212 protein-coding genes, 4 tRNA genes and 1 pseudogene (2 of these 217 running past the window's edge) are annotated in these 228,177 nt (G+C 59.7%); 62 read left to right on the forward strand and 155 right to left on the reverse strand.

What is annotated here, in order from left to right; translation table 11 throughout:
* On the forward strand, positions 1-485 hold the 3' portion of the coding sequence (locus tag AB9L16_RS17710) for a response regulator (RefSeq protein ID WP_375122480.1). The gene continues 1,837 nt to the left of window position 1, outside the view; 485 of the gene's 2,322 nt are visible here — the last part of the coding sequence; its start codon lies beyond the left edge, outside the window; its stop codon occupies positions 483-485.
* Here the strand turns inward: AB9L16_RS17710 and AB9L16_RS17715 are convergent.
* The 3 genes from AB9L16_RS17715 to msrB all read right to left on the reverse strand — a co-directional run bounded on the left by AB9L16_RS17715 (position 472) and on the right by msrB (position 1,909).
* Positions 472-927, reverse strand: coding sequence for a MarR family winged helix-turn-helix transcriptional regulator (locus AB9L16_RS17715; RefSeq protein WP_056788501.1), 456 nt, complete (start codon positions 925-927; stop codon positions 472-474). The genes AB9L16_RS17710 and AB9L16_RS17715 overlap by 14 nt on opposite strands.
* Positions 924-1,409 carry a glutathione peroxidase gene (locus AB9L16_RS17720; protein WP_016770854.1) on the reverse strand — a complete coding sequence of 162 codons (486 nt, stop codon included), beginning with the start codon at positions 1,407-1,409 and terminating at the stop codon, positions 924-926. Before AB9L16_RS17720 ends, AB9L16_RS17715 begins: the two co-directional genes overlap by 4 nt.
* 104 nt (positions 1,410-1,513) lie before the next feature.
* Complete coding sequence (msrB, locus tag AB9L16_RS17725; protein WP_041478500.1) at positions 1,514-1,909, reverse strand: peptide-methionine (R)-S-oxide reductase MsrB; 396 nt, start codon at positions 1,907-1,909, stop codon at positions 1,514-1,516.
* Between the two features lie 224 nt (positions 1,910-2,133).
* Here msrB and AB9L16_RS17730 point away from each other — a divergent pair, with 224 nt between their 5' ends.
* Together AB9L16_RS17730 and htpX are read left to right on the forward strand one after the other, a co-directional pair.
* The gene (locus AB9L16_RS17730; protein WP_016770856.1) at positions 2,134-3,345 is read left to right on the forward strand and encodes a pyridoxal phosphate-dependent aminotransferase; all 1,212 of its coding nucleotides are present in this window, start codon (positions 2,134-2,136) and stop codon (positions 3,343-3,345) included.
* A 302-nt stretch (positions 3,346-3,647) separates the two neighbouring features.
* Positions 3,648-4,535: a protease HtpX gene (gene htpX, locus AB9L16_RS17735; RefSeq protein WP_007908619.1), complete on the forward strand. Its 888-nt coding sequence runs from the start codon at positions 3,648-3,650 to the stop codon at positions 4,533-4,535.
* 172 nt (positions 4,536-4,707) lie between these two features.
* On the opposite strand, the gene AB9L16_RS17740 is transcribed toward htpX, so the two are convergent.
* Positions 4,708-5,364 (reverse strand): thiopurine S-methyltransferase, encoded by a 657-nt coding sequence (locus AB9L16_RS17740; protein WP_256809700.1) that lies wholly within the window; start codon positions 5,362-5,364, stop codon positions 4,708-4,710.
* Between the two features lie 103 nt (positions 5,365-5,467).
* Between AB9L16_RS17740 and AB9L16_RS17745 the strand changes: the two genes are divergently transcribed.
* On the forward strand, positions 5,468-6,235 hold the full coding sequence (locus tag AB9L16_RS17745) for a DODA-type extradiol aromatic ring-opening family dioxygenase (RefSeq protein WP_375122481.1): 768 nt from the start codon (positions 5,468-5,470) through the stop codon (positions 6,233-6,235).
* A 116-nt stretch (positions 6,236-6,351) separates the two neighbouring features.
* Here AB9L16_RS17745 and AB9L16_RS17750 read toward each other — a convergent pair whose 3' ends face one another.
* Complete coding sequence (locus AB9L16_RS17750; RefSeq protein WP_016770859.1) at positions 6,352-8,025, reverse strand: DEAD/DEAH box helicase; 1,674 nt, start codon at positions 8,023-8,025, stop codon at positions 6,352-6,354.
* A 419-nt stretch (positions 8,026-8,444) separates the two neighbouring features.
* Between AB9L16_RS17750 and AB9L16_RS17755 the strand changes: the two genes are divergently transcribed.
* Complete coding sequence (locus AB9L16_RS17755; RefSeq protein ID WP_056788494.1) at positions 8,445-9,236, forward strand: crotonase/enoyl-CoA hydratase family protein; 792 nt, start codon at positions 8,445-8,447, stop codon at positions 9,234-9,236.
* A 109-nt stretch (positions 9,237-9,345) separates the two neighbouring features.
* Here AB9L16_RS17755 and AB9L16_RS17760 read toward each other — a convergent pair whose 3' ends face one another.
* Positions 9,346-10,101, reverse strand: coding sequence for a spermidine synthase (locus tag AB9L16_RS17760; protein WP_056788491.1), 756 nt, complete (start codon positions 10,099-10,101; stop codon positions 9,346-9,348).
* Between the two features lie 151 nt (positions 10,102-10,252).
* Here AB9L16_RS17760 and AB9L16_RS17765 point away from each other — a divergent pair, with 151 nt between their 5' ends.
* A complete protein-coding gene (locus tag AB9L16_RS17765) occupies positions 10,253-11,599 on the forward strand; it encodes a class II 3-deoxy-7-phosphoheptulonate synthase (protein ID WP_095182202.1) in 1,347 nt (448 codons plus the stop codon).
* 89 nt (positions 11,600-11,688) lie between these two features.
* Here the strand turns inward: AB9L16_RS17765 and AB9L16_RS17770 are convergent, their stop codons facing one another.
* Positions 11,689-12,915 carry a winged helix-turn-helix domain-containing protein gene (locus tag AB9L16_RS17770; RefSeq protein WP_375122482.1) on the reverse strand — a complete coding sequence of 409 codons (1,227 nt, stop codon included), beginning with the start codon at positions 12,913-12,915 and terminating at the stop codon, positions 11,689-11,691.
* A 64-nt stretch (positions 12,916-12,979) separates the two neighbouring features.
* Positions 12,980-13,201 carry a DUF1127 domain-containing protein gene (locus tag AB9L16_RS17775; RefSeq protein ID WP_016770864.1) on the reverse strand — a complete coding sequence of 74 codons (222 nt, stop codon included), beginning with the start codon at positions 13,199-13,201 and terminating at the stop codon, positions 12,980-12,982.
* Positions 13,202-13,298: 97 nt separating this feature from the next.
* Between AB9L16_RS17775 and AB9L16_RS17780 the strand changes: the two genes are divergently transcribed.
* The gene (locus AB9L16_RS17780; protein WP_375123776.1) at positions 13,299-14,153 is read left to right on the forward strand and encodes a LysR substrate-binding domain-containing protein; all 855 of its coding nucleotides are present in this window, start codon (positions 13,299-13,301) and stop codon (positions 14,151-14,153) included.
* On the opposite strand, the gene AB9L16_RS17785 is transcribed toward AB9L16_RS17780, so the two are convergent.
* Positions 14,143-14,889 carry a sulfite exporter TauE/SafE family protein gene (locus AB9L16_RS17785; RefSeq protein WP_221264894.1) on the reverse strand — a complete coding sequence of 249 codons (747 nt, stop codon included), beginning with the start codon at positions 14,887-14,889 and terminating at the stop codon, positions 14,143-14,145. The genes AB9L16_RS17780 and AB9L16_RS17785 overlap by 11 nt on opposite strands.
* Before the next feature lie 111 nt (positions 14,890-15,000).
* On the opposite strand from AB9L16_RS17785, the gene AB9L16_RS17790 reads away from it, so the two are divergent.
* From AB9L16_RS17790 to AB9L16_RS17805, 4 genes are all read left to right on the forward strand, one after another.
* A complete protein-coding gene (locus AB9L16_RS17790; RefSeq protein WP_016770867.1) occupies positions 15,001-15,957 on the forward strand; it encodes a LysR substrate-binding domain-containing protein in 957 nt (318 codons plus the stop codon).
* A 75-nt stretch (positions 15,958-16,032) separates the two neighbouring features.
* A complete protein-coding gene (locus AB9L16_RS17795; protein WP_042607887.1) occupies positions 16,033-16,488 on the forward strand; it encodes a MarR family winged helix-turn-helix transcriptional regulator in 456 nt (151 codons plus the stop codon).
* A gap of 328 nt (positions 16,489-16,816) precedes the next feature.
* Positions 16,817-17,236, forward strand: coding sequence for an organic hydroperoxide resistance protein (locus tag AB9L16_RS17800; RefSeq protein ID WP_007940002.1), 420 nt, complete (start codon positions 16,817-16,819; stop codon positions 17,234-17,236).
* A gap of 36 nt (positions 17,237-17,272) precedes the next feature.
* Positions 17,273-18,283, forward strand: coding sequence for an alpha/beta hydrolase (locus AB9L16_RS17805; RefSeq protein ID WP_252878650.1), 1,011 nt, complete (start codon positions 17,273-17,275; stop codon positions 18,281-18,283).
* A gap of 184 nt (positions 18,284-18,467) precedes the next feature.
* On the opposite strand, the gene AB9L16_RS17810 is transcribed toward AB9L16_RS17805, so the two are convergent.
* Entirely contained in the window at positions 18,468-19,037 is a 570-nt protein-coding gene (locus AB9L16_RS17810) for an elongation factor P (RefSeq protein WP_003226785.1), read from the reverse strand.
* Between the two features lie 48 nt (positions 19,038-19,085).
* On the reverse strand, positions 19,086-20,228 hold the full coding sequence (gene earP / locus AB9L16_RS17815; RefSeq protein WP_375122483.1) for an elongation factor P maturation arginine rhamnosyltransferase EarP: 1,143 nt from the start codon (positions 20,226-20,228) through the stop codon (positions 19,086-19,088).
* Positions 20,229-20,353: 125 nt separating this feature from the next.
* Between earP and AB9L16_RS17820 the strand changes: the two genes are divergently transcribed.
* Positions 20,354-20,767, forward strand: a complete 414-nt coding sequence (locus tag AB9L16_RS17820) for a hypothetical protein (RefSeq protein WP_041478413.1) — start codon at positions 20,354-20,356, stop codon at positions 20,765-20,767.
* A gap of 2 nt (positions 20,768-20,769) precedes the next feature.
* Positions 20,770-21,252, forward strand: a complete 483-nt coding sequence (locus AB9L16_RS17825) for a GreA/GreB family elongation factor (RefSeq protein ID WP_041478411.1) — start codon at positions 20,770-20,772, stop codon at positions 21,250-21,252.
* Between the two features lie 9 nt (positions 21,253-21,261).
* Here the strand turns inward: AB9L16_RS17825 and cysB are convergent, their stop codons facing one another.
* The 5 genes from cysB to AB9L16_RS17850 all read right to left on the reverse strand — a co-directional run bounded on the left by cysB (position 21,262) and on the right by AB9L16_RS17850 (position 25,218).
* Positions 21,262-22,236: an HTH-type transcriptional regulator CysB gene (gene cysB / locus AB9L16_RS17830; protein ID WP_016770873.1), complete on the reverse strand. Its 975-nt coding sequence runs from the start codon at positions 22,234-22,236 to the stop codon at positions 21,262-21,264.
* A gap of 113 nt (positions 22,237-22,349) precedes the next feature.
* Positions 22,350-22,853 carry a universal stress protein gene (locus AB9L16_RS17835; protein WP_041478409.1) on the reverse strand — a complete coding sequence of 168 codons (504 nt, stop codon included), beginning with the start codon at positions 22,851-22,853 and terminating at the stop codon, positions 22,350-22,352.
* Between the two features lie 97 nt (positions 22,854-22,950).
* Positions 22,951-23,856: a 5'-nucleotidase gene (locus AB9L16_RS17840; RefSeq protein WP_024013777.1), complete on the reverse strand. Its 906-nt coding sequence runs from the start codon at positions 23,854-23,856 to the stop codon at positions 22,951-22,953.
* Between the two features lie 22 nt (positions 23,857-23,878).
* The gene (locus AB9L16_RS17845; RefSeq protein WP_315435980.1) at positions 23,879-24,835 is read right to left on the reverse strand and encodes a putative 2-dehydropantoate 2-reductase; all 957 of its coding nucleotides are present in this window, start codon (positions 24,833-24,835) and stop codon (positions 23,879-23,881) included.
* Positions 24,832-25,218: a co-chaperone YbbN gene (locus AB9L16_RS17850; protein WP_041478405.1), complete on the reverse strand. Its 387-nt coding sequence runs from the start codon at positions 25,216-25,218 to the stop codon at positions 24,832-24,834. The genes AB9L16_RS17845 and AB9L16_RS17850 overlap by 4 nt, the downstream gene beginning before the upstream one ends.
* On the opposite strand from AB9L16_RS17850, the gene AB9L16_RS17855 reads away from it, so the two are divergent.
* The gene (locus AB9L16_RS17855; RefSeq protein ID WP_305381236.1) at positions 25,217-25,660 is read left to right on the forward strand and encodes a PilZ domain-containing protein; all 444 of its coding nucleotides are present in this window, start codon (positions 25,217-25,219) and stop codon (positions 25,658-25,660) included. The genes AB9L16_RS17850 and AB9L16_RS17855 overlap by 2 nt on opposite strands.
* 129 nt (positions 25,661-25,789) lie before the next feature.
* Entirely contained in the window at positions 25,790-26,866 is a 1,077-nt protein-coding gene (locus AB9L16_RS17860) for a 3-deoxy-7-phosphoheptulonate synthase (RefSeq protein WP_016770878.1), read from the forward strand.
* A 60-nt stretch (positions 26,867-26,926) separates the two neighbouring features.
* Here the strand turns inward: AB9L16_RS17860 and AB9L16_RS17865 are convergent, their stop codons facing one another.
* Positions 26,927-27,208, reverse strand: a complete 282-nt coding sequence (locus AB9L16_RS17865) for a GNAT family N-acetyltransferase (RefSeq protein ID WP_016770879.1) — start codon at positions 27,206-27,208, stop codon at positions 26,927-26,929.
* 639 nt (positions 27,209-27,847) lie between these two features.
* Between AB9L16_RS17865 and oprI the strand changes: the two genes are divergently transcribed.
* A complete protein-coding gene (gene oprI, locus AB9L16_RS17870) occupies positions 27,848-28,099 on the forward strand; it encodes an outer membrane lipoprotei OprI (RefSeq protein ID WP_003183784.1) in 252 nt (83 codons plus the stop codon).
* 126 nt (positions 28,100-28,225) lie between these two features.
* Here the strand turns inward: oprI and AB9L16_RS17875 are convergent, their stop codons facing one another.
* The 3 genes from AB9L16_RS17875 to AB9L16_RS17885 form a co-directional block, all read right to left on the reverse strand.
* The gene (locus tag AB9L16_RS17875; RefSeq protein ID WP_024013783.1) at positions 28,226-29,197 is read right to left on the reverse strand and encodes a L,D-transpeptidase family protein; all 972 of its coding nucleotides are present in this window, start codon (positions 29,195-29,197) and stop codon (positions 28,226-28,228) included.
* Positions 29,198-29,392: 195 nt separating this feature from the next.
* Positions 29,393-29,686: a hypothetical protein gene (locus tag AB9L16_RS17880; RefSeq protein WP_016770881.1), complete on the reverse strand. Its 294-nt coding sequence runs from the start codon at positions 29,684-29,686 to the stop codon at positions 29,393-29,395.
* 57 nt (positions 29,687-29,743) lie between these two features.
* Positions 29,744-30,349, reverse strand: coding sequence for an arylesterase (locus AB9L16_RS17885; RefSeq protein ID WP_056788467.1), 606 nt, complete (start codon positions 30,347-30,349; stop codon positions 29,744-29,746).
* Positions 30,350-30,359: 10 nt separating this feature from the next.
* Between AB9L16_RS17885 and AB9L16_RS17890 the strand changes: the two genes are divergently transcribed.
* The 3 genes from AB9L16_RS17890 to greB are packed head-to-tail and all read left to right on the forward strand — an operon-like array spanning position 30,360 to position 34,079.
* The gene (locus AB9L16_RS17890; RefSeq protein ID WP_016770883.1) at positions 30,360-31,043 is read left to right on the forward strand and encodes an ABC transporter ATP-binding protein; all 684 of its coding nucleotides are present in this window, start codon (positions 30,360-30,362) and stop codon (positions 31,041-31,043) included.
* A complete protein-coding gene (locus tag AB9L16_RS17895) occupies positions 31,043-33,547 on the forward strand; it encodes an ABC transporter permease (RefSeq protein ID WP_236168493.1) in 2,505 nt (834 codons plus the stop codon). Before AB9L16_RS17890 ends, AB9L16_RS17895 begins: the two co-directional genes overlap by 1 nt.
* Positions 33,548-33,581: 34 nt before the next feature.
* Positions 33,582-34,079, forward strand: a complete 498-nt coding sequence (greB, locus tag AB9L16_RS17900; protein ID WP_071173132.1) for a transcription elongation factor GreB — start codon at positions 33,582-33,584, stop codon at positions 34,077-34,079.
* A gap of 6 nt (positions 34,080-34,085) precedes the next feature.
* On the opposite strand, the gene AB9L16_RS17905 is transcribed toward greB, so the two are convergent.
* The 3 genes from AB9L16_RS17905 to AB9L16_RS17915 form a co-directional block, all read right to left on the reverse strand.
* On the reverse strand, positions 34,086-34,394 hold the full coding sequence (locus tag AB9L16_RS17905; RefSeq protein ID WP_095182213.1) for a hypothetical protein: 309 nt from the start codon (positions 34,392-34,394) through the stop codon (positions 34,086-34,088).
* 248 nt (positions 34,395-34,642) lie between these two features.
* Entirely contained in the window at positions 34,643-35,077 is a 435-nt protein-coding gene (locus AB9L16_RS17910) for a DoxX family protein (RefSeq protein WP_016770887.1), read from the reverse strand.
* A gap of 113 nt (positions 35,078-35,190) precedes the next feature.
* On the reverse strand, positions 35,191-36,612 hold the full coding sequence (locus AB9L16_RS17915) for a transglycosylase SLT domain-containing protein (protein ID WP_122507529.1): 1,422 nt from the start codon (positions 36,610-36,612) through the stop codon (positions 35,191-35,193).
* A 234-nt stretch (positions 36,613-36,846) separates the two neighbouring features.
* On the opposite strand from AB9L16_RS17915, the gene AB9L16_RS17920 reads away from it, so the two are divergent.
* From AB9L16_RS17920 to AB9L16_RS17930, 3 genes are all read left to right on the forward strand, one after another.
* A complete protein-coding gene (locus AB9L16_RS17920; protein WP_236168457.1) occupies positions 36,847-37,653 on the forward strand; it encodes a TatD family hydrolase in 807 nt (268 codons plus the stop codon).
* A 207-nt stretch (positions 37,654-37,860) separates the two neighbouring features.
* On the forward strand, positions 37,861-39,342 hold the full coding sequence (locus AB9L16_RS17925; RefSeq protein WP_236168456.1) for a methyl-accepting chemotaxis protein: 1,482 nt from the start codon (positions 37,861-37,863) through the stop codon (positions 39,340-39,342).
* A 229-nt stretch (positions 39,343-39,571) separates the two neighbouring features.
* On the forward strand, positions 39,572-39,937 hold the full coding sequence (locus AB9L16_RS17930; protein ID WP_150742522.1) for an Mpo1-like protein: 366 nt from the start codon (positions 39,572-39,574) through the stop codon (positions 39,935-39,937).
* A 1-nt stretch (position 39,938) separates the two neighbouring features.
* Here AB9L16_RS17930 and AB9L16_RS17935 read toward each other — a convergent pair whose 3' ends face one another.
* From AB9L16_RS17935 to AB9L16_RS17945, 3 genes are all read right to left on the reverse strand, one after another.
* A complete protein-coding gene (locus tag AB9L16_RS17935; RefSeq protein WP_375122484.1) occupies positions 39,939-40,733 on the reverse strand; it encodes an acyl-CoA thioesterase in 795 nt (264 codons plus the stop codon).
* A 233-nt stretch (positions 40,734-40,966) separates the two neighbouring features.
* Entirely contained in the window at positions 40,967-41,725 is a 759-nt protein-coding gene (locus tag AB9L16_RS17940) for a CHAD domain-containing protein (RefSeq protein ID WP_375122485.1), read from the reverse strand.
* Between the two features lie 104 nt (positions 41,726-41,829).
* Positions 41,830-42,108, reverse strand: a complete 279-nt coding sequence (locus tag AB9L16_RS17945; RefSeq protein WP_016770894.1) for a hypothetical protein — start codon at positions 42,106-42,108, stop codon at positions 41,830-41,832.
* 214 nt (positions 42,109-42,322) lie between these two features.
* Between AB9L16_RS17945 and AB9L16_RS17950 the strand changes: the two genes are divergently transcribed.
* Complete coding sequence (locus AB9L16_RS17950) at positions 42,323-43,360, forward strand: patatin-like phospholipase family protein (RefSeq protein ID WP_110601565.1); 1,038 nt, start codon at positions 42,323-42,325, stop codon at positions 43,358-43,360.
* Positions 43,361-43,469: 109 nt separating this feature from the next.
* On the opposite strand, the gene AB9L16_RS17955 is transcribed toward AB9L16_RS17950, so the two are convergent.
* From AB9L16_RS17955 to kdpF, 6 genes are all read right to left on the reverse strand, one after another.
* Positions 43,470-44,165 carry a response regulator gene (locus AB9L16_RS17955; protein ID WP_016770895.1) on the reverse strand — a complete coding sequence of 232 codons (696 nt, stop codon included), beginning with the start codon at positions 44,163-44,165 and terminating at the stop codon, positions 43,470-43,472.
* 48 nt (positions 44,166-44,213) lie between these two features.
* Positions 44,214-46,865 carry a DUF4118 domain-containing protein gene (locus tag AB9L16_RS17960; protein WP_375122486.1) on the reverse strand — a complete coding sequence of 884 codons (2,652 nt, stop codon included), beginning with the start codon at positions 46,863-46,865 and terminating at the stop codon, positions 44,214-44,216.
* Between the two features lie 145 nt (positions 46,866-47,010).
* Positions 47,011-47,556 (reverse strand): potassium-transporting ATPase subunit KdpC, encoded by a 546-nt coding sequence (kdpC, locus tag AB9L16_RS17965; protein ID WP_375122487.1) that lies wholly within the window; start codon positions 47,554-47,556, stop codon positions 47,011-47,013.
* Positions 47,557-47,684: 128 nt separating this feature from the next.
* Positions 47,685-49,742, reverse strand: coding sequence for a potassium-transporting ATPase subunit KdpB (gene kdpB, locus AB9L16_RS17970; RefSeq protein ID WP_282387534.1), 2,058 nt, complete (start codon positions 49,740-49,742; stop codon positions 47,685-47,687).
* Between the two features lie 10 nt (positions 49,743-49,752).
* Entirely contained in the window at positions 49,753-51,447 is a 1,695-nt protein-coding gene (kdpA, locus tag AB9L16_RS17975; protein WP_236168449.1) for a potassium-transporting ATPase subunit KdpA, read from the reverse strand.
* Positions 51,448-51,455: 8 nt separating this feature from the next.
* Positions 51,456-51,545, reverse strand: coding sequence for a K(+)-transporting ATPase subunit F (gene kdpF / locus AB9L16_RS17980; RefSeq protein ID WP_007899818.1), 90 nt, complete (start codon positions 51,543-51,545; stop codon positions 51,456-51,458).
* Positions 51,546-51,943: 398 nt separating this feature from the next.
* On the opposite strand from kdpF, the gene eat reads away from it, so the two are divergent.
* From eat to AB9L16_RS17995, 3 genes are all read left to right on the forward strand, one after another.
* Positions 51,944-53,308, forward strand: coding sequence for an ethanolamine permease (eat, locus tag AB9L16_RS17985; protein WP_375122488.1), 1,365 nt, complete (start codon positions 51,944-51,946; stop codon positions 53,306-53,308).
* 129 nt (positions 53,309-53,437) lie between these two features.
* Positions 53,438-53,605, forward strand: a complete 168-nt coding sequence (locus AB9L16_RS17990; RefSeq protein ID WP_016770901.1) for a DUF2897 family protein — start codon at positions 53,438-53,440, stop codon at positions 53,603-53,605.
* Positions 53,606-53,742: 137 nt separating this feature from the next.
* A complete protein-coding gene (locus tag AB9L16_RS17995) occupies positions 53,743-54,300 on the forward strand; it encodes a TetR/AcrR family transcriptional regulator (RefSeq protein WP_375122489.1) in 558 nt (185 codons plus the stop codon).
* Here AB9L16_RS17995 and fabF (AB9L16_RS18000) read toward each other — a convergent pair.
* The 5 genes from fabF (AB9L16_RS18000) to AB9L16_RS18020 form a co-directional block, all read right to left on the reverse strand.
* Complete coding sequence (gene fabF, locus AB9L16_RS18000) at positions 54,297-55,571, reverse strand: beta-ketoacyl-ACP synthase II (protein WP_375122490.1); 1,275 nt, start codon at positions 55,569-55,571, stop codon at positions 54,297-54,299. The two genes, AB9L16_RS17995 and fabF (AB9L16_RS18000), sit on opposite strands and share 4 nt — an antisense overlap.
* A 205-nt stretch (positions 55,572-55,776) precedes the next feature.
* Positions 55,777-56,112 (reverse strand): helix-hairpin-helix domain-containing protein, encoded by a 336-nt coding sequence (locus tag AB9L16_RS18005; RefSeq protein ID WP_150637814.1) that lies wholly within the window; start codon positions 56,110-56,112, stop codon positions 55,777-55,779.
* Positions 56,113-56,222: 110 nt separating this feature from the next.
* Positions 56,223-58,217, reverse strand: a complete 1,995-nt coding sequence (locus AB9L16_RS18010) for a polysaccharide biosynthesis protein (protein ID WP_375122491.1) — start codon at positions 58,215-58,217, stop codon at positions 56,223-56,225.
* An 86-nt stretch (positions 58,218-58,303) separates the two neighbouring features.
* Positions 58,304-59,332, reverse strand: a complete 1,029-nt coding sequence (locus AB9L16_RS18015; protein WP_375122492.1) for a glycosyltransferase family 4 protein — start codon at positions 59,330-59,332, stop codon at positions 58,304-58,306.
* A gap of 89 nt (positions 59,333-59,421) precedes the next feature.
* Positions 59,422-61,296: a hypothetical protein gene (locus tag AB9L16_RS18020; RefSeq protein ID WP_375122493.1), complete on the reverse strand. Its 1,875-nt coding sequence runs from the start codon at positions 61,294-61,296 to the stop codon at positions 59,422-59,424.
* Positions 61,297-61,742: 446 nt separating this feature from the next.
* On the opposite strand from AB9L16_RS18020, the gene AB9L16_RS18025 reads away from it, so the two are divergent.
* The 3 genes from AB9L16_RS18025 to AB9L16_RS18035 all read left to right on the forward strand — a co-directional run bounded on the left by AB9L16_RS18025 (position 61,743) and on the right by AB9L16_RS18035 (position 65,294).
* Complete coding sequence (locus AB9L16_RS18025) at positions 61,743-62,732, forward strand: glycosyltransferase family 2 protein (RefSeq protein ID WP_375122494.1); 990 nt, start codon at positions 61,743-61,745, stop codon at positions 62,730-62,732.
* Positions 62,733-62,735: 3 nt separating this feature from the next.
* Positions 62,736-63,074 carry an EamA family transporter gene (locus tag AB9L16_RS18030; protein ID WP_375122495.1) on the forward strand — a complete coding sequence of 113 codons (339 nt, stop codon included), beginning with the start codon at positions 62,736-62,738 and terminating at the stop codon, positions 63,072-63,074.
* A gap of 135 nt (positions 63,075-63,209) precedes the next feature.
* Positions 63,210-65,294, forward strand: coding sequence for a hypothetical protein (locus AB9L16_RS18035; protein ID WP_375122496.1), 2,085 nt, complete (start codon positions 63,210-63,212; stop codon positions 65,292-65,294).
* Positions 65,295-65,389: 95 nt separating this feature from the next.
* Here the strand turns inward: AB9L16_RS18035 and AB9L16_RS18040 are convergent, their stop codons facing one another.
* The 22 genes from AB9L16_RS18040 to mtnA form a co-directional block, all read right to left on the reverse strand.
* Positions 65,390-66,769, reverse strand: coding sequence for an FAD/NAD(P)-binding protein (locus tag AB9L16_RS18040; RefSeq protein ID WP_375122497.1), 1,380 nt, complete (start codon positions 66,767-66,769; stop codon positions 65,390-65,392).
* Positions 66,766-67,359, reverse strand: coding sequence for an adenylyl-sulfate kinase (gene cysC / locus AB9L16_RS18045; protein WP_375122498.1), 594 nt, complete (start codon positions 67,357-67,359; stop codon positions 66,766-66,768). The genes AB9L16_RS18040 and cysC overlap by 4 nt, the downstream gene beginning before the upstream one ends.
* A gap of 62 nt (positions 67,360-67,421) precedes the next feature.
* Positions 67,422-72,317: a glycoside hydrolase family 99-like domain-containing protein gene (locus tag AB9L16_RS18050; RefSeq protein ID WP_375122499.1), complete on the reverse strand. Its 4,896-nt coding sequence runs from the start codon at positions 72,315-72,317 to the stop codon at positions 67,422-67,424.
* A 4-nt stretch (positions 72,318-72,321) separates the two neighbouring features.
* Positions 72,322-73,689, reverse strand: coding sequence for an ABC transporter ATP-binding protein (locus AB9L16_RS18055; protein ID WP_375122500.1), 1,368 nt, complete (start codon positions 73,687-73,689; stop codon positions 72,322-72,324).
* Positions 73,679-74,497 (reverse strand): ABC transporter permease, encoded by an 819-nt coding sequence (locus AB9L16_RS18060; RefSeq protein ID WP_375122501.1) that lies wholly within the window; start codon positions 74,495-74,497, stop codon positions 73,679-73,681. The genes AB9L16_RS18055 and AB9L16_RS18060 overlap by 11 nt, the downstream gene beginning before the upstream one ends.
* A 117-nt stretch (positions 74,498-74,614) precedes the next feature.
* Positions 74,615-75,622 (reverse strand): glycosyltransferase family 2 protein, encoded by a 1,008-nt coding sequence (locus tag AB9L16_RS18065; RefSeq protein ID WP_375122502.1) that lies wholly within the window; start codon positions 75,620-75,622, stop codon positions 74,615-74,617.
* A gap of 312 nt (positions 75,623-75,934) precedes the next feature.
* Entirely contained in the window at positions 75,935-76,897 is a 963-nt protein-coding gene (locus AB9L16_RS18070) for a UDP-glucose 4-epimerase family protein (protein ID WP_375123777.1), read from the reverse strand.
* Positions 76,894-77,817: a glycosyltransferase gene (locus tag AB9L16_RS18075; protein ID WP_375122503.1), complete on the reverse strand. Its 924-nt coding sequence runs from the start codon at positions 77,815-77,817 to the stop codon at positions 76,894-76,896. Before AB9L16_RS18075 ends, AB9L16_RS18070 begins: the two co-directional genes overlap by 4 nt.
* A 56-nt stretch (positions 77,818-77,873) precedes the next feature.
* On the reverse strand, positions 77,874-78,764 hold the full coding sequence (gene rfbA / locus AB9L16_RS18080; RefSeq protein WP_375122504.1) for a glucose-1-phosphate thymidylyltransferase RfbA: 891 nt from the start codon (positions 78,762-78,764) through the stop codon (positions 77,874-77,876).
* Positions 78,761-79,654 (reverse strand): dTDP-4-dehydrorhamnose reductase, encoded by an 894-nt coding sequence (gene rfbD / locus AB9L16_RS18085; RefSeq protein ID WP_375122505.1) that lies wholly within the window; start codon positions 79,652-79,654, stop codon positions 78,761-78,763. Before rfbD ends, rfbA begins: the two co-directional genes overlap by 4 nt.
* Positions 79,651-80,727, reverse strand: a complete 1,077-nt coding sequence (gene rfbB / locus AB9L16_RS18090) for a dTDP-glucose 4,6-dehydratase (RefSeq protein WP_375122506.1) — start codon at positions 80,725-80,727, stop codon at positions 79,651-79,653. Before rfbB ends, rfbD begins: the two co-directional genes overlap by 4 nt.
* A 222-nt stretch (positions 80,728-80,949) precedes the next feature.
* Positions 80,950-81,189, reverse strand: coding sequence for a LapA family protein (locus AB9L16_RS18095; RefSeq protein WP_041478280.1), 240 nt, complete (start codon positions 81,187-81,189; stop codon positions 80,950-80,952).
* 30 nt (positions 81,190-81,219) lie between these two features.
* The gene (ihfB, locus tag AB9L16_RS18100; protein ID WP_007950920.1) at positions 81,220-81,516 is read right to left on the reverse strand and encodes an integration host factor subunit beta; all 297 of its coding nucleotides are present in this window, start codon (positions 81,514-81,516) and stop codon (positions 81,220-81,222) included.
* A gap of 152 nt (positions 81,517-81,668) precedes the next feature.
* On the reverse strand, positions 81,669-81,947 hold the full coding sequence (locus AB9L16_RS18105; RefSeq protein ID WP_375122507.1) for a hypothetical protein: 279 nt from the start codon (positions 81,945-81,947) through the stop codon (positions 81,669-81,671).
* A gap of 192 nt (positions 81,948-82,139) precedes the next feature.
* Positions 82,140-83,825 carry a 30S ribosomal protein S1 gene (gene rpsA, locus AB9L16_RS18110; RefSeq protein ID WP_016770920.1) on the reverse strand — a complete coding sequence of 562 codons (1,686 nt, stop codon included), beginning with the start codon at positions 83,823-83,825 and terminating at the stop codon, positions 82,140-82,142.
* 119 nt (positions 83,826-83,944) lie between these two features.
* Complete coding sequence (cmk, locus tag AB9L16_RS18115) at positions 83,945-84,634, reverse strand: (d)CMP kinase (protein WP_056788351.1); 690 nt, start codon at positions 84,632-84,634, stop codon at positions 83,945-83,947.
* The gene (locus AB9L16_RS18120) at positions 84,631-86,838 is read right to left on the reverse strand and encodes a bifunctional prephenate dehydrogenase/3-phosphoshikimate 1-carboxyvinyltransferase (RefSeq protein WP_375122508.1); all 2,208 of its coding nucleotides are present in this window, start codon (positions 86,836-86,838) and stop codon (positions 84,631-84,633) included. The genes cmk and AB9L16_RS18120 overlap by 4 nt, the downstream gene beginning before the upstream one ends.
* 28 nt (positions 86,839-86,866) lie before the next feature.
* Positions 86,867-87,979 (reverse strand): histidinol-phosphate transaminase, encoded by a 1,113-nt coding sequence (gene hisC / locus AB9L16_RS18125; protein ID WP_310217594.1) that lies wholly within the window; start codon positions 87,977-87,979, stop codon positions 86,867-86,869.
* Positions 87,980-87,992: 13 nt separating this feature from the next.
* On the reverse strand, positions 87,993-89,087 hold the full coding sequence (pheA, locus tag AB9L16_RS18130) for a prephenate dehydratase (protein WP_016770924.1): 1,095 nt from the start codon (positions 89,085-89,087) through the stop codon (positions 87,993-87,995).
* Complete coding sequence (serC, locus tag AB9L16_RS18135; RefSeq protein ID WP_038860448.1) at positions 89,087-90,172, reverse strand: 3-phosphoserine/phosphohydroxythreonine transaminase; 1,086 nt, start codon at positions 90,170-90,172, stop codon at positions 89,087-89,089. Before serC ends, pheA begins: the two co-directional genes overlap by 1 nt.
* A gap of 231 nt (positions 90,173-90,403) precedes the next feature.
* Positions 90,404-93,058, reverse strand: coding sequence for a DNA gyrase subunit A (gyrA, locus tag AB9L16_RS18140; RefSeq protein ID WP_110646028.1), 2,655 nt, complete (start codon positions 93,056-93,058; stop codon positions 90,404-90,406).
* Positions 93,059-93,481: 423 nt separating this feature from the next.
* On the reverse strand, positions 93,482-94,558 hold the full coding sequence (gene mtnA / locus AB9L16_RS18145) for an S-methyl-5-thioribose-1-phosphate isomerase (protein ID WP_236168428.1): 1,077 nt from the start codon (positions 94,556-94,558) through the stop codon (positions 93,482-93,484).
* A 108-nt stretch (positions 94,559-94,666) separates the two neighbouring features.
* Here mtnA and AB9L16_RS18150 point away from each other — a divergent pair, with 108 nt between their 5' ends.
* From AB9L16_RS18150 to AB9L16_RS18170, 5 genes are all read left to right on the forward strand, one after another.
* A complete protein-coding gene (locus AB9L16_RS18150; RefSeq protein WP_041478271.1) occupies positions 94,667-96,001 on the forward strand; it encodes a TRZ/ATZ family hydrolase in 1,335 nt (444 codons plus the stop codon).
* A 58-nt stretch (positions 96,002-96,059) separates the two neighbouring features.
* Positions 96,060-96,758: a bifunctional 2-polyprenyl-6-hydroxyphenol methylase/3-demethylubiquinol 3-O-methyltransferase UbiG gene (gene ubiG / locus AB9L16_RS18155; RefSeq protein ID WP_024013875.1), complete on the forward strand. Its 699-nt coding sequence runs from the start codon at positions 96,060-96,062 to the stop codon at positions 96,756-96,758.
* 4 nt (positions 96,759-96,762) lie between these two features.
* Positions 96,763-97,434: an N-acetylmuramic acid 6-phosphate phosphatase MupP gene (gene mupP / locus AB9L16_RS18160; RefSeq protein ID WP_041478269.1), complete on the forward strand. Its 672-nt coding sequence runs from the start codon at positions 96,763-96,765 to the stop codon at positions 97,432-97,434.
* A gap of 182 nt (positions 97,435-97,616) precedes the next feature.
* Positions 97,617-98,357 (forward strand): YciK family oxidoreductase, encoded by a 741-nt coding sequence (locus AB9L16_RS18165; protein WP_024013876.1) that lies wholly within the window; start codon positions 97,617-97,619, stop codon positions 98,355-98,357.
* Between the two features lie 363 nt (positions 98,358-98,720).
* A complete protein-coding gene (locus tag AB9L16_RS18170; RefSeq protein WP_041478268.1) occupies positions 98,721-99,647 on the forward strand; it encodes a GGDEF domain-containing protein in 927 nt (308 codons plus the stop codon).
* A 102-nt stretch (positions 99,648-99,749) separates the two neighbouring features.
* Here AB9L16_RS18170 and AB9L16_RS18175 read toward each other — a convergent pair whose 3' ends face one another.
* The 7 genes from AB9L16_RS18175 to AB9L16_RS18205 form a co-directional block, all read right to left on the reverse strand.
* Positions 99,750-100,511 (reverse strand): TenA family transcriptional regulator, encoded by a 762-nt coding sequence (locus AB9L16_RS18175; RefSeq protein WP_166554491.1) that lies wholly within the window; start codon positions 100,509-100,511, stop codon positions 99,750-99,752.
* A gap of 79 nt (positions 100,512-100,590) precedes the next feature.
* Positions 100,591-103,050, reverse strand: coding sequence for an EAL domain-containing protein (locus AB9L16_RS18180; protein ID WP_258707047.1), 2,460 nt, complete (start codon positions 103,048-103,050; stop codon positions 100,591-100,593).
* Positions 103,051-103,187: 137 nt separating this feature from the next.
* Entirely contained in the window at positions 103,188-105,005 is a 1,818-nt protein-coding gene (locus tag AB9L16_RS18185) for an ABC transporter ATP-binding protein (RefSeq protein WP_375122509.1), read from the reverse strand.
* Complete coding sequence (locus tag AB9L16_RS18190) at positions 104,998-105,600, reverse strand: DsbA family protein (protein ID WP_178372427.1); 603 nt, start codon at positions 105,598-105,600, stop codon at positions 104,998-105,000. Before AB9L16_RS18190 ends, AB9L16_RS18185 begins: the two co-directional genes overlap by 8 nt.
* Positions 105,601-105,635: 35 nt before the next feature.
* Positions 105,636-106,577, reverse strand: a complete 942-nt coding sequence (locus AB9L16_RS18195; protein ID WP_041478261.1) for a rhodanese-related sulfurtransferase — start codon at positions 106,575-106,577, stop codon at positions 105,636-105,638.
* A gap of 152 nt (positions 106,578-106,729) precedes the next feature.
* Positions 106,730-107,029 (reverse strand): BolA family transcriptional regulator, encoded by a 300-nt coding sequence (locus AB9L16_RS18200; protein ID WP_016770935.1) that lies wholly within the window; start codon positions 107,027-107,029, stop codon positions 106,730-106,732.
* Between the two features lie 12 nt (positions 107,030-107,041).
* Positions 107,042-107,557, reverse strand: coding sequence for a DUF2059 domain-containing protein (locus AB9L16_RS18205; protein WP_016770936.1), 516 nt, complete (start codon positions 107,555-107,557; stop codon positions 107,042-107,044).
* A 191-nt stretch (positions 107,558-107,748) separates the two neighbouring features.
* Here AB9L16_RS18205 and AB9L16_RS18210 point away from each other — a divergent pair, with 191 nt between their 5' ends.
* A complete protein-coding gene (locus AB9L16_RS18210; protein WP_256809736.1) occupies positions 107,749-109,143 on the forward strand; it encodes a class II fumarate hydratase in 1,395 nt (464 codons plus the stop codon).
* Between the two features lie 108 nt (positions 109,144-109,251).
* On the opposite strand, the gene AB9L16_RS18215 is transcribed toward AB9L16_RS18210, so the two are convergent.
* Positions 109,252-110,211 (reverse strand): DMT family transporter, encoded by a 960-nt coding sequence (locus AB9L16_RS18215; protein WP_252878678.1) that lies wholly within the window; start codon positions 110,209-110,211, stop codon positions 109,252-109,254.
* A gap of 210 nt (positions 110,212-110,421) precedes the next feature.
* On the opposite strand from AB9L16_RS18215, the gene AB9L16_RS18220 reads away from it, so the two are divergent.
* Positions 110,422-110,613 carry a DUF6316 family protein gene (locus AB9L16_RS18220; RefSeq protein WP_056788322.1) on the forward strand — a complete coding sequence of 64 codons (192 nt, stop codon included), beginning with the start codon at positions 110,422-110,424 and terminating at the stop codon, positions 110,611-110,613.
* 103 nt (positions 110,614-110,716) lie between these two features.
* On the opposite strand, the gene AB9L16_RS18225 is transcribed toward AB9L16_RS18220, so the two are convergent.
* Entirely contained in the window at positions 110,717-111,901 is a 1,185-nt protein-coding gene (locus AB9L16_RS18225) for a thiolase family protein (protein WP_310217616.1), read from the reverse strand.
* A 103-nt stretch (positions 111,902-112,004) separates the two neighbouring features.
* Positions 112,005-113,519: a polyphosphate:AMP phosphotransferase gene (pap, locus tag AB9L16_RS18230; protein ID WP_375122510.1), complete on the reverse strand. Its 1,515-nt coding sequence runs from the start codon at positions 113,517-113,519 to the stop codon at positions 112,005-112,007.
* Positions 113,520-113,832: 313 nt separating this feature from the next.
* Here pap and mnmC point away from each other — a divergent pair, with 313 nt between their 5' ends.
* The gene (gene mnmC / locus AB9L16_RS18235; RefSeq protein WP_375122511.1) at positions 113,833-115,812 is read left to right on the forward strand and encodes a bifunctional tRNA (5-methylaminomethyl-2-thiouridine)(34)-methyltransferase MnmD/FAD-dependent 5-carboxymethylaminomethyl-2-thiouridine(34) oxidoreductase MnmC; all 1,980 of its coding nucleotides are present in this window, start codon (positions 113,833-113,835) and stop codon (positions 115,810-115,812) included.
* A 3-nt stretch (positions 115,813-115,815) separates the two neighbouring features.
* On the opposite strand, the gene AB9L16_RS18240 is transcribed toward mnmC, so the two are convergent.
* Entirely contained in the window at positions 115,816-120,642 is a 4,827-nt protein-coding gene (locus AB9L16_RS18240; protein WP_375122512.1) for an NEL-type E3 ubiquitin ligase domain-containing protein, read from the reverse strand.
* A gap of 364 nt (positions 120,643-121,006) precedes the next feature.
* On the opposite strand from AB9L16_RS18240, the gene AB9L16_RS18245 reads away from it, so the two are divergent.
* The 4 genes from AB9L16_RS18245 (at position 121,007) to AB9L16_RS18260 (ending at position 126,307) form a co-directional block, all read left to right on the forward strand.
* Positions 121,007-122,779, forward strand: a complete 1,773-nt coding sequence (locus AB9L16_RS18245; RefSeq protein ID WP_375122513.1) for an N-acetylglutaminylglutamine amidotransferase — start codon at positions 121,007-121,009, stop codon at positions 122,777-122,779.
* 3 nt (positions 122,780-122,782) lie between these two features.
* Positions 122,783-124,531 (forward strand): N-acetylglutaminylglutamine synthetase, encoded by a 1,749-nt coding sequence (gene ngg / locus AB9L16_RS18250; RefSeq protein WP_375122514.1) that lies wholly within the window; start codon positions 122,783-122,785, stop codon positions 124,529-124,531.
* 159 nt (positions 124,532-124,690) lie between these two features.
* Entirely contained in the window at positions 124,691-125,881 is a 1,191-nt protein-coding gene (locus AB9L16_RS18255; RefSeq protein ID WP_024013890.1) for an osmoprotectant NAGGN system M42 family peptidase, read from the forward strand.
* A gap of 198 nt (positions 125,882-126,079) precedes the next feature.
* Positions 126,080-126,307 (forward strand): YheU family protein, encoded by a 228-nt coding sequence (locus AB9L16_RS18260; RefSeq protein WP_003172962.1) that lies wholly within the window; start codon positions 126,080-126,082, stop codon positions 126,305-126,307.
* 5 nt (positions 126,308-126,312) lie between these two features.
* On the opposite strand, the gene csrA is transcribed toward AB9L16_RS18260, so the two are convergent.
* From csrA to AB9L16_RS18275, 3 genes are all read right to left on the reverse strand, one after another.
* Positions 126,313-126,498: a carbon storage regulator CsrA gene (gene csrA, locus AB9L16_RS18265; protein WP_024013891.1), complete on the reverse strand. Its 186-nt coding sequence runs from the start codon at positions 126,496-126,498 to the stop codon at positions 126,313-126,315.
* 133 nt (positions 126,499-126,631) lie between these two features.
* A complete protein-coding gene (locus AB9L16_RS18270; RefSeq protein ID WP_016770946.1) occupies positions 126,632-126,964 on the reverse strand; it encodes a YnfA family protein in 333 nt (110 codons plus the stop codon).
* A gap of 64 nt (positions 126,965-127,028) precedes the next feature.
* Positions 127,029-127,844: an SDR family oxidoreductase gene (locus AB9L16_RS18275; RefSeq protein ID WP_041478247.1), complete on the reverse strand. Its 816-nt coding sequence runs from the start codon at positions 127,842-127,844 to the stop codon at positions 127,029-127,031.
* A gap of 331 nt (positions 127,845-128,175) precedes the next feature.
* Here AB9L16_RS18275 and AB9L16_RS18280 point away from each other — a divergent pair, with 331 nt between their 5' ends.
* A complete protein-coding gene (locus AB9L16_RS18280) occupies positions 128,176-128,328 on the forward strand; it encodes a DUF3309 family protein (protein WP_003183939.1) in 153 nt (50 codons plus the stop codon).
* 72 nt (positions 128,329-128,400) lie between these two features.
* Here AB9L16_RS18280 and AB9L16_RS18285 read toward each other — a convergent pair whose 3' ends face one another.
* From AB9L16_RS18285 to AB9L16_RS18330, 10 genes are all read right to left on the reverse strand, one after another.
* Positions 128,401-130,494, reverse strand: a complete 2,094-nt coding sequence (locus AB9L16_RS18285) for an LTA synthase family protein (protein WP_150637678.1) — start codon at positions 130,492-130,494, stop codon at positions 128,401-128,403.
* 313 nt (positions 130,495-130,807) lie between these two features.
* Complete coding sequence (locus AB9L16_RS18290; RefSeq protein ID WP_056788309.1) at positions 130,808-131,413, reverse strand: START domain-containing protein; 606 nt, start codon at positions 131,411-131,413, stop codon at positions 130,808-130,810.
* A 40-nt stretch (positions 131,414-131,453) separates the two neighbouring features.
* Positions 131,454-131,708 (reverse strand): YkgJ family cysteine cluster protein, encoded by a 255-nt coding sequence (locus AB9L16_RS18295; protein WP_016770949.1) that lies wholly within the window; start codon positions 131,706-131,708, stop codon positions 131,454-131,456.
* A 163-nt stretch (positions 131,709-131,871) separates the two neighbouring features.
* Positions 131,872-132,345 (reverse strand): translation initiation factor 2, encoded by a 474-nt coding sequence (locus tag AB9L16_RS18300; protein WP_150742564.1) that lies wholly within the window; start codon positions 132,343-132,345, stop codon positions 131,872-131,874.
* Positions 132,346-132,423: 78 nt separating this feature from the next.
* Positions 132,424-133,863: a PLP-dependent aminotransferase family protein gene (locus AB9L16_RS18305; protein ID WP_041478242.1), complete on the reverse strand. Its 1,440-nt coding sequence runs from the start codon at positions 133,861-133,863 to the stop codon at positions 132,424-132,426.
* A 201-nt stretch (positions 133,864-134,064) separates the two neighbouring features.
* Entirely contained in the window at positions 134,065-134,877 is an 813-nt protein-coding gene (locus AB9L16_RS18310; protein ID WP_056788304.1) for an OmpA family protein, read from the reverse strand.
* Positions 134,874-135,236, reverse strand: coding sequence for a DUF4398 domain-containing protein (locus AB9L16_RS18315; RefSeq protein ID WP_038860459.1), 363 nt, complete (start codon positions 135,234-135,236; stop codon positions 134,874-134,876). Before AB9L16_RS18315 ends, AB9L16_RS18310 begins: the two co-directional genes overlap by 4 nt.
* Positions 135,237-135,245: 9 nt before the next feature.
* Positions 135,246-136,067: an ABC transporter substrate-binding protein gene (locus AB9L16_RS18320; protein WP_150637672.1), complete on the reverse strand. Its 822-nt coding sequence runs from the start codon at positions 136,065-136,067 to the stop codon at positions 135,246-135,248.
* Between the two features lie 82 nt (positions 136,068-136,149).
* On the reverse strand, positions 136,150-137,079 hold the full coding sequence (locus AB9L16_RS18325; RefSeq protein WP_016770954.1) for an electron transfer flavoprotein subunit alpha/FixB family protein: 930 nt from the start codon (positions 137,077-137,079) through the stop codon (positions 136,150-136,152).
* Entirely contained in the window at positions 137,080-137,829 is a 750-nt protein-coding gene (locus AB9L16_RS18330; RefSeq protein WP_007908338.1) for an electron transfer flavoprotein subunit beta/FixA family protein, read from the reverse strand.
* 550 nt (positions 137,830-138,379) lie between these two features.
* On the opposite strand from AB9L16_RS18330, the gene AB9L16_RS18335 reads away from it, so the two are divergent.
* On the forward strand, positions 138,380-140,044 hold the full coding sequence (locus AB9L16_RS18335) for an electron transfer flavoprotein-ubiquinone oxidoreductase (protein ID WP_375122515.1): 1,665 nt from the start codon (positions 138,380-138,382) through the stop codon (positions 140,042-140,044).
* A gap of 183 nt (positions 140,045-140,227) precedes the next feature.
* Here the strand turns inward: AB9L16_RS18335 and AB9L16_RS18340 are convergent, their stop codons facing one another.
* Positions 140,228-141,118 (reverse strand): AraC family transcriptional regulator, encoded by an 891-nt coding sequence (locus AB9L16_RS18340; RefSeq protein ID WP_090288604.1) that lies wholly within the window; start codon positions 141,116-141,118, stop codon positions 140,228-140,230.
* Between the two features lie 190 nt (positions 141,119-141,308).
* On the opposite strand from AB9L16_RS18340, the gene AB9L16_RS18345 reads away from it, so the two are divergent.
* Positions 141,309-142,361 carry an NAD(P)-dependent alcohol dehydrogenase gene (locus tag AB9L16_RS18345; RefSeq protein ID WP_071173192.1) on the forward strand — a complete coding sequence of 351 codons (1,053 nt, stop codon included), beginning with the start codon at positions 141,309-141,311 and terminating at the stop codon, positions 142,359-142,361.
* A 9-nt stretch (positions 142,362-142,370) separates the two neighbouring features.
* Here the strand turns inward: AB9L16_RS18345 and AB9L16_RS18350 are convergent, their stop codons facing one another.
* The 10 genes from AB9L16_RS18350 to AB9L16_RS18395 form a co-directional block, all read right to left on the reverse strand.
* Positions 142,371-143,174, reverse strand: a complete 804-nt coding sequence (locus AB9L16_RS18350) for an IclR family transcriptional regulator (RefSeq protein WP_016770958.1) — start codon at positions 143,172-143,174, stop codon at positions 142,371-142,373.
* A gap of 62 nt (positions 143,175-143,236) precedes the next feature.
* A complete protein-coding gene (locus tag AB9L16_RS18355; RefSeq protein WP_305381295.1) occupies positions 143,237-144,547 on the reverse strand; it encodes an MFS transporter in 1,311 nt (436 codons plus the stop codon).
* A gap of 177 nt (positions 144,548-144,724) precedes the next feature.
* A complete protein-coding gene (gene dgoD / locus AB9L16_RS18360) occupies positions 144,725-145,873 on the reverse strand; it encodes a galactonate dehydratase (protein WP_016770960.1) in 1,149 nt (382 codons plus the stop codon).
* 60 nt (positions 145,874-145,933) lie between these two features.
* Positions 145,934-146,554, reverse strand: coding sequence for a 2-dehydro-3-deoxy-6-phosphogalactonate aldolase (locus tag AB9L16_RS18365; protein ID WP_375122516.1), 621 nt, complete (start codon positions 146,552-146,554; stop codon positions 145,934-145,936).
* Positions 146,555-146,573: 19 nt separating this feature from the next.
* The gene (locus tag AB9L16_RS18370) at positions 146,574-147,563 is read right to left on the reverse strand and encodes a 2-dehydro-3-deoxygalactonokinase (RefSeq protein ID WP_150637665.1); all 990 of its coding nucleotides are present in this window, start codon (positions 147,561-147,563) and stop codon (positions 146,574-146,576) included.
* A 295-nt stretch (positions 147,564-147,858) separates the two neighbouring features.
* A complete protein-coding gene (locus tag AB9L16_RS18375) occupies positions 147,859-148,305 on the reverse strand; it encodes a hypothetical protein (RefSeq protein WP_236168413.1) in 447 nt (148 codons plus the stop codon).
* 56 nt (positions 148,306-148,361) lie between these two features.
* Positions 148,362-149,096, reverse strand: coding sequence for an alpha/beta hydrolase (locus AB9L16_RS18380; protein ID WP_252868078.1), 735 nt, complete (start codon positions 149,094-149,096; stop codon positions 148,362-148,364).
* Positions 149,097-149,102: 6 nt separating this feature from the next.
* On the reverse strand, positions 149,103-149,597 hold the full coding sequence (locus tag AB9L16_RS18385) for a PAAR domain-containing protein (RefSeq protein ID WP_305381296.1): 495 nt from the start codon (positions 149,595-149,597) through the stop codon (positions 149,103-149,105).
* The gene (locus AB9L16_RS18390) at positions 149,594-150,256 is read right to left on the reverse strand and encodes a hypothetical protein (protein ID WP_150637661.1); all 663 of its coding nucleotides are present in this window, start codon (positions 150,254-150,256) and stop codon (positions 149,594-149,596) included. Before AB9L16_RS18390 ends, AB9L16_RS18385 begins: the two co-directional genes overlap by 4 nt.
* Positions 150,257-150,415: 159 nt before the next feature.
* Positions 150,416-150,895, reverse strand: coding sequence for a GNAT family N-acetyltransferase (locus tag AB9L16_RS18395; RefSeq protein ID WP_041479417.1), 480 nt, complete (start codon positions 150,893-150,895; stop codon positions 150,416-150,418).
* Positions 150,896-151,281: 386 nt separating this feature from the next.
* On the opposite strand from AB9L16_RS18395, the gene AB9L16_RS18400 reads away from it, so the two are divergent.
* The 3 genes from AB9L16_RS18400 to AB9L16_RS18410 all read left to right on the forward strand — a co-directional run bounded on the left by AB9L16_RS18400 (position 151,282) and on the right by AB9L16_RS18410 (position 152,410).
* On the forward strand, positions 151,282-151,626 hold the full coding sequence (locus AB9L16_RS18400) for a hypothetical protein (protein WP_076563793.1): 345 nt from the start codon (positions 151,282-151,284) through the stop codon (positions 151,624-151,626).
* 44 nt (positions 151,627-151,670) lie between these two features.
* Entirely contained in the window at positions 151,671-151,925 is a 255-nt protein-coding gene (locus AB9L16_RS18405; RefSeq protein WP_041479421.1) for a hypothetical protein, read from the forward strand.
* Positions 151,926-152,029: 104 nt separating this feature from the next.
* Complete coding sequence (locus tag AB9L16_RS18410; protein WP_375122517.1) at positions 152,030-152,410, forward strand: Rho termination factor N-terminal domain-containing protein; 381 nt, start codon at positions 152,030-152,032, stop codon at positions 152,408-152,410.
* A 145-nt stretch (positions 152,411-152,555) separates the two neighbouring features.
* Here AB9L16_RS18410 and AB9L16_RS18415 read toward each other — a convergent pair whose 3' ends face one another.
* From AB9L16_RS18415 to AB9L16_RS18545, 27 genes are all read right to left on the reverse strand, one after another.
* The gene (locus AB9L16_RS18415; RefSeq protein WP_375122518.1) at positions 152,556-153,485 is read right to left on the reverse strand and encodes a PfkB family carbohydrate kinase; all 930 of its coding nucleotides are present in this window, start codon (positions 153,483-153,485) and stop codon (positions 152,556-152,558) included.
* Positions 153,478-154,944 carry a cytosine permease gene (locus tag AB9L16_RS18420; RefSeq protein ID WP_353187742.1) on the reverse strand — a complete coding sequence of 489 codons (1,467 nt, stop codon included), beginning with the start codon at positions 154,942-154,944 and terminating at the stop codon, positions 153,478-153,480. Before AB9L16_RS18420 ends, AB9L16_RS18415 begins: the two co-directional genes overlap by 8 nt.
* Before the next feature lie 202 nt (positions 154,945-155,146).
* Positions 155,147-156,145 (reverse strand): ADP-ribosylglycohydrolase family protein, encoded by a 999-nt coding sequence (locus tag AB9L16_RS18425; RefSeq protein WP_252886636.1) that lies wholly within the window; start codon positions 156,143-156,145, stop codon positions 155,147-155,149.
* Positions 156,142-156,855, reverse strand: coding sequence for a GntR family transcriptional regulator (locus tag AB9L16_RS18430; RefSeq protein ID WP_016770970.1), 714 nt, complete (start codon positions 156,853-156,855; stop codon positions 156,142-156,144). The genes AB9L16_RS18425 and AB9L16_RS18430 overlap by 4 nt, the downstream gene beginning before the upstream one ends.
* A gap of 664 nt (positions 156,856-157,519) precedes the next feature.
* Positions 157,520-158,488, reverse strand: coding sequence for an L-arabinose ABC transporter permease AraH (araH, locus tag AB9L16_RS18435; protein ID WP_101156425.1), 969 nt, complete (start codon positions 158,486-158,488; stop codon positions 157,520-157,522).
* Between the two features lie 12 nt (positions 158,489-158,500).
* Positions 158,501-160,048 (reverse strand): L-arabinose ABC transporter ATP-binding protein AraG, encoded by a 1,548-nt coding sequence (gene araG, locus AB9L16_RS18440; RefSeq protein ID WP_236168407.1) that lies wholly within the window; start codon positions 160,046-160,048, stop codon positions 158,501-158,503.
* Between the two features lie 53 nt (positions 160,049-160,101).
* Positions 160,102-161,106 (reverse strand): substrate-binding domain-containing protein, encoded by a 1,005-nt coding sequence (locus AB9L16_RS18445; protein ID WP_016770973.1) that lies wholly within the window; start codon positions 161,104-161,106, stop codon positions 160,102-160,104.
* Positions 161,107-161,243: 137 nt separating this feature from the next.
* Positions 161,244-162,062, reverse strand: a complete 819-nt coding sequence (locus AB9L16_RS18450; protein ID WP_056788270.1) for an SDR family oxidoreductase — start codon at positions 162,060-162,062, stop codon at positions 161,244-161,246.
* A 270-nt stretch (positions 162,063-162,332) separates the two neighbouring features.
* Positions 162,333-163,208 (reverse strand): SMP-30/gluconolactonase/LRE family protein, encoded by an 876-nt coding sequence (locus AB9L16_RS18455; RefSeq protein ID WP_056788268.1) that lies wholly within the window; start codon positions 163,206-163,208, stop codon positions 162,333-162,335.
* Between the two features lie 134 nt (positions 163,209-163,342).
* Complete coding sequence (locus AB9L16_RS18460; protein WP_041479437.1) at positions 163,343-164,059, reverse strand: FadR/GntR family transcriptional regulator; 717 nt, start codon at positions 164,057-164,059, stop codon at positions 163,343-163,345.
* A 192-nt stretch (positions 164,060-164,251) separates the two neighbouring features.
* A complete protein-coding gene (locus AB9L16_RS18465) occupies positions 164,252-164,812 on the reverse strand; it encodes a DUF1285 domain-containing protein (RefSeq protein ID WP_375122519.1) in 561 nt (186 codons plus the stop codon).
* A 14-nt stretch (positions 164,813-164,826) separates the two neighbouring features.
* A complete protein-coding gene (locus AB9L16_RS18470; RefSeq protein WP_016770979.1) occupies positions 164,827-165,432 on the reverse strand; it encodes a DUF4823 domain-containing protein in 606 nt (201 codons plus the stop codon).
* Between the two features lie 166 nt (positions 165,433-165,598).
* Entirely contained in the window at positions 165,599-166,567 is a 969-nt protein-coding gene (locus AB9L16_RS18475; RefSeq protein WP_375122520.1) for a GTP 3',8-cyclase MoaA, read from the reverse strand.
* Between the two features lie 137 nt (positions 166,568-166,704).
* Entirely contained in the window at positions 166,705-167,343 is a 639-nt protein-coding gene (locus AB9L16_RS18480; RefSeq protein WP_016770981.1) for a TetR/AcrR family transcriptional regulator, read from the reverse strand.
* A 351-nt stretch (positions 167,344-167,694) separates the two neighbouring features.
* Entirely contained in the window at positions 167,695-168,486 is a 792-nt protein-coding gene (locus AB9L16_RS18485; RefSeq protein ID WP_252868085.1) for a TatD family hydrolase, read from the reverse strand.
* A 15-nt stretch (positions 168,487-168,501) separates the two neighbouring features.
* Positions 168,502-168,858: a PilZ domain-containing protein gene (locus tag AB9L16_RS18490; RefSeq protein WP_016770983.1), complete on the reverse strand. Its 357-nt coding sequence runs from the start codon at positions 168,856-168,858 to the stop codon at positions 168,502-168,504.
* 42 nt (positions 168,859-168,900) lie between these two features.
* On the reverse strand, positions 168,901-169,884 hold the full coding sequence (locus tag AB9L16_RS18495; protein WP_076563804.1) for a DNA polymerase III subunit delta': 984 nt from the start codon (positions 169,882-169,884) through the stop codon (positions 168,901-168,903).
* A complete protein-coding gene (gene tmk, locus AB9L16_RS18500) occupies positions 169,877-170,509 on the reverse strand; it encodes a dTMP kinase (protein ID WP_016770985.1) in 633 nt (210 codons plus the stop codon). Before tmk ends, AB9L16_RS18495 begins: the two co-directional genes overlap by 8 nt.
* Before the next feature lie 19 nt (positions 170,510-170,528).
* Positions 170,529-171,698: an endolytic transglycosylase MltG gene (mltG, locus tag AB9L16_RS18505; RefSeq protein ID WP_315436004.1), complete on the reverse strand. Its 1,170-nt coding sequence runs from the start codon at positions 171,696-171,698 to the stop codon at positions 170,529-170,531.
* Between the two features lie 3 nt (positions 171,699-171,701).
* On the reverse strand, positions 171,702-172,517 hold the full coding sequence (gene pabC, locus AB9L16_RS18510; protein WP_252878698.1) for an aminodeoxychorismate lyase: 816 nt from the start codon (positions 172,515-172,517) through the stop codon (positions 171,702-171,704).
* Entirely contained in the window at positions 172,517-173,761 is a 1,245-nt protein-coding gene (gene fabF, locus AB9L16_RS18515; protein WP_038860467.1) for a beta-ketoacyl-ACP synthase II, read from the reverse strand. Before fabF (AB9L16_RS18515) ends, pabC begins: the two co-directional genes overlap by 1 nt.
* 108 nt (positions 173,762-173,869) lie before the next feature.
* Positions 173,870-174,106 (reverse strand): acyl carrier protein, encoded by a 237-nt coding sequence (gene acpP / locus AB9L16_RS18520; RefSeq protein ID WP_003175607.1) that lies wholly within the window; start codon positions 174,104-174,106, stop codon positions 173,870-173,872.
* A 196-nt stretch (positions 174,107-174,302) separates the two neighbouring features.
* The gene (gene fabG, locus AB9L16_RS18525; protein WP_016770989.1) at positions 174,303-175,046 is read right to left on the reverse strand and encodes a 3-oxoacyl-ACP reductase FabG; all 744 of its coding nucleotides are present in this window, start codon (positions 175,044-175,046) and stop codon (positions 174,303-174,305) included.
* A gap of 16 nt (positions 175,047-175,062) precedes the next feature.
* A complete protein-coding gene (gene fabD / locus AB9L16_RS18530; RefSeq protein WP_056788244.1) occupies positions 175,063-176,001 on the reverse strand; it encodes an ACP S-malonyltransferase in 939 nt (312 codons plus the stop codon).
* A gap of 123 nt (positions 176,002-176,124) precedes the next feature.
* Positions 176,125-177,135 carry a phosphate acyltransferase PlsX gene (plsX, locus tag AB9L16_RS18535; protein ID WP_082530305.1) on the reverse strand — a complete coding sequence of 337 codons (1,011 nt, stop codon included), beginning with the start codon at positions 177,133-177,135 and terminating at the stop codon, positions 176,125-176,127.
* A 4-nt stretch (positions 177,136-177,139) separates the two neighbouring features.
* The gene (gene rpmF / locus AB9L16_RS18540; RefSeq protein ID WP_003179396.1) at positions 177,140-177,322 is read right to left on the reverse strand and encodes a 50S ribosomal protein L32; all 183 of its coding nucleotides are present in this window, start codon (positions 177,320-177,322) and stop codon (positions 177,140-177,142) included.
* 13 nt (positions 177,323-177,335) lie between these two features.
* Positions 177,336-177,863, reverse strand: coding sequence for a YceD family protein (locus AB9L16_RS18545; RefSeq protein WP_003204262.1), 528 nt, complete (start codon positions 177,861-177,863; stop codon positions 177,336-177,338).
* A gap of 105 nt (positions 177,864-177,968) precedes the next feature.
* Between AB9L16_RS18545 and AB9L16_RS18550 the strand changes: the two genes are divergently transcribed.
* A complete protein-coding gene (locus AB9L16_RS18550; RefSeq protein ID WP_150742578.1) occupies positions 177,969-178,547 on the forward strand; it encodes a nucleoside triphosphate pyrophosphatase in 579 nt (192 codons plus the stop codon).
* 86 nt (positions 178,548-178,633) lie between these two features.
* Here the strand turns inward: AB9L16_RS18550 and sppA are convergent, their stop codons facing one another.
* The 3 genes from sppA to rluC are packed head-to-tail and all read right to left on the reverse strand — an operon-like array spanning position 178,634 to position 181,256.
* Positions 178,634-179,623: a signal peptide peptidase SppA gene (gene sppA, locus AB9L16_RS18555; RefSeq protein WP_252878700.1), complete on the reverse strand. Its 990-nt coding sequence runs from the start codon at positions 179,621-179,623 to the stop codon at positions 178,634-178,636.
* Between the two features lie 24 nt (positions 179,624-179,647).
* Positions 179,648-180,310: an HAD-IA family hydrolase gene (locus AB9L16_RS18560; RefSeq protein WP_150742579.1), complete on the reverse strand. Its 663-nt coding sequence runs from the start codon at positions 180,308-180,310 to the stop codon at positions 179,648-179,650.
* A complete protein-coding gene (rluC, locus tag AB9L16_RS18565) occupies positions 180,297-181,256 on the reverse strand; it encodes a 23S rRNA pseudouridine(955/2504/2580) synthase RluC (protein ID WP_375122522.1) in 960 nt (319 codons plus the stop codon). The genes AB9L16_RS18560 and rluC overlap by 14 nt, the downstream gene beginning before the upstream one ends.
* A 699-nt stretch (positions 181,257-181,955) precedes the next feature.
* Between rluC and rne the strand changes: the two genes are divergently transcribed.
* Positions 181,956-185,243, forward strand: coding sequence for a ribonuclease E (rne, locus tag AB9L16_RS18570; RefSeq protein ID WP_375122523.1), 3,288 nt, complete (start codon positions 181,956-181,958; stop codon positions 185,241-185,243).
* A gap of 130 nt (positions 185,244-185,373) precedes the next feature.
* On the opposite strand, the gene AB9L16_RS18575 is transcribed toward rne, so the two are convergent.
* The 12 genes from AB9L16_RS18575 to AB9L16_RS18630 form a co-directional block, all read right to left on the reverse strand.
* Positions 185,374-185,970 (reverse strand): nucleotidyltransferase family protein, encoded by a 597-nt coding sequence (locus AB9L16_RS18575; RefSeq protein WP_375122524.1) that lies wholly within the window; start codon positions 185,968-185,970, stop codon positions 185,374-185,376.
* The gene (locus AB9L16_RS18580; RefSeq protein WP_375122525.1) at positions 185,967-186,947 is read right to left on the reverse strand and encodes an XdhC family protein; all 981 of its coding nucleotides are present in this window, start codon (positions 186,945-186,947) and stop codon (positions 185,967-185,969) included. The genes AB9L16_RS18575 and AB9L16_RS18580 overlap by 4 nt, the downstream gene beginning before the upstream one ends.
* Positions 186,948-189,269 (reverse strand): molybdopterin cofactor-binding domain-containing protein, encoded by a 2,322-nt coding sequence (locus AB9L16_RS18585; RefSeq protein ID WP_375122527.1) that lies wholly within the window; start codon positions 189,267-189,269, stop codon positions 186,948-186,950.
* A complete protein-coding gene (locus AB9L16_RS18590; RefSeq protein ID WP_016771000.1) occupies positions 189,266-189,736 on the reverse strand; it encodes a (2Fe-2S)-binding protein in 471 nt (156 codons plus the stop codon). The genes AB9L16_RS18585 and AB9L16_RS18590 overlap by 4 nt, the downstream gene beginning before the upstream one ends.
* Positions 189,737-189,985: 249 nt before the next feature.
* Complete coding sequence (murB, locus tag AB9L16_RS18595; protein ID WP_375122528.1) at positions 189,986-191,005, reverse strand: UDP-N-acetylmuramate dehydrogenase; 1,020 nt, start codon at positions 191,003-191,005, stop codon at positions 189,986-189,988.
* Positions 191,002-191,466: a low molecular weight protein-tyrosine-phosphatase gene (locus AB9L16_RS18600; RefSeq protein ID WP_076563814.1), complete on the reverse strand. Its 465-nt coding sequence runs from the start codon at positions 191,464-191,466 to the stop codon at positions 191,002-191,004. Before AB9L16_RS18600 ends, murB begins: the two co-directional genes overlap by 4 nt.
* Positions 191,466-192,230 (reverse strand): 3-deoxy-manno-octulosonate cytidylyltransferase, encoded by a 765-nt coding sequence (kdsB, locus tag AB9L16_RS18605; RefSeq protein ID WP_375122529.1) that lies wholly within the window; start codon positions 192,228-192,230, stop codon positions 191,466-191,468. The genes AB9L16_RS18600 and kdsB overlap by 1 nt, the downstream gene beginning before the upstream one ends.
* A complete protein-coding gene (locus tag AB9L16_RS18610) occupies positions 192,227-192,412 on the reverse strand; it encodes a Trm112 family protein (protein ID WP_003179363.1) in 186 nt (61 codons plus the stop codon). Before AB9L16_RS18610 ends, kdsB begins: the two co-directional genes overlap by 4 nt.
* Before the next feature lie 23 nt (positions 192,413-192,435).
* A complete protein-coding gene (gene lpxK, locus AB9L16_RS18615) occupies positions 192,436-193,446 on the reverse strand; it encodes a tetraacyldisaccharide 4'-kinase (RefSeq protein ID WP_252876730.1) in 1,011 nt (336 codons plus the stop codon).
* Positions 193,446-193,874: a biopolymer transporter ExbD gene (locus AB9L16_RS18620; protein ID WP_041479458.1), complete on the reverse strand. Its 429-nt coding sequence runs from the start codon at positions 193,872-193,874 to the stop codon at positions 193,446-193,448. Before AB9L16_RS18620 ends, lpxK begins: the two co-directional genes overlap by 1 nt.
* On the reverse strand, positions 193,871-194,506 hold the full coding sequence (locus AB9L16_RS18625) for a MotA/TolQ/ExbB proton channel family protein (protein WP_016771007.1): 636 nt from the start codon (positions 194,504-194,506) through the stop codon (positions 193,871-193,873). Before AB9L16_RS18625 ends, AB9L16_RS18620 begins: the two co-directional genes overlap by 4 nt.
* A 101-nt stretch (positions 194,507-194,607) precedes the next feature.
* On the reverse strand, positions 194,608-196,842 hold the full coding sequence (locus tag AB9L16_RS18630; protein ID WP_375122530.1) for a DNA internalization-related competence protein ComEC/Rec2: 2,235 nt from the start codon (positions 196,840-196,842) through the stop codon (positions 194,608-194,610).
* 136 nt (positions 196,843-196,978) lie between these two features.
* Here AB9L16_RS18630 and AB9L16_RS18635 point away from each other — a divergent pair, with 136 nt between their 5' ends.
* Complete coding sequence (locus tag AB9L16_RS18635) at positions 196,979-197,497, forward strand: DUF2062 domain-containing protein (RefSeq protein WP_039760200.1); 519 nt, start codon at positions 196,979-196,981, stop codon at positions 197,495-197,497.
* 139 nt (positions 197,498-197,636) lie between these two features.
* Here AB9L16_RS18635 and AB9L16_RS18640 read toward each other — a convergent pair whose 3' ends face one another.
* The 4 genes from AB9L16_RS18640 to AB9L16_RS18655 form a co-directional block, all read right to left on the reverse strand.
* The gene (locus tag AB9L16_RS18640) at positions 197,637-198,416 is read right to left on the reverse strand and encodes an ABC transporter permease (RefSeq protein WP_056788203.1); all 780 of its coding nucleotides are present in this window, start codon (positions 198,414-198,416) and stop codon (positions 197,637-197,639) included.
* Positions 198,413-199,345, reverse strand: a complete 933-nt coding sequence (locus AB9L16_RS18645) for an ABC transporter ATP-binding protein (protein WP_041479460.1) — start codon at positions 199,343-199,345, stop codon at positions 198,413-198,415. Before AB9L16_RS18645 ends, AB9L16_RS18640 begins: the two co-directional genes overlap by 4 nt.
* Before the next feature lie 133 nt (positions 199,346-199,478).
* A complete protein-coding gene (locus AB9L16_RS18650) occupies positions 199,479-200,102 on the reverse strand; it encodes a glutathione S-transferase family protein (protein ID WP_095181610.1) in 624 nt (207 codons plus the stop codon).
* A gap of 43 nt (positions 200,103-200,145) precedes the next feature.
* Entirely contained in the window at positions 200,146-200,805 is a 660-nt protein-coding gene (locus AB9L16_RS18655; RefSeq protein ID WP_041479462.1) for a transglutaminase family protein, read from the reverse strand.
* 247 nt (positions 200,806-201,052) lie between these two features.
* Here AB9L16_RS18655 and AB9L16_RS18660 point away from each other — a divergent pair, with 247 nt between their 5' ends.
* Both AB9L16_RS18660 and AB9L16_RS18665 read left to right on the forward strand, forming a co-directional pair.
* On the forward strand, positions 201,053-203,500 hold the full coding sequence (locus AB9L16_RS18660) for an acyl-CoA dehydrogenase (protein WP_375122531.1): 2,448 nt from the start codon (positions 201,053-201,055) through the stop codon (positions 203,498-203,500).
* 73 nt (positions 203,501-203,573) lie between these two features.
* The gene (locus tag AB9L16_RS18665) at positions 203,574-203,981 is read left to right on the forward strand and encodes a PA2817 family protein (RefSeq protein WP_007967565.1); all 408 of its coding nucleotides are present in this window, start codon (positions 203,574-203,576) and stop codon (positions 203,979-203,981) included.
* Between the two features lie 634 nt (positions 203,982-204,615).
* Here the strand turns inward: AB9L16_RS18665 and AB9L16_RS18670 are convergent.
* On the reverse strand, positions 204,616-205,614 hold the full coding sequence (locus tag AB9L16_RS18670) for a LysR family transcriptional regulator (RefSeq protein ID WP_095181607.1): 999 nt from the start codon (positions 205,612-205,614) through the stop codon (positions 204,616-204,618).
* Between the two features lie 89 nt (positions 205,615-205,703).
* On the opposite strand from AB9L16_RS18670, the gene AB9L16_RS18675 reads away from it, so the two are divergent.
* From AB9L16_RS18675 to AB9L16_RS18695, 5 genes are all read left to right on the forward strand, one after another.
* Positions 205,704-206,330, forward strand: a complete 627-nt coding sequence (locus AB9L16_RS18675) for an alanyl-tRNA editing protein (RefSeq protein WP_375122532.1) — start codon at positions 205,704-205,706, stop codon at positions 206,328-206,330.
* 90 nt (positions 206,331-206,420) lie between these two features.
* The gene (locus AB9L16_RS18680) at positions 206,421-207,191 is read left to right on the forward strand and encodes a 2OG-Fe(II) oxygenase (protein ID WP_095181606.1); all 771 of its coding nucleotides are present in this window, start codon (positions 206,421-206,423) and stop codon (positions 207,189-207,191) included.
* A gap of 1 nt (position 207,192) precedes the next feature.
* Entirely contained in the window at positions 207,193-207,831 is a 639-nt protein-coding gene (locus tag AB9L16_RS18685; protein WP_375122533.1) for a LysE family translocator, read from the forward strand.
* Positions 207,832-208,019: 188 nt separating this feature from the next.
* Positions 208,020-209,759, forward strand: coding sequence for a dipeptidase (locus AB9L16_RS18690; RefSeq protein WP_375122534.1), 1,740 nt, complete (start codon positions 208,020-208,022; stop codon positions 209,757-209,759).
* Between the two features lie 222 nt (positions 209,760-209,981).
* The gene (locus tag AB9L16_RS18695) at positions 209,982-211,082 is read left to right on the forward strand and encodes a pyruvate dehydrogenase (RefSeq protein WP_375122535.1); all 1,101 of its coding nucleotides are present in this window, start codon (positions 209,982-209,984) and stop codon (positions 211,080-211,082) included.
* A gap of 9 nt (positions 211,083-211,091) precedes the next feature.
* On the opposite strand, the gene AB9L16_RS18700 is transcribed toward AB9L16_RS18695, so the two are convergent.
* Positions 211,092-211,544: a MarR family winged helix-turn-helix transcriptional regulator gene (locus tag AB9L16_RS18700; RefSeq protein ID WP_375122536.1), complete on the reverse strand. Its 453-nt coding sequence runs from the start codon at positions 211,542-211,544 to the stop codon at positions 211,092-211,094.
* A gap of 171 nt (positions 211,545-211,715) precedes the next feature.
* Here AB9L16_RS18700 and aceE point away from each other — a divergent pair, with 171 nt between their 5' ends.
* The gene (gene aceE, locus AB9L16_RS18705; protein WP_375122537.1) at positions 211,716-214,385 is read left to right on the forward strand and encodes a pyruvate dehydrogenase (acetyl-transferring), homodimeric type; all 2,670 of its coding nucleotides are present in this window, start codon (positions 211,716-211,718) and stop codon (positions 214,383-214,385) included.
* Positions 214,386-214,523: 138 nt separating this feature from the next.
* Here aceE and AB9L16_RS18710 read toward each other — a convergent pair.
* The 4 genes from AB9L16_RS18710 to AB9L16_RS18725 all read right to left on the reverse strand — a co-directional run bounded on the left by AB9L16_RS18710 (position 214,524) and on the right by AB9L16_RS18725 (position 214,936).
* Positions 214,524-214,599: transfer RNA gene (locus AB9L16_RS18710), tRNA-Gly, on the reverse strand.
* A 3-nt stretch (positions 214,600-214,602) separates the two neighbouring features.
* Positions 214,603-214,678, reverse strand: a tRNA-Glu gene (locus AB9L16_RS18715).
* A gap of 104 nt (positions 214,679-214,782) precedes the next feature.
* Positions 214,783-214,858 (reverse strand) — tRNA-Gly (locus AB9L16_RS18720).
* Between the two features lie 2 nt (positions 214,859-214,860).
* Positions 214,861-214,936: transfer RNA gene (locus tag AB9L16_RS18725), tRNA-Glu, on the reverse strand.
* A 384-nt stretch (positions 214,937-215,320) separates the two neighbouring features.
* Here AB9L16_RS18725 and AB9L16_RS18730 point away from each other — a divergent pair.
* Positions 215,321-216,079 (forward strand): hypothetical protein, encoded by a 759-nt coding sequence (locus AB9L16_RS18730; protein ID WP_039764159.1) that lies wholly within the window; start codon positions 215,321-215,323, stop codon positions 216,077-216,079.
* Between the two features lie 254 nt (positions 216,080-216,333).
* On the opposite strand, the gene AB9L16_RS18735 is transcribed toward AB9L16_RS18730, so the two are convergent.
* The 4 genes and pseudogenes from AB9L16_RS18735 to AB9L16_RS18750 form a co-directional block, all read right to left on the reverse strand.
* Positions 216,334-217,215 (reverse strand): methyl-accepting chemotaxis protein, encoded by an 882-nt coding sequence (locus AB9L16_RS18735; RefSeq protein WP_372241007.1) that lies wholly within the window; start codon positions 217,213-217,215, stop codon positions 216,334-216,336.
* Positions 217,195-218,301: pseudogene (locus AB9L16_RS18740) on the reverse strand (HAMP domain-containing protein); the annotation flags it as partial. The pseudogene AB9L16_RS18740 and the gene AB9L16_RS18735, both read right to left, overlap by 21 nt.
* A gap of 108 nt (positions 218,302-218,409) precedes the next feature.
* Positions 218,410-219,810 (reverse strand): PLP-dependent aminotransferase family protein, encoded by a 1,401-nt coding sequence (locus tag AB9L16_RS18745; RefSeq protein WP_076563828.1) that lies wholly within the window; start codon positions 219,808-219,810, stop codon positions 218,410-218,412.
* Positions 219,811-220,000: 190 nt separating this feature from the next.
* Positions 220,001-220,762 carry an SDR family oxidoreductase gene (locus tag AB9L16_RS18750; RefSeq protein WP_315436179.1) on the reverse strand — a complete coding sequence of 254 codons (762 nt, stop codon included), beginning with the start codon at positions 220,760-220,762 and terminating at the stop codon, positions 220,001-220,003.
* A gap of 235 nt (positions 220,763-220,997) precedes the next feature.
* Here AB9L16_RS18750 and AB9L16_RS18755 point away from each other — a divergent pair, with 235 nt between their 5' ends.
* Positions 220,998-222,002 carry an NADP-dependent oxidoreductase gene (locus AB9L16_RS18755; protein WP_375122538.1) on the forward strand — a complete coding sequence of 335 codons (1,005 nt, stop codon included), beginning with the start codon at positions 220,998-221,000 and terminating at the stop codon, positions 222,000-222,002.
* Positions 222,003-222,128: 126 nt separating this feature from the next.
* Here AB9L16_RS18755 and pyrF read toward each other — a convergent pair whose 3' ends face one another.
* Positions 222,129-222,827 carry an orotidine-5'-phosphate decarboxylase gene (pyrF, locus tag AB9L16_RS18760; RefSeq protein WP_122746841.1) on the reverse strand — a complete coding sequence of 233 codons (699 nt, stop codon included), beginning with the start codon at positions 222,825-222,827 and terminating at the stop codon, positions 222,129-222,131.
* Positions 222,828-223,089: 262 nt separating this feature from the next.
* Between pyrF and AB9L16_RS18765 the strand changes: the two genes are divergently transcribed.
* Both AB9L16_RS18765 and AB9L16_RS18770 read left to right on the forward strand, forming a co-directional pair.
* Positions 223,090-223,839, forward strand: coding sequence for a response regulator (locus AB9L16_RS18765; RefSeq protein ID WP_095181601.1), 750 nt, complete (start codon positions 223,090-223,092; stop codon positions 223,837-223,839).
* The gene (locus tag AB9L16_RS18770) at positions 223,839-224,921 is read left to right on the forward strand and encodes a sensor histidine kinase (RefSeq protein WP_375122539.1); all 1,083 of its coding nucleotides are present in this window, start codon (positions 223,839-223,841) and stop codon (positions 224,919-224,921) included. The genes AB9L16_RS18765 and AB9L16_RS18770 overlap by 1 nt, the downstream gene beginning before the upstream one ends.
* Positions 224,922-225,074: 153 nt before the next feature.
* On the opposite strand, the gene AB9L16_RS18775 is transcribed toward AB9L16_RS18770, so the two are convergent.
* From AB9L16_RS18775 to AB9L16_RS18790, 4 genes are all read right to left on the reverse strand, one after another.
* Positions 225,075-225,299 carry a hypothetical protein gene (locus AB9L16_RS18775; protein WP_375122540.1) on the reverse strand — a complete coding sequence of 75 codons (225 nt, stop codon included), beginning with the start codon at positions 225,297-225,299 and terminating at the stop codon, positions 225,075-225,077.
* A gap of 360 nt (positions 225,300-225,659) precedes the next feature.
* Positions 225,660-226,700 carry an AI-2E family transporter gene (locus tag AB9L16_RS18780; protein WP_041479597.1) on the reverse strand — a complete coding sequence of 347 codons (1,041 nt, stop codon included), beginning with the start codon at positions 226,698-226,700 and terminating at the stop codon, positions 225,660-225,662.
* A 69-nt stretch (positions 226,701-226,769) separates the two neighbouring features.
* Positions 226,770-227,576: a DUF4892 domain-containing protein gene (locus AB9L16_RS18785; RefSeq protein WP_375122541.1), complete on the reverse strand. Its 807-nt coding sequence runs from the start codon at positions 227,574-227,576 to the stop codon at positions 226,770-226,772.
* Positions 227,577-227,691: 115 nt separating this feature from the next.
* Positions 227,692-228,177: the 3' portion of an alpha/beta hydrolase gene (locus AB9L16_RS18790; protein WP_252886654.1), read on the reverse strand. It continues 369 nt past the right edge of the window; 486 of the gene's 855 nt are visible here — the last part of the coding sequence; the start codon falls outside the window, past its right edge; its stop codon occupies positions 227,692-227,694.

Consider the following 228,177-nt stretch of genomic DNA (forward strand, 5'->3'; position numbering starts at 1 on the left):
CCCGGCCGCTGGCGCGCAACGCGCTGTACCAGCATCTGCGACGGATTCTGCAACCGGACGCCGCCACCCTCAGCGAAGCACAAGCGGATGCCTTGCCGTCCGCGCGCCGGGGCAAGGTGCTGCTGGTCGAGGACAACCCGGTCAATCAACTGGTCGCCAAAGGCATGCTCGGCAAGCTTGGCTGCGATGTAGTGGTGGCGGGGCATGGTGCCGAGGCGCTTGATCAACTGGAGTTTGCCGATTTCGATCTGGTGCTGATGGACTGCAACATGCCGGTGATGGATGGCTATGAAGCCAGTCGGCAGATTCGCCAGAGCGGGCGCTGGCCGAGTCTGCCGATTGTCGCGCTGACCGCCAATGCCATGTCCGAGGAACGCGAACGCTGCCGCGCGGCGGGCATGAGCGACTATCTGGCCAAACCGTTTCGCCGCGAAGAACTCGCCGCGTTGCTTGATCAGTGGATGCCGACTACTAAAGCCCTTTGATCTGCCCGAGCAAATGATCGAGGCCGGCGCGCAAATCATTGAGCCGGTCGAGATCTACGCCACTGTCGCAGAGCAGGCGCGCCTTGAGTGGCCCGACCTGCTCGCGCAGTGCTGTTCCGGCAGGCGTCAGGCTCAGGTGCATCTCGCGTTCATCCCGCGCCGAGCGCCGACGCTGGACCAGATCGCTCTGCTCCAGACGCTTGAGCAAAGGCGTCAACGTCCCCGAGTCCAGCGCCAGACGTTCGCCCAAGGCCTTGACCGTCGGTTGCTCCGGCGCAGCATCCTGCCATTCCCACAGCACCAGCATCGCCAGGTACTGCGGGTAGGTCAGGCCCAACTGATCGAGCATCGGCTTGTAGGCGCGAATCACCGCCCGCGAGGCCGCGTACAGCTTGAAGCACAACTGGCTGTCGAGCTTCAGCGAATCAACCGCCAGGCTCATTTCAGCAGAGCTTCGATCTCGCCGCTCAGGTCCTGCGGCTTGGTCGTCGGGGCGAAACGCTTGACCAACTGGCCATCCTTGCCGATCAGGAACTTGGTGAAATTCCACTTGATGCCCTGCGAGCCGAGCAGGCCCGGGGCGCGCTTCTTCAACTGCACGAACAGCGGATGAGCATCGGCGCCGTTGACGTCGATCTTCTTGAACAGCGGGAAGCTGACGCCGAAATTCAGTTCGCAGAACTCGCTGATGGCGCCCTCATTGCCCGGCTCCTGTTTGCCGAACTGGTTGCACGGGAAACCCAGTACCACCAGCCCTTGATCCTTGTAGGTTTGCCAGAGTTCTTCGAGGCCCTTGTATTGCGGAGTGAAGCCACACTTGCTCGCGGTATTGACCACCAGCACGGCTTTGCCGGCGAAATCGGCCAAGGTCTTTTGCTCACCCTTGATGGTGGTGCACGGGATATTCAGCAGGTTGTCGCTCATGGGTCGGCTCCGCAATGGTCAGGAAGGCGCAAACATAACGAGCAATTGAATTGTGTGCAATCTAATTGACCGATAAAAAGGCGACGCGATGTCGCCTGTTTCGGTTATTCCCGGGGCTCGAGATTCAGGCACACCGAGTTGATGCAATAACGCAGGCCGGTCGGTGGTGGGCCATCCGGGAACACGTGGCCCAAGTGCGCATCACAGCGCGCGCATTTCACTTCGGTGCGGATCATGCCGTGGCTGGTGTCGCGGATCTCAGTCATCGCGCTATCGCCGATCGGCGCGTAAAAGCTCGGCCAGCCGCAGCCGGAGTCGAATTTGGTCTTGGAGTCGAACAGCGGCTCGTTGCAGCAGACACAGTGGTAGACACCGTCGGTTTTGGTGTTGTTGTATTTGCCCGAAAACGGACGCTCGGTGGCACTCAGACGGCAGACGTTGTACTGCTCGGGGTCGAGCATGGCACGCCATTCTTCCAGGGTTTTCTGCAACTTTTCCATCATCACACCTCAGCGGCTGAAAAAGCCCGATCTGTACCTTTTCCACGGATCGGGCGGCACGTATGATTGCGCCTCGTCACGCGCCAGTCTGGCAGCCAGACCGGGCGCATTCAAACGGATTCTGAGCGCTAAAGCGCCAGACCTCCGCCTGTGCGAAGACGCAGCAATCCCAGTACGGTTGTCCATTTGCCGCCTGGATCGTTCATTTTCGGGATCACATCGCCATGCAGTTCAGCAAATCGAACAAGCTCGCCAACGTCTGCTATGACATTCGCGGCCCGGTGCTCAAGCACGCCAAACGACTGGAAGAGGAAGGCCAGCGCATCCTCAAGCTGAACATCGGCAACCCGGCGCCGTTTGGTTTCGAAGCGCCGGACGAAATCCTCCAGGACGTGATCCGCAACCTGCCGACCGCGCAAGGTTACAGCGACTCCAAAGGCCTGTTCAGCGCGCGCAAGGCGGTGATGCAGTACTACCAGCAGAAGCAGGTTGAAGGTGTCGGCATCGAAGACATCTACTTGGGCAACGGCGTTTCCGAGCTGATCGTGATGTCGCTGCAGGCGCTGCTCAATAATGGCGACGAAGTGCTGGTGCCAGCCCCGGACTATCCGCTGTGGACCGCTGCCGTCAGCCTCGCTGGCGGTAACGCCGTGCATTATCTGTGCGACGAAGGTGCCGACTGGTTCCCGGATCTGGCCGACATCAAGGCCAAGATCACCCCGAACACCAAGGCCATGGTGATCATCAACCCGAACAACCCGACCGGTGCGGTGTACTCGAAGGAAGTGTTGCTGGGCATGCTGGAAATCGCCCGCGCGCACAACCTGGTGGTGTTCTCGGACGAGATCTACGACAAGATTCTCTATGACGACGCCGTGCACATCTGCACCGCTTCGCTGGCCCCGGATCTGCTCTGCCTGACTTTCAACGGCCTGTCGAAATCCTACCGCGTGGCCGGTTTCCGCTCCGGCTGGATCGCCATCTCCGGGCCGAAACACAACGCGCAGAGCTACATCGAAGGCATCGACATGCTGGCCAACATGCGCCTGTGCGCCAACGTGCCGAGCCAGCACGCAATCCAGACCGCGCTGGGCGGCTACCAGAGCATCAACGATCTGGTGCTGCCGCAGGGTCGCCTGCTGGAGCAGCGCAATCGCACTTGGGAGTTGCTCAACGATATTCCCGGCGTCAGCTGCGTGAAGCCGATGGGCGCGTTGTACGCGTTCCCGAAAATCGACCCGAAGGTCTGCCCGATCCATAACGACGAGAAGTTCGTGCTTGATCTGCTGCTTTCCGAGAAGCTGCTGGTGGTCCAGGGCACGGCATTCAACTGGCCGTGGCCGGATCACTTCCGCGTGGTCACCCTGCCCCGCGTCGATGATCTGGAAATGGCCATCGGCCGCATCGGCAACTTCCTCAAGTCCTACCGCCAGTAATGGCCAGCAGTGCGCAACGGATTGACTGTTGCGCACTGTCTGATTCAGCAACACATCTTTGTTCCGCGCCTTTGCAGCCCTTCTACACTTGCGATGCGAGCCGTACAGACGTGTCTGACCTAATGGCGGCGGGGCGAAAGGCTGTGTCATCCGTGTCGGAATCGAGGGTGGGAATTTTCTTTTTCCTCAAGAAACCGCTGTAGGACACAGTTTGAAATAGTCACTCGGTTGAATAGCCCGGTGCCGCACCTTATATACCCCGCAGTACGCTACATCTTTAGCTTGAGGAGAGTTCTACAACCATGATGCGCATCCTGCTGTTTTTGGCCACTAACCTGGCGGTCGTGCTGATAGCCAGCATCACCCTGAGCCTGTTCGGCTTCAACGGGTTCATGGCGGCCAACGGGGTCGACCTCGACCTCAGTCAGCTGCTGGTCTTCTGTGCGGTCTTTGGTTTCGCCGGCTCGCTGTTCTCGCTGTTCATCTCCAAGTGGATGGCGAAGATGAGCACCGGTACGCAAATCATCAGCCAGCCACGCACTCGTCATGAGCAATGGCTGCTGCAAACGGTCGAGCAATTGTCCCGCGAAGCCGGGATCAAGATGCCTGAAGTCGGGATTTTCCCGGCCTACGAAGCGAATGCTTTCGCTACCGGCTGGAACAAGAACGACGCGCTGGTCGCGGTCAGCCAGGGCCTGCTCGAGCGATTCTCGCCCGATGAAGTGAAAGCCGTACTGGCCCACGAAATCGGTCACGTCGCCAACGGCGACATGGTCACGCTGGCTCTGATCCAGGGCGTGGTGAACACCTTTGTGATGTTCTTCGCGCGGATCATCGGCAACTTCGTCGACAAGGTCATCTTCAAGAACGAAGAAGGCCAGGGCATCGCCTATTACGTGGCGACCATCTTCGCCGAACTGGTGCTGGGCATCCTCGCCAGCGCAATCGTCATGTGGTTCTCGCGCAAGCGCGAATTCCGTGCCGACGAAGCCGGCGCCCGCCTGGCCGGTACCAGCGCGATGATTGGTGCTCTGCAACGTCTGCGCGCCGAACAGGGCCTGCCGGTGCATATGCCCGACACCCTGAACGCCTTCGGCATCAACGGTGGCATCAAACAGGGCTTCGCCCGCATGTTCATGAGCCACCCGCCGCTGGAAGAGCGTATTGACGCACTGCGTCGTCGCGGTTGATTTGATCGCAATAAAAAAGAAGGCCCGCAGTGATGCGGGCCTTTTTTTGTATCTTCAGATCATGCGTTGTCAGCAAAGTCCCATTCGCGAGCAGGCTCGCTCCCACCTTTGAAACGCATTCCCCTGTGGGAGCGAGCCTGCTCGCGAAGACGCCGGAGCTGCTAATAAAAAACTATCTGGAAGAAACCCGATAAACCCGCTCCACCAACCACTCAACCCCGCCCTGTAGAAACTTGGGGCTCTCAGCCAGAATATCTCGCTCTTCCAGTTTCTCCAGCTGCCAACCCTGGCCCAGCAGCCGCTGCGCCTCATCATCATTCACCGCAAACGGCGGTCCCGGGATCTGCGTCTGATCGTAATCCAGGGTAATCACCAGCCCTTTCATCTCCGGCGCCAGCAAGTGCTGCAAATGCGCCGCGTAGCGCTGGCGCATTGCGTCCGGCAAGGCAATCAGCGCGGCGCGGTCATATAGCGCAGTACAATCTGCGACGTCCTCGGCCGTCAGCGCAAAAAAATCACCGCACCACAATTCGAACGCAACACTGCGATAAACCTTGAATGCGCCCTTCTCGCTGATCTGCGGCTGCAACTGATGTTCGCTGAAAAACTCCTCGACAGCCTTTTCCGCTAGCTCAACCCCAATCACCTGGTGTCCCTGCCCGGCAAGCCAGAGCAGGTCCAGACTCTTGCCGCACAGCGGCACCAGCACGCGTGCCGACGGTGCAATCGCCAGCTCCGGCCAATAGCGCTGCAAATACGGGTTGGCCTCGGCCTGATGAAAGCCGATCTGGTTCGAATCCCATTTCTTGTACCAAAACTCAGGCTGCATGGATCACTCCCGAAAAACCGATGAAAAACCGCAGAAACTTATATTGGATTCAGATCGATGATCTGACTGAAGATGGTTCATCTTAGCGCTCAGGAGCCCGTCCATGTTGCCCAGCCTGTTTATCTCCCACGGTTCACCGATGCTGGCGCTGGAGCCCGGTGCCAGCGGCCCGGCACTGGCGCGACTGGCCGCTGAACTGCCGCGCCCCAACGCCATTGTCATCGTCTCGGCGCACTGGGAAAGCCAGGAACTGCTGGTCAGCAGCCACTCGCACCCGGAAACCTGGCACGACTTCGGCGGTTTCCCCCGTGCGCTGTTTGAAGTGCAGTACCCGGCACCGGGCAATCCGCAGCTGGCCGCCGAGGTGGCTCAACTGCTGAACGCCAATGACCTGCCGGCGCGGCTCGATCCGCAACGACCGTTCGATCATGGTATTTGGGTGCCACTGTCTTTGATGTATCCGCAGGCCGATATTCCGGTGGTGCAAGTCTCGTTGCCGAGTCGCGGCGGACCGGCATTGCAGACGCGAGTTGGCCGTGCACTGGCGAGCCTACGCGAACACGGCATTCTGTTGATCGGCTCCGGCAGCATCACCCACAACCTCCGGGAGCTGGATTGGCATGCCGGCCCGGAAAGCGTTGAACCGTGGGCGCGGGATTTCCGTGACTGGATGATCGACAAGCTGGCGGCCGACGATGAAACAGCGCTGCATGATTATCGCCAGCAGGCGCCGAATGCCGTGCGCAGTCACCCGAGTGATGAGCATTTGTTGCCGCTGTACTTTGCTCGCGGTGCTGGCGGGGTTTTCAGCGTGGCGCATCAGGGTTTCACGATGGGGGCGCTGGGTATGGATATTTATCGCTTCGGCTGACGTCATCGCTGGCAAGCCAGCTCCCACAAGGTGTTGTGTCGCCCGATGAGCAGGCAAAAAAAATCCCCGAACCAGTCGGGGATTTTTTATGTGCGATCAATCAGCCCGAGGGCGGATCAATCTTCGCGGTAGCGACGCAGCTTGAGCTGCTTACCGGCCACGCGAGTGTCCTTCAGTTTGGTCAGGAGTTTTTCCAGACCTTCTTCCGGCAGCTCGACGAGGCTGAAGCTGTCACGCACCTGGATGCGACCGATCGCTTCACGGGCCAGACCGCCTTCGTTGAGGATGGCGCCCAGCAGGTTTTTCGCAGCGATACCGTCACGCGCGCCCAGCGCGGTACGGCAACGAGCACGGCCTTCGCCCAAAGGCATTGGCGCGCGACGCTCGCGGTCACCACGATCAGGACGATCACCGGAACGCTCAGGACGGTCGCCACGCGGTGCGTTGTTCGGCACCAGTGGACGTTCCTTCTCGATTGCGGCCAGGTTCAGCGCTTGACCATTGGTGGCTTTGCGCAGCAGCGCAGCAGCCAGAGCACGCGGGGTGCAACCGATGTCGGCGGTCAGGCGGTCGAGCAGCTCACCGTGAGTCGATTCGGCATCAGCAACCAGCGGCGAAAGGCTGTTGGTCAGTTTCTTGATGCGAGCATCGAGAACGGCTTGAGCGTCCGGCAGACGCACTTCGGCAACTTTCTGACCGGTTACGCGCTCGATCACTTGCAGCATGCGGCGCTCACGTGGAGTCACCAGCAGCAGGGCGCGACCTTCGCGACCGGCACGGCCGGTACGGCCGATACGGTGCACGTAGGATTCCGGGTCGTACGGCATGTCAACGTTGAACACGTGAGTGATGCGCGGAACGTCCAGACCACGGGCAGCAACGTCGGTGGCGACAACGATGTCCAGACGGCCATCTTTCAGCGAGTCGATGACGCGCTCACGCTGGTTCTGGGCGATGTCACCGTTCAACGCGGCGGCTTTGTAGCCTTTGGCGTCGAGGGCGCTGGCCAGGTCCAGAGTGGCTTGCTTGGTGCGCACGAACATGATCAGGGCGTCGAAGTCTTCGACTTCCAGCAGGCTGAGCACGGCCGAGGTTTTCTGGTCAGCGTGAACCAACAGGTGAGCCTGTTCGATCGCGGTAACGGTCTGGGTCTTGGTCTGGATCTTGACGTGTTGCGGATCGCGCAGATGGCGTTCGGCAATGGCGCGGATCGACTGCGGCAGGGTCGCCGAGAACAGCACGGTCTGGCGGGTCGATGGCAGAGCCTTGAAGATGACTTCCAGGTCATCCATGAAGCCCAGCTTCAACATTTCGTCAGCTTCGTCGAGAACCAGATGGTTCACGGTCGACAGGACTTTCTCGTCGCGACGCAGGTGGTCGCACAGACGACCCGGAGTAGCGACAACAATCTGTGCGCCATTACGGATTGCCTTGAGTTGCGGGCCCATCGGCGCGCCGCCGTAGACAGCCACGACGGTGACGCCTGGCATTTGCTTGGCGTAGGTTTCAAAAGCGGTTGCTACTTGCAGCGCCAACTCTCGGGTTGGCGCCAGGATCAGGGCTTGCGGTTCGCGCTTGGCAGGATCGATGCGGTGCAGGATAGGCAGTGCGAACGCGGCGGTTTTACCGGTACCGGTTTGCGCCTGGCCAATCATGTCCTGGCCGGCCATGATGATCGGGATCGATTGCTGCTGAATCGCCGAAGGCTCTTCGTAGCCAGTCGCTGCGACGGCTGCAAGAATATTCGGGTTGAGATTAAAAGCGGCGAATCCGCCGGTTTCCTGGGTCATGGGTCTGCCTCTAAGTGCATCCGCAAAGACCCATGCTCCAAAGCTGCGCATGCCGTGTTGAGACTCAAGAGTCGCCCTGGCAGCTTTGTCGGCGGGGATTTGCGAAAACGAATGAATGAAGATGAATCGTCAAGGAAGAGCCCGCAATGCGGACGTGCAGCCGAAGCTGACTTCGGGAAATGCGCTACCTAAACGCGGCCCGGTTAAAGGCCGGCGCGCACTATACCGGATTTCGCCCGAAAAGGGAGCTTTTTTTGTGGCCCTTATCCGTGTGTCACCGCCGTGTAACGGGGTTTTGCGGATAATCGCGCAACGGTCTATTTTGCAAAGGCCCGGCCCTGCGGGCGATGACGCTTAAACGGTTCACCGACCTGCGGCAAAGCGCCGCGCACCCGCCCTTCCCGCTTGAGGATTTAGCCATGAATCAGCCCTGCGCCGGCCGCGTCAGCCGAGAACGTCGTGGTCATGTGCACTTGATCGGCCTCGATCGGGCGGCCAAGCGCAACGCTTTCGATATCGACCTGCTCAACGACCTGAGCCTGGCCTACGGCGAGTTCGAAGCCGACCGCGAAGCGCGGGTCGCCGTGGTGTTCGGCCACGGCGAGCACTTCACCGCCGGGCTTGATCTGGTCAATGCCAGCGCGGCGCTGGCCGAAGGCTGGCAGGTTCCGACAGGCGGGTGCGATCCCTGGGGCGTTTTCGTCGGGCCACGGGTGAGCAAGCCGGTAATCGTCGCCGCGCAGGGTTACTGCCTGACTATCGGCATCGAGCTGATGCTGGCGGCGGACATCAATCTGTGCGCGAGCAATACCCGCTTCGCGCAGATGGAAGTGCAGCGTGGGATCTTTCCGTTTGGCGGGGCGACTTTGCGTTTCCAGCAGATTGCCGGCTGGGGCAATGCGATGCGCTGGTTGCTCACCGGCGACGAGTTTGATGCACACGATGCGTTGCATCTGGGCTTGGTCCAGGAAGTGATGGCCAGTGAAGACTTGCTGCCCCGTGCGATCGAGCTGGCCGAACGGATTGCCCGGCAGGCGCCGCTGGGGGTGCAGGCGACCTTGATGTCAGCGCGACAGGCGCGTTATGAGGGTGAGACAGCGGCGGCGCAGGCGTTACCGGCGTTGGTGAAGAAGTTGCTCGCCACTGAAGATGCCAGGGAGGGGGTGAGATCGCTGGTGGAGCGGCGGCCAGGGATTTTCAAAGGGGTGTGAAGAATCTGCTGCCTGTCAGGGCCTTTTCGCGAGCAGGCTCGCTCCCACAGGTCGAACGCATTTCAAATGTGGGAGCGAGCCTGCTCGCGAAGGGGGCGGTACTGCCGGCTCAGGTCGCCGGGCGAATCGCGTTGATCAACGACTGCAACGAGTACCCCAACTGCGGCGCCAGCGCTTCGGCTCGTTGGGTCAGCGCCTGCATGTCCAGCGCCTGATCGAGATCCGCCGGGATAATCAGAATCACGTTGCCCTCCTTCACCGGCAACTCCCAGTAATGCCGGTGATAGAGCCCGCGCAACAATGCCGCGCCCAGCGGTTTGCCGTCATCGGTGGCCCACTGGTTGATCACCAGCCAGCCGCCCGGATTCAGGCGCTTCTGACAATCGCCGAGAAAACTCCAGGCCAGATGCCCGACACCGGGACCGACATCGGTATAGAGGTCGACGAAAATCAGATCCGCCGGCTCGGCAGTCGGCAGCAGTTCAAGCGCATCGCCGACGCGGATGTACAAACGCGGATCATCATCCAGGCCAAGATATTCGATGGCCAGCCGCGGCACGTCCGGGCGCAGTTCGATGGCCTCGACGTCTTCCAGCGGCAGAAACTTCAGGCAAGCCTGGGTCAGTGTGCCCGCACCCAAACCGAGAAACAGCGCGCTCTCCGGCTGCTCGTGGCACAGCGCGCCGATCAGCATCGCGCGGGTGTAGTCGTACTCCAGCCAGCTCGGGTCGGCAGTGAACACGCAGCTCTGCTCGATCGCATCGCCAAACTCGAGAAAGCGGTAATCGGCCACTTCCAGCACGCGAATCACGCCGAACTCATCCTGTACTTCGGCGAGCAGATGCTCGACGCGCTCCTCAGTCATTTCGTCTCCTGATGGTCACCGGGCGCGGTGACGCGATGGCACCGCTGTGGCGCCGTGGCAAAGCGGCGATTGTCGGCGATGGGGCGGGAGCAGGTCACGCACTAATTGCTGCTAACATGGCGCTTCCCTGCGTACGAACTTCGAGACCGTGATGAGCCAACCGTGGAGCCCTGACAGCTGGCGCGCCCTGCCGATCCAGCAACAACCGCAATACCCCGACGCCGCGCACCTGCGCCAGGTCGAGCAAACCCTGGCCAGCTATCCGCCGCTGGTGTTCGCCGGCGAAGCGCGCGAGCTGCGCCGCCAGTTCGCCGAAGTTACCCAGGGTCGCGCGTTTCTGTTGCAGGGCGGCGATTGCGCGGAAAGCTTCGCTGAATTCTCCGCAGCGAAGATTCGCGACACCTTTAAAGTGTTGCTGCAGATGGCGATCGTCATGACCTTCGCTGCCGGTTGCCCAGTGGTCAAGGTCGGGCGCATGGCGGGTCAGTTCGCCAAGCCGCGTTCGGCCAACGACGAAACCATCGGCGGCGTGACCCTGCCGGCCTACCGTGGCGACATCGTCAACGGCATCGGCTTCGACGAAAAGAGCCGCGTGCCGGATCCTGAGCGTTTGCTGCAGTCCTATCATCAGTCCACAGCGACCCTGAACCTGTTGCGCGCTTTCGCCCAGGGCGGTTTCGCCGACTTGCACCAAGTGCACAAGTGGAACCTGGATTTCATCGCCAACTCGGCGCTGGCCGAGAAGTACAGCCACCTCGCAGACCGCATCGATGAAACCCTCGCATTCATGCGCGCCTGCGGCATGGACAGCTCGCCGCAACTGCGCGAAACCAGTTTTTTCACTGCCCACGAAGCGCTGCTGCTGAATTACGAAGAAGCCTTCGTACGCCGCGACAGCCTGACCAACGATTACTACGATTGCTCGGCGCACATGCTGTGGATCGGCGACCGCACGCGTCAGCTCGACGGCGCGCACGTTGAATTCCTGCGCGGGGTGAACAACCCGATCGGCGTCAAGGTCGGACCGAGCATGGACCCCGATGATCTTATCCGCCTGATCGACGTGCTCAACCCGGACAACGATCCGGGGCGTTTGAACCTGATCGCGCGGATGGGTGCGAACAAGGTCGGCGATCATCTACCGGCACTGATCCGCGCGGTCCAGCGCGAAGGCAAGCAAGTGCTGTGGAGCTCCGACCCGATGCACGGTAACACCATCAAGGCCAGCAGCGGCTACAAGACCCGTGACTTCGCGCAGATCCTTGGCGAGGTGAAGCAGTTTTTCCAGGTGCACGAAGCGGAAGGCAGTTATGCCGGCGGCATTCACATCGAGATGACCGGACAGAACGTCACCGAGTGCATCGGCGGCGCGCGGCCGATTACCGAGGATGGCTTGTCCGACCGTTATCACACCCACTGCGATCCACGGATGAATGCTGACCAGTCGCTGGAATTGGCTTTTTTGATTGCCGAGACCCTGAAGCAAGTCCGCCGCTAGACCGAGTAGCCCCAATTCGCGAGCAGGCTCGCTCCCACATTTGCAATGCGTTTCCCTGTGGGAGCGAGCCTGCTCGCGAAAGGGCCGGCTCAGGCCCCCTCCATCTGCGCCAATGCCACCCGCAACCGCCCCGCACTCTCGCGCTGACAATTCAACTGCACCCGCTCAAGCCCCAGCCAACCCGCCATCCGCCGCAAATTCAGCGCCAGCGCCAGCATCCCCTCCTCGTCCAGTCCCGATTCTTCCTCATGCACCGCATGCACCGCCAACTGCCCCGCTGCCCGCTCGGCACGCAGATCAACCCGCGCGGCAATCCGCTCGTTGTGCAAAAACGGCAGCACGTAATAGCCGTAAACCCGCTTGGGCTGCGGTGTGTAAATCTCCAGACGATAGCGGAAATCGAACAAACGCTCGGTGCGGCTGCGCTCCCAGATCAGCGAGTCGAACGGCGACAGCAGCGCACTGGCGATGACCTTGCGCGGCACTTTGGGCTCCGGCAGGCAATAGGCGATCTGCCGCCAGTCGGCGACTTCGCACATCTGCAATTGCCCCGCCTCAACCAGTTCAGCCAGACGCGGCCGCGCATCCGCAGGGCTCAGGCGAAAGTAATCACGCAGGTCTCTTTCCGTACCAACGCCCAACGCTTGCGCCGCATGCAACAGTAAACTGCGTTGCGCCTCGGCCTCACCCGGTTGGGGCTGCTGCAGAATCGCTGCCGGAATCACCCGCTCGGGCAAATCGTACAAACGCTCGAAACCGCGTCGCCCCGCCACTGTGACCTCACCGGCGGCGAACAACCATTCCAGCGCATGTTTCTCGGCACTCCAGTCCCACCATGGCCCGGCCTTGTCTTCGCGGGTCGACAGACTGCCGGCGCCAAGCGCGCCCCGCTCCTCAACCGCAGTCAGCACGCGGCGGATGGTTTCCTGTTGTTCGCGACCAAACCTCGCCAATTGCTGATAGATGTCTTCGCCACGCTTGGCCCGCTGCATGCGCCAGCGCAGCAACGGAAACATCGACAGCGGCAGCAACGACGCTTCATGGCCCCAGTATTCGAACAGCGTGCGCCGACGGCCCGAACTCCAGGCAGCCTGGTCGAGCAAGTCAGATGGATAGCAACCGAGACGGGAAAACAGCGGCAGGTAGTGCGAGCGCACCACGGCATTGACGGAATCGATTTGCAGCAGGCCCAGCCGTTCGATCAGCCGGTTCAGATGACTGGCATTGACGTTCGGCGGCTGGCGCCCGTTGAACTCTTGGGCAGCCAGCGCCAGACGTCGCGCCTGTTTGAGGGAAAAGGACACTGTCGCGGGCATTTATTCCTCCATGTCTGCTCGCAACCTACCTCACCTGAAAGGGGTTTGTGTAGCGATAGCCTCATCATTTATGCATCGGGTCGTCCCAGAACGGCCGCACGGTTTCATGCTCCACATCGGCGCGGCTGATGCCGATGTCCTTCAGCGCTTCGTCGCTGAGCCCGGCGAGCATTTCCCGTTCACGATGCAGCTCATACCAGCGGCTGAATTTGTGCAGCAGATCGGACACGATATGGCCGTGGCCGGACAGCTGTTCTTGGCTTGCATACTCTCTTTGACCTTTCATCGTCTTGCCTCCTTTTGTGGATGGCTCAAGTCTCGCGCCGGCGCTAAGATCAATCCAACGAATGTTTCTGATGGCATGCATCACGGAGATTCATCAATTGTCCGCCTACCCCAGTATCGATACCGATGTCCTGCGCACCTTTGTCGCGATTGCCGATCAGGGCGGTTTCACCCGTGCTGGCGAGATGGTCAACCGCACCCAGTCGGCGGTGAGCATGCAGATGAAACGCTTGGAAGAAGACGTGTTGCAGCGCCAGCTGTTCGAGCGTGATGGGCGCCAGGTGCGCTTGACGGCCGAAGGCCAGGTGCTGCTCGGTTATGCACGGCGCATCCTCAGACTGCACAGTGAGGTGTTCAACACCCTGCGCGAGCCGCACATGGTCGGCACCGTGCGCATCGGTACGCCGGATGATTATGTGATGCGTTTTCTGCCGGGAATCCTGTCGCGGTTTGCGCAGTTCTATCCGCTGATCCAGATCGAAGTGCATTGCGAATCGACCAAACAACTGTTGCAGCGCACTGATCTGGACTTGTCGATCGTCACCCGTGAGCCGGGCAACGAGATCGGCCAGTTGCTGCGCAAGGAGCGCTTTGTCTGGGCCGAGGCGCAGAACTTCAGCGCCCACGAACAGACGCCGCTGCCCCTGGCGATGTTCAACAGTGATTGTTTCTGCCGCTTGTGGGCGTGCAATGCGCTGGACGCGATGGGCCGCGATTACCGCATCGCCTACAACAGCAGCAGCCTGTCGGCGCTGATGGCTGTGGTCAGCGCAGGGCTGGCGATCACCGCGCAACTGGAGAGTCTGATCACCCCGGACATGCGCATCCTTGGCGCCGCCGAAGACCTGCCGCTGCTGCCCGAGGCAAGCATCATGCTGATCCGCAATCTGAATAACCCGTCGCCGATCACCGAGTGCCTGGCCGAACACATTGTCGAGGGCTTCAAACTTTAAACGCGAGCATCACCGCACACAGCACGAGGAAGCCGCAAAACAGCCCACGCAGAATTTTTTCCGGCATGGCGTGGGCAACTTTCACGCCCCAACTGATGCTGAGCAGACCACCGACCGCCAGAGGCAGACCGATCATCCAGTCGACTTCATGGTGCACGGCGTAGGTCACCAGGGTTACACCAGTGCTCGGCAGGGCCAGCGCCAGCGACAAGCCCTGAGCGACCACTTGGCTGGTGCCGAACAGGCTGGTCAGCACCGGCGTCGCCACCACCGCGCCGCCGACGCCGAACAGACCGCCCATGGTCCCCGAGGCGGCGCCGAGCACGCCCAGCCACGGCCACGAATAGCGCATCTCGGCAGTCGGCGCTGGGCGCGGGCCGAACATCTTCAACAGGTTGTAGGCCGACAGCGCCACCAGAAAGGCGACAAAGCCGATGCGCATGGTCTGCGCATCGATGCCCACCGCCCAGATCGAGCCGAGCCAGGCAAAGCAGAAACCCATCACCGCCAGCGGCAGCGCATGGCGCAACTCGATGCGATTGCGTTGGTGATAACGCCACAGCGCCAGCATCACGTTCGGTACCACCATCACCAGTGCCGTGCCCTGGGCGATCTGCTGATCAAGCCCAAACCACACGCCAAGCAACGGAATCGCAATCAAGCCACCGCCAATGCCAAAGATCCCGCCCAATGTGCCCAGGGCGGCGCCGAACAGCAGGTACAACAGAAAATCCATCACAACGGTAATCCTCTAACGACAGGCGGCCAATGCTACGCACTCGCGCCTAGCGGGGAAACGCATAGCAACGCACAATGGCTATGCCGATTTTGCACAAGCGTGGTTTCCATGAATCCCAACCAATTGACCGATCAGCTCGGCTTGTTTCTCGATGTGCTGGAGAGTGGCAGCTTTTCTGCCGCTTCGCGCCGCCATCCGCTGACGCCTTCCGCCGTGGCGCGGCGCATCGATAGCCTGGAAAGTGCCGTCGGCAGTCAGCTGTTCGTGCGCAGCACCCATGCCGTGCTACCGACTTCGGCCGGTCTGGCCTTCGCCGAACGGGCGCGACGGATCATCGCCGAGTTGCAACTGGCGCGTGCCGAAGCGGTGTCGTTGAGCAGCGCACCGGAAGGCCTGATCCGCATCGATGCGCCAGCAGCCTTCGGGCGCCGGCATCTGGCGCCGGTGATTGCCGATTTTCTCCTGCTGTATCCGGGACTGGATGTGCAGATGCACCTGATCGACAGCTTCAGCGACATGGCCGGCAGCAGCCTGGGCAAGGTCGATCTGGTGCTGCGTACCGGCCAGTTGGCTGACTCGCGCCTGGTCGCCACGCCATTGGCGAGCATGGTCCGCGTCGCCTGTGCCAGCCCTGACTATCTCAAGCAGCGTGGTGTGCCCGAGCATCCGGCGCAGTTGAGTGAACACGACGGGCTCGACTGGGAAGGCCTTGCGCCGCCGTTTGCCTGGAAATTCGAAGTGGACGGGCAAATGCAATTGCACCGGCCATCGCGCGTACGTCTGAGCGCCAACAATGCCGAAGCTCTGGCGTGTGGCGCGGCGGCGGGTCTGGGCGTCGCACACTTGCCGACCTGGCTGGCCAGCGAATACCTGCTGCGTGGCGAACTGGTGCCACTGTTCTGCGAAAATGGCCTGCCGCCGCCGGAGTCCACCGGCATTTACGCGCTGCGCATGGAACAGCAGGTCCATTCGCGCAGTCGGTTATTGCTGGAATACCTGAAAACCCGCTTCAGTCCGGTGCCGCCGTGGGATCTGGCGTTGCAACGGCAATTCGCCCGGCACTGAGGCCGGACATATTTATCTGGCGCCTTAAAGATTCGAGCGCTAGATTAAAAAACGATCAACGATCAAGGCTTTGACATGACTTCCGAACGCGACAACTGCGACGACCTTCTGCTCGACAATCAGGCGTGCTTCGCCCTGCACTCGACCTCGCTGATGATGACCAAGGTCTACAAGCCGCTGTTGCAGGCGCTGGGCCTGACCTATCCGCAATATCTGGCGATGATGGTGCTGTGGGAGAAGGACGGTCTGACTGTCGGAGAAATCAGCGCACGCCTGCTGACCGATCCGGGATCGCTGACGCCATTGCTCAAACGCCTGGAAGCCGAAGGCCTGCTCAGCCGCACCCGCAGTCGCGAAGATGAGCGGGTGGTGATTGTCGAACTGACCGCAGCGGGCCGAGCCTTGCGCGACAAGGCGCAGACCGTGCCACAGTGCATTCTCGGCGCCAGTGGCTTCACCCTTGAACGTCTGCAGAAATTGCAGGCCGAGCTGCAAGCGCTGCGCGGACATCTGCAAGACAGCCTGAATTAAGCCCCGCTACATCCCCCTGTGGGAGCGAGCCTGCTCGCGAAAGCGTCCGATCAGACAGCGAGTCGTTGAATGTTCCACCGCCTTCGCGAGCAGGCTCGCTCCCACACTGATTTCAGCGCCAACAAAAATATTTTTCCCGCCTGAATTCCCTCGGCAAGCGCTCTAAATCAAGCCTTACCGGTCCCTGCCACGCTATGCCCTTGAGCAAAACGTGCTTTTTGTTAAAAATTTATCTTGCGCACTAAACATTAGCGCTATACATTCTCTTCACACCTACTTAGCGCGCAAACAATTAGCGCACAAAACCACAACCCATGAGGCTCACACCATGCAAACTCTCTACACCGCAATCGCAACTTCCACTGGCGGCCGTGACGGTCGTGCGATCTCCAGCGACAACGTACTGGACGTCAAACTGGCCACTCCGAAAGAACTTGGCGGTGCTGGCGGTGCGGCGACCAACCCTGAGCAACTGTTTGCTGCCGGTTACTCGGCCTGCTTCATCGGCGCACTGAAATTCGTCGCCAGCCAGACCAAGCGCAAGATTCCCGACGACGCGTCGATCACCGCCCATGTCGGCATCGGCCAGATCCCTGGCGGTTTCGGTCTGGACATCGATTTGCACATCAGCCTGCCGGGCCTGGAACAAGCCGATGCGCAGTCGCTGGTCGACGCCGCTCACCAGGTCTGCCCGTACTCCAACGCCACCCGTGGCAACGTCGATGTGCGTCTGCACGTAACCGTGTAATCACTCAAGTCTCCGGCCCGAACAAGGAAATTGAACATGAACACTTTCAGCAAAGTCTTGACCGGCACCCTTCTCGCCCTGTCGGTACACAGCGCTTTCGCCGGTGATGTCGAACACAACACCCAGGCATTTCTCGATGCGCTGAACTCAGGCAGCGGCAAGCCGATCGAGCAGCTGTCGCCCAAGGATGCCCGCGCCGTGCTGGTCGGCGCGCAGTCCGGGGTCAAGTTGACGTTGCCCAAAGCCGATGTCAGCGAGAAGACCATCCAGGTCGATGGTCAACCGCTGAGCCTGACCATCGTCCGGCCGGCCGGGGTCAAGGGTGAGCTGCCGGTGTTCATGTTCTTCCACGGCGGCGGCTGGGTGCTGGGGGACTTCCCGACTCACGAACGTCTGGTGCGCGATCTGGTGGTCGGTTCGGGTGCGGCGGCGGTGTTCGTCAATTACACCCCTTCGCCGGAAGCGCATTACCCGGTGGCGATCAACCAGGCCTACGCTGCGACCAAATGGGTGGCGGAACACGGCAAAGAGATCAACGTCGATGGCAAGCGCCTGGCCGTGGCCGGCAACAGCGTCGGCGGCAACATGGCCGCAGTGGTTGCACTGATGGCCAAGGACAAGGGCACCCCGGCGATCAAATTCCAGGTACTGCTGTGGCCGGTGACCGATGCCAACTTCGACACCGGTTCGTACAACCAGTACGCCGAAGGGCACTTCCTCACCCGCAACATGATGAAGTGGTTCTGGGACAACTACACCACCGACGCCAAACAGCGTAACGAGATCTACGCTTCACCGCTGCGCGCCACCACCGCGCAACTCAAAGGTCTGCCACCTGCACTGGTGCAGACTGCCAGCGCCGACGTGCTGCGCGATGAAGGTGAAGCCTATGCGCGCAAACTCGATGAAGCCGGAGTTTCGGTAACGTCGGTGCGCTACAACGGCATGATTCACGATTACGGTTTGCTCAACGTGGTCAGCCAGGTACCGGCGGTGCGGTCGGCGATGTTGCAGGCGTCTGAAGAACTGAAGCAACACTTGAAGTAACCACAGTCCCATTGTGGGAGCGAGCCTGCTCGCGAAAGCGTCCCGTCAGACAGCGCTTCATTGAATGACACACCGCATTCGCGAGCAGGCTCGCTCCCACATGGGACAGGTGTGAAACTCAAAGCGCAGGCACAAAAAAACCCGACTCAATGGTCGGGTTTTTTCTTTCCGCAAAAAGCAGTGCTTATTTCGCACGGCCTTTGTAGGAACCGCCTTCGCGGGTATCGATCTCGATCATGTCGCCGATTTCGATGAAGTCGGCAACCGACAGCTCGGTACCGTTCTTCAGTTTGGCAGGCTTCATCACCTTGCCGGAAGTGTCACCGCGAGCGGAGCCTTCGGTGTAGTCAACCTGACGCACGATGGTGGTCGGCAGCTCTACGGAAACCAGACGCTCTTCGAAGAACACGGCTTCGCAAACGTCGGTCATGCCTTCTTCAACGAAAGGCAGAACGCTTTCGATGTCTTCGGCGTTCAGCTCGTACATGGTGTAGTCAGTGGTGTCCATGAACGTGTAGGTGTCACCGCTGATGAACGACAGGGTGGCTTCTTTACGATCCAGGATCACGTCGTCCAGTTTGTCGTCCGCACCGTAAACGGTTTCGGTCTTGTAACCGGTCAGCAGGTTCTTCAGCTTGGTCTTCATGATCGCGCTGTTACGGCCCGACTTGGTGAATTCAGCTTTCTGAACCAGCCAAGGATCGTTGTCGATACGGATCACGGTACCGGGTTTGAGTTCTTTACCAGTTTTCATTGCGAATATCCGAATTTGGATGGGATTTACAAAAATCTAGGCCGCGTATCATATCCAATTTACATAAAACTGTACCAGCGCCGTGGCAAGATCCGCCTGCAAGGCCTGTTCCAGACACCATGCCTCGGCGTTTTTCTGAAGTTCCGGCCAATGATTTCGCACCGCCAGCCAGTGCTCGCCGATCGGTTGCCCGGCGCTCCACGCTCGCCACAGACCGTTCATCGCCTGCGCCGCAGCGGGCGAAAGGCCGTGAGTGTAGAGCGCGAGGAAAGCGTCGAGCTTGTCCAGATGGATGTCATCGTCCTGCTGATAGATGTGCCAGAGCATCGGCCGCCCCGCCCATTGCGCGCGCACGAATGAATCTTCACCGCGCACCGCGTTGAAATCGCAGCACCAGAGCAGATGGTCGTATTGATCCTGACGGACGAACGGCAGAACTTGCATGGTCAGGGACTCGCGCACATGAATCGCACCGACCATCAAGGTTTCCACGCCCAGCCAGCGCGCCACATCGCCGAGAATCCGCCCTTCCGGCACCAGCAGGTGAGTCGCCTGTGCGTCGGCCGCCAGCACATCCAGCCAACTGGCCAACCCGGCATTTTCATAAGCAAACAGCGAGATCAGTTGCGCATCGGGCGCGGGATCAATACCCAGGTCTTGCAGGAAATGTTGCTGAGCCGGCCGATCCTTCTGAAACTGCCGACGCTGTTCGAGCAGTCCGCATTCGCGCAGCAGGCCACCGGTGCCCGGCTTGAAGCCCGGAAAGAAGAAGAACTTCTGCACCGATTTGTATTTCACCGACGGCAAGCCATGGCAGCCGGTGACCCAGTCTTCGGCGCTGAGATAATCGAGGTTGAGCCACAGCGGCGGCGTTTCCCGCGCAGCCATGCTGTCCATGTAATCAGTGGGCAACTGACAGGCGAAGGCGGCGATGACTACGTCGGCTGCCTCGGCGTGCGGCCATTCGCTCGGCCACTGACGCACCTCGACGCCCTGCTGCCATTGCTGCACAACATCGACATCGATCTCAGGACAGAGGCGCTCGAACGCGCGTAGATCATCCACCCACAGGCGCACCGGCAAGGCATGTTCGGCCACCAGTTGCCGGGCCAGGCGCCAGGTCACGCCGATGTCACCGAAGTTATCGACCACGGTGCAGAAAATGTCCCAGCGGGGTTTCGCTTCAGGCATGCCGTTCTCCCGTTGGCAAAAGACCTCGATTGTCCGCATAAATGCGCTCGCGCAGAAGAGCCGACGGCGATTAATCTTCGTGCGACAATCGCCACTTGCCCGCAACCATCCGCCAGGAGGCCGCCATGCCCTACCGTCCGAATCCGCGTCGTCCCTTGCCTGTTCAGCTTAGCGCGCTGCATCTGACCGGCAGCATTGCGCTGGGCCTGTGGCTGGGGTTCCTGGCGATTGCGCTGACCTGCTGGCTGCTATCGCGCTTCATCTTTCCCGAGCAATTGGCCCCGGTGGCTCAAGCGGTGCAGCAATTGGCCAATCCGCCAGTTGCAGTCGAGCCACAGCCGGACGTCGCACCGCCGCCAACGCCGCTGTTCCAACAGTACGAAGAAAACCTGCGCAAGAATGAACAGCAGGCCCGACTGGACCAGGCGCGCGCCAATTCGCGCAATGCGTCGAACCCGAAATGCCAGTTCTGGCTGCAGCAGGACCAGACCGCGCCGACCGAAAAGAGCCGCGCCAACGTTTTGCAATTCTGCGATTGATCATGAACAAACACAGCGTCCACCAGTTGATTCTCGACAAGCTGCGCATCGACCTCGACATCGCCGAACGCGCTGCGCAAACCGCTTACGAAACCGCGACCCACGAAGAAAACATCGCCGAAAACAAGTACGACACGCTGGGGCTGGAAGCGTCATATCTGGCGGCGGGTCAGGCGAAGCGGGTTGAGGAGATTCGTCAGTCACTGGCGCTGTGCCAGAACCTGACGTTGCGTGCCTACGACGAAAATCGCGGCATCGAAGTCGGCGCCCTGCTCGGTCTGGAGGACGAAAAGGGTCGCGAGCAATGGCTGTTTCTGGCGCCGGATGCGGCGGGGCTGAAAGTCGACGTGGTGGGTCAGCCGGTTACCGTCATTACCCCGCGCTCGCCGCTGGGCAAAAGCCTGCTGGGCAAGTTCGAGGGCGATCAGGTGGAGATTCTGGTGGCGGGCACCCGGCAACAATTTGCTGTCACCGAGGTGCTCTGAAGCGGGTGCTTAGTGAACGGGCAGTTCGACGCCGTCGAACAGTTCTTCCAGCTCTTGCTTGTTGTGGCACTGAATGGCCTTGGCCATGACTTCGCGGGTCAGGTGCGGAGCGAATTTCTCGATGAAGTCGCACATGAAGCCACGCAGGAAGGTGCCACGACGGAAACCGATCTTGGTGATGCTCGACTCGAACAGCTCGCTGGCATCCAGCACCACCAGGTCGTTATCGAGTTTGGTATCGACGGCCATTTTAGCCACGATGCCCACGCCCAGACCCAGACGCACGTAGGTTTTGATCACGTCGGCGTCAGCAGCGGTGAACACCACTTTCGGCGTCAGGCCACGATGGCTGAAGGCTTCGTCGAGCTTGGAACGGCCGGTGAAACCGAACACGTAAGTAACAATCGGATATTCGGCCAGCGCTTCGAGGGTCAGCTTCGGCAGCTTGGTCAGCGGGTGGCCGTGGGGTACGACCACGCAGCGGTTCCAGCGATAGCACGGCATCATCACCAGATCACCGAATAGCTCCAGCGCTTCAGTGGCAATAGCGAAATCGACGGTGCCGTCAGCGGCCATTTCGGCGATCTGCATCGGCGAGCCCTGATGCATGTGCAGGGCCACGTCCGGGTATTGCTTGATGAAATTGCTGATCACCGGCGGCAGCGCATAACGCGCCTGGGTGTGGGTGGTGGCGATCGACAGGGTGCCCTTTTTCTCGTTGGAGAATTCCTGGGCAATCTGCTTGATGCTTTCGACTTTGCGCAGAATCTCGCCGGCGGTGGTGATGATGCGCTCGCCGGCCGGGGTGACGCGGGTCAGGTGCTTGCCGCTGCGGGCGAAGACTTCGACGCCCAGCTCGTCTTCCAGCAGGCGGATCTGCTTACTGATGCCCGGTTGCGAGGTGTACAGGCTTTGAGCGGTAGCGGAAACGTTGAGGTCGTGGTGCGCCACTTCCCAGATGTAGCGCAGTTGTTGAAGCTTCATATCAATCCCTCAAAGCAGGTAGACGCCACGGGCATCAGCGACGGTATATAACTATATTAATGGTTCGAAGAATAAATCTAGAACTTTTTTATCAAAACGCCATTATTCCTGCTTCAACGATCGTCCCGCCGCCGGCGCTCCATCAGCGGCACCAGATAGACCGGCACCTTGGCCAACTGCAGAACCCGCGCCGCCGTGCGCCCCAACGGCGTTTCCGCGCCGACGCCATGGCTGTGACTGCCGACGATCAGCAGATCGACCGAGAGTTTGTGCACCTGGTCGAGAATCACCTGCGACGGATCACCCTGCAGCACGCGCACCGCGCGAATGCGCTGCAGATCCTGTTCGCCGTCGTCCCCCAGTTCTTCACGAAAGCTGTCGAGCACCCGCTGTTCGATATTGGCAATGACTGTTTTCAGACCCTGACTATGGAATTCGTTCAATGCCTGTTCGTCGAGATAGCTTTGCAGCACTGACTCGGCAAACAGGCCCATGGGTTCCACCGCGTGTACTACATACAGATCGGCATTGAAGGTGCGCGCCAAGGCCAGGGCATGCTGCATCACGAACGGTGCGTACAGACCGAGGTCGGTGGCATACAGCATTGAGCGAATCATGGGACCTCCTCGCGAGCCAACGATGGCGGAGATTGATTCAGCTTAGCAGTGCCTTGGCGAGTACGACGTGCGACGCAACGTCCTGAATGAAAAGGCTCTAGATCGGCGGTTCGTTGCTGATGCCATGGGGCACGTGGCCGGTGGCGACCACTTCGCGAGCCAGCTCGCAATGACCGGTCTGGTCATCGAAGAACACGTCAGCGGCGAAGGCTTCGAGGAACGCCGATTTGGTCAGGCCACCGAGAAACAGCGATTCATCGAGGCGGATATCCCATTCCCGCAGTGTGCGAATCACTCGCTCATGGGCCGGCGCCGAACGCGCGGTCACCAGCGCCGTGCGGATCGGGCAATCGTCATCGGGAAACTCGCGCTGCAACAGATTGAGCGCTGCCAGAAAGCCCTTGAACGGCCCACCACGCAATGGCTCGCGTGCCGATTCGCGTTCCTTGGCCTGAAACGCTTCCAGCCCTCCGGACTGATAGACGCGCTCGGACTCGTCGGAGAAAATCACCGCGTCACCGTCGAAGGCAATACGTAATTCATCACTGGCCGCACGGCTGGCGCCACCGGACAGAATCGTGGCGGCGGCGAACCCGGCGTCCAGCGCCGCACGCACGTCTTCGGCGTGGGTCGAGAGAAACAGGTCGCAGCCAAACGCTTTCAGATAAGGGTACGGACTGCGCCCACCGACGAACGCCGCACGAGAAATCGCCAGACCGTAATGATGAATCGAATTGAACACGCGCAGCCCGGTGTCGGCGCTGTTACGGGAAACCAGAATCACCTCGACCCGCGCGCGGCCGAGGCGGCTGTTCAGGCTCAGGAGTTTTTCCACCAGCGGGAACGCATCGCCCGGCGCGAGGATTTCGTCCTCGTGCTCGATCTGATATTGCCGATAGGCTTCGACGCCGCTCGACAGGTAGACCTTGTGGCTTTCGCTCAGGTCGAACAAGGCGCGCGAGGAAATCGCCAGCACCAGTTTGTCATCGATGTTATTGGCCATGCCTTCCCCCAGAACAACCGACTCAGGTGTTGCGTCGGTCGATAAAACCCAAATGGCGATACAGCGCCTCGATGCGCGGCAACTCGCAGCCCGCCGCTTTCGCCGCCGCCAGTGGCCGGGCGTAGATCGCCTCCAGCTCCAGCGGGCGTTTGTGTGCAAAGTCGTGGTACATGCTCGGCCAGTAATCGGGCATTTTCTCGGTCATGGTGAACAGGTACTCGGCATAGCCGGGCGGGATCTCGTATCCACAGGCCTTGGCGCCCAGCACCACTTCCGCCATCAGTGCCTGAATCGACACGCGGCTGTCAGCATCAGCCATCAGCGCTTCGGTTCCCGCGCCGAGCAATACCGAAAGGCCGTTATAGGGAATATTCCACACCAGTTTCTGCCAGCGCGCCTGATGCAGGTTGGCCATCGCCTGCGAGTCGATGCCGGCGGCACGGAACAGTCCGGCTCCCTCCTCCACGATCGCCATGCGCGCTAATTCATCAATGACCGAGCCGCTGTGATAACCGACATTCACCGCGCCAAGGGCCTGATGGGTAATCTGCCCCGGCCCCTCGCGGTGCACGCAGATCAGGCACAGACCACCGAGCAGATGCAGCGAATCCGGCAACAGTGGCCGCAGGCTGTCCTCGACATCCAGACCGTTCTGCAGCAACAGCACTTTTGCGTCAGGTTTGGCGGCCTGAATGATCGCCGGGGCCAGCCCGGCGTTGCTGGTGGTCTTGGTGCCGACCAGCAGCCAGTCACAGGGTGGCATGTCTTCGGCAGCGGAATAGGCATTGGCCGGATGCAGCGTCAACGGCCCGTGCACCGCACTGTTGATCTGCAAACCGCGCTCAGCCACCGCCGAGAATTCGCTGCGCAACAAAAAGTGCACGTCGAAACCGGCACGCGCCAGCATCACCCCGTAGAACCCGCCGATTGCACCGGTGCCGATAATCCCCACCACCGGTTTGCTGACTGTCTCGCTCATGGCAACTCCTCTGCAATTCGACTCAGCGATTGCGCCACCGCCTGGTTGAGTTGATCAACCGTCAGACGTGTGTGCACTGCGCCAAAGAACTCGCCGTCGCGCACCACAAACAGCGCCGGCAAATGAAACACCTGATAACGCTCGACCAGCCCGCCATTGTCGCCGGCGTCAATCCAGCACAGCCGATCGATAGCCAGCGGCAATCCCGGCAACACCTCGCGGGCATAACGACAACTGGCGCAGCCGACGCTGGTGAAGATCACCAGAGAGACCCCGCGCATCGCCAGCAGCCGCTGGTCGGCGTCGAAGTCGGTCAGCTCGGATTCGACCACTATACTGGGGGAAACAATGTCAGATGGCCGACACAGGGAGTCTGTGCTCATGGGACGTTTCATTCCTCATCCGGACGAAGTGCCGGTTGAATTGACGTTACTCAAGCCTGAATGCATTTCCAGACAACAGTTGCACACTATCAGCCTCGGCGGCATCGCTTGCAATTACCACCGCGCCTGGCGCTACGGCACTGCACTGCAAGTACGCATGCCGACGCTGAATGCCGACTTCTGTTGCCCGGGCTATGTGGCCTGGTGTCTGCGCCGTAAAAAAGGCTATCTGGTGGGCATCGCCTTCACTGACGAACAGACCCTGTTCAGCGCGCGAATGGGTGAGCAGGTGTGTCAGATCGAACGCTATTCGCGCATGCAGGACAGCCACGACGACCTGCAGGATAGTCAGGCGCTGGCCCTGCAATGGGTCGAGGAGCACGCCGAAGAGTTCTCCCACGACAACTTGCGCAAGGCTTTCGTGCAGCCAGCGCTGGACTAAAGCACGGTTTGCCCATTGTCGAGCCGCCTCTGACGCGCTAAGGTTCGGCTCCCCCGACGCGCTAAATCTGCTGTGCTCCGCCGCGCGGGGATCGCTGGCGGCCGGCACCCGTGACCTGACGAGTAAACGATGGCTGATTTACCGATCAACGACCTAAACGTCGCCTCTAACGAGACCCTGATCACTCCCGATCAGCTCAAGCGTGATATCCCCCTGAGCGACGCCGCCCTGCGCACCGTCACCAAGGGCCGCGAAGTCATTCGCAACATTCTCGATGGCACCGACCACCGTCTGTTCGTCGTGATCGGCCCGTGCTCGATTCACGACATCAAGGCTGCCCACGAATACGCCGATCGCCTCAAGGTGCTGGCCGAGGAAGTCTCGGACACTCTGTACCTGGTCATGCGCGTGTATTTCGAAAAGCCGCGTACCACCGTCGGCTGGAAAGGTCTGATCAACGATCCGTATCTGGACGACTCGTTCAAGATCCAGGACGGTCTGCACATCGGTCGTCAGTTGCTGCTCGACCTGGCCGAGAAAGGCCTGCCGACCGCGACCGAAGCCCTCGACCCGATCTCCCCGCAGTATCTGCAGGATCTGATCAGCTGGTCGGCCATCGGCGCGCGTACCACCGAATCGCAGACTCACCGCGAAATGGCTTCCGGCCTGTCCTCGGCCGTCGGCTTCAAGAACGGCACCGATGGCGGCCTGACCGTGGCGATCAACGCCTTGCAGTCGGTGTCCAGCCCGCACCGTTTCCTCGGCATCAACCAGGAAGGTGGCGTGTCGATCGTCACCACCAAAGGCAACGCCTACGGTCACGTGGTGCTGCGCGGCGGTAATGGCAAGCCGAACTATGATTCGGTCAGCGTAGCCCTGTGCGAGCAGGCGCTGAACAAGGCGAAGATCAAGCCGAACATCATGGTCGATTGCAGCCACGCCAACTCCAACAAGGACCCGGCCCTGCAACCGCTGGTGATGGAGAACGTCGCCAACCAGATTCTTGAAGGCAACCAGTCGATCATCGGCCTGATGGTTGAAAGCCACCTGAACTGGGGCTGCCAGGCGATTCCAAAGGATCTCGCCGACCTGCAATACGGCGTGTCGATCACCGATGCCTGCATCGATTGGTCCGCCACCGAAAACACCTTGCGCAGCATGCACGCCAAGCTCAAGGACGTATTGCCGAAACGCCAGCGCACGTAAGCTGCGTTTTGCGGGCATAAAAAAACGCCGGACATTGTCCGGCGTTTTTGTGTGTGCGATTCAGATCTTCGCAGCGCGGCGCTGATGGCGTTCCATGTAGCGCTCGACGTAGGAGCATGACGGGATCACCGTGTAGCCCATTTCTTCGGCGTATTGCAGCGCGCGTTCAGTCAGCGCTGCGGCAATGCCACGGCCGCGCAGGGCGTTGGGCACGAAGGTACGATAGATATCCAGGGTCTGCTTGCCCAGATCCATGTAGGTCAGGTAAGCACGATGACCGTCCACAGTGGTCTCGAATTGATGACCAGCCTGGTCATGGTGGATGGACAACGCCTCGCTCATCACTACTCCTCGCGGGTCTTGAATTGTGACCCCTACCTTACCGATGTTTTTCCGGCGAAGGAACATCTACGCCACCCCGTGCCTGATGGACACTGAGAAGAGCCACACCGATCTCGCGCAATCTGACACCTGCTGAATAGTAGGCACCATTGGCGAAAATGCTCAAGGTACGCTCGTCATCGGATGGTTTGCGTGCATTGGCATCGATGGTCGCAGGTTCGGCCGCAAGACAATCTTTGCGTGCCGTTTGCCTGAACATTGCCGGAATGTTGAGACTTAAGACGTGCGACCTTTTTTAAAGTCACCTGTACATCAACAAAGATACGCGAAGCGCTTCGCAGAACCTGAACAAAAGTGTGGACGAATTCATTTAGAAAGACTTTAGCCGAAGTCGCAAAAACAGCGCGCGAGCGCGGGAACTTTTCCCGTTTGAGTCGCTCACGCCGGGGCTTGCAGCTGGATATTTTTTATACAGCGCAGTTAAAAGTTGCTCGAAAAAGAATCAACGCCTACAATTTTTTTTGCTTCTTGCGCTACGTCAGTTTACTTACTACAAGTAATGGGTAGTATGTACGCCGGCTATTTCCTCAATCGTGAGGAGACAGCCACTTAATTTGAAAGTCCTTGAAGGGGAACACGATGAACAACGTTCTGAAATTCTCTGCTCTGGCTCTGGCCGCAGTTCTGGCTACCGGTTGCAGCAGCGCATCGAAAGAAACCGAAGCACGTCTGACCGCTACTGAAGACGCAGCTGCTCGCTCCCAGGCTCGTGCAGACGAAGCTTACCGTAAAGCTGATGAAGCTCTGGCTGCTGCTCAAAAAGCACAACAGACTGCTGACGAAGCTAACGAGCGTGCTCTGCGCATGCTGGAAAAAGCTAGCCGCAAGTAATAATCCCTCGGGATTGTTATCGAGCCGATCCGGTTTTCCGGGTCGGCTTTTTTGTGCCCGGTGCTTTTCTCCGGGCAATAAAAAACCCGCCGACGCTGCTCGCATCGGCGGGTTTTCAATCAGAGCTTATTGCTGCAGGTCGATCGGTGCACTGCTCACCATTGGCGCCGAGGTATTCGGCACGGCGATCTCTACCGGCAGGCCGTCTTCGGCCGCAACCACATCACGCACCACATCCCAGTTCATGCGCAGGTTGCTGGTGATGTCTTCACGCTTGAGCATCGCGTTGATTACCGCCGTGTGCTTGTCGACCACCGACGGGTTGCCCTTGTCGTCGAGCGGCGTGTGCGCTTCCAGATAGACCTTGCCGCCACTGCGACCGAACTTGTACGGGTCGTTGATGATGCGCACCGAGGTGCCGACCGGGACCATGCCGGCCATCTCCAGCACGTTGTTGTTGAACATGCGGAAGCAGCCGTGGCTGGTGCGCATGCCGATGCCGAACTTCTTGTTCGAACCGTGGATCAGGTAGCCCGGCGTGCCGAGGGTGAACTTGAACGGGCCTAGCGGGTTATCAGGACCGGCCGGCACCACATTGGGCAGCGGATCACCGTCAGCGGCGTGCTCGGCCTTGATCGAAGCCGGAGGCGTCCACGTCGGGTTCGGTGTCTTGGCGATAATCGAGGTGTGCGCGATCGGCGAGCCCCAGCCTTCACGGCCGATACCCAGCGGGAAGGTGTACACCACGTCACGGCCTTTCGGATAGTAATAGAGGCGGTATTCGGCGAGGTTGATGACGATGCCTTCACGCGGGCCAGGCGGCAGGATGAAGCGCGTCGGCAGGACGATCTCGGTACCGGCGCCCGGCAGCCAGGCATCGATGCCCGGGTTGGCCGCAACCATTTCCGAATAGCCCAGATCGTAGGTGGTGCCCAGATCGGCGAAGGTGTCTTCGTACTTTGCTTTGATCACCTGCACCTGACCGACGATGTCTTCGCCGGGTGGTGGCAGGGGAAGCTCCAATGCAGCAACGGGACCGGCCACACACAGGGCGGCAAGTGACAGGCAGCGGGTGACGGCAGGAAAGCGCGGCAACATCCGGAAAATCCTTCGCATGATCATCAAGGGTATAAGGGCGCGATTGTACACCGCGGCTTGGGGATTCGGGAGACACGCCGATAGACCGTGTCGCGCCCTGAAAGATCGCAGCCTCGTTGCACTCGTCAGCTCCTACATTTGCAACGCATTCCCTGTAGGAGCTGACGAGTGCAACGAGGCTGCGATCTTTTGATCTTAAAGTTCGAAACGCAGCTCAGGCCAGATCGGCGACGTACCGCGCTTCTGCGATTCGAGAATCGCCCGGCACAGCGAGCACAGACGCTGATCCTGGAACACCCGGCGATCAACATTCGACCAGCGCGGTTGCGCTGGCAGCAGCGTGCCGCACAGCGTGCGATCGGCAGAGCCACCGAGTTCCAGCTGACGCGTCACCAGATGCACCCGCACCTCCTGGCAGGCGAACAGATCCAGCTGCTCGTCAGGCTCGATCAGTTGGTAGGCAAACAGGGACCAGGCAGGACGCGGCATCGGGGGCTCCAAATTAGGGGGCGCCACATTAGCCGAAAGCCTGCCTCTAGAAAAGCCTCATAACAGCGGTTTTAGCGTCGGCCAGACATTTTCCAGCAACTTGCCCTGAGCCCCCGCCGCCGGGTGCAGACCGTCGGCCTGCATCAGGTCCGGATGACCACCGACACCTTCGAGAAAAAACGGCACCAACGGGATGTTTTTCTCTACGGCGAGCTTGCCGTAAACCTCAGCGAACGAATCGGTGTAGCGCTTGCCATAATTGGGTGGCAACTGCATGCCGAGCAGCAGCACTTTCGCGCCGCTCTGCCGCGAGCTGTCGATCATCGAAGCAAGATTTTGTTGCAATTGCGTTGGCGGCATCCCGCGCAGGCCGTCATTGCCACCCAGCTCGAGGATCACCAACTCCGGCTTATGCTCTGCAAGCAGCGCCGGCAGCCGCGCCTGGCCTCCGGCACTGGTGTCGCCACTGATCGAGGCGTTGACCACTTTATCGTCGAAACCCTCTTGTTTGAGGCGCTGCTCGAGCAGCGAGACCCACCCCAGACGGGTATCCAGGCCGAAACCGGCGCTGATACTATCGCCAACGATCAGGACAGTACCCGCCGCTGCGTTCTGGGCCATGCACATCAAGGCCAGGCCAGCACTCAAAAACCATACACGCATCGGATTCTCCATGGGCGCAAGCATTCTCACCGCGAAGAACCTCAGCAAAGTGGTCCCTAGCGCGGAAGGTGAACTGACTATCCTGCACGAACTCAGCCTGGAACTGAACAAGGGCGACAGCCTGGCCATCGTCGGCGCGTCCGGTTCCGGCAAATCCACCCTCCTCGGCCTGCTCGCCGGACTCGACCTGCCGAGCAGCGGCGAAGTCACTCTCGCCGGCCAGGGCCTGAGCAATCTCGACGAAGACCAGCGCGCGCGAATCCGCGCCGAGCACGTCGGGTTTGTCTTCCAGTCGTTCCAGTTGCTCGACAGCCTCAATGCGCTGGAGAACGTCATGTTGCCGCTTGAACTCGATGGCCGCAAAGATGCCCGCGAGCGCGCTACGCAATTGCTTCAGCGCGTCGGCCTCGGCCAGCGCCTGACCCACTCGCCGCGCCAGCTCTCAGGTGGTGAACAGCAGCGCGTGGCCATCGCCCGCGCCTTCGCCGCCGAACCGGACGTGCTGTTCGCCGACGAGCCGACCGGCAACCTCGACAGCCACACCGGTGAGCGCATCAGCGACTTGCTGTTCGAATTGAACAAGGAACGCGGCACCACCCTGGTGCTGGTGACCCACGACGAACGCCTGGCCCATCGCTGCCGGCGCCTGATCCGTCTTGAAGCCGGGCTGCTGGTCGCCCCTCTGGAGCCTTGATGGCACGTCTGCCGCTGTTGCGTCTGTTCAGCCTTGCCCTGCGCCAGCTCATGCGCGATGCCCGCGCCGGTGAGTTGCGCGTGTTGTTCTTTGCGCTGGTGGTGGCCGTCGCGGCGAGCACCGCGATCGGCTATTTCGGCGCCCGCCTCAATGGCGCGATGATGCTGCGGGCTACCGAGTTTCTCGGTGCCGATCTGGTCCTTGAAGGCAGCTCGCCGGCCCGCGAGGAGCAAATCCGCAGCGGCACCGAACTGCGCCTGAATCATGCGCAAGTGGTGGAGTTCTCCAGCGTCATTGCCACCGACAACGGCATTCAGCTGTCGAGCATCAAAGCTGTCGACCGTGCCTATCCATTGCGTGGCGAGCTGAAGAGCGCGCCTGCACCCTTTGCCGAGGAAGAAGTCGGCAGCGAACCGCAACCCGGTGAAGCCTGGGTCGAGGCACGTCTGTTAACCGCGCTGGATCTGAAGATAGGCGACAGCATCGACGTCGGCATGAAGACCTTGAAGCTGACCCGCGTGCTGACCTACGAGCCGGATCGCGCCGGCAACTTCTACAGCCTGACGCCACGGGTACTGATCAATCTTGACGACCTCGCCGCCACCGGCGTGGTGCAACCGGGCAGCCGGGTGAGTTATCGCGAACTGTGGCGCGGCGAACCGCAGGCGCTGGAAACTTATCGCGAGCTGATCAAACCGGGCCTCGCTGCAAACCAGCGAATCCAGGATGCCCGTGACGGTAACCGGCAGATTGGCGGTGCGCTGGGCAAGGCCGAGCGCTATCTGAACATGGCCAGTCTGGTCGCGGTGTTGTTGGCTGGCGTGGCCGTGGCGCTATCAGCCAATCGTTTCGCCAGTCGCCGTTTCGACGCCAGTGCCTTGCTGCGCTGCCTCGGCTTGTCGCGCCGGGAAACCATGGTGCTGTTCAGCCTGCAACTGACCGTGCTCGGCCTGATTGCCGCCATCAGTGGCGCCCTGCTCGGCTGGCTGGCGCAACTGGGGCTGTTCGCGTTGCTGCATGATTTGCTGCCAAGTGACGTGCCACCGGGTGGCCTGTTTCCGGCGATGGCCGGGATTGGCACCGGGCTGGTGGCGCTGGCCGGTTTTGCCTTGCCGCCTTTGGCTGCACTGGGTCGCGTGCCGCCGCTGCGGGTGTTGCGCCGCGACATGCTGCCGATCCCCTCGAGCACATGGATGGTCTACGGCGCGGCGCTGGGTGCGCTGGGCCTGATCATGTGGCGTCTGAGCCTCGACCTGCTGCTGACCTTCGCCCTGCTTGGCGGTGGCGTAGTCGCCGCGCTGGTGCTGGGCGGCCTGCTGTTGTTGCTGCTGCAAAGCCTGCGCCGCATGCTGGCCCGCGCCTCGTTGCCATGGCGTCTGGGCCTTGGCCAGTTGTTGCGGCATCCATTGGCGGCAGCCGGGCAGTCGCTGGCGTTCGGTCTGATCCTGTTGTCGATGGCGCTGATCGCACTGCTGCGCGGCGAACTGCTCGACACCTGGCAAAACCAGCTACCGAAAAACGCACCGAACTATTTCGCGCTGAATATCCTCCCGGCGGACAAACAGGCTTTCGCCGATCACCTGATCAAGGTGTCCGCGCAAGCGGCGCCGTTGTATCCGGTGGTGCCAGGACGACTGATCAGCATCAATGGCGAAGCGGTGCAGCAAATCGTCAGCAAGGACTCCGCCGGTGACCGCGCCATTCAGCGTGACCTGAGCCTGACCTGGGCGGCGGATCTGCCGGCCGGCAACAAGCTCACCGCCGGCTCGTGGTGGAGCGGCCAGCCGTCCGATGATGTGCCGGGGGTTTCGGTGGAAGGCAAGGTTGCCGAAAGCCTGAAACTCAAACTCGGCGATCACATGGTGTTCAGTGTCGGCGGGGTCAATCGCGAAGCGAAGGTCACCAGCCTGCGCGAGATCAACTGGGACAACTTCCAGCCGAACTTCTTCATGATCTTCCAGCCTGGCACCCTGAAGGATCTGCCGGCGACCTACCTGACCAGTTTCTATCTGGCTCCGGGGCATGATCAGCAGATCGTCGAGTTGTCGCGGACCTTCCCGGCGGTGACCATCCTGCAGGTCGAAGCGTTGCTCGAACAGCTGCGCAGCATCCTCGCTCAGGTCACTCTGGCGGTGGAATATGTGTTGTTGTTTGTTCTGGCTGCGGGGATGGCGGTGCTGTTCTCCGGCCTGCAAGCGACGCTGGATGAACGCATCCGCCAGGGTGCGCTGTTGCGCGCGCTGGGCGCCGAGCGGCAGTTGCTGATCAAGGCGCGGCGTATCGAATTCGGTCTGTTGGGTGCGGTCAGCGGTCTGCTCGCGGCGATCGGTTCGGAGGTGGTCAGTCTGGTGCTGTACCGCTTCGCCTTCGATCTGCCATGGCATCCGCATCCATGGCTGCTGGTGCTGCCGCTGATTGGCGCCGCGCTGATTGGTGGCGCCGGTGTGTTCGGCACGCGTCGCGCTCTGAATGCGAGCCCGCTGACAGTGTTGCGCGAGGGTTGATAGACTCAAGCGGTCTTAATCACAAGAAGTCGCCATGAGCCGTTATCGCCCTCCCCGCACCGCTGGCACCGCGCTGATCACCCCCGAGGGTGAAGCGCGGATGCGCGCCGAATTCCATGAGTTGTGGCATGTGCGTCGCCCGCAGGTCACCCAGGCGGTGAGTGAAGCGGCGGCGCAGGGTGATCGTTCGGAAAACGCCGAATACACCTACGGCAAGAAGATGCTGCGCGAAATCGACAGTCGCGTGCGTTTTCTCACTAAACGCCTGGAAGCGCTCAAGGTAGTCAGCGAAAAACCCAGCGATCCAAACAAGGTGTATTTCGGCGCCTGGGTGACCATCGAAGACGAAGACGGCAAGCAGTCGCGCTACCGCATTGTCGGCCCCGATGAACTGGACCTCAAACAGGGTTTGATCAGCATCGACTCGCCGCTGGCCCGCGCGCTGATCGGCAAGGCACTCGACGCGGAAGTGCGGGTGCAAACGCCGACCGGCGAGCAGTTCGTTTACATCGTTGCGATTGAATACCCGTAAGACTGATCAGCGCCGAGTGATCAGGCCCTGCCGCGCTACGCGGGTCAGTTGCTTGATCATGTCCGGCGCATCTTCTGCGCTCGGCGCCTGAATCACCGCCAGATCAAAGCTGTCGGTGGCGAAACGCGCCAGCGACTCGCCGTCATCGACAAACTGGATCAGGAACGCGGCAGGACCGCCGCTGCGACGTGGCCAGCCATCGAGATAACGCAACAGCGTCGGCTGGTGTTTGCCGCCAAGAAGGATTTTCGGGTTGCGCTGGGTGACATGTGCCGTGATCGGCGCGGGACGTGCTGGAGGGCGTAGTGCGTTCATCGTGTCGTGTCTCTGCCTCAAAAGTCTGCATGGCAGGTGAGAGGCAACACCGAACCAGCGCTTTAGCGGTATTTCGAAGCCCTGTTCCGGCTTCTGACGGTAACTGTAGAAGTCACCTGGCGCCCCGCAAGTAGCTGTTTAAATCGGCGCATGGGCAACATCCTAGAGAACGTGACCGATCAGTGTCAAGAATCGCCAGCAACAAAAAAGGCCCGCGCAATGCGGGCCTTTGCCTTGAGCCAGAGCCTTCAACCGGCGATGGCGCGATCCGCCGAGAGCTTGCCGGCACCTTCGATCAGTACCGCGATGCTGCCGGCCAGCAGAGCCAGAGCGAACTCATAACCGTTGTTGGCCATGAACAGACCGTTGCCGATGTGCACGGAGAAGATCGCAACCAGCGAGAGGAACGCCAGACCAAGTGCCGCCGGGCGTGCCAGCAGGCCGATGATCAGCGCCAGACCCGCAAAGAACTCGGTACCGCCGGCCAGCGAGGCCATCAGATAGCCGGGGGTCAGGCCGATGCTTTCCATCCATTGCGCAGTGCCGGCCAGGCCGTAACCACCGAACAGACCAAAGAGTTTCTGCGAACCGTGGGCGGCGAAGATCACGCCGACAGCAATGCGCAGGACAGTCAGGCCGTAACCGGCGCGGGTGAACAGAACCTTGTTGATCAGAGAGCTCATGGTGCATTCCTTGTTGTGCAGAAGTGTTTGTGTGTTTGGGTTGGTCGCTATATTAATCAGTTTATTTCATGTTTAAAGCGCAAAAATTTCGCCATAACAATCGAATTGTTAGATTATTTCCGTGTAACCACTTTCTGCTGCCGGGGCTCGAGCGACTCTCGCTCCCGGTCGAATGCCAGGTAATACTTGTTCACGCTATTAACATAGCTGACGGCGCCCATCCCCACCTGCTCCATGGCAATGCGCTCGACCTGGAAGAACCACTGGTTGGGATTGAGGCCACGGCGGCGGGCTTCCGCGCGCATGCCCTGCACGCGCTCGGGGCCGATGTTGTAAGCGGCGAGGGTGAAGGCCATGCGCTCACGCTCGTTGAGTTTCGGGCTGCTGAAGAACTTGCGGCGGATCATCGCCAGGTACTTGGCGCCGGCCTGCACATTCGCATCGAGATTCTGGATATTGCTCACGCCGACCCGCTGCGCGGCGGACGGGGTGATCTGCATCAGCCCGGTCGGGCCGCTGCCGCTGCGGGCGTTGGGCTGCAGACGCGATTCCTTGAACGCCAGCGCCGCCAGGTTAAGCCAGTCCATGTTCTGCGCATCGGCGTGCTTCTGCAGGGTCGGACGGAGTTTTTCCAGACGCTGGCGATCGGCTTTGGCCAGCGGGTTGTGCACCTGGTACAAGCGTCGATAGATGCGCAGGAACGCCGCGTCTTCGTCCGACGGTCTCTTGTAACCGGTGAGGAAGCGATCGATGCTCGCGCGCAACATCGACGCATCGCGGCGCACGAACCAATGTTCTTCCCCCGGCTCGCCGAGGCTCAGTTGCCGATCGAGACGCAGCTTCGGCAGGATCTTGCCCCAACGCTCGGCAATCGGTTGCTCGACAATGGTCAGGTGGAAAATCCCGCCCTGGACCATCTCCAGCACATCTTCGACCGCCAGCGTCGGATCGACCCACTCGATATTGATCGGCGCGAGTTTGTGCAGCGCCAGTTTCTGGTTGAGCTGACTGACCACCTCCCCCGCCGCACTACCGGTGGGCAAGGCCAGGGTCTTGCCGGACAGTTGCTCGACCTTGGTGTAACGGCGTTGGCCCTTGATCCCGACCAGCACCAGCGGCACGTTGCTGGCAATCGGCTCACTGCTGGCGACCGCGTAGCCAGAAGGCAGATCGAGCAATTCACCGGGCGCGACCATATCGCCTTCGCCGCGCTGCAAGGCGCCGAGCAATTGATCCTTGGCTTTGGGAATGATTTTGAGGGTGACTTCCTGGCCGTCGCGAGCGTGGCCGTTGAGGTATTGCTCGAACGCGCGCAGTCGGTGGTACTCGACACCGATGGCCTGACCCTGGACTTCGCCGGAGCTGTTGCGGCTCTGATTGACTAACACCCGCAACACGCGGCTGCTGCGAATTTCGGAGAGGTCGCGAACCTTGCTCGCCGGCACGGCTTGCAGCGGCCCGGGCAGGCGCGCGACCGCCGTCATCGGCAGCAGCAACGCAGCACACAATAGCAGCAGAACCGAGGGACGATGCATCCACTCTCCGAAAAGAATACGGGGCGATTCGTCGCAAAAAAGACGACATCACCGACGAAAACAGAGCGCTTTGCGCGCTGATAAAGTGCGAGAGACTGGCACAGTGATGGCATCGTCGCCACCCCGGAGTCCTTCGCGGCCTCAACAGACAGCCATAAGTCGTTGTAGTTCTTGGCTTTTCTTATAAATCTACAGCTCTGATATGCTTTCCGGCCTTCGGCCCGAGGTAGCACCATGCAACTCATCGATATCGGCGTCAACCTGACCAACCCCAGTTTCGCCGACAAACACCAGGCCGTGCTCGACCGCGCCTATGCCGCAGGCGTCTGCCAACTGGTGCTGACTGGCACCAGCGTCGAGGGTAGCGAGCAGGCGCTGGAACTGTGCCAGCAACTGGATGAAAGTGGCCAACGGCTGTTCGCCACCGCCGGTATTCACCCGCATTCGGCCAGCGACTGGAACGCTGACAGCGCCCGTCGTCTGCGCAGTCTGTTGAACGAATCCAGCGTCGTCGCGGTGGGCGAATGCGGGCTGGATTTCAACCGCGACTTCTCCCCGCGCCCGCAGCAGGAAAAGGTCCTGGAAGAACATCTGGCGCTGGCCGTCGAGCTGCAATTGCCGGTGTTCCTGCACGAGCGCGATGCCAGCCAGCGCCTGCTGGAAATCCTCAAGGACTTCCGCGATCAACTGCCGGCGGCGGTGGTGCACTGCTTCACTGGCGAGCAAAAGGCCTTGTTCAGCTACCTCGATCTGGATCTGCACATCGGCATCACCGGCTGGATCTGCGACGAACGCCGGGGCACGCATCTGCATCCACTGGTCAAAGAGATCAAGCCGGGGCGGCTGATGCTGGAAAGCGATGCGCCATATCTGCTGCCGCGCACGTTGCGGCCGAAGCCGAAAAACGGCCGCAATGAGCCGGCGTATCTGAGCGAAGTGCTGCGCGAGGTGGCGCTGCATCGCGGCGAGACCGAGGAAGCGCTGGCCGCACATACCACCGCGTGTGCCCGGGCGTTTTTTAATCTCCCCATTCTCACCTGACTGCACACTTCCCCTGTGGCAGCGAGCCTGCTCGCGAAGGCGGTGGATCAGCTACAAATGGGCTGAAGGACGCAACGCTTTCGCGAGCAGGCTCGCTCCCACAATAGATCTCGGCATCTTTTGATTCATATCAAAACTCCCGAATCTGCATAGCGGCACAATAATGGCACCTTGCCAAAACTGTTTCCGCTATCAGAGAAGACCTCCATGGGTGCCTGGCTTAGCAACATCTCGCTGAAATACAAATTCTGGGCGGTCAACGCGGTCGCCTTTGTCACCACCCTGCTGCTCGTACTGTACGCCGTACATCTCGAACAGCAGGCCCGCAGCCACGCCGCGCAGGCATCCGCGCAAGCGCAGGCGCAGTTGCTCAAGGCCTGGCCGACCGGGCAACCGTTGCCCAAGTCCGCTCAGGTGCTGACCTTCAAGCGCGGTGAAGTGCCGCGTCTCAACGATCAACCGCTACTGGAAATCAGCGGCAGCAACGGCTGGAACGCCATCAATGAAATGCCGCTGTTTGGCGAGAATCCGTTGATCGGCGCCGAAGTGTTCAGCCGTGCCGACGGCGAGCAAGTGGCGGTCATCGCCTATGCCCCGAGCCTGAGCCAGGTGTTCAGCGAGCGTTTCGCCAACTATGCGCTGGCGGTATTCATCCTGATGCTGGCGATGCTCGGCGCCTCGCAACTGTTGATCCGCTTTCTGCTCAGCCAGCTCAACACGTTGAAAGACGTGATGCTGCACGTTGAAAAAACCGGCGACCTCTCCGCTCGCGTGCCGCTGGTGGGCAGGGACGAAGTCGGGCAGATGGCCAATGCCTTCAACGCCATGCAGGCCGGTTATCAACGCGTCGTGACCACCGTTGCCAGCACCGCGCGACAACTGGATGACGGTGCAGCGCGGCTGGCCTCGAGCATGAACGACGTGCGCCACGGCATGCTCGGCCAACAAAGCGAAACCGACCAGGCTGCCACCGCGATCAACGAAATGACCGCCACCGTTTATCACATCGCGCAACACGCCGGCGCCACCCGCGATCTGTCGAAAACCGCCGATGGCCTCGCCGGCAGCGGTCAGCAGGTGGTGGCGCGGGTGCAGCAATCGATTGCCGGGTTGTCCAACGGCGTGCAGCAGACGGCAGAAATGATTCAACGCCTGGCCGAGGACAGCCAGAAGATCAACGGCGTGGTCAGCGTGATTCACAGCATTGCCGAACAGACCAATCTGCTCGCGCTGAATGCGGCGATCGAAGCGGCCCGCGCCGGGGAGATGGGTCGCGGCTTTGCCGTGGTCGCCGATGAAGTGCGCAATCTCGCCAAGCGCGTGCAGGCGTCGACCGACGAGATCACCGGCATGATCGCCGCGTTGCAGGCCGGCACCCGCGATGCGGTGGATTTCATGCAGGAGAGTTCGTACAAAGCCGACGACTGCGTGCAGCAGGCGCAGGAGGCTGGCGCGGCGCTGGCGGAAATCACCGGAGCGGTGGCGCAGATGCGCGAAAGCAACACGCAGATTGCCGTGGCGGCGGAACAGCAGAGTCAGGTTGCCGAGGAGATGAATCGCGCGGTGGTGAGTATTCGTGACGTGACCGAGAACACCGTGCAGCAGACGGTGGATTCGGCGACGACCAGTAATGAGCTGGCGGCGCTGGCCGGGGCGCTTAACAAGGCGATAGGTCAGTTGAAACTCTGATGGCCTCTTCGCGGGCAAGCCCGCTCCCACAGGGATTTTCGACAATCAACAATTGTGCGTACACCGAGCACACTGTGGGAGCGGGCTCGCCCGCGATGCCGTCCGCTCAGGCGACATCAAATTTTGCCATTGCCGCTATCAGCTCAATAGCCAACCTTGATTCGCCGCGCTCCGCGCCCGGGCCTATTCTTCAACCATGAAGTTCAACATGGATCGAGGAGTAGCAAACATGGGCAAACGTCACCCCAACCTTCCCGCATGGCAATGGCGCGCCTACCCGGGCAATCATCAGCATCCGACCAATCTGGTCCTGCACCTGATTGCCGTGCCGCTGTTTATCGTGGCGTTTCTGCTGATCGTGTCGGGGGTGTTCAGCCTGAGTCTGGCAAGCGTCGCCATCGGCGTGATCGGTATCATCGCGGCGCTGGGTCTGCAGCGCCACGGCCACGGCCTGGAGGCGCAAGCCTCCGAGCCGTTCAGTGATCGCAGAGATGCCGTGTCACGTTTGCTGGTAGAGCAATTTCTTACCTTTCCGCGGTTCTTTCTCAGCGGTGGCTGGTGGCGCGCCTGGCGTGAGCGCCACCGTCGGCATTGAGTCAGGCGAAGATCGTCACGGTCTGCCGACTCATGGCAATCAACTCCCCTTTCGCACTCCACAACTTCGCGGCGACATGGCCGTAACCGTCGGCCGCGTATTCGATGTCGGCCAGGTATTGGCACCAGTCCAGCGTGCTCAAGTCGTGTAACGGCTGCACGAATTCGATGGTCCAGGTCAGCGTGCTACCCGGCGCCGGTTTCTTCAGATACGGCAACAGCGCCGGCGGCCAGGCATCCACCAGCGCCAGCAGATGCGCCTCGTTGACCGGCTCCTCTTTGACATCCCCACGCAACCGCACCCAGCCGCCCATCAAGCGCGACGCCGTGCCGGAGAACGGAATACCGCCGACGCTCCAGCGCATCGCCAGATGGCGCATGAATTCCGGGGTCACGCCTTTGATGTAGGGCAGCTCCTGGCATTCGTCCCAGTGTTTCATGATCGGCGCCGGGTAGGCTTCGACGGCGACTTCCGAGGGCCGCGAGGCACCGAAGCTGCCCTGAATGATCGTCACCACCTGACCATTCTGCATGGCGCGGCCCAACACCTGGCTGACGGCTTTGCCTTCACGCAGCACATCGACTTCGAAACTCACCGGCACTTCCGGCTCGACCGGGCCGACAAAGGTAATCGCCAGCGAACGCACCGGGCGCTCCGCCGGCACCCTGGCGCGCATGGCTTCAAATTGCAGCGCAGCCACCAGCCCGCCAAAACTGGCGCGGCCCTGCCCCCATTCGGCGGGGATGATTACTTCAGGTTGTTGGCGGACAGCATCGAGCAGATCGCAAAAGCGCATGGCAACCTCGGAAAACGAGAAAGGAATGCGCGGATCTTACCCAGCCCCGGGCGGCGGCGCAGCGTCTATTCCGGTCAAATGGGCTGACAGATAGGCCTTGGCACTTTTCGATTTCGCCGCAAAACCCTTGTAGGAGCTGTCGAGTGAAACGAGGCTGCGATCTTTTGATCTGTTTGCAAATCAAAATCAAAAGATCGCAGCCTTCGGCAGCTCCTACAGGAGATGCGCAAGCTTCAGGATTTGAAACACGTAGCGCTGAGCTTTTCCAGCACTTGATCGGCCTTCAGCTCTGCCTTGATCAACCCGGCCTGCCAGGTGGCCACGCACGGTTGCAGATCAGCCTCCTGCTCGGCACGCGCCAGCCATTGCCAGCAATCGTGCCAGTCGCCCAGTGCGCCTTGCGCGGATTTCAGGCGTTTGTAAGCCGGTTTCGGCAAGCGATCCAGTTCGGGGTAGGCTTCAATGCCATAGCGCACGCGCTTGATCAGCAGGCGCAGGCGATGGCGGTCATGGGCGGGATCGTGCAGCGCTTCGTCGAGTTTCTGCCATTGTTTGCCCAGGCGTTTTTCAATGCGTTTATCCAGATCTTTGAGCAAGCCCTGACGCTCGGACGCGCGCAGAAACCGTGGAAAGGCGTCGAGAATCATCAGCAACGAAGCCAATTCCGCACTCGCCGCCAGCGCCGGATACGCCTCGGCCATTTGCGCCAGACGCCGCTGCGCAGCCTCGGGCTGATCATGCTCGAGCAGATACGCCGCGAGCACTTCGCGATCACGCCACGGTGTGGTCAACTCGCCCACCGCAGACGCCGCCGCCTCCAGTTGCTCGACACCCGGCAAGCCGCGCAACGGCCGCAACAGACTGCGCAAGCGCCGCATCGTGGTGCGCAAATCATGCAACGCCTCGGGATCAGTGCGCGCAGTCAGGCGCGCCTGACATGCCAGCAGCCGCACATCCAGGCTCAACACATGAGCCACCAAGCGATCGATCATTGGGGTCTACTCCGTAGACAGCTGCAAGCTTCTAGCTACAAGCTTCAAGCTGAATGCGTTTGCTTCAAAGCTTGTGGCTTGCAGCTAGAAACTTGCAGCGGCTGTTAACGTCCTGCGCGGGATTCGCGAATGTAGAAGCGGGCTTTTTCGGCTTTCTTGCTGCAGCCTTCGAAGCCTTCGAATTGTTGCTGGGTCTTGGCGGCGGTCAGCAGCGACAGCGCTTTGGAATAGCTGACGGTGCCGGCGAAGCCTTCAGCCTTGGCCAGGTCCAGTTCGTGCCAGGCCGCGTCGAGTTGGCTGCCGCAGCTGTCGCGGTACGCGGTTTTGCCGGCGCAACCGGCCAGAACCAGAGCCATCAACGGTACACAGATCCAGGCTTTCATCACTCACACCTCAAGGTAGGTCAACAGTCGTGCAGGTAAGACGGTCAAGCGGTGAAAAAGTGCCTCGCTGATCGGTCAAACCACGTGGCGCAGAGCATAGCGCGCAAGCGTGCGCCGCGAACGGAAAACGACGTCACCGCTTCGCGCAACGACCTTGGCGATTGAGCCGCTTGGCCGATGCGTGCATTGTGCAGGCTTGTCCGGAGGAAGTTTGATGAAAAAGCGTGTCGCACTGGTGCTGGGCTCCGGTGGCGCCCGGGGCTATGCCCATATCGGCGTTATCGAAGAAATTGAAAGACGCGGCTACGATATCGCCTGCATTGCCGGTTGTTCGATGGGCGCGGTGGTCGGCGGGATCTATGCCGCCGGCAAACTGGATGAGTACCGCCGCTGGATCGAAAGCCTTGATTACCTCGACGTGCTGCGTCTGGTCGATGTGAGTTTCCGTCTCGGCGCGATTCGCGGTGAAAAGGTCTTCGGGCAGATTCGCAAGATCGTCGGCGAGATCAACATCGAAGACCTGCGCATCCCCTACACCGCCGTCGCCGCCGACCTGACCAATCAGCAGGAAATCTGGTTTCAGGAAGGCTGCCTGCATCAGGCCATGCGCGCCTCGGCGGCGATTCCCAGCCTGTTTACCCCGGTGATGCAGGGCAACCGCATGCTGGTCGACGGCGGCATTCTCAATCCGTTGCCGATCGTTCCGGTGGTGTCGAGCCATTGCGACCTGATCATCGCGGTCAACCTCAACGCCACCAATCAGCGCCAGTACAAGTTGCCGGTGATCGAGCGGCCGGCGGCGTTCCGTTCGCGCTTCGACAGTCTGATCAAATCCATGGGTTCGAAGTTGCCGTTCCGCCGTAAACAGGCCGAGCAATTGTTGAAGCTGGAACAGGAAGCCTTGCGCGCCGAGGCGGCGGAGATCAATCCGTGGCTTGAGGGCGTCGAGCCGGAAAGCCAGCAACCGGCCTCCGCCCCGGAACGCGAAGGCGCGCCGAAATCCGCCACCGGCTCGTTCATCATCGATAACGTCGGGCCGGCGTCGCTGCTGGATCTGATCAACCAGAGTTTCGAGGTGATGCAGACCTCACTGGCGCAGTACAAGATTGCCGGGTATCCGCCGGATATCCTGATCAACGTGCCGAAGCGGGTGTGCCGGTTTTTCGAGTTCTACAAAGCGCCGGAGTTGATCGCGCTGGGGCGGGAGATTGCCAGTGATACGCTGGATCGGTATGAGCAGGAGCAGGGTTGAACTGATGCGGATTTTTCGGAGTATTTGATGGCCTCTTCGCGAGCTGGCTCGCTCCCACATTTGAAATGCATTCCCCTGTGGGAGCGAGCCTGCTCGCGAAAGCGTCAGCTCAGCCAGCTTCACTCAACAACCGATACCCCACCCCCGCCTCAGTCACAATAAACCGCGGCCGGGTCGGGTCATCCGCCAGTTTCTGCCGCAGGTGCCCGACCACGATGCGCAGATAATGACTGTCCTCGGTGTGCGTCGGCCCCCAGATATCCTTGAGCAATTGCTGCTGGGTGATCACCCGCCCCGGATGCCGCGCCAGTTGCGCCAGCACCGCATATTCCTTGCGGGTCAGGGCGACTTCGGCGCCGTCGAGCAGCACGCGCCGATAGGCCAGATCCACGGTCAGAGGGCCGAAACTCAGCGCCGCTGGCTGCGCCTCCCCCGCCGGTGCCTGGCGCAACAACGCGCGAACCCGGGCGAGAAATTCCTGAATGCCGAACGGTTTGGTCACGTAGTCGTTCGCGCCGCCATCCAGCGCTTCGACCTTCTGCCCTTCACTGGCGCGCACCGACAGCACCAGTACCGGCGTGGTCGCCCATTCGCGCAACTCGCGCAGGACCTGCTGACCGTCCATGTCCGGCAACCCGAGGTCGAGCACCACCAGGTCCGGTTTGCTAAGCGCGGCTTGTGCCAGGCCTTCAGCGCCAGTGCCGGCTTCGAGCACTTTGTAGCCTTGTGAAGCGAGGCTGATGCGCAGGAATTTGCGGATCTGCGGTTCGTCGTCGATGACCAAAATGGTCGCGGTCTGGCTCATGAATTCACATCAACACAATAGATTGGCAAGAGAGTAGCGCAGTCGACTTCAAGCTTCACCGTCCATCCCCGGTTGCGCCTGCAACGGCAGGTGCAAGGTGATGCAGGTGCCGCGCCCGTCGATGCCGTCAGCCACGGAAATACGCCCGCCGTGCGCGCCGACCATGCCCTGACAGATCGCCAGTCCCAGCCCCGTGCCCTGCCCGCCGCGATCACCGCGCGCGGCGGTGTAGAACATGTCGAAAATCTTCGCTCGATCCTCTTCGGGAATCCCCGGGCCTTCATCGCTGACCGCAAAGAAAATTTCCTGCTCATCGGCACCCGCGCGCAGTTGCAGGCGACCGTGGCTGGGCGAAAATCGCGCGGCGTTCTCCAGCACGTTGACCAGCGCCTGCTCGATCAGCGCCGCGTGCACATAGAGCAACGGCAACTCGGCCGGCACTTCGGTGCTGACCTGCAACGGCGCCAGCACCGCGCGCAGGCGGTTGAGCGAACTGCCGACGATATCGGCCGGCGAAACCCAGTCACGCGCCAGCTTCAAGGCGCCGTGGCCGAGGCGGGTCATGTCGAGCAGGTTCTGGATGTAGCGGTCGAGGCGTTCGGCCTCATCGCGGGTGCCTTCGAGCAGCTCGCGGCGATCCTCCAGCGGGATCGCTTCGCCGAGGGCCAACAGGCTGTCGATGCTGCCGCGCATGGCCGTCAGCGGCGTGCGCAAATCGTGGGACACCGAGGCCAGCAAGGCGCTGCGCAATTGTTCGGTTTCGCCGTGCAGACGCGCCGCTTCGAGGTCATCGGCCAATTGCGCACGAGCCAAGGCTTGCGCCAGCGGCTGACTTAGCGCAGTGAGCAAGCGCCGGCGCTGACCGCTCAAGCTCTGGCCTTCCTTGGCGCAAACACCAAGCAACGCCAGCGGCCCGTCCTCGACCGACAACGGCCACCACCACCAACGCCCCAGCGGCAAGGTGCCGGTGCCCTTGCCCGCCGGTTGATCGTGTTGCCAGGCCCAATCGGCGGCGGCGCGTTCGGCCTCGGTGAATTGCAGCGGCCCGCCGGTTTCGACTTTCCAGCCGCCCTGGCCGTCGCGGTTGAGCAAGCACAATTGCACATCGCTCCAGCCTTCGAGGTGTTGCGCGGCAGCGCTGATCACGGCTTGGCGATCCGTCGCGGCGGTGAGTTTGCGCGACAGGTCGAGCAGTTCGCTGGTCTCTTCCTGCGTATCGCGCAAGGCCTGCAACTGCCGCCGCTGACGCGCCGCGAGGTTGCCGGTGAGCGCCGCCATCAACAGGAAGAACAGCAGCGTCAGCACGTCTTCTTCGCGCTGAATGCTGAAGGAGAAATTCGGTGGAATGAACAGAAAATCGTAGGTCAGAAACGACAGCGCCGCACAGGCCAGCGCCGGGCCGAGGCTGCTGCGCACCGCCACCAGCAACACCGCCGCGAGAAAAACCAGCGAGATGTTCGGCAGCGGCAACACACTCGACACCGCCCAGGCCAGGGCCGTGGCCAACAACGTCGCGACCAGCGCCAGCGCGTAGTCGAACCACACCAGCGTGACTGAATTGCGCGGGCGCGGTTGGCGCTGCTCGTGGTCACTGTCGAGCACGTTGATTTCCAGACCGTGCGCCTGACGCAGCAGGCGCGCCGCCAGACCACCGCCGAACAGTCGACGGCGCAGACGTGGCCGCGACTGGCCGACCAGCAACAGACTGGCGCGGCGTTCGGCGGCGTGTTGAATCAGGGTTTTCGCCACTTCGCCGGCCCGCAACAGCACCACTTCGCCACCGAGGCGTTCGGCCAGTTGCTGGGCGCTTTGCAAACGCAAACGCGATTGCTCATCCCGCGCACTGCCGTTGTCGACATGCACTAGACTCCACGGCAGATGCCGGCGCTGGGCGACGCGGCAGGCGTGACGCACCAGCCGTTCGGCCTGCGCATCGCCATCGATGCCGACCAGCAAACGCCCGCGCACCGCCGGCGCGGCCTGGCCGAGTTGGCGATAGCCTTGGGCGAGATCGTTGTCGACCTGCGCGGCGGCGGTCTGCATCGCCAGTTCACGCAGGGCGGTAAGGTTGGTCTGGGTGAAAAAAGCGTCGATCGCAGCGCGGGCCTGTTCCGGCACGTAGACCTTGCCTTCGCGCAGACGCTCGAGCAATTCACGCGGCGGCAGGTCGATCAGCAGCAGCTCGAAGGCTTCCTGCAGGACCCAGTCCGGCAGGGTTTCGCGCACCTGTACGCCGGTGATGCCGCGCACCTGATCATTGAGGCTTTCCAGGTGCTGGACGTTGACCGTGGTGTACACGTCGATGCCGGCGGCGAGCAGTTCCTGAATGTCTTGCCAGCGCTTGGCGTGACGACTGCCGGGGGCGTTGCTGTGGGCCAGTTCATCGACCAGCACAAGCTTCGGTTTCGCCGCGAGAATGCCGTCGAGGTCCATTTCTTCGAGCAGCACGCCACGGTATTCGCTGCGCACCAACGGCTGCTGCGGCAGGCCACCGAGCAAGGCTTCGGTTTCGGCGCGGCCATGGGTTTCGACCACGCCGGCCAGGACCTTTACGCCCTGGCGCAGTTGCGTGTGGGCAGCCTGGAGCATGGCGTAGGTCTTGCCGACCCCGGGCGCCGCGCCGAGAAAAACCTTGAGCCGGCCACGGCCATCGCGGGGCAGGTCTGCTAACAGTGCGTCGGCGCGGCCGGAGTCGCTCATGCTTGATGCTCTCTCTTACGAATGATCGTTCCCACGCTCTGCGTGGGAATGCAGCCCGGGACGCTCTGCGTCCCATAAAAGCAGACGCAGAGCGTCTATTGATGCATTCCCACGCAGAGCGTGGGAACGATCGGTATCAACTGAATTACAGGTTTTGCAGTGCCAGATTCAGCTCCAGCACATTCACCACCGGCGGCCCAACCAGCGGCTGTTCGATGTGCTTATCGAGCAATTGCTGCAAGGTCGACACCGGCAGGTTACGCGCTGCTGCGACACGCGCCAGTTGATAGGCAATTGCCGCCGGTGGCAAGTGCGGATCGAGGCCGCTGGCGGAGGTGGTCAGCAAGGCCAATGGCACCGGCCCCTGCCCAGCGACTTGTTGTTTTTGCGCGTCTTCGATTACGCGGGTCGCCAGGGCCGGATTGCTCGGCGCGAGGTTGCTGGCGCCGCTGGCGACGGTGGCATAAGCCCCGGCAGAGGGGCGCGGGTGGAACCAGTTGTCACCGCTGAAATCCTGAGCAATCAGCGACGAGCCGCGGACTTTGCCGTCGGCGTCGTGGATCAGGCTGCCGTTGGCCTGAGCCGGGAAAGCGACCTGGGCAATGCCGGTGACCGCGAGTGGATAGGCGACGCCGGTGATCAGGGTCATCAGCGCCAACAGGGTCAGGGCCGGGCGTAGGGTTGTGGACATTGCAGAATCCTCGATTCAGAAACCAGTACTGTGTTGAGTCAGATAAGCAGTGGCGCATTCTTCGCGAGCAGGCTCGCTCCCACAGGGGAATGCAGTTTCAGGTGGGAGCGAGCCTGCTCGCGAAAGCGTTACACCAGATGCAACGCCGTAAGCAGCATGTCGATCACCTTGATCCCCACGAACGGCACGACAATCCCGCCGACGCCATAGATCAGCAGATTGCGCCGCAGCAACGCCGCCGCACTCGCTGCTTGCACACGCACGCCGCGCAATGCCAGTGGAATCAGCACAACGATGATCAAAGCGTTGAAGACGATGGCCGAGAGAATCGCGCTCTGCGGACTGCTCAGATGCATGATGTTCAGCACGCCCAGCTGCGGGTAAATCGAGGCGAACAGCGCCGGCAGAATCGCGAAGTATTTGGCGATGTCGTTGGCGATGGAAAAGGTCGTCAGCGCGCCACGGGTCACCAGCAATTCCTTGCCGATCTGCACCACGTCGAGCAGCTTGGTCGGGTCGCTATCGAGATCGACCATGTTCGCCGCTTCGCGTGCCGCTTGCGTGCCGTCGTTCATGGCCATGCCGACGTCTGCCTGGGCCAGCGCCGGGGCGTCGTTGGCGCCGTCGCCGCACATGGCGACCAGGCGACCGTCGTTCTGCTCGTGACGAATGCGCGCGAGTTTCTTCTCCGGCGTGGCTTCGGCGAGCACATCATCGACGCCTGCTTCAGCGGCGATCGCAGCAGCGGTCAGCGGGTTGTCGCCGGTGACCATCACCGTACGAATTCCCAGTTTGCGCAACTCGGCAAAACGCTCACGGATGCCTGGCTTGACCACGTCCTTGAGATGGATCGCACCAAGCAATTTGCCGTCAGCGCAGACCAGCAACGGCGTGCCACCACTTTGGGCGATCTTGTCGATTTCCCGCGCCAGCGCCGGGGCCAGATCGGTGCGCTGCTGACCGAGAAACGCCAGCAGCGAATCCACCGCCCCTTTGCGATATACGCGGCCCTGATAATCGACGCCAGACAAGCGGGTTTCCGCGCTGAACGGCACGGCGGTCAGGGTTTCCGGGGCCGGCTCAGGTTGTGGATGCAGACCACGAAGGAACTCGACGATCGACTTGCCTTCAGCGGTTTCGTCGGCCAGCGAAGCAAACAACGCGCCTTCGGCCAGCTCACGGCCGCTCACACCCGGCGCGGCATACACCGCGCTGCAACGACGGTTGCCGAAGGTGATGGTGCCGGTCTTGTCGAGCAACAGCACATGCACGTCACCCGCCGCCTCCACCGCGCGGCCGGACTTGGCGATCACATTCAGGCGCACCAGCCGATCCATCCCGGCGATACCGATAGCCGACAGCAGACCGCCGATGGTGGTCGGGATCAGCGTGACCAATAACGCGACAAGGAACACCAGCGGCAGGCTGCCATTGGCGAAATGCGCGAACGGTTGCAGGGTGACGACCACCAGCAGAAAGATCAGGGTCAGGCCGATCAGCAGGATATCCAGCGCGACTTCGTTGGGGGTCTTCTGACGCTTGGCGCCTTCGACCAGGGCGATCATGCGGTCGAGGGTCGATTCGCCAGGGTTGGTGGTGATCTTCACCAGCAGCCAGTCGGACACCAACCGCGTGTTGCCGGTGACGGCGGAACGGTCGCCGCCGGACTCGCGGATCACCGGCGCCGATTCGCCAGTGATCGCCGCTTCGTTGACCGCCGCGATACCTTCGATGACTTCGCCGTCACCGGGGATCATCTCCCCGGCTTCGACTCGCACCACGTCGCCCTTGCGCAGATTGGCAGCCGGCACGATCTTGAAGCTGCCATCGGCTTGGCGGCAGCGGGCGCTGAGGCCTTCGCTGCCGGCCTTGAGGCTGTCGGCGCGAGCCTTGCCACGACCTTCGGCCAAGGCCTCGGCGAAGTTGGCGAACAGCACGGTGAACCACAGCCACAGAGCGATTTGCGCGGCGACGAAGGTCGGCACGTCGGCATCCGGAAGGAAGCACAGCACGGTGGTGAAAATCGCCGTCAGTTCGACCACCAGCATCACTGGCGAACGCGCCAGTTGCCGTGGGTCGAGCTTGACGAAGGCTTGCACCAGCGCCGGGCGCCACAGGGCCGAGATCGCGGTTTTGGCTTGTTCCGGCGCCTTGACGGCGGCGGGTTTGATTGCAGGCATATTCATGATGGATTCCTTAGAAGCCCATACTTAAATGTTCGGCGATAGGACCGAGCGCCAGCGTCGGCAAGAACGTCAGGCCGCCCACCAGCAGAATGGTCACAGTCAACAGGGTCACGAACAGCGGGCCGTGAGTCGGGAAGCTGTTCTGGCCGATCGGTGCGCTTTTCTTCATCGCCAAACTACCGGCCAGTGCCAGCACCGGCAGGATGTAGCCGAAGCGGCCGATCAACATGCCCAGGCCGAGCATCAGGTTGTGGAACGGCGTGTTCGCGCCCAGGCCACCGAATGCCGAACCGTTGTTGGCGCTGGCCGAGGTGTAGGCGTAGAGCAACTGACTGAAGCCATGTGGGCCGGGGTTGCTGATAGTTGCCGCAGCGCTGGGAACCGTGGCGGCAATCGCACCAAGCACCAGCACGCCGACCGGCATCACCAACAAGGTTACGACCAGCAATTGCACCTCACGCGCTTGAAGCTTCTTGCCGAGGTATTCCGGCGTACGACCGATCATCAGCCCGGCGAGGAACACCGCGATCAGCACGTTGAGCAACATGCCGTAGAGCCCCGCGCCGACACCGCCGAAGATCACTTCGCCGACCATCATGTTGACCAGCGCGACCATGCCACTCAGCGGGTTGAGGCTGTCGTGCATGCCGTTCACCGAGCCGTTCGAAGCCGCCGTGGTAGTCACCGACCACAGCACCGTCGCGGTAGTACCGAAGCGCGCTTCCTTGCCTTCCAGCGGCGCGGTCTGCTCGACGGCGGCATTGTTCAGGGTCGGATTCGGCTGATACTCGGCCCACAACGATGTCGCACCGCCGATCAGGAACAACGCCAGCATGCAGGCGATGATCGCGCGGCTCTGGCGCAGATCCTTGACGTAGTGGCCGAAGGTGAACACCAGCGCCACCGGGATCAGAATGATCGAGGCGACTTCGAACAGGTTGCTCCACGCGGTCGGGTTCTCGAACGGATGCGCCGAGTTGACGCCGAAGAAACCGCCACCGTTGGTACCCAGTTGCTTGATCGCAATCTGGCTGGCGGCCGGGCCGAGCGGGATCACCTGATCGACGCCTTGCAGGGTCACGGCATTTACATACTGAGCGAAAGTTTGCGGTACGCCCTGCCAGACCAGATACAGCGCCAGCAGCAGGCACAGCGGCAGCAAGCCATAGAGGGTGGCGCGGGTCATGTCGACCCAGAAGTTGCCGAGGGTCTGCGCCGACTTACGGCCGATCCCACGGCACAGCGCGACAAGTACGGCGAGGCCGGTGGCGGCGCTGACGAAGTTCTGCACGGTGAGACCGACCATCTGGCTCAGGTAGCTGAGGGTCGCTTCGCCGCTGTAGGACTGCCAGTTGGTGTTGGTCATGAAACTGACCGCGGTGTTGAACGCCTGGGTCCATTCCTGGCCCGGCAGGTTTTGCGGGTTCAGCGGCAGGTGATCCTGGAACAGCAGAATCGCAAACAGCAGCAGGAAACCGGCAAGGTTGAACGCCAGCAGCGCCAGCGTGTACTTCTGCCAGCTCTGCTCCGCCTGCGCATCGACCCCGGCAAGACGATAGCAACCGCGCTCGACCGGTCCGAGAATCGGCGTCAGCCAGGTGCGCTGGCCCTCCATGACCTTGTAATAGAAGCGCCCAAGGAACGGCGCCGGCAGCAGGACCAGCGCAAAAAACCCGAGGATCAGCCAATAGTCATAACTGTGCATAGCCGCTCCTAGTTCCGGTCCGCGCGCAACAGCGCAACCAACAGATAAATGAACAGCCCCACTGCCAACAGCAGTGACACCCCGTCCAGAACGCTCATGGAAAATCTCCGTGTAACGGCGTATTGCCGCGTGTGCAGCGATTGTCGGGAAGGAGGCTGTAAAAGAACGAGAGCGAGGGCCGGCGTGGGTCATAAAGAAAGCGTAAAGAGTGGGTTTATGCGGGCTTTACGGCTGAGTTTCGTGGTGTTTGGGCTGCGCCTTCGCGAGCAGGCTCGCTCCCACCGGGGCAACGCATTTCAAAATGTGGGAGCGAGCCTGCTCGCGAAGACGGCATCACCGACAACATCGCACCCAACTGGCGCACAAAAAGCAGCTATCCCCACCCGAACATCCCCCCTGCGACAGCTTTGAACTCATTACGACTTGTTTCACGGTAGTGGCACGCCCACTGCACACGCTCTCCCTCGAGCTTTCCAACCATTGCGGGAGCAAGCGCATGAACACACAACTCAAACCCACGCTGGGCACGTTCCACCTGTGGGGTATTGCCGTGGGGCTGGTGATTTCCGGGGAATATTTCGGCTGGAGTTACGGCTGGGGCGTGGCCGGTACGCTGGGTTTTCTGGTGACCTCATTCATGGTCGCGACCATGTACACCTGCTTTATCTTCAGCTTTACCGAACTGACCACCGCGATTCCCCATGCCGGCGGGCCGTTTGCCTACAGCCGCCGCGCGTTTGGCGAAAAAGGCGGATTGATCGCCGGACTGGCCACACTGATCGAATTCGTCTTCGCCCCGCCAGCGATTGCCTTGGCGATTGGCGCGTATCTCAATGTGCAATTTCCGGCACTCGACCCGAAACACGCGGCGGTCGGGGCGTACATCGTGTTCATGGGCCTGAACATTCTCGGGGTGAAACTGGCCGCGACGTTCGAGCTGATCGTCTGCGTGCTGGCGGTGGCTGAGTTGCTGGTGTTCATGGGCGTGGTCGCGCCGGCGTTCAGCTTCAGCAACTTCGCGCTGAATGGTTGGGCCGGTTCCGACGTCTTCGGCGCGCCGGCAATTGCCGGGATGTTCGCGGCAATTCCATTTGCAATCTGGTTCTTCCTCGCCATCGAAGGCGCCGCCATGGCCGCCGAGGAAGCCAAGGACCCGAAACGCACGATCCCAAAAGCCTACATAAGCGGCATCCTGACGCTGGTGCTGCTGGCAATGGGCGTGATGTTCTTCGCTGGCGGCGTCGGCGACTGGCGCACCTTGTCCAACATCAACGACCCACTGCCGCAGGCGATGAAAACCGTGGTCGGCGACAACTCCGGCTGGCTGCACATGCTGGTCTGGATCGGCCTGTTCGGCCTGGTCGCCAGTTTCCACGGCATCATCCTTGGTTATTCGCGGCAATTCTTCGCCCTCGCCCGCGCCGGTTACCTGCCCGCCTCATTGGCAAAACTGTCGCGCTTCCAGACCCCGCACCGCGCAATCATCGCTGGCGGCCTTATCGGCATCGCGGCGATCTACAGCGACGGTCTGATCAACCTCGGCGGCATGACACTCACCGCCGCGATGATCACCATGGCCGTGTTCGGCGCCATCGTGATGTACATCATGAGCATGCTCAGCCTGTTCAAACTGCGTAAATCCGAGCCAAACCTGGAGCGCACCTTCCGCGCGCCGTGCTATCCGCTGGTTCCACTGATCGCGCTGGTGCTAGCGGTGGTTTGCCTGGTAGCGATGGCGTGGTTCAACACACTGATCGGGCTGATTTTCCTCGGTTTCATGGCGGTGGGGTTCTGCTACTTCATGCTCACCGGGCAACTGCGCGCCGATGCGCCGGCGGATGCGATGTTGACCGGTCTGTAACACGGTTCGGGTGTGCCGGGCATAAGCGGCCTAGAATGGAACCACTGCGAAGTCGTTTCGCTCAAAGGTGGTATGCAGCATCGCACGGCGAAGTCCTCGCCCGTCGAGCTGCCATTAAGGAGAGCCGTTATGCCCTGGTATGCCTGGTTGATTCTGGTCGTTGCGATCGGCTCGATTGTCGGCGGATTGATGATGTTGCGCGACACCGCCAACAAGGTCGAACTGACCGATGAAGAACGCAAGCGCGTCGCACAGCGCAATGCCGAAGCGGATGCCAAGGATGCGCAAGACCGCTGATACCAACCCCGCCGCAATGGCGGGGTTTGTTTTTTCAGCACAATGGGACTTACCCGCAGGCTGTTTAGATTTTAGAAGTACAGTCACCATTTAATCTTCCGTGGTTAAGATGGCAGCATCGTCGCGGAGAGCTCCACATGCGTTACTCGCCAGATCACAAAGCCCAGACCCATCAACGCATCATCAAGGAGGCTTCCGCCCGACTTCGCAAGGACGGTATCGGCGGCACCGGCCTGCAGCCTTTGATGAAAGCCCTGGGCTTGACCCATGGCGGTTTCTACTCGCACTTCAAATCCAAGGAAGAGTTGGTCGAAAAAGCCCTGCAAGAGGCCGGCGAGCAAGTCGCGGGCCTGTGCGAAGAAATCTTCGCGCAGGAAAACCCTCTGCAAGTGTTCATCGACACCTACCTGTCAGAGTGGCATCAGACCTCGCCCGACGAAGGCTGCCCGCTGCTGACCATTTCCTCGGAGCTGGGCCTGCGCGGCCAACCAAGCCCCACCAGCGACGAAGTCCTCAATGCTCGCCTCGAACAAATTCAAGGCACGCTCGAAGGCGAGAACAGCGCCGATCGCAGCATTGTCATCATGGCCACCCTGGCTGGCGCATTGCTGCTGTCACGCAGCGTCGCGGATGCCGACTTCGCTCAGCGCATCCTCGACGTCACCCGCGAACATCTCAAGCAATCGAGCGATTAACCTTCCCAGCGTTTGAACAACACGCTCGCATTGACCCCGCCAAAACCAAAGCCGTTGGACAAGGCATATTCGATTGACATGGAGCGCGCCTCGCCATGCACGATGTCTACCCCTTCGCTCGCCGGATCCGGGTTTTCGAAGTTGAGCGTTGGTGGCACCACCTGATCACGAATCGCCAGCAGCGTGAAAATCGCCTCCAGCCCACCCGCCGCGCCGAGCAAATGACCGGTAGCGGATTTGGTCGAAGTCACGGCGATCTTGTTCTCCGTGCCAAACAACGCCTTGATCGCCGCCAACTCGCCCAAATCGCCGACCGGCGTCGACGTCGCATGTGCGTTGAGATGCTGCACCTGCTCCGGCGTCACACCGCCCTGAGCCAGTGCCAATTGCATCGCCCTGCGAGCGCCACTGCCGTCTTCCGGACCGGCGGTCAGGTGATAGGCGTCGGCGGTGGTGCCGTAACCGACCAGTTCGGCCAGCGGCTTCGCACCGCGTGCAAGCGCATGCTCCAGCGACTCGATGACCAATAGACCGGCGCCCTCGCCCATCACGAAACCATCGCGCCCACTGTCGAAGGGACGCGAAGCTTTTTCCGGGGTGTCGTTGTAGCCGCTGGACAGCGCCCGCGCCGCCGCGAAACCGGCGAGACTGACGCGATCAATCGAAGCTTCCGCACCGCCACATACAGCGATGTCCGCCTCCCCCGCCCTGATCAACCGCGCTGCATCGCCGATCGCCTGAACCCCGGCGGCACATGCGGTAACCGGAGCGCCCAACGGCCCTTTAAGGCCATGCTGGATCGAGACATGACCCGCCGCGAGATTGACCAGAAACGATGGAATGGTGAACGGCGACAAACGCCGAGGACCACGGCTGTCGGTGGTACGCACCGCATCGGCAATCGCACCGAAACCACCGACACCCGAGCCGATGATTGTTGCAGTGCGCTCCTGGCTTTCAGCGTCCGCCGGATGCCAGCCGGCCTGCTCCAGCGCCTGCCGCGCCGCTTCCATGGCAAACATGATGAAGCGATCCATCTTCTTCTGTTCCTTGGGCGGCGTCGCACGATCCGGATCAAACCCGGCCTCGGCATCCTCCTCCACCGTCGGCACACTGCCACCGACCCGGGTCGGCAGATCAGCCACGACTGCATCTGGCAAGTTGCGCAACCCGGAACGACCGGCCAGCAAACGCTGCCAGACAATTTCAACATCACTGCCCAAGGGTGAAACCAAGCCCATGCCCGTGACGACGACTCGACGTTGGTTCATACCGTGGTTACCCCTTATCAATTCAAAATTCGACATGCACCGGTGTGCTGCGATTCGACTGCTGAATCAGTCCCGAGCGAAATTATTATAGGCATAATCAAGGCGCAATATGACACCCGTAATTTTAAGCGCTCAGGCATCCACCCGATCGGCACCAAATAAAAAGGCCGGTCAATGACCGGCCTCTCGGCGTTGAACTGTCAGCTTAGTTCACTTCCAGCTTTTCACGGTTGCGATCCAGAATCGCCTTGCCAATCCCCTTCACCTCCAGCAACTCATCCACCGACGCGAACGGCCCATTAGTATCGCGATACGCAACAATCGCCTGCGCCTTCGCCTCACCCACACCCGCCAACTCCTTCTGCAACGTCGCCGCATCCGCACCGTTGAGATCGACCTTCGCGCTTGCCGAGGGCGCAGCCGCATCCATCAGCAACGGCGCTTTTGTTGACTCGGTCGGCGCTACAGGCGCAGCAATCGCAGCAATCGAGGCGCTGGTGAGGAAAGCAAAAATCAGCGAGTAGAAATAACTGGTACGCATAAGTGACGCTCCATCATCGTTTGAGAAAGCAGCTTTTCCCAAGCTGCTCTCCAAACGTAGGTCATGATGGAGGGAAGTCAAAAATGCGAGCGTTACAGGATGTGAAATAATCAAGGTTCGAGGCGGCGTTGCTGGTAGATCCAGTCGACGATTTCGCCATCGGGGGTGTAGCCGGAGACGGTTTCGCGCAGGAGTTGGCGGACGCGGGTGTAGTCGTCGGCTTCCACGGCTTTGAGCAGTTCCCCCAGCCTGGCCTTCAGCACGTCCCATGGGAGGTGATCTTCATTGGCCGTCATGATCATCGGGTGCGATGTTGCTGCGACGTTGTCACCGATCAGCAGCTCCTCGTAGAGCTTCTCGCCAGGGCGTAATCCGGTAAACTCGATGGAAATATCACCCTGCGGATTACGCTCGGAACGAATACTCAAGCCGGACAGGTGAATCATTTTCTCCGCCAGTTCGACGATTTTTACCGGCTCACCCATATCCAAAACGAAGACATCTCCGCCCTGCCCCATGGAGCCAGCCTGGATGACCAACTGTGCGGCTTCGGGGATGGTCATGAAGTAGCGGGTGATTTTTGGATGGGTGACGGTCAACGGCCCGCCGGCTTTGATTTGGCTATGGAACAGCGGGATGACTGAGCCTGAAGAGCCAAGCACGTTGCCGAAACGGACCATGGTGAAGCGGGTTTTGTTGACTCTGGAAACGTTGGCTTTATCGCCGAATAAGACAGGAGCGATCTCACGGCTCAGAGCCTGAAGCGTCAATTCCGCCAAGCGCTTGGTGCTCCCCATGACGTTGGTCGGGCGGACCGCTTTGTCAGTGGAGATCAACACGAAGTTAGCCACTCCGCACTGTAATGCGGCCTGAGCAGTATTGAGGGTACCGATCACATTGTTCAGTACACCTTCGGCAATGTTGTGCTCAACCATAGGCACGTGTTTGTAGGCAGCCGCGTGGTACACGGTATCAACATCCCAAGTTTTCATGACATCCAACAGCTTGTGTTGATGCCGGATGGAACCAAGGATTGGTAACAGTCTGATCGATAAAGACTCGCGAACGGCTCTCTGCTCAAGTTCTGACAAGATGCTGTAGAGGTTGAATTCACTATGCTCAAACAGCAGCAGAGTCTTGGGTTCAAGAGAAAATATTTGCCGACAAAGCTCTGACCCGATGGATCCGCCTGCACCGGTCACCATTACCGTCTTCCCCTTAACGCAGCGCTCCAGCAAATCACTCTGCGGCGGCACTGAATCCCGACCAAGCAAATCGGCAATGTCGACTTCCTGAATGTCTTCCACCTTAACGCGACCGCTAGCCAGATCGGTGAAGTTTGGAACGCTCCGGACGTGCAGCGGGAAACCTTCCAGCAGATTGAGAATTTCCCGTCGCCTGGCGCGAGTGGATGAAGGAAGCGCCAGCAGTATTTCCTGGGCGCCGGTAACATCAATCATCTGTTGAATGTGCTTTGGCTTGTAGACCTGCAACCCCGAAATTGACCGGTCCGCGATGCTCGCGTCATCGTCGATAAACGCTACGGGGCGCATAACGCGCCCCATGCGTAACGCAGCAACCAGTTGATTGCCGGCAACGCCGGCACCGTAAATCGCGACTTTCGTTAGGCCATCATCACGATTCGCAAACGGCACATGTTGAGCTGCATTGAACCAGTCGCCCATGAAATATTGGCGCATGCATAGTCGAAGCCCACCTATGATGACCAGGCTCAGCCACCAATAATTGAAGATAATTGAACGTGGCACGACCGCTTCATGATTGCTGTACCAGTACACCACCAATGCAAGTATCAATGAAGAAAGGCTGACCGCTTTGCCTATCGCTATCAACGCATCATTGCCAAAATAGCGCATCACCGCACGATACATACCAAAACGGACAAAGAGCGGAATAGCAATAATAGGGGCGCTTATAAAAAGCCAGAAATGCATCTTGATCGGGTTGTACATATCGTCGATGCCGAGGCGAACGATAAACGCAAGCCAGAGCGAGCCCCAGACAAGAAATACATCTGTGGCGACTTGAATCAGGCGCTTTTGCTTGCGTGGCAAACCTAGCAAAAAGCTGCGTATCTTATCCATAAACCTCAACCGATCAGACCAGTTTGGACGCTTAGCTATGACTACTCATTGTACGAGATAATTCGCAGCCGACCGATTTTTTCCCTTCATCGCTCCGGCGAACTCACTTCCGTCTTGCCCGCATCAAATGCGATTGCGAGCAGGACGAGCGGAGCATACGCCAGCACCACACCGACCATTCCATTGAGCCCCAGCACACTTACGCTGTAGGCAATGGGAAACAGCCAGACAACATTGATCGCCGCCGCAGACAACGTAACCGGTAAATGACGGGCATAACGTCGTGCGGCGTACTGATACGCATGGCTTCTGTGAGCTTCATAAACCTTCTCGCCCTGCATGAGGCGCCGGACAAGGGTAAACGTCGCATCAACGATAAAGACGCCCAGCAGGATCAACCACATCCACAGGAAACCGGGATCAATCCAGGCAGCCTGCAGGGAAAGAGCGCCCAGAGAAATACCTAGGAACCCACTTCCAGCGTCCCCCATGAATATTTTAGCTGGTGGAAAGTTCCAAAACAGAAAGCCAAGTACAGCTGCGGCCAAGAGTACGGGCGGCCAAACTAACGAGCCGTGACCGTTGATCCAATAAAGAACGCCTGCCCCGATACATACGCACAGCGCCTCAATGCTGGCGAGCCCGTCAATACCGTCCATGAAATTATAAAGATTCAGCATCCAGACTAGATAGAGCAATGCGAGAATATTTCCAACCAGTTTCAAGTCGACTGATGCACCAAAGATCTGAATCGGTGCAAAGCCTCCGATCCAGACGAGCACCCATCCTGCAGCCAGGAAATGGCCAACCAGACGCCAACGAGCGGCGATATGGCCGTGATCATCCATGAAACCGATAACCGCCACCAGAAAGCCACTGCCAGCCGTTGCAATAAACGTGGCGTTATTAATCAAATGAGTGCTCCATAACCATGCGAGTGCAATGAGAAAGCCCACGACGATTGAAATGCCGCCGCCTCTGGGTGTTGGCACGGTATGTGAACTACGTCCGTTAGGGATATCTATCATACTGCGCGCCAAGGCATATCGACGGAGCGCTGCAGTCAAACCGAGAGCAAGACCGAAAACGATGGGAAACAACCACCATGAAAACATTTATGAAACTCCACTTTTGAGTTCTCCGACGAAGGTGCCGCGTTATTGATTACAACACCCTCGCCAAGCCCTCACCTCGGGCACCGAGGCTATTTACTAAAATCATACTTATCTACTTCAACCGAGTTCACTTGTATTATTCCACCTCTAAAACCAGTCGGAACGATCAATAACTCAGTGACATCGTCATCTATATGAATGGTTTGTCTTTTTTCGAGAAAATTGATTGGGAACCTGCCGTAGACGTGGTTTTCGGAAAATTCCTTGACGCTGGCAGATTTCCAGTAAACCGTCATGTAGTCGTAAAAGAACCCGCCTCTGATATTGAGAGTAACTTTCGAAACGATACGACCCCCATCCGCACGCCCTACAGGTGGTACGGTTACGTTAATCACGGGCGGCGCGTCGACGTCATTTATATAAACGTCTTTGGACACGTTCGTGGTGTTGGCGACGGGCAATGCATCAGCCAAAAAGTCAAAAGATGCTACTTTCCGGGCGCTTGCCACATCCGCCACCTCGACCCCCATGTAGCGTGCGAGCCGATAGGCCGACATTTCCTTATGAATGTTCCACGAAAAGATGTAAGTACTGAACACGATAATAATGGAAACCAAAACCGCCGCGCACAGGTAAGTGGAGCGAATGATCTTGTCCCAACCAGCCGATCGGGCCTGGATCACCGTAGCGGCGTGCGTAAGCGATGCCGGACTGTACCGTTCGATAACGTAGTCAAGCAGCACAGCAAAAATGATAAGCACGAAAGGGATGGCCGGGAACGCGTAGCGCGGGAGTCCGTGAAATGGCGCATTCATATACGTTAACGCCAATGGCACAGCCGCAATGAATAAGATGCGCGGATCTGTTCTTCGCGCCAGAAAGGGCAAGGCTGCCACGGTAGGAATGATCACAAGGTGCTGTAACAGTAACCAGGGCCGAAGCAAAGGCTGCACATGCACGAGGCGCTCGTCCCAGACATCTCCCCACAACTGTTGCATGTAGCCGAAAATTCGCCAGTTCCAGTAAGTGAGCGGGGCTGGCGTACTATTCGCTGCAACAATGTCGGCGAGCTGTCGTCCATTCGTTGCGCCCATATCGAGAAAATAGGGAACTGCTCCCCAGATCATCGGACCACCGCCGGTTTCCGGCAGCAGCAACACCCGGTCGAACTCTAGGAAATTATGCACACCGTAGGGCGCCATTCCAGCGGTGACGCCCATCGCGAATACGGCCGATTGAATGCACCGTTTCTTTATAGGGCCGTGTCCGTAGACCAAATAGAACATCATTGCCAACAGTGCAAATGGCAGCGCCTGAGCTCGAACGTGTATAGCGTAAGCAACCAGGATTGCAGCCAAAAAGGTAGTCCAGGCGCGCCCGGTACCGAGCGAACTTATAAATGCGGCGACGAATCCAAGCATGACAAATATGAAGAGGTGCTCTGTCAGAAGCCTGTCGGTATTATATAAAAAAGCAGGATAAACCGATAAAAGTGCAAGCGCCAATACCACCAGCATCCGGCGAACTTTGAGCTGAGTCAGAATGAGAGCGGCCAATACGAGCGACAAAACACTTAAAACCACTTGAACTACAATCACATGCTCGAATGATTCACCCCATAATGTATAAATCGCAGCAAGGAAAACAGGATAGCCAGGAGACAGGCCTGTCACACCCTTAAGGCCAGAGAGCTCACCATTAGTTATATAAGGCTCTCTGACCATATACCCATAGGCGAGAATACTTTTCGCCGCATTGTGATAAGTATATTCATCCCCCGGCAATGGCGTCCGATCCAGATCGGTATATGTATATCTCATATACGCCGCGAGACACAGGACCATAACCAGCACTAGAAAATACAGACATCTATTCACATTGCTCATACTGAAATACGCTCGAGCATCAGCGACTGGCTTGCTCGTTTCAGTGGTTACCTGAATAGATGTTGGTACGGTTGACATTGTTATTTTTTCCATTTTAAGTGATGACCTGCAACTGCCTTCACAACGCTGCTGATTGGCTGAAAGCATGCAACACCAATGCTCGCCGACTTCCCCAAGAGCGTACACTGAGCGATTTACGCTTGACATTCCGAATGGCCTGAGGGTACTCCGCTTACCGCTGTGCGGGCCGGGAGACGAATCGTCCGGAATTCGTGGTGCTGGCACAAATCCGTCCGATTATGCTTGATTTTTTTTCGTATGCATAAGGCAATGCTCACATTTAGTCTGTAAAATGCGTCCATGCAAGCGTGTCCGCGGCTTCCACGCGGGATTCAAAACGGACATGAACGCACCGCTCTGACATTAAGCACCGGCTAAAAAATCTATTAAACACTTACCATTAAAAAGGAAGCTTTTAACTCAATGCAGTTTTTTGCTTTCAGACAAAACTGGGCGATCATCGGATGAGTACTGAAAAAAAAATCGCAGTAGTGATACCTAGCTACCGTGTACGCAATCACATTCTTAACGTGATTGGCAAAATTGGACCTGAAGTCAGTAATATCTATGTGGTTGATGATTGCTGTCCTGAGCAATCCGGCGATTTTGTACAAACAAGCTGTAATGACTCTCGTGTCAGGATAATTAGACATGCCGTCAACCAAGGTGTCGGCGGCGCAGTAATGACAGGCTACCAAGCTGCGATTGACGACGGTATCGACATTATCGTGAAAGTCGATGGCGATGATCAGATGGAGCCGCATTTGATTCCCAACTTCATTGCACCTATCCTTGCCGGTGACGCGGATTATACCAAGGGCAATCGTTTTTTCGATCTTGAAGAAATTCGGGCAATGCCAAAATTGCGCCTTTTCGGAAACTCGGTTTTATCATTCATGACGAAGGTTTCTTCGGGTTATTGGGACTTGTTCGATCCTACCAATGGCTTCACCGCTATACATAGCGACGTTGCAAAACACTTGCCATTCAAAAAAATAAGCCGTCGTTATTTTTTCGAAACTGACATCCTGTTTCGCCTGAACACCTTGCGTGCGGTGGTGATGGACATCCCGATGGACGCTAAATACGGTGATGAAGTCAGTAACCTCAAAATTTCCCAAGTGATCGGCGAGTTTCTTGCCAAACACACACGAAATTTCTTCAAGCGTATTTTCTATAACTACTATTTGAGAGACATGTCGATCGCATCGATCGAACTGCCATTAGGCCTGCTCCTTTTTCTGTTCGGCACGTTCTACGGCGCTTATCACTGGATCTATAGCCTGTCGTCCGGGGAAGCTGCTCCATCCGGCACGGTGATGCTTTCATCTCTGCCAATAATACTGGGAGCCCAACTTATCCTGGCGTTCATTGCCTTTGACATATCCGCGCTACCAAAAAATGCTCTGCATAAGCGTATTTCTTCTTACATAAAAAACTCAAAGAGTAAATAAATCATGGCCTACGTGATAGCGATCATCTGCGTTTTGGGGATTGCCACTGGGCAAATACTCTTCAAACTCAGCGCCGCCAGCATGCACCAAGCAAATAACTTTTTTGACAAACGCAGCCTTATCATATTGTTTTTCGCTCTTGCTCTCTATGGCATAACAACTTTGGCATGGGTCTGGGTTTTGCAGAAAATCGAGTTGGGCCGGGCTTACCCGCTAATGGCGCTGGCGTTCGTTCTGGTACCGATCGGCAGTCATTTCATCTTTGGGGAGCGCTTCAATCTGTACTATGTCATGGGCGTAGTAGTAATCATGCTGGGCATACTGCTCACCATTAAAAGCTGAGAAGAATGCTCATCAAGATTTGCTACCGGCGCTTGCGCTGGTGCAGATCTGGATTATACAAAAACAGATAATCAAGTCGACAACCGTTAGCGAAGCGCGGGACGCCTGGACACAACATACGGACTTTGGAAAAAAATGTCATATATTGAACGCAACAGGTGGCAACTGGTCTTTTTTGCCGCTTTAACCGCCATCACGCTGACATGGATATATTTGGGTTTTTACCAAAGTCATTTCCTTTCCGCCTTGCGAATACTGGGCGACTACTCCACTCAAAGTGTGACGGGTTTCCCGAAGGAAGGGCGTGGCGATGAGTGGTCGACTTATCTGCCAATGCTGAAACAAGCTTACATTGAAGGCTTCCCGCTAAAGTCTACCCTCGCCCCTTACTACGAGAATCTGGACTGGTTCATCGCCATACCAAAATTAGATATTTCGTTACTTTTTCTGCCGAATCAGATTGCCTACTGGGTGCTGCCGGGCGCTAACGCCTTGGCCCTGCAAGGTGCCTGGTACAACCTTCTGTTGCTAGGTTCTGTCTTCTGGCTCTTGCGAAACATGGGAGTGAGAACCGTTCTCGCTCTTTCAGTTGCAGGAATGATACTGTTCAGTCACTTCTATCAAGTGTGGTGGACAAGTAATTTTCCCGCGCTGGGTGCCGGCATACTTCCCTTTGCCGTACTTAGTTGCAAGCTACGCGACAGCATCAAATATCCTCTTTTTTTCTGGTCGGTGGGCCACGCAGTATTTGGGCAAATTTATCCACCTTTTTACGTGTCCATGGCCTATGCGGTCGTACCTTTGCTTTTTACCGCCAACCCCAAGCTGCTGACTCGCAAAAATCTGCTCCTGACCATCATTTGCGTCGCTGCCGCTCTCGCCGTATTCCTTCTGATGAGATGGGATTTCGTCAAAGCAGTCGCCTCCACCAGCTATCCTGGCGTAAGGATCAGCACAGGGGGGGACGTCACCCTACACTTGCTTCTTTCGGCCATTTTACCTACCGCGCCTGTTGGCGAGTTTCCTCCGGGGGTGGACTCGGTTCATGAGTTCAGCCTGGTAGGTACAATTACTCCGCTTTTGTTCCTCGCACTATTGCCCTTCATTATCTGGGACAAATTTTCCGTAAGACTCACCGTCGTCACAGGCTTCATGCTTGCCCTCATGAGCTTCTACATGATCATTGGCTTTCCGGTCTGGCTCTCCAAGATATCGTTGCTTTATTTGGTACCTGGCCGAAGGTTGTTGCTCGGCTTTTCTGTCTTGGTCGTGCTGTATGGCTCCGTAATGATCTCCTACCACTGGAGCCAGATCCGGGTTTCAGCCATCGTCGTCGCATCGCTGTTATTTTCCTTGATATCGTTTGCTCTGGGGCAAAGAGCCGATATTGCACACGAATTTCATCTGGTTGAATGGTATTGGCTGGCCCCGTCCGTCTTCTCGGTGGCAGGGCTGCTAATCTGGTGGGTCACCAAGGACAAGATCAAAGCAAAGAATTATTTTGTCTCTACTGTTTTGATTGGAATGGTGGCTATTCACTGTGTGATCTATGCGTCATTTAACCCAATCATGAGAGCAAAGGACATTCTGACCCCGGTTGACTCACAGTTGACGCGAGATGTACGCGCCCTTGTATCGCAAAATGATGGCCAAGGACTCTCGGTGGTCGGAAACTTCGGGCACCTCCTCCGAGGTGAGGGGCTGGCGGTCTATAACGCTATCCACTTGGTAAACGTCGATAGACATATCTATTCGAGTTTGTTCGGCATATCCGACGAGAACTCGGATAAGCTTTTCAACCAGTTCCGGGGCATTTCCTTCGATAACGTCACAGCACTCAACACCTCGGGAGCAACAGTCGTATTTCCCGCCACTACCGGAGGTAAACCCTTTGCTCATGACGTTATCAATGGCAAGAAACGCCAAGACTCTCTGATCGGCCAGGTACAAGAGAAACTGGTGAGTCAGGAAAATGGCAATTACGTATTTATGTGGAATTCGCGACTTTCCCAACCAACTTCAGTGAGTGCTCGCCTGGTGCTGACAGCATCGTGCACCATCAACAGCTCATGGCTTACCCGCTACCCTCTGTCCGTCGGAGGAGAGCCGTTGGAAGACGTAGCACTGAGAGGTTTGTCCGGCAAGGTTGAGATACTGTCCAAGAGCGCCGAGAGCGCGGAGCGCTGCCTTAAAGAAATGTCTGTTTCGATAGAAGGCTGATAAGGCGTGCCGGTTTTTGAATGAAACGAACAAAACCCGGTACATCCGTCATTACAGCATTTGGTTCATGTTGATCATGACCGCGAAGACCGATATCAGGTAATAATCTTCTTCGCCAGATCAAGCGCCAGTGCCTTTGCATGCTGGCGCAACTCTGGTACCGCCGTCGCCTCCCAAAAATCCGACTTGAGCATCGGACCGATGTAGTGCAGCCACTCGACTGCCTGCCCGCTTGCACTCATAGTTGAGAGACGCTCGCTCACCTTTATCCCCAAACCCAGAGAATCAAGGCTTATCAGGCCATCATGCGTTAGCTGAGTGATCAGCTTGTCGTCGACACACCGTAGATCTGTATTTGGACCTGTGCAGTTAATAACGCGGGCTACTGTAATTTTTCTGATTCGAGTCGTTCCACGCAATTCAACATCGATAACCAGACCTTCAGGATGCTCATCTACTTTACGTATGCGGCCGGCAATTGAGCGGATTTGCCCCGCCTCGAGAGCATCTGAAAAATACTGGTAAGCGGCCGGCGCGACTCGATGACGATGAACATCCCAGAAAGACTGAACATGTCGTAAAAAGCGCTGCCGCTCGACGCAAGACAAACGCTTCCACAAGTCGGGCGTGACGGGACGTATGGCTGCGAGCAAGTCACGCCAGTCCAAGTCTCGCGCTTGAGCAAGTTTGACCTCTCGACGGATCAAGCGTACGTATTCACGCACCGATGGCGCGGACTTCAATAGTGCTTCAGTGAGGATTGGCGGGATGTCGCGCATTGAGCGCGACTGACGATGCGGCAAGGGGCGAAGCCCACGTCGCGAGACCATATGGATGGGACCGCGGTGCCCCTGATGCAATAAGCCTATGGCAACATCCAGAGCTGTCAGCCCGGCTCCTACCAGCAAGACTGGCTTGTCTGGATCAGATGATTGCTCTTTTGAACCAGACCATGGGTCTGACTGATATCGATTTTTCCCCAAGGTAGGACTGAAGCCCGGGGGATCCAAGGGAGAAAAATTCCCGAAAGCCAGCACCACCTGATCAGCTCTGATCCGCATGCCGTTGCTCAATTCAAGAACGGCTCCTGCTCCGTCAGCACGAAGGCTGTCCACCTCAGAAATTACCCGCTTGAATATGACGTCTGCAGGAGCCTGCCGCTCTGCCTGATCGAGGATGGATACCAGATAATCGCCGTAGATTTTTCGAGGGGCAAATGTGGAAGCATTGAAGGAGGGATGCCGTTCCCGGCAGTAATCCAGAAAATGATCATGCTCATCGGCATAAGCACTCATGTTGCCGGCAGGCACATTGAGCAAATGCAAGGAACTGTTGGTTCCGTAAGCAAGGCCTCTTGCCATTGCTCCCGATCGGTTGATCAATACGACTCGTACACCGGGGGGGCTATGACGTAGAAACTGCGCAGCAGTGACCGCGCCGCTGAAGCCCGCCCCAATGATCACGAGCGTTTTCATGCGGCAAACCTGTTATCCAGATAGGCGAGTAGCCGCTCAATAGATACCGCCAACGCCTCATCAACGGTGTTGATAGCAATGTCTGCTTGGGTGGGGGCTTCATATACGGAATCGATACCGGTGAAGTTTTTGATCTCTCCCGCCCGAGCCTTGCCATATAGACCCTTAGGGTCACGCCGCTCACATTCTTCCAGCGACGTATTGATGAATACCTCCACAAACTCCGAGCTTCCAATCACCTCACGTGCCAGGGCACGATCACGGTGGAAAGGCGAAATGAAAGCCGTGATCACGATCAGGCCTGCATCCACGAGCAATTTCGAAACTTCCGCCACGCGACGAATGTTCTCCACGCGGTCAACGTCCGTGAATCCTAGATCCTTGCACAACCCCATTCGCAAGTTATCTCCATCCAGTAGAAACGTGTGTTTGCCCTTCGCTACGAGCGCTTGTTCCAACGCGTTCGCAATCGTCGACTTGCCTGCCCCGCTTAATCCCGTAAGCCATATCACTGCTGGCTTTTGTCCTTTGACCTGCGCTCTCGACTGTGGGCTGACAGCCGTTGCGTGAAATACCAGATCGTTAATCATTTCGATAACCCTAATAAATCAGATGACTAATGCCTGCCGCACAATACGTCAGGCGTTTTAAGTCAAACCTTCGCCAGCAATCGATCACGCATCGCTTTGATCCGATCTTCGCAGACTCGATAAGCCTCATTACTCAATAAGTCAACGCGCTGCTGTTCATCGGTGATCGCCAATGTGTGCGAGTCACAGCCAACTCTGTGGATATAATCACCAATAAATCCGCAGGTACGCAACGATGCCCAATCCGTATCTTTCGCGGTAAATAACTGCATAGTCAGATAATAGTCTTCCATGTACTTCATGTCGTCGTAGAACTGGACTGCATCAAGATTGCATTTGTCCAGATCAAGCAGAAAACTGTGCAGCGGCGCATGGTTATGCTGGACGAAATCGATGTATGAGTCGCCATAGTCATAGATCTTTTCACGCTTGAGAACACAGTTGGTCGCGGCGTCCACCATCGTGGAATAAACGCGTCCAAAGGTCGCATTTTTGCCGCTGGCCTTCAACTGCTGCAACAGCACGCCATAGGCATCGGGGAACAACAAATCGTCGTAGTCCAGAAACGCCGCATAGCCGCTGGCAGCAGCTTTCAGCGCATCGTTAAGCATGAGCGAACGCAGGTCCGGAGTTTCTGCTGTGGAAGTATAACGTCGGATGACTGGCTCACAGTCCATACTCCATGGCAGCATGGCAAGTTCGCCTTCCAGCAACTCAGTTTCGTCGTCGCTCATATCCTGGATGGCCAGGAGCGGCTTGACCCGGCATCCTGTCTGAGCGATGAGAGAAAGAAGCGCATTGATCAGCGAAGTACGATCGGCTCGACGATGGTAACGCATGATTGTCGTCACAATATCCGGTGCATCATCTGGCTCGCCAACTTCAGCCAGCATGCGGAAGCATGACGATTCGCAACAAACCTTTTTGCCGATACGGGGGCCGGTAGGTACCAGCTCCATGCAACCGCGCTGGTCATCCGATATCGAAAAATTGGCGACCTTGTCGCTTTGCAGATAGGAAGGATCGTTGCGCAGGTTTGCCGATATTGCGAAGCCCGAGTGTCGCATAGCCATTTTCAAAAGCGACCCGACGGTTGCGACCGGGAACAGGCAGACATCATTGAACACAAGGTTGAAATCGGCATTCACCGTGCCTTTACCTGAGCATTTGACGCCTCTCGCCTGCAAGGCTCGAAGTAACTCGGCATCATCGACAGTGATCGAGCAGCCTTGCGCCAACATCGAGTGGGTAAGGCAGGCCAAAAACTTGCGACGCGGTTCAGGCTCGACTTTCAGCCGCCCGACGACATCTGGCGTAAGCATTATGTTGAGCGTGAGGTCAGCACCAGGTTCAAAATGGCTGGTAGCCGAAAACTGCTGACCGGAAAGCGCCCGCCCAATCGAGTTTAGATAGCCGTAACCAAAACGAGTGTCGGGCTCCAGATGAGCGCCTTCAGCCCACTCGTTCCAGGCATTCACTACCACATAGCGACGATCTTCCGGCAAGTTATGCTCGGAATACTCGATCAGGTACTCCATCCAACTCTGAAACTTTGCCGTAGTGAAATTATTTAGGACATATGCCCTGGTGCCGTAGCGAGCGGTGTTGTCCCAGGTTGGCACGAGGGATCGGAACAGTGTGAACTCCTTGCCCAGATCCTGCCCCATGTAGTGGTCGGCCACTTCATCGTAGTTCAGGACACTACCTTCCAATGGCCAGTAAGGACGGAGCTGGTTGCGAGTGTCTTGCACCGCATCCGCTGTCCAGTCGTGCAGTACCCGCTCCACTGCCGCATCCATCCCGTGGTGCTGGGGATGCGTCGCGCCGCGCGTCAAAGTCGCCACCATGTAAGGAGCTTTGAGACCAGCACTTTCGCACTCTTCGCGCCAGACCTCCAGATACTCCTCAATGTGCTCGATCGAAGATGGACGATACACATGCAACATTGGGCGACCGTCTACTTTGATGTAGCGCTCGTCCTTGAAAAACGGGATCAAATATCGAATGAATCCGCGAGCGTCTTCTTTCGAATACACCTGACCGAGCAAAATTTCCTGCTCATTGCCATCCCAGCGGCGAGTCCAGTTTTCATTTGCCCAGCAGAAGGCGAACGGCATGTTGATCTGTGGATTGTCCACCAGCATCTGCGCCGGCTTTTCCAGAATCATACGCCCGGTGAACCAATAGTGATAGAAAATCAGGCCATGCACACCTGACTTCTGCATCATCTCAGCCTGTTGAGCCAGCTGTGCAGGTCCCTCCAAATGGTAATAACCGATGTCGTCATGTGGGACATGCTGCTGATAGTGTCCGTAGAACAGCGGATTGGCCGAGCGAACCTTGTACCACTCGGTAAAGCCAATACCATGCCACTCATCGTTTTCACGTGTCGGATGAAACTGTGGCAGGTAGTAGGCTAGCACCTTGACGGTGTCATGCTTGATACTGGACGAATAATCAACTTGGGGCTCGCAATAATCCCGCGCCTCGAAAGAGATCTGCGGGGCTTCCAGTTGATAGTTGCGACCTTCGGTGTCAGTTGAGTCAACCAGAACCAGACGCTCCAAAGTTCGACTCAACATGTCCCGCCCTGCAAGAGCGGTGTCATTCTCGAAATGCTTATACTGCAACGGGAGTTGCAGCAAATCGCTGATCACGCCGCTGCGGGCCCAGAACGGTCCGACCCTCGGCAATTGCGCAATCGGCAGCACTACCCCGTCCGCGGTACTGCATTTATCCTTGATTTTGGCAAGGACATTGCCAGTGTCTGTCCAGCCGGTTTGATCGAAGGCAGATTCACGTCGGTTGTCGACGGGATAGACCACTTTTGCGTCGCCGCCTAGCAGATGCAGTATCTGGCCCACGTTGGCTGGCGATCCACAGATCAACTCCAGACGCTCGATCACACCCAAACCATCCAGGGTTCCGGTGACATTGGCGTCGTCATGCAAGTGAGCTACAACGTCATATTCCTTGAGACGATTGCCGAACTGGACAATGAGAGCTGCGACCGCCCCAGCATGCGCTGGCACGCCCTCGACGGTCAGCTCGCGCATTAGCGGCAAGACGGCGCGCAAGCGTTTTTCGTTGAACTTCGACTCGCTCACGCCGCTGCATGATACGTACAAATCAAATTCAACGGGAATGTTGCCGAGGTAGCCCAGCCAACTATCAGACACTTGTTCGCCAACAATATGAAGGTGAACGGCGACCATTTCGGACACTGCTTTGGGCGTCTCTGGAAGATAGGGATCAAGATAATAGGGCACGACTTTGAGCACTTCATACTCAGTCAGTATGCCATCAGTAAGCGGTTCACGGACGCGGCTCAGCTCAAATCGCTTCTGATTGCGCTTGAGCTTGCGCACAGCAATTGCCAGTGCGTGGCGCAATCCACCTCGTCGCGCCTCACGCACAAAGCGCCCAAGCAATTCCGGCTGTTGCGAAACCAGATTCAATAGCTGCACGGCAACGCGATAGCGGCTTACCTTACGGGAAAGGCGGTAGTTACGACCTTGGACGTCGAACATAGACCGTCCTTCATAATACCCGTAGCGCAAGTAATGAATCAGCGGGTTGATACGTCGTAGCCTGACATCTGGATAATGTTCCAGGTATGCCTTGGTGGAGAATCCCGCCGAAGGATCACGCCCCTCTCGCCAACCCTGCTCCAGATAATGCTGCAGCGGATTAACGCCCGCTGCCCGCACGTCCGGATAGGTCGTGAGATAGTAACGAGCGTCGAACAGCTCGCTCTCCGCAGGGTTATCACCTCGATAAAGCAATCCCAAGTGTTCGCCGATACGCGAAATCAGTGACTTGAGTAGAAACCGGCCGGAGGAATACCGATGCAGGTCCTCCTCAAGCCGTTGAACCGAGCCCTCCGATTCCGAGAGAGTCGATTTAAAGGAGTCGTATTGGGTCTCCAGCCAATGACGATACTCGCTCAGTTTTAAATAATCTTCCTGTAACCGAGCATGGCTTGTCTCCAGCTTTCCGTAATCAGCTGTAAGAGCGTTGTGATCGGCCAGAAGCGTTTCCAGGTTTTTGTCTTTCTGGCTCAGTCGCGCGCTCAGATCAGTGCTGTTTTCATCAAAACGACGCATGAGGCGATAAGCTGGCAAACGCTCGACCATTGCTAGGTAGAGTTTGTTTACTGTTGCAACAACAGTCTGGTCATCCGCACGCTCATCGCGCGAGAGGTGCAACAACAGCGAACTGAGGGTCAGAACATCGACGGGAACGCACGGATCCTTGCGGAGCTCATCCAGTGTAAAGCTGTTGTGCTGTAACGAATGCTGAAGAAACTGTTGATGATATTCCTGAAACTCTTGCCCTACGGGATCAAATGGCAGTTCCAGCGATGTGGAGATACGGCGCAACTGCCGCTCGGGCTCCTCAAGCATCAGTTCGTAGTTTACGAAAATCCGTGAAGCACCCTGGCTATACTTCAAGCTGAACAGCATGTGCTCCAGCCAAAGAAAGTAGCCTTTCTCGACTTCAAACCCGTTGCGCTTGACCAACGAATGAGCAACATTCTTTGGATTACGGAAGGCGATAACGTAGCTGACGCTCAAACCCAATTCGACAAAGATTTCCTGCCAGAATGGCAAGAGCCTTGCCATGCGCGGATCTTTCACACCAAAACATTTGATATCCGCGATCTTTCCACGCAAATGCTCAGTGGCACGAACTTTATGGGTTTGCGTGATCGGCGATTCCAGCTCTTCCGCGCTGATGGGCATCAGACTATCCCAAGCGTGGCCCAAAGCGGCCAGTAGCTCTTCGTTGTACGCAGTAATAGTCGCGTCTTCAAAGAAGCCTTTTTCATTATTACCCGACTCGGCAGGCAGCAGGTCATCGCCCAAGTCGACACCAAGGACTTTTAAACCACGCGTAATGGCACTCGTACCGCTTCGGTGCATGCCCAGAACGACGACTATTTGTTTATGATCCATAAGATTAATTATGCTCAACACTTGAAATGGTAAAAGCTGGAATACATTTGAAATCCACCGTCCCCGTCGCCGTGCTCGCAGTTTCCGGCAGAACACGGAACAGGCACGCGTCGATAAGACGATGCAGGTAGGTTTCGCCCTCTCCAATGACACCAACCACTCCCGAGTTAAGGAAATAGGTGCCTGGGTTAAGGTTGCACTCAAACTTGAATTCGACGTCGACCTGCGCATCGGCAGCGACGTAAGTTAAAGAGTCCTGCGCAGTGGCGGCACTCGCCGCGCCACCGATTTCAATGCCGGCCAGCGTTTTGATCATCATGCCAAAGCGCACAGCTACGGCACCTGTCGCGAACGTTACGCGGTAGGTGTAGCGGTAGCTGTCGCCGCGCTTGAGACAATTGACCTGCTTGCCGGCGGCATTGAGGATGCGCGGATCGCTGATCAGAACCCCATGGGACTCGTAGGACATCACGCTTTTGGAGACAATATGAGGATCGAAGTATTCTTCGAGCCCGTTGTCCATAGCCTGAGAAGCTTCGACTGCAACAGCCGAGCGCTGCGCCTCTCGCTCCAGTTCAAGTCGCTCCAGCGAACCTGATTTGATCGATTCGCGAATTTCCAGAACCTTGTCAGCTGGTGCGTACAACAACTTCTGATATTGGCCGACAATGACCTTCGGAACTCCCTCAGCAAGCTTTTCGCCCTTATCGAGAAGAATAGCGCGAGTACACAGCTCTATGACCGCGCTACCAGAGTGGGACACGAACAGAATCGTGGCACCACTGGCCTTGATTGCCTCGATGCGCGCAAAGCACTTACGCTGAAACAGTTCATCACCGACGGACAAAGCCTCGTCGACAATCAGTATCTGCGGATCCACATTAATGGCCACTGCAAACGCCAGGCGCACCATCATGCCACTGGAGTAGGTCTTGACCGGCTGTTCGATGAATTCGCCAATTTCCGCAAACGCCTCGATTTCAGCAAACCTGGCGTCGGTTTCCTCTCGTGTCAGTCCCATCACCGCCGCATTCATATAGACGTTCTCGCGGCCGCTGAACTCCGGGTTGAACCCGGAGCCCAGCTCCAGCAAGGCTGCGACTCGACCATGGGTCAGAATGTCGCCATGCGTCTGATTGAGCGTGCCGCAGATCATCTGCAGCAGCGTTGACTTACCGCTACCGTTACGGCCCAGAATACCAACGGTTTCGCCTCTTTCGATGGTGAAGGACACATCCTGCAGAGCCCAGAATTCACGGAAATATTGTTTACGTCCACGAGCGAACATCTGCAGAAGCCTGTCTCTCGGCTTATCGTAGATATGAAAGCATTTGCTCAGGTTGTTAACGGCGATCGCTGTGTTAGAGGACATCGGCAAATCCTTTACGCGTTTTCTGGAACCACGCAAATCCCAGCCAGAAGACTAGAGCTGCCGCGATGTAGTAGCAACCAAGATGAACGAAGCTGGGTAGCTCACCACGGAAGAGCAGCGCTCGCGCATCTTCGATAGCAGGTGTCAGAGGATTCAGAAACAGCAGGTGTCGATACTGCTCCGGCAGTGCGGTGATCGGATAGAAGATTGGCGAAAGGAACATCAGGACTGAGGTGCAGACGCCGATGATCTGGCTGACGTCCCGTAGATATACGCCTATTGATGCAAGGAACCACACCAATCCGACGACGAAGATCATCAACGGCGCCAAGAACAACGGCAGGAGAAGAACCGTGTAATGCAGCGTGCCAAAGAAAATCAGATAGGCAACCAACCACACAATCAGGCTCACAAGAAAGTGAAACATCGCCGCGCCTAAAGTAACCCAAGGCAGAATTTCCAGCGGGAATACCACCTTCTTCACATAGTTGACGTTCCCGACTATCAGCGCTGGCCCTCGATTGATGCACTCGGCAAACAGGTTGAACACAATCAGACCAGCGAACAGCATTAACGCAAACTCGGTTTTCGAACTGCTGTCGACACTCCATCTCGCTTTGAACACGACACTGAACACAAACGTGTAGATGACCAGCATTACGATCGGATTGAACAACGACCACAACATACCCATGATCGAGCCGCGATACCGTCCAACGATCTCGCGCTGCACCAATGCCCGTATCAGCCCCTTATTGCGCCAGAAACTGCCCAGCATCTCCTTCGGTGACGTAGAAAAATTCAGCATTGCGTTAAAACCTCAAAAAGACTGAGGGAGGTCAGCTTGCTCAGCAAACTCTCTCGATCCATGACTACGTGAATTACCACAAGATTATTCCTGATAGGAGCCAGAGCAAGGTGTGTGTCAAATGCCATTGAAAAGCGTCGCCAGTACCAGTCCCAAGTTGCCCCATAGGGATTGCCGGTAAACCCCGGATCGTCGTAACCAGATGAATCGGGCCATTCCGCGTGAGCGACGCGCCCGCTGAAAAAGATCAAGCTTCATCCTGCTTTCTTCATTGAGCTGCAATCGGATCGTTTCCAGCGCCAACATATTCTTGTGGTTCCAGCCTCGGAAACGGCCACGGAACAACATGCGTAAACGTCCCATCTGTGCAATCAGGCCTGACGTCGAACCGATCAGGTTCGCATCATGCTGTCGGTAAAGAACAGTTGGAGAAGAATCATAAAAAACCTGTCCCCCCGCCCCGGTGACGAGAAGATAGGCCCACCAGTCGTGGGAGACGATATCCAGGCTTGATCCCGCGCACTGAAACAATTGCCGGGCGACATCGTTGAACACCATCGTATTGCCACCGCCGACGCTCTGCACGAGCGCATTGGCAAATCCCACCGGGCGCTTGAACAACGGTGAAAAACCGATGCGGCCGCCGTGCTCGTCGATCAACTCGGTTCTGCCGCAATACAATGAAGGTGTATCGGGCGCTACTTCCATCAATCGCTGCAGAGCCACCTCCAGCTTGTTTTCCTTCCAGATGTCGTCTTGATCTGCCCAAGCGAAGAAGTCAGCGTCGATTGACTCGTCGCAAGTAACGGCCAGGAAGTTGGCAGCGTACCCACGACCGGGCCCTTTGCGCAGCATTATCCGGTCGTGCCCCCAGCGCTCACCGAATTCATGCAGCAACGCCATCGTGGAGTCCGTCGAACCATCGTCCGATACCACTACAAACCAATGAGGATAAGTTTGTCGCGCAATTGATTCCAGTTGTTGAACCAGAAAACGCTCGCCATTGAAAGTACAGACAAGAACTGCAACACACCCCATATGCGCCGCGTTTTTTTGCCCACATTCATCCAGGTAGCGGCGATCCAAACCATGGTACTGGTCAACCGGGGATAGAGGGGTTACCACCGAGCACTCCGTTGCTGAAATGATAAAACTCCGACTGTATGTGCTCGTTCGTTACGTCCACACAAGGACTCGGCAGAACGAGGCGAGAAAAATCCGCGATTATAACGACGAAGGTTTGACATTTGATAGCCCAGTGACATTGTCGCTTTCATCCCTTGATGCAGCTTGCAGACAGGGGAAACTGCATGCCTTGATCGCCCTCCCGGATTCCATCCAGGCGCCACTGCGCAAGGGCCGTAGGGTACCAAGCCACGCCCTGGCAACAAAGGGTGGCAGTTTGCCAACGTCCGCCCGCTACTGCGAGCCAAGGTTTCAATCGCGACGCGTCGAAGCATGGTGCCCTGCCGTCTTTCGCAATGCCTGTTCGACAGTGATCACCGGGCGCCAGCCGAGCAGGTCACGAGTTTTGTCAATATCCACCTGTAACGATCCGCACAAACGCTGGGCCAGGTCCGCGCGCCCGATCAGCGCAGCACTCGCATTCAATATCCACGAGGGCACAGGCAGCAGCCGCGGCTTCACGCAGAGCGCGACAGCCATGCGCCGGAGCAAATGCGAGGTGGAAAGGTCTTCGCCATCGCTCACCAGAAACACTTGCCCGGCCGCAGCAGGATGACTAATACAAACCTTTATCAAGTGTACGATGTTGCAGATCGCCACTAGACTGCGGCGATTGTTTGTCGCCCCGAAGGGAAGCGGTATCCCGCGCTCAAGCCACCGCATCATCTTGGCGAAGTTAGCTTTGACGCCGGGACCATAAATCAGTGGTGGTCGAATGATGACGATTTCCATACCGGTGTCCTGGCCGATTTTTCCGAGCGCCTGCTCAGCCTCGAATTTGGATATTCCATAAGGATCGACCGGTGCGGGTGAATCGTCCGCGCAAAAGGCTGCTCCCGGCCAAGTCAGCTCACCATTGACCTTGATCGAGCTGATAAAAATGAATCGTTTGACGCCTGACTCTGCCGCATGGCGGGCGAGGCGCTCTGTGCCCTGAACGTTTATCTTTCGAAATGCTTCCAACGGGTCTGCAGACACATCATCCATGACGTGCACTCGCGCTGCACAATGAACAACCACTTCGACCCCTTCCACAACAGGCAAAGCAGATGGTCCGGCCAAATCGAGTGCGACCACAGGACAAAGTCCACCGAGTCTGGATTCACCACGGATGGCCGCGATAGGCGTAAATTGCTTATCCATGAGTAAACGCAGCACAACAGCTTCACCAAGAAATCCGGAGGCACCGGTCACTAACACGCGAGGATTGCTCATCTGGATTTCTGTCCGATTGCCGCTGTAGCCCAGCACACACAAAAGAAAAAAAGCTTGTCCCGCAACCGGCGTCGACATTGCCACGCGCTTAGCGAAAGCCTAAGCAACTGCCAACGTGCCAACGAAAACCAGCTCCTGACAAACGGATCATTCGCGACTCCGACCAAACGAGCAATTATCTTGACCTGGGAAAACCACCACCCGTCATGGATACTCTTATAGCGGGCAATCAACGAATTGACTCCAGTATTTGCGCCCACTTGGTTTCGCTCATGCTGGCGGTACCCCATTGAAGGCTGATCATCAATGAACCATTTGAATCCCCGGCTCCGGGCAAACGCATAGAAGTACCAATCGTGAAGAGTGACACATTGCAACTCTTCCCAATCAGTGAGCATGGCGGCTTTAAGCACACTCGCCAGTCGTTGACTCAACACATATGTACAACCAGGCCCCGCTGCTTCGAACAGGAAATCCCAAGCAGTCTGGGGCTGAGCCTTATCCAGTAAATGCGTTCGACCATCTGGCCAAAATGCAATGACGTTGCTCGAATAGGCGTCGACTTGTCGGGTACGAATTGTCTGAATTGCTCGCGCAAGCTTGTTTGGGTACCAGACATCGTCCTGATCAGAGAATGCGATGAAGTCGAAATCTTCGATGGTCGCATCACGTATCAATCTGAAGAAATTTCGCGAAGCTCCACCGAAAGGCCCGTCCGCCGCCAATACCATGACACCGGCGTGCCGAGCCGCATAGGCATGGCACCACGACTCGGTTTCATCGACTGAGCAGTCAATACTGATAAAAACGGTTAAGTCGATACCAACCTGATCGAGAATTGAATCCAGCTGTTCTTCGATCCATTGCATTCCATTGAATGCCGCCAGCAGAACTGCAACCTTTGGATTGTTTACTGGCATAGATCTCCTGCCGACACCGGTTGAATACCTAACTCAAAACTATTCGTCTTTTCGAATCAGTGAGAAGGAGAGTCCAGCAATTTCTGCAGGTATTGCCCGTAGCCGGTCTTCTTCAGAGCTTCAGCCTGCTCACCCAACTGAGCAGCAGTGATCCAATCATTGTGATAGGCGATCTCTTCAAGACAGGCGACTTTTAGCCCCTGACGCTGTTCAATGGTATGGACAAAGTGACTGGCCTCAAGCAGTGAGTCATGAGTACCGGTATCCAGCCAGGCAAATCCACGCCCGAGCATTTCGACATTGAGCGTCTGCTGCTCGAGGTAAGCGCGGTTCACGTCGGTAATTTCCAGTTCGCCACGCTCTGATGGCTTGATCTTCTTGGCGATCTCGACCACTTGATTGTCGTAGAAATACAAGCCTGTTACTGCGTAACTGGATTTCGGCTTCAGCGGTTTTTCCTCGATACTCAGGGCTTTGCCCGCACTATCAAACTCCACAACACCAAAACGCTCCGGGTCGGAAACATGGTATCCGAAGACTGTTGCTCCCTGCAGGCGAGTGCTGGCCGCTCGCAGATTATCGGAAAAGTGCTGACCATAGAATATGTTATCTCCCAGGATCAGGCAGACCGGATCTGTACCAATGAATTCTTCGCCAATGACAAAAGCCTGCGCCAGACCGTCAGGACTTGGCTGAACTGCGTAGGTCAACTGGATGCCGTAACGACTGCCATCACCGAGCAACTTACGGAAATTCGGTAAATCTTCCGGAGTGGAAATAATCAATATCTCACGCATTCCCGCGAGCATCAGCACTGACAACGGATAAAAAATCATCGGCTTGTCGTAGATCGGCAGCATCTGCTTGGAGACGCCCAACGTCAGCGGGTGCAGTCGGGTTCCCGAACCACCGGCGAGGATGATGCCTTTACGATTTATCGTGGTCATTTGTTCAGAACTTCCCTAAGCATTCGGGTCACACCACTTTGCCAATCCGGCAAGTGTAGAGAAAAATGGTCGCGCAGCTTCTGAGTATTCAAACGTGAGTTCAGAGGGCGGCGTGCAGGTGTCGGATATGCAGTCGTTTCGATAGGACTGACCGTTTTCACAGCCAACTCCTCACCTTGGGCTTTTGCAAAGTCGATTACAAGACTGGCATATCCATGCCAGGACACTTCGCCAGCAGCGGCCAAGTGGTAGAGACCGGCCAACTCTGGACGCTTTATAACTTGCTGGATAGCCAGTGCCGTAACGTCAGCAATCAGATCAGCCCCGGTCGGCGCTCCGATCTGATCTGCAATCACGCTCAACGTTTCGCGATCTTTGGCCAAGCGCAGCATGGTCTTCGCGAAGTTATTGCCGCGAGCGCCGTATACCCAACTGGTGCGGAAGATCAGATGGTTGCAACCCGATGCGATAATTGCCTGCTCACCGGTGAGCTTACTGGCGCCGTAATGGTTCACCGGCGCAACAGGGTCTGTCTCCTGCCATGGCATGACGCCTTGACCACTGAAAACATAATCCGTTGAGTAGTGAACCAGCCACGCGCCCAGCGATGCGGCTTCTTCCGCCATCACGCCACTCGCAAGGCCATTCACGCAATCCGCCAACTCGGTTTCCGACTCAGCTTTGTCGACCGCCGTATAAGCAGCAGCATTAACAATAACGTCAGGCTTTATCTGACGAATCGTTGCACGCAAGCATTCAAGATTCGACAGATCACCGCTGAGGCCATCAACAAGGTGACGATCAAGAGCGACCAGTTCACCTAGCGGAGCCAGGGAACGTTGCAGCTCCCAGCCCACCTGACCGTTCTTTCCTAGGAGTAGGATCTTCATGCTTTATTCGAGCGATCCGCATAGTTCTGATCAATCCACTGCTGGTAGCTGCCGCTCTTCACATGCTCAACCCACTCGGTGTTAGTCAGATACCACTCGACAGTCTTGCGAATGCCAGTCTCGAAAGTCTCTTCCGGTGTCCAGCCCAGTTCACGCTGAATCTTGCTCGCGTCGATTGCATAACGCACATCATGGCCTGGACGATCCTGAACATAAGTGATCAGGCTGGCATGCGGACGGTGGGCCGAATCAGGACGCAATTCATCCAGCAACGCACACAGGGTATGCACTACTTCGATGTTTTGTTTTTCGTTATGACCACCGATGTTATAAGTCTCGCCGATGACGCCTTCAGTGACGACTTTATAAAGCGCGCGCGCGTGATCTTCGACATACAGCCAGTCACGAACCTGGTTGCCTTTGCCGTACACCGGCAGCGGTTTGCCTTCCAGCGCGTTGAGGATGATCAGCGGGATCAGCTTCTCAGGGAAGTGGCACGGGCCGTAGTTGTTCGAGCAGTTGGTGACCAGTGTCGGCAGGCCGTAAGTGCGGGCCCAGGCACGGACCAGGTGGTCGGAGCTGGCCTTGCTGGCCGAATAAGGCGAGCTTGGCTGGTAAGGTGTGGTTTCGGTGAAGAGGTCTTCCGGACCTTCGAGGTCTCCGTAAACTTCGTCAGTCGAGATGTGGTGGAAGCGGAAATTGGCTTTGCGCGTGTCATCCAGAGCAGCCCAGTAATGGCGCGCAGCTTCTAGGAGTGTGTAAGTGCCAATAATGTTGGTCTGGATGAACTCGGACGGGCCGGAGATCGAGCGGTCAACGTGGGATTCTGCGGCCAGGTGCATGATTGCATCAGGTTGGTGATCACGCAGGACGCGGTCGATCTGGTCACGATCGCAGATATCGACGCGCTCGAAGGCGTAACGCGAATTCTGGCTGACCTCTGCCAGCGACTCCAGATTGCCGGCGTAAGTCAACTTATCGACGTTGACGACCGCATCGGCAGTGTTGGAGATGATGTAACGGATGACTGCCGAGCCAATGAAGCCGGCGCCGCCGGTAACTAGAATTTTCACGCGAAGCGATACCCTTGAGCTGCGGACAGCGCTGCCAGAGAGCGCGGTCTAATCCATGAATGCAGAGCCACTATCAGTTGGCATCCGTCAGAGTCAGTCTGAATCGACATGCATGAAGGCACGATCGAACAAGGGACGCATTTTACAGCTTAATGATGGTTTTACTAATGGATAAAGACAGGCTGAGGCGCAATTTCGACAGATGCCGTGCGCCTGTCGTTTTCACACCACTCGCTTGCGTGCAGCTCTGGACGAGCGCCCCAGAAACCAGCCCAACACAGGACCAATCAACATACCAATCAGCAACGCCAACACTGCAACAACCGACACCGGCAACTGCGGGCCGGTAAAACCCAGAAACAAAAGCGAAACCGATTGCTGGTTTTCCAGCACAAACGCCAGCACAACCAGAACCATCAGCAGAAGAAAAACGCCAAGCAGTATGCGTTTCAGGTTACGCATTCACGCCCCCTTGAATTTGAATAGCGAAGATCAAGCGCCCTCCTCCTCTTCCTCGTTCACGCGATCACGCAATTCCTTGCCCGGCTTGAAATGCGGCACGAATTTACCGTCCAGACTTACCGACTGGCCGGTTTTCGGGTTGCGGCCGACGCGCGGTGCGCGATAGTGCAGGGAGAAGCTGCCAAATCCACGGATCTCGATACGATCACCGGTGGCGAGGCACTGAGACATTTGTTCAAGCATGGTCTTGATGGCCAGCTCCACATCCTTGGATGAGAGTAGCCCTTGATGGGTGACAATTCGTTCGATCAACTCCGACTTCGTCATATTTTTCCCTTCTTTTTCAAGCAGCTAGATCAGCGCTTGAAAGGTTTTAGCATGCCCGGAAGAATTTGAACAGCCCAGGGATTGACATATATCTCCCGCGGTCAAAACGCCCATTTTCAGGGCATTCCCTAGCGAGTCGGATCGCTGCTCACTTAACGACACATCACCAGCATGGTCCGGGTTACAAAGCCTGCGGGATTGAAGCCAAACGGGTATTCATCTTCATCTTTCGCATCATCAGAGCGGGTGATGACCTTGTAGCCCTTACCTTTGCACTCCTTCGCTGCACGCTTCTGGCACTTTTCCCAACCGGACCCCAACCCGGAGCAATCGACCTCGATACCACTGACGCCGCGCACCGCATGGGTTTTCGCGCTGGTGGTGCAACCTGCCAGCGCCAGGACCACCACAACAACAAATAACTTGTTCATCCACTTCCTTATGCCAGGCAAGCCTGACGACTAATACTCAAGATCAAGCTTAGTCGCGAATAGGCGATTGATCCGATTAAAGAAACAGACCCGCAGGCGAAGCCATTGGTTTCATGCACGGACGTACAAGAGCCAAATCGCAGGCACAAAAAAGGGCGACCGAAGTCGCCCTTTTTAATGATCAAGCAGAACTCAGTTCTGTTTGGCCATTGCTTGACGCAGCAGTGCCGCCATAGTGGTGTCAGCTGCTTCACCTTCCGGAGCTGCTTTCAGGCTCTGGATGGCTTCTTTCTCTTCAGCATCGTCTTTCGACTTGATCGAGAGCTGGATTACGCGGCTCTTGCGATCAACGCTGATGATCTTGGCTTCAACTTCCTGGCCTTCTTTCAGAACGTTGCGCGCGTCTTCAACGCGGTCACGGCTGATTTCGGAGGCTTTCAGGGTAGCTTCGATGTCGTCGGCCAGAACGATGATGGCGCCTTTGGCGTCAACTTCTTTCACGGTACCGGTCACGATAGCGCCCTTGTCGTTAACCGAGACGTACTCGGAGAACGGATCGCTTTCCAGTTGCTTGATGCCCAGGGAGATGCGCTCGCGCTCTGGGTCAACCGACAGGATGACAGTGTCCAGCTCGTCGCCCTTCTTGAAACGACGTACGGCTTCTTCGCCCACTTCGTTCCAGGAGATGTCGGACAGGTGAACCAGACCGTCGATGCCGCCGTCCAGACCAATGAAGATACCGAAATCGGTGATCGACTTGATGGTGCCGGAGATCTTGTCGCCCTTGTTGAACTGGCCAGAGAAGTCTTCCCATGGGTTCGACTTGCACTGCTTGATGCCCAGGGAGATACGACGACGCTCTTCGTCGATGTCCAGAACCATGACTTCCACTTCGTCGCCGACTTGTACGACTTTCGAAGGGTGGATGTTCTTGTTGGTCCAGTCCATTTCCGAAACGTGTACCAGACCTTCAACGCCTTCTTCCAGCTCAGCGAAGCAGCCGTAGTCGGTCAGGTTGGTAACACGAGCGGTAACGCGAGTGCCTTCTGGGTAACGGGCTTTGATAGCAACCCATGGATCTTCGCCCAGTTGCTTCAGGCCCAGGGAAACACGGTTGCGTTCGCGATCGTATTTCAGAACCTTGACGTCGATTTCGTCACCAACGTTGACGATCTCGGAAGGATGCTTGATGCGCTTCCAGGCCATGTCGGTGATGTGCAGCAGGCCGTCCACGCCACCCAGATCGACGAATGCGCCGTAATCGGTGAGGTTTTTGACGATACCTTTGACTTGCTGGCCTTCCTGCAGGGATTCCAGCAGAGCTTCACGCTCGGCGGAGTTCTCGGCTTCGAGGACGCTGCGACGGGAAACGACAACGTTGTTGCGCTTCTGGTCCAGCTTGATGACCTTGAATTCCAGCTCTTTGCCTTCCAGGTGCGTGGTGTCGCGCACTGGACGGACGTCAACCAGGGAACCTGGCAGGAACGCACGGATGCCGTTAACGTCGACAGTGAAGCCGCCTTTAACCTTACCGTTGATAACGCCCTTGACCACTTCCTCGGCTGCGAAGGCTGCTTCCAGAACGATCCAGCATTCAGCGCGCTTGGCTTTTTCACGGGACAGCTTGGTTTCGCCAAAGCCGTCTTCAACCGAATCCAGAGCAACGTGAACTTCATCACCAACGTTGATGTTCAGTTCGCCAGCATCGTTGTAGAACTGCTCAAGCGGGATGAGTGCTTCAGACTTCAGACCAGCGTGAACGGTTACCCAGCGAGCCTGGTAATCGATATCAACGATAACACCGGTGATGATGGAGCCTGCCTGAAGGTTCAGGGTTTTCAGGCTTTCTTCAAAGAGTTCCGCAAAGCTTTCGCTCATTTTAATTCCTGTAGATGAGGGCGAAGTAAACGCCCATCTCCACACCCCAGACGGTGTGGGTTAGTTTCATTTAAAAGAAGCACCGCAGGACTATGACTGGTCCCCTGCGGCCTTCTTGGTCACCCGGCGATATCGCGAATGGCGATCTCGCTCATGATGCGTTCAAGCACCTGATCGATGGAAAGCTCCGTTGAATCCAGCTGAATCGCGTCGGCCGCCGGCTTGAGCGGGGCTACTGCGCGCTGGGTGTCACGCTCATCGCGTGCACGGATCTCATCTAGCAGACTCGACAGACTAACACCCTCGACTTTGCCCTTCAACTGCAAATATCGACGGCGCGCCCGCTCCTCGGCACTGGCGGTGAGGAAAATCTTCAGCGGTGCACCCGGAAATACCACCGTGCCCATGTCGCGACCGTCCGCCACCAGACCCGGCGCTTCCTGAAACGCACGCTGGCGCTGCAGCAGCGCCTCGCGTACGGCGGGCAGCGCAGCCACTTGCGAGGCCCCGGAACCGACGCTTTCGGTGCGAATGACATCGCTGACTTCGTCGCCTTCGAGAATGATCCGCTGCAGCTGACCTTCGGTCGCGGCGATGAACTGCACATCCAGATGAGCGGCCAATGTCTTCAGCAGCTCTTCATTGGTCAGGTCGACGCCATGGTTATGCGCAGCAAACGCGAGCAAGCGATAAAGCGCACCGGAATCCAGCAGGTTCCAGCCCAGACGCTTGGCCAGAATCCCGGCGACCGTGCCTTTGCCGGAGCCGCTTGGCCCATCGATGGTGATGACCGGTGCAATGTTTTTCACGACTGAGCCTCTTGTGCCACACGAATGCCGACTTGCCCGCACAGCGCGAGGAAGTTGGGGAACGAGGTCGCGACGTTGGCGCAATCATGGATGCGGATCGGTGCGGTAGCGCGCAACGAGGCAACGCTGAAGGCCATGGCGATACGGTGGTCGCCGTGACCGTGCACTTCACCGCCGCCGATCTGGCCGCCGTCGATGATGATGCCGTCCGGGGTCGGTTCGCACTTGACGCCCAGCGCCAGCAAGCCGTCCGCCATGACCTGAATCCGGTCGGATTCCTTGACTCGCAGCTCTTCGGCGCCGGTCAGCACGGTCCGCCCTTCGGCGCATGCAGCAGCGATGAACAGGACCGGGAATTCGTCGATCGCCAGCGGCACCAGCGCTTCCGGAATCTCGATACCTTTGAGTTTAGCTGCCCGCACGCGCAAATCAGCCACTGGCTCGCCGCCCACTTCACGCTGGTTTTCCAGAGTGATATCGGCGCCCATCAGTCGCAGGATATCGATCACGCCAGTACGGGTCGGGTTGATGCCAACGTGCTCGAGCACCAGCTCGGAACCCTCGGCGATCGAGGCCGCGACGAGGAAAAACGCCGACGACGAGATATCGCCCGGCACTTCGATGTGAGTCGCGGTGAGCTTGCCGCCGGACTCGACCGAAGCCGTGGCGCCGTCGACGCTGACCGGGTAGCCGAAGCCGCGCAGCATGCGCTCGGTGTGGTCGCGGGTCGGTGCAGGCTCGGTCACCGTGGTCTTGCCTTCAGCATAGAGACCGGCAAGCAGCAGGCAGGATTTCACCTGGGCACTGGCCATCGGCATGGTGTAGGTCAGGCCCTTGAGCTTATGGCCACCGCGAATGGTCATCGGTGGACGACCTTCGGCAGCGGTTTCGATCACGGCGCCCATTTCTCGCAAAGGATTAGCCACGCGATTCATCGGACGCTTGGACAGCGAAGCGTCGCCGGTCAAGGTGCTGTCGAAGTTCTGCGCCGCCAGCAGGCCAGAGAGCAGACGCATCGAGGTGCCAGAGTTGCCCAGATAGATCGGGCCCGGCGCAGGTTTCAGACCGTGCAGGCCGACACCGTGGATGGTAACGCGGCCGTGCTGCGGGCCTTCGATGACCACGCCCATGTCGCGAAACGCCTGCAAGGTCGCCAGGGCGTCTTCGCCCTCAAGGAAGCCTTCGACTTCGGTGACGCCTTCGGCCAGCGAGCCGAGCATGATCGAACGGTGGGAAATCGATTTGTCACCCGGTACGCGAATCCGACCGGACAGGCGGCCACCAGGTTGAGCCAGGAAGATCAGATCGTTGGAATTCATAGCGTCCACATAGGCCCTGCGGGCCAGAATTTTACTGAAATGCTCGCGGGCAACCCGGGCGCGCGTGAAAACGCCCAACAATTGGTGCCCATCCCCTGCATCGACCGCGTCGCGCAAGGCGTCGAGGTCGCTGCGAAATGTATCGAGTGTGCGCAGGACAGCCTCGCGGTTGGCGAGGAAGATGTCGTGCCACATCACCGGGTCGCTTCCGGCGATTCTTGTGAAATCGCGAAAACCACCGGCAGCGTAACGGAAGATCTCCAGATTTTCATTGCGCTTGGCCAATGAATCGACCAGGCCGAAAGCCAGCAGGTGCGGCAGATGACTGGTCGCGGCCAGCACTTCATCGTGACGCTCGACCTGCATGTGCTCGACATCGGCGCCCAGTTCGCGCCACAGGCGATCGACCAGCGCCAGCGCGGCAGGATCGGTCTGCTCGAGCGGCGTCAGGATCACCTTGTGCCGGCGGAACAGCTCGGCATTCGAGGCTTCCACCCCGCTCTGCTCGGAACCGGCAATCGGGTGCCCGGGGACGAAGCGCGCCGGCATGCCGCCGAACGCCTCGGTCGCCGCGCGCACCACGTTGCCTTTGGCGCTGCCGACATCCGTAAGAATCGCCTGCCCCAGATCCATGACAGCCAGACGCGCGAGCAGCTTTTCCATGGCCAGAATCGGCACCGCCAGCTGAATCACATCGGCACCGACGCAAGCCGCCGCCAAATCGTCTTCGCAGCGATCAACCACACCCAATTCGACCGCGAGCTTGCGCGATTGCGGGTCGAGATCAACACCGACCACCTCACGGCACAGGCCGCTTTCACGCAAACCCTTGGCAAACGAACCACCGATCAACCCCAGACCGACCACCACAAGGCGACCGATCATAGGTGCAACAGGTTGCAGCGCAGTGACATCAACCACGAGCCAGAACCTTGCGCAGCGCCTCGAGGAAACGGCTGTTTTCCGCCGGCAGACCGATGGTCACCCGCAGGTGGTCCGGCATGCCGTAATTGGCCACCGGACGCACGATCACGCCTTCGCGCAGCAAGCCCTGGAAAATCGGCGCCGCGACCTGGCCGAGATCGACACAGATGAAGTTGCCTTTGGACTCGATCCAGCTCAGTCCCAGCTCACGGAAACCCGCCTGCAACTGCTGCATGCCGGCTTCGTTGAGCTGACGGCTTTGCGCCAGATATTCCTCGTCTTTCAGCGCCGCACACGCCGCCGCCAAGGCGAGGCTGTTGACATTGAACGGCTGGCGAACGCGGTTCAGCACGTCTGCCACCACAGGCGTCGACAAGCCATAACCGACGCGCAGCGCGGCCAGACCATAGGCCTTGGAGAAGGTGCGCGACACCAGCAGGTTCGGGTACGCCGCGAGGAAGTCGAGACCGTCCGGCAAATCGCTGCCTTCGGCGTACTCGATGTAAGCCTCGTCGAGGACTACCAGCACATGCTCGGGAACGTCCTGCAGGAATTCGTCCAGCGCTTCGGCGCCGAACCAGGTACCGGTCGGGTTGTTCGGGTTGGCGATGAACACCACGCGGGTGTTGGCATCGATGGCCGCAAGCATCGCCGGCAGGTCATGGCCCCAGTCTTTGGCTGGAACGACTTTGGCCTGCGCACCGACAGCTTGGGTAGCAATCGGATACACAGCGAATGCATGTTCGCTGAATACCGCGTTCAGGCCCGGCGCCAGATAGGCACGGGCGACCAGCTCAAGAATGTCGTTGGAGCCGTTGCCCAGCGTGACCTGATTCAGCTCGACACGGCACTGCTCGGCAAGCAGAGACTTCAGGGCGAAACCATTGCCGTCCGGGTAGCGGGTCAGCTCGGCCAGCTCTTCGCGGATCGCCGCCAATGCCTTCGGGCTGGCGCCCAATGGGTTTTCGTTGCTCGCCAGTTTGACGATTTTTGCCGGATCCAGATCCAGCTCGCGCGCCAGTTCGTCCACAGGCTTGCCCGGAACGTACGGCGAAAGTTGTTGCACGCCCGGCTGTGCCAGAGCGAGGAAGTTGCCACTCATTTGCTACCGCCCCTTAGAGAACTGCTTTCGGGTAGGAACCCAGCACTTTGAGTGCTACTGCTTCCTGACTGATCTTTTCCAGCACACCTTTGATCAACGGATCACGGTGGTGGCCGACAAAGTCAATGAAGAACACGTAGGTCCATTTGCCGCTGCGCGACGGACGGGTTTCGATGCGGGTCAGGTCGATGCCATTGTCGTGGAACGGCACCAGCAGCTCATGGAGCGCGCCGGGCTTGTTGCTCATCGACACGATGATCGAGGTCTTGTCGTCGCCGGTCGGCGGCACTTCCTGGTTACCGATCATCAGGAAGCGGGTCGAGTTGTCCGGGCGATCTTCGATCTTCTCGGCCAGACGCGTCAGGCCATACAGCCCTGCCGCCATGTCGCCAGCGATCGCTGCCGAATTCCACTCACCCTTGACCCGTTTGGCCGCTTCGGCGTTGCTCGACACCGCGACGCGTTCGACATTCGGGTAATGCGCGTCCAGCCACTTGCGGCACTGGGCCAGCGACTGCGCGTGGGAGTAGATGCGGCTGATACTGTCGGTCTTGGTATTTTCGCCGACCAGCAGATGATGGTGGATGCGCAGCTCGACTTCGCCACAGATCACCATGTCGTGCTCGAGGAAGCTGTCCAGCGTGTGGTTGACCGCGCCTTCGGTGGAGTTTTCCACCGGCACCACGCCGAAATTCACCGCACCGGCGGCGACTTCGCGGAACACTTCGTCGATTGCCGCCATCGGCTTGCTGATCACAGCGTGGCCGAAGTGTTTCATCGCTGCCGCTTGGGTGAACGTACCTTCAGGGCCGAGATACGCCACTTTCAGTGGCTGCTCCAGCGCCAGGCACGACGACATGATTTCGCGGAACAACCGCGCCATCTCTTCGTTGCCCAGCGGCCCCTGGTTGCGCTCCATCACCCGTTTGAGCACCTGAGCTTCGCGCTCAGGACGATAGAACACCGGCACTTCGCCTTCGGCCAGCGAGGCCATCTTCACGCGGGCGACTTCCTGGGCGCAACGCGCACGCTCACTGATCAGCTCCAGAACTTTGGTGTCCAGAGCGTCGATGCGAACGCGCAGTGCCTTGAGTTCTTGCTCGGACATCAGCCGTGTTCCTTCTCGAATTCCGCCATGTACGCTACCAGCGCGTTGACCGCGGTGATGTCGACGGCGTTGTAGATGGAGGCGCGCATGCCACCCACCGAGCGGTGGCCCTTGAGATTGAGCAGGCCGCGCTCGTCGGCACCAGCGAGGAACGGCTTGTCCAGACGATCGTCAGCCAGACGGAACGGCACGTTCATCCACGAGCGATCCGACTTGTTGATCGGGTTGCTGTAGAGGCCGCTGGCATCGATGAAGTCGTACAGCGTGCGCTGCTTGACGTCGTTGAGTTTGGCGATCGCTTCGACGCCGCCCTGCTCTTTCAGCCACTGGAATACCAGGCCGGACAAGTACCAGGCTAGGGTCGGCGGGGTGTTGTACATCGAGCCGTTATCGGCCGCGACCTTGTAGTTGAGCATAGTCGGGCACAGCGAGCGGGCCTTGCCGAGCAAGTCTTCGCGAATGATGTTGACGACGATGCCGCTCGGGCCGATGTTCTTCTGCGCGCCGGCGTAGATCATGCCGAATCGCGAAATATCGACCGGGCGCGAGAGGATGTCGGAAGACATGTCGGCGACCAGCGGCACGTCACCGGTTTGCGGGATCCACTGGAATTCCAGGCCGCCGATGGTTTCGTTCGGCGCGTAGTGAACGTAAGCGGCGTCTTTCGACAGGTTCCACTCGTTCTGGCCGGGGATGGCGAAATAGTCGTAAGGCTTGGCAGTGGCAGCAACGTTGACGTGGCCATAGCGCGAGGCTTCTTCGATGGCTTTCTGCGACCAGATACCGGTGTCGATGTAGTCGGCCGAGCCGCCTTCAGGCAACAGGTTCAGCGGGATCTGCGCGAACTGCTGGCTGGCGCCGCCCTGCAGAAACAGCACTTTGTAGTTCGACGGGATATTCAGCAGGTCACGCAGATCCTGCTCGGCCTGGGTGGCAATGGACACGAACTCATCGCTGCGATGGCTCATTTCCATGACCGACAGACCCTTGCCGTGCCAATCAAGGAGTTCACCCTGGGCGCGCTGCAGGACAGCTTCAGGCAGCGCCGCCGGACCGGCGCAGAAGTTATAGGCTCGCTTGCTCACATCCAATCTCGCTCTGATTTGGTGGTATCACGCAATAAATCACACTACCGATCAACATGGCCCTGTGGGAGCGAGCCTGCTCGCGAATGCATCACCGCGGTGCTTCAGAGGTACCGCAGCGCCTGCTTTCGCGAGCAGGCTCGCTCCCACAGGGGATCTCCATGATGTCGAAAATTCATACCGGACAAATAACAAGGGGGCGAATTCTCATCCGCCCCCTCGTTTGTCCGCTTATTCCTGCGGTTCTTCGTCTGCTGCGGCGTCGAGTTGCTGGTCGTCTGCGGCCTCGTCGATACCGACGCTGCCTGCGATTTCCTCGCCCTCTTCACCTTCGAGCTCTTCGCCTTCGATTTCCGAAGGCTCCTGAACCCGTTCCAGGCCGACCAGGGTTTCATCCTTGGCCAGCTTGATCAGCGTCACGCCCTGAGTATTACGGCCCAGGCTCGACACTTCGTCGACACGGGTACGCACCAGGGTGCCCTGATCGGAGATCAGCATGATTTCTTCGCCGTCGAGCACCTGAACTGCGCCGACCAGACGGCCGTTACGCTCGTTGCTGACCATGGCGATCACGCCTTGGCCGCCACGCTTGTACTCAGGGAACTCGGTGATCGCGGTGCGCTTGCCATAACCACGCTCGGACGCGGTGAGGATCTGGCTGCCTTCTTCCGGGATCAGCATGGAAATCAGCTTCTGCCCTTCCGGCAGACGCATGCCGCGTACGCCGCGAGCGGTACGGCCCATGGCACGCACGTCGGACTCTTTGAAACGGGTGACCTTGCCGCCGTCGGAGAACAGCATCACTTCGCGCTCGCCATCGGTGATGGCCGCAGAGATCAGCACGTCGCCTTCGTCCAGCTCCAGCGCGATCAGACCGACGCTGCGCTGACGGCTGAAGGATTCCAGCGGGGTCTTCTTCACGGTGCCGTTGGCGGTGGCCATGAAGATGTAGTGACCTTCGGTGTATTCCTCGACCGGCAGCATGGTGGTGATGTATTCACCATCATCCAGCGGCAGCAGGTTGACGAGCGGACGACCACGGGCCGCGCGGGATGCTTCCGGAATCTCGTAGGTCTTGAGCCAGTACACCTTGCCCTTGCTGGAGAACAGCAGCAGCGTGGTGTGGCTGTTGGCAACCAGCAGGTGAGCGATGTAGTCCTCGTCCTTGACGCCGGTGGCCGACTTGCCTTTGCCGCCACGACGCTGAGCCTGGTACGCAGCCAGCGGCTGGGTCTTGGCGTAGCCACCGTGAGAGATGGTCACGACGCGCTCTTCTTCCGGAATCATGTCACCCAGGGTCAGGTCGAGACGGGCATCGAGAATTTCGGTGCGGCGCACATCGCCGTATTCGGCGCGGATCACTTCCAGTTCTTCGCGGATCACTTCCATCAGGCGCACGGCGCTGTTGAGGATGCGGATCAGCTCGCCGATCTGGTTGAGGATCTCTTGATACTCGGCCAGCAGCTTCTCGTGCTCCAGACCGGTCAGGCGGTGCAGGCGCAATTCCAGAATCGCTTGTGCCTGTTCTGGCGAAAGGAAGTACTTGCCTTCACGCAGACCGTATTGCGGATCGAGATTTTCCGGACGGCACGAATCGGCACCGGCACGTTCAACCATCGCCACCACAGCCGAGGATTCCCAAGGCGTGCTGATCAGCGCTTCCTTGGCTTCCGACGGCGTTGGCGACGCCTTGATCAGGGCGATCACCGGGTCGATGTTCGACAGGGCAACGGCCTGGCCTTCGAGAATGTGCCCACGCTCGCGCGCCTTGCGCAGTTCGAACACGGTACGACGGGTAACCACTTCGCGACGGTGACGGACGAAGGCTTCCAGCAGATCCTTGAGGTTGAGGATGCGTGGGCGGCCGTCGATCAGCGCGACGATGTTGATGCCGAATACCGATTGCAGCTGGGTCTGGGCGTAGAGGTTGTTGAGGATCACCTCAGGCACTTCGCCGCGACGCAGCTCGATCACGACGCGCATACCGTCCTTGTCGGACTCGTCGCGCAGCTCGGTGATGCCTTCGAGCTTCTTCTCTTTGACCAGCTCGGCGATCTTCTCGATCAGACGCGCCTTGTTCAGCTGGTAAGGGAGTTCTGTGATGACGATCTGCTGACGGCCACCGACCTTGTCGATGTCTTCGATGATCGAGCGGGCACGCATGTAAATGCGCCCGCGACCGGTGCGGTAGGCTTCGATGATGCCGGCACGACCGTTGATGATCGCGGCCGTCGGGAAGTCCGGACCGGGAATGTATTGCATCAGCTCATCGACGGTCAGCTCGGGATTGTCGATGAGGGCCAGGCAACCGTCGATGACTTCACCGAGGTTGTGCGGCGGAATGTTGGTCGCCATGCCCACGGCGATACCGCTGGAACCGTTGACCAGCAGGTTCGGTACGCGGGTCGGCATGACCGCCGGGATCAGTTCGGTGCCGTCGTAGTTCGGCACCCAGTCCACGGTTTCCTTGTGCAGGTCAGCCAGCAGCTCGTGCGCCAGCTTGGTCATGCGCACTTCGGTGTATCGCATGGCCGCAGCGTTGTCGCCGTCGACCGACCCGAAGTTGCCCTGGCCGTCGACCAGCAGGTAGCGCAGGGAGAAAGGCTGGGCCATACGAACGATGGTGTCGTACACGGCAGTGTCACCGTGCGGGTGATACTTACCGATCACGTCGCCGACGACACGGGCAGATTTCTTGTACGGCTTGTTGTAGTCGTTGCCCAGCTCGCTCATCGCGAACAGTACGCGACGGTGCACGGGCTTGAGGCCATCGCGCGCATCCGGCAGTGCACGGCCGACGATCACGCTCATTGCGTAGTCGAGGTAGGACTGTTTCAGCTCGTCTTCGATATTGACCGGGAGGATTTCTTTGGCCAGTTCGCCCATGAGAAGCCTGATTCCTTTTTCTGGTGAAACTTCGTCATATCCATGTGGGAGCAACGAAGCTCGTCGGGGCCGGCCGAGTGCCATGCGCCGACTTACGACAAATCAACATTGGATCGCGGATTTGCGCAGTAAAGACAGCTCCGTGGAGCCGCCTCGGAAAACGCCGGATGTTATCACAAAGGCCGCCACGCACCTATCCCCCAGATGCGCATGGAGCATAGTTAGTTGACCGATGACAGGCTTGAGGGGGACGAGAGAAGCTCTGAGCTTCTTTGAATGTGAAATCTGGGGCAGATTTACAGTTGTTTATTGACATTCAAGCCCTCATCGCTGGCAAGCCAGCTCCCACAGGTTCAATGCCGGGCACAAAACCTGTGGGAGCTGGCTTGCCAGCGATGGGGTCCGCTCAGACGCAATAGTCCTTCAATGCAGGCGTTTGCGACACATCAGCTGGGCCATTTTCGCGGTGTCCGGGCGCTCGACGATGCCTTTCTCGGTGACGATCGCATCGATCAGATCCGCCGGGGTGACATCAAACACCGGGTTGAACGCTTCAACATCGGCACCGACGCGTTTACCGCCAACTTCAAGCAGTTCGGCGCCATCACGCTCTTCGATCGGGATGTCATCGCCGCTGGCGAGGTTCATGTCGATGGTCGAACTCGGCGCCACCACCATGAAGCGCACGCCGTGGTGCATGGCGTTGACCGCCAGTTGATAGGTGCCGATCTTGTTCGCCACGTCGCCATTGGCGGTGATGCGGTCAGCGCCGACGATCACCCAGGTCACGCCTTTGGTTTTCATGATGTGCGCGGCGGCGGAGTCGGCATTCAGGGTCACCGGGATGCCTTCGTTGGCCAGTTCCCACGCGGTCAGCCGCGAGCCCTGCAGCCACGGCCGGGTCTCGTCGGCATAGACGCGTTCGACCATGCCTTCTATATAAGCCGCGCGGATCACTCCCAGCGCAGTTCCGAACCCACCGGTGGCCAGCGCGCCGGTGTTGCAGTGGGTCAGGATGGCTTGAGCGTTGCCCTGATGCTTGCGAATCAGATCGACGCCAAGCTGCGCCATGGTCAGGTTGGCCTCGCGGTCGCTTTCATGAATGGCGATAGCTTCGGCTTCCAGCGCCGCCAGCGGATCGGCGTTGCTTTTCAGGCGATCCAGGCGATCGTGCATGCGGCCCAGCGCCCAGAACAGATTGACCGCGGTCGGACGCGAATCTGCCAACAGCGCGAAATCCTCTTCCAGTGCCGTGTACCAGTCGCCGCCCTCGGCAATCCGCGCCCGCGCCGCGAGGACGATGCCATAAGCCGCACTGATGCCGATGGCCGGTGCGCCACGCACGACCATCGAGCGAATCGCTTCGGCCACGCCGGCGGCGCTGGTGTAGGCGATCCAGTTTTCCTCGAACGGCAAAATACGCTGATCCAGCAGGTGCAGCGCGCCATCACGCCAATCGATGGCCTTCACTTTCTCCGCAGCCAACAGTCGATCGCGCATCCCACACCCCGCACTCATGAACAAAAGCCGCCGATTATAGCGATCCCCCCGCGAAGACGCTCGGGTATACTTCGCCATCCTTTACAAAAGCACTGGAACCGACCCTCGATGCCGAAACCTGCCATTGCACTCGACCTGTTATTGCTGCCGACCTGGCTGGTCCCCGTCGAACCCGCAGGCGTGGTGCTCAAGGAGCACGGCCTGGGCATCCGTGACGGTTGCATCGTGTTTATCGGCCCGCGCGCCGAAGCGTTGAAGTGTAACGCGACAGAAATCCGTGAACTGCCGGATGTTCTGTTGGCGCCGGGACTGATCAATGCCCACGGCCACGCGGCGATGACACTGTTCCGTGGCCTGGCTGACGATCTGCCGCTGATGACCTGGCTGGAAAACCACATCTGGCCGGCCGAAGGCAAATGGGTCGATGAGGATTTCGTCCGCGACGGCACCGATCTGGCCATCGCCGAGCAGATCAAGGGCGGCATCACCTGCTTCTCTGACATGTATTTCTTCCCGAAAGTCGCCAGCGAGCGCGTACACAACAGCGGTATCCGCGCGCAGATCGCCATTCCGATCCTCGATTTCCCGATCCCCGGCGCCAGCAGTGCCGACGAAGCCATTCGTCAGGGCGTCGAATTGTTCGGGGATCTCAAGCATCACGAACGCATCAAGATTACTTTCGGCCCTCACGCACCCTACACCGTCGGTGATGAGAACCTGGAGAAAATCAGGGTGATCGCCGAGGAGCTGGACGCTTCGATCCATATGCATGTGCATGAAACCGCATTCGAAGTGCAGCAGGCCGTCGAGCAGACCGGCGAACGGCCACTGGCGCGCCTGGGTCGCCTTGGCCTGCTCGGCCCGCGCTTCCAGGCGGTGCACATGACCCAGATCAGCGATGACGACCTCGCGCTGCTGGTAGAAAGCAACAGCAGCGTGATCCACTGCCCGGAATCCAATCTGAAACTGGCCAGCGGCTTCTGCCCGGTCGAACGTTTGTGGCAGGCTGGGGTGAACGTCGCCGTCGGCACCGATGGCGCGGCGAGCAACAATGATCTGGACCTGCTCGGCGAAACCCGCACCGCCGCCCTGCTGGCCAAAGCCGTGGCCGGTTCTGCCACGGCGCTGGACGCTCATCGCGCCTTGCGCATGGCCACCCTCAATGGCGCCCGTGCGCTGGGGATCGAGGCGCAGGTCGGCTCGCTGGAGATCGGCAAAGCCGCAGACATCGTCGCTTTCGACCTGTCCGGTCTGGCGCAGCAACCGGTGTATGACCCGGTGTCGCAGCTGATCTATGCGACCGGGCGTGATTGCGTGAAACACCTGTGGGTCGCCGGCAAGCAACTGCTCGACGACCGGCGTCTGACCCGCATGGACGAACAACAGCTGGGCGAGACCGCTCGCCACTGGGGCCAGCGCATCAGCGGCCACACCGAATCGTAAACACCGCGGCGCAATATCTGCGGCTACAGCCCTTTTCAGGTTTTTCGAGGAATTGAACATGAGCAACGTCGACCACGCCGAAATCGCCAAATTCGAGGCCCTGGCCCATCGCTGGTGGGACCGTGAAAGCGAATTCAAGCCGCTGCACGACATCAACCCGCTGCGGGTCAACTGGATCGACGAGCGGGTCAATCTGGCCGGCAAGAAAGTCCTCGACGTCGGTTGCGGCGGCGGCATCCTCAGCGAAGCCATGGCCCAGCGCGGCGCCACCGTAATGGGCATCGACATGGGCGAAGCGCCGCTGGCGGTCGCGCAACTGCATCAGCTGGAATCCGGGGTCAGCGTCGAATACCGGCAGATCACCGCCGAAGCCCTCGCCGACGAAATGCCCGAGCAGTTCGACGTGGTCACCTGCCTGGAAATGCTCGAGCACGTGCCGGATCCATCCTCGGTGATCCGCGCCTGCTTCCGCATGGTCAAGCCGGGCGGCCAGGTGTTCTTTTCGACCATCAACCGCAACCCGAAGGCGTATCTGTTCGCGATCATCGGCGCCGAATACATCATGAAGCTGCTGCCGCGCGGCACCCACGACTTCAAGAAATTCATCCGCCCCTCCGAGCTCGGCGCGTGGAGCCGCATGGCTGGCCTGACCGTCAAGGACATCATCGGCCTGACCTACAACCCGCTGACCAAGCACTACAAGCTGGCCAACGACGTTGACGTCAACTACATGATCCAGACCCTGCGCGAGGAATAAGCCGATGGCCATCAGAGCGGTACTTTTCGACATGGACGGCACCCTGCTCGACACCGCGCCGGACTTCATCGCCATCTGCCAGGCGATGCGCGCCGATCGCGGTCTGCCGCCGATCAACGACAAGCATATCCGCGACGAAATTTCCGGCGGCGCCAAGGCCATGGTCGCGGTGACGTTCTCGATGGATCCGGAATCGCCGGGCTTTGAGGAGCTGCGTCTGGAGTTTCTCGAGCGCTATCTGGTCGGCTGCGCAGTGCACAGCAAGCTGTTCGACGGCATGGGCGAACTGCTCGCTGACATCGAAAAGGCCAACCTGATCTGGGGCGTGGTCACCAACAAACCGTTGCGTTTCGCCGAGCCGATCATGCAGCGTCTGGGGCTGGCCGAGCGTTCGGCGCTGCTGATCTGCCCGGATCATGTGAAGAACAGCAAGCCGGATCCGGAGCCGCTGATCCTCGCCTGCAAGATGCTTGATCTGGATCCGTCGACCGTGCTGTTTATCGGCGATGATCTGCGCGATATCGAATCGGGCCGCGATGCCGGCACCAAAACCGCTGCGGTGACCTACGGCTACATCCACCCGGACGACAACCCACGGCATTGGGGTGCGGACGTGGTAGTGGACCACCCGCTGGAGTTGCGCAAGGTGCTCGACAGCGCGCTGTGCAGCTGCTGACCTGACTGTTGCAAATTCCCTGTGTGGCGAGGGGATTTATCCCCGCTGGGCTGCGAAGCGGCCCCCGCTTTTATCCAGGCGATGTGACACACAGGTTTTGCGACGGCTTCGCCGCCGAACGGGGATAAATCCCCTCGCCACTGGGTGAAGCAGGTCTTCATGAAATGGACTATGAGGTTTTTATGTTTGATTACACCGCTCGCCCTGAATTGCTCAAGGATCGGGTCATTCTGGTCACCGGTGCCGGGCGTGGCATCGGCGCGGCTGCGGCGAAGACCTATGCCGCACACGGCGCCACTGTGCTGCTGCTGGGCAAGACCGAAGCCAATCTGACCGAGGTCTACGACGAAATCGAGGCTGCCGGTCATCCGCAACCAGCGGTGATCCCGTTCAACCTCGAGACCGCCCTGCCCCATCAGTACGATGAGCTGGCGGCGATGATCGAAACCGAGTTCGGCCATCTCGACGGCCTGCTGCACAACGCTTCGATCATCGGCCCGCGCACGCCGATCGAGCAACTGTCCGGCGAAAACTTCATGCGTGTCATGCAGGTCAACGTCAACGCGATGTTCATGTTGACCAGCACCCTGCTGCCGTTGCTCAAGCTGTCCCAGGATGCTTCGGTGGTGTTCACCTCCAGCAGCGTCGGGCGCAAGGGTCGCGCGTACTGGGGCGCTTACGGTGTGTCGAAATTTGCCACCGAGGGCCTGATGCAAACCCTGGCCGATGAAGTGGAAGGCGTTGCGCCGGTACGCTCCAACAGCATCAACCCGGGCGGCACGCGCACCAGCATGCGCGCGCAGGCGTATCCGGGGGAAAATCCGCTGAACAACCCGACACCGGAAGAGATCATGCCGGTCTATCTGTACCTGATGGGCCCCGACAGCGCAGGCGTTAATGGCCAGGCGTTCAACGCCCAATAGCGCCATACGTCGCATTTGTTGCCGCGGCAGAATGCTGTCGCGGCAAGCCATTGCCGCTCATAACCGTCACAAAGCCGCCAATAACCCAGCGCGGCTGCTTGGCATTCGCCAGCAAGTCATTGATTCGAAAAGCTTTAAATAAAAATCGAACCGAATGGCACGCCTTTCGCTCTAAATTCCCTCAAAACATGCCGTGTGATGGCCATGGGGCAAACGCCGATTTCGATAGCTGACTGATCGTCTTGCGGCAGACTAAACTTACGCCAAACGTCCTACGGGACTGATGGATCAGTACGACGCGCAGCCCATAGCCGCTCTCACCCAGCCTGTAAGACAGACTTACTGCTTAGGGGCTCACGCCATATGAAATCTCCTTCCCAGACCCATGCAATTGACTTCGACAGTGCCAAATTGCAGCGCCTGGGCTTCGGTCAACTACCGGCGCTGATCGAGCGCCCGACCAGCCTGGCGCAACTGCGTCAGCAAATGAGCCTGCAACTGCAAACCAGCCTTGAGCCACAGCGCATCCTTGGCCTGTTCTTTCGCGAAATTCAACGCCTGGTGCCGCTGGACGCGCTGAGCTATGTGCATCAGGCCAGTGACTTGCGCCTGGAGTTCGGCACACGCGGCCACCACTCGGTCAGCTACACCCTGAGCCACGAAGGCGAGCACATGGGCGAGCTGGTCTTCCGCCGCAATCAGCGTTTCAACGACAAGGAACAGGGCGACCTCGAGTCGCTACTGTCCTGCCTGCTGTACCCGATGCGCAACGCCCTGCTCTATCGCGCCGCGACGCAAAGTGCCTTGCGCGACCCGTTGACCGGTGCTGGCAACCGGGTAGCCATGGAGCAGACCTTGCAGCGCGAGATCGACATGTCGCGCCGCCATGCGCAACCGCTGTCGGTGCTGATGCTCGATATCGACCACTTCAAACGGGTCAATGATGACCACGGGCATGGCGCCGGTGATGACGTGCTCAGAGCCATTGCCGCGTCGATCAAGGCGCAACTGCGCAATGTCGACATGGTGTTCCGTTATGGCGGCGAAGAGTTTCTGATCCTGCTGTCCAACACCGGTCGCGAAGCAGCGGCGATGGTTGGCGAGCGTTTGCGCCAGGCGACGCAGTCAGAGGAATATTTTGCCGATGGCCAGTTGATCGAGATCACCGTGAGCCTGGGATGCTCGACGTTGTTGCCGGGCGAGTCGGCAGACAGCTTGCTGCGCCGGGCCGACAGTGCGTTATATGTCGCAAAGCGCGAGGGGCGGAACCGGCTGGCGATGGCCGGCTAAAAATCATTGTGGGAGCGAGCCTGCTCGCGAAGAGGGAGTGTCAGACAACGATTCGTTGCATGACCCACCGCTTTCGCGAGCAGGCTCGCTCCCACAGTTCGATCAGCTTTCGGTTACGGTCCGGCGCTCGCGGTTGACCAGCAAGCGCTCCGAAGTCTCCAGCTGCATGCACCGCTCCAGAAACAGGTACATGTAGTCATAACTCTTGCAGATCGCCTGCCGCAGCTCGGCCTGCAACGCCTTGCTCGGGTTCATGCCGGCCAGGGTGCAGATGATTTCCAGCGCTTCCCACGGATGGGCATCGTCGTACTGGGCATGCATCTTCAACCACTTCATCGCGCGCTTGCGATCTTCTTCCGGAAACGCCGCGGCGTAGACCCCGGTCGAGCAGACCACCGCTGACCACTCCCCGGTCGCCCCCTCGATCGCATAATTGGTCGCGGCAATCGCCACGATCAGCGAATCCGCCGAGCTGGTGTGCCAGCACCAGTGACTCAGAGCATGCAGCTCCGGCGGCACTTGCTGGGCCTGGAGATCTTCGAGACTGACGCCATGGGCGCGACTCCAGTGCATCCAGTAGTCGGCGTGATTGAGTTCGACGCGGATGTTGCGCATCAGCCAGCGCCGCGCCATGTCTTCGCCGGGATGGCGGGCAAAGCGGGTCTTGGTGAGGTTCTGCGCCATGTACAAGGCAAACTGCTCGACCACCGGCCAGCCGCCGATGAGGTACTGGCGCATGGTTTTCGCGCTGAGTCTGTTGTCACGCATGCGCTGATAAAGTTCATGTTCGACAACCCGGCGCTTGCTCTCGCTGCAATCCTTGATGAGCTGTTGCGCCCAGGCAGGATAACTTGCAGCTTCCATGAGGGGTCCGGTTCGGTTGAATGTGTCGATCACTGTTCGGCTCCTTTTGAGTTGTGATGGCAAGGATCGGCGAGAGACTTCAACGGAACGTGCCAGGCGCTTTGAACAACAACGGCTGCGGTCTGGCAGGACGACTTTGCAAACTGTCACAGGTAAACAACTGCGGACGCTCGATGACATACCCCTGAGCGTAATCCACACCTATTTCAAGCAACGCCTGTTCGATCTGGTTAGTTTCAACAAACTCGGCAATTGTCTGCTTACCCATAACATGACCGATGTGATTGATCACTTCGACCATTGCCCGATTAATCGGGTCGTCCAGCATATCCTTTACGAAACTCCCGTCGATCTTCAGGAAGTCTACAGGCAAATGTTTCAAGTAAGCGAATGAAGACATTCCGGCACAAAAGTCATCCAGAGAAAAGTGACAACCTAAGCCTTTGAGTTCATTGATAAAACGAATTGCACTGCCAAGATTTGCAATTGCACTGGTTTCGGTAATTTCAAAACAAATCATTTCAGGCGGTATAGCGTAGTTAACAAACTGTTCCCGCAGGAAGTGCAAAAACGCGTCATCTCCTATAGTAATGCCTGACAGATTAATCGCACACATTGCCAAAGGAAGTTCATGTTCCTGTTCAATACACTGGGCAATAACCTTGAAAACGTTTTGAACTACCCAGCGATCTAACTGGGTCATCAAACCATAACGCTCCGCCGCCGGAATAAAGCTGTCAGGCAAAATCATTCGTCCGGATTCATCATGCAGGCGCAGGAGAATTTCGATGTGTCCGGCCTGGCCGGGTTGCGGCTTGAGCGGCGCGATCTGCTGGGCATAGAGGCAGAAGCGGTTTTCTTCCAGCGCCATGTGCAGCCGTTGCACCCAAGCCATTTCACCGAAGCGCATGGACAGTTCGGAGTCGTCCGCATGATAGACCTGCACGCGGTTGCGGCCCTTTTCCTTGGCCATGTAGCAAGCCATGTCCGCCGCACGCAGGGAGGCTTCGAGAGTGGTCGGATTCTGCGCGACATGTACCAGGCCAATACTGACGGTGGTCAGGAACGGCCGTCCTTTCCAGACAAAATGCAGATTCTGCACGGTCTGACGCAGGCTTTCGGCAATCTTCTCGGCGATGTCAGGCGGGCAGTTCTCAAGCAAAATCCCGAATTCGTCGCCGCCCAGTCGCGCCAGGGTATCGCCCTCGCGCAGGTCTGATTGCAGCAGCGTGCAGATATGCCGCAGCAACTCATCGCCCGCCGCATGACCACAGGTGTCGTTGACCAGTTTGAACTGGTCCAGATCGAGGAACATCAGTGCATGCCGGCCGGGCTGGCGTGTCAGGTTGTGCAAGGCCTGTTCGAGGCGATATTCGAATTCGCGGCGGTTGGCCAGCCCGGTCAGCGCATCGTGGGTCGCCTGCCAGGACAGATTGGCGATGTACTGCCGCTCCTGAGTCATGTCGTGCAGCACCAGCACCGTACCGCTGACGTTGCCGGCATTGCGGATCGGCGCGCCGACCAGGGTCACCGACAGGGTGCTGCCGTCCAGACGCTGGATCAGCTTGGAATGTTCGCTGCCGCCGCTGAGCTGGCCACTGAGAATGTGCTCGATCAACGTCAGCCCTTCGGTCTGGGCGTTATCGTCGAGCAGGTTGAACAGCGCCGACAACGGCAGCCCCGCCGCCTGCTCGGCCTTCCAGTGCGTCATGGCCTCGGCGGCGGGGTTCATGTAATCGATCGCGCCGTTGACGTCGGTGGTGATCACGCCATCGCCAATCGATTGCAAGGTGATGTGCGCGCGATCCTTCTCCAGTTGCAGCGCCTGGGCAAATTCATGCCGTTGCCTGAGCAGTTTGTGCGTGCGCCACAGCGCCAGCGCGATCAGACCCAGCGCGGTGGCCAGGTTGGTGAACAACAGCAGGCGCATGATCACCCGCGAGCCTTCGCCCAAGGCATCGCTGAAAGCCTTGGCCGCTGGGGTGACTGCATCGTTGATGGCGAAGATCTGTAACTTCCAGCGCTGCACATCGCCCGGGCTGGCCTGGTTCTGCGCAATGCCTTGGTGCATCTCCTGCGCGACTTCGTGCAATCGGTCGAGATAGGCATCGCCAATCGTCCAGCGATCGATCGCGGTTTCCAGATAACTGTAGTGGCGGAAATTGAGGTACAGCCAGATGACGCTGGAGACATCTTCTGGATGATTACCGCCCTTGAGAATGCCTTCGCGCGCCGCTTGCAGATCTGGCGGCTGACGATCCAGTGCCAGGCGCAATTGGTGCCCGCCCTGGGGCACGGCGATCGCCGTCAGGTATTTGCGGTAGATCGCCTCGTCGCGGCTGTCGGCGTAGAGGTTGAGGTAATAGATGGCGTCTTTCTGGCCCTTGGACCACAGGCTTTCGCCAGCTACGTAGCCACGCACGGCCGAAAGCACGTAAAGGCTCACGCCCCCCAGTAATGCCTGGAACACCACGACAGCAATAAAGGGCCAGACGATACCCAACAACCGTGGTGTTCCCAGAGTCTGCTTTTGCTTCATGAGATTCCTTGCATGAGCACTGCCCGCTCGCCTTCCGGGCGAATTCGCTATGACGAGACTAGGTGGGGTTCTCGCTCAAGGCAAGGCGCGGCGTTACACCGCGCGCAGAACCTCTGACAGGTCGGCGAGGGTTTCGATCAGTGCTGTTGCAAGTTGCCGTAGAGCTTGGCGTACAGACCGCCGTCGGCGATCAGTTGGCGATGGTCGCCGTCCTCGGCGATCTGCCCGCCGTCGAACACCAGCACGCGGTCGGCCTGCTTCACCGCCGACAGGCGATGGGCAATGATCAGCGTGGTGCGGCCATGGAGAAACTTCGCCAGCGCCTGGTGCAGGTTGTACTCGGTGGCGGCGTCGAGGGCCGAGGTGGCTTCGTCGAGAATCACCACTTTCGGCTCGGCGAGAATCATCCGCGCAATCGCCAGACGCTGGCGCTGGCCGCCGGACAAACGCACGCCGGAACGCCCGACGATGCTATCGAGGCCATCGGGCAGCGCGCGGATGGTCGCGGCCATTTGCGCGATTTCCAGCGCCTGCCAACAGGCTTCGTCGCTGCGCATGCGGCCCATGGTCAGGTTGGCGCGCACGCTGTCGTTGAACAGCGCCGGATGCTGCAGCACCACCGCGACGTTCTCGCGTACCGTCTCCAGGCCGATCTCCTGCTGGGTCGACCCGCCAAAGCGGATGGTTCCGGCCGCTGGCGTGTACAGACCCAGCAGCAACTGCACCAAGGTACTTTTGCCGCCGCCGCTCGCCCCGACAATCGCGACTTTTTCGCCGGGCAGGATCGACAGGTTCATCTGATCCAGAACCAGCTCGTCGCCGTAACCGAAGCTCAGGCCTTGCACCTCGATGCCGACGGTGTCGCGCCCCTTGAACGGATCGACGCCGCCGGGATACTGCGGCTCGTCGGCACGCGCCAGCAGTTCATTGATCCGCGTCAGCGCACCGCCCGCCGCGTAGTAGGCGTATTGCAGATTGAGCAGTTGTTCGACCGGGCCGATCATGAACCACAGGTAGCTGAACACCGCGAGCATCTGCCCGATCGACAGGTCGGAAAACAGCACGGTGAGCATCGCCGCCGCGCGGAAGATGTCGATGCCGAACTGGAACAGCAAACCACTGGCGCGGTTCGAGGCGTCGGTTTTCCACTGCGAGTTGACTGCGTAGTTGCGTACTTCCTGCGCGCGCACACCGAGGCGCCCGAGGAAATAGCCCTGACGATTGCCCGCGCGCACTTCCTGAATCGCATCGAGGGTTTCGCTCAGGGCCTGGGTGAAACGCGAGGTGCTGTCGTTTTCCAGCTTCTTCAGATGCTTGACGCGTTTGCCCAACTGCACCGTGGCATAGATCACCAACGGGTTGAACAGCAGAATCAGCAGCGCCAGCTTCCAGTGCATCCACATGAGGATGCTGGCGGTGCCGACCAGGGTCAGCATGGCGACGAGGAAGCGGCTGAGGGTTTCGCCGACGAATTTGTCGAGGGTATCCAGATCGGTGACCAAATGCGTGGTTACTGTGCCGCTGCCGAGGCTTTCGTATTCGCCGAGGGAAATGCGCTTGAGCCGCTCGATCAGGCGTACGCGAATGCGGTAGACGATGTCCTTGGCCAGGCGCGCGAACAGCCGCGATTGCAACACGCCAAAACACAGGGCGCTGCAACGCAAGGTCAGGGTCACCACCAACATCAGGCCGATATAACCCGCCGCCTGCTGCCACATGCTCGGCAGAAAATGATTCATGACTTTCAGTGCGGCATCGCCGTGGCCGAGCAGCACTTCGTCGACCAGCAACGGCAGCAGCAACGGGATCGGCACGCTGCACAGCGTCGCCAGCACGGCCACGCCGTTGGCGATCCACAGGGATTTCTTGTGATGCAGTGCCAGACGCCGGACTTCAGCCCAGCTCAGCCGGTCGACACGCTCTACGGCTGGCGTGTCATCGGCGCGGTCAGACACAGGCCGCGCGCTCCAGCCAGCGGCCGAGCAACGGCGACAGCTCGCTGAGCGGTTGATAGCCGTTGGTCAGCAGCGCCAGTTGCCCGTTGCGCTCGGCCAGCAGGGTCGGAAAACCGGCGATGCCCAAGTCCTGCACCCAGGTGAAGTCGGCTTGGGTCGCCCTGTGCTGATCGGCATGATCGAACAACGCCGCGAATTCGATACGCGGCACACCGGCCTGCTCCGCCAACTCGACCAGCACGCTGGCCTGGGTGACATCGCGACCTTCGGCGTAAAACGCCTGCTGGATCAGCCCGACCAATGTCCACGCGCAATCCGGCGCCAGACTGCGCGCGGTGACAATGGCGCGACAGGCAGGCTCGGTGTCGTAGACAAAACCGTCAGGCAACGCGCCGTCGAACTTGAACGGCTGGCCGGTGGCCTCGGTGACCGCTTGCCAGTGCTCGAGAATGTAGCGCCGCGTGGTCGGCTCCAGCGCCGAACCGCTGCCGGTGCGCAGACCGCCGACCACCAGATGCAGCTCGACCCCGGCTGCCTGCGCCTGCTCGACCAGTGCCTTGGCCACCGGAGCAAACCCCCAGCACCATGAACACATCGGATCCATCACATAGAGCAGGCGCGCAGACATGATTAAGCCTCGGAAGATGCTTGCTTATAGTTGTAGCCGATCGGGTGCGGCTGATTGCGTGCCTTGGCCAGTTCGATCTGCTTTTGCCGATCGATGGCGCTGCGCCGGGTTTTCTCGCTGAGCTTGTCCCAGCAATGCGGGCAACTGATGCCGGCGACGTAGTGCTCGGAGGCGCGATCTTCAACGCTGACCGGCGTGCGGCAGGCATGACATTGATCGTAGTCGCCTTCCGTCAGGTCGTGACGCACGGTGACGCGGTTGTCGAAGACGAAGCAGTCGCCGCGCCATTTGGTTTCTTCCTGCGGCACCTCTTCGAGGTACTTCAGGATGCCGCCCTTGAGGTGGTAGACCTCTTCGAAGCCTTCGCCGAGCATGTAGCTCGAGGCTTTCTCGCAGCGAATGCCGCCGGTGCAGAACATCGCGACCTTCTTGTGCACGGCCGGGTCGAAGTGTTCTTTGATGTAGTCGGGAAACTCGCGAAAACTGGTGGTTTTCGGATCGATGGCGCCTTCGAAGGTACCGATCGACACTTCGTAGTCGTTGCGCGTGTCGATCAGCAGCACTTCCGGGTCGCTGATCAGCGCGTTCCAGTCTTGCGGCTCGACGTAAGTGCCGACCTTTTTGTTCGGGTCAACGCCTTCGACACCGAGGGTGACGATCTCTTTCTTCAGCTTGACCTTGGTGCGATAGAACGGCTGTTCGTCGCAGTACGATTCCTTGTGGTCAATGTCGACCATGCGCGGATCGTTCTTGAGCCAGGCGAGCAGACCGTCAATGCCTTCGCGGCTGCCGGAAACCGTACCGTTGATGCCTTCTTCGGCGATCAGCAGAGTGCCTTTGATGCCGTTGTCGACCATCGCTTGCAGCAGTGGCTCGCGCAGGTCAACGTAATCTTCGAGGGTGACGAACTTATACAGTGCCGCCACGACAATCGGTTGTGTCATGGGTATTTCTCCAGGTGGCTACCCTCGCAAAGGGTGAACCGGATTCAATAAAAAACGCGCCGGCTAAGCGGCGCGTTGCGGATTCTAGCAAAAAACATCACCGCCTGCGGCTGTGCCCTGTAGGAGCTGCCGAAGGCTGCGATCTTTTGATCTTAATGTTTGCTACCGCCGGCACAGGTCGGCGACGCCGGAGCGCCGTCGATCTCTGCCCATTCCTGCGGGGTGTAGGTGTGCAGCGCCAACGCATGGAACTCGCCCATCAGCTCGCCGAGCGTGCCGTAGACTTTCTGGTGGCGCTTGACCCGGTTCAGGCCTTCGAACTGCGCGCTGACCACCACCGCCTTGTAGTGGGTCTGTGACCCGCGACTGTGCATGTGGCTTTCGTCCAGCACTTGCAGGTGCTCAGGCTGTAACAGAGCCAGCGTCGATTCGATGCGTTGTTGCATGGTCATCACGAACTCCGCTTACTTCTTCTTGGCTGGCGCCGCGGCCGGGGTCAGCTCTTTGGTCATGTCGTCGAGCAGCTTGTTGACCACTGGCACCGCGCTTTCCAGTTTGCCCTGGGTCATCTGCGCCGACTGCTGGGTCAGCTGCGGCATTTTTTCCAGGACTTTCTTGCCCAGTGGCGACTGGTAGAAGGCAACCAGATCTTTCAGCTCGGATTCGCTGAAGTTGCTGGTGTAGAGCTTGACCATGTCGGGCTTGAGCTTGTTCCAGCCGATGGCCTGGTCCAGCGCGGCGTTGGCCTTGGCCTGGTAGGTTTCGAGCACGGCTTTCTTCGACTCAGGGGCTTTGGTCTGTTCAAAGCGCTGGGCGAACATTTGCTGCACTTGCATGTACACCGGGGTACCCAGCTTGTCAGCGTGAGCCAGCGTCAGGAAAGCTTCGGCACTGGCGTTGTGGCTGGCGGTATCGGCAAGCACCTGGCCGCTGGCGCAAACCAGTGCAACCGCGGTACAGATGGCGCGAAGACGAGTCATCGAGTTTCCTTTAAGCAAAGCGAGGTCGAACCCCAAGGGCGACCATTCTGCGCCTAACAATCGCTATGGCTCAACCCCCGGCCCTTGCCGCGCTTGATTGGCGGGGTTTTGCGGTCAACAATCGAGCCGATGGAACCACCCGGGCCGATGCCGGCCTAAATTGCGCCAACAGACCAACAGGAGTGTGCACGATGAGCCGTATCGAAACCGACAGCCTGGGCCAGATCGAGGTCCCGGACGACGCTTACTGGGGTGCTCAGACGCAACGCTCGCTGATCAACTTCGCAATCGGTCAGGAACGCATGCCGCTACCGGTGCTGCACGCCCTGGCGCTGATCAAGAAAGCCGCCGCACGGGTCAACGACCGCAACGGCGACCTGCCCGCCGACATCGCTCGCCTGATCGAACAGGCCGCCGATGAAGTGCTCGCCGGCGAGCATGACGAGCAGTTCCCGCTGGTGGTCTGGCAGACCGGCAGCGGTACCCAGAGCAACATGAACGTCAACGAAGTGATCGCCGGTCGCGCCAACGAACTGGCCGGCAACCCGCGCGGCGGCAAGTCGCCGGTGCACCCGAACGATCACGTCAATCGCTCGCAAAGTTCCAACGACTGCTTCCCCACCGCCATGAGCATCGCCACCGCCAAAGCGGTGCAGGAACAACTGCTGCCGGCGATTGCCGAGCTGTCCGGCGGCCTCGCTGAACTGGCGGCACGGCACATGAAACTGGTGAAGACCGGGCGCACGCACATGATGGACGCGACGCCGATCACCTTCGGTCAGGAATTGTCCGGCTTCATCGCGCAACTGGATTATGCCGAGCGCGCCATCCGCGCCGCGCTGCCGGCGGTCTGCGAACTGGCGCAGGGCGGCACTGCGGTCGGCACCGGGCTGAATTCGCCGCACGGCTTCGGTGAGGCGATTGCCGCTGAACTCGCAGCACTGTCCGGTCTGCCGTTCGTCACCGCGCCGAACAAGTTCGCTGCACTGGCCGGCCATGAGCCGCTGGTGACCCTGTCCGGCGCACTGAAAACCCTCGCCGTGGCCTTGATGAAAATCGCCAACGACTTGCGTCTGCTGGGCTCAGGTCCTCGCGCAGGTTTTGCTGAAGTGAAGCTGCCGGCCAACGAACCGGGCAGTTCGATCATGCCCGGCAAGGTCAACCCGACCCAGTGCGAAGCGCTGTCGATGCTCGCCTGCCAGGTGCTCGGCAATGACGTGGCGATCGGTTTTGCCGCCAGTCAGGGGCACTTGCAGCTGAACGTGTTCAAACCGGTGATCATCCACAACCTGCTGCAATCGATCCGTTTGCTTGGTGATGGCTGCAGCAACTTCCAGCAGCACTGCATCGCCGGGCTCGAGCCGGATGCGCAGGTCATGGCCAAGCATCTGGAACGTGGGCTGATGCTGGTGACTGCGCTGAACCCGCACATCGGTTATGACAAGTCGGCGGAGATCGCCAAGAAGGCTTACAGCGAAGGGCTGACTTTGCGTGAGGCTGCGTTGCAGCTGGGTTATCTCACTGATGAAGAGTTCGATGCCTGGGTGCGCCCGGAGAACATGATCGAGGCTGGCGCCAAGGGCTGAGTCATGTAGCGCCTGAAAGTCCGTCTTCGCGAGCAGGCTCGCTCCCACAGGAAAATTGCATTGCAAAGTGGGAGCGAGCCTGCTCGCGAATTCAGGCGCCGCCGATCGTCAGCCAGGCACAACCCTGGCCCGCCGCGCCCTGAGCCCGGCAATCAACGATGGCCCCAACGCCACCAGCGCCGAACCCAGCACCACCAGCACCGCCCCGCCATAGCCCAGCGCATTGATCTGCTCGGCATGCACGTAGTCCGGCCAGATCCGCGCCGCAATCGCCACCGCAACAAATGTCACCAGCGGCGTGATCGCCAGCGTCGCACTGACTCGCGAGGCTTCCCAGTGCGCCAGCGCTTCGGCGAATGCGCCGTAAGCGATCAAGGTGTTCATGCAGCACGCCAGCAACAGCCAGCCCTGCCACGGGCTCAGGTTGAGCGCTTCCAGCGGATGTACCCACGGCGTCAGCAACAGCGCGCAGAACAGGTAGATCACCATCATCACCTGCAACGAATTCCACACCGTGAGCAATTGCTTCTGGCCCAGCGCATAAAAGGTCCACACCGTCGACGCCAGTAGCACCAACAACACGCCGGCGGTGTAATCGGACAGCGAAGTCAGCAGCTCGGCCAGGCGCTGATTGAAGAACAGGCCGAAGCCGATCAGCAACACCAGCAAGCCGATGCCCTGGCCAATGCTGAAGCGCTCCTTGAACACGAACAGACTGGCGATCAGCAGCATGATCGGACCCATTTGCACCACCAATTGCGCGGTGCCGGGGCTGAGCAGGTTGAGGCCCATCAGGTACAGCACGTAATTGCCGACCAGCCCCAGTACCGCCATCAGCACCAGCCAGCCGCCCTTCGGCCCGAGCACCTTGCGACTTGGCAGGCGCTTGACCGAAGCCAGATAAATGAAAAGGCAGCCGCCGGAAACCATCAGACGAAACCAGGTCACCGTGACCGGGTCCATCACCAGCAACACCTGTTTGAGCTTGATCGGCAGGATGCCCCACAGAAACGCGGTCAGCAGCGCCAGGAACAGTCCGTACACCCAGCGCCCCGATGAAATGTGCATGCGAACCTCAGAAGCCTGCTGACAAGGACACTCATTCTAGGCGTCCGGCTGCGCACAACACAGGGACAGTTGCCGCCAGGCCGCGAATGAAACTGTGCAGGTCGCAGCAGTAAACCGGCGCGCCGCCGTTGATCGGCCGGGCAGGCGCGCCAAGTGCTTCAGGCATAAGCTGATTGCAGACTTTTCAACGCATTGATCAGGGAGACCGACATGTACGCCATGCGCGCCGAGGACAGCGCCCCCGCCACCCGTTTTCGCAGCGACCGCGTGTGCCGGGTCAATGGCGAGCTGTATTTCAGCACCCGGGAAAATACCCTCGAAGGGCCGTATGACAGTCAGGTGATCGAGCGGGAGATTCAGGCTTATATAGCGCGGATGCAGCGGCGGGATTCCAGCCGCTGAACCGTGGCGCTGCCTTCGCGAGCAGGCTCGCTCCCACAGGGGAATGCGATCACCTGTGGGAGCGACCCTGCTCGCGAAGGGGCCTGAACGGGCAACCAATCCTTTAGCGCACCGCCTCAAACAACCCGCTCGCTCCCATGCCGCCGCCCACACACATGGTGACGATGCCGTAACGCAGGTTGCGCCGCTGCAATTCCCGGATCAGATGCCCTACCTGACGCGAGCCGGTCATGCCGAACGGGTGGCCGATGGAAATCGAGCCGCCATTGACGTTGTATTTGTCGTTGTCGATCTCCAGCCGGTCGCGGCTGTACAGGCACTGCGAAGCAAACGCCTCGTTCAATTCCCACAGATCGATATCCGCCACTTGCAGGCCCTTGGCCTTGAGCAGTTTCGGCACCGAGAACACCGGGCCGATGCCCATTTCGTCCGGCTCGCAACCGGCGACGGTGAAGCCACGGAAAAACGCCTTCGGCTTGAGCCCCAGCTCCAGCGCTTTGTCCAGACTCATCACCAGTGTCATCGACGCACCGTCGGACAGCTGCGAGGAATTGCCCGCCGTCACCGAACCGTCGTCGGCGAACACCGGTTTCAGTCCGGCAAGGCTTTCGTAGGTGGTGTCCGGGCGGTTGCAGTCGTCGCGCTCGACGACGCCGTCGACAATCTGCACTTCACCGCTGTTCTTGTCCTCGACCCGATATTTCACCGCCATCGGCACGATTTCATCGTCGAACAGACCGGCAGCCTGGGCCTGCGCGGTACGGATCTGGCTTTGCAGCGCATAACGATCCTGTGCCTCGCGACTGACATCGTAACGGCGCGCCACCACTTCGGCGGTCTGGCCCATGGTGTAGTAGATGCCGGGAGTCTGTTGCTTGAGCAGCGGGTTGATCAGGTGATCGGTGTTGACGCTCTTCAGGGTCAGGCTGATCGACTCGACGCCGCCGGCGACGATGATGTCGCTGCAACCGGAGGCGATCTGGTTGGCGGCAATCGCGATCGCCTGTAAACCCGACGAGCAGAAACGGTTGAGGGTCATGCCGGCGGTGCCGGTGCCCAGGCGCGACAGTACCGCGACGTTGCGGCCGATGTTGTAGCCCTGCGCGCCCTCGTTGGAGCCGGCGCCGACGATGCAGTCCTCGACGCTGGCCGGGTCGATATCGTTGCGGGTCAGCAGCGCATTGACGCAGTGGGCCGCCATGTCATCGGGGCGGGTCTGGTTGAACTTGCCGCGAAAGGATTTGGCCAGGCCGGTCCGCACGCTGTCGACGATCACCACTTCACGCATGGCATACCTCATTGTTGTTGTCGGTTGAGAGTGGACCTGAGCATAAGTCCACCTTCTTGCCGACCGCGAGGATCATTCACCCGGCGTATGCGCGGCCATCGCTTCAGTCCTTGTGCTTTTTGGCCTTCTTGTCGGATTTCTCGAACGCGTCTTCCAGCGCGCGGTTGATCGTGCGCAACACTTTCACCCGTGCCCAGCGTTTATCGTTGGCTTCGACCAGCGTCCACGGCGCGATCTCGGTGCTGGTGCGATCGACCATGTCGCCGACCGCCCGGCGATAGTCGTCCCACTTTTCCCGATTGCGCCAGTCGTCCTCGGTGATCTTGAAACGCTTGAACGAAATCTCTTCGCGCTCCTGAAAGCGCTCCATCTGCGTGTCCTTGTCGATCGCCAGCCAGAACTTGACGACGATGACCCCGGCATCGGCAAGCTGCTCTTCGAAGTCATTGATTTCGCCGTAGGCGCGCAGCCAATCATCCGGTGCGCAGAAGCCCTCGATTCGTTCGACCAGTACCCGCCCGTACCACGAACGGTCGAACACGGTGAATTTGCCCCGCGCCGGGAGGTGTCGCCAGAACCGCCACAAATACGGTTGTGCGCGCTCTTCTTCGGTCGGTGCGGCAATCGGGACGATGCTGTACTGACGCGGATCGAGCGCCGCTGCCACGCGGCGAATCGCCCCGCCCTTGCCCGCCGCGTCGTTACCCTCGAACACCGCGATCAGCGCATGGCGACGCATGCGTTTGTCGCGCATCAGCCCGGACAGGCGCGCCTGCTCGGTGATCAGTTGTTCTTCATAGTCTTTCTTGTCCAGACGCTGCGTCAGGTCGAGGCTGTCGAGCAGATTCAACTGATCGACCGGCGTACCCAGCGGCGCGGCACTGACTTCGTGTGGATTGACGTCGGCACGCTTGAGCGCGTTTTGCAGACCTTCGAGGAGAATCTTGCCCACCGCCAGGCTGCGGTAATTGGCATCGACGCCTTCGATGACATGCCACGGCGCGTAATCGCGGCTGGTGCGGCGCAGCACCCGCTCGCCGTAGTTGACGAACTTGTCGTAGGTCTGCGATTGCTGCCAGTCCAGCGGACTGATGCGCCAACTGTGCAGCGGATCGTCGGCCAGCGATTTGAGCCGCGCTTTCATCTGCTTCTTGGACAAGTGAAACCAGAACTTGAAGATTAACGCGCCTTCATCGCAGAGCATTTTCTCCAGACGCTCAGCGCCGGCGATGGCCTGGTCCAGACGCGGATCCTTGAACAGTCCGTGCACCCGGCCCTGGAGCATCTGGCTGTACCAGTTGCCGAAGAAAACACCCATCCGCCCCTTGGCCGGCAGCATCCGCCAGTAGCGCCAGGCCGGTGGCCGCGCGAGTTCTTCATCGGTCTGCTGGTCGAAGGTGCGCACTTCGATCAGGCGCGGGTCCATCCATTCATTGAGCAGTTTGACCGTTTCGCCCTTGCCCGCCCCTTCGATGCCGTTGATCAGGATGATCACCGGAAAGCGCTTCTGCTGCTGCAACTCGAACTGCGCTTCCAGCAAGGCTTCACGCAGCGCAGGGACGGCCGCCTCGTAAGTGTCTTTGTCGATGGCGTGACCGATTTCAGCGGATTCAAACATGGGACGGCTCCTTCCAGGGTTCAGCAAGACTAGCGGATTGGGCACGGGCGCAGGGCAGAAATTCCCACGAACTCAGGACGGGATGAGAACTTTGTGGTGAGGGGATTTATCCCCGACCGGCTGCGCAGCAGTCGTAAATCCCGGAAGCACGGTTTAACTCGGGAAAACGGGGTGGTTGGTTCTGGGACTGCTTCGCAGTCCAGCGGGGATAAATCCCCTCGCCACAGGGTTCTTTTCACCGCGAGTCTTGTGCTGGATCGGTAGTATCGGCGCGATCGGCTAGAATGGCCGCCTTGTGTTTGCCGAGCCTGCCATGAAAGCCGAAATGCCCCACGCCCAACTCGACTGGGACGACCAGGGACGCCCACGTTCGCGGGTGTTCGATGACGTGTATTTTTCCGACCAGTCGGGGCTGGAGGAAACCCGTTACGTGTTTCTCGAACAGAACCGTCTGGCCGAGCGTTTCGCTGCGCTGCCGGCGGATGGACGTCTGGTGATTGGCGAAACCGGTTTCGGCACCGGGTTGAATTTTCTCTGTGCCTGGCAGTTGTTCGAACAGCACGCGGTGGCCGGCGCGCGCTTGCATTTTGTCAGCGTCGAGAAGTACCCGCTGGCGCCTGCGGATCTGCGCCGGGCCTTGGCACTGTGGCCAGAACTCATGCCGTTGGCGGATCAGTTGCTCAGGCATTACGTGGCGATTCATCAAGGCTTTCAACGCATCACTCTGGCCAATGGCCGCGTGACGCTGACCTTGCTGATCGGCGATGCGCTGGAGCAACTGCCGCAACTCGATGCACAGATCGACGCGTGGTTTCTCGACGGTTTCGCCCCGGCGAAAAATCCGGACATGTGGACCGCTGAACTGTTCGTCGAACTGGCGCGGCTGGCTGCGCCGGGCTCGACCATCAGCACCTTCACCAGCACCGGTTGGGTCCGCCGTCTGCTCAATGCTGCCGGGTTCAAGATGAAGCGCACGCCGGGCATCGGCCACAAGTGGGAAATCCTGCGTGGCGAATTTCTCGGCTGGCCCGCCGAGGTGACGGCGCCCCTACCGGCGAAACCCTGGTTCGCCCGCCCTGCTCCGTTGTGCGGTGGACGCCGGGCGCTGGTGATCGGCGCCGGCCTGGCTGGCTGCGCGACAGCGTCGAGCCTGGCGGCGCGCGGCTGGCAAGTGAGTCTGCTGGAGCGTCACGCGGCCGTCGCGCAAGAAGCCTCGGGCAACCCGCAAGGCGTGCTCTATCTCAAGCTGTCCGCCCATGGCACGGCGTTGTCGCAGTTGATCGTCAGCGGCTTCGGTTACACCCGGCGCCTGCTGGAAAGCCTGCAACGCGGCAGCGACTGGGATGACTGCGGCGTGCTGCAACTGGCGTTCAATGCCAAGGAAGCCGAGCGCCACGCGCAATTGGCGGCGGCGTTTCCTGAAGATCTCTTGCAGTGGCTGGAACAGCCGCAAGCGCAGGATCGCGCCGGTGTCGGCGTGGCCCATGGCGGTTTGTTCTACCCCGAAGGCGGCTGGGTGCATCCGCCGGCGCTGTGTCAGGCCCAGGCGACCCACACCAACATTGAGTTGCTCAGCCATCACGAAGCTTTGGAACTGCGCAAAGTCGCAGACCTGTGGCAAGCCTTCGACGGCGAACGTTTGCTCGCCAGTGCGCCGGTGGTGATCCTGGCCGGAGCCGCCGAAATCAAACGTTTTGCCCAGAGCGCCGAATTGCCGCTCAAGCGCATTCGCGGGCAGATCACGCGCCTGCCTGAAAACGCAGAGAGTCATGCGCTGGCCACCGTGGTGTGCGCCGAGGGCTACGTCGCCCCGGCGCGTCTGGGCGAGCACACCCTGGGTGCCAGTTTCGACTTCAACAATGACGATCTGACCCCCACGACTGCCGAGCACCAAGGCAATCTGGCGATGCTCGAAGAAATTTCCAGCGACCTGCTGACACGCCTCAACATCAGCGAGCAGCCACTTGCGAACCTTGAGGGCCGGGCAGCTTTCCGCTGCACCAGCCCCGATTACCTGCCGATTGTCGGCCCGCTCGCTGATCTGCAAACCTTCAATCAGACCTACGCAGCGTTGAGCAAAGACGCCCGGCAAGTACCGGACCTCGCCTGCCCGTGGCTCGATGGTCTGTACGTCAACAGCGGCCACGGTTCTCGCGGGCTGATCACCGCGCCGCTGTCCGGCGAGCTGCTTGCCGCGTGGCTGGACAACGAGCCGCTGCCGTTGCCACGCAGCGTGGCCGAAGCCTGCCATCCCAATCGTTTCGCCTTACGGCAGTTGATTCGCGGCAAGTGAATTTCACGTATCGGGCATTTCGCAGATGCCCAGATCCATCAGCCGTATCGCGTCTTCCGTCAGGCTCTTGAACAGCACGTCTTCAGCCTGGTCCTTTTCAAGCTTGAGTGCCTGGTTCTGACTCAAATAATCGCCAGAGGGCAGCGTGTCCTTCTTGTCGAACAGTGCGCTCATTTGCGGGTCGTACAGGTCATCGATCAGCGCAAACTTGCGGACAAATATGCGTCGCAGATAGTCACGCCAGAACGTTCGCCCCTGCATGTATTCCAGCCATTGCGGGGAGAGTTCAGCGGTGAAGACGCGATTTTTTGCGACCTCAAGATCAGCGGCCGTCACGCCACTCTGGGCACTGAACAGCATATCTTTCGGTTGACCGCGCAGTCCCAGCGCATCGGTGAGACCGATGCGGTAAGCGAGGTTCATTTCCAGCGCATCGACCTTTGGCGCCCGGAGCGAATGCTCCCGGGCGATTTCTTCCAGCCTGTCCAGCCTGAACAGGCTGCGGCCCAGTTCCAACAACGCCTTGGCAGTACCCCTGCTCCCGCTTGCAGCCCTGCTCACCCGCTCGACTTCCACTGCGACTTCAAGGCGACTGAAAACCAGCGCCGCGTTATCGGTGCAGTGCAGCGGATCGGCCGCGATGTCGAGCAGTTGACGGCCCAGCGGCTCGTCAGCTTCCGCCGCCTTCAGTACCGCCCAGACGCGTCGCTGCATGTCAGCGCTGCCCTGTTTGCCGTCTGCGGTATCGCCCAGTTGCGCCAGCAAAGTGAACAAGCCATCGGCCGTCCGCTCGCTGCGCAATGCCGCCCAGATGCGCGACTGCTCTGCCCACTCTTCGCCACTGACCTTCGTCAACCAGAGCGAGCGCGCCGTTTGCTCGTTCAGCCGTGCGATGTCATCGGCGACATAGTCCATCCCAACGCCGAAATTATCGCGATAGTTCTCCAGATGCGTTTTGGCCGTTTCCGAAAAGGGGTTCAGCCCAAGCTTGAGTGCGCCGGTGAAACGTCGTGATTTCTCGAATAACCACTCGGGCAGCTCCGTGATGCTGTTGGCGGTCAGATCCATCAGTTCAATGTGCGCAGAATGGTCGAGGCCTTCTGGCAGTTCGGTGATGCCGGTATCGTTCAGCGACAAGCGACGCAGTTGCGACATTCGGCTGAAATCCGGGGTGGCACCCAACGGATTCTTGTCCAGATTCAGGTAGCGTAAAGTGCTCAGCCTGTTCAGCTTCGCCAGGGTCTGCTCGGTGAGCTTGAGCTGATTGTTTGCCAGGCTCAGCCGTTGCAGACGCGGCATGTGCGACAACATTTCAGGTAGCCGGGTGATCGCGTTGCTGCCCAGTTCCAGCGAGTCGAGCTGTTTGAAGGACTTGAGGAAGTACGCCACATCATCCCCCAGCGCCATGTTCCGCATCGACAATTGCTCGACATGGTCGAAGCTCACCGACGACGGTAACGTCGGCACCTTACCGATGCGCATGCCGTCAAGGTCAAGGGTACAGAGGTTTTTTCCCTCTTCGTTGGTGGCCCAATGAAAGCGTCGAAACGCTTCTTCGATCAGCTCGGCAGCCATTTTCCGACTGTGCCGCGCTTCGGCCAGATCGCCCCCAATGGCTTGCAGGGCGGCGGCATCTTCACTCCAGACAAACAGCGCGTCACGCAGGGTTTGCAGATCCTGACGCAGGGCTTTGATGCGGGTCGCACGGCTCAACGGATCATCGCCCAGTGCATCGAGCAATTGACTGAGCTGCGGCTCGCTCAGACGCGGATAAAGCCTGCGCGCTTTGCGCAGCAGTGTGCGTGAATGAGCTGTCGCGGGGACCTGATCGCCTTGCACACAGGCCGGCTCGACGGGAAGTGATTCCGTACTGCCGCCGCGCAATGCCCGCGCAGTGACCTCGCGTTCGTCGAGGGCAACGTTGAGCAGCTTTTTGCGTAACTGTTGTGTACTGAGCTGTCCGGCATCGGCAAACCCGAGTGCGGTCCGCTGACGTGGCGGCAATGCCTTGAGGATGGCCATGTACAAAGCGTCGGGGCCGGATGCCACCTTGCCCAAGGATTTTTTGTCGCCGCCAAACGCCTCATAGCCCTGCGTGGACTTCACCAGATAGCCGGTATTTTCCGAGGTCGCCGACGCATCGCCGATGTCTTCGAGTATCGGTCCGGTCAAGGCGTTGTCGCGCATTTGCAGACGCAGCTGTGCGTTCCAGCCGCTCAGGCGCGGCAGTAATTTCATGGCCAGCCTGTCGGTGTCGGCATTGGCCAGCCACGACCAGTGCAACCCGCTCAGCGCCCGGTCAAGCCGCACCTCGGCAATACCGGCCCGAGCCCGCTGTCCCAACCGCAAGGGCGCGCTCCCGGTCGAGCGCAAGTGCAGGCGCTCGACACTCGAAGCGCGGTCGATCAGCCTTTGACCATCGCGCGCCGGAATGTCGGCGAAAACCTGGCGCAATTTGCCCAGATCCTGCGCGTCACTGCGGTCATAGCGCTTGTACATCCGCTCGAACGCCGCGCGGTAATCGGATTTGAGCGCAGCACCCAGTTTTCTTGCCAGCCCGGTGGCTTGCGTGCTTTTCGCGACTTTGCCGCCGAGCAAGGCCTCGACTTCATGCTCGTAGAGGCCGTCGATGACGGTTTGCAGCAAGCGCCCGAGTGCCAACTGGCCTTGGGTGACCGGCACTCCCAGGGTTTCGTCGAGCGTGCTGTTTGCAGGATAAGTGGTTTCGACGTCTCCTTCATGACCGATGACCTCAAGGTATCGGTCAGTCGGCCAGCCCGGCAGTTGCGTCAAGGCGTGCATCTGTTCTTCCAGAGGTTGCTCGGAGTGGATCTCGCCGTTTTCCAGTTCCATGGTCAACTCACGCAGCTGGCGCTCGATGCGCACGCGCTCGACGGTATCGCGCAGGCGTACCGGCAGGCTCAGATTGTCGTTGAAGGTCTCCAGCAAGGTTTGCTGCGAGGTGTTGCTCAGCCGGCGAAGGATGTCCAGGTCGCTGTCGGCAAATTCGCTCAACTGCGGATCGATGCGCTTGAGCGTGTAGGCGCTGCTGCCCCATTCTTCGGGCTGTTCAGCGGGGAACCGCCAGCCGCCCTCGACGTGGCGGATCAGTTCCGGAGCATAGGCTTGTGCGCGTGCGGGGTGTTCCAGGCGCCAGTGCTGAGTGTCGATATCAAAGTTGCCCGCCAACAGGCGGTGCTCGAAGCGGGCGATGGTCTTGTTGCCGATCTGGTAGAACTCCTTTGAACCGGCACCGATGGTGAATCCGGCCGGCAAAGCATGCTCGTACGGGCTCAAATCGGACTTCCACAGGCGTGGCTTGCCGGCCCGATCGAGTATCGCGGTGAACTGCGCGAAGAACCCCGGATGCGTGCGCAGCAGTTTTTTGCCCACAGTTCCCAGCACCTTCTGACCGCCGGCGAAAACGCCCATCAATGCGATGTTCTCTACCACACTGAGCAGATGTGACAGTGCTTCCTGATGATCACCGCGGCGCCAGTCCGCCACGCCGTCATACACTTCACCGAGCAATTGCCCGACCGCGACGCCCATCATCAATTGCCCCAGGACCGGCACGAACAGCCCCGCCACCGACGCCACGGTCACCCCGCGCTGAACGAAATCCAACAGGCGTTTCTGTCGGATCTCTTCATCGATATCAGCGGTTGGCACCGCCAGTTTGCGCGCGTCGATCTGCAACTTGCCGACATGGCTTTGCACCATGAAATCAAAAAGCGCCACATTGATCGGCCATTGTTCGACGACGCCCAGATCGGGTTTCTCAGCCAACGCCTTGAAGAAGTCAGCCTTGTCATCTTCATCGAGGCTGCCGGCGAAATACCCCTGATATTCCGTGCTCTTGAGTTGTTGCGCGAGGTAGCGCTTGAACGCATTGAAACTCGGGTACTCATACACGGCGCGCTCGGGCTCGCCGGGCATATACACCATGCATCCGTCCTCAGGGTGTTGTTCCACGGAGCGTTTGGAAAATACCACCACGCCCCAAACGCAGCTGTCGAGGATTCTGATGCCCTGCATGATCATCGGGTCTTTGCCGTAGCGCAGGTGCTGCGCCGAAGCGACGCCTTCGGCCAGCATCAGATCCTGCAGCATGCGCAAACCAGCTGCGGTGATATCGCCCTTGAGCTCCGCAAGATGAGCGTCCAGCTCCAGCAGCGATTGCTTCAATCCGGCGATATTGCGGGTCATGGCACTGGTCGCCACGACTTTGCCGCAGTCCTCACGCAGACCGAACACTTGCTGCAGATGCTCCTGGTATTTCTTGCCCAGATCCAGCTTGCGGCACATCGCTGCAAACGCTGCCGGCGTCAGATCCTTCACGCCAGCGGGCACACTCTTGACGCGCACCAGGCTGCCGGCGGGAAAACCGTCGGCCTGCTCCTCGTCTGCGGTGAAGTTTTGCATGGCTGCCTGCAACAGGCTTTGCGTCGCGTGTCTGACCAAGCCGACATCGGCCTGAACCGTCGCCTTCACATCGCAGCCACAATCGACGCCGGGCAGGCTGAGCAGATCCTCGCTCACGTCATAGACCGCTGGCCATTTCTCGCTCAGCGCCGCGTTAAGTTCGCTGATGCAGAAGCTGTGCAAGGGTTTGAGCCGGGTCAGATCCTTGTCGACTTTGACTTGCAGGGTGTGCAGTTCACGATTGATTTCGTCCAGCTTGTTCAGCGTGGCCGCAGAAGCCGTGAGCAGATGCGCCGGGAGGCTTTTTTCCAGGCTTTCAGCGGTATCGAGGTCACCGGTCGCGGCGTACAAGGTGCTCAGGACCGAGGCCTGAATCTGTGGATTTGTCTTGTCTTGGGTGGGCATGGCAATAGTCCTTTATTGCGATTTGAAGCCTTGACCCTAGCGCTGCCGGGCAGCCGATAACAGTTCAAAATGCTGGACAAAATCCACGCAGATCAAACGCTTTTTTGTATGGAAAAAACAGCCCTGCACCACCCCACCCGGGACGTCCGTACACGTGTGGGCTTATGCAAAAAAAGCGTAACGGCGCAGGGGTACATCCCGAGACTCGATCCGCACCGATAGCGTTACGGCCGGAGCCAGCGTGGCCGCCTTATAACTTATCGATCTAAAACTCCACCTACCGAGACAGGTCAGTTTCTGAGTACCCGCACTTTTCGCGCGGTACGGCTTGACCTTCCCCAACGGAAAAACCGGTAAGGACTTTATGTGCGGATTAGCTGGCGAGTTACGTTTTGATCAACAACCTGCAGACCTTGCAGCGATCGAGAGAATCACCCATCACCTGGCCCCTCGCGGCCCTGACGCGTGGGGCTTCCATGCCCAAGGGCCGATTGCCCTGGGTCATCGACGCCTGAAAATCATGGACCTGTCGGACGGCTCTGCGCAGCCGATGATCGACAGCCAACTGGGCCTGTCCCTGGCGTTCAACGGTGCGATCTACAACTTCCCGGAATTGCGCGCAGAGCTCGAAGCACTCGGTTATGCCTTCTATTCGGGTGGCGACACCGAAGTGCTGCTCAAGGGTTATCACGCCTGGGGCGAGGCGCTGCTGCCGAAGCTCAATGGCATGTTTGCTTTCGCCATCTGGGAGCGCGATGCCCAGCGCCTGTTCATCGCTCGTGACCGTCTCGGCGTAAAGCCGTTGTACCTGTCACGCACCGGCCAACGCTTGCGTTTTGCCTCGGCACTGCCGGCGCTGCTTAAGGGCGGCGACATCAACCCGATTCTTGATCCGGTGGCGCTCAATCACTATCTGAATTTCCATGCCGTGGTGCCTGCGCCGCGCACCTTGCTGGCCGGTATCGAAAAACTGCCGCCCGCCACCTGGATGCGCGTTGAAGCCGATGGCCGCACCGAGCAGAAAACCTGGTGGACCCTGCCTTACGGCCCGAATGAGGACGAGAAAAATCTCAATCTGGAAGACTGGGTCGATCGCATCCTCGACAGCACCCGCGAAGCGGTGGCGATTCGTCAGCGTGCGGCAGTGGATGTCGGGGTGTTGCTTTCCGGCGGTGTCGATTCGAGCATGCTCGTCGGCCTGTTGCGCGAAGTCGGCGTAGAGAATCTGTCGACCTTCTCCATTGGTTTCCAGGATGCCGGCGGCGAGCGCGGCGACGAATTCCAGTATTCCGACCTGATCGCCAAGCACTACGGCACGCGCCACCATCAGTTGCGCATCGACGAGAAAGAAATCATCGAGCAACTGCCCGCCGCGTTCCGGGCGATGAGCGAGCCGATGGTCAGCCATGACTGCATCGCTTTCTATCTGTTGTCCCGGGAAGTGGCCAAGCACTGCAAAGTGGTGCAGAGCGGCCAGGGCGCGGACGAACTGTTTGCCGGTTACCACTGGTATCCGCAGGTCGACGGCGCGGCGGACCCATACGCGGCCTACCGCGATGCGTTCTTCGATCGCAGCTACGACGACTACGCGGCGACTGTGCAGCCGAAATGGCTGGTCGACCACGATGCGGCCGGCGATTTCGTCAAACAGCACTTTGCCCAGCCCGGCGCCGAGGCTGCCGTAGACAAAGCGCTGCGCCTGGACAGCACGGTGATGCTGGTCGATGACCCGGTCAAACGCGTCGATAACATGACCATGGCCTGGGGCCTGGAAGCGCGTACGCCGTTTCTCGACTATCGACTGGTCGAACTGTCGGCGCGGGTGCCGGGCCAATTCAAGCTGCCCGATGGCGGCAAGCAAGTGCTGAAAGAAGCAGCGCGCCGGGTCATTCCAAGCGAAGTGATCGACCGCAAGAAAGGCTATTTCCCGGTGCCGGGTCTCAAGCACTTGCAGGGCGACACACTCAACTGGGTGCGCGAACTGCTGCTGGATCCGAGCCAGGATCGCGGCCTGTTCAACCCGACCATGCTCGACAAGCTTTTGACTGATCCGCAAGGCCAACTGACCCCGTTGCGCGGTTCGAAACTGTGGCAACTGGCGGCCCTGAACCTGTGGCTCAGTGAACAAGGAATCTGATTGATGAAACCCCATGCCACGTCCATCAACCAACGCCTGTTGCGTGGTCAGGCCCCCTCGTATGAACGTTTGCAGGCGCGCCTGGCCGAAGACGGCAGCGAGCCTGCCAGCGCCCCGATTGCCGTGCATTGCGGCTGGGGCCGGCTGCTGATCGGCCATACCTTTCCCGACCCGGCGTCGCTCGCGCAGGAGCTGCTCAACGAGCAGCCCGGTGAACGCGATATCGCCCTGTATGTTGCCGCACCGCAGCAGATTCTCGGCCTCGAGCCGACGCAGCTGTTTCTCGATCCATCCGACACCCTGCGTTTATGGTTCAGCGATTACCGGCAGGCCACGCGGGTGTTTCGCGGCTTCCGCATTCGTCGTGCGCAAAGCGAAACCGACTGGCAGGGCATCAACCGTTTGTACCAGGCGCGCGGCATGTTGCCGATCGATCAGGAGTTGCTCACCCCACATCATCAGGGCGGCCCGGTGTACTGGCTGGCGGAAGACGAGGACAGCGGCGCGGTGATCGGCAGTGTCATGGGTCTCAATCATGAAAAAGCCTTCAACGACCCGGAACACGGCAGCAGCCTCTGGTGCCTGGCGGTCGACCCGCATTGCTCGCGCCCCGGCGTTGGCGAAGTGCTGGTGCGGCATCTGGTAGAGCACTTCATGAGTCGTGGTCTGGCTTATCTGGATCTGTCGGTGCTGCACGACAACCGTCAGGCGAAAAACCTTTACGCCAAACTGGGTTTCCGCAACCTGCCGACGTTCGCCATCAAGCGCAAGAACGGCATCAACCAGCCGCTGTTTCTCGGCCCGGGCCCGGAGGCGAATTTCAATCCTTACGCGCGGATCATCGTCGAAGAAGCGCATCGGCGCGGTATCGACGTGCAAGTGGATGACGCCGACGCCGGGCTGTTCACCCTCAGCCACGGCGGCCGTCGCGTGCGTTGCCGCGAGTCGCTGAGCGACCTGACCAGTGCGATCAGCATGACCTTGTGCCAGGACAAAAGCCTGACCCACAAGGTGCTGAAAGGCGCAGGTCTGAAACTGCCCGCGCAGCAACTGGCGGGCAACGCCGACGACAACCTGGCCTTCCTCGATGAGCACCAACGGGTGGTGGTCAAACCTCTCGATGGCGAACAGGGCCACGGCGTCGCCGTGGATCTGCGCACCATCGAAGAAGTGCAGAAGGCCATCGAAACGGCGAAGCAGTTCGACAGTCGCGTGCTGCTGGAAAGCTTCCACGAAGGCCTTGATCTGCGCATCGTGGTGATCGGTTTTGAAGTGGTGGCGGCGGCGATTCGCCGTCCGGCGGAAGTGGTTGGCGATGGTCAGCATTCGATCGGTGCGCTGATCGAAGCGCAGAGCCGCCGTCGGCAAGCGGCCACCAGCGGCGAAAGCAAGATTCCGCTGGACCACGAAACCCAACGCACGCTACACGCTGCCGGCTATGACTACAGCAGCATCCTGCCGGCCGGCGAGCATCTGTTCGTGCGGCGCACGGCCAATCTGCACACCGGCGGTACGCTGGAAGACGTGACCGACATTCTTCATCCGACCCTGATCGACGCGGCAGTGCGTGCGGCGCGTGCACTGGACATTCCGATGGTCGGGCTCGATCTGATGGTGCCGGCGGCGGATCAGCCCGAGTACGTGTTCATCGAAGCCAACGAACGCGCCGGCCTGGCCAACCACGAACCGCAGCCGACGGCGGAGCGCTTTGTCGATCTGTTGTTTCCGCATAGTCAGCCGGCTGTCTCTTGAACCATCGTTGTTCCGGCTGACGCCTTCGCGAGCAGGCTCGCTCCCACAGGGGAATGCATTCCAAATGTGGGAGCGAGCCTGCTCGCGAAGAGGCCCTGAACGTCACCACCAATTTTCCTCATCGAAACCATCGATGTGCTCAACCCATCAGGAGTTTCCATGACCACACAAATCCCTGAACCGGATCTGGCTTACCTGCAAAAAGTCCTGCTGGAAATGCTCGCCATTCCCAGCCCTACCGGTTTCACCGACACCATCGTGCGCTATGTCGCCGAGCGTCTCGAAGAGCTGGGCATTCCTTTTGAAATGACCCGGCGCGGCACCATCCGCGCGACGTTGAAGGGCAAAAAGAGCAGCCCTGACCGCGCGGTGTCTGCGCACCTGGACACCATCGGCGCTGCTGTGCGTGCGGTGAAAGACAACGGTCGCCTGACCCTCGCGCCAGTCGGTTGCTGGTCGAGCCGCTTTGCCGAGGGTAGCCGGGTCAGCCTGTTTACCGACACTGGGGTGATTCGCGGCAGCGTGTTGCCGCTGATGGCGTCCGGGCACGCGTTCAACACCCAGGTCGATGAAATGCCGATCAGTTGGGACCATGTCGAGTTGCGTCTGGACGCCTACTGCACGACCAAAGCCGATTGCGAGTCGCTGGGCATTCATGTCGGCGACGTGGTGGCCTTCGATCCGCTGCCGGAGTTCACCGAAAGCGGTCATATCAGCGCCCGCCACCTCGACGACAAGGCCGGCGTTGCCGCATTGCTCGCTGCGCTCAAGGCGATTGTCGACAGTGGCCAGGAACTGAACATCGATTGCCATCCACTGTTCACCATCACCGAGGAAACCGGCAGCGGTGCGGCGGCGGCATTGCCATGGGACGTCAGCGAGTTTGTCGGCATCGACATCGCACCGGTCGCCCCCGGCCAGCACTCCAGCGAACACGCGGTGAGCGTGGCAATGCAGGATTCCGGCGGGCCGTATGACTATCACCTGTCGCGGCATCTGTTGCGTCTGGCCGATGAACACGAATTGCCGGTGCGCCGTGACATGTTCCGCTATTACTTCAGCGATGCGCACTCGGCGGTCACCGCCGGCCACGACATTCGTACTGCCCTGCTCGCTTTCGGCTGCGATGCCACGCATGGCTACGAACGCACGCACATCGACAGCCTGGCGGCGCTCAGCCGTTTGCTCGGCGCGTACATTCTGAGCCCGCCGGTCTTCGCCAGCGATGCGGCGCCGGCCAATGCTTCACTGGATCGCTTCAGCCATCAGATCGAGCATGACACGCAGATGGAAAGCGAAACCCGGGTGCCGCCGGTGGACAGTCTGGTGGGGCAGCGTTCTGACAGTTGAGCCATCAGTTGCGACTGGGCTGGCCCCATCGCTGGCAAGCCAGCTCCCACAGTTATCGGGGTGGTTCACCTATTGTGTGCATCATCAAACTCTGCGGGAGCGGGCTTGCCCGCGATGAGGCCAGTTCATACCCAGCAAAAACTGGCACGCAAAACCCAATCCCCGTAGCATCCCGACATTGATTTGACCGAGGTGCCCATGCTCATTCCCCACGACGCGCTTGAAGTCGACACCCTCACCCGCCTGATCGAGGATTTCGTCACCCGCGACGGTACCGACAACGGCGATGACACCCCGCTGGAAACCCGCGTCCTGCGCGTGCGTCAGGCACTGACCAAAGGCCAGGCATTGATCGTGTTCGACCCGGAAAGCGAACAGTGCCAGCTGATGCTCAAGCACGACGTACCCAAGCATCTGTTCGACTGAAGCCGTCAGCCAGCCTTCGCCGCAGCCTCCTTGCGCTTGATCCGGTCATAGACCTCGGCGCGGTGTACATGGACCTTTTTCGGCGCCTCGACGCCGAAGCGCACGCTGGAGCCATTGACCGACAGAACACGCAGGGTGATGTCGTCTCCGATTGAAATCAACTCACCGACCACACGGCTGAGTACAAGCATGGGATTCATCCTTCAGGACTGGCAAACCCTGAAGATGCGCGGCTTACAGCGTCTTCACAATCCACGACGAGCAAATCAGTCTTGCCCTACAGGCGCCCACGCCCGCAGCTGTCAGACACTTCGCACAAAAGCCTCAGGCAGCGGAAAAGCGCGGCCCGAACAGAATGATGCTGGCACCGACCACGCACAGGGCCATGCCAATCCAGTCCGAGCCCAGCGGACGCACCCGCTCGACCACCGCCAGCCAGCCAATCGAAGCAACGATGTAGATCCCGCCATACGCGGCATAGGCGCGCCCGGCGTAGGCCGCTTCAACACGGGTCAGCAACAGCGCGAACAGGGTCAGGCTGAGCAACGCGGGAATCACCCACAACGCGCTCTTGCCCTGGCGCAGCCACATGTAGAAGGCAAAACAGCCGGCGATTTCAAACAGCGCCGCAAGGAAGAACCACAAGTAATTGAGCATGAGCGCATCTCGACAGGGTGACCATTGGCGGCCACCCTAACGACGCGACGGGCATCGAACAAGATCAAGCGTTGTTTTGTTTGGCCTTGGCGCGCATTTTCTCGGCCATGGAAGTCATTTCGTTGTAGAGCAGTTGCGGATTCTTCTGTTTGAGCGCCCAGGCCATGCGCCCTTGTTCGTGGGGCAGAATCAAGAATTCGCCGGCGGCGACTTGCTGATAGATGTAGTCAGCGATGTCGGCGGCGCTGATCGGCGAACTTTCCAGCAACTTGCCGACCTGGGCTTTCATGGCCGGAGTCGGGCCACGGAAAGAATCGAGCAAGTTAGTCTGGAAGAACGACGGGCAAACCACATGCACCGCCACTTCCTGCTGCGCCAGTTCGATCAGCAGACTCTCCGACAACGCCACTACGCCGGCCTTGGCCACGTTGTAGTTACTCATTGCCGGGCCTTGCATCAACGCGGCCATGGAGGCGATGTTGATGATCTTGCCCTTGCTCTCTTCCAGCAGCGGCAGGAACGCCTTGCAGCCTTTGACCACGCCCATCAGGTTGATCGCAATCTGCCAGTCCCAGTCTTCCAGCGACAATTCGCTGAAAAACCCGCCCGAGGCGACGCCGGCATTGTTGACGATGATGTCGATGCCGCCGAGCTTCTCTTCGCAGGCCTGGGCGAAGGCGGTGAGCTGACTGTAATCGCGCACGTCACAGCGCTGGATGAAACCGTCACCGCCCGCCTCGCGCACCAGCTTCAGGGTTTCCTGCAGGCCGGGCTCACTGACATCGGACAAAGCCAGCCGCCAGCCTTCACGGGCCCAGCGCAGCGCGATTTCGCGACCCAGGCCTGAGCCTGCACCAGTGATCATCATGCGATTTTGCATAGCGGACAGCCTTGTTGTTCCGGGAGAGATGCGCCGAGTGTAGCGAAGGAACTTCGTTCGCCCACGCTCCATCCAGTTGCTGAATGGAGGATCAAAAGATTCCAGCCGTCATTGTTTTCCGGTTGGTCTCATGCAGGAGCTGACGAGTGCAACGAGGCTGCGATCTTTTTGCTGGAAAGGAAATAACCGAGCAATCCAAATACATTAAAAAAACATTGAATTTTTTTTCATCGGCGCAAGTCGGAACATGTAAGCCGGCTGGAATTTAGTTGCTCTCCAGCTGCCCACTGAGCATCAAGACTCTTCCAGACTCTGAACAAGGAAATCACCCATGGGCACAATTCTAATCATCATCCTGATCCTGTTGCTGATCGGTGGTCTGCCGGTCTTCCCGCACTCAAGAAGTTGGGGTTATGGCCCGTCGGGCATTATCGGCGTGGTGTTGGTCGTGCTGCTGGTGCTGTTGTTACTCGGCAAGATATGACGATTTGACGCGGTAAAAAAAGAGGCCCTTGTTCAAGGGCCTCTTTTTTATTGCGTGGACTTTAAGAAGTGATCAGTCCGGCTTGCCATGAATAACACCGGCGGTGTTATCGAGCAGGCTCTTGGTCGCGGTTTGCAGGAACGCCTCAAGTTTGAGTTTGAGTTCGGCAGTGCGCGGCGCGTCCGGCACTACTTCGGCGTGCGGGTTGGCGCCGAGCTGGTATTGCCAGATTTTCGGGCCCATGTCCTTGTCACGCGGCAGCACCAGAATCTGTTCGGCGGTGACAATGGCGGTGGTCTGTTCGCTGCCCGAAGGCTTGATCACACCGAAACCGGTATCGCCCTGCGGCAAGTTGAGCAGGTCACGGCCCCAGCACTGGTGACGCACTTCGCCACCGAGACGGCCCATGATGGTCGGTACGATGTCGATCTGCGTGCCCACGGTGTGGTCGCGGGTACCGAACTTCTGCTGAATGCCCGGGGCAATCATCAGCATCGGCACGTTGAAGCGGCCCAGGTCCATTTCAGTGATCTGGCGCTCGTTGCCGAAGCCATGGTCGCCGACGATGACAAACAGGGTTTCGTTGAAGTACTTCTCTTTGCGCGCCTTCTCGAAGAACTGGCCGAGCGCCCAATCGGAGTAGCGCATCGCGGTCAGGTGTTCGTTGAGGCTGCCACGGTCAGTGACGCGCTCGACCGGCAATGGCGTCGGCAAGGCGTACGGCGTGTGGTTGGACAGGGTTTGCAGCAGCGCGTAGAACGGCTTGCCGTTTTCCCGCGCCTTCAGTTCCTGCAGGCCACGATCGAACATGTCCTGGTCGGACACGCCCCAGGTCGGATCGGAGAACACCGGGTTGACGAAGTCATTGCGGCCAACGAAGTTGGTCATGCCCTGGTTGCTGAAGAAGCCCGACTGGTTATCCCAGGCGAAATCGCCGTTGTAGACATAGACGTCGTCATAGTCGCGGGCGCTGAGCAACTGCGGCAGGCCGGACAGTTTGTGGCTGCCTTCCGGGGTCTGCATCAGGTATTCGAAACCTGGCAGGTTGGGGAAGCAGGCCATGGTCGCGAACATGCCCTGATGGGTGTGGGTGCCGTTGGAGAAGAAACGGTCGAACAGCAGACCTTCCTTCGACAGTTTGTCCAGGTACGGGGTGATATTGCCCGGCGCGCCCAAAGCACCGACCGAGTGACCGGCCATGCTTTCCATCAGGATCACCACAACGTTCTTGATCGGCAGGGTCTTGTCAGCCGGCGGCATGTAGTCGCGGCGAACAGCGGCGATGTCGGCATCGACCAGTTTGTCGTCCGGCATCAGCAGCATGTCGCGCACCACTTGCTGCGCCTGTTCCTGAGGCAGCGTGGCTTTCCAGATATTGTCGCGGTCTTCGCCCATGCGCGCCTTGGCTGCGGCGACCAGCGACAGCGTGCCATTGAGGCCGAGCTGGTTGGCGAAGTTGGAATCGGTGGTATAGACGTCACCCCAACGCATCGGCGGGCCTTGACGCAAGGTGCCGCGAGCGGCGACGACACAGATCAGCAGGCAGACCACGAACACCGCCAGGCGGGTGTACCACGGCGCAACCTGACGGGAGCTGACGCTGCCCCCGCTGAACGGTCCGCGCGGGCGGGTGGCGCGGTCGGCGCCTTTGAATGCCAGAGTCAGAATGACCGTGCCGATCACCCACGCCAGCACGTAGCGCACCACCGGGAAACCGTACCAGAGCATGCTCATTACGGTTTTCGGGTCTTCCTTCACGTACTGGAACACCAGACCATTGAGGCGCTGGTGAAACTCGCGGTAGAAGTCCATTTCCATCAGGCCGAGGAACAGCGCGATGCTCGAGGCGACGGTCAGCCACAGACGGAAGAAACCGCGCGCGGCCATGGCCCGGGCACTGAACAGCGCCAGCACCAGCGGAATGCACAGGTAGACCACCAGGCGCAGGTCGAAACGCAGACCGTTGACGAACGCTTCAAGGAAGGTCGCGGCCGGGGTGTCGAGGATCATCTCGCGGTTGTAGACCAGCAGCGCGAGGCGCAGCGCGGAAAACATCACCATCATGACCAGCGCGCACAGCAGCGTGTAGGCCAGATGCGATTTGACGGTCGGTTGCAGCAGACGAGCAGAAGATCGCTGCTGACTCAGGGCGTCCGGGTTTGCCATGTCGTTTTAGGACCCATTGGAAGTTGAAGTTGCAAAAATACAGCGGCGCCATGCCCTCTATTGGTCAATCCAGACCCCGGGGCGTGCGCGGTGCGCAAATGTTGCACGATCGTTCACACCATTGCCATTGATTACTGCCCAGCCCTTCGAGACTTTCATTCGAAGGCTGGCAACGCAATGGCAGTCAACAAGTGCGGGCGAATTGTCTTGGAGACTTTGTGAAAATTTCGTGCAACGCATATCTGGAAATACAATTTAGAGACAAAACAAAACGCCCCGAAGCGATCGGGGCGTTTTGCTTACAGCCAATTGATTATTTCTCGGCGCGTTCCTTCAGCGCTTTCAGGGTATTGAATGGCGCATCGACCACAAACTTGTTGGCGACCATGGCCGGCACGCTACCGCCCGGCTCGGTGTGCACCTGGTAAGTCACTTCAACCTGATCGCCTTTAGGCACGAACTTCCAGAAGCCTTTGACTTGCTGAACCCGCACGAAGCCTTTTTCTTCCGGCAGATAGGTCGGCACGCCTTCAAGATTACGGGTCAGGCTGCCATCGGCGCCCTCAACAGTGGTGATCTTCAACACCGAATCACGCGGGGTCACCGGCCACGGCGTATTGAATTGCGAATAGGTCCAGCTCAGATCGCCTTCGTGCTTGAGCAGTTTCTGGCTCTTGCATTCGTGAATCCACGCGCAGGCGCCGGAGACGTCTTCCTGCAAGGCACGCAGTTTGGCAACGGTGGTTTTCATCAGCGCAACGCCTTGGTAGGACTTGTAATCCGAACCGGGTATTTCGCTCAGGGAAACCTTGATGCCGTCTTCGTTCTTGGCCACTTTCCAGTCTTCCGCGTGGGCGACCGAAGTGGCTAGTACGGCAGTCAGACCACACAACACAGCGATACGGTGCAGCGAACCCATAGTTTTATTCCTTATTGTTGAAGTTCCGTTGGTGAACACATCACGCCGCCGTCATCTGCTCCCACCAGCCGATCAATCTGATCGCTTCTTCTGAACTGCTGCCGCACACCTCGACATCCGCAGCGAAGCCCGAGCAGACAGCCGGACGTTCCGGACGGCCGAAAATGCTGCACAGGTTATCGACCGACAGTTGCACGCAACGTTCGCCGGCGGGTTTGCCATCGGGCATGCCGGGGATCGGCGAACTGATGGAGGGGGCAATGCAGCAAGCGCCACAGCCTTCACGGCATTTCATGACGAACAGATCCTCGCGACGGGCGATGTGTAAAGAGACGGGGAACAGAGTAACCGCTAAAACAGCTGTTTCAAATTGCTGCAAGCGGCTTTTCAACGATAAGTAAAAGTGACCGGGCAGTCTCCGACGAAGCGTCTGCTCTGCGCGTTGCAGAGGGCTGCATCTATTGCTTGAATTCGAAATCCAGCGCCGCGCCTTCCACATCGCGTCGCGCTTCGTTGCGCAATTGCAACTCCATTTCATTGCTGAGCAAGCGGCCGTTGAGCTGGAAGCCGTTATCTTTTTCGCCAAACATCTGCGGCAGGATGGCCTCGCGTTTGGGCAGTTCTACGGTGCCCTGTGGCTTCAGGTCTTCAACCATATCCTTGGGCAGGCTGAGATCGAGCTTTGCCGGCGGCAATTTGGTCTTGGCCACTTCGCTGGCGGATTTCGACTTCGAGACAACCGGGCGGCGCTTCTTCACCGTGGCGTTTTTTTTGGCCTGGGCTTTTTTTGCCGGCGCCGCGGTTTTAACGGTTTTTTTCGTGGTACTGGTCGCTGCCGGTTTTTCCTGGGCTGCGGCCGCCATGACACCCGGTGCCTGACCGATCATCAACAAACCCAGCAATACCCACGCGGCAGGAACAATGGCTTTCATGGACCCAACGAACTAACGGCAGAGGGCCACATGCTCGCTTGTTGTGCGTCACATGACAAGCCTCAGCGCCCTCCTCGTTCAGAATCCGCCAGCCATTTCCTGACACAGTTGGGTCGCCAACAGACCCAGCGTCATCAGCGCGCGCTCCGCTTCGCGGTTCCACGGAATGCCGCAGTTGAGGCGGATACAGTGGTTGAACTGCTCGGTGTTGCTGAAGATCAGACCCGGCGCGATGCTGATGCCTTGTTGCAGTGCGCGGACATGCAATTCCTGGGTGTTGACCCGCCCCGGCAAGCTCACCCAAAGGATGAAACCGCCCGTTGGCCGGGACATCTGCGTGCCTTCAGGGAAATGCTGTTGAACCGCCAGCTGGAACGCGCTGAGGTTTTTCCGGTATTCCTGGCGGATGTAGCGTAAATGCCGGTCATAACCGCCGTTTTCCAGATAGGCGGCAATCGCCATCTGCGTGACGCTGCACGCCGAATGGGTACTGAAGGTTTGCAGGCGCTGGATTTCCTGCTGGTATTTGCCAGCGATCATCCAGCCGATGCGCACACCCGGTGACAGGGTTTTGGAGAAGCTCGAGCAGTAGATCACCCGATCCAGCCTGTCGTAAGCCTTCAGCGCCTTGGTACGGCCCTGCTCGAACATCAGTTCGCCGTAGATATCGTCTTCGACAATCTGAATGTCGAAATCCGAGGCCAGACGCAACAACTGTTTCTGCCGCTCTTCCGGCATGGTCCCGCCGAGGGGATTGCTCAGGCGCGTGGTCAGCACCAACGCCTTGATCGACCATTGGTTGGCGGCCAGTTGCAAGGCTTCCAGGCTCATGCCGGTGGCGGGGTCGCTGGGGATTTCGATGACCTTCAGGCCAAGCAGATCGGCCAGTTGCAGCAGGCCGTAATAGGTCGGTGATTCGGCAGCGATCAGATCCCCCGGCCGGGTCAGCACACGCAATGACATCTGCAAGGCGTCGACACAGCCGTGGGTAATCACCACTTCCGACGGATCGACCACCACGCCGGCGTCACGCATGCGGATCGCGACTTGCCGACGCAGCGGTTCGAAGCCGGGGCTGAACATGTAGCTGAACGCCCGTGGACTGTGAAACCGGGTGACCTTGGCCAGTTGCTGATGCAGCGCGCGCACCGGCAGATAATCGACGCTCGGCACCGCAGCGCCCAGCGGAAACACGCCTTCGCGGCGGGATTCGACCAATACCTGCTGAATGATGCTGCTGCGCGTCACCAGCCCCGGCCGTTCGACCCGGGCAATATCCGGCGTCGGCGCGGTCAGCGCTGGGGTCTGGTGCACGTAGTAACCCGACTGCGGCCGAGCGCGGATCAGGCCCTGATCTTCAAGGTTGGCGTAAGCCTGCAACACCGTCGCATGACTGACGTTGAGCTGCGAACTCATCTTGCGCACCGAAGGCACGCGCTCCCCCGGTTGATAGACACCACGGCGGATGTCTTCGGCCAGTTGCTGAGCAATACGTTGGTAGAGCAAGAGATTGGTCATGACGCAGCACTCGATTTCACGGGCGTTTTATTCTTGTGTGAAACAATACCGGAACAGTTTAGAAGTGTACTGGGACAGTTGCCAGATTACTCGACCGTACAGTGGGGTGTCTGCCCCATCTGTACGGTTTTGCGCAGCAATCGACAGACATAAAAAAGCCCGGCACTGCATGACAGTCCGGGCTTTCCAGAGACGCAACCCTCAACGGGCGGCGCCGAGCTGGCCTTTTTCGTCAGAGAACACGATTTCCACCCGGCGGTTCTGCGCCCTGCCGCGCTCGGAGGCGTTGGCGTCAACCGGGAACTGGTCGCCATAACCTTCGACCTGAATGCGTTTTTCATCGATGCCCAGATCGACCAGCACGTCAGCTACCGACTGCGCACGATCGCGGGACAGTTTGAGGTTTTCCTGTTTGCCACCGGTGCTGTCGGTGTAACCCTCGATGCGCACCACACGCTTGGGGTTGAGTTGCAGAAACTGCACGATCTTCAGCACGACACGGTTGGCCGAGTTTTTCAGTTCCGCCTGGCCGGTGTCGAACAACACGTCGCCGAGGGTCATGACCAGCCCCCGATCGGTCTGTGTGGTGGCCAGGGCCTCGATCTGTTCCTCCAGCCACTTGCCCTGCTGCTGCACACTGAGCAGCTTCGACTCGCGCAGAGCCAGTTGCAGACGCTGACGCTCAAGCTCGAGCTTGGCTGCGCGTTCCTCGTTGAGCGCCTGGTTGGTGTGCTCGCGGGCGATTTCGCTGTAGCGCTGGCTCAAGTAGGCGTAATGCACCACGTCGGCACCGCTGCCCCAATAGGTCGACAGCCGATCGGCACGGGCCAGGGATTCGCCGGCGCGGATCACGTCTTTCGGCGCAATGCGCAGGACGTTGGAATCTTCCTTGACCTTCTGGAAATCAGCGCCGGCCTGTTGCAGCGCCGCCTCGCTGTGCTGGCCAGCGCAGCCGTACAGGCTGGCGCAACCGGCGAGGAGCAGAATGCCCAAAGCGTTGGACTTGAGGCTCATTGCGCTTCCCCCAGTTGCAGCTGCTTGCGCAGGCGGACAATGCGGGTATTGAGCACATTGAGTTGCTCTTCACTTTTTTTCGTCAGCACCTTGGCTTCGGCCAGACGTGCATCCAGTTCGGCCTGCTCGGCACGCATGCGCGCATTGCGATAGGACTCGTCGGCCATGCTGCCTTTGGCGCGGTTGTACTTGGTTTCGGCCAGTTGCATTTCCGGCACTTCGTCAGCGGTGGCGCCGACTGCCTTGGCCTGCACGATGGCTTGTTCGGTCAAACGCATTTGTTCACTGGGTGCCGGATCGGATGCGCACCCGGCCAGGGCCAGAACGGCCACAGCCGCGAAAAGAGGTCGAATACTCACTAAGAATCCCTACTGTTTTGGGGCACTGACAGGTTGTGGCGACTGTTGCTGTTGCGCCTTCCAGCGCTCGATGTTGCGTTGCAGCGCGGCTTCCGTCAGTCCGGACGCGGGCAATTCTGTCATCTTTTTGGCGAGCTGTCCGCGCAACCACGGATCGTTGCAAGCCGAGTTATGCGAAACCGCGAGGAACAGACCCGGCCGGTCGATGGGTTGTTCGAACGCCAACAGATCGCTGGTCATGCCCAATGTCTGCGCGGCGGCCAGGCCTGAATAACGTCCGGCAAGAACATATTCCACCTCGCCCAAAAGAAGTTTCTGCAGGGCCTGGGTAAGATTGGCTGTCCGCGTCAGGGTCAGATTCTGTTCGGCGAAGGTGCCGAATGCCTGGGTCATCCGAGACTTTTCCGACACAGCGCCGGCGTGGCCTTTCAGGTCGCTGGCCTCGGCATAGGTCAGCGTCGAGCCTTTGCGCGTCCACACCAGATAGTCGTTTTCCAGCAGTGGCGGATGGATGTAGTCGAGGTTTTCCAGCTCATTCACGGTCAACGGCGCGTCGGCCAGCATGTCCATGCGCCCGCTGCGCACTTCATCGAGGGCCTGCGAGCGTTTGCCGGCGTAGAGCAGGTCAACTTTGATGCCCAGATCCTTGGCCACTTGCTGCAGCAAATCGGCGCTAGCGCCGATCAGGCGTTTGGGATTTTGCGGGTCCTGCCACAGATAGGGCGGCGCATCCGGGCTGCCGGTGACAACCAGGCGCTCGCACTTGCCAGCGGCCGTGGCCAGACCTGGCAACAGCACCCATCCCAACAACCATCCGCAGCGCAGATCCATGGCAAAACGCTCCCCAGTCAAATCCAAGACAAAAAAAAAGCCCGACCAACAGGCCGGGCTCTTTATAAGTGAAGCCGCCGGATTAGACCAGCTTCTCCAGCTCAGGTACTGCTTCGAACAGATCCGCCACGAGGCCGTAATCGGCCACCTGGAAGATCGGCGCTTCTTCGTCCTTGTTGATCGCAACGATCACTTTGGAGTCTTTCATACCGGCCAGATGCTGGATCGCGCCGGAGATACCGACGGCGATGTACAGCTGTGGCGCAACGATCTTGCCGGTCTGACCGACCTGCATGTCGTTCGGTACGAAACCTGCGTCGACCGCAGCGCGCGAAGCGCCAACAGCAGCGCCAAGCTTGTCGGCCAGGGCGTACAGGTGTTTGAAGTTGTCACCGTTCTGCATGCCGCGGCCGCCAGAGACGACGATCTTGGCAGCGGTCAGCTCAGGACGATCGGACTTGGCCAGCTCTTCGCTGACGAAGCTCGAGGTACCGGCGTCGTGCGCAGCGCCAACAGCTTCAACGGCAGCCGAACCACCTTCAGCAGCAACCGGATCGAAACCGGTGGCACGCACGGTGATCACTTTGATCGCGGCGGTCGATTGCACGGTGGCGATGGCGTTACCGGCGTAGATCGGACGCTTGAAAGTGTCAGCGCTTTCTACCGAGATGATCTCGGAGATCTGGTCAACGTCCAGCGCAGCAGCAACGCGCGGCAGGATGTTTTTGCCGTTGGAGGTCGCGGCAGCCAGGATGTGGCTGTAGCCAGCGCCCAGCTCTGCAACCAGCGGCGCTACGTTCTCTGGCAACTGATGCGCGTAAGCGGCGTTGTCAGCATTCAGGACTTTGCTCACGCCAGCGATTTTAGCCGCGGCTTCGGCCACCGGGCCTGCGCCCTGACCTGCTACCAGAACGTGGATGTCGCCGCCGATTTTTGCCGCAGCAGCCACGGTGTTCAGTGTGGCCGGGGCCAGCACTTTGTTGTCGTGTTCAGCAATAACCAAGATAGTCATTTAGATTACCTTCGCTTCGTTCTTGAGTTTTTCAACCAGTTCAGCCACCGACTTGACCTTGATGCCCGCGCTGCGTGCAGCCGGCGCTTCGACTTTCAGGGTCTTGTTGGTGGAGGCGGTGGAAACGCCCAAAGCGTCCGGAGTCAGCACTTCGAGAGGCTTCTTCTTGGCTTTCATGATGTTTGGCAGGGACGCATAGCGCGGCTCGTTCAAACGCAGGTCGGTGGTGACGATGGCCGGCAGTTTCAGCGAAACGGTCTGCGCGCCGCCGTCGATTTCGCGAGTCACGGCAACGCTGTCGCCGGAGACTTCGACTTTCGAAGCGAAGGTGCCCTGACCGTAGCCGCTCAGTGCCGCGAGCATCTGGCCGGTCTGGTTGTTGTCGCTGTCGATCGCCTGTTTGCCAAGGATCACCAGCTGAGGCTGCTCCTTGTCGACAACGGCCTTGAGCAGCTTGGCCACGGCCAGCGAGGTCAGGTCTTCAGCGGATTCGACGAGGATGGCGCGGTCGGCACCCAGAGCCAGTGCGGTACGCAGCTGCTCCTGAGCGGTGGTCGGGCCGATCGAGACGACGACGATTTCAGTCGCAACGCCCTTCTCTTTCAGGCGTACGGCTTCTTCCACGGCGATTTCGCAGAACGGGTTCATCGACATCTTGACGTTGGCGAGGTCGACGCCGGAATTGTCCGCCTTGACGCGGACCTTGACGTTGTAATCCACAACGCGTTTGACAGCTACAAGAACCTTCATGGATTCCTCGTTACTCTCCGGTGAAAAGAAAGTCGCCTAGGCGAACCTGGCGGATGATGCTCATCGGGCGACAAGGGCACCTCTAAAAACGCCGGCTTGAATGTGAGGTGATTCACTTCGCGAAGAGCGGTGACCGTTCGTCAGGGGTGACTGCCGGGTCATTCATTCTCACGCTGTGTAAACTGCGCGCCGGACTTGCGCTGCGCATCACCGTCTACTGCCTGTGCCCTGTCTTTAGAGGTGCTCTTGAAACCGCCAGTCTGCCTACGGCGAGCGCAAAACCGCCCGTATCTTGACCGGAACGCCCATTCTGGTCAATACGCCAAAATGCCCTGTCATAAGCCGCGCTTCTTTGATTTATCAGGGCTGGAGGCGATTCAAACAAACGTTTGTATTGGACGCTAGGAGTGGTGTAGATATAATGCGCCGCCTAGAGAGAAAGGTGGATTCGCCAATATTCCCTTTGACGTTAACGTAAAGGCAATACGGATGCGAGATCAAACCTCCATATTAGAAAAAAAACTGTTGAGCCTTGAGTAGGAGATAGCCTGTGGAACGCGAATACATGGAATTCGACGTCGTCATCGTCGGTGCCGGCCCCGCTGGTCTGTCCGCCGCCTGCCGCTTGAAGCAGAAGGCCGCTGACGCCGGTAAGGAAATCAGCGTCTGCGTGGTCGAAAAAGGCTCCGAAGTCGGCGCACACATCCTCTCCGGTGCGGTGTTCGAACCCCGCGCCCTGAACGAACTGTTCCCGGACTGGAAAGAACTCGGCGCACCGCTGAACACGCCAGTCACGCGCGATGACATTTTCGTACTGAAAAACGCCGACAGCGCGCAGAAGATTCCCGACTTCTTTGTGCCCAAGACCATGCACAACGAAGGCAACTACATTATCTCCCTGGGCAACCTGTGCCGCTGGCTGGCTCAGCAGGCCGAGAACCTGGGTGTGGAAATCTACCCGGGCTTCGCCGCTCAGGAAGCGCTGATCGATGAAAACGGCGTAGTGCGCGGGATCATCACCGGTGATCTGGGCGTCGACCGTGAAGGCAACCCGAAAGAAGGCCTGTACACCCCTGGCATGGAACTGCGTGGCAAATACACGCTGTTCGCCGAAGGCTGCCGTGGCCACATCGGCAAGCAACTGATCAAGCGCTACAACCTCGACAGCGATGCCGACGTGCAGCATTACGGCATTGGTCTGAAAGAGATCTGGGAAATCGACCCGGCCAAGCATCAGCCGGGCCTCGTGGTGCACACCGCCGGTTGGCCGCTGGACATCATGGGCACCGAGAACACCGGCGGCTCGTTCCTCTATCACCTGGAAAACAATCAGGTGGTGGTCGGTCTGATCGTCGACCTGTCCTACAGCAACACTTACCTGTCGCCGTTCGATGAGTTCCAGCGCCTCAAGCATCACCCGGTGCTCAAGCAATATCTGGAAGGCGGCAAGCGCGTCAGCTACGGCGCCCGCGCCATCGCCAAGGGCGGCCTGAACTCGCTGCCGAAAATGGTCTTCAAGGGCGGCGCGCTGATCGGTTGCGACCTCGGCACCCTGAACTTCGCCAAGATCAAAGGCAGCCACACGGCGATGAAGTCCGGCATGCTCGCGGCGGAATCGGTGGCAGATGCGCTGTTCGCCGAGCAGGACTGCACCGTCGAATTGACCACTTACGTCGACGCATTCAAGAACAGCTGGCTGCATGAAGAACTCTTCGCCAGCCGTAACTTCGGCCCGGCGATCCACAAGTACGGCGCGATCATCGGCGGTGGTTTCAACTGGCTGGACCAGAACATCTTCGGCGGCAAACTGCCGTTCACCCTGCGCGACACCAAGCCGGATTACGCCTGCCTCAAGCTCGCGGCCGACTGCAAGAAGATCGATTACCCGAAACCTGACGGCAAACTGAGTTTCGACAAACTCAGCTCGGTGTTCATCTCCGGTACCAACCACGAAGAAGAGCAGCCATGCCACTTGAGGCTGACTGATCCGAGCATCCCGATCAGCAAAAACCTGCCGTTGTACGACGAACCGGCGCAGCGTTACTGCCCGGCCGGCGTATACGAAGTGATCACCAAGGAAGACGGCGAGAAGCGCTTCCAGATCAACGCCCAGAACTGCGTGCACTGCAAGACCTGTGACATCAAGGACCCTGCGCAGAACATCACCTGGGTCGCGCCGGAAGGTGCCGGCGGCCCGACTTACCCGAACATGTAAGACGAAACGCTGAACAACAAGGCTCCCGAAATGGGGGCCTTTTTGTTGCCCAAAATTCCCCTGACACCACAAAACAACTGTGGGAGCGAGCCTGCTTGCGAAAGCGGTGTGTCATATGAAGATGATGTCGACTGATCCAGCGCCTTCGCGAGCAGGCTCGCTCCCACAGGGAATATCGGCGGATCAGGCAGCGCGCTCATCCCCAGGACTGCGCTCGAAGTAACGCTTGTATTCGCGACTGAACTGCGACGTGCTCTGATACCCCACCCGATGCGCCACCTGCGCGACACCCAGCCCCTCCGCCACCAGCAGCGTCTGCGCCTTCAACAAGCGCAAACGCTTGAGATACTGCACCGGCGACAACAACGTGCTGCGCTTGAAATGCTCATGAAACGTCGACACGCTCATGTTCGCGCAACTGGCCAGTGTCTCGACATTCAGCGGCTCGGTGTAATGCGCATGCAGATGGCTGATCGACGCCGCCACCCGGGCGAATTGCCCTTGTTGCTCGACCAACGCACGCAATACATCCGCCTGCGGCCCGCGCAACGCAACGAACAACAACTCGCGGACCCGCGCCGGGCCGAGAATCTGGCATTCCAGCGGATCGTGCAGACAGCTGAGCAGCCGCTCGACACAACCGCGCATGCCATCGTCGAGCACCACCGAGGTCATCGACTCCGGCGTCTGCGCCGGAATATGCCGACCCGGCGCCAGCCCCATGGCCAGCACCAATTCGCCGAGCAGGACGCGATCAATCGCCACCGACACACCGAGCAATGGCGCATCGGGCAAGGCAAAGGTTTCACATTCGAACGGCACCGGCAGCGCCTGGATCAGGTAATGCCCGGCGCCGTATTCCATGGTTCGTGGGCCGAGGAACGCCAGTTTGCTGCCCTGGGCGATGATCATCAGGCTCGGCTCGTAAATGTGCGGGCCACGGGCGACGTCGCAACTGGCGCGCAGGATCTGCACACCGGGCAGGCCGGTCTGGCTGTAGCCATCGCGCAGCGCCAGCGGTTCGATCAGCGAAACCAGCCGGGCATTGGCATCAAGATGACGGGTCAACTGCATCGAATAGGTCTTCGTAAAATTCACGGAAAAGTGGATGAAAACATCATCGCAGATCCGCTGACCAATGCGATCGCCGAAACCCGCATGCCGGAGGATTAGGCATGAGACCCGGAGAAATCGTCATAGCCGCACCCGCGTCTGACGGCCAGAATTCACCGCCTCACTTGTCACTGTTTTTGCGAGGTCACCCATGTACACCGCCATCGGCTATGCCGCCCAATCGGCCACCACGCCCCTCGCCCCGATGAAATTCGAACGCCGCAGCCCGCGCGCCGACGACGTGGCGATCGAAATTCTCTACTGCGGCGTCTGCCATTCCGACATCCATCAGGCACGCAACGAATGGGGCATCGCCGTTTATCCGCTGATGCCTGGCCATGAGATCGTCGGAAAAGTCACCGCAGTCGGTGCGAATGTCACCCGTCACAAGGTAGGCGATCTGGTTGGCGTCGGCTGCATGGTCGACTCCTGCCGCAGCTGCGAAGCCTGCCAGGCGAACCTCGAGCAATATTGCCTCGAAGGCCCGACCATGACCTACGCCACCCCGGATCGGGTTGATGGCAGCAACACCATGGGCGGTTACTCCGACAGCATCGTGGTCAGCGAACACTTCGTTGTGCGCATCCCCGAGAAACTCGCACTGGCCAGCGCCGCACCGATTCTCTGCGCCGGCATCACCACCTACTCGCCGCTCAAGCACTACGGCGTCAAGGCCGGTGACAAGGTCGGCATTCTTGGCATGGGTGGCCTCGGCCACATGGGCATCAAGTTCGCCAAGGCCATGGGCGCCGAAGTGACACTGTTCACCCGTTCGGCGAGCAAGGCTGAAGAAGGTCGCCGTCAGGGCGCTGATCACGTCATCGTCTCCACCGATGCCGAGCAGATGAAGGCCGCGGCCGGCTACTTCGACTTCCTGCTCGATACCATTCCGGTGCAACACGACTTGAACCCGTACCTCGACACCTTGCGTTTCGACGGCGTGCACATTCTGGTCGGCCTGATCGAGCCAGTGAACCCGCCCGTGCACGCCGGCAAACTGGTGATGAGCCGTCGCGTACTGGCCGGATCCTTGATCGGCGGTATCGCCGAAACCCAGGAAGTGCTGGATTTCTGCGCCGAGCACAACATCACCTGCGACATCGAAATGCTCGACATCCGCAATATCAATGAAGCCTATGCGCGGATGATTGCCGGTGACGTGAAGTACCGTTTCGTCATCGACATGGCGACGCTGAAGGCGTAAACGTCAAGGCTATACCTTCAAACCAAGCTCCGCCGACAGCCGGGTTGTGACCCCTTTGAGCAGGGGGATCAACTCGGCCATTTTTTCCAGCGGCATGTACGGCACGGTGCTGGCGATACTGATCGCCGCGACTATGCCCTTGCTCGCATCACGAATTGGCGCCGCCACACAGCGGATCGACGGTTCGTTGTCTTCCAGATCGAACGCGTAGCCACCGGCAACGTATTCGCCCATGCGCTGCTCAAGCTGTTCCCACGACTGCTGGGGATGCTGCGGCCAGAACTGACTTTTGCCCCCCGCCGGCAGGCTGATGTCGTACAGCCGCCGCCAATCCTGCGGCGAATCATCGAGCATCAAGGCCTTGCCGATCCCGGTGCGCACCAGCGGCATGCGATGGCCAACCCGCGAGCGCATTTCCGGCCCGTTGCGCCCTGGATTCTTCAGCAGGTACAGCACTTCGTCGCCTTCCCTGATCCCCAAATGCACCGTGTCGCCGGTCAGCGCCGAAAGCTCGTCCAGATACGGCCCGGCCAGGGTCACCAGTGGCAACTCTTCGCGGGCCTGGAAGCCCAGTTCGATCAGTTTCGGCCCGAGCAGATAACCGATTTGCGGCACCACGCGCAGATAACGCTCGTCGACCAGACAGCTGGCCAGACGGTGGGTGGTGCTGCGCGTGGTACCGATCAGCCGGGCGATCTCCTTGAGATCACGCGCGCCACTGGCCACCGCCTGCACCACACCGAGGCCGCGCAGCAGCGTCTGGGTGCCGGTGGGCGCGGCGTCCTTGGTTTTTTCCGGGGCGTCTTCCTGCATATCCAGCCTTTTTACCGTTGAGCGAAGGAACGGGCGGCATTATGGTCGCCCGACGCAGAGCACTACAACTCGATACGCTCGACCTTGCCCACCAGCAGCACGTAGGACAAGGCACCGACCAGCGCGAGCACGGCGATGTAGGTGATCGCCGGCGCGAACGAATCGCCGCTGGCAAGGAAGCCGATCACGATCGGCGTAGCGATTGCCGAAAGATTGCCGATGAAGTTGAACACGCCACCGGTCAGACCGAGCAACCGCGCCGGTGCCAGTGTTGACACCAGCGACCAGGTGATCGACGCCAGCCCGTTGCCGAAAAATGCCAGGGCGAGGAAGGCAATCACCAGCGGCGTCGACTCGACAAAGTTGGCACCGATGATTGAAGTCGAAATCAGCAGCCCGCCAATGATCGGCAACTTGCGCGCGAAGCCCACGGTGTAGCCACGACGGATCAGGAAGTCGGAAAAGAATCCCGAGCACAGAACACCGACGAACGCAGCGAGAAACGGCAGCGATGCAAGCAGGCCAGACTTGATGAAGTCCATGCCGCGATATTTCACCAGATAGGTCGGAAACCAGGTGAGGAAAAACCACAGCGTCGAGTTCAGACAGAACTGGCCGAGGTAGATACCCCACAACTTGCGTTTGCTGAGGACGATGCCGAGATCGGTCCAGCTGAATTTGGCTTTGACCTTGGCCGCCTCGGCCTGAATATCCACCAGCCCGCCGCCTTCGCGGATCAGGTCGATTTCCGCCTGATTGGTGCCTTTGAAATCGCGCGGCTCGCGATACACCGCGTACCAGATCAGCGCCCAGAGAATGCCCACCGCGCCGGTGGCGACGAACACCATGTGCCAGCCGAATTCATGTTGCAGCCACGCCAGCACCGGGGTCAGGAAAGCCAGACCGACAAACTGTCCGGAAGTGTAGAAACCGATCGCCGTGGCGCGCTCGCGCTCAGGGAACCAAGTGGTGACCACGCGGCTGTTGATCGGATAGGCCGGCGCTTCCAGCGCACCGACGGCCATGCGCAGCGCGAACAGGGCGATGAAGCTGCTGACGAAACCGAGCATCACCGTGGCCACCGACCACAGCAGCAGCGCGACGCTGTAAAGGATGCGCGGCGGCACGCGATCGACCAGCCAGCCGCCGGGGATCTGCATGGCAGCGTAAGTCCAGCCGAAGGCGGAGAAGATCAGACCGACGTGAACCGGATCGATGCCCAGCTCACTGGTCAGCGCCGGCGCGGCAATCGACAGGTTGCTGCGGTCCAGGTAGTTGATGACCACGGTGATGAACAGCAACACCATGATGAAAAATCGCTTGCGGCTAGGCGTGACTAAAGACGCCTGCCCGGAGAGGGTATGCGTTTGCATGAGGAGAGCCTCTTTTTATGTTTGTTGAGGTCATGACGCAGATCTCCTCTCCCTGGAGATCAAACTGTGGGAGCGAGCCTGCTCGCGAAAGCGTCGGGTCAGTCACATGGATGGCGGATGTGACATTGCATTCGCGAGCAGGCTCGCTCCCACAGGGATCAGTGCTGAATCAGGAGATCACCACTCGGCAAAGCTGCCATCGGCATGACGCCAGATCGGGTTGCGCCAGCGGTGGCCGACGGCGGCGCGTTCGATCACGTATTCCTCGTTGATCTCGATGCCCAGCCCCGGGCCGTTCGGAATCTTCACGAAGCCTTGGTCGTAGTCGAACACGCGCGGATCCTTCACATAGTCGAGCAAGTCGTTGCTCTCGTTGTAATGGATGCCCAGGCTCTGCTCTTGGATAAACGCGTTGTAACAAGCCGCGTCGAGTTGCAAACAGGCAGCCAGCGCGATCGGTCCCAGCGGGCAATGCAGCGCCAGCGCGACGTCGTAGGCTTCGGCCATGTTGGCGATCTTGCGGGTTTCGGTGATGCCGCCAGCGTGGGAGGCATCCGGCTGGATAATGTCGACGTAGCCTTCGCTCAACACCCGTTTAAAGTCCCAGCGCGAGAACAGCCGCTCGCCGAGGGCAATCGGCGTGCTGGTCAGCGGCGCCAGTTCTTTCAATGCTTCGTAGTTTTCGCTGAGCACCGGTTCTTCGATGAACATCAGTTTGTACGGGTCGAGCTCCTTCATCAGCACCTTGGCCATCGGCTTGTGCACGCGGCCGTGGAAATCGACGCCGATACCGACGTTCGGCCCCACCGCATCACGCACGGCGGCAACGTTGGCCAAGGCGAGGTCGACTTTCTCGAAAGTGTCGAGGAACTGCAGTTCTTCGGTGCCGTTCATTTTTACCGCAGTGAAACCACGGCTCACTGCTTCTTTCGCCGCACGCGCGGTGTCCGCCGGACGGTCGCCGCCGATCCACGAATACACACGAATCTTGTCGCGCACCTGGCCACCGAGCAGATCGCTGACCGACACGCCGAGGGCCTTGCCCTTGATGTCCCACAGCGCTTGGTCGATACCGGCCAGCGCGCTCATGTGAATCGCGCCGCCACGGTAGAAGCCACCGCGATAGAGCACGGTCCAGATGTCTTCGATATTGCGTGGGTCTTTGCCGATCAGGTAGTCGGACAATTCTTCCACCGCCGCGGCAACCGTGTGCGCGCGCCCTTCGACCACGGGCTCGCCCCAACCGGTCACGCCCTCGTCGGTTTCGACCTTGAGGAAGCACCAGCGCGGCGGAACGATGAAGGTCGTGAGTTTGGTGATTTTCATCTCTGCTCTCTTTTGTAAATGCAGCTTTTATTAGATGCAGCGCACACAGCGCCAAAATTCTTAACGCAGGGCTTTCCAGGCAGTCACGTAGGCCTTGGCATTGACCGCCACCTTCTCGGGCGTCATGCCCGGTTTGAACAGACCGGAACCGAGGCCGAAACCTTTCACACCGGCATCGATAAAGGCCTGCATGTTGTCCGGTGTGATCCCGCCGACCGGCGCCAGCACCGTGCCGGCTGGCAACACCGCCAGCCAGGCCTTGACGACCGCCGGGTTCATTTGTTCGGCCGGAAACAGCTTGAGAATGTCCGCGCCCTCAGCCAGTGCGGCGAAGGCTTCGGTCGGCGTGGCCACACCCGGCGACAGGTACAGCCCCGCCGCTTTCGCCGCGCGCAATACCTTGGCATCGCTGTGCGGCATGACGATCACTTGTCCGCCAGCCGCTTTGACCTGCTCGACCTGCTCGGGGCTGAGCACCGTGCCAGCACCGATCAGGCAATCGGCGGGCAGCGCGTCGCGCAGGATGCGGATACTTTCGTACGGCGATGGGGAATTGAGCGGTACTTCGATAACACGAAATCCGGCGGAATACAGGACTTCTCCGACAGCCGCCGCTTCCTGCGGTTGCAGGCCACGCAGAATCGCGATCAGACCGTTTTGTGCCAGTGCTTGCTTGAGCATGTCAGGCCTCCAGTCAGGGTTAACGGGATGAGGAATCGATCAGTCCGGCGGCACGCGCCAGTTGCCACAGGCCACGCTCGGTGGCCTGCTCGGCCAGCGTCACCCGAGCAAAGCCGCAGGCGTCGAGGGCGCGTTGATAGCGTGCGCACAGAAGCGCATTGCCGATGAGCACGATCGCTGGAAGATTCGCTTGATTGCGCCGGCGCCGCTGCACATTGGCGAGCGCGGCCAGCTCATGGCCGATCATCAGGCCGGACAGATAGTCCGCCTGAGCAGTCGGGCTCAATTCACCGGTCAGGCCGAGGGTGCGGGCGCTGAACAAGGTCGACAGCACACCGAGCTCGGCATCTGTCGACAGCGCGATTTGCACGCCGCGATCGAACGCCTGCGCATCGAAGGTCGCGCTCGGTTGTTGGGTACGGCCGAGAATGCTGTGCTCGCTGAGCACGGCAAACACTTCGCCGGTCATGAACGTGTCGAAATGGGTGATGCGGCCATCGACCACCTCCACCCACTTCGAGTGGCTGCCAGGCAGGCCGATCAGCAGATCATCACCCGCCTCGACCGGCAGACTTTGCAGCACGCCGAGGACTTGGGTTTCTTCGCCGCGCATTACATTCGGCAGACGCGAACGCTGGATCACGCCCGGGACGATATGCACCGGCGTACCGCGCAGACTGACAACGGTTTGTAGGGAATTTCCGAGATGGGCGACGTCGGCTGGCGTTTCGCAGTAAGGCGCTTCGCGCCAGCCCTGCGCACTGCCGACCATGCCGCAAGCGATCACCGGCAGATCCGGCTGCGCATCGAGCCAGTCACCGCAGGCCTCGTCGAAGGCCAGTTCAAAACCATCGGCGCATTCACGGCCGTGGATGATTCGCGGGGTCTTGGGCAACTGCATGATCCCGGACGACAGCGCACGCTGCTCCAGCACCACACCGTCCGCCGCGAGTTTGTAAGCACGTAATGAGGTCGTCCCCCAATCGAGCGCGATCAATTGCGCCTGCATCGCTTCACCTGTTTTGTTTTTGGCAGTGAGTGCGACGGACTATAAACCCGGGCGGGCTAAAATCTCAATATATAAATATCAATCCCATATTTTGGGATTCGCGCAAGTGGCGAGCTTGTCTTGTCGCGGGTACAAATCGTGCTTCGTAAGGATCAACGGAGAAAAAGCCAAGGTATTAAAGATTTTCTGCGAAAGGCGCTGCATGCATCTGCTCAGCGGACATTGAAAGGCGGCAGAGGAGCAATCGAGATCAGGCTCCCTCCCGCCAGAAAAGGAGCCTGGATGAATGAAGGATTCACTCCCTGTTGATAGCTCGCGCCAGGTCGGCAGTTGGCACACGCATGATTTGGGAAAAATACGTTTTGTAAGGAGTCGTATGAACGCGGAACACGCAGGAAATAAAACGTCTGTTCGTAAACCAACGATTGAGCACCGGCCCCTCCGGAAAGATTTCCGCGCCCTTTTCGCCAGTCGACTCTCTGAAAATCACGTCGGCTTTGTACTCGTTTGCAGCGCCACTCTCATCGCGCTCAACAAGGCCAAAACCGGAGCGTTTTATCTGGTGCCCAACAGAAAAGTCCACATCATCATCCACAGTACATACCAACCCTTGGCTTATATGTGATGTGAACAACTCGAGTAATTCCACATCGGCGAGAAAGTGAACCTGATAGATTCCGGTGTCTTCCAACTCATCAACACCGGAATAAAAAAGCTTCGCAGCCGGCTTTTCGTGATTCATTGAACATCCAGAACATATGACCAATAAACCCATCAAAAAAAATCGAGACACGATGTTCATTCCTTGAAAAAACTCAAGACCGACTCGTTAAAAATCTGACGAGCAGTCTTGCCGTTATCCAACGGCCGCAAATACATAATATTTGCATCCGCATGATTCACATCTACGCGCCCCATTACATTAGGCCCGGTAGAAACCTCCCATTGTTCACCAAAACTAGCAACCGTATCTGATACGTTCGTTATCTTCGGCGCAGCGCGAATATTAACCCAGTACTGAGCCTTGGGCTTGGGTGGCAACCGGTAGATATTGGAAATACCCCAGACCATTACACCTTCGCCAACCGGATCGATGGTCAATAACATTCTCACTGTATAGCCCTTCTCCGTGAGAGTGGCTGAAAGGTGGGCGCCATTCCAGCCTCCCAGACTATGACCCACAATGTACACAGCGGTTGAGCAGTCAGGGATCTTCGCCAGTACCTTTTCAGATAGGTCTTTATCGCTAATGAAATCATTATAGCCAAGAGGCCACGACTCAAATTTTCCCACAGGAAATTTCAACGCCTTGGCATCTCTGATAAAGATTTCGCGCACCGCGTCGACATTATTATTTGGCCCACTGAAGTAATAACTTTCCTGGTCTCCAGCACCACCAATAAAAAAAACCACAAAATTCCGCAGAGATATGGCCACCTGCTTATTGGTCTGATCGGTCTTGCATGTAAGTGTATGTGCTTTGACTTCCCTTTTCGCATGAGGTACTTCAGTAGGTGCATTGACTTCGGACATAAGCAATCATTCCACGAATAGTTTGATGGTTTCTGCCACGTGCGAACTGACCATATGAGTGAATCCGTTCGCATCAGTAACACCGTGTTCCTCACTTCCGTCGCCTCGTTGAATGGTGTAGGCGTGATAAGGCACTGGCTGTCCAGTCGCATCATTCGTCACTTGCAACCTGTCAGTGAAATGCACCGGCATCGGCAACAGCCCACTAAATGCGGCCCCTCCCCCACTTTGGCCGATGATCACCGTGCCCGAGCCACCGATCACGACATTGCCATGCCCACCAGTGCTATCGAGCATCGCGGCATTCAGGCCGTTAATGAAAACAGTGCCGGAGACCGCTCCGGTGATAGGGCTGCCACACGCTGATTTATCGGTCATGCGTGCAGCAGCGAGGCCGTCGAAGAATACGTCCGGCGAGCCGGAGACAATCGGGTTGGTGCCGTGACCTGGCAGTGGGCAGGCGGTTGGGTCGGTGACGCGAGCTGCGGGTTTACCACTCAATTCAAAGCTCCTTGCTTAAGGGGTGCCGGGGATGGCTGATAGATGTCGATGTCGGTCGCGGCAAAGCGCCAGCGATTATCGACCGGGTCGAACAGAGCATGACAATGCTCACGGCTTTCAGGTGATGTCGCGGTTTGTATGGCACGCCAGGCTTCGTTGGCTTGCCAACTCAACTCGGCAGGCGTTGCATCATCAAGTTCGTTGAGCCAGGCGTTGTAGTTGCGCAGGTGATTGCGCTCGAAAGTCGATTGCAGCAACTCGACCATTTCCACGCCAAGGTCCAGATGATGCCTGGAGGTCCAGCGCCCCACTTCGGAGTAGACGTGCCAGCCCATCGGGATCAACGCACCGTTTTTCAACAGAGAATGGCCGGCGAGAGCGACGAAGCCGCAACAGATGTGCAGCATCAGCCAGCCTTGATGGGCGTCGATAATCGCTGTGGGATCAAAGGTTCTCAGCGCTACCACGCGGTAGTCGCCAAGGTCGGCACTGCGCGTCATCAACTCGGCGTCGAGCCGCGACACGAAAGCCCGAATAGCCAGGCCGCCGGGGCGCTGGGCCATGCAGAGAATTTCGACAGCCTGTCGATTGGGGTCGTCAGAAGAGCCGGTAGTTTTCACCAGACCATACAGACGCATAGACGCCTGCAGTCCGCTCATAGCTGGTCACTCATTGACGCAGCGAGGGCTCCACAGGCGCGGAGAAATTTTGCCAGATGCATTGCAGGTGTCGTCCGTGAGCGCGCAAAAATGGCGCACAGAATGCCGGACCAGAGCGGTGGCGACAACTGAATCAGCAGTAGATTGCCATCATTGTGCTCAGCCCTCGGCAAACTCTCGCAACACCTTGCCATCCATGCGATACCGCACCCATTCCTCCTGCGGTTGTGCGCCGAGAGATTTGTAGAATTCGATGGCTGGGGTGTTCCATTCCAGCACGCTCCATTCGAAGCGGCCGCAGTCGTTGGCGCAGGCGATTTTCGCCAGGTGGCGCAGCAGGGTTTTGCCGGCGCCGCCACCGCGTTGTTCGGGGGTGATGTAAAGGTCTTCGAGGTACAGGCAGTTGCTGCCCAGCCACGTTGAATAGCTGAAGAAGAACACCGCGAAGCCGATCGGCAAGCCGTCGCGCAGGCAAATCAGGCCATGGGCGGTCGCGCCTTCGCCGAACAGGCTACGTTCGATGTCGGCGACGCTGGCGATGACTTCGTGACGGGCCTTTTCGAAATCTGCCAGTTCGGTGATGAAGGCGAGGATTTGCGGCGCATCGCTGGGGGTCGCCGGGCGGATTTCGATCGTCATGGACGGGCCTTGTCTGCAAATTAAAGCGCCATACTAAGGCGCGCAGCGGCGCTCGTCACATGGCAAACATACTGACCTGCCCGATCGGGCGAACGCCGTTGCCCCTGTGGGAGCGAGCCTGCTCGCGAATGCGTCCTTCCAGTCAGCCTCGAGTCAACTGACAGAATGCCTTCGCGAGCAGGCTCGCTCCCACAGTTGATAGCGCACGTTCTGAAAGGATGCTTATGACCGTTAACTGTTTTGCACCGATGGAAACACTAAAGATCGGCATCGTCTGAAAAGCAGACACGCGACCCCGGAGAAGACCGTTCGTCGATCATCAGGCACCAATCCGTCATCAGGGCTGACCAACCCAGTGTAAGGATTCCAATCACTGGAGAAGCCCTATGATCCCGTCAAGGTTGACCGCTTTAGTCTTCAGCGCCCTGCTTTGCCCTGCGGTATTCGCCGCCTCGTCCACGGCAGCGGGCACTGGCCCTACCGATCCGACCCCGCCACGCGCGCCCGCCATCAACAGTGCTCCCGGTATGAATACCGATGGTTCCGGCGTGCCGCTGATCAATCAGCCACCCGCCACCGGCACCGATCCGCGCACACAAGGCAGCGATCCGGGCCGTCAGGGTGGCATGAACACGCCTGACTCTCCTGCCACTCCGCCTGACAATGCCGGCCCCGGTGTCGGCTCGAAGACCACCACCGGTGGCTCCGGTTCCGAAGGTGCCGGTCAGTAGTTCGCCGACGCGAGCGCCCTATTCACTCCCATGAAGAGGTAACCATGAACGTCGACAAAGACCTGGAAAAAGAAGTTCTCACCCGCCTGCTGCACGCGCATCCCAACGGCTTGGGCAAGGAGGTGCTGGACAATTACCGGGGCGAGAAAGTCGTGGCCAGCGCCCTCGCCGCCCTGCAGGATCGCGGGCTGATTCACCATGGTCATGTGACCTGCAGCGAAGCCGGTGAGCACTCGCTGAACCTGCCGATCAAGCTCAGTTCAGCCGGCGTTGAAGCGGCGAAGAAACTCGATAGCTGACGCTGGTTGGGGCTGCGGATCTTCGACTTCGAACGGGTGATTCGTCTCGAGTGATTCGCAGCCTTCGGCGTAACGCGGCACATCCTGACGCAAGGAGAAATCCCATGCCTCGTGGAAGCAAAGACAAATACACCAGCGAACAGAAGCGCAAAGCCGAGCACATCGAAGACAGCTACGAGAAAAAGGGCGTGTCGAAAGATGAAGCTGAGGCGCGTGCCTGGGCGACGGTGAACAAGCAATCCGGCGGTGGCGAAAAGTCCGGCGGCTCAGGGCGCAAGAAGCCTGCAAGTGCCAAGTCGGAAGAGCGCAAAGAGTCATCGTGCCGTGCGGTGGCTAGCCGCAAGGGCCATTCGCGTAATAGCGAGACTTCGAAGAATGCGCAGACCGTCGATAGCCTGATGAAGGAAGCCCGAGCGAAGAATATTCCGGGGCGCTCTTCGATGCGCAAGCAGGAGCTGATCGAGGCGTTGCGCAAGGCGAGCTAGAACGACGCCCACTGTAGGAGCTGCCGAAGGCTGCGATCTTTTGCTTTTCAAGATCAAAAGATCGCAGCCTTCGGCAGCTCCTACAGAAGATTTGTGTACGACGTAGATCCAATGTGGGAGCGAGCCTGCTCGCGAAGGCTTCGGCTCAATCGCCGCAGGACTGATAGATAAACGCATCTACCTCAGTCGCCCCAGGTGAAGTCGCCGGCCCCCAGCGAGTCACCGCCAGCGCCGCCGCAGCATTCGCCCGCCGCGCCGCTTCCAGTGCATCCAGCCCCTGCGCCAATCCAGCAACAAACACCCCGGCATGCGCATCACCGGCGCCATTGCTGTCCACTGCATTGACAGCAAACCCCGGCACTTGTCGACGCTCGCCACGCTGTTGAATCCAGCAACCCTGCGGCCCGTCGCGCACCACCATCAGCACACTTTCAGGCAGCAGTTCCGCGAGGCGATCCATCGCGATACCAATCTCATCGGCTCCGGTAAACCGCAGCGCCTCAACGCTGTTGCTGGTCCACACATCGATGCGCGGCAGCAACGTCTGCATCATAGGCGCGTCAGGTGACTCCACCAACGGTCCCGGGTCGAACACCACATTGACCGACGCCGGCAGCGCCAGCGTCCAGTCGAGCAACGCCTGCGCCTTGCCCTCGTGCAGCAGACTGTAACCGCTGAGATAAACGTAATCGCCGGGCTCGGCAGCCACACTGTTCAAATCGTCTTCGGTCACCTCGCCTTCAGCGCCGATGTAGGAAATGAAACTGCGTTCAGCCGACGCATCGGTCAGCGCCACGCACAGACCGGTGTCGCGCTCGGCCGGTGCGCGGATGCCGATGCAGATACCTTCCGCCTGCATCGCTTGGCGCGCCAGGTCACCGAAACGCCCCGTGCCATGGCGACCGAGGTAAACCACCGGCAGACCGTTACGCACCGCAGCGGCCATCACGTTGAAACCGCCGCCCGCTTCGAAACCGGCCGACTGCGCCAGCACATCACCGCCAATCTGCGGCAGTTTATCCACGGCCATGACCAGGTCGATGATGACCTGGCCGGTGTGCAGCATCTTAGGCATGAGCATTCTCGGGTTGCGCGGCGCGGCGATCTTTCGCACCGCCAAGTATCAGGTAAATGCCACCGGCGACGACGAAGGTCACGATCCAGCCGAGGCCGTTGTGGCCCAGCCAGGAGTCGGACAGCAAGCCCTTGAACCAGACGTTTTCTGCCGTGGTGCCGATGGTGGTGAAGCTGAAACCAAGGACGATAGCGATCGCCCAGGCGCCAAACGCGCGCCACTCGATGCCGCCGCGATACCAGTAGGCGCTGCTCGGGCTGACGTCGAGCAGGTCTTTGGGGCTGTAGTAGTGACGGTGAATCAGGTCGACCACGAAGATCCCGACCCACGCAGTGATCGGCACCGCCAGCAGGGAAATGAAGGTAATGAACGGGCCGTAGAAACTGTCGGCGATCAGCATGAAGTAGATCGAGCCGGCGAAGATCGCGACGATATCCACCACTACCGCGTAGACGCGTTTGACCTTGAGGCCCAGGGTCAGCGTGGTCAGGCCGGCGGAGTACACCGACAGGTTGTTCGACAGTAGCAGGCCACCGAACGCGGTGATCAGGTACGGCACGGCCATCCACGTCGGCAACATGTCGCGGATCGCCACGATCGGGTCAGTCGCCGACGCCAGATCATTGTTGCCCACCGACAACAAGCCGCCGAGGGTGATCAGCAGCACCAGCGGGATCCCTGCGCCGAACGCCGCCGACGCCACCAGGCGCACTGCCTTGACGCTGCGATGCTGATAGCGCGACATGTCAGCACCAGCGTTGGCCCAGCCGATGCCGGTGCCGGCGGCCATGGTGCCGATGCCGATGATCATTGCGCTCAGCGGTGCTGGCGTGGCGTTGAACACCGCACTCCAGTCGATCGTCGCGCAGAGGAAACCACCGACGAGAATGTTCAGCGCACCGAACACATAGGTCGCCCACTTCTGGATCACCAGCAAAGTCGCGTGGCCGAGGCCGGACACCGACAAGGTCAGCAGGACGAAGATGGCGATAAAGATCAGCGTCAGTATCGGCGCACTTTTCGCCTCGACCGGCGAGCCGAACAGGATCGAGCACAGCGACAGCAGGACGAAGGCTGCGGTGGTGGTGTTGACGGTTTCCCAACCCAGACGCGACATCAGCGAAACCAGCGTCGGGCCGATGTTGCCGCGTACGCCGAAGATTGCCCGGGACAGCGTCAGACTCGGCGCGCGGCCACGGCGCCCGGCAATCGAGATGATCCCGACCACGGCAAACGAACCGGCGGCACCGAGGATGGCGACGATGATCGCCTGCCAGATCGCCAGCCCGCGAAACGCCACCAGCGTAGCGCCCAGCGGCAGGCCGAGGATGGAAATATTGGCCGCAAACCAGACCCAGAACAGCTGCAACGGATGACCGTTGCACTCGGCTTCCGGCACCGGCTCGATGCCCCGGGTTTCCAATTGCCCGACGCTCTGCCCGGCGGTTGATGAACTCATGAAGATGCTCCTGTTTGCCTTTTTTGTGGTTGTGGCAATGATGCAAAACGACAAGACAACCGGCCTTCCGAGGCCTGTCTGTGCGATCCATTGCTGTGTGAATTCTTTAGAAATGCGCCGCCCCTTTCGCGAGCAGGCTTGCTCCCACAAGCAAATGCATTCCAATTGTGGGAGCGAGCCTGCTCGCGAAGAGGCCAGCCAGTCAACGCAAGGCCAACAGCCCCTGCACTAACGGTTCCAGCTCAAGTTGATTAACGACTTTCACCGTTTCGATCATCGGCTCCGGCCAGCACTCAAGACCCAGGCAAGCGCCGAGCATGGCGCCGAGAATCGCCGCGATGGTATCCGTGTCGCCGCCCAGGCTGGCAGCCATGCACAACGCTTCGAATGCCGTCATTTCACCGATGGCCACTTGCTGCGCCAGTGCGAATGAAACCACCACCGACTCCTGCGACGCCACCGATGTACCGATCACGTCGTAGAGCAGATCGGCGAGCAGTGCTTTGTCACTGTCGACGCTGATACTGCGCGCCCAACTGATGCGCGAGGCGATGCGCCCGCCAGCGACCCAATGCCCGTGGGCTTCGGCTTGCTGGGCAATCTGCTGGCCAAGATTCAGCGCCTCGCCCAGATCGACGCCATTGATGCCAGCGGAAACCACCGCCGCCACCGCCGCCGCACTGGAAATCCCCAGCGTGGTGTTATGCGTCACCTGGCAAGCCTGCACGACCGCCGCGGTGAAGCGCTGCGGGTCGGCCACATTCGCGGCGATCCCCACCGGGGTGATGCGCATCGCCGCGCCATTGGTGGTGCCGTAGCGCCCGGCTTCTTCCGGGGAATGCCCGGCGAGGATCATTTCAATGGCGCGTTTGGTCGAGGGGCCGAGCAAGTCCTGCGAGCCTTTGGCCTGCATCTCGGCTTCCCATTCGATCAAGCGCTGGGCGAGGACCGCCGGCTCGATACGGCCGTGACCTTCGACCAATAATTCGCCGACCAGGATCGCCTGCTCGGTGTCATCGGTGATCGAGCCTTTGGGCATGTTCGCGGCGATCGGTTGCAAGGGACCTGCGTCCTGCAAATCAGTGATCTGGCCGAAGCGCGCCTTGATCGTTTCACGATCGAGCGACTGCGTCGGCATGCCCAGCGCGTCACCCAGAGCCAGACCATAGAAAGCGCCAAGCGCACGGTTGAGCGCGGTCATTTCGATTCTCCGAATTGCAGGTGCAGACGAAAGTGCACCGGGTCGAGCAGGCTTTCGACCTGTTCCATGAAACGGTTCTGCCGGTCGTAGGTGGTGCGCAGGGCTTTGAGAAACACCGTGCCGACCGGGCGACCGAGCAACTCGGCGTCTTCGGCATTCAGCGGCTCGGCGCCGATCCACTGATCGCCGCGCTCGCCGATATAGCCGTAGGCGGCCAGGGTGATGGTCAGGGAATTGTCGATCAGGCCGACGCGGGGCAGGCTTTCCAGGCCGCCGTTGGCCGGCATCAAGGATCGTTCGAGAGACACCAGCGTACCGTCGGTGGCGCGCCGGCGACGGTCAAGGGTGATGAATTGATCGGTGCCGAAACGCACCAGCAGATCCGGGCGAGTCACGGCTTCGAGGCGCAACACTTCGGTATTGATCAGCGCCCCGCTGTCGGCCAACGCCTGCGCCCAGCCGCTGCGCTGATCCAGCGCGACACCGTCGAAAGTGACGATGGAACCGACACCGCTTTGCGTGGCGATGTAATTACGCCGCTTCAGTTCGGCCAGCGCCTCACGCAAGGTGCCACGGCTGACCTGGAATTCTTGAGCCAACTGATGTTCGCCGGGCAACAGAAAGCCGTCCTCCATGAGGCCGCTTTCGATGCGTCGGACGAGCTCGTCGACCACCCGTTGTTTCTTGTCGAATCGTACCTGTCTAATCATGTACAAATTGATAACCGAAACGGGACGTGGCGGGCAACAAAAATTTGAGGGAGGTGACCGGTGGAGAGAGCAAAATCAAGAGCCCCTCACCCTAGCCCTCTCCCGGAGGGAGAGGGAACTGATTGGGGAGTGCTCAGGAAATGCGCCGAACTGATGTTGCTTTAGCGAATCCACAATCGACCCGATATTTCAGGTCGATGTAGAACGCAAGACACCTCGGTCGGCCCCCACTCCCTTTGGGAGAGGGAACTGATTGGGGAGTGCTCAGGAAATGCGCCGAACTGATGTTGCTTTAGAGAATCCACAATCGACCCGAACTTTCAGGTCGATGTAGAACGCAAGACACCTCGGTCGGCCCCCACTCCCTTTGGGAGAGGGACTGATTGGGGAGTGCTCAGGAAATGCGCCGAACTGATGTTGCTTTAGCGAATCCACAATCGACCCGATCTTTCAGGTCGATGTACAACGCAAGACACCTCGGTCGGCCCCCACTCCCTTTGGGAGAGGGAACTGATTGGGGAGTGCTCAGGAAATGCGCCGAACTGATGTTGCTTTAGCGAATCCACAATCGACCCGATATTTCAGGTCGATGTAGAACGCAAGACACCTCGGTCGGCCCCCTCTCCCTTTGGGAGAGGGCTGGGGTGAGGGGTAGCTTTTGACGTTACCGTTGTTTCAAGCGGTCAATGACCACGGCCAGCAACAGAATCGAACCACGAATCACATACTGATAAAACGTATCGATGTTCTTCAGGTTCATCGCATTCTCGATGATCGCCAGAATCAACACCCCGGCAATCACGTGGCGAATCATGCCGATGCCGCCACTCAACGAAACTCCGCCCAGCACGCAAGCCGAGATCACTGTCAGTTCAAAACCCTGACCAATCATCGGCTGCCCGGAAGTCATCCGCGAGGCCAGAATCACACCCGCCAGCGCACCGATCAAACCATGCACGGCGAAGATGATGATCTTGGTCCGGTCAACGTTGACGCCCGCCAGCAACGCCGCTTCCTGGTTGCCACCGATGGCCATGGTGTTGCGCCCGTAGGTGGTGTAGTTCAGCAGCCAGCCGAAAAACAGGAAGCAGACAATGGTGATCAGGATCGGCACCGGCACACCGAACAGCTGGCCGTTACCGAAGACGAAGAACGATTCCTGCGAAACGCCGACTGCCTTGCCGTTGGCAAAGATATAGGCCAGGCCGCGCACAATCTGCATGGTCGCCAGCGTTGTAATCAAGGCATTGACGCGCAACTTGGCGATCACGATGCCGTTGATCAGCCCGACGATCAGGCCCATCGCCAACGCCGCGCTGACCCCGAGAAATACACTGTTGGTGTCACGCATTACCACTGCCGCGACCACGCCGGCACAGGCGATCACTGAGCCGACCGAGAGGTCGAAGTGTCCGGATGCCAGGCAATAAAGCATGGTGCACGCGGCGATGCCGGTGGTGGAAATCGCCAGGCCCAGGCCACGCATGTTCAGCGGCGAGAGGAAGTTGTCGATCAGCAGTGTGCAGGCGACAAAGATGCCGATCGCCGCCAGCAGCATGACCCAGTCATCGAGGAAGCGCCGCATGTCCAGCGGTTTGCGCTCGGTCGGCAGGGTTTCGTTTTGCGTAGTCATCATAGTCACCTCTCAGTTCGCCACGCCGTCAGCGCGGTGGCGTGGCAAAGCCAGTTGCAGCAGGTTGGATTCATTGGCCTGGTCGCGGCTGACTTCGCCGCGCAGAGCGCCTTCGCACAGCACCAGGATGCGGTCGGAAATGCCCATCACTTCCATCAGATCGCTGGACACCACGATCACCGAAATACCGTCGGCAGCGAGGTTATGAATGATCTGGTAGATCTCGGCCTTGGCGCCGATGTCGATGCCACGGGTCGGTTCGTCGAGCAGCAGGACTTTCATCGGCATCGACAGCCAGCGGCCGAGAATGGCTTTCTGCTGGTTGCCGCCGGAAAGGAACTTGATCTGCTGGCCGGCGTGCGGGGTTTTCACTTTCAGGGCCTTGATCTGCTTGTCAGCATTGCCCTTTTCCCACAGGCCGCGGATCAGGCAGCCGAGCCCGGAATGCGCACCGCGGGCACTGATGTTGATGTTCTCGGCGACGCTGGCCAGGGGGATGATGCCTTCCTTCTTGCGATCTTCCGGGCAGAGCAAAATGCCGGCGGCGATCGCGTCACGCGGCGAGCGCAGTTTCAGCTCATGGCCGCGCAGTTCGAGACGGCCAGCGGTGTTGCGCTCCAGGCCGCTGAGCAGGCGAAACAGCTCGGTGCGCCCTGCCCCGACCAGCCCGAACAGGCCAAGGATTTCGCCCTTGTGCGCTTCGAAACTGATCGGCTCACGCAGGCCCGGGCCGAGCAAACCATCGACCTTCAACGCCACGGCGCCACGCGGGCGATGACGGTAATCGTAGATGTCCTGAATGTCGCGACCGACCATGCAGGTCACCAGTTGATCGTGGGTCAACTGGCTCATGTCGTCGAATGTACGTACGTAGCGGCCGTCCTTGAACACAGTGACGGCGTCGCAAATGCGGAAGACTTCTTCCATGCGATGGGAAACGTAGAGCACCACTTTGCCTTCGTCGCGCAGACGACCGATGATCGCCATCAAGCGATCGATCTCCCGCGCCGAAAGGCTGCTGGTCGGTTCGTCGAAAGCGATGACGTGAGCGCCGCGCGACAGCGCCTTGGCGATTTCCACCAGTTGCCGCTGACCCAGCGACAAGCGTCCGACTTTGGTTTGCGGATCGATTTCGTCGGCCAGGCCTTTCAGGCAATTCAAGGCTTTCTGGCGCAGCTCACCACGATTGATCAGGCCGAAACTAGCCGGCAGATGGCCAAGAAACAGGTTCTCGGCCACGGTCATTTCCGGGACCAGATGCAGTTCCTGGTGAATCACCGCGACGCCGCTGCCGATGCTGTCGGCGGTGGACTTGAATGCCATCGCCTGCTCGCCGATCTGCAGCTCGCCGCTGCTTGGGATGTAAGCGCCACCGAGGATTTTCAGCAGGGTCGATTTGCCCGCGCCGTTCTCGCCCATCAAGGCATGAACCTGACCGGGGTGGGCGACGAAGCTGATGCCGTCGAGCGCTTTCACGCCGGGAAAGGTCTTGCCGATCCCGTTGAAGCGCAGGCTGCCGCTGGCGCCGTGTTGTTCTTGTGTCTGTACTTGCGCGTGCATAAAGCCACCTCTTCACACCGAAAGACGGCCCGGCTGCCCGGGCCGTCGCTGCCTCAGTTCCACAAGCCGATTTTTTCCAGCTCTTGCTTGAAGTTTTCGCGGGTGATCAGGGTGACGTCATCCATGGCGGTGTACTTCGGCGGCTCTTTGCCGGCGGTGATCCACTCGTACATCATCTCGGCAGTCTTGTAGCCTTCGATGTGCGGGCTTGGCAGCATCGAACCGAAGAAGCCGCTGTTAGGCTTTTTCAACTCGCCGATGGCGTCGGTGCCGTTGATGCCGATGCCGATCACGTTGCTCGCGGCAAACCCGGCCGCTTCGGTGGCGCGCACGCCGCCGAGCACGGTGTTGTCGTTCATGCCGCCGATGATCAGGTTTTTCGCCGCGCTCGGCAGTTTCACCAGCGCCGAGTTGGTGGCGTCCATGCTGCCCGGTACGTCGAGGGTTTTCAGCGCGGCGAAGAGGATGTGGTCCTCCGGCATGCCGGCCTTCTTCAGGGCATCGACCGAACCGTCGGTGCGCTTCTTGCCGGTGTCGAGTTCGTTGTAGGTGTTGACCACCGCGTAGGTGTCTTTCCAGTCCCAGTTACGCTTTTTCGCTTCGGCGGCCATCGCGGCGCCCTGCTTCTGGCCCACTTCAAACGCGGCCATGCCCAGGTACGGCACGTCTTCCATGAATTTGCCGTTGGCGTCGACAAAACGGTCGTCGACGGCAATCACTTTCAAGTCGTTGATCTTGGCTTTGGCCATGATGGCAGGGCCGAGGGACACGTCAGGCGGGCAGATCACAAAACCCTTGGCGCCGTTGGCGGCGAGGCTGTCGATGGCCGAGAGGGTCTTCTCGCCATCCGGCACCGCGATCTTGATCAGTTCAAAGCCTTTGTCCTTGGCGGCTTTTTCGGCAAAAGCCCATTCGGTCTGGAACCACGGTTCTTCGGCCTGCTTTACCAGAAAACCGATCTTCACCGCGTCGGCGGCGAGCAGCGCACTGCTCAGGCTGAACGCAGTGACCGCCAGGGCAGTGCTGCACAGGGTACGAATCCCGAAACGACGTTTCATCAGATGACTCCTTGTTATTTTTTTTGAGCAAGGTTTGAAAAGCGTTGAAGCGTGTTCTCAGTGAAGCTGTTTGAAAATAGTCATATCGTATGATGATTGGATTTCAAGCGTAGTTCAGCGCTGGAAATCCGTTTTATTCAGTCGTGGTACATCACCGAGCGGCCGCCATCGATGGTGATGCACGAAGCATTGATAAACGGTGCCTCATCGCTGGCCAGAAACACCGCCGTCATCGCCACTTCGATCGGCTGGCCGATGCGCTTGGGCGGGTGCAGGTCAAAGGCGCGCTGCCGCTCGGCGTGCGGATCGGCAAAGCCATTCCAGTAATCAACGTTCAGCTGCGTTTCGATGTAGCCCGGCGCGATGGCGTTGACGCGAATGCCTTTGGCCGCGTATTCGATGCCGAGTGCACGGGTCAGGCCGAGCAAGCCGTGCTTGGCCACCGGGTACGGGAAGCAGCCGGGAATGATGTGGCTGGAATGGGTCGAGGCGATGTTGATGATGCTGCCCACGCCCTGCTCGATCATCTGCGGCAGCACGGCTTTGCAGCCATACCAGGCGCCGTCCAGATCGATGGCGAAGCAGCGGCGCCAGTCCTCTTCGGTCATCTGCAAAGGATCGCGGAACACATTGACCCCGGCGCAGTTGACCAGCACATCGATGCGGCCATGCAATTCCACGGCGCGTCGGGCCAGGGCATGCAGATCCTGCTGATTCGATACGTCGACCTTGAGCGCCTGCACGTCATGGCCCTGATCGCGCCAGTGAGCGGCGACCTGCTCGACCTTGTCGGCCTGGATGTCGCTGATGAGTAATCTGGCTTGCTGCGCGGCGAAGGCGGCGACAATCGCTTCGCCGATGCCCTGAGCGGCCCCGGTCAACAGCACGACCTTGTTTTTCAGACGCTCGCCTTTCGGCGGGGCCGACACTTGCGGCAATGTCAGCGCTTCAGCCATGGCTCAGGCCTCCTGCACGCAGGCGCAAAAAAACCGGCCATCGGTGGATGTCCGGTTCTGACGGCTGGGAAAAACAGACAGGCATGCGTCGTCAACGGCATTGAGCCGTGACGAAAGGCGGATCCCGCTTGCGCGGGCGACAAGAATTCGCTGCATCACTTCACCTGTTTTGTTCTTTTTAAGTGTGAGTGCGTGTTACTGCTGGAGCCGACTATAAACCCGACCGCCAAATAATCTCAATATATAATTTTGCATCCCATATTATGGGATTTAACCAGCAAAACGCGTACAGAGTTTTCCTGCAACGTCGACGCGCATGCTCAGCACCGCGCCATCCAATGGATGGTTCAGCGGACTCTTGGCGCTGGTGATGAATAAGGTTTTCAAGTCTTCGCCACCGAACACGCAACTGGTCGGGCGACTGACCGGCAGATCGATTTTGCGATCCACCTGCCCGTCCGGCGTCAGGCGCAGCAGGCAACTGCCGTCCCAGCGTGCATTCCACACGTAGCCTTCGGCGTCCATCGCCGAGCCATCGGGACCACCGTGTTGATCAGACGAGTAAAACACCTGCGGAGCATCGAGACTGCCGTCAGTGCGGATGAAATATCGATTGAGCGTGCTGTCGAGGCTTTCACCAAACAACAGCGTGGTGCCGTCGTCACTCCACAACAAGGTATTGGGAATGCCCAGACCGAGCAGCAGCGGTGTCACGCGCTGATCGGGATCGATACGGAACAGGCCTCCGGAACGGCGCACCAGCGGCAGATCCTCACCGTGCTCGCCGATGTTGTTCTGCATGGTGCCCAACCACAACCGGCCCAAGGCATCGCAACGGGCTTCGTTGGGCCGGTTGCCCGGTTGCGGGTCGGCGACACAGAACAGCGTCAAACGTGGCTCGAGGCCAGGCGAATCGAGATCGAGGCGGTAGACACCACTGGTCAATGTCACCAGCGCATCGCCGCTGGCGCAGGGAATGAAGGCGGAGATGTGCTCGGGCATCTGCCAGATCTGCACGTTCTGGCCGATCAGGCGCAACGCTTGTTTACCGGCGATATCGACCCAGTACAACGCCTGGGTCGGCGCATCCCAGAACGGGCCTTCGCCGAGTTGCGCGCGGTGTTGGGTCAGGGCGGTGCAGGTCATCTGGAATCCTTCATGTTCTTGTTGTTTCCAATGTGGGAGCGAGCCTGCTCGCGAAAGCGGCGTGTCAGTCAATGATGATGCATCTGACCTGACGCATTCGCGAGCAGGCTCGCTCCCACAGGGAATTTTCGGTCTTAGCTGGCTTTGCGGTCCGCCATGACTTTCGGGTAAAAGCGTTTTATCGCCAGATCGGCATTGTCGATCAAGGTCATGCACGCCCACACGCCACGGGTCGAATCGCGCGCGGCGATGGCATCGGCCATGTCTTTATGGATCGGCAAGGTGCGGCGCAGTTCATCGGGGTCGGCGGCGGAGACTTCGAACGACACCGCCAGCAACGCACCGAGGGCCGGGACCATTTGTTCGATGAACTGATTATGGCTGGCGGCCAGAATGCATTCGTGGAAGGCCTGGTCGGCACGGTTGTAATCAACGCCGCTGTCGACTGCACGTTCCAGCGCATTGAAAGCCAGTTGTACCGCTTCGATCTGCTCCGGTGTCGCCCGCTCACAGGCCCAGCGCACCGCCATCGGCTCAATGGTGCGGCGCAAATCCAGCAGGTCATCTACGAAGTTTTCCGGCAACCCATTGCGCGATAGCCAACCCACCACCTGCGGATCGAACAGATTCCAGCGCCGTACCGGCAACACCCGCGTGCCGACTTTCGGACCGACTTCGAGCATGCCTTTGGCGACGAGGGTTTTGATTGCTTCGCGAATCACCGTACGGCTGACACCAAGCTGCTCGCCCAGATCCGCCTCGACCTTGATGGTCTGCCCCGGCTTGACCTGACCGGCAGCAATCCAACTGCCCAGCCAGTCAACGGTCGACGCATGAAAGCTGCTGGACATGTACACCTCAAGGCGAATCGCGATGGGTACCTACGCTAATCATCATACGAATAACAGTCAATCGGATTTTTTCAGCTTGCGCAAACCATTGTGGGAGCGAGCCTGCTCGCGAAAGCGTCGTGTCAGTCAACATTGCTGGCGACTTATACAGCGCATTCGCGAGCAGGCTCGCTCCCACATTTTGATGTTGTGTCAGGGTTCCAGGCCGAAGCGAAAGAACTCGCCGCCGCTCCACACGCCCAACCAGCGCTGACCATCGATCTCGCGGCTCACCGCCAGTTCCACCAACTGGTAAAACACATTGCGGTGAATCAGCGCTTCAAGGTTGCTGCGCACATGCACATAGGGCGCAGGCTCCTGGGTCTCAGGATCGATCTCGACACGCAGCGGATGCTCAGTCCCCGCTTCGGTGGTTTCCTCGACATTGGTGGTAAAGCGCAAAACCTGCGCCTCGCCCTCGCCTTGCACGTCAACGGCAACCGCCACGAACGGCGCGTCATCGACCTTGATCCCGACCTTCTCGACCGGGGTGATCAGGAAATAATCATCGCCGTCGCGGCGGATGATGGTGGAGAACAGTTTGACCATCGGCTTGCGCCCGATCGGCGTACCCAGGTAGTACCAGGTGCCGTCACGGGCAATGCGCATGTCGATGTCGCCGCAGAAATCCGGGTTCCACAAATGCACCGGTGGCAGGCCTTTGGTCTTGGGGATCTGCCCCAGCAGGTCATTGGCTGTTTGCGGGTCACTCATGGCGTACTCCTTGATTACTGGTCGCCGATCCCCAGCAGGCTGCGTGCGTATTGCGCCAGCGGCGGACCGATGAGGTCTTCGGGTTTGGAATCATGGAACGTCAGTAAACCGCCACGACTCTTGATCCGTGCAGTATCAATCAAATACTGGGTGCTGGTCTCGATCAACATGATCTGAATCACGCCGCCATCGATACCGAGGCGATCCACGGCTTCCTGGTCCAGCCACTCGTCGGAGTTGCCGATGCGGTCATCAGCCTTGGCGAAACGTGTGTAGAGCAGGTAATGCGCCCCGGCATCACGGGCTTCGCCCATGGCTTGGTCGAGGCCTTCCGGCGCACGGGCGCGGCGGACCATCGGGAAGTATTCGACAAAGCCCTTGAAGGCTTCTTCGGCGACCACGTTTGGCCGTGGATAGGAACCACCCGGTGGCGCGAACGCGCCCTGGGCGATGAAGATGAACGAGTCCGGCTGAATGCGGAGATTGTTCACCCGGCGGCTGTCACTGTGGTCCAGAAGCCCCGCATCGCTCATGTGATAGCGAGTGCCTTCGGCCATATCGCTGACATTCATGCAGCCGCCAAGCGCCAAAACGGCCAGCAGCAAAACCAGGCTACGCATCCTATTCCTCCAGAAGCCGGTGTCGGAAAACCGGCGAATGGCCGTTGAATGCAGCTTTTGCGCCAGCTCGACAAATTCAGTGAGAGAGGCATTCGCGAGCAGGCTCGCTCCCACAATTGAAATGCATTCCAAATGTGGGAGCGAGCCTGCTCGCGAAAGCCGTTGTTCAACCGCCAATAATCTTCATGACAGTAGCGCCGCCAGAGAACGCCACCTCCTGTTTGTCACCCAACGCCTTGACCAGCAAACGTTGCAGCGCCGGCAACGCCTGGTGGCGCGGCTTGTCGAGCAGATCGCCGACATAGTGGCGGTTGCTCGACGATAAACAGCCATGCAGCCAACCGGTCGATGACAGGCGCAAGCGCGAACAAGTGCGGCAGAACGGCACACTTTCGTTGGCGATCACCCCGAAAGTGCCGCGACCGGGAATCGCATAGCGCACAGCCGTGGCGTCCACCGGTGCGTCGGTCTGGGCGTATTCATAACGTTCGCCGATCAGGCCGAGCAACTGCTCAAGGCTGACGAACTGCTGCAGGAAGGCATTGGAATCCTTGGCCAGATGGCCCATGCGCATCAGCTCGATGAAACGCAGTTCGAAGCCGAGCTCCAGACAGTAGTCGAGCAGCGGCATGACCTGATCGAGGTTCTGCCCGCGCAACGGCACCATGTTGACCTTGATCTTCATCCCGGCGGCGGCAGCCTGATCCATGCCATCGAGCACGCTGGCCAGATCGCCGCCACGAGCGATGCTGCGAAACGCAGCGGCATCAAGAGTATCGAGGGAAACGTTGATTCGACGCAGACCGGCATCGACCAGCAGCGGCAGTTTTTTCGCGAGGAGTTGACCATTGGTGGTCAGGCTGATGTCGTCGAGGCCCATCTGGCCGACGGCAGTCATGAACGATTCGAGTTTGGGGCTGACCAGTGGCTCGCCGCCAGTGATGCGCAGGCGCTCGATGCCGGCCGCTTCGATCAGGTATTCGACGCCGCGCGCCATGGCTTCGGCCGACAGTTCATCCTGCGCAGCGACCAACCGCTTGCCGTTGGGCACGCAGTAGGTACAGGCGTAATTGCAGGCAGAGGTCAGGCTGATGCGCAGATTGCGAAAACGCCTGCCTTGACGGTCAACGATCATGAAACACTCCGGCGAAAGAAATCGAGCGAGCAAAACTTGACTGAGAAATCAGGTTTTAGCAAGCCCTATGCCTGAGTATATTCCTGTGCTATTGCGCCATGTTGTGAAAACACGGCGCAATCAGCCCGCTGAATGACTTATGTGCTCGGGGTTTCCGGGTCGCGCTTGCGCTTGTTGCCCATGCGCACGCCGATGTCCATCAGGAACTGGAAGAAGCCTTCCTGATCTTCCAGCACGTTGCTCCAGAATGGCGAGTGATACAACGCCACCGCGCCGTGCACCAACGCCCAGGATGCGCAGTAGTGGAAGTACGGCGGCACGTCTTCGAGCTTGCCTTCGCTGATGCGACCCTTGATCAGCAGGGTCAGGCGTTCGAAGTTCGAGGCACGGATCTTGTGCAGTTCCTCGACCATCTCCGGCACCTGATTGCCCTTGACCACTTTCTCTTCGAGGCGGTCGAACAGGCGATAGCGCTGCGGGTCGCGCATGCGGAATTCGAAGTAGGCGCGGGACAGCGCTTCCTTGTCCTTGTCGACATCGGCCGAATGCAGCAGCTCGTTCAAATCGCGCTCGTAATCGAGCATCAGGCGCAAGTAGATCTCGGCCTTGGATTTGAAGTGCTTGTAGATCGTGCCTTTGCCGATACCCACGGCATCAGCAATCATCTCGACGGTGACACTGTCTTCACCCTGGTCGAGGAACAGCTTGAGCGCGGTATCGAGAATTTCCTGCTCGCGGCGACGAAATTCACGGACCTTACGAGGTTCTTTATGCATAAGAAAAAGGTCTGAAGGGTCAAAATTCGAAGCCGCGTATTATGCCTAACTTGCGCAAAAAAGCACGGTTCATCGACCGAATCTGTGTTTCTTGTTCATTTCGAGAACGAATCGGGCGCAATGAGAACTCAACTGAAGCAAACGTATTCCAAATTTGTTTAAAAACCCCGACCCGCTCACTGGACTGCACGCCAGACTGATCAATACTTGAACTGTCGGGCGACATCTCCCCCAAGTGTCGTGCCGGTAAAGGTACCAACGGACCGCGTGCCTTTGTTTTACTCCTAATGGTCTTAACCCGGATTCACCCCCCAGAACCCGGGTTTTTTTTGCCTGCGATTTGGCCTGCCGTCATACGGCAGATTTAACACTCGCCAGCGGGAACAAGCGCTTGAAGTTTTCCGTGGTCTGCTCGGCAAAGCGCTCGTAGTTCTCACCACGCAGCATCGCCAGAAACTCCGCCACTTCGCGCACGTACTGCGGCAGGTTCGGCTTGCCGCGATACGGAATCGGCGCCAGATACGGCGAATCGGTTTCCACCAGCAGGCGATCGGCCGGCACTTTGCTCGCCACATCGCGCAGAGCGTCGGCATTGCGGAACGTGACGATGCCCGACAGGGAAATGTAATAACCCATGTCCAGCGCCGCTTTGGCCATGTCCCAGTCCTCGGTGAAGCAATGCAACACACCGGCCTGGGGCAGCGCCGCTTCGCGCAGCAGTTCGAGGGTGTCGGCACGGGCGCCGCGAGTGTGGATGATCACCGGCTTGCCGGTCTGCTGCGCCGCTTGCAGATGCAGGCGAAACGACTCCTGCTGCAACTCGGCAGCTTCCGGCTCGTAGTGATAGTCGAGACCGGTTTCGCCGATCGCCACCACTTTCGGGTGATCGAGTTCGTGCAGCAGCCAGTCCAGCGCCGGTGCGGCGCCCGGCTGCACATCCAGCGGATGCACGCCGACCGAGCAATCGACGTCGTCATAACGCTCGGCGAGGGCTTTGACGTCGGCGGCGTTGTCAGCGCTGACGCCGATGCACAGAAAATGTCCAACCCCACGCTCGCGGGCCGCAGCGAGTGCGGCATCCAGCGAGCCGTCATGGGCGGCGAGGTCGAGACGGTCAAGGTGACAATGGGAATCTACGAGCATAAAAAGGACTGCAACTTACATCGTATGAGTGGGACGGTCGGATTTCAGTGCTCCGGCCAGATGAGTTTCGATGCGACTGCGCGCGGTGTCGTCGCCGTCGTTGAACTGCACGCCGACACCGGCGGCGCGATTGCCTTGTGCGCCTTTGGGGGTGATCCAGGCGACTTTGCCGGCGACCGGAATTTTTTCCGCTTCATCCATCAGGTGCAACAGCATGAACACCTCGTCGCCCAACCGGTAGCTTTTGTTGGTCGGGATGAACAGTCCGCCATTCTTGATGAACGGCATGTAGGCGGCGTAGAGCACCGACTTGTCCTTGATGGTCAGGGACAAGATGCCGTTACGCGGCCCCGGGCTGACAGGTTCAATCATGTTCACCTCCACTGCTGATCTTCAGAGTCTAGGTACACATTCTTATCTTTGACCAGGCAATCCCACCCATTGCACCAACAATGCTTCCAGCAACAGGGCCGGATTGAGGTTGGCCTTGCTCAACACTTTCTGCCGTTGGGCGAGAATCCAATCCTGAATATCCAGCACTTTACCCTGCGGGCTTTTCTGCGCCAGGTACTGCACAACCTTGCGCATATCGGCCAGGCCAAGACCGGCTTCGTCCTGAGTCAGTTGATAGCGCAGGATCAGGCTCGACCAGTCGCAGAACCAGTCGAACAGACGCAGCATCGGAATGCTTTTCCACTCTTCCGCCAGTTGCGTCGGCGATTGCTGGCCCTTGAGCAACTTCTTCACGCCTTCGACCACTTGCGCGCGCTGTTCACGCACACCTTGCGATTGCAGGCTGACCGCCATCAGCGGCGACCCGGCGGCGAGGGTCAGCAGTTCGACGCGCTCTTCCTCCGCGCAATCCGGCAGCGCCTGGGCCAGCCATTGCAGGCTCATCGCCTCGCCCGGCAGCGGGCAGGCCTGCTGCACGCAACGGCTCTTGATGGTTGGCAACAAACGGCTCGGCTGGTGGCTGACCAATAGCAGCACGGTATCGCCGGACGGCTCTTCAAGGCTTTTGAGCAAGGCGTTGGCAGCGTTGATGTTCATCGACTCGACCGGCTCGATCAACACCACTTTGCGCCCCCCGAGCTGCGCGGTCTGCACGACGAAACTGACCAGATCACGAACCTGATCGACCTTGATCGCCTTGTCCGCCTCTTCCGGCTCCAGGATGTAATTGTCCGGATGACTGCCGGCCTTGAGCAGCAAGCAGGATTTGCACTCGCCGCACGCCTCAGGCGTAGGGCGCTGACACAGCAGGCTGGCCATCAAGCGCTCGGCCAGCGCACGCTTGCCGATACCGGCCGGACCGTGCAGCAGGTACGCGTGAGCATGCTGACTGCGGCCGGCCAGTTGCTGCCAGAGGCTGTCCTGCCATGGATAGGCCTCAGCCACGGGCCAGCTCCAGCAAATTCGGTAGCAAGGTGTCCAGCGATTGCTGCACCTTGGCCAATGGCTGACCGGCATCGATGCGCACGTAGCGCGACGGGTCGGCTTCGGCGCGTTTCAGGAACGCATTGCGCACGTTCTCGAAAAACGCCCGGCCTTCGAGTTCGAACCGGTCCAGCCGACCACGGGCACTGGCGCGGGCCAGGCCGATTTCAACGGGCAGGTCGAAAATCAAGGTCAGATCGGGCCGCAAGTCGCCCTGCACGAAAGTCTCCAGGGTGGCGATGCGTTCCAGCGACAAACCACGACCGCCGCCCTGATAGGCGTATGTTGAATCGGTGAAACGATCGCACAGCACCACGGCGCCACGCGCCAGCGCCGGGCGAATCACCTCTGCCAGATGCTGGGCCCGCGCGGCGAACACCAGCAACAGCTCGGCGTCCGGGTGCATCACTTCGTCGGCCGGGGTCAGCAGGACATCACGAATCCGTTCGGCCAGCGGTGTACCGCCAGGCTCACGGGTGAGCAGCACTTCGATACCGGCGGCGCGCAGGCGCTCGGCGAGGTATTCGCGATTGGTGCTCTTGCCCGCGCCTTCCGGGCCTTCCAGGGTAATAAACAAGCCAGTCACAGGCAGTCCTTCATCAAAGTCATTGCGCGTTCTGCGGTGCAGCGGCGTCCGGTTCCGGGGCTGGCGCAGGTTCTTGCGGCGGCACTTGCGGCAGCGCCTCGGGCGCGGTGTTCGGCGAGGCCGCCGGAATGGCCTCATCGGTGGCCGGCGCGGTTACTGGTGCCGGGCTGGAACGGTAATCGGCACGGCGCTTGAGCTGGTATTCGCGCACCGCGTTGTTGTGCGCATCCAGATCATCGGAGAACACATGGCTGCCATCGCCACGGGCGACGAAATACAGGCTGCTGCCCTCAACCGGGTTGAGCGCAGCATGAATCGCCTCGCGCCCGACCATCGCAATCGGCGTCGGCGGCAAGCCTGGAATCACGTAGGTGTTGTAAGGCGTCGGCTCTTTCAAATGTGCGCGGGTCAGTTTGCCGGTGTAGCGATCGCCGAGGCCATAGATCACCGTCGGATCGGTCTGCAACTGCATGCCCAACGCCATGCGCCGTACAAAGACGCCGGCAATCTGCCCGCGCTCCTGCGGAACGCCAGTCTCTTTCTCGACCAGCGAGGCCATGATCAGCGCTTGATAAGGTTCGCTGTAAGGCACATCGGCAGAACGCTGCGCCCACTCTTTGGCGAGCACTTCATCGAGACGATCAAAGGCCTTTTTCAGCAGCTCGGCATCGGACATGCCGCGCACGAAGCGATAGGTGTCCGGGAAAAACCGACCTTCCGGGAACAAGCCTTTGTGGCCGATCTTCGCCATCACGTCGCTGTCGCTCAGGCCATTGAGGGTCTGCTCGAGCTTGTCGTCCTTGGCCAGGGCGGCGCGCACTTGATGGAAAGTCCAGCCTTCGACCAGGGTCAGGCTGTACTGAACCACGTCGCCGCGCTTCCACGAATCGATCAGACCGTTGACGGTCATGCCCGGCTGCATACGGTACTCGCCGCTGTGAATCGGTGTGCCGGCAAGATTGAAGCGCCAATAGACGCGCAGCCAGAACGCGTCCTTGATGACGCCATCGGTTTCGAGTTCAAGGAAGGTACGGGTCGGTGTAGAGCCTTTCGGCACATCCAGCAGTTGTTCCTGCGGAATGTTCAGGGGCTGTTCCAGCGCCGAATGAATTTTCCAGGCGCTGGCGCCCAACAGCAGCCCTGCCAGAACCAGTCCGGTTTCCAGCAGCAGCAAAAGTTTACGTCTCACGAATCAAGCATCCAGTAGCGCGCGGGCAATGGTTTGCAGTTTACGGGTGAGCGGGCCAACCGGCCAGCTCAGTGCAGCACAGGCGCGTACCGGCCAGACGCCATAAACGCTGTTGCAGACAAACACTTCATCAGCCCATTGCAGCTGTTCGAGGCTGATATCGGCGATTTGCGTGGGGATGGCCAGCGACTCGGCCTGAAACAATATTTCCGCGCGCATCACCCCAGCGACGCCGCAGCGCTTCAAGTCGGGCGTAATCAGACCACCGTCGCGCACCAGGAAAATATTGCTGTACACACCTTCGACGACGCGCCCGGCCTGATCGAGCATCAAGCCTTCGGCATGCTCGCTGTCCTGCCATTCGGCGCGGGCGAGCACCTGTTCCAGTCGATTCAGATGTTTGAGCCCGGCCAACAACGGCTGCGTAGATAAACGCGTGTTGCAGGGAAACAGGCGGATGCCGTGCTCGGCATGGGCAGCGGGATACGCTGCCGGCGGATTGCCTTGCAGGATGCGTCGGCCCTGCGCCGCAGGATCGGGCGCATAACCACGCAAGCCGTCACCCCGAGTGAGGATAAGCTTGAGCACGCCCTCGCCCATCGCAGCGGCATAGCTGAGCAGCTCATGGCGAACCAGCTCGAGATCGGTCGCGATGGCCAGACGCGCGCAGCCATCAGCCAGACGCGTCAGGTGCCGATCCAGCAGGACGGGCTGACCACTGCGCACGGCAATGGTCTCGAACAGACCATCGCCGTAAGCCAGGCCGCGATCTTTCAGCGACACCACGTCAGCCGGTTGACCGTCGACCCAGCTGTCCATCAGCCGGCGAACCGGCGAAACGCCAGAGTGCCGTTGGTGCCGCCAAAACCGAAGGAGTTGGACAGCACGACATCGATGTCCATGTTACGCGCGGTGTGCGCAACGAAATCGAGATCGCAGCCTTCGTCCGGTTCATCAAGGTTGATGGTCGGCGGTGCCACCTGGCTGTTGATCGCCAGCACGCTGAAAATCGCTTCGACCGCGCCCGCCGCACCCAACAGGTGGCCGGTCATCGACTTGGTCGAGCTGACGGCCAGCTTGTAGGCGTGATCGCCGAACACCGACTTGATCGCATTGGCTTCGGCAAGGTCGCCGGCGGGGGTCGAGGTGCCGTGGGCGTTGATGTACTGCACTTGATCGACATTGATCTTCGCGTCACGCAGGGCATTGGTGATGCAGCGCGCGGCACCGGCGCCATCGGCGGGTGGCGAGGTCATGTGGAACGCATCGCCACTGGTGCCGAAACCGATCAGCTCGGCGTAGATCGTCGCGCCACGGGCCTTGGCGTGCTCCAGCTCTTCAAGGACCAGCGCACCGGCGCCGTCGGACAGGACAAAGCCGTCACGGCCCTTGTCCCATGGACGGCTGGCACGGGTCGGCTCGTCGTTGCGGGTCGACAGCGCACGGGACGCTCCGAAGCCGCCCATGCCCAGACCGCAGGCAGCCATTTCCGCGCCGCCGGCAATCATCACGTCGGCTTCGTCGTACATGATGTTGCGCGCGGCCATGCCAATGCAGTGCGTACCGGTGGTGCACGCGGTGGCGATGGCGTAGTTGGGTCCCTGTGCGCCCAGATGGATCGACAGGAAGCCGGAAATCATATTGATGATCGAGCCAGGCACAAAGAACGGCGAGATCCGTCGCGGACCGGTCTCGTGCAGGGTGCGGCTGGTCTCTTCGATGTTGGTCAGACCGCCAATCCCCGAACCCATGGCCACGCCAATGCGTTCACGGTTGGCATCGGTGACTTCCAGACCGGCGTTGCGCACGGCTTGAAAGCCTGCGGCGAGGCCGTACTGAATGAACAGGTCGAGCTTGCGCGCTTCCTTGACCGACAGGTATTCCTCGACATTGAAGCCTTTGACCGAACCACCGAAGCGGGTCGAATAGGCAGAAAGGTCGGTGTGTTCGATCAGACCAATGCCACTGCGGCCAGCCAGAATGCCCTGCCAACTGCTCGGCACATCCGTGCCCAGTGGCGACAACATACCCATACCGGTGACTACGACGCGTCTACGCGACACAGCACTCTCCTTTTTCAAATGACGACTTTGCATCAGGCCTAAAGAAAAAACCGCACGCCATGATGGCAGTGCGGTTTTTCCATGACAGCAAGCAACGATTACAAACTATTACGCCTGGTGGCTGGTAACGTAGTCGATTGCAGCTTGTACAGTAGTGATCTTTTCAGCTTCTTCGTCAGGGATTTCGGTCTCGAATTCCTCTTCCAGAGCCATCACCAGCTCAACGGTGTCAAGGGAGTCGGCACCCAGGTCTTCTACGAAGGAAGCGGTGTTGACCACTTCTTCTTCTTTAACACCCAGTTGCTCGGCAACGATTTTCTTGACGCGCTCTTCGATGGTGCTCATACCTTGTTTTCACTCCTAATGGACAAATTCAGGCAGCTGGCCAGTGGGTAAGTGTATAGAAAGCCTTTTCAGTTTTTCAACTGAAAGCTTCACTCCTCAAACCCTGCGGCCCTCTGCCTATAAATAGATTGCAGCTTTATAACGGATTTTAGACAGCTCGTATGACATTTTTTTGAAGCAATCCGTCACATTTTACTTACATGTACATCCCACCGTTCACCGGGATTGTAGCCCCGGTAACATATGCCGCACCGTCGGATGCAAGAAAAGCGACCACGGACGCGATCTCTTGAGCTTGCCCCAGACGACCCAGCGGAATCTGCGTCTGCAAGGCTTCACGCTGTGCTTCAGGCAGCTCGCGGGTCATATCGGTGTCGATGAACCCTGGGGTTACCGAGTTGACCGTAATCGAACGCGAACCGACTTCACGCGCCATCGCCCGGCTGAAACCTTCCAGACCGGCCTTGGCGGCTGCATAGTTTACTTGGCCGGCGTTGCCCATGGCACCCACTACCGAGCCAATACTGATAATTCGACCCCAGCGCGCCTTGGTCATGCCACGCAAAACGCCCTTGGACAGGCGATACAGACTGTTCAAGTTGGTATCGATCACGTCGTACCACTCGTCGTCTTTCATGCGCATCATCAGGTTATCGCGGGTGATACCGGCATTATTGACCAGAATCGCCACCGGCGCACCGAACTGCTCCTGAATGCCTGCCAGCACGGCGCTGACCGATTCGTCGCTGGTGACATTGAGTTCGAAACCGGCGCCCTGGATACCGTTTTCCTTCAGGGTCGCGGCAATGCGCTCGGCGCCCGACGCGGAGGTCGCGGTGCCGACAACGATGGCGCCCTGACGACCCAGTTCCAGCGCGATGGCCTGGCCGATGCCGCGGCTTGCACCGGTAACCAGTGCAACTTTACCTTGCAGACTCATGCAAGTTTCTCCTGATTCAGGCCTGCGCTGCGCGAGCGGCAGCGAAGGCGTCTGGGGTATTGAGATTGGAAGTCGAAACGCCTTCGGCGCAACGTTTGTTCAGGCCAGCGAGGACTTTGCCCGGGCCGCATTCAACCAGATTGGTCGCGCCCTTGGCGGCCAAAGTCTGCACCGATTCAACCCAGCGCACTGGCTTGTAGAGCTGTTCGAGCAGATCGCGCTTGAGGGTTTCCAGATCGGCTGGCACTTGTGCGCTGACGTTCTGCACCACCGGGATCTGCGGCGCCTGCCAGTCGATGGCGGCGATGGATTCGGCGAAACGCTCGGCAGCCGGACGCATCAGCTCGCAGTGCGACGGCACGCTCACCGGCAATGGCATGGCGCGCTTGGCACCACGGGCCTTGCAACCCTCGATGGCGCGCTCGACGGCCGCCTTGGCACCGGCGATCACCACTTGGCCCGGCGAGTTGAAATTCACTGCGCTGACGACTTCGCCTTGCGCCGCTTCGGCGCAGGCAGCCAGCACGTCGGCATCTTCCAGGCCGAGGATCGCAGCCATGCCGCCCTGCCCGGCCGGCACCGCTTCCTGCATCAACTGGCCACGGCGCTCGACGAGCTTGACCGCGTCAGCCAGGGTCAGGCTGCCGGCAGCAACCAGCGCGCTGTATTCACCCAGGCTATGGCCGGCGACGAACGCCGGACGCGCGCCGCCTTCGGCCAGCCACAGACGCCACAGGGCGATCGAAGCGGTCAGAATGGCTGGTTGGGTTTTGTCGGTTTGATTGAGCAGCTCTTCCGGGCCCTGCTGGGTCAGTGCCCACAGGTCGTAGCCCAGCGCAGCAGAGGCTTCTTGAAAGGTTTCGAGGATCAGCGGATGTTGCGCGCCCAGCTCGGCCAGCATGCCGAGGGACTGCGAACCCTGTCCTGGAAAGACGAATGCGAGGGAAGCAGACATGTAACAAGCCCCTAATGATCTTGTCGTCGGAAAATAACGCCCCGTTGGGGACGCCAGAAACTGACAGTTTGGATGGCCCTTTGAACCGGGCGGTCACATTTAAGCATTGTCCGACGAAAACGCCTAAGACAACAGTTCCTCCAGACGACCGTGGAGACGCTCGGGCAAGTTCTCTTGAATCTCGATCAGCGCCCGTTGAATCGCACTCTGAAAGCCCTGAACCCCCGCCGATCCGTGGCTTTTCACGACGATGCCCTGCAAGCCGAGAAAGCTTGCGCCATTATGTCGCGCCGGGGCCAGGTCGGCCTGCAGACGCTTCATCAACGGCAGCGCGAGAACGCCGACAGCGCGCGAAGCGAAGTTTTTCTTGAACAAAGCCTCGATCCGCGCAGCAATCATCGTCGCCAGACCTTCGCTGGACTTGAGCAGGATGTTGCCGACGAAGCCGTCACACACCACCACATCGGCCTCACCGCGATACAAGCCGTCGCCTTCGATAAAACCGATGTAGTTGATCCCGCGCGCAGCCTGCAACAGCGTGGCGGCCAGTTTGACCTGCTGATTACCCTTGATGTCTTCGGTGCCGATATTCAGCAGTGCCACACGCGGACGGGCGATACCCAGGGTCTGTGCAGCGACCGAGCCCATCACCGCAAACTGCAACAGGTGCTCGGCACTGCAATCGACGTTGGCACCCAGATCGAGCAGCTGGCAATAACCGGTCTGCGTCGGAATCGCCGCGACCATGGCCGGACGATCAATGCCGGGCAATGTCTTCAGCACGAATCGTGACAAGGCCATCAACGCACCGGTATTGCCGGCGCTGACACAGGCCTGCACCTTGCCATCGCGCAGCAGTTCAAGGGCTACACGCATCGACGAATCCGGCTTGCCACGCAGGGCTTGGGCGGGTTTTTCGTCCATGGTGATGACTTCGCTCGCCGCGACAATCGTCAGGCGCGCGCGATCGGCAGCCGACTGGCCGTGGATCAGTTCTTCAAGAAGGGAGGGTTGACCGACGAGGGTCAGGTGCAGCGAGGGTGTAGCAGACAGGCAAGCGAGACTGGCCTGAACAATGCTGCGGGGACCGAAGTCCCCGCCCATTGCGTCAATCGCGATGACTTGAGCAGACAAGTGATTACTCGTCAGCGCCCTTGTCGATCACTTTACGGCCACGGTAAACGCCTTCTGGCGATACGTGGTGACGCAGGTGAACTTCACCAGTGGTTTTTTCTACAGACAGGGTGCTAGCCTCGAGAGCGTCGTGCGAACGGCGCATGTCACGGGCAGAGCGGGATTTTTTGTTCTGCTGAACAGCCATAATTGATTAACTCCTAAACGTTTGGGTCACGCTTTAACTGCGCCAATACACTGAACGGGTTGGACCGCGTTACCTCGTCCTCGCTCGGTTCGGGCTCATCTGCTCCCGCCGGCTGCTGGCATTCTTCCGGATGATGAGCAGGCACAATGGGCAAGGCGAGCAGAAGCTCCTCCTCGATCAGTGACTGCAGATCCAATGGATCTTCGCCCAGTTCCAGCACGTCATAACCTTTCGGCAACGACTGGGTATTCGCACCCTCCTTCACCACCGCGTAACTGCATTCGCTGTGGATCGGCAGGGTGACCAGCTCAAGACAACGCTGGCAAACCATTTTGACTTCGGTGTCGATAAAGCTGTGGATGACCACAGACTTACGTTCATCTCGTTCAAAAACGAATTTGGCCTGCACCGTACCGACATCGTCGGAAAGCGGGTCGCAGAGTCTCTTCAAATCGGCCAGCAGCAGTTCACCTTGAAGGGTGGTGCCACGGTCAGCCAATTTGCGCGGGTCAACGTGAGGTGGAATCGGGTCATTCAACATAGGCGCAGCATTATAGGGATGCACCCACCCATGTCAAAGGAAATTGTGCCCTGTCCGTCACTTGCGCGCCTCCGCTAGAATCCGCACCTGCCTCAGGAGACGTCCATGCTGCCTTTATTACTCGCTTCAAGCTCGACTTATCGCCGCGAATTGCTCGCCCGCCTGCACCTGCCGTTCGTCTGCAGCTCGCCGGACATCGACGAAAGCCACCGCCCGGGCGAGTCCGCAATCGATCTGGTCAAACGTCTCGCCGAAGAAAAGGCCCGGGCCTTGGCGGACAGCCACCCTGCTCATCTGATCATTGGCTCGGATCAGGTTGCCGTCCTCGGCGAACAGATCATCGGCAAGCCGCACACCTTCGAGAAGGCCCGCGAGCAATTGATGGCGGCGAGCGGCGCGAGCGTGACCTTCCTGACCGGTCTGGCGCTGCTCAACAGCCAGACCGGGCAATACCAGGTCGACTGCGTGCCGTTTACCGTGCACATGCGCCAGCTGGATCAGGCGCGCATCGAGCGCTATCTGCGCATCGAGCAGCCGTACGACTGCGCCGGCAGCTTCAAGGCCGAAGGACTGGGCGTAAGCCTGTTTCAATCGACCGAAGGCCCGGATGCCACCAGCCTGATCGGCCTGCCGCTGATTCGCCTGATCGATATGTTGTTGGTCGAGGGTGTGCAAATCCCTTGAAAGCAAAAGATCGCAGCCTTCGGCAGCTCCTACACCGATTGTGCAAGAGCTGCCGTTGACCTGCGATCTTCTGACCTTGAAACGATTTACCGCAACGAAGGCCCGTGAAACCCCATCCACATCGCCAACTGCTCGGCCACGCTGGCGCCGAGCTTTTTCGAGAAGCGATCGAACGGCGATTCCTGCACGGTGAAGTCCACCAGCTCCTTCTCGCCAATCACATCACGCGCCACCGAACTGGCATTGCCCAAGCCATCGATCAGGCCTAGCGGCAGCGCCTGCTCACCCGACCAGACCAGCCCGGAAAACAGCTCCGGATGCTCTTTGTCCTTCAGACGATCGCCACGGCCCTGCTTGACGCTGTTGATGAACTGCTTGTGCGTGGTGTCCAGCACGCTTTGCCAGAATGCGGTTTCTTCAGGCTTTTGCGGCTGGAACGGATCCAGGAATGCCTTGTGCTCGCCCGAGGTATAGGTGCGGCGCTCAACCCCGAGTTTTTCCATGGTGCCAACGAAACCGTAACCCGCCGCCGTCACGCCGATCGAGCCGACCAGACTGGCCTTGTCGGCATAGATCTGATCCGCCGCGCTGGCGATGTAATAGGCGCCCGAAGCACCAAGATCGGAAATCACTGCGTAGAGCTTGATCTCCGGATGCAACCCACGCAGACGCTTGATCTCGTCATAGACATAGCCAGACTGCACCGGACTGCCACCCGGGCTATTGATGCGCAGGACCACGCCCTTGACCTTCTTGTCTTCGAACGCCGCACGCAGGCTGCCAACGATATTGTCGGCGCTGGCCGGCTCCTTGTCGGCGATTACGCCGTCGATCTCGATCAACGCCGTATAGTTCGGGCCGCGGGTGGCGCTTTTTTCCATGTCCATCAGCGGCGTGAACAGCAGCAGCGCAACAAACAGATAAACAAACGTCAGCAGCTTGAAGAAAATCCCCCAGCGCCGCGAACGGCGTTGTTCCTGCACGCCGGCCAGCAAAGTCTTTTCCAACAGCTTCCAGCTTTTCGCGTCACCGTCGTCGGCACTTGCCTTGGCCGGTGCTTTCCATTCGTCGGTCATGCCATCTACCCCAGCAAAAACGTATTAAGCCTGCTGACCCAGCCAGGCGTGCAATTCAGAAAAACGGTCGATCGACAGGCGCGGCTCGAACTGTTGCAGGGACTCGATCGATTGCGCGCCGTAACTGACCGCCACCGAATCCATCCCCGCGTTGCGTGCCATCAGCAGATCGAACGACGAATCGCCGACCATCAACGCCTGCTCCGGACGTACGCCGCAGTGCCTGACGATCTGCTCAAGCATCAGAGGGTGTGGCTTGCTGGCAGTTTCATCGGCGGCGCGGGTGATATCGAAATAATCTTCCCAGCCATTGGCCTTGAGCACCCGATCCAGCCCGCGACGGTTCTTGCCCGTCGCTACCGCCAGGTGATAACCCTGCTCGCGAAACGACTCCATCGACTCGACCACGCCTTCGAACAGCGGCGACGGCACGGCTTCGGCAGCGATGTAGTGATCGGCGTAATACTCACGAAACGCGAGCATTTCTGCGTCGCTGATTTCCGGGTACAGCGTGCGAATCGCCTCCGGTAAGCCGAGACCGATTATGCCTTTGACAGCGAAGTCATCGCGCAGCTCGAAACCGGAACGCCCGGACGCGGAGTGCATGGCCTCGACGATCCGATGGATGGAATCGGCGAGGGTGCCGTCCCAGTCGAAAATCAGCAGCTTGTAATCAGATGGGCGCACTCAATCGCTCCACGGTCTTGGCCCACATTTCATCGACGGGCGCTTGCAGATTCAGCTTGCCGCCGTCGGGCAGCGGCACGGTCAGCATGTAGGCGTGCAGGAACAGGCGCTTACCACCCAGATCGCGGATTTCCTTGGTGAAATCCTCGTCGCCATACTTACTGTCACCGGCAATGCAATGGCCAGCATGCAAGGTGTGCACGCGAATCTGGTGGGTACGACCGGTAACCGGTTTCGCCTCGACCATGGTGGCAAAATCGCCGAAGCGGCGCAGCACCTTGAACAGCGTCAGGGCTACTTTGCCTTCATCGTTAACTTCGACCATGCGCTCGCCGGAGCGCAGATTGCTCTTGAGCAACGGTGCACGAACCTGCTTGATCGAGGTTGCCCAGTTGCCACGGACCAGCGCCATGTAGCGCTTGTCGACGCCGTCGCCGCGCAACTGCTCGTGCAGGTGGCGCAACATGCTGCGTTTCTTGGCGATCATCAGCAGGCCGGAGGTGTCACGGTCGAGACGGTGAACCAGCTCCAGTTCCTTGGCGTCGGGACGCAACTGACGAAAGGCTTCGATCACGCCGAAATTCAACCCGCTGCCGCCATGCACCGCAATGCCGGCGGGCTTGTTGATCACGATCAGGGCTTTGTCTTCGAAGACGATCGAGGCCTCCAGGCGCTGCAACAGCCCCTGGGCCAGCGGCACCGGTTCGTCGCGCTCAGGCACGCGAACCGGCGGCACGCGCACGATGTCGCCGGCCTGCAGCTTGTATTCGGGCTTGATCCGACCTTTGTTCACGCGCACTTCGCCTTTGCGCAAAATGCGGTAAATCAAGGTCTTGGGCACGCCTTTGAGCCGGGCGAGGAGAAAGTTGTCGATTCGTTGGCCGGCATACTCCGGCGAGACTTCAAGCAGTTGAACGCCTGGAGTCGAAGGGGCAGTAGTTGTCATGCCGCGGATGATAACAATTTTTATGGAATTGAAGCACTTAATCATTGCTGCTATAGTCGCGAACGCCGCCAAAAGCGGCCTGGACAGCGGAACCACGGTCAAAGACCGGCCCTGACCAACGCAATTCACCAGGGCGCGAGGCCGTCCTACGGGGCTTTCGCTACGTAACGGTGGAGTTTGCGGTTGTAACGAGCGCAGGTGACATGAGGCCTGAATTACACCGCCGGGCAGAGTTCTGACTCGCCAGGCAGGCGACATTCGAGGCCAGTTCACAAAGTGCAGTCGACTGCGAATGACCCCGAGCGATTGCTTCGGAAACATCGCCTGAATTAGCCATGATGCGTGACCTCCCCTTTCGGAGCTCACGGTAAATGCCAACCCGCTGCGGATTCTGCGCGCGGCAGCACCCGAATTATCAGGGATACGTGTAGGGTGGAGATGCACAACCGCCGGACTGTGTAGCAACAAGCTTTGATCAAGACGCTTCATCTCGTCCACAGCCGCTGGTTGATTCCTCCTCCTGACTGAGTGCTTAAGTAGCCACAGCAAGCAGGACGCGTACGTCGCGGTATCGGCCCAATTGGCCGCACATCGCTGGACACGGGAATGGCCAACCACTCCCGACGCACCTGACACCGACCGTGAGAAGTCGTGTGTGCCGAACGCCGTTTCCGGCAGCCCGGAAACCGACGGTACTACATGAAAAGAATGCTGATTAACGCAACTCAACCCGAAGAGTTGCGTGTTGCACTGGTAGATGGCCAACGCCTCTACGACCTGGACATCGAATCCGGTGCACGCGAGCAGAAGAAGGCCAACATCTATAAAGGCCGTATCACTCGCATCGAACCAAGCCTTGAGGCTGCCTTTGTCGATTTCGGCTCCGAGCGCCACGGCTTCCTGCCCCTCAAAGAAATCTCCCGCGAATACTTCAAGAAAGCCCCAGAAGGCCGCGTCAACATCAAGGACGTCCTGAGCGAAGGCCAGGAAGTCATCGTTCAGGTCGAGAAAGAAGAACGTGGGAACAAGGGCGCCGCCCTGACCACCTTCATCAGCCTGGCCGGTCGTTACCTCGTACTGATGCCGAACAACCCGCGTGCCGGCGGCATCTCCCGTCGCATCGAAGGCGAAGAACGCAACGAACTGCGTGAAGCGCTGAACGGTCTGGTTGCTCCGGCCGACATGGGTCTGATCGTGCGCACTGCCGGCCTGGGCCGCAGCAGCGAAGAAATGCAGTGGGACCTCGATTACCTGCTGCAACTGTGGACCGCCATCAAAGAAGCCTCGCTGGATCGCTCCGCGCCATTCCTGATTTACCAGGAAAGCAACGTGATCATCCGCGCCATCCGCGATTACCTGCGCCAGGACATCGGCGAAGTGCTGATCGACAGCGTTGAAGCCCAGGACGAAGCCCTGACCTTCATCCGCCAGGTGATGCCGCAGTACGCCAGCAAGATCAAGCTGTACGAAGACAGCGTGCCACTGTTCAACCGTTTCCAGATCGAAAGCCAGATCGAGACCGCATTCCAGCGCGTCGTCGAACTGCCTTCCGGCGGCTCCATTGTGATCGATCCGACCGAAGCCCTGGTGTCCATCGACATCAACTCGGCGCGCGCCACCAAAGGCAGCGACATCGAAGAAACAGCGCTGCAGACCAACCTTGAAGCCGCCGAAGAAATCGCCCGTCAGTTGCGCCTGCGCGACATCGGCGGCCTGATCGTCATCGACTTCATCGATATGACCCCGGCGAAGAACCAGCGCGCCGTGGAAGAGAAAGTCCGTGAATGCCTGGAAGCTGACCGCGCCCGCGTGCAGATCGGTCGTATCTCGCGTTTCGGCCTGCTGGAAATGTCCCGTCAGCGCCTGCGTCCATCGCTGGGCGAAAGCAGCGGCATCGTCTGCCCGCGTTGCAACGGCACCGGCATCATCCGTGACGTTGAATCGCTGTCGCTGGCCATCCTGCGCCTGATCGAAGAAGAAGCCCTGAAAGACCGCACCGCCGAAGTTCGCGCGCAAGTGCCGATCCCGGTCGCCGCGTTCCTGCTCAACGAAAAACGCAACTCGATCACCAAGATCGAACTGCGCACCCGCGCCCGCATCGTCATTCTGCCGAACGATCACCTCGAGACGCCGCACTTCGAAGTTCAGCGTCTGCGTGACGACAGCCCGGAAGCCGCGACCAACCAGTCCAGCTACGAAATCGCTGCGGCCGCTGCCGAAGTCGAAGAAGTCCAGCCAGCCGCTGCGACCCGCACTCTGGTTCGCCAGGAAGCTGCAGTGAAAACTGCGCCGGCCCGTGCCAACGCACCGGTGCCGACTGAAGTTGCACCTGCCGCACCTGCTCCAGCACCAGCTGCCGCGCCAGAGCCAAGCCTGTTCAAGGGTCTGGTGAAGTCGCTGGTCAGCCTGTTCGCCACCAAGGAAGAGCCAGCCGCACCGGTTGCCGTTGCGAAACCGGCTGCCACCGAGCGTCCTGCCCGCAACGAAGAGCGTCGCAACGGTCGTCAGCAGAGCCGCAACCGCAACGGTCGCCGCGATGAAGAACGCAAGCCGCGCGAAGAACGTGCTCCACGTGAAGAGCGCGCACCACGCGAGCCGCGCGAAGAGCGCCAGCCACGCGAAGCCCGCGAGCCGCGTGAAACCCGCAGCGAAGCGCCGGTAGCCCGCGAAGAGCGCGCACCACGTGCCCCGCGTGAAGAACGTGCACCGCGTGCACCGCGTGAAGATCGCAAGCCGCGTGGCGAGCGTGAAGAACGCGTACGTGAACTGCGCGAGCCACTGGACGCCGTGCCAGCCGCAGCCGCTGCTGTTGCTGCCGTGACCGCTGAAGAGCGTCCGGCCCGTCAGCCACGCGAAGAACGCGCCCCGCGTCCGCCGCGTGAAGAGCGTCAACCGCGTGCCGAGCAGGCCGCTGCTGCCGTTGCTGAAGAAGAAGTGAACAGCAACAACGAAGAGCAACTGCCGGAAGACGGTCAGGACAACGCCGAAGGCGATCGTCCACGTCGTCGCTCCCGTGGTCAGCGCCGTCGCAGCAACCGTCGCGAGCGTCAACGTGATGCCAACGGCAACGTGATCGAAGGTTCGGAAGAATCCGAGTCCGCTGAAAACGCTGGCGAGCCAAGCACTGCCGATCTGGCCGCTGGCTTGGCCGTCACCGCCGCCGTTGCCAGCAGCACCATCAGCGCTCCGGCAGAAGCCCAAGCCCACGAGCAGGCTGAACGCGCCACTGCCGCCACACTGGAAACTGCTCCAGTCGAAGCGCCGGTTGTCGAAGCCACCACTCCAGTGGAAGTGACTGCTGCACCGGAAATCGAAGTCGCTCCGGTCCGCGAAGCTCAGCCTCAGGTTGAAGCGGCTGCCGAACCGGAAGCTGTCGTTGAAGCGCCAGTTGCTGAATCCGAACCAGCGACCGAAACCGTCAGCGAAAACGTGACCAGAACCGTGCGTGAAGTTCGCGAAGAGCAGACTGCGTTCAACTGGGTTGCCGAGCCAGCCGTCACCGAAGCTCCAGCGCCGGTCGCTGAAGCCGAAGTACCGCAGGCCATGGTTTCCGAGCCAGTAGTTGCAGCGGCCGAACCGGCTCCAGAGCCAGTGGTTGAAGCACCAGCTGTCGAAACACCAGTTGCAAAAGCTCAGGCTGAAGAAGCACCAGCCGCAGTCGAAGCGCCAGCCCCGGTGGTTGAAGCTCCGGCTCCGGTCAGCGCCCTGACGCCAAACGGCCGTGCGCCAAACGACCCGCGTGAAGTGCGTCGTCGCAAGCGTGAAGCCGAGCGTTTGCAGAAGGAAGCCGAACTGGCTGCCGCTGCAGCGCCAGTGGCTGCCGAACCAGCCGCTGCGGCTGAAGTGATCGAGGCAGCCCCTGCCCCGGTCGCGGAAGAAGCATCGGTTGAAGCGGTGATCGCTGAAGCACCACGCTCCGTTCAGGACGCGGTTGAACAGCGCGAAGAAGCCCAGGAAAAAGAGCACGAGCCTAAACCACTCGTGTAATTCCTGAAGCCATTAAAAAGCCCCGCCCGGTGAAAGCCTGGCGGGGCTTTTTATTGCCTGAAATACCAGCATCATCCACAACCTTTGTGGGAGCGAGCCTGCTCGCTCCCACAAGGAATTTCAACACGGCTCAGGGCTGAGGAAATACCAGAGATTCAGGCACATCGATATCCCACAACATCCCCGGGTCATCTACCGCCACCTCAACCACCCTACCCTGCGCAAACAACGGCCGTGCGCCACGATCACCGGTCAGCGCCTGCAACTGCGCGCCAAACGAACGACCAAACCCCACCGGATGGCCAAACTCGCCACCCAGCACCGGCACACTCACCGCGTCATCAGCCATCGCCGCGACCACTCGCTCAATACTCGATGGCAAGATAAACGGCATATCACCCAGCACAATCAACCAGCCATCGGCGTCAGGGCAAGCGGCAACACCTGCGGCGATGCTGTCGCCCATGCCGGTCGACTCGATTGACACCACGTCGCAGCCATATGCCTGGGCCATGCGCATCGCCTGTGGTCGCGCTTCGGTGGTGACCAGTACGCGCTTGTCGAGACTGGCCGGCAGGTTCACCAGCACCTGCTCGATTACCGAGCGCACCGCGCCGTCACGCCCGGTGCAATCAGCGAGCAATTTGTCTTTGTCGGGACCGGCGATCTGGCGAAAGCGTTTGCCCTCGCCTGCTGCCAGCACGATCACTGCGATGGAATGGCTCATGCACCCTCCAGCGGTTTTTTCTGCTTCAACTCCACACCGTTCTTGATCGCGACAATTTCCGCCAGTAACGACAAGGCGATCTCTGCCGGCGAATGACTACCGATGTGCAGGCCGATCGGCCCGTGCAAGCGATCAATCGATGCTTGCGACAAGCCTAGCTGAGCCAGATTTTCCCGGCGCTTCTGGCTGTTGACCCGCGAACCGAGCGCGCCGACGTAAAACGCCGGCGAGTCGAGCGCGGTGAGCAAAGCCATGTCATCCAGGCGTGGATCGTGAGTCAAGGCGACAATCGCCGTGCGCTCGTCGGTCTGGATGTTCAGCACAGCTTCATCCGGCATGCCGGGGACGAAACGGCCATGCTGCTCTTCCCAGCCGTAAACGAACTCGGTGCGCGGATCGCAGATCAGCACTTCGAAATCCAGCAGCCGCGCCATGTCGGCGACGTAGCGCGACAACTGCCCGGCACCGATCAGCAACAAGCGCCAGCGCGGACCGTAAATCGCCCGCAGAACCTTGCCGTCGAACACCAGCGAATCGGACTTGCTCGCCGGAGCCAGCCGCACCTCGCCGGTTTCGATGTTCAGTTCACGGGCAACGATTTCATGGTTTTCGCAACGCTGCAGGAGCTCGGCCACCCACGCCGGGTCGCCGACGCGCTCTTCGGTCAGGCGCAGGGTGCCGCCGCAAGGCAGGCCGAAACGCGCGGCCTCCTCGCGGGTCACGCCATAAGTGATCATCTGCACCGGCGGGCCGTCGGTGGCGATGCAGCCATCGTGCAGCCGCGCGATCAAGTCATCCTCGACACAGCCGCCTGACACCGAGCCGATCACCACGCCGTCCTCGCGCAAGGCGAGCATGGCGCCGGGCGAGCGCGGCGCGGTGCCCCAGGTCTGCACCACGCTGAACAGCACCACCCGCTGCCCGGCGCGGCGCCACTCGAGGACGCTGCGCAGGACGTTGAGATCGACGCTGTCCATTTACGCCTCCGCCTTCTGCCAGCCTTGCAACTGATACCGCACCGGCAGATTGCGGATGCGCTTGCCGGTGGCGGCGAAGATCGCATTGCACAGCGCCGGAGCAATCGGCGGCACGCCCGGCTCACCAACGCCACCCAACGGCACGTCACCCGGCGGCGTCACCAGATGCACCGCAACTTCCTTGGGCGCCAGCGACATGCGCGCGACCTCGTACATATGGAAGTTGTCCTGCTGGACCTTGCCGTCCTTGAAGCTGATTTCGCCGAGTACAGCGTTGCCCAGGCCCATGACGCACGCGCCTTCGAACTGCGAACGGATGCGCTCAGGGTTGATCTGCGGCCCGCAGTCCACAGCGATGTCGGCCTTGTGCACGATCAGCGAACCGTCGTCCTTGACCTCGACTTCAATCACCGCCGCGACATAGGTGACGAAGCTGTAATGCACCGCCAGACCGAGGCCACGGCCCTTGGGCAGTTTGCGCCCCCAACCGGCGGCCTTGGCGGCAGTTTCCAGCACGGTGCGCATGCGCCCGGTGTCGATCGGATAACGCTCGGGCGATTCGCCGTAGTTCCACTCTTCGCTCAAGGTGCGAGGATCGATCTGCCGGTCCGGGCCGAGCAATTTGATCTGGTACTTGAGCGGATCTTCCCCGGCCTTGTGCGCCAGTTCATCGACGAAACTCTGAATCGCGAAGCCGTGGGGAATGTTCGACACCGAGCGATACCAGCCAACCCGCGTGTGTACCTTGGCTTCGGGGTTTTCCAGGCGCACGTTGGGAATCGCATAGGCCATGTTGGTAAAGCCCATGCCCAGCTCGAACGCCGCCTCATGGTTCATGTCCGGCGCAAACAACGCGGTGATGCTCGGCGCCACGGTACGATGCAGCCAGCCGGACGGCATGCCGTTCTTGTCGATGCCCGCCTTCAGATATTCCGCCGACACGGTGTGGAAATACGAATTGTGGATGTCGTCTTCGCGCGTCCACTGCACCCGTACAGCCTTGCCCGGAAACTCCTTGGCGAGAATCGCCGCTTCGACGACGAAGTCCGGTTTCGACTTGCGCCCGAAACCACCGCCCAGCAGCGTTACGTTGAAGGTGACCTTTTCGAACGGTACGCCCAGGCGCTCGGCGATGCGCTCGCGGGTGACCTGCGGTGCCTGACTCGGCGCCCAGGCTTCGCACACGCCGTCCTTGTAACGGGCAATGGCAACCATCGGTTCCATCGGCGCCTGCGCCAGATGCGGCAGGTAGTACGAGGCTTCGAGGGTGCTGGCGGCACCGCTCAAGGCCTTGTCGATATCACCGGTGTTGCGCACCACTTTGCCGGCCTTCAGCGACGCGGCTTCAAGCTCTTTGCGATAGGCAATCGAGTCATAACTGGCATTCGGGCCGTCATCCCACTCGATCTTCAGCGCCTCGCGGCCCTTGATCGCCGCCCAGGTATTGCTGGCCACAACCGCGACGCCGCCTAGTGGCTGGAACTCCGACGGCAATGGCCGGCCTTCGATCTGCATGACTTTTAGCACGCCAGGGACTTTCAGTGCGGCGCTGTCATCGAGGCTTTTGACCTTGCCTCCATAAACCGCCGGGCGAGCGATGGTGGCGTAGAGCATGCCATCGAAATGCACATCGGCGCCGTACACTGCGCGGCCATTGACGATATCGGCACCGTCGATGGCCTTGGTGCCTTCCTTGCCGATGTAGCGAAATTCCGACGGCTGCTTGAGTCGCAGGCTGTCACGCGCCGGTACTGCCAGCGCACTGGCGGCAGCGGCGAGTTCGCCGTAGCCCAATTCGCGGCCGGACGGTTTGTGAATGACCTTGTGCAGTTGCGCATGGCATTCGCCAACCGGCACTTTCCACTGCGCAGCAGCGGCCTGTTCGAGCATGGTCCGCGCGGCGGCGCCGCAACGACGCATCGGCTCGTACCAGTGACGCATGCTGCGCGAACCATCGGTGTCCTGGTTGCCGAAGCGCACTTCGTCACCCGGCGCCTGCTGCACTTTGACCTGCGCCCAATCGGCCTCAAGCTCATCGGCAACCACCATACTCAGGCTGGTGCGCACGCCCTGGCCCATTTCCGAACGGTTGCACACCACGGTGACGCTGCCATCGGCAGCAATGCTCACGTAGACCTTGGGATCGTCGATCCAGCCATTGGGCATGCCATCGGCGCCAAACTTCTTCGCAGCGTCATCGGCTAGCGCATCCTGCCAGCCCCAGCTCGCGGCGAGGACCAGCGCGCTGGTGGCGCCGACGCCTTTGAGAAAGCCACGGCGGCTGAGGTTGCTCAGGGCGAAATCATTCGGGACGCGGCTCATGCCTTCACCTCCTTCAGATGGGTGGAGGCCTGGCGGATCGCGGTTTTGATCCGGTTGTAAGTACCGCAGCGGCAGATGTTGCCGACCATGGCTTCTTCGATCTGCTCGTCGCTCGGGTTCGGATTGGTTTTCAGCAAAGCGGTGGCCGACATGATCTGCCCGCCCTGGCAATAACCACATTGGGCCACGGCACTGTCGAGCCAGGCTTGCTGCACGACCTTGCCTACCGGGTCGGCGTGGAGATTATCGATGGTGGTGACGTTCTGGCCGATCACCGAGCCGATCGGCGTGATGCAACTGCGTGCCGGCAAGCCGTCGATATGGATGGTGCAGGCGCCGCACAGGCCCATGCCGCAACCGAATTTGGTGCCGTTGTATCCGGCGACGTCACGAATCGCCCACAACAGCGGCATGTCTTCGGTGACATCGAGGGAGTGGTCTTGACCGTTGAGTTTCAGGGTAATCATGGGCACGCCCGCATATTTTTTAGTGGTTATGGGGTCGAGCAATCTGCCGCCGGAAAATCAGCGGTGGGTTCGCGCAGATCGACTCAGGCTAATCAGGCTCTCTTGCGCCGACGGGAACGTCTGCACCGGGCCTTTGGGTGGAGCAAATGGTAGGTATCGTTAGGTCGCTAAGTTAACCCAGCATTAACAAAAAAGCCCTGCACTTTTTCATCAGTGCAGGGCTTTTGATGGCGTCAGGCAAGCGTAGCCTCAATACCGATTGGGCTCCATTTCCAGTTCGACATGAAACCGTTCGGCGATGTCTTTCTGGATACGTTGCGCCAGGTCGAGCAGTTGCAGGCCGGTGGCCGTGCCGTAGTTGACCAGCACCAGCGCCTGCAACTTGTGCACGCCGGCGTCGCCATCGCGAAAACCCTTCCAGCCGGCGCGTTCGATCAGCCAGCCAGCGGCCAGTTTCATCTGCCCGTCCGCTTGCGGGTAAGCCACCAGATCCGGGTGCTGCGTTTTGATCTGCGTGACCACAGCGGCGGGCACCAGCGGGTTTTTGAAGAAGCTGCCGGCATTGCCGAGCACCGCCGGGTCCGGCAGTTTTTCGCTGCGGATGCTGCAGATGGCGCGGCTGACATCGGTGGGCGTTGGCTGCTCGATGCCCTGCTCGCTCAGGCGCTGGCGCACCGGACCGTATTCCAGATGCAGGTGCGCGGCGCGATCAAGCGTGAAGCGTACCCGCAGGATCAGCCAACGTCCCGGCTGCTGCTTGAACAGGCTGTCGCGGTAGCCGAAGTTGCAGTCTTCCAGACTGAAATCACGCAGTTCGCCGCTCTCGCGGTCCAGCGCGGTCAGGCCGGCAAACACGTCCTTGATCTCGACACCATAGGCGCCGATGTTCTGCATCGGCGCGGCGCCGACGGTGCCAGGGATCAGGCTGAGGTTTTCCAGCCCGGCCAAACCCTGGGCCAGCGTGTATTGCACGAACGGGTGCCAAGGCTCGCCCGCTTCGGCTTCTATCACCACGCGATTGCCATCATCGCTGAGCAGGCGGATGCCGCGCGTGACCATGCGCAGCACCAACGCCGGAATATCCGCCGTCAGCAGCAAGTTGCTACCGCCGCCGATCACCAGCAACGGCACGTCATGGGACGCGGCATAGGCCAGCGCTTCGCGGACATCGTCATCGTTGTGGGCTTCGGCAAACAGCTGCGCGCGCACATCGACGCCGAACGTATTGAAGGCCTGCAAAGATACTTGCGCTTGCACCTGCAAACTCATAAACGGCCCTTCACTTCGATCAGCAACTGGTCGCAGGCCGCTTCGATCAGATCCAGCACCTGCTCGAAACCCTGATCGCCGTCGTAATACGGGTCCGGCACTTCATCGACCAGCCCGGCATAACGACGCAGGAACAGATCCAGCTCGGCCCTGCCGGTGGACGGCTGCAAGGCCTTGAGGTTGCGCAGATTGCTGTTGTCCATGGCGAGAATCAGGTCGTAGCTGGCGAAATCGGCCCGGCTGACCTGCTGCGCGCGTTGCGTCGACAGGTCATAACCGCGCAGTTTCGCCGCCGCCTGGCTGCGCTTGTCCGGCGGGTTGCCGACGTGCCAGTCACCGGTGCCGGCGGAGGCCACTTCGACCACATCCGCCAGCCCAGCTTCACGCAACTTGTGGCGCAACACGCCTTCGGCGGTGGGCGAACGGCAGATGTTGCCCAAACACACAAACAGTACGCGCATCAGGCCCCCAGCAGGCGACGAACCCGCTCAAGGTCTTCGACGGTGTCGACACCGGTCGGCGGCGCGATCAGCGCGTCGGCGACATGAATGCGCACGCCGTGCCACAAGGCACGCAGTTGCTCGAGGGATTCGGTATTTTCCAGCCAGCACGGCCCCCAGCTCACGAAGTCGTGGAGGAACCCGGCGCGATAGGCATAAATACCGATGTGGCGACGATAGGGCACGCCTTCCGGCAGCTGCTCGCGGCTCTTGGCAAATGCATCGCGTGCCCATGGCAAGGTTGCACGACTGAACGTCAGGGCCAGACCGTTGATATCGCTGGAAACCTTCACAACGTTCGGGTTGAACAGGGTTTCCACGTCTTCGATCGGCTCGGCCAGCGTGGCCATGCGCGCTTCGGTATGGGCAGCAAGGTTGGCGGCGACCTGGTCGATCACGCTTGGCGGAATCAGCGGCTCATCGCCCTGGACGTTGACCACGATCGCATCAGGCGCAAGACCGAGTTTCGCTGCGACCTCGGCCAGACGATCGGTGCCGGAATTGTGATCTTCACGGGTCAGCACCACTTCGGCGCCAAAGCTTTTGCACGCCTCGACGATGCGCGCATCGTCAGTCGCGACAACCACACGGCTGGCGCTGCTTTTGCCCGCCTGCTCCCAGACATGCTGGATCATCGGCTTGCCGGCAATATCCAGCAACGGCTTGCCCGGCAGACGGGTCGAGGCGAAACGCGACGGGATGACAACGGTGAAGGCTGTGGTCATTTATCCAGGCGCTCGTCGGTGGTCAGGGTGCGCGCTTCGCTTTCCAGCATCACCGGGATGCCGTCGCGGATCGGATACGCCAGGCCGGCGCCCTTGCTGATCAGTTCGGTCTTGTCGGCACTGAGCTTGAGCGGGCCTTTGCACACGGGGCAAGCGAGGATGTCGAGCAGTTTGGTGTCCATGAACATTCCCAGAAATAAAAGAGTTAAGGCAGCAGACGATCCGGCAACAGGCGCATCAGCTGGGTGTCGAACCAGGCCACGAAGGCTGGCGACGGCACGGCATCGACCGCCAGATACCACCAGTCGGCAGCAGCAAAGGCACGGCACTTCACCGCGTCCTTTTCGGTCATCACCAACGGCAATGACGGGGTGAAATTCAACGCCTGCACGCTGTACTCGGCGTGGTCGGCAAACGCATGCGGGACTGGCCGCCAGTCTAGCGCTTCGAGGGTATTGAAGAAACGTTGCGGATTGCCGATACCAGCCACCGCGTGCAGCGCTTGCCCGGGCGGGAAATGCTCCAGTGACTGACGTTCGCCGCTGCGCAGATTGACCAGGGCCGTGGGTTGCAGGCGGAAGGCGAAACCATCGTCGCGATCATCAAGGGCACCGTTGAACAGCACGCCATCGACACTTTGCAGGCGCTCGACCGGCTCACGCAAAGGCCCGGCCGGCAGACAGCGCTGGTTGCCCAGGCCACGTGCAGCGTCGATCAGCACCAGTTCCAGATCCCGCGCGAGGCGATAATGCTGCATGCCGTCGTCAGACAGAATCAGGTCCAGCGGTTCACTGGCGATCAAGGCTTTGACGGCGGCGCTGCGATCGGGATCGATCATCAGCGGCACGCCGGTGCGCTGGACGATCAGCAACGGCTCGTCACCGGCAACCTCGGCGCTGTGCTTGGCCTCAACCCGCCACGGCAGTTGCGGCGGTTTGGCGCCATAACCACGACTGACCACGCCAACGCGCAGTCCACGGCGTCGGCAATGTTCGATCAGCCAGAGAATCATCGGCGTCTTGCCGGTACCGCCAACGGTGATATTGCCGACCACGATCAGCGGCACCGGCGACTGGTAGATCTCACCTTCACCATCGAGAAAGCGCTGACGCTTGTTGATCACCACGCGGCGATACAGCATTTCCAATGGTCGCAGCAGCGTCAGGGCCGGGTGCCCCTGATACCACGCGGCGAGCAGGCGATCGGACAGGCTCATCAGGATTTCGGCGCCGCCTCGACCGTGGTCATGCGCAGATGGCTGAAACCGAGCTTGCCGGCCGCGTCCATGGCAGTGATCACCGATTGATGCTGGGCCTTGCCATCGGCACTGATCGACAGCGGCATGTTGGTGTCGCCGTTGGATTCTTTCTGCATGGCTTCCATCAGCGTCGGCAGATCATTCTTCGGCAGAATCTTGTTGTTCACCGAGAACACGCCTTCGGCACTGATCGCGACATCCAGCTGTTTGACCTGCTGATCTTCGGCGGGCGAACCGCTGACCGCTTCCGGCAGATCCACGCGCAACTGGGTTTCCCGAGTGAAAGTGGTAGTCACCACGAAAAACAGCAGCAGGATAAACACCACGTCGATCAACGACGCGAGGTTGATGTCCACGGTTTCCCGGGGCTTGCGACGGAATTTCACGCTTTGCCCTCGGCCAGATCGACATCACGGTCGCCCTGCACCACTTCCACCAGTTTGATCGCTTCCTGCTCCATGCCGACCACCAGCTCGTCGATACGACGTTGCAGGAAGCGGTGGAAGAACACCGCCGGAATACCGACCATCAGGCCCGCTGCGGTCGTGATCAGCGCTTTGGAAATACCGCCGGCCAGTACCGAAGCATTGGTGGTCATGCCGGAACCGGTGAAGGCACTGAAAATGTCGATCATGCCCAGCACGGTGCCGAGCAGGCCGAGCAATGGCGCCATGGCCGCGATGGTGCCGAGGGCGTTGATGTAGCGTTCGAGTTCATGAATGACCCGCGCAGCAGCCTCTTCGATGCACTCTTTCATGATCTCGCGACCATGCTTGGAATTGGCCAGGCCTGCGGCGAGGATTTCCCCCAGCGGCGAGTTGGCGCGCAACTCCTTGAGTTTTTCCTTGTTGAGCTGCTTGTCCTTGATCCAGACCCAGACCTGACCCAGCAGATGCTCGGGGGTGACGCGACTGGCGCGTAGTGTCCACAGGCGCTCGGCGACGATCGCCATGGCCGCGATGGAACTCAGAATGATCGGCAACATCATCCAGCCGCCGGATTTGACCAATTCCCACACAGTGACAGTCCCCTCGAAAAAGTGCGCCACTTTACCATACCGATCCGCGATTAAGACCCGCCGCCCCGACGACCGTGAGGTGGCACCTATGCTGGCACCGATCAACGGCCCGGGACCGGCGGATCGCGCCAGAAACGTCGCTGTTGCCGCATCGTCCACGGCGGCTTGAAGCTGCCCAGTTGCAAATGAATGGCACCTTGTTCGGCGCTGTCGTAGATGCGCAGACCTTGCTTGCGGTAGCGCGCCAGCACGGTGGGATGCGGATGACCGAAGGAGTTGCCGTGGCCACGGGAGATCAGCACTGATTCCGGCTGCAAGGCTTTCAACAGCGCCATCGACGATGAACTGCGACTGCCGTGATGTGGCGATTGCAGCCACTGCGTCGGCACGGCCAGTGGGCTGTCGAGCAGAACGCGCTCGGCGTGAATGTCGATGTCGCCGGTGAGCAGCAGGCGTTCACCGTTGGCTTCGATCTGCAATACACAGGAGCGCTGGTTGCTGTCATCGGCCGCCGACCATTGCCAGAGCTGGAACTGCACGCCATCCCACTGCCACTGTTCGCCACTTGCGCAGGCTTCGGCGTTCAGCTCCGGCGGCAGGTTTGGCGGATCGCCGCTGACCACGCGGTGCACGTTCAATCCACGCATGACCGCCCGGGCGCCGCCAGCGTGATCGGCGTCAGCGTGGCTGAGTAGCATCAAGTCGAGCGCTTGCACATTGAGTTTGCGTAACGCTGGCAACACCACTCGTTCGCCGAGATCGAACTCGCCGAAACGCGGGCCGGCGTCATAGAGCAATGCGTGATGTCGCGTGCGCACAAAAATCGCCAAGCCTTGGCCGACGTCGATTTGCCAGACATCGGCTCGCCCTTCCTCTATTCGCTCTTGAGGCGGCAGTGCCAAGAGCAACAGCAGCGGCCAGCCCAACGGACGCATTGGCACGCCACGGGGCAACAGCAATAAAATCGCGCCAAGGCTGCCCAGGACCAACGCCCACCATGGAATGGCGGCCGGTATCCACGCCGGCCATTGCCCGGCAATCAGCGCCAGCCCGATAAACAGCCAGTCGATCAAACCACCGGCCAGCCACAATAGCCCTTCGCCAACATAAGGCACGGGCAGCAATAGCGTGCCGAGCAATGCCGGCGGCAGCACCACGAGGCTGACCCACGGAACGGCCAGCAGATTGGCTACAGGCCCGCTGACGCTGATGGGCAAGCTCAGCGCCAGCAACACCGGACACAAGCCGATCGCGATCAGCCACTGCGCGCGGGTCCAGGTCTGCCACCAGCGCCAGGCCCCAAGCCGCCCGCCGAAGGTGAAAATCAGTACTGCAACGGCCGCGAAGGACAGCCAGAAACCTGGACGCAAACTGGCCAGCGGATCGAACAACAGCACGCCATTGAACGCCAGCAATAACGGCCACCACGCGCCGAGATGGCGAAAACGCAGGCGCCACAACAATACCAGCGCCACCATCACGCAGGCGCGCTGCACCGGCACATCGAACCCGGCGAGCAAGCCGTAACCCAGCGCCGCCGCGAATGCCAGGCCACACGCCCACGGCAACCAGGGCCAGCGCAACGGCCAGATTCCGAAACGCGCCAGCCCGGCAACCAGCAGATACATCACTGCGGCGAGCAAACCGATGTGCTGGCCGGAGATCACCAGCAGATGCACGGTGCCGGTGTCTTGCAGTACCTGCCAATCCTCGCGACTGAGCCCAGAGCCATCACCGAGCACCAGCGCTGCCAGCGCGCCCTCGCGTCCTTGCGCATCCACCGCCAGCAGGCGTTGGCGAACGCCGTCGCGCCATGCATGCCGGGCCTCAGCCAGGCGCAGGCCATCCTTGATCGTGCCGGTTGCGCCGATCCGTTGCGCGAGCAGCCAGGCCTCGTAGTCGAAGGCGTGCGGGTTGAGCAGGCCACCCGGGCGCTTCAACTTCACCGCCAGGCGCCAGCGTTCGCCGCTGTTGACCGGCGGCCCGGCGTACCAGGCCAGGCGCAGCAGCGATGGCAGTTTTTCGTGGCGTGAGCGCGCATCAGCCAGCTCGAAACGCACCACGCCATCGCTGTGCTGCGGTAAGCCGACCACGCGCCCTTCAAGCCAACGGGTTTCGCCGTCCAAGCTCGGTGGCAAGCGGTCATTTAGCGCCCACTGCGCGCCAACGCAGGCCCAGGTAAAGCCAAACAGCAAAAATGCCAGTGGAAAGCTGCGAAACGGCAGCAACATCAGCGCCACCATTGGCAGCACCAGCAACCAACCGACCGGCGGCAAGGCCGGCAAAAAAACCGGGGCCAGCAGACCGACTGCCAGCGCCATCATCCCTGTGCGCATATGCCCGTCCTTGAGAGTCCCCCCACTAGGCATAGCCGGTCTGCGGCACCACCGTCGTCAACAATTGTCACAAAGTCTGAATGGGCGGTTCGTAGAATCCAGACATACTTGCCGCCTTAACCGACCGAGAAGCCCTATGCCCCGGCGCTTATTCAAACGTTACATGCCCGACCCGACGAGCATCAGGGAACACAAATCCTTACGCTTTCTCGGCACGTTGCTGCATGACCCTAACCTCTGGCATCTCAACCGCCACTCGGTCGCCCGGGCGATGGCGGTCGGCCTGTTTGCGGCGTTCCTGCCGATCCCGGCACAGATGCTGGTGGCGGCGGCATTGGCGGTGATGGTGCGCGGCAATATGCCAATTGCGGTGAGCCTGGTCTGGCTGACCAATCCGATCACCATGCCGGCGGTGTTTTTCTGCACCTACCAGGCCGGGGCGTTCCTGATGGATGTGCCGGCGCGGCATCTGCCGGACGAGCTGACCTGGGAATGGATCAGCGGAGAGCTGTCGACATTGTGGCAGCCGTTTTTATTGGGCTCGGTGGTTGTCGGCCTGGTGCTGGGCGTCCTCGCCTATTTTCTGGTGATGCTGTACTGGCGCTGGTGGGTGGCGCGGCAATGGCGGCGGCGCAAGCAAAGTCGGCAGAAATGAAAGCAAAACGGCCTCCGCGATGGGAGGCCGTTTTTTCTTGTGTCTGGGCTGGCCCCTTCGCGAGCAGGCTCGCTCCCACAGAGAACATCATTCCAATGTGGGAGCGAGCCTGCTCGCGAAGAAAGCGACGCGGTCGGGATCAGGTACGCATCCCGCGCCCGCTCACCAGCAACCGCGCACAGCCGAGATACAGCACCACGGTCGCCACCAGCATGAAGGTAATGGCGATGCCGATGCGGATATCCGAGACACCAAGGATGCCGTAGCGGAAGGCGTTGACCATGTGCAGCACCGGGTTGGCCAGCGACACGGTCTGCCAGAACGGTGGCAGCAAAGTGATCGAGTAGAACACGCCGCCAAGGTAAGTCAGCGGGGTCAGCACAAAGGTCGGGATGATCGAAATATCATCGAAGTTGCGCGCAAACACCGCGTTGATAAAGCCCAGCAGCGAAAAGATCGTCGCGGTCAGTACCACCACCAGGATGGTCACGCCGAGGTGATGCACCTGCAGATGGGTGAAGAACAGCGACAGGATCGTCACGATCAGACCCACCGCCAGACCGCGCAATACCCCACCAATGGTGAAGCCGATCAGGATCGTGTGCGGTGACACCGGCGAGACCATCAGCTCTTCGATCGAGCGCTGGAACTTGCTGCCGAAGAAACTTGAGACCACGTTGCCGTAGGAGTTGGTGATCACTGACATCATGATCAGACCCGGCACGATGTACTCCATGTAGGTGAAGCCACCCATGTCGCCGATCTGTCGGCCGATCAGGTTGCCGAAAATCACGAAGTACAGAACCATGGTGATCGCCGGCGGCAGCAACGTCTGCGGCCAGATCCGCATGAAGCGTTTGACCTCGCGGTAGACGATGGTTTGCAGGGCGACGAGGTTGGGACCGAACTCGGAACTCATACCGCCACCTTCGACAGATTTTTCTCCACCAGGGACACGAACAACTCCTCGAGGCGATTGGTTTTGTTACGCAGGCTCAGCACTTCGATGTTCTGCTGCGCCAACTGGGTGAACAACGCCGTGATGCCCATGGATTTATCGACCTGCACTTCCAGGGTGTGGCCGTCGAGCAATCGGGCCGGGTAGCCGAGCAATTGCGGCGCCGCGTGCAAGTCGTGTTTCAGGTCGAGCAAAAAGGTTTCCACGTGCAACTGGCCCAGCAACTGTTTCATGCTGGTGTTTTCGACAATGGTGCCGTGGTCGATGATGCCGATGTTGCGGCACAGCTGCTCGGCCTCTTCCAGATAATGCGTGGTCAGAATGATGGTGATGCCTTTCTGGTTCAGCTCGGTGAGGAAGGTCCACATCGAACGGCGCAGCTCGATGTCGACGCCCGCAGTCGGTTCATCGAGGATCAGCAGACGCGGTTCGTGCACCAGTGCACGAGCAATCATCAAACGCCGTTTCATGCCGCCGGACAGCGAACGCGACGGCACATCACGCTTGTCCCACAGCCCCAGCTGGGTCAGGTACTGCTCGGCGCGTTCCTTGGCGACTTTCGCCGGAATGCCATAGTAGCCGGCCTGGGTTACGACGATGTCGAAGGTCTTTTCGAACTGGTTGAAGTTGAATTCCTGCGGCACCACGCCGATCGAGCGTTTGAGCGCCGCCGGGTTCTTGTCCAGGTCATTGCCGAAAATATTCACGGTGCCGCTGGTCTTGTTGACCAGGGTCGAGAGAATGCCGATGGTGGTGGATTTGCCGGCGCCGTTGGGGCCGAGCAAGGCGAAAAAGTCACCTTCGGCGACGTCCAGATCGATACCACTCAAGGCCTGGAACCCGTTGCCGTAGGTTTTGGTTAGCTGCCGGATGGACAGAGCGGAACTCATATCGGATTTACGCACCAAGAAGGAAGGAAAGAAGTAAATAAGGGCGGGCGGCGAGGGAAACAACCGCGGCGCAAGTTCGCAATGGTGCTTGCCGCCGCCGCACAAGTACAGTCAAGTGTGTCGATAGTAATTATCAAGTCAACGCGGTCATGACCGCTTTCTGATAGGCCACACGCTGCTTCAAACGTTCATACCAGGCTTGGAGATGTGGTTGCGGGGCGCGCTCGATGGGCATTTCGAACCAGGCATAAATGAAGCTGCCCAGCGGGATGTCGCCCATGCCGATGTCATTGCCGGAGAGATAAGGCTGGCTGATCAGGGCATGGTCGGCCATGTTCAGCAATTCATCGCATTCCTTGATCGCGGCGTTGATCGCCTTCCAGTCCTGCTTCTCGGAGGGCGTGCGCAGCACACCCCAGAACACCGTGCGAAACGGCCCGGCGAAACTGGAAGTGGTCCAGTCCATCCATTTGTCCGCCGTGGCGCGGGCTTGCGCATCCGCCGGGTACCAAGCGCTGTCTGGGGCGTGCTTGGCCAGCAGGTAGCGAACGATGGCGTTGGATTCCCAAAGCACGAAACCGTCATCCTCGATCACCGGCACCCGGCCATTGGGGTTCATCGCGCGGTACTCGGGCGTATCGACCACACCGAACGCGCCGCCGGCATCGATGGCCTCGTAAGCCAGGCCCAACTCTTCGGCAGCCCACAAGGGCTTTCTGACGTTCGATGAATTTTTCCGTCCCCAGATCTTCAGCATGACCGCCTCTTTGCAAGTGAGTGGACGGCCAGCATACGCCGGATCAGGTGCGACTCAAATCAGTCTGCATGTCGCCCAACAGCACCGGCAGTTGCTCACTGAACAGATGCGGATAGCACTTTTGCAGGTGCTCGAAGAAGAACGTTTCCGGCACATCGGTGAACTGGCCGTGATCGAGCAGATATTCCATCAACTGCGCGCCATCACGGTTGAACGGGTGGAAAACGCTGTCGTTGACCCCGTCGAATTCCAGCGCTGCGACGTTGAACAGCTCGCACAGTTGCTGGTTGAACGCCGGCGTCGCCTTGACCCAGCGGCCGTCGAGAAACAGCTCGGTGTAGCCATGCATAGCGAACACGTCGCTTTTCAGCAACTCGAGCAGACGCGGCGTCGACAAATGATTGCGCACATCGGCCAGACCGATGCGCGCCGGAATCCCGCAATGCCGGGCACAACCGGCGAGCAGCGTAGCTTTCGGCACGCAATAACTCTCCCCCGCCGCCAGTGCGTAACTGCCGCGCAAGGTTTGCGGATCACGACTGAAGGTGTAGGGGTTGTAGCGCACCGCCTCGCGCACGGCGTAATACAGACTGATCGCCTGCTCACGCGGATCGTTACTGGCGCCGCGATGCTGCTCGGCGAACTCCACCACCGCCGGGTGGTCACTATCGATGAAGCGGCCGGGGCTCAGATACTCGTGCATGACGGCAATCTCCTGGGTAAGCCACGAGTCTAGCGACAGCCTGAGCACAGAGATAACGACGTTTCGGCCAAACCTGAAAGCAAAGCTGCGCAGCAACGAACGATTTCCCACACGTGTTGCCCACCGAACCTACGAAAACCATCCGGGGTTTCCCACGATTTCAATCACCATGCTCTGACCACCCTTGTTTGCAGATGCCGTCTAAGCTCTGGAGGGTCGATTTGCCTTGGTTCACGGAGGACTGAATATGCTGTTGTTGTGGATACTGGTTTTGATCGTCGGCGTGGCGTATCTCGCCCATCGACGCATCGCCCCGCTGCCCGCGTTGGGCATCGTTGCGGCCTATCTCGTCGCCATGGGGATTTTCAGTCACGCGCCGGGCTGGCTGCTGTTTGTCTTCTGGGTCCTGTTGGCGGTGGTCGCCGCGCCATTGTTGCTGCCTGACCTGCGCCGCAAGCACTTCACCGCGCCGCTGTTCAACTGGTTCCAGAAAACCCTGCCGCCCATGTCACAGACCGAACGCGACGCGATCGATGCTGGCACCGTATGGTGGGACGGCGAGCTGTTCAGCGGCCGTCCGGACTGGGACAAACTGCTGTCCTATCCAAAAGTGCAACTGAGCGAAGAAGAACAAGCCTTCATCGACGGCCCGACCGAAGAACTCTGCGCAATGGTCAGCGACTGGCAGATCGGCCAGTCCATGGACCTGCCGCCCGAGGCCTGGACGCACATCAAGGAACATGGCTTTTTCGCCCTGATCATTCCCAAGGAATACGGCGGCAAAGGCTTCTCGGCCTACGCTCACTCACAAGTGGCAATGAAACTGGCGACGCGCAGTGGCGACCTCGCCTCCACCGTGATGGTCCCGAACTCCCTCGGCCCTGCCGAACTATTGCTGCATTACGGCACCGACGAACAACGTAATCACTACCTGCCGCGACTGGCCCGTGGCGACGATATTCCGTGCTTCGCCCTCACCGGCCCGCTGGCCGGTTCCGATGCCGGCGCGATGCCCGACACCGGGATCATCTGCAAAGGCCAGTGGGAAGGACAGGAAGTTATCGGCCTGCGCCTGAACTGGGAAAAGCGCTACATCACGCTCGGCCCGGTCGCGACTCTGCTTGGCCTGGCATTCAAGGCTTATGACCCGGATCACCTGCTCGGTGAAGAAGAAGACCTCGGCATCAGCCTTGCGCTGATCCCGACCGATACCGCAGGTGTGGAAATCGGTCGTCGTCACCTGCCGCTGGGCGCCGCGTTCATGAACGGCCCGAACTCCGGCAAGGACGTGTTCATTCCTCTGGACTACCTCATCGGTGGTCAGGAAATGCTCGGCAAGGGCTGGATGATGCTGATGAACTGCCTGTCAGTCGGGCGTTCGATCTCGCTGCCAGCCGTCGGTACCGGTGCGGCCAAGTTCACCAGTCTGGTCACCGGCCAGTACGCGCAGATTCGCGAGCAGTTCAATGTACCGCTGTCCGCTTTCGAAGGCATCCAGGAAGCCATGGCGCGCATCGGCGGTAACGCGTGGATGATGGACGCCGCCCGCATGCTCACCGCCAACGCGGTGGACCTGGGTGAAAAACCATCGGTGCTGTCGGCGATCCTCAAATACCACCTCACCGAACGCGGCCGCGAATGCATCAGCCACGCCATGGATGTGCACGGCGGCAAGGCGATCATCATGGGACCGAACAACTACCTCGGCCGCAGCTGGAACGGCGCACCGATCTTCATCACCGTCGAAGGCGCGAACATCCTGTCGCGCAACCTGATGATCTTCGGTCAGGGCGCGATCCGTTGCCATCCGTTCGTACTCAAGGAAATGGCCCTCGCCGGTCGCCAGAATAAAGACCAGGCACTCAAGGAATTCGATGGCCTGCTGCTCAAGCACATCGGTTTCGCCGTCAGCAATGCGGCCAGCACACTGGCGCTGAACCTCGGCCTTGGTCACTTTGAACATGCGCCGGGCGACAGGATCAGCCAAGGCTACTTCCGCGCGCTGAACCGTCAGGCCGCCGCATTCGCCATGCTCGCCGACTTCAGCATGATGCTCCTGGGCGGCGAACTGAAACGCCGCGAACGTCTGTCGGCACGCCTCGGCGATGTACTGAGCAACCTGTATCTGGCCTCCGCCGCGCTCAAGCGCTATCACGACCTGGATTCGCCGGCGTACATGGAGCCGCTGTTCCGCTGGGCCATGGAAGAAAGTCTCGGCCAGTCGGAGCGTGCGCTGGATGAACTGCTGAGCAACTTCCCGAACAAAGTCTTCGGCTGCCTGCTGCGGGTCATCGTCTTCCCGTTCGGGCGCCGTCACAAAGGCCCATCGGACAAACTCGGCGCCGAAGTCGCTGCGGTCATCGGTCGCGCCAAAGGCGATCCGGCCCTCGAAGAATTGCTCGCCGGCTGCTACCGCCCGCAATCGGCGGACGATGCCGTGGGCGCGCTGCAACACGCCAGCGACCTGCTCAATGCCGCGCAACCGCTCCACAAGAAACTGCACACCGCACTGAAGAGCGGCCAGGTCAAACCGGCAGCCGGCGAACACGCCATCGATGCCGCGCTGGAAGCCGGCGTGCTGCAAGCCGTCGAAGCGCAAAGCCTGCGCGACGCCGAAGCGGCCCGCCGCAAGGTGATCGACGTCGACGATTTCGCCAAAGAAGAACTGACCCAGGCAGCGGGCAAAGTCCGCTGAACCCGGTTTATGTGAAAAAACGGCGCGAGGGCTTTATACTCCCGCGCCCGTTTTGCTCTTGAGGACTTATCTCGTGTCCAACGTCGTTGCCGATCATCTCGTGTTGCTCGACCACCTGCGCAGTATCCTGGTCGCCGTAGGTGAGGCCGAACAAGTGCCCGAAGAAAGCCATGCCCTGTTCCTCGAGCGCTTCGACGAACTGCTGGCCTCCCTGCCTATCGACCCTATCGAAAGCCAATACCTGGGCCAGGACATCCTCACCCAAGTCATCACCCGCTACCCGCAAATCGCCCACCTGATCCCACGCGACCTGCTGTGGTTCTTCGCCGGCGACTGCCTGCACTACCTCTCCGACGAAGAAATCGACCTCTACCAGGCCCTCGAAGAACGCCGCTACGAAGCCGAACAGAACGACGAACCGTTTGACTGGAACCAGGAAAAACAACTGCTGGCCATGTCGGCGCAGGACAGCAAGCATTGATATTCGACAGGTAATCGAAAGGCCCGCACTGTTGATTCCATGCGGGCCTTTTTTTTTCAAGATCAAAAGCCCCTCACCCTAGCCCTCTCCCGGAGGGAGAGGGGACTGACCGCGCTGTTTGGATGAGGTACGTCGACCTGAATTACCGAGTCGAATGCAGATTATGAACAACCCACAAACCGGCCCCCTCTCCCTCGGGAGAGGGCTGGGGTGAGGGGAAAATTCACCACAAAAACAGCCAGACACCACCCGCCCCTCACCACTCAAAACAATGAGCGCAAGCTCGAGTACCGCTTTTGATCTTGATTCACAGGCGACGTCGGAAGGCTGAGCGGAGGGATTGATCCGGGCGTGGGAGCGCAGCGACCGTACGACGCAGTCGTACACAGCGAGTGTAGGTGCAGCGAAGCAAACCGTAGCCGCTGCGCCCGGATCGATCCCGCAGCGAAGGAACCCGAGCCTGCGAGGGCCGAACGCAGGAGCAAGCCTTTTGGGTTACCTTTTTGGCGTTTGAAAAAGGTGACCCGCCGTAAGGGCGGAACCGTAATCCGCAACACCCGCAGAAACGGATATTCACCCAAACCACCAGAGCATGGTCGGCCCAAAGGCCGCCAAGCCCCCCCCAAAAAAAACCTCAAAGCAACCCCTCACCCTCCGGCAGCTCATACGCCACAGCCAAATTGCCCCCGCCCACCGATTTCCCGGGCCTACCCAACGTCGGCTCCTTCTGCAAACACTCCACCAGATAATCAATGAACACCCGCAACTTCGGCGGCAAATACCGCGTCGGCGAATGCAGCAACCACAACCCACCATGATAAGAGGCAAGAAACGTCCAGTCCGGCAACACCTGCACAATCAACTTCTGCTCCAAGGCGTAACGCGCCGTGAAATACGGAAGACTGCCAATGCCGATGTGCTGCAACACCGCCCCCAACCGCACACCCGTGTGATTGGCGGCATAACGCCCACGCACCCCGACCGTGACAGCTTTACTGCCCTTCTTGAACTTCCAGCGCGCATCGCTCGGCGTTTCGCCCAGATAAATACAACTGTGATTGAGCAAATCATGAGGATGCGTCGGCGTGCCATGTTCGGCCAGGTATTGCGGCGTGGCGCAAAGCAAATGATCGATGGTCAGCAACTGCCGCCCGACCAGACCGGCCGGTGGACGATCAGTGATGCGAATCGCCAGATCGACATGATCATCGATCAGATCGACCTGACGATCTTCCAGCAACAACTCCACATCAACCTTGGGATAGCGGCGCAGAAACTCCGGCATGTGCGGATGAATCACAAAGCGCCCCACCGCTTTCGGCACGCTGACCCGCACCAGGCCTTCGGCTTCGTGGGTGAACTGGCCGCTGATTTCCATCACCGACCTGGCCGCGCTGACCATTTCCTGGCAACGCTTGAACACCTCCTCACCACCATCGCTCAAGCGCAGTTTGCGCGTGGTGCGTTGCAGCAAGCGCGTGGCCAACGCCTTTTCCAATCGGGAAATACTGCGACTGACCGCCGAGGGTGAGGAACCCATCTGCCGCGCCGCTTCGGAGAAGCTGCCGGTCTCGACAACCTTGACGAAAATCGCCATTTCACCCAGCAGCGGCAGCGGAAGATTGATGCTCACGACGCACAAGTCCTTTGATGTTCGAACGGATTATCACGTTATTGCACGATTCATATAATAAAAACAGAACTTCGATCAGGGCATGGAATATGACGCTTCGCCTGTTTTTTCACAGTGACGACCTCAAGGCGAATGTCGAAGTCCTCGACTGCACACCCCAAGAGAACGAATTCGCCGTAGTGCTGCGCGCTACCCTGTTTCACCCGCAGGGCGGCGGTCAGCCTTGCGACACCGGCTGGATTGGTGAAAGCCGGGTGTCGCGCGTGGTGCAGGTACCTGAGCGCATTGTGCATTTCGTCGACCGCCCGCTGCCGCTGGGCATGACCGTCATCCGTATCGATGAAGAGCGCCGCCGCTTCAATACGCGCATGCACTCGGCCGGGCACCTGATCGGTCATTTCATTCAGGCCATGGGCTGGATGCCGATCAAGGCGCACCACTGGCCGGACGAAGGCCGGGTGCAATTCAAGCCGGGCGATAGCGCTGAAGAAGTCGATGCGCCAACCGTACAAACCGGTATCGAGCAGTGGATCGAACATGATCTGCCGCGCCTGACCTCGCTGCGCGAAGGCGCGCGGGAAATCAGTTTCGGTGAGCTGCCAGCCTATGGCTGCGGTGGCACCCACGTACGTAGCCTGAAGGATCTGGGCACAGTCACGATCGCGTCCCTTTCGCAGAAAAAGGGCACGCTGTCCGTCCACTACAGCGTGGATTGAGCATTTCGGACATTGCCATCGCGCAGCGTCCGACGCCGGGGAACCGCACTCGCCGGTTCCGTTGACTATCGATAGATGGACCTAAAAAAAATGATGCTAGACGTCGAGCGTCTCGATGAGACGTGCATAAAAAAACTGGCCAACGAAGAAGTCCTCGCCATCCGCGTCAAACGCTTTCTGCCCGAGCCGCTGGCGATCGAAATTGGCGACAAGATCCTCGCCCCGGGCTTTGAGGGCTACATCAACGCACCGAGCATCGGCCGCATCGGCATGGCCTTCTACGAGGCGGAAAACCAGCCGCTGCTGATCGAGGATTACTTCGAACGCGCAACCCGCAACATCGACGAACTGCGCCAGCGCTGCGCTCCCTACTCTTCGCCGATCGACACCCTGCGCTGCATGCTCGACGAGTCCTGGCCTGCCGGCGCGCATCTGGAAAATCTCTACGGGCGCAAGATGTATGTCGGTTTGTCGCGGGTGGTCAAACCGGGCGTGTGCTTTCTTGCTCATCACGACATCTTCGCCAAGGACGCCCCGGACAGTTTTCAGGCGCGCAGTCTCGAGGCGCAATTTGCCTGCAACGTCTACCTGAACATGCCCGCCGAGGGTGGCGCCTTGCAGATGTGGAATGACCACATCACCCCCGATCAATTCGACGAAATGCGCGGCGACAGTTATGGCATCGAGCCGTCGCTGCTGGGGCCGCCCGCCCTCGAGGTACGACCGCAGCCCGGCGATTTCATCATGTTCAATTCGCGGCGCATGCACTCGGTAACTCCGGGCGTCGCGGATCCGCGCTTGAGCCTGTCGTTCTTTGTCGGCTATCGCGGCAATGCTTCCCCTCTGACTTTCTGGAGCTGACATGCTTTTCAATTACCTGGGCGAGTTTCTCGCATTGGCCACCATCCACTTTCTCGCCGTGGTTGCGCCCGGTCCGGACTTCGCCGTGACCATCCGCCAAAGCGTGCGCTTCGGTCGCCTCGTCGGCATCTGCACTGCGCTGGGCATCGGCGCGGGGATTTCCGTGCACGTGCTGTATACCCTGCTCGGCGTCGGCGCCTTGATGCACACCACGCCGTGGCTGCTGACTGCGGCCAAAGTGGTCGGTGGGGCCTACATCCTCTATCTGGGCGTCAGCCTGATCCGCAGCAAACCGAAGAGCAGCGTCGAAGGTGAAAAAACCGCCGATGAGCCGCTGGTTGAACAGTCACTGTTCAAGGCATTCAGCACCGGTTTTCTGACCAATGCGACCAACCCCAAGGCCACGCTGTTCTTCCTGGCGATCTTCACCACGATCATCAGCGCCAGCACACCGCTGCAGATCCAGGCGTTCTATGGATTGTGGATGTGCTTCGTCAACGCTCTGTGGTTCGTCATCGTCGCGCTGTTTTTCTCCAGCAATAAAGTGCGCCTGCTGTTCATGCGCCTTGGACACTGGTTCGAGCGCAGCATGGGCGTCATCCTGATTCTGTTTGCCGGACGCCTGATGCTGTCGATGTAACTCACACAAAAAAAGTCCCGGCATCAGCTGCCGGGACTTTTTCATTTGTGCGCCTCTTTTGCATTTCTGTGCGACAGATCAAGTTTGCGACTCCCTTTCCCAGCGCTCGCAGTGTTAGGTTTACAAAATGTTTCTGTCACAAGCGACAGAAATACTTTCCCAATCCTTTGCAAAGGAATGCCTGTTCCATGGTCTTTTCCCTGAAAAAACTGGCCGCCGCCACTCTGGTCATGGCCAGCCTCGCCACGTTTACCAGCGCCGCACAAGCCAACATCACTGCCGAGCAAAGCGCAGCGATCCTGAAATCCTTCGACGGCAAGAGCTTGACGGATTTCCGCAGCTTCCTTGGCAGCCTGGCGAAAAGCGACCTGGCCAAGACGGATAACCTCAACCCGTCCATCAGCGCCTTCCTCGACAACAAGACCCTGAACGCCGAACAGCAGAATGAAATTCACCGTCTGCTGGGCATTTATACCCGCGTGAAATATGGCAAGGCCGCGCTGGAAACCCTGCGCCAACTCGTCGAGATCCCGACCTTCCGCAAGGACGGCGTGGAGCAACACGACAACCCGGAATTCATCAAGATTGCCGGCGAGATCCAGAAACTCGCCGAATCCTTCGGTTTGAAATTCCGCAACATCGATAACCGTGTCTACGAAATCTCTCTGGATGGCAAAGGCGACGAAGTCGTTGGCATTCATGCCCACGCCGATGTGGTGCCGGTGACGCCGGAAAACTGGGTGCTGAAAGATGGCACCAAACTCGACCCGTTCAAAGTCACGCTGATTGGCGATCGCATGTACGGTCGTGGCACAGAGGATGACAAGAACGCCATTGTCGTGGCGCTGTACGCCATGAAAGTGATCAAGGACGAAAAACTGCCACTGGCGCGTAACTTCAAGCTGTTGGTCGACACTACCGAAGAAACCAGCGGCGACGCCATTCCCTATTACTTCGAGCGCAACCCGACGCCGAACTACAACATGGCGCTGGACGGCGGTTATCCGGTAGTGATCGCCGAAAAAGGTTACGGCACCGTCATGGCCAACTTTGCCAAACGCAAAGGCGAAGGCAACGGCGCGGAAATCATTTCGATGACCGGCGGCAAGGCGACCAACCAGATTCCGTCCGCTTCGGTGGCCACGCTGGTAACCGACAAGCCTGCCGAGCTCGCCGCCAGTCTGCAAAAAGCCGGCGACGCCTACGCCAAAGCCAACGGCGGCGACTTCAAAGTCGCGGCGAAGGTTGATGGCAAAGACGTCAAACTGACCGTGACGGGGGTTTCTGCGCACTCCTCCGAACCAGAGTCCGGCGTCAACCCGGTCGCGCGGATGCTGAGCTTCATCAACAGCCTGGACGGCAAAGTCGCGCTCAAGCACAACCAGTTCACCGACGCCGCACGTTATGCCGATGACAACTGGGGCCTGGATTACCTGGGCAAAAAACTTGGCGTCGGTTTCTCCGATTCGTTCATGGGGCCACTGACCACCTCGCTGACCTACGTCGGTGAGGATGACAAAGCCTTCAAACTGGCGGTGAACCTGCGGGTGCCGAAGGGTAAATCCCCGGAAAAGCTCAAGACTGAGATCGCCGAGAAACTGGACGCCTGGAGCAAGAAGACTCATGTCGCTGTAGCGTTCGACTATTCCGTGGCCGAACCGATGTATCGCAACCCCGAGGGTGAGTGGGTCAAGGCGCTGCTTGCCGTAGCCAGCGAAAACCTCGGTATGAAGTCGGAATTCGGTACTTCCGCTGGCGCGACTTCGGTTCACGAATTGCCGAACGGCGTGCAATTCGGCCTGGCGCGACCTGAGGCCAAGTACACCGGCCACACCGATGGCGAATTCAAGACCGTCGACCAGTTCCTGCTGGATCTGCAGATCGTCACGGAAATGATGGGGCGTGTCGGGCAGTTGCCGAAGCTCTGATGCGCTGTGTTAACCCGGTCGCTTGTGACCGGGTCAAACATAAGGAAGGACCCGCATCGGGTCCTTTTTTTGCCCCCACAAAACGCGCGCGCCGAGGCTGTCAGCCCCCTGAGCAGGTCGGACTTCGATCGCCTGCAACCGACACTCAACTTCGTTGCACTTGCAATCACATGCAAGCCTTGAGTAAGGTGCAGGCACGACGGAACGTACGGAGATCGTGGAATGATGGGCTTTTCCAGCTTCACTAAGACGCCAGAAACCAGCCTGGCCGCTCAGGCCTGCATCGATAAGATCCGCACAGTTCCACCGCAGCAGACTGCGGGCTCTTCCTCGCCGCTGCTCACCATGGTCGATATCGCCAATCGCCTCGAGAGGGATCCGGGAACAGCCAGGCATATCTGGGTCATCCGCTCCAGCAAACAGAGCCAAACCGCAAATGCCCACACCCGGATCAGCGCCTGGCCCCTGCGTTTGAGCGCCATCGCCCGGTCCAGTGAGAGGCCGCTGCTGTACCTGACTACTTCGGCAACATCGGCCGAGTTGTGTGCACTTTCCAATGAATCGGCCCATCGCGGCATTCTGTGCAATGACATCGAAACCTTGCCTTCACGCTGGCCCAAGGGGGCTCATCCCTGGGTGCCACTCTGGCTGGTCGCTAACACGCACTGCCTGCCCTTTGACCCCGCCAGCGGCGCCGAAGCGCAGGCCATTACCCTGGCGGCTTTGCAAAGTCTGTATGTGGAAGGCAACGACGGTTTTTATTACATGGCACTTCACGATGAGCCCAGTGACTTCATCGCTCCAACCAACCGACTCAGCGCCAGCGAGGCTTTCAAGGGCATGTATCGGCTCAGCAGCATCGATATCGATTCAGCGCGCCCTAAAGTGCGCTTGCTCGGGGCGGGGCTGGCGTTGCAGTCGGTGACGACGGCGGCGCAGCTGCTACGCGAGGACTGGGGCGTGGCCAGCGAACTGTGGAGCTGCCCCAGCTATACCCGCCTTGCCCGCGATGCGGACAATGCGCACCGCTGGAATCGCCTGCATCCAGAGATGCCGCGCAGGTCAGCGCATTTGTTCGATTGCCTGGACAACGAGGATTGGCCGGTGGTGGCCGTGACCGGGTATGGCCGGCATGTCGCCGAGCAGATCGGTGCACATGTGAAGTCACGGTTCGTGGCCCTCGGTGCCGACTCGATCGGGTCCGCCGTGGGCCGGGTAGATGAGCGTTGGATCGTGGTGCTGGCCCTGCAGGTTCTGGCTGAGGAAGGCGTCATCAGCCGAGCGTTCATCCAGCAGGCCATGGATCGGTACCTGCTCCAATGAAAAGCTCTCTCACTTCGCCCGCCCACTGCTGCGCGCCGCGCTGGCCGCGCGCTCGAGGGCATCGCTGAAAAGCCGTTGCTCGGCGTCGTCAAATTGCGACAAGAACAGTTCGTCCACTGCGCCTTCGTAGATGGCCCACATTTTCTTGCGTAACGCCTTGCCCTGCTCGGTGATGCTGGCATAAGCGCCGCGACCGTCATCGCTGGCGCGGCTGCGGATGACCAGACCTTCGGCTTCCAGGCGGTCCACCAGACGCGTCAGGTTGTAGCGCTCGATGGCCATCACATCCGCCAATTCGTTCATTCGCCGGCTGCCTTCGGGGCCGCTTTCCAGCCCCCATAACGCGTCGTACCAGGCGTAGGCCGGAAGCCCGGCGGCCGCCAGCCGACGCTCGATCTCGCGGATCAGGCAGCGGTGTGCCCTGACGAATCTGAACCAGGTATCCGGCTCGTTGGAAGACATGCATCACCTTTTTCATGAAATCGATTTAGTTGCAATTGTAGCGCACGGCAGGCTAAGTTCTTTCACGTAGTTGCAACTGCAACTACAAACTCGAAGGCTGGCGCTGACCCACGCCCCTTGGTCAGGCACCAAACGACTCGGTGCTGCTGCAATGTTCAGGAGACGACAACGATGGCACAACAACCCGCTTTTCTCGACGAGGATCCACAAGAGACTCGCGAATGGCTCGAATCGATTGAGTCGGTGGCGAGTGTCGAAGGACGCCCTCGCGCCCACTATCTGATCGATCAGATGCTGGATTTCGACGCCAACCGTCATGGTGACTTCTACGGGCGCGTGACGACGCCCTACGTCAATACGATCCCGGTCGAACGCCAGCAACCCTTCCCCGGCGACCTGGCCGTGGAGCGCCGGATCAATGCCTATATTCGCTGGAACGCGCTGGCCATGGTGCTGCGTGCCGGCAAACATTCGAACGTGGGCGGACACATTGCGTCCTACGCATCGGCGGCGGTTTTGTACGACGTCGGCTTCGAGCATTTTTTCCGTGGCCGCACCGAGCAGTTCGCCGGCGACATGGTGTACATCCAGGGCCACTCCTCACCTGGCATCTACGCACGGGCGTATCTGGAAGGACGCCTGAGTGAAGAGCAACTGGACAACTTCCGCCGCGAGACCGATCGTGACGGTATCTCATCCTATCCGCATCCACGGCTGATGCCGGATTTCTGGCAATTCCCGACGGTGTCCATGGGGCTCGGGCCAATTACCGCCGCGTATCAGGCACGATTCATGCGTTACCTGGAAGACCGTGGGCTAAAGGAACATCAGGGGCGTAAAGTCTGGGCATTTCTCGGCGACGGTGAAATGGACCAGCCGGAATCCCTGGCGGCGATTTCTCTCGCGGGCCGGGAAAAGCTCGACAACCTCATCTTTGTCGTCAACTGCAATCTGCAGCGCCTGGACGGACCGGTGCGCGGCAACAGCAAGGTGATTCAGGAGTTTGAAAGCCTGTACCGGGCGGCTGGCTGGAATGTACTCAAGGTAATCTGGGGCAGCGGCTGGGATGCCCTGTTGGAGAAGGACAGGACCGGCCTGCTGCGCCAGCGGATGATGGAGTGCGTCGACGGCGACTATCAGAACTACAAGTCGCAGAACGGCGCCTACGTGCGGGAGCATTTCTTCGGCAAATACCCTGAGCTGCTGGAGCTGGTCAGTGACCTGAGCGACGACGACATCTGGAAACTGTCCCGTGGTGGCCACGATCCGGAGAAAGTCCACAGCGCGTACGCCGCCGCCATGCGCCACATCGGCGGACCGACCGTGATCCTCGCCAAGACGGTGAAGGGTTTCGGCATGGGCGAAGCCGGTGAAGGTCAAAATATCAACCACCAGCTCAAGAAGATGGGCGACGACGCGGTCAAGGCGTTCCGTGATCGGTTCGGACTGGAACTCAGTGATGATCAGCTCGGCGACATGCCTTACCTCAAACCGGCTGCGGACAGCGTCGAAAGCCTGTACCTGCAAGCCAGGCGCAGCCAGTTGGGCGGTTACATCCCGGCCCGTTTCAATGCCGTGGCACCATTGCAGGTCCCGGCTTTGTCGGCGCTGGATACACAGCTCAAAGGGACTGGCGAGCGGGAGATCTCCACGACCATGGCGTTCGTGCGCATCCTCGGCACGCTGCTCAAGGACCCGAATATTGGCAAACTGATCGTGCCGATCGTCCCCGACGAATCACGCACCTTCGGTATGGAAAGCCTGTTCCGCCAGATTGGTATCCACTCCCACGTCGGCCAGCTCTATACGCCTCAGGACGCCGGTCAACTGAGTTATTACAAAGAGGCCAGGGATGGCCAGATCATGCAGGAAGGCCTGAACGAATCCGGCGGAATTTCTTCCTGGATCGCCGCGAGCACTTCCTACAGCACCCACGCCGTAATGACGGTGCCCTTCTATATTTTTTACTCGATGTTCGGCTTCCAGCGCGTGGGTGACCTCGCTTGGGCGGCAGGTGACGCCCGTGCCCGGGGCTTCCTGCTCGGCGCCACGTCCGGCCGGACCACGCTGATGGGCGAAGGCCTGCAGCACGACGACGGCCATAGCCATGTCCTGTCTTCCACCATCCCCTGCTGCGTGTCCTACGACCCCACTTACGCCTATGAATTGGCGGTGATCATCCAGGACGGGATGCGGCGGATGTATGCCGAAAACGAGGATATCTTTTACTACATCACGCTGCTCAACGAGAACTACGCCCATCCGCCGATGCCCGAGGGTGTCGAGCAAGACATCCTCAAAGGCATGTACCGGCTCAGCGCCAGTGCGCAGCCCGGCGAAGGCAAGCATGTGCAACTGATGGGTTGCGGTTCGATCCTGCAGGAAGTCGTCGCCGCTGCCCAATTGTTGGAGCGGGATTTTGCCGTCAGCAGTGACGTATGGAGCGTCACCAGCCTGACCGAACTGCGTCGGGAGGGCCAGGATGCCGAACGCTGGAACCTGCTTCATCCACAACAGACGCCTCGCATCAGCCATGTTGAAAGCTGCCTGCAGGATGCACAGGGTCCGGTGGTGATCGCGACCGACTATATGAAAATATTCGCCGATCAGATCCGCCCGTTCGTGCCCAATCGCCGCTTCGTCGCCCTGGGCACTGACGGTTTCGGCCAATCGGACACCCGCGAATCGTTGCGTCGGTTTTTCGAAGTGGATCGCCATTTCATTGCCTTGGCGGCCCTCAAAGCGCTGGCTGACGACGGAGCGATCACACGGGAAAAAGTCGCCGAGGCGATTGTTCTTTATGGGATTGACCCCGAGAAGCAGAATCCTGCAGCTGTATGATTGGGTGATTCCATTGAAACTGGAAAGGGCCTGAAAAGGCATCCTGGCCGGATACCAGGCCAGGGTCCTTTTTGTTGCCGCCACAAAACGCGCACAAACAAAAACGCCGATCATCACTGATCGGCGCTTTTGTGAAATTGGAGCGGGAAACGAGACTCGAACTCGCGACCCCGACCTTGGCAAGGTCGTGCTCTACCAACTGAGCTATTCCCGCAAATGGCGTCCCCTAGGGGACTCGAACCCCTGTTACCGCCGTGAAAGGGCGGTGTCCTAGGCCACTAGACGAAGGGGACACGCTACCCGGAACACATGGTGTGTGTTTCGGTGTCCAGATCCGCATCCGAAGACTTGGTTCTGGTTTCACTCAGCACCGCCCGAAAGCACTGCTGTTTAAAATTGGAGCGGGAAACGAGACTCGAACTCGCGACCCCGACCTTGGCAAGGTCGTGCTCTACCAACTGAGCTATTCCCGCATTGGCGTCCCCTAGGGGACTCGAACCCCTGTTACCGCCGTGAAAGGGCGGTGTCCTAGGCCACTAGACGAAGGGGACACACTACAACATTCACTCCCTGCCGCGTTTCGCTGTGTGCTTTACGCTGCAAGTGGCGCGCATTCTATGGATGGATTGAGGGGTCGTCAACCCCCTGATATAAATTTATTTAAATCAATGACTTCGACCCGGATTACGGGCCGCGTAAGGCTTTTCCGTCGTCCGAAACCTGACGCCTATATTCCGCCACTCGCCAAGACGTTATAGTCCACCGCACAGTGATGGCAATCTGCACATCAAGCGCCAGCATTCATCTATACCGCTGGCTGCCGATACAGATTGCAGCAGCCGATCAAACCCGTCGAGCGGCGCTAGGCGCCTAAATGTCCAGCCACTACACTCGCATGCGAACCCTATAAAGAGGTCTTACCGGTGACACCACTCATGATCACCCTGCTAGTCGTAGCCGGGATCGCAATTCTGATCGCCATTGGCTACATGAACCATGTGGTGGAAAACAACAAACTGGAGAAGGCCCGCACCAAAGTCGAACTCAACGACCGCCTGCGCCGCTGCGGCGAACTGACCGAAACCTTCCCCGGCCAGTTCATGACCCCGGCGCTCAAGCTGCTGCTGACCCGCCTGGAACTCAACGTCTGCCAGCGCCTGCTCAATCTGGAAAAGACCAGCGCAACCACCAAGGCCCGCATTACCGAACTGAGCGCCCTCGTTGCCCAAGGCGAATCGATCCCGGTGAACAACCCGCCCGCGCCGATCCTCACCGAAGCCAAAGCCAAAGACGTGCGCTTCCTCCTCGAAGCCCTGCACGGCCAGATCACCCGCGCCGCCCACGACGGCTTCCTGCCACCGAACGAAGCCAAACAATGGATCCGCGAAGTGCGCCACATCCTCGTGCTGCTGCACATCGAATTCTTCAACAACCTCGGCCAACAGTCCCTGCAACAAAACCAACCCGGCCAGGCCCGCCTCGCCTTCGAACGCGGCGTGCAATATCTGCGCAAACAGCAGGACCCGCAGATGTACGCGGAGCAACTGCAATACCTGGAAAAACTCCTCGCCCGAGCGAACGCCCAGGTCATGGACAAGATTGCCCCGGTGGAAGGTGAAGAAAACCAACTGACCGCCGGTTTGAAGGATGTCGAAGCCGATGCGGACTGGAAGAAAAAAGTGATTTACGACTGAGGCGGGAATGCTGGAAGAGAAGCCACCGTTATTGGTGGCTTTTTTGTGGGCGACTTGAAAGAGAATGTGAATTGAAGGCCGCTTTCGCGAGCAGGCTCGCTCCCACATTGGGAAGCAGTGTTCTCAGGTAAAAATCGGTCGGGTGTCAGGCCGCCGTCGCTGGCAAGCCAGCTCCCACAGAACAGCAAAAGCAAGACTGGGCCATCCCCACGCGGCGAAGCCGAGAGCCTGGTCGGCCCGAGGGCCGCCAAGGCTCAAAGCCGAAAATGCCCAACCATCGAGCGCAACTCGCCACCCAACTGCGCCAGCTCAACACTCGAAGCCGCATTCCCGCGCATGGCCACGGAAGAGTGATCCGCACTCGCACGAATCTGCGTAACACTGCGATTGATCTCCTCCGCCACCGAACTCTGCTCCTCCGCCGCCGCCGCGATCTGCTGATTCATCTGCTGAATCAACGACACCGCCGCGGCAATACTCCCCAGCGCACTCTCGGTCTGCAACGCATCACTGACCGCCAGCTTCACCAGTTCGCCACTGCTGCGAATCTGCTGCACCGACGACTGCGCCGCCGCGCGCAGGGCACTGACCAAGCGTTCGATCTCCTCGGTCGATTGCTGCGTACGCCGTGCCAGCGCACGCACCTCATCGGCCACCACCGCAAACCCCCTGCCCTGCTCGCCGGCGCGCGCGGCTTCGATTGCCGCGTTCAGCGCCAACAGATTGGTCTGCTCGGCCACGCTCTTGATCACCTCCAGCACCGTGCCGATATTCTGAATTTCGGCGCTGAGGCTCTCGATGCTGGAACTGGCCGAGGTCGCTGAATCCGCCAACTGCTCGATCCGCGCCATGCTTTGACGCACCACCTGCTGGCCGCTCTCGACCTTGTCATCCGCCGTCTGCGCCGCCAGCGCCGCCTCTTCAGCATTGCGCGCGACGTCATGCACGGTGGCGGTCATCTGGTTCATGGCGGTGGCGACCTGCTCGGTTTCCTCCTTCTGGCTGTTGACCTCCAGATTGGTCTGCTCGGTCACTGCCGACAGCGATTGCGCGGAACCGGCCAAGCGCTCGATGCCGGCCTGCAAGCCGCTGACAATCGTGCCGAGACCGGCAGCCATCTGCTGCATCGCCAACATCAGCTGACCCATTTCATCGCGGCGCGTCACCTCGACCTTCGCCGTCAGATCACCCGCAGCAATCTGCTGCGCCACGCGAATCACACTGCGCAGCGGCGCCACGATCAGGCGCGTGATCACCCACGCGGCGAGCAATCCGACCAACAAGGCCAGCGCCGAAGAGCCAATGATCAACACAGTGTTCTTTTTCAGCTCCGCCTGCATCGAAGCATCTTCGGCGACATAGGCCTGATTGACCCGGTCCACCACTTGCGCGGCACGCTGATGCAACTGGTCATAAACAGTTTTCTCTTGCGCCAGCAAACCGGTGTATTCAGCCAGTTTCTCGTTGAATCCGGCGATATGCCCCGACACTTCGTTGAGTACAGTCAGATAGCCCTCGTCCTTGACCGTGGTTTTCAGCGCCTCGGCCTGCTCCTGCGCTTGCGCGGCCTGCTCGATGTTGCCCTGGCCGGCATTGTCGGCATCGCCCTTGCGGCTTTGATCCAGCCGCACGCGCGCCTCGTTCATCGCTTGCAGCATCAGTCGCGAGACCTGACTGACCTGATTCGCCTGTTCGATGAACTGGGCGCCGTCCTTGCCCTCGGTGTCTTTCAACGTGTAGGCGCCATCATCGGCCAGGCCGCTCTGCAACACGTCGAGGTTATTGGCCACGCTGGACACCGACCAACTGGCCATCTCCAGCGCGAGGTCCTTGGCCTGGCTCAGCGAGACGAATTCATCGAAGGCCTTGCGATACGCGCCCAGCGCTTGCTCGACATCGCTCATCACCGGCACATTGGCCGGGGAATGTGCCTTGAGCTCGCCGGCTAGAACAACCAGCCCATCGACGCCTTCGCGCAAGGCATCGGCGGTTTTCGGATTGCCGCGCAGGGCGTATTCCTGCTCGAGCAGGCGCACCTTGAGCAGGCTGCTGTTGAGCGCGGACATCTGCTTCAAGCCGTCGAAACGCAAACTGATGGTTTGCAGCGACCAGACGCCGATCGCCGCCACCAACGCAGTCAGCAACAAGACGAGCACAAATCCGATACCCAGTTTTTTCGCCATACCGAGGTTGGCAAAACGTCCTTGCACGGCCGAAATCATTGCGCGTAGTCCCCTGCCAAAGTCTGTTGCCGAAGATTCGCAACGGGCTCGAACCAGCACAAGACTCTGGCGTCGGAATAATGGCAAAAAGCTACGCCCGCGTCGTTTTCAGAATGCTGGAGGTCGATCCGCGCAGGTATTGCGAAAAAACTGCCGCGCCCGTGGGTCGCAGGCACAGGCCACATTGATGCGCTGCCAGTCACCGCACTCACCGCTGGGACTGAAAGCGTCCGCTGCTGATAACTCCAGTCCGCAGTGCTGGGCCTGCCTGCGCACCGACGCCTGGTCGCGCAAGCGTGCCCGCGCCCAGATAAACAGCCCGCCAACCGGCTTGCCGAACACTTCCCACTCGGCGTCTTCCAGTGCCTGCAAGGCCGCCGCGCGATCGGCATTCAAGCGCTGACGCTGGCGCTGCACCAGTTTGCGATAGGCGCCGGTCGCCATCAGTCTGGCCAATACCGCCTCGGCCAGCCTCGAACAGCCCAGGCCGCTGATCATCTTGACCTCCGCCAGGCGCTTCAGCAGTTCGCTGTCCGCCAGGACAAAACCGACCCGCAACGAGCTGCTCAGTGTCTTGGAGAAGCTGCCGACATAAATGACCCGGCCGCCATGGTCCAGCGCCGCCAACCGCGTACCGTTGCCGGTGTGCAGATCAGCGTAGACGTCATCTTCGATCACGCGCAGGTCGTAGGTCTTGCTCAACTGCACGATACGCTGGGCCACCGCAGGCGTCAGGCAACTGCCGGTGGGATTGTGGTGATGACTGCCGATGAACAGGGCGCCGGGACGAAACTGACGCAGCACCGACTCGAGCATGTCGATGTCCGGCCCGCTCGGCGTACGACGAACTTCGAGCATCTGTACGCCGTGCAGACGCAACAGGTCAAACAACGGTGCATAACCGGGCGTTTCCACCACCACGCAATCGCCAGCCTTGAACAGGGTGCGCACGATCAGATCGAGCGCATGACTGGCACCGCTGGTGCTCATCAGCCGGGTATTGCAGGCGTCGATATTCAGCAGTTTCAGACGCTTGGCAATTTGCTCGCGCAACGCTGGCAGGCCCAGTGGCGAGCTGTAGTTGAACAGGCTGGCCATGTCGGTGCGTGCCACCTCGCGCAGCGCGTAGCTGAGGTCGTCGGGCTCACGCCAACTCGGCGGCAAGCCTCCTTGCCCCAAAATCAAGCGACTCGTTGCGGCGTCCACCTCATCACGCCATGCGGGGCGGCCCTCGCATGCTGCCCATTCCGAGTCCGCTTCGCGCAATGCCGGCGAGGCCGCGACGATGAATCCCGCGCCCTGGCGCGTGGTCAATACGCCTTGCGAGACCAGGCGCTCGCAGGCTTCGACAACGCACGACTGGCTGAGCAGATTCCCCCGGGCGATTTGCCGTACGGAGGGTAACCGGGTGGCCGGCGGGATGCCGCTTTGCACAATCCAGTCAGTCATTCCGTCGACGATCTGCTGCACGACCGGCACCATTGCCTGTCGGTCAATTCTCAGTTCCATGAGCTCGCAAACTCCTGTCAGTTTTGCTGGCAGCAGTAAATCACAGCCGCACCGCCGAGGCTGTGCGACAACACCGCCAAATGCGGCAGTTCTAACGGTTTGATACACATTGTTTAGCGGTATTCACACGGACCAACCGCAAGGAACAAAAAACCCGCGCGCAGGCGGGTTCTTAAAATTACGGCAACTTTCAGAACGCTGTCACGCCGCCGTCCACCGCCAATGAGTGCCCAGTGGTGAACGCTGCGCCATCGCTGCACAGATACAGCACCGCGCTGGCGATTTCCTCGACCTTGCCGATGCGTCCGACCGGATGCATGGCATTGGCGAATTCGCCTTTCTTCGGGTCAGCTTCGTAGGCGCGGCGGAACATGTCCGTATCGATCACTGCCGGGCACACTGCGTTGACGCGGATTTTCTTCTTCGCGTATTCGATCGCCGCCGACTTGGTCAGGCCGATCACCGCATGTTTCGACGCCGCGTAGATGCTCATCTTCGGTGCCGCACCCAGCCCGGCCACCGACGCCGTGTTGACGATCGCGCCACCGCCCTGCGCCAACAGCAGCGGCAACTGATACTTCATGCACAGCCAGACGCCTTTGACGTTGACACCCATGATCGCGTCGAATTCGTCCAGCGAACCGTCGGCGAGTTTGCCTTTCTCGATTTCGATGCCGGCGTTGTTGAAGGCATAGTCGAGACGACCGTAGGTATTGATCACCTCATCCATCAGATTTTTCACATCGCTTTCCACCGTCACGTCGCAGCGCACGAAGGACGCTTCGCCACCGGCTGTACGAATCAGCGCCACCGTGCCTTCGCCGCCGGCCGCGTCCAGGTCAGCCACCACCACTTTCAGGCCCTCGGCGGCAAACGCCAGGGCTGTCGCGCGGCCGATGCCGTGGGCGGCCCCCGTGATTACAACCACCTGACCGGAAAACGTCATGCTCATGGGTATGTCCTCGAACGCAAAAACTGGAAGATGTTGGCGTCGCAGCATAGCCAAGGGCAGCGAAAGCGCGTCAGCACTATGCAATCGCTGTTTAAAGGCCCATGCGCCGCAGTGATAAAACCCGCCCCGTAACCATCACTGCACTGGATCGACTCGCATTCGCCGTATCAGCCAACCTTGCGACATCGGCGTTGAAGAGCTATCAACAAGGCTTCATTCCATTCGAGTGCCTGTCATGACCAACCAGACCAATCGCCAGTTCCTGCTCGCCAAACGCCCGGTGGGCGCCGCGACCCGCGAGACTTTCACTTATCAGGAAGTTCCGGTCGGCGAGCCACAGGCGGCACAGATCCTGGTTAAAAACGAATACCTGTCCCTCGACCCGGCCATGCGTGGCTGGATGAACGAAGGCAAGTCCTACATTCCACCGGTCGGTCTCGGTGAGGTCATGCGCGCACTGGGCGTGGGAAAAGTCATCGCCTCGAACAATCCCGGCTTTGCCGTCGGCGATTACGTCAACGGCGCTCTGGGTGTGCAGGATTATTTCCTCGGCGAGCCGCGCGGCTTCTATAAGGTCGACCCGAAACTCGCGCCATTGCCACGCTATTTGTCTGCACTGGGCATGACCGGCATGACCGCCTACTTCGCCTTGCTCGACGTAGGCGCACCGAAAGCCGGTGACACCGTGGTGCTGTCCGGCGCCGCAGGTGCGGTGGGCAGCGTGGCCGGGCAGATCGCCAAAATCAAAGGCTGCCGCGTCGTTGGCATTGCCGGCGGGGCCGACAAGTGCAAATTCCTCATCGACGAATTGGGCTTCGACGGCGCCATTGATTACAAGGCCGAAGACGTCGTGGCCGGTCTGAAGCGCGAATGCCCGAAGGGCGTGGACGTGTATTTCGATAACGTCGGCGGCGACATTCTCGACGCGGTGCTGAGCCGCTTGAACATGAAAGCGCGGGTGGTGATCTGCGGCGCCATCAGCCAGTACAACAATAAAGAAGCGGTCAAAGGCCCGGCCAATTACCTGTCACTGCTGGTCAATCGCGCGCGCATGGAAGGTTTTGTGGTGATGGACTACGCCGCGCAGTTCGCCAGCGCCGCGCAGGAGATGGCCGGCTGGATGGCCAACGGGCAGCTCAAGAGCAAGGAAGATGTGGTTGATGGGCTGGAGACGTTCCCCGAGACGCTGATGAAACTGTTCAACGGCGAGAACTTTGGCAAGTTGGTTCTGAAGGTTTAAGGCCAGCCTGAAACCAATGTGGGAGCGAGCCTGCTCGCGAAAGCGGTGGATCAGTCGGTAATGATGCCGACTGACACTCCCTCTTCGCGAGCAGGCTCGCTCCCACAGTTGGATCTTCAATAAGCTTTAGGCAATTTCGGCTACGACTGCGGCCAACGCCTGCGCCGGATCTGTCGCCTGGCTGATCGGACGGCCGATTACCAGGTAATCGGAACCGGCATCCAGCGCCTGACGCGGGGTCAGAATGCGCCGTTGATCATCTTGCGCGCTGCCCGCCGGACGAATCCCCGGGGTCACCAGTTGCAGCGACGGGTGCGCGGTTTTCAGCGCCGACGCTTCCAGCGCCGAACAGACCAGACCGTCCATCCCGGCCTTCTCGGCCAGTGCCGCCAGACGCAGCACTTGTTCCTGCGGCTCGATATCCAGACCGATACCGGCCAGATCCTCGCGCTCCATGCTGGTCAGCACGGTCACACCAATCAACAACGGTTGCGGACCACTGCGCTTGTCCAGCTCTTCGCGGCAGGCAGCCATCATGCGCAGGCCACCGGAGCAGTGCACGTTGACCATCCACACACCCATCTCGGCAGCGGCTTTCACAGCCATCGCAGTGGTGTTGGGGATGTCGTGGAATTTGAGATCCAGAAACACCTCAAAACCCTTGTCACGCAGGGTGCCGACGATTTCCGCCGCGCAACTGGTGAACAGTTCCTTGCCCACTTTGACCCGGCACAGTTTCGGGTCCAACTGGTCGGCCAGCTTCAGTGCGGCGTCACGGGTGGGGAAATCCAGGGCGACGATGATAGGAGTCTGGCAGGCGGACATGGATGGGCTCTCAGGCTGGTCGAAAACGGCGCGCATTGTAGCGGAACCGGCGGCGGCGCGGCACCCGATGATCGGTAAATCGTCGCGCTGGCGGTTATCAGCTTAGCCGGCGCGGCTATTGTGTCGACTCCGATACACAACCGACACGCCCGCAACAAGCATTCGGGTTAGCCTCGCCCGGCGCAACACGTCCTTACAACAGCACTTCCCGCCCCCCGGCCGGACGCCTATGCTGAAACCACCCCTGGTAGTGAACAGCCCCATGCCCAACGCCCCGACAACCGTGACGGATGAAAGCAAAGACGACAAGCGCTGGAGCATCCGCGCGCTGATCGTCGACGATGACGTGCCGATCCGCGAGCTGATGATCGATTACCTCGCCCGTTTCAACATTCACGCCAGCGGCGTCACCGACGGCGCGGCGATGCGCCAGGCGCTGCAGGGCGAACATTTCGACGTCATCGTCCTCGACCTGATGCTGCCCGGCGAAGACGGCCTGTCGCTGTGTCGCTGGCTGCGCGCCGAATCGGACATCCCGATCCTGATGCTCACCGCCCGCTGCGAACCCACCGACCGCATCATCGGCCTGGAACTGGGCGCCGACGATTACATGGCCAAACCGTTCGAACCACGCGAACTGGTCGCCCGCATCCAGACCATCCTGCGCCGCGTGCGCGACGACCGCACTGACCAGCGCGCCAACATTCGCTTCGACAACTGGCGCCTCAACAGCGTCCTGCGCCAAGTGGTCGCCGACAACGGCCTGGTAGTGCCCTTGTCCAATGCCGAATTCCGCCTGCTCTGGGTCTTCATCGAACGCCCGCGCCGCGTGCTCAGCCGCGAACAACTGCTTGACGCCGCTCGCGGTCGCTCGATCGAAGCCTTCGACCGCAGCATCGACCTGCTGGTCTCGCGCCTGCGGCAAAAACTCGGCGACGACCCGAAAGCCCCGCAGTTGATCAAGACCGTGCGCGGCGAGGGTTACCTGTTCGACGCGCGGGACATCGGCTGATGAAGGCGCGCTTCGACACCCTGTTCGGTCGCCTGTTCGGGGTGCTGTTCGCGGCGATTGTCCTGGCGCACCTGCTGGCCTTCGCCTGGTTCAGGCTCTACGGCCCTCCTCCGCCCCCACCACCGCCCGAGTTCTCAGCGAACATCGACGGCCAACCGCCCATGCACGACGCCGCTTATCCACCGAGGCAAGCGCGCCCATGGTTCGGTGGCCCGGTGGTGCCGCTGACCTTTCAATTCATCACGCTGATGATCGCCGCCTGGTACGGCGCCAAACTGCTCACCCGGCCGATCCAGCGCCTGAGCGACGCCGCCGAGCGCCTGAGCGAAGACCTCGACAGCGACCCCCTCGACGAATCCGGCCCGCGCGAAGCCCGGCAAGCGGCCCACACCTTCAACCTCATGCAACGGCGCATCCGCGAACAGGTCCAGCAACGCGGGCGCATGCTCGGCGCCGTCTCCCACGACCTGCGCACACCACTGTCACGCCTGAAACTGCGTCTGGAAAACATCAGCGACGACAAACTGCAAAGCCAGATGCGCCAGGATCTCGACGACATGATCGGCATGCTCGACGCCACCCTCACCTATCTGCACGAACAACGCACCAGCGAAGCCTTGCAGTTGCTGGACGTGCAGGCGCTGGTCGAATCGCTGTGCGAAAACGCCCAGGACCAGGGCGCCGATGTACAGGTCAGCGGCCACTGCGCGCCTTTGCCAGTGCAACCGATGGCGCTGCGTTCGTGCATCAACAACCTGCTGGACAACGCCCTGCGCTACGCCGGACAGGCACGGATTGAACTGCTGGAACAGCGCGAAGAACTGCTGATTCGGGTGATTGATCACGGACCGGGTATTGCTGAAGAACAGCGGGAAGCCGTGTTTGAACCGTTCTACCGACTGGAAGGATCGCGCAACCGCAACTCCGGCGGCGTAGGGCTAGGCATGACCATCGCCCGCGAAGCCGCGCAGCGGTTGGGTGGGCAATTGACGCTGGAAGACACACCGGGCGGCGGGTTGACCGCAATTGTTCGGTTGCCGCGGTGCTCGCTCCCACATTGGAGTGGTGTTCATCCGGGATAATGGGTTGGCTGTGAGGGCGCTATCGCTGGCAAGCCAGCTCCCACAGGGGATCGAGTGATCTCAGAGGGCGATGGGTTGGCAGTGAGGACGTCATCGCGAGCAGGCTCACTCCTACACTTGGACTGGGTACAACCTCAAGAAACAGGTCGGCTGTCAGGCCGCCTTCGCGAGCAGGCTCGCTCCCACAAAAGCAAAAGCAAAAGCAAAAGCAAAAGCAAAAGCAAAAGCAAAAGCAAAAGCAAAAGCAAAAGCAAAAGCAAAAGCAAAAGCAAAAGCAAAAGCAAAAGCAAAAGCAAAAGCAAAAGCAAAAGCAAAAGCAAAAGCAAAAGCAAAAGCAAAAGCAAAGCAGCGCAGCTGCCCGCGGCGAAGCCGCCCCACTCAACAATGAGCGCAAGCTCGAGTACTGCTTTTGATCTTGATCCACCGGCGACGTCGGAAGGCTGAGTGGAGGGATTGATCCGGGCGTGGGAGCGCAGCGACCGTACGACGCAGTCGTACACAGCGAGTGTAGGTGCAGCGAAGCAAACCGGAGCCGCTGCGCCCAGATCGATCCCGCAGCGAAGGAACCCGAGCCTGCGAGGGCCGAACGCAGGAGCAAGCCTTTTGGGTTACCTTTTTGGCGTTTGAAAAAGGTGACCCGCCGTAAGGGCGGAACCGCCAGCCGCCGCAGCGAAACATTCGGATATTCACACCAAACAAACCCAAGCATGGTCGGCCCAAAGGCCGCCAAGCCCCCCCCTAGACCCGAGCCTGACTCTTACTCCAATCCGTCAAAAGACTATAAGCCACAGCCAACAACGTAGGCCCAATAAACAACCCGATAAAGCCAAACGCAATCAACCCGCCAAACACCCCGAGCAACACAATCACCAACGGCAGATTACCGCCACGGCTGATCAGATACGGCTTGAGCACGTTGTCCACGCCACTGATGATGAACGTCCCCCAGATCCCGAGAAACACCGCCATCCCGTACTCGCCCTTCCACGCCAACCACGCCGTGGCCGGCACCCACACCAGCGGTGGCCCCATCGGAATCAGACTCAGCAGAAACGTGACGATCCCCAGCACCAGCGCCCCGGGAACCCCGGCAATGAAAAAGCCGATCAACGCCAGCACCGCCTGCGCCGCCGCTGTACCAATCACACCGTTGACCACCCGCTGCACCGTACCGGCGACAAGTTCGATGTAATAGCCGGCACGATCGCCAATCAAGCGCTGCAGCAGACTGTGCACAAACGCCGCCAGTCGCGGCCCGTCACGGTAGAAAAAGAACACGAACACCAGACTCAGCGTCAGCTCGAGAATCCCCCCGCCGATCTGCGCGCTGCGTGCCAGCAACCAGTTGCCGACCTGCCCCAGATACGGCTTGATCGAGACCATCAACGCCGCGCCCTGTTGATCGATGCTATCCCACATCGACACCAGCCGCTCACCAACCAAAGGCACGCTGCCAAGCCAGGTCGGTGCTTCCGGCAAACCGTCGACCTGCACATCCTTGATGAATGCCGTGGCATCGCGCACATGATCGGCGAGGTTGAAACCCAGCCACACCAGTGGCGCCGCCACCAGCAACATCCAGCCCAGTGTCAGGATCAACGCGGCCAGCGATTCGCGGCCATTGAGCCAGCGCGTGAGCAAACGCATCAGCGGCCAACTGGCAAACGCCAGCACCGCGCCCCAGAACAGCGCCGACCAGAACGGCGCCATCACCCAAAGGCTGGCACCAAACAACACCAGCAGCAGAATCTGCACCAGCAGGCGATCGTTATTGAGCATGGGAAGTCCCGGCAAAGTCAGTCAGCGAAAGAGTAGGCGAACACTGTGTGCGTGCTCGCCCGGCACAGCTTATCGCAACAAGTCGATGCGCAGGCCCGAGCCTTCGAGATTGCCGGCTTCCAGACGTGCCGCCCGTACGCCCTGATTGATCAGCGCCTGGCGCCAGGCTTCGGCCTTGGGCCCGGAAACCGTGACCCGCAAGGTCGTGTCGCGATTCAGACCACGGGAAATCAGGCGCAGCCAGGTGGCATCCGGTTCATCGACCAGTTTCGGAAAATCCAGCTCGCCGGTGCTTTTCAACTGACGCAGCAGGGTCGCCGAGGTCGGCAGCAATTCGCCCAACGGCGCCGCAGCCTCGAATTGCTCGACATGCAGATAGGCTTTGCGATTGCCGCGAGTGATGCTGTAAAGCGCCACCAGCGTGTTGTCCTTTGGCGCCGCCAGCCTCAACAACAGATAAGCCTGTTGCTCGTCAGAGCCATACAGCTTGGCGTTGCCGAAGACCTCGTTGGCCCACAGGCTGCTTTCGCCGCAATCGCGGGCCTGGCACCAGAACAGCAATTCGGCATCCTGCTGTTGCAGGGCTTCGCGGGCGGCAGTAAAGGCTTCGGTGGCGGAATGTTCCGGCGGCAACTCGTAGGTCACCGAGGTAGTCTGGCCGCGGGCGGTGACCTGACCGTCGAACCGCAACTGGCCGCTGATCTTGCGGATCGAGCCCAGCGGGTAGATGCGCTCCAGCTCGGCCGCCGGGCGATAGTCGACGATCTGAGCATCGGCCAGACGCGGCACGATTTGCAGATCCTGGCTGCCCGGCACATCGGCAGCGAAGGACAAGGAGCTGAAGCAGCACAGCGCGAAGAGACTGAGTGACCGCATAGTCAGCCTCACCGGACGGTCATGGCTGGGCGGGTCGGGGTCGCAGCGGTATAGAAATCCATCGAGTTTGTCTCCCATTTCAACCCGCCCAGCCTCGACAGTTGCCCGCTGCAAGTCAAGGCATGGCGAAGAAGCGATTGAAACAGTCTGCTACAAGACCTGCGCCAGCCTCGTCATTCAGGTGCAAATGATGCCCGCCCGGCAACTGTTCGTGGCTGAAGGGTAGACGCTCCAGCAACTCAGGATGCCTGGCCAGCATGCCATCCGCCGCGACCACCAGACGCGCCGGGCAACTGACGCGCGAGGCAAACGCCATCGCCTGTTCTTCAGTAAGGCGCAGCGGCGATGGCAGAGTCAGGCGATTGTCGGTGCGCCAGGTGTAACCGCCGGGCACCGGCATCAACCCGCGCTGGGCCAACAGTTCAGCGGCTTCGCGACTGACCGCCACCAGACCTTTCATCCGCGCCTCGATGGCACGCTCGAGGGTGGTATAGACCGGTTTGCGCTTTTCCCGCAGATCAAGTTGCGCCTGCAGGGCCATGCCCATGCGTTCGGCAGCGTTTTCGCCCTTGTCTGTCGGAGGAATCACACCGTCGATCAG

The organism is Pseudomonas sp. LW8, assembly GCF_041956865.1.
Classification (GTDB): Bacteria; Pseudomonadota; Gammaproteobacteria; order Pseudomonadales; family Pseudomonadaceae; genus Aquipseudomonas; species Aquipseudomonas siliginis.

Bases quoted from the DNA above. Each gene is read 5' to 3' on its own strand.
- AB9L16_RS17910 (WP_016770887.1), bottom strand. From the start codon at position 35,077: ATGAGCTCTCTGATCAACAAGGTTCTGTTCACCCGCGCCGGTTACGGC.
- AB9L16_RS18295 (WP_016770949.1), bottom strand. From the start codon at position 131,708: ATGAAATGCCGTGAAGGCTGTGGCGCTTGCTGCATTGCCCCCTCCATC.
- AB9L16_RS18410 (WP_375122517.1), top strand. From the start codon at position 152,030: ATGCCTCGTGGAAGCAAAGACAAATACACCAGCGAACAGAAGCGCAAA.
- AB9L16_RS18240 (WP_375122512.1), bottom strand. From the start codon at position 120,642: ATGCCCACCCAAGACAAGACAAATCCACAGATTCAGGCCTCGGTCCTG.
- AB9L16_RS18290 (WP_056788309.1), bottom strand. From the start codon at position 131,413: ATGGGTTCGCTGCACCGTATCGCTGTGTTGTGTGGTCTGACTGCCGTA.
- AB9L16_RS18210 (WP_256809736.1), top strand. From the start codon at position 107,749: ATGAGCCGTATCGAAACCGACAGCCTGGGCCAGATCGAGGTCCCGGAC.
- kdpA (WP_236168449.1), bottom strand. From the start codon at position 51,447: ATGCACAGTTATGACTATTGGCTGATCCTCGGGTTTTTTGCGCTGGTC.
- AB9L16_RS18275 (WP_041478247.1), bottom strand. From the start codon at position 127,844: ATGCAAAATCGCATGATGATCACTGGTGCAGGCTCAGGCCTGGGTCGC.
- AB9L16_RS17795 (WP_042607887.1), top strand. From the start codon at position 16,033: ATGACTTCCGAACGCGACAACTGCGACGACCTTCTGCTCGACAATCAG.
- AB9L16_RS17805 (WP_252878650.1), top strand. From the start codon at position 17,273: ATGAACACTTTCAGCAAAGTCTTGACCGGCACCCTTCTCGCCCTGTCG.
- AB9L16_RS17715 (WP_056788501.1), bottom strand. From the start codon at position 927: ATGAGCCTGGCGGTTGATTCGCTGAAGCTCGACAGCCAGTTGTGCTTC.
- AB9L16_RS17945 (WP_016770894.1), bottom strand. From the start codon at position 42,108: ATGAAAGCCTGGATCTGTGTACCGTTGATGGCTCTGGTTCTGGCCGGT.
- AB9L16_RS18455 (WP_056788268.1), bottom strand. From the start codon at position 163,208: ATGACCTGCACCGCCCTGACCCAACACCGCGCGCAACTCGGCGAAGGC.
- AB9L16_RS17840 (WP_024013777.1), bottom strand. From the start codon at position 23,856: ATGGCCAATAACATCGATGACAAACTGGTGCTGGCGATTTCCTCGCGC.
- rpsA (WP_016770920.1), bottom strand. From the start codon at position 83,825: ATGAGCGAAAGCTTTGCGGAACTCTTTGAAGAAAGCCTGAAAACCCTG.
- AB9L16_RS18700 (WP_375122536.1), bottom strand. From the start codon at position 211,544: ATGTCTTCCAACGAGCCGGATACCTGGTTCAGATTCGTCAGGGCACAC.
- pabC (WP_252878698.1), bottom strand. From the start codon at position 172,517: ATGGACAGCTGGGTCGACGGTCAACCGGCTGACGTGGTGTCGCTGAAA.
- AB9L16_RS17775 (WP_016770864.1), bottom strand. From the start codon at position 13,201: ATGAAAGGTCAAAGAGAGTATGCAAGCCAAGAACAGCTGTCCGGCCAC.
- AB9L16_RS18380 (WP_252868078.1), bottom strand. From the start codon at position 149,096: ATGTCCGAAGTCAATGCACCTACTGAAGTACCTCATGCGAAAAGGGAA.
- AB9L16_RS18610 (WP_003179363.1), bottom strand. From the start codon at position 192,412: ATGGACACCAAACTGCTCGACATCCTCGCTTGCCCCGTGTGCAAAGGC.
- AB9L16_RS18675 (WP_375122532.1), top strand. From the start codon at position 205,704: ATGACGCTTCGCCTGTTTTTTCACAGTGACGACCTCAAGGCGAATGTC.
- AB9L16_RS18585 (WP_375122527.1), bottom strand. From the start codon at position 189,269: ATGAGCCGCGTCCCGAATGATTTCGCCCTGAGCAACCTCAGCCGCCGT.
- AB9L16_RS18225 (WP_310217616.1), bottom strand. From the start codon at position 111,901: ATGCGTGAAGTGGTGATCGTCGACAGCGTGCGGACCGGCCTGGCCAAA.
- AB9L16_RS18685 (WP_375122533.1), top strand. From the start codon at position 207,193: ATGCTTTTCAATTACCTGGGCGAGTTTCTCGCATTGGCCACCATCCAC.
- AB9L16_RS17935 (WP_375122484.1), bottom strand. From the start codon at position 40,733: ATGCGCTTTTGCGATCTGCTCGATGCTGTCCGCCAACAACCTGAAGTA.
- AB9L16_RS18420 (WP_353187742.1), bottom strand. From the start codon at position 154,944: ATGAGTTCATCAACCGCCGGGCAGAGCGTCGGGCAATTGGAAACCCGG.
- AB9L16_RS18680 (WP_095181606.1), top strand. From the start codon at position 206,421: ATGATGCTAGACGTCGAGCGTCTCGATGAGACGTGCATAAAAAAACTG.
- AB9L16_RS18580 (WP_375122525.1), bottom strand. From the start codon at position 186,947: ATGGACAGCGTCGATCTCAACGTCCTGCGCAGCGTCCTCGAGTGGCGC.
- AB9L16_RS18305 (WP_041478242.1), bottom strand. From the start codon at position 133,863: ATGACCAATCTCTTGCTCTACCAACGTATTGCTCAGCAACTGGCCGAA.
- AB9L16_RS18095 (WP_041478280.1), bottom strand. From the start codon at position 81,189: ATGCGTAACCTGAAACGCATACTGCTTGGCGTTTTTCTTCTGCTGATG.
- AB9L16_RS17925 (WP_236168456.1), top strand. From the start codon at position 37,861: ATGGGTGCCTGGCTTAGCAACATCTCGCTGAAATACAAATTCTGGGCG.
- kdpF (WP_007899818.1), bottom strand. From the start codon at position 51,545: ATGAGCGTTCTGGACGGGGTGTCACTGCTGTTGGCAGTGGGGCTGTTC.
- AB9L16_RS18745 (WP_076563828.1), bottom strand. From the start codon at position 219,810: ATGGAACTGAGAATTGACCGACAGGCAATGGTGCCGGTCGTGCAGCAG.
- pheA (WP_016770924.1), bottom strand. From the start codon at position 89,087: ATGTCCGAGCAAGAACTCAAGGCACTGCGCGTTCGCATCGACGCTCTG.
- mnmC (WP_375122511.1), top strand. From the start codon at position 113,833: ATGAAAGCCGAAATGCCCCACGCCCAACTCGACTGGGACGACCAGGGA.
- gyrA (WP_110646028.1), bottom strand. From the start codon at position 93,058: ATGGGCGAACTGGCCAAAGAAATCCTCCCGGTCAATATCGAAGACGAG.
- AB9L16_RS17990 (WP_016770901.1), top strand. From the start codon at position 53,438: ATGCCCTGGTATGCCTGGTTGATTCTGGTCGTTGCGATCGGCTCGATT.
- AB9L16_RS18490 (WP_016770983.1), bottom strand. From the start codon at position 168,858: ATGATTGAACCTGTCAGCCCGGGGCCGCGTAACGGCATCTTGTCCCTG.
- AB9L16_RS18465 (WP_375122519.1), bottom strand. From the start codon at position 164,812: ATGAGTGACCCGCAAACAGCCAATGACCTGCTGGGGCAGATCCCCAAG.
- AB9L16_RS18765 (WP_095181601.1), top strand. From the start codon at position 223,090: ATGCCCAACGCCCCGACAACCGTGACGGATGAAAGCAAAGACGACAAG.
- AB9L16_RS18165 (WP_024013876.1), top strand. From the start codon at position 97,617: ATGTTTGATTACACCGCTCGCCCTGAATTGCTCAAGGATCGGGTCATT.
- AB9L16_RS18475 (WP_375122520.1), bottom strand. From the start codon at position 166,567: ATGATCGTTGACCGTCAAGGCAGGCGTTTTCGCAATCTGCGCATCAGC.
- AB9L16_RS18395 (WP_041479417.1), bottom strand. From the start codon at position 150,895: ATGACGATCGAAATCCGCCCGGCGACCCCCAGCGATGCGCCGCAAATC.
- araG (WP_236168407.1), bottom strand. From the start codon at position 160,048: ATGCACGCGCAAGTACAGACACAAGAACAACACGGCGCCAGCGGCAGC.
- AB9L16_RS17920 (WP_236168457.1), top strand. From the start codon at position 36,847: ATGCAACTCATCGATATCGGCGTCAACCTGACCAACCCCAGTTTCGCC.
- AB9L16_RS18635 (WP_039760200.1), top strand. From the start codon at position 196,979: ATGCCCCGGCGCTTATTCAAACGTTACATGCCCGACCCGACGAGCATC.
- AB9L16_RS17820 (WP_041478413.1), top strand. From the start codon at position 20,354: ATGCCCTACCGTCCGAATCCGCGTCGTCCCTTGCCTGTTCAGCTTAGC.
- AB9L16_RS17835 (WP_041478409.1), bottom strand. From the start codon at position 22,853: ATGATTCGCTCAATGCTGTATGCCACCGACCTCGGTCTGTACGCACCG.
- rfbA (WP_375122504.1), bottom strand. From the start codon at position 78,764: ATGACCACGATAAATCGTAAAGGCATCATCCTCGCCGGTGGTTCGGGA.
- kdpB (WP_282387534.1), bottom strand. From the start codon at position 49,742: ATGAATATGCCTGCAATCAAACCCGCCGCCGTCAAGGCGCCGGAACAA.
- acpP (WP_003175607.1), bottom strand. From the start codon at position 174,106: ATGAGCACCATCGAAGAGCGCGTCAAGAAAATCGTTGCCGAGCAACTG.
- AB9L16_RS18050 (WP_375122499.1), bottom strand. From the start codon at position 72,317: ATGGATCATAAACAAATAGTCGTCGTTCTGGGCATGCACCGAAGCGGT.
- AB9L16_RS18460 (WP_041479437.1), bottom strand. From the start codon at position 164,059: ATGTCCAGCAGCTTTCATGCGTCGACCGTTGACTGGCTGGGCAGTTGG.
- rfbD (WP_375122505.1), bottom strand. From the start codon at position 79,654: ATGAAGATCCTACTCCTAGGAAAGAACGGTCAGGTGGGCTGGGAGCTG.
- AB9L16_RS18200 (WP_016770935.1), bottom strand. From the start codon at position 107,029: ATGACCATGCAACAACGCATCGAATCGACGCTGGCTCTGTTACAGCCT.
- AB9L16_RS17955 (WP_016770895.1), bottom strand. From the start codon at position 44,165: ATGAGCCAGACCGCGACCATTTTGGTCATCGACGACGAACCGCAGATC.
- AB9L16_RS18640 (WP_056788203.1), bottom strand. From the start codon at position 198,416: ATGAGTTCCGAGTTCGGTCCCAACCTCGTCGCCCTGCAAACCATCGTC.
- AB9L16_RS17875 (WP_024013783.1), bottom strand. From the start codon at position 29,197: ATGTTGCCGCGCTTTCCTGCCGTCACCCGCTGCCTGTCACTTGCCGCC.
- AB9L16_RS18180 (WP_258707047.1), bottom strand. From the start codon at position 103,050: ATGAAGCAAAAGCAGACTCTGGGAACACCACGGTTGTTGGGTATCGTC.
- AB9L16_RS18010 (WP_375122491.1), bottom strand. From the start codon at position 58,217: ATGGATAAGATACGCAGCTTTTTGCTAGGTTTGCCACGCAAGCAAAAG.
- kdsB (WP_375122529.1), bottom strand. From the start codon at position 192,230: ATGACCACAGCCTTCACCGTTGTCATCCCGTCGCGTTTCGCCTCGACC.
- AB9L16_RS18150 (WP_041478271.1), top strand. From the start codon at position 94,667: ATGCCGAAACCTGCCATTGCACTCGACCTGTTATTGCTGCCGACCTGG.
- greB (WP_071173132.1), top strand. From the start codon at position 33,582: ATGAGCCGTTATCGCCCTCCCCGCACCGCTGGCACCGCGCTGATCACC.
- AB9L16_RS18325 (WP_016770954.1), bottom strand. From the start codon at position 137,079: ATGACTATCTTGGTTATTGCTGAACACGACAACAAAGTGCTGGCCCCG.
- AB9L16_RS17885 (WP_056788467.1), bottom strand. From the start codon at position 30,349: ATGCGTGTATGGTTTTTGAGTGCTGGCCTGGCCTTGATGTGCATGGCC.
- AB9L16_RS18310 (WP_056788304.1), bottom strand. From the start codon at position 134,877: ATGAGCCTCAAGTCCAACGCTTTGGGCATTCTGCTCCTCGCCGGTTGC.
- AB9L16_RS17810 (WP_003226785.1), bottom strand. From the start codon at position 19,037: ATGAAAACTGGTAAAGAACTCAAACCCGGTACCGTGATCCGTATCGAC.
- AB9L16_RS18350 (WP_016770958.1), bottom strand. From the start codon at position 143,174: ATGCAGGAAGACGCCCCGGAAAAAACCAAGGACGCCGCGCCCACCGGC.
- AB9L16_RS17825 (WP_041478411.1), top strand. From the start codon at position 20,770: ATGAACAAACACAGCGTCCACCAGTTGATTCTCGACAAGCTGCGCATC.
- AB9L16_RS18470 (WP_016770979.1), bottom strand. From the start codon at position 165,432: ATGCGTAGCCTGGTTTTGCTGCTGGCCGTTTTGGCGCTTGGCGGCTGC.
- AB9L16_RS18650 (WP_095181610.1), bottom strand. From the start codon at position 200,102: ATGCTGAAGATCTGGGGACGGAAAAATTCATCGAACGTCAGAAAGCCC.
- AB9L16_RS18320 (WP_150637672.1), bottom strand. From the start codon at position 136,067: ATGGATCTGCGCTGCGGATGGTTGTTGGGATGGGTGCTGTTGCCAGGT.
- AB9L16_RS18255 (WP_024013890.1), top strand. From the start codon at position 124,691: ATGACCACACAAATCCCTGAACCGGATCTGGCTTACCTGCAAAAAGTC.
- mtnA (WP_236168428.1), bottom strand. From the start codon at position 94,558: ATGCGCGATCGACTGTTGGCTGCGGAGAAAGTGAAGGCCATCGATTGG.
- ubiG (WP_024013875.1), top strand. From the start codon at position 96,060: ATGAGCAACGTCGACCACGCCGAAATCGCCAAATTCGAGGCCCTGGCC.
- AB9L16_RS18450 (WP_056788270.1), bottom strand. From the start codon at position 162,062: ATGGCTGAAGCGCTGACATTGCCGCAAGTGTCGGCCCCGCCGAAAGGC.
- csrA (WP_024013891.1), bottom strand. From the start codon at position 126,498: ATGCTTGTACTCAGCCGTGTGGTCGGTGAGTTGATTTCAATCGGAGAC.
- AB9L16_RS18040 (WP_375122497.1), bottom strand. From the start codon at position 66,769: ATGAAAACGCTCGTGATCATTGGGGCGGGCTTCAGCGGCGCGGTCACT.
- AB9L16_RS18600 (WP_076563814.1), bottom strand. From the start codon at position 191,466: ATGCGCGTACTGTTTGTGTGTTTGGGCAACATCTGCCGTTCGCCCACC.
- AB9L16_RS17860 (WP_016770878.1), top strand. From the start codon at position 25,790: ATGGCTGATTTACCGATCAACGACCTAAACGTCGCCTCTAACGAGACC.
- AB9L16_RS18070 (WP_375123777.1), bottom strand. From the start codon at position 76,897: ATGAGCAATCCTCGCGTGTTAGTGACCGGTGCCTCCGGATTTCTTGGT.
- htpX (WP_007908619.1), top strand. From the start codon at position 3,648: ATGATGCGCATCCTGCTGTTTTTGGCCACTAACCTGGCGGTCGTGCTG.
- AB9L16_RS18205 (WP_016770936.1), bottom strand. From the start codon at position 107,557: ATGACTCGTCTTCGCGCCATCTGTACCGCGGTTGCACTGGTTTGCGCC.
- AB9L16_RS18480 (WP_016770981.1), bottom strand. From the start codon at position 167,343: ATGCATAAAGAACCTCGTAAGGTCCGTGAATTTCGTCGCCGCGAGCAG.
- eat (WP_375122488.1), top strand. From the start codon at position 51,944: ATGAACACACAACTCAAACCCACGCTGGGCACGTTCCACCTGTGGGGT.
- AB9L16_RS17790 (WP_016770867.1), top strand. From the start codon at position 15,001: ATGAATCCCAACCAATTGACCGATCAGCTCGGCTTGTTTCTCGATGTG.
- fabD (WP_056788244.1), bottom strand. From the start codon at position 176,001: ATGTCTGCTTCCCTCGCATTCGTCTTTCCAGGACAGGGTTCGCAGTCC.
- AB9L16_RS18060 (WP_375122501.1), bottom strand. From the start codon at position 74,497: ATGCTGAATTTTTCTACGTCACCGAAGGAGATGCTGGGCAGTTTCTGG.
- AB9L16_RS18175 (WP_166554491.1), bottom strand. From the start codon at position 100,511: ATGGAAGCTGCAAGTTATCCTGCCTGGGCGCAACAGCTCATCAAGGAT.
- cysB (WP_016770873.1), bottom strand. From the start codon at position 22,236: ATGAAGCTTCAACAACTGCGCTACATCTGGGAAGTGGCGCACCACGAC.
- AB9L16_RS18195 (WP_041478261.1), bottom strand. From the start codon at position 106,577: ATGACACAACCGATTGTCGTGGCGGCACTGTATAAGTTCGTCACCCTC.
- AB9L16_RS17890 (WP_016770883.1), top strand. From the start codon at position 30,360: ATGGGCGCAAGCATTCTCACCGCGAAGAACCTCAGCAAAGTGGTCCCT.
- AB9L16_RS18405 (WP_041479421.1), top strand. From the start codon at position 151,671: ATGAACGTCGACAAAGACCTGGAAAAAGAAGTTCTCACCCGCCTGCTG.
- hisC (WP_310217594.1), bottom strand. From the start codon at position 87,979: ATGAGTGGCAACTTCCTCGCTCTGGCACAGCCGGGCGTGCAACAACTT.
- AB9L16_RS18390 (WP_150637661.1), bottom strand. From the start codon at position 150,256: ATGAGCGGACTGCAGGCGTCTATGCGTCTGTATGGTCTGGTGAAAACT.
- AB9L16_RS18170 (WP_041478268.1), top strand. From the start codon at position 98,721: ATGAAATCTCCTTCCCAGACCCATGCAATTGACTTCGACAGTGCCAAA.
- AB9L16_RS18375 (WP_236168413.1), bottom strand. From the start codon at position 148,305: ATGAATCACGAAAAGCCGGCTGCGAAGCTTTTTTATTCCGGTGTTGAT.
- AB9L16_RS18785 (WP_375122541.1), bottom strand. From the start codon at position 227,576: ATGCGGTCACTCAGTCTCTTCGCGCTGTGCTGCTTCAGCTCCTTGTCC.
- AB9L16_RS17850 (WP_041478405.1), bottom strand. From the start codon at position 25,218: ATGAGCACAGACTCCCTGTGTCGGCCATCTGACATTGTTTCCCCCAGT.
- rne (WP_375122523.1), top strand. From the start codon at position 181,956: ATGAAAAGAATGCTGATTAACGCAACTCAACCCGAAGAGTTGCGTGTT.
- sppA (WP_252878700.1), bottom strand. From the start codon at position 179,623: ATGACCGACGAATGGAAAGCACCGGCCAAGGCAAGTGCCGACGACGGT.
- kdpC (WP_375122487.1), bottom strand. From the start codon at position 47,556: ATGTCCACAACCCTACGCCCGGCCCTGACCCTGTTGGCGCTGATGACC.
- AB9L16_RS17950 (WP_110601565.1), top strand. From the start codon at position 42,323: ATGAAAAAGCGTGTCGCACTGGTGCTGGGCTCCGGTGGCGCCCGGGGC.
- AB9L16_RS18645 (WP_041479460.1), bottom strand. From the start codon at position 199,345: ATGAGTTCCGCTCTGTCCATCCGGCAGCTAACCAAAACCTACGGCAAC.
- fabF (WP_375122490.1), bottom strand. From the start codon at position 55,571: ATGAACCAACGTCGAGTCGTCGTCACGGGCATGGGCTTGGTTTCACCC.
- AB9L16_RS18025 (WP_375122494.1), top strand. From the start codon at position 61,743: ATGAGTACTGAAAAAAAAATCGCAGTAGTGATACCTAGCTACCGTGTA.
- AB9L16_RS18015 (WP_375122492.1), bottom strand. From the start codon at position 59,332: ATGTTTTCATGGTGGTTGTTTCCCATCGTTTTCGGTCTTGCTCTCGGT.
- AB9L16_RS17915 (WP_122507529.1), bottom strand. From the start codon at position 36,612: ATGCATCGTCCCTCGGTTCTGCTGCTATTGTGTGCTGCGTTGCTGCTG.
- AB9L16_RS17755 (WP_056788494.1), top strand. From the start codon at position 8,445: ATGAATCAGCCCTGCGCCGGCCGCGTCAGCCGAGAACGTCGTGGTCAT.
- AB9L16_RS18575 (WP_375122524.1), bottom strand. From the start codon at position 185,970: ATGAGCCATTCCATCGCAGTGATCGTGCTGGCAGCAGGCGAGGGCAAA.
- cysC (WP_375122498.1), bottom strand. From the start codon at position 67,359: ATGATTAACGATCTGGTATTTCACGCAACGGCTGTCAGCCCACAGTCG.
- dgoD (WP_016770960.1), bottom strand. From the start codon at position 145,873: ATGAAAATCACCAAACTCACGACCTTCATCGTTCCGCCGCGCTGGTGC.
- AB9L16_RS18120 (WP_375122508.1), bottom strand. From the start codon at position 86,838: ATGATCGGTCGCCTTGTGGTGGTCGGTCTGGGGTTGATCGGTGGTTCG.
- msrB (WP_041478500.1), bottom strand. From the start codon at position 1,909: ATGGAAAAGTTGCAGAAAACCCTGGAAGAATGGCGTGCCATGCTCGAC.
- AB9L16_RS18340 (WP_090288604.1), bottom strand. From the start codon at position 141,118: ATGCAGTTGACCCGTCATCTTGATGCCAATGCCCGGCTGGTTTCGCTG.
- AB9L16_RS18075 (WP_375122503.1), bottom strand. From the start codon at position 77,817: ATGCCAGTAAACAATCCAAAGGTTGCAGTTCTGCTGGCGGCATTCAAT.
- murB (WP_375122528.1), bottom strand. From the start codon at position 191,005: ATGAGTTTGCAGGTGCAAGCGCAAGTATCTTTGCAGGCCTTCAATACG.
- pap (WP_375122510.1), bottom strand. From the start codon at position 113,519: ATGTTTGAATCCGCTGAAATCGGTCACGCCATCGACAAAGACACTTAC.
- AB9L16_RS18345 (WP_071173192.1), top strand. From the start codon at position 141,309: ATGTACACCGCCATCGGCTATGCCGCCCAATCGGCCACCACGCCCCTC.
- earP (WP_375122483.1), bottom strand. From the start codon at position 20,228: ATGCCTGAAGCGAAACCCCGCTGGGACATTTTCTGCACCGTGGTCGAT.
- lpxK (WP_252876730.1), bottom strand. From the start codon at position 193,446: ATGAGCCTGTCCGATCGCCTGCTCGCCGCGTGGTATCAGGGGCACCCG.
- AB9L16_RS18285 (WP_150637678.1), bottom strand. From the start codon at position 130,494: ATGGCAAACCCGGACGCCCTGAGTCAGCAGCGATCTTCTGCTCGTCTG.
- AB9L16_RS18215 (WP_252878678.1), bottom strand. From the start codon at position 110,211: ATGCACATTTCATCGGGGCGCTGGGTGTACGGACTGTTCCTGGCGCTG.
- pyrF (WP_122746841.1), bottom strand. From the start codon at position 222,827: ATGTCCGCCTGCCAGACTCCTATCATCGTCGCCCTGGATTTCCCCACC.
- mupP (WP_041478269.1), top strand. From the start codon at position 96,763: ATGGCCATCAGAGCGGTACTTTTCGACATGGACGGCACCCTGCTCGAC.
- AB9L16_RS18400 (WP_076563793.1), top strand. From the start codon at position 151,282: ATGATCCCGTCAAGGTTGACCGCTTTAGTCTTCAGCGCCCTGCTTTGC.
- AB9L16_RS18550 (WP_150742578.1), top strand. From the start codon at position 177,969: ATGCTGCCTTTATTACTCGCTTCAAGCTCGACTTATCGCCGCGAATTG.
- ngg (WP_375122514.1), top strand. From the start codon at position 122,783: ATGAAACCCCATGCCACGTCCATCAACCAACGCCTGTTGCGTGGTCAG.
- AB9L16_RS18105 (WP_375122507.1), bottom strand. From the start codon at position 81,947: ATGAACAAGTTATTTGTTGTTGTGGTGGTCCTGGCGCTGGCAGGTTGC.
- oprI (WP_003183784.1), top strand. From the start codon at position 27,848: ATGAACAACGTTCTGAAATTCTCTGCTCTGGCTCTGGCCGCAGTTCTG.
- rpmF (WP_003179396.1), bottom strand. From the start codon at position 177,322: ATGGCTGTTCAGCAGAACAAAAAATCCCGCTCTGCCCGTGACATGCGC.
- aceE (WP_375122537.1), top strand. From the start codon at position 211,716: ATGGCACAACAACCCGCTTTTCTCGACGAGGATCCACAAGAGACTCGC.
- AB9L16_RS18370 (WP_150637665.1), bottom strand. From the start codon at position 147,563: ATGCAGGCGCAATTGATCGCGCTCGATTGGGGGACGACCTCATTACGT.
- AB9L16_RS17855 (WP_305381236.1), top strand. From the start codon at position 25,217: ATGGGACGTTTCATTCCTCATCCGGACGAAGTGCCGGTTGAATTGACG.
- AB9L16_RS17765 (WP_095182202.1), top strand. From the start codon at position 10,253: ATGAGCCAACCGTGGAGCCCTGACAGCTGGCGCGCCCTGCCGATCCAG.
- AB9L16_RS18590 (WP_016771000.1), bottom strand. From the start codon at position 189,736: ATGATTACCCTGAAACTCAACGGTCAAGACCACTCCCTCGATGTCACC.
- AB9L16_RS18730 (WP_039764159.1), top strand. From the start codon at position 215,321: ATGATCACCCTGCTAGTCGTAGCCGGGATCGCAATTCTGATCGCCATT.
- AB9L16_RS17930 (WP_150742522.1), top strand. From the start codon at position 39,572: ATGGGCAAACGTCACCCCAACCTTCCCGCATGGCAATGGCGCGCCTAC.
- AB9L16_RS18300 (WP_150742564.1), bottom strand. From the start codon at position 132,345: ATGAAAGCCATTGTTCCTGCCGCGTGGGTATTGCTGGGTTTGTTGATG.
- AB9L16_RS17895 (WP_236168493.1), top strand. From the start codon at position 31,043: ATGGCACGTCTGCCGCTGTTGCGTCTGTTCAGCCTTGCCCTGCGCCAG.
- AB9L16_RS18445 (WP_016770973.1), bottom strand. From the start codon at position 161,106: ATGAAACGTCGTTTCGGGATTCGTACCCTGTGCAGCACTGCCCTGGCG.
- AB9L16_RS18005 (WP_150637814.1), bottom strand. From the start codon at position 56,112: ATGCGTACCAGTTATTTCTACTCGCTGATTTTTGCTTTCCTCACCAGC.
- AB9L16_RS17720 (WP_016770854.1), bottom strand. From the start codon at position 1,409: ATGAGCGACAACCTGCTGAATATCCCGTGCACCACCATCAAGGGTGAG.
- AB9L16_RS18655 (WP_041479462.1), bottom strand. From the start codon at position 200,805: ATGCACGAGTATCTGAGCCCCGGCCGCTTCATCGATAGTGACCACCCG.
- AB9L16_RS18545 (WP_003204262.1), bottom strand. From the start codon at position 177,863: ATGTTGAATGACCCGATTCCACCTCACGTTGACCCGCGCAAATTGGCT.
- AB9L16_RS18415 (WP_375122518.1), bottom strand. From the start codon at position 153,485: ATGCCTAAGATGCTGCACACCGGCCAGGTCATCATCGACCTGGTCATG.
- AB9L16_RS18270 (WP_016770946.1), bottom strand. From the start codon at position 126,964: ATGCTCAATTACTTGTGGTTCTTCCTTGCGGCGCTGTTTGAAATCGCC.
- AB9L16_RS18430 (WP_016770970.1), bottom strand. From the start codon at position 156,855: ATGATTAGACAGGTACGATTCGACAAGAAACAACGGGTGGTCGACGAG.
- AB9L16_RS17730 (WP_016770856.1), top strand. From the start codon at position 2,134: ATGCAGTTCAGCAAATCGAACAAGCTCGCCAACGTCTGCTATGACATT.
- AB9L16_RS18030 (WP_375122495.1), top strand. From the start codon at position 62,736: ATGGCCTACGTGATAGCGATCATCTGCGTTTTGGGGATTGCCACTGGG.
- AB9L16_RS18750 (WP_315436179.1), bottom strand. From the start codon at position 220,762: ATGAGCATGACGTTTTCCGGTCAGGTGGTTGTAATCACGGGGGCCGCC.
- AB9L16_RS18245 (WP_375122513.1), top strand. From the start codon at position 121,007: ATGTGCGGATTAGCTGGCGAGTTACGTTTTGATCAACAACCTGCAGAC.
- AB9L16_RS18220 (WP_056788322.1), top strand. From the start codon at position 110,422: ATGTACGCCATGCGCGCCGAGGACAGCGCCCCCGCCACCCGTTTTCGC.
- fabG (WP_016770989.1), bottom strand. From the start codon at position 175,046: ATGAGTCTGCAAGGTAAAGTTGCACTGGTTACCGGTGCAAGCCGCGGC.
- AB9L16_RS18365 (WP_375122516.1), bottom strand. From the start codon at position 146,554: ATGCTCAAGCAAGCACTGGCACAAAACGGTCTGATCGCGATTCTGCGT.
- AB9L16_RS18035 (WP_375122496.1), top strand. From the start codon at position 63,210: ATGTCATATATTGAACGCAACAGGTGGCAACTGGTCTTTTTTGCCGCT.
- AB9L16_RS17745 (WP_375122481.1), top strand. From the start codon at position 5,468: ATGTTGCCCAGCCTGTTTATCTCCCACGGTTCACCGATGCTGGCGCTG.
- AB9L16_RS18630 (WP_375122530.1), bottom strand. From the start codon at position 196,842: ATGCGCACAGGGATGATGGCGCTGGCAGTCGGTCTGCTGGCCCCGGTT.
- AB9L16_RS18755 (WP_375122538.1), top strand. From the start codon at position 220,998: ATGACCAACCAGACCAATCGCCAGTTCCTGCTCGCCAAACGCCCGGTG.
- AB9L16_RS18425 (WP_252886636.1), bottom strand. From the start codon at position 156,145: ATGACCGCGCTCAACCGTGCGCTTGGCGCTTTCTATGGTCTGGCTCTG.
- AB9L16_RS18735 (WP_372241007.1), bottom strand. From the start codon at position 217,215: ATGTTGGCGATGCAGCAGATGGCTGCCGGTCTCGGCACGATTGTCAGC.
- AB9L16_RS18055 (WP_375122500.1), bottom strand. From the start codon at position 73,689: ATGTCCTCTAACACAGCGATCGCCGTTAACAACCTGAGCAAATGCTTT.
- AB9L16_RS18280 (WP_003183939.1), top strand. From the start codon at position 128,176: ATGGGCACAATTCTAATCATCATCCTGATCCTGTTGCTGATCGGTGGT.
- rluC (WP_375122522.1), bottom strand. From the start codon at position 181,256: ATGACAACTACTGCCCCTTCGACTCCAGGCGTTCAACTGCTTGAAGTC.
- AB9L16_RS17845 (WP_315435980.1), bottom strand. From the start codon at position 24,835: ATGAGCGAGACAGTCAGCAAACCGGTGGTGGGGATTATCGGCACCGGT.
- AB9L16_RS18690 (WP_375122534.1), top strand. From the start codon at position 208,020: ATGGTCTTTTCCCTGAAAAAACTGGCCGCCGCCACTCTGGTCATGGCC.
- AB9L16_RS18660 (WP_375122531.1), top strand. From the start codon at position 201,053: ATGCTGTTGTTGTGGATACTGGTTTTGATCGTCGGCGTGGCGTATCTC.
- AB9L16_RS18780 (WP_041479597.1), bottom strand. From the start codon at position 226,700: ATGCTCAATAACGATCGCCTGCTGGTGCAGATTCTGCTGCTGGTGTTG.
- AB9L16_RS17940 (WP_375122485.1), bottom strand. From the start codon at position 41,725: ATGATCGATCGCTTGGTGGCTCATGTGTTGAGCCTGGATGTGCGGCTG.
- AB9L16_RS18485 (WP_252868085.1), bottom strand. From the start codon at position 168,486: ATGCTCGTAGATTCCCATTGTCACCTTGACCGTCTCGACCTCGCCGCC.
- AB9L16_RS18355 (WP_305381295.1), bottom strand. From the start codon at position 144,547: ATGCAAACGCATACCCTCTCCGGGCAGGCGTCTTTAGTCACGCCTAGC.
- AB9L16_RS18190 (WP_178372427.1), bottom strand. From the start codon at position 105,600: ATGTGTTCATGGTGCTGGGGGTTTGCTCCGGTGGCCAAGGCACTGGTC.
- AB9L16_RS17995 (WP_375122489.1), top strand. From the start codon at position 53,743: ATGCGTTACTCGCCAGATCACAAAGCCCAGACCCATCAACGCATCATC.
- AB9L16_RS18020 (WP_375122493.1), bottom strand. From the start codon at position 61,296: ATGTCAACCGTACCAACATCTATTCAGGTAACCACTGAAACGAGCAAG.
- AB9L16_RS17750 (WP_016770859.1), bottom strand. From the start codon at position 8,025: ATGACCCAGGAAACCGGCGGATTCGCCGCTTTTAATCTCAACCCGAAT.
- AB9L16_RS18330 (WP_007908338.1), bottom strand. From the start codon at position 137,829: ATGAAGGTTCTTGTAGCTGTCAAACGCGTTGTGGATTACAACGTCAAG.
- AB9L16_RS17740 (WP_256809700.1), bottom strand. From the start codon at position 5,364: ATGCAGCCTGAGTTTTGGTACAAGAAATGGGATTCGAACCAGATCGGC.
- AB9L16_RS17960 (WP_375122486.1), bottom strand. From the start codon at position 46,865: ATGAGCGACTCCGGCCGCGCCGACGCACTGTTAGCAGACCTGCCCCGC.
- AB9L16_RS17905 (WP_095182213.1), bottom strand. From the start codon at position 34,394: ATGAACGCACTACGCCCTCCAGCACGTCCCGCGCCGATCACGGCACAT.
- ihfB (WP_007950920.1), bottom strand. From the start codon at position 81,516: ATGACGAAGTCGGAGTTGATCGAACGAATTGTCACCCATCAAGGGCTA.
- araH (WP_101156425.1), bottom strand. From the start codon at position 158,488: ATGACTACGCAAAACGAAACCCTGCCGACCGAGCGCAAACCGCTGGAC.
- AB9L16_RS17880 (WP_016770881.1), bottom strand. From the start codon at position 29,686: ATGCCGCGTCCTGCCTGGTCCCTGTTTGCCTACCAACTGATCGAGCCT.
- AB9L16_RS18260 (WP_003172962.1), top strand. From the start codon at position 126,080: ATGCTCATTCCCCACGACGCGCTTGAAGTCGACACCCTCACCCGCCTG.
- AB9L16_RS17865 (WP_016770879.1), bottom strand. From the start codon at position 27,208: ATGAGCGAGGCGTTGTCCATCCACCATGACCAGGCTGGTCATCAATTC.
- AB9L16_RS17770 (WP_375122482.1), bottom strand. From the start codon at position 12,915: ATGCCCGCGACAGTGTCCTTTTCCCTCAAACAGGCGCGACGTCTGGCG.
- AB9L16_RS17785 (WP_221264894.1), bottom strand. From the start codon at position 14,889: ATGGATTTTCTGTTGTACCTGCTGTTCGGCGCCGCCCTGGGCACATTG.
- AB9L16_RS17800 (WP_007940002.1), top strand. From the start codon at position 16,817: ATGCAAACTCTCTACACCGCAATCGCAACTTCCACTGGCGGCCGTGAC.
- AB9L16_RS18695 (WP_375122535.1), top strand. From the start codon at position 209,982: ATGATGGGCTTTTCCAGCTTCACTAAGACGCCAGAAACCAGCCTGGCC.
- AB9L16_RS18770 (WP_375122539.1), top strand. From the start codon at position 223,839: ATGAAGGCGCGCTTCGACACCCTGTTCGGTCGCCTGTTCGGGGTGCTG.
- AB9L16_RS17760 (WP_056788491.1), bottom strand. From the start codon at position 10,101: ATGACTGAGGAGCGCGTCGAGCATCTGCTCGCCGAAGTACAGGATGAG.